Below are 227,218 nucleotides of genomic sequence, written 5' to 3'. Positions count from 1 at the left end.
CCAGGTGTTGGCCGACTACCTGGTGGACGGGTTCAAGCGCAGCGGCGAGGCACTGGATCGGCTTCAGCGATAGCGACAGGCAATCAGGTGGTCGATGGACAGCCAACCCGGCCCTTTGGCAAGCAACAGCAATAACAGCGCAAGCCAGGTGCCGTGAGTGGGATAGGCGTCGGGGTAGACGAACAGCTGGATGGTCAGGGTCATACCGATCAAGGCCAGGGCCGAAAAGCGCGTGGCGAACCCCAGCAGGATCAATACCGGAAAAAAGTGCTCGGCAAAGGTTGCCAGGTGCGCGGCCACCTGCGGCGACAGCAGAGGCAGCTGGTATTCGCTGCGAAACAAAAACAGGGTCGAGGCGGCAAGTTTGGGCTCGCCCCATTGGAAGGTGCCGCTGATCAGGTCGATGGCAAAGCCTTCGACCTTGGTCTGCCCGGACTTCCAGAACACCGCCGCAATGGAGAAGCGCGCGATAAAGGCGATCAGGCTGTAGGGGATTTTTTCAAACAGTGCGACGGTTCGCTTTACCAGGCAGGGAGCGGAAGTGTTCATGGCAATACCTCGGGTTGCAGGTGCAAATGGGTGATGGCGTCGTGGCTGATCAACAGCGTGAGACATTGGTGCAAATCGAATTCGGTGGAGGCTTCCAGAGCATCAGCGATGGCCATTTCCAGCCCTGCGCCTTGGTTGAGGCGGTTGATAAAGGTCACTGATCCGCTGTCGACGGCGAATACCTTGACCGCCAACCCTTGGCGCAAGACCAGCGCGCCTTGGGCATGCCAGGGGTTCAAGTTGGCGACGGCCCCGTCGGTCTGGTGCGCCGCCCAAACCGATACCACCGCGTAGGACGATTCCAGCGTGGCGAGTGACGGATGCAGTCGTACACGCAGTTGCCCCAGTTGCGCGCAACCTTGCAGTTGCTCAAGTACGCTGTGCTGATCCAGGACCTGGCAATCCGCCGCGTGATAAGCGCGAACCCGTAAGCGTTCCAGTCGAGCGACATCGGCCAGGTAGGGCACGCTTGAGGCCGGTTCGAAAGCCTGGATAAAGTCAGCGAACGTGCCCCCGTACTCACTGATCAACGGGCTGGTAGGCGGGTAGGCCTGGACATACAGGCCGGCCATGGCGCGGAAAAACTCATCGCCGACCAGTTGCCGCGCCACCGGGTAGGCGGCTGCCAAAGCATTGATCAACGCGCTATGCACATTGTTTCGATACACCGCAAAGCGGCTCGCCGGCTCGGCACCGTTGCTGCTGAACACGCCCTCGGGGCAGGTTGCTTGCGGGGCCAGTAAAGCCTGGGCAAATGCCTGCTGAATACTCATCGGGCCACCTGCGACAAATACCCTTCGGCCTGCCGGGCCTCTGCTTGCAACACGCTGAACGCGGGCACCTGGTTATCCCGCTCGATCAGTGTTGCCACCGCTCCCGTCCGCGCCAATACCTGTGCGTACAGCTGCCACACGGCGTTATCGATCGGCGCGCCGTGGTCATCGATCAGCAGGCGGTCGCCCAGGCTGTCGGTGTCTTCGGCAAAACCGGCCAGATGAATCTCACCCACTGCGTGCAATGGCAGGGCATCGATGTAGGCCAGCGGGTCGCGCTGGTGATTGATGCAGGACACGTAGACGTTGTTGACGTCGAGCAGCAGGCCGCAACCCGTACGGCGGACGATCTCGCTGATGAAGTCGGTTTCGTCCAGGGTAGAGCGCTGGAACTGCAGATAAGTGGACGGGTTTTCCAGCAGCATCGGGCGCTTGAGCGTGCTTTGTACCTGGTCGACGTGTGCACATACCCGCTCCAGCGTGCTGGCGTCGTAGGCCAGGGGCAGCAGGTCGTTGAGAAACACCGGGCCGTGGCTGGACCAGGCCAGGTGTTCGGAAAAAGACTGGGGTTGATAGCGTTCGATCAGCGTGGCCAGGCGTGCCAGGTGCTCGCGGTCCAGAGGGCCTTCGCCGCCGATGGACAGGCCGACGCCGTGCAGTGACAGGGGGTACTGCGCACGAATCAACCCCAGGTAGTGATGAAACGGGCCGCCGGCCACCATGTAGTTTTCGGCGTGTACTTCGAAAAAACCGATGTCGGGGCAGGTCTCGAGCACCTCGGTGAAGTGCTCGGTCTTAAGCCCCAGCCCGGCCCGATAGGGCAGGCCGGGCGCCTGAGCCGGTGAGACCGCGTGTTGGGCTGTAAGCGTCATCATCAATACTCAGGCTGCGCGGGGGTCAGGATTTGGCGGTGAAGGCCGCTTCCTGGCCAAAACCGGTTGGCGAGGTGGTGCTTGGGGTCTGGGTGCACGTGCCGGCAGGGACCAGTTTCCAGGCATTGGCCTGGTCTTTGGTTTTGGAGGTGCCAGCGCAGGACGTACCGGCGCCCGCGGCGCAATCATTCTTGCCGGCTTCAGCCACGCCGAAGCATTTCTGCATGTCGTCGGCTGCGTGGGCGGTGGTGGTCAGGGCGGACAGGCTCAGGGCAGAACCAAGGGCCAGAACGAGGGTGGCAGCGGACAGTTTGGTGGTCATGGTGTGTCTCCAGCAGTGGTTGAATGCGCAGGCTTGATTGCCTGCATGCACCACTAGAGAAAGGGGGAGGGAATTCGTTACAAGGCCATCGAAAAAAATTGCAAACAACACATATTTATTTTTACCAGAAAAATGAGAACTGGCTTGTGTGGGAGTCGGGCTTGCCCGCGATGCAGGCACCTCGGTGCTTCAGATACACCGAGGTGATGCTATCGCAGGCAAGCCAGCTCCCACACAAGCCAGCTCCCATTTTAGAACTCACTCTTTCTAGCCGCCCAGGTACGCCTCCCGCACCTTCGGATCGGTCAGCAATTGCTCACCGGTGCCCTGCATCACCACCCGGCCATTCTCCAGCACATAGGCGCGGTCAGCGATTTTCAGCGCCTGGTTAGCGTTCTGCTCTACCAAAAATACCGTCACACCGTCCTTACGCAGCTGTTCGATGATGTCGAAGATCTGCTGGATGATGATCGGTGCCAGGCCCAGGGAAGGCTCGTCCAGCAGCAACAGCTTGGGCTTGCTCATCAGCGCCCGGCCGATGGCGAGCATTTGCTGTTCGCCGCCGGACATGGTGCCGCCGCGCTGGCTGAAGCGTTCCTTGAGGCGGGGGAACAGGTGCAGCACCTTGTCCATCTGCTCCTGGTAATCGCCCTTGTCGGTAAAGAACCCACCCATGGCCAGGTTCTCTTCGACGGTCAGGCGCGAGAACACCCGACGGCCTTCGGGCACCACCGCAATGCTCTTGCGCATGATCTCGGCGGAGTGCTTGCCTACCAGTTCTTCACCCATGTAGCGGATGCTGCCACTGTAGGCTTGCGGCGAACCGCACAAGGTCATCAGCAAGGTCGATTTGCCGGCACCGTTGGCGCCGATCAGGGTGACGATCTCACCCTGGCGCACTTCCACATTGACGCTGTGCAGGGCCTGGATCTTGCCGTAGAAAGTGGAAACGTTTTCGAATTGCAGCATTTTACGCTTCCCCCAAATAGGCTTTGATCACTTCAGGATTGTCGCGGATCTGCTCCGGCGTCCCGTTAGCCAGCGGCGTGCCCTGGTTGATCACCACGATGTGGTCGGAGATGCTCATGACCAGTTTCATGTCGTGTTCGATCAACAGCACGGTGGCGTTGTTTTCCTCACGCAGCACACTGATCAGCGCCTTGAGGTCTTCGGTTTCCTTGGGGTTCAGACCGGCAGCGGGTTCGTCGAGCATCAGGATGCGCGGGCGAGTCATCATGCAACGGGCGATTTCCAGGCGACGTTGCTGGCCGTAGGCGAGGGTACCGGCCGGGCGGTTGGCGAACTCGGTCAGGTTGACCTTGTCCAGCCAATACGCCGCGTATTCCATGGCCTCGCGTTCGCTCTTGCGGAACGCCGGGGTCTTGAATAGGCCGGCGAAGAAGTTGGTGTTCAAGTGACGGTGCTGGGCGATCAACAGGTTCTCGACCGCCGTCATGTCCTTGAACAACCGCACGTTCTGGAAGGTCCGCACCACGCCTTTGCGCGCGATTTCGTGGCCGGCCAGGCCCTGGATCGGCTGGCCGTCCAGCAGGATGCTGCCACCGCTGGGCTTGTAGAAACCGGTGAGGCAGTTGAACACGGTGGTCTTGCCGGCGCCGTTGGGGCCGATCAGCGCTACCACTTGCTTCTCTTTGACGGTCAGGGCCACGCCATTGACCGCCAGCAAACCGCCGAAGCGCATGCTCAGGTTTTCGACTTTCAGGATCTCGCGGCTCATTTGCGCAGCTCCATGTGTGGACGTTGCATGGGCAGCAGGCCTTGAGGGCGCCAGATCATCATCAGCACCATCATGGCGCCGAACATCAACATGCGGTATTCGCTGAACTCACGCATCATTTCCGGCAGCAGGATCATCACGATGGCCGCCAGGATCACGCCCAGTTGCGAGCCCATGCCACCCAATACCACGATGGCGAGAATGATCGCCGACTCGATAAAGGTGAACGATTCCGGCGTCACCAGGCCTTGGCGAGCGGCGAAGAAGCTGCCGGCGAAACCTGCGAACGCAGCGCCCAGGGTGAATGCGGAAAGCTTGATGATGGTCGGGTTCAGGCCCAGGGCGCGGCAGGCGATTTCATCTTCGCGCAACGCTTCCCAGGCGCGCCCGATGGGCATGCGCAGCAGGCGGTTGATCACGAACAGGGCCGCCAATGCCAGCAACAGCGCGACCAGGTACAGGAACACCACTTTGCTCACCGGGTTGTAGGCAATCCCGAAGTACTCGTGGAAGGTCTGCATGCCTTCGGCGGCGCTGCGGTCGAACGACAGCCCGAAGAATGTCGGCTTGGGGATGCTGCTGATGCCGTTGGGGCCACCGGTGATGTCGGTAAGGTTACGCAGGAACAGGCGAATGATTTCGCCGAAACCCAGGGTCACGATGGCCAGGTAGTCACCGCGCAGGCGCAGCACCGGGAAGCCCAGCAGGAAGCCGAACGTGGCCGCTGCCATACCGGCCAGTGGCAGGCAGATCCAGAAGCTCCAGCCCAGGTAATGCGAGAGCAGCGCGTAGGTGTAGGCACCCACGGCGTAAAAGCCCACATAACCCAGGTCGAGCAAGCCGGCCAGGCCCACCACGATGTTCAGGCCCAGGCCCAGCAACACGTAGATCAGGATCAGCGTGGCAATGTCGACCGCGCCGCGCGAGCCAAAGAACGGCCAGATCAGTGCTGCGATGATCAGCCCGATGATGATGTAGCGCTGGGTGCGCGGCAGGGTCAGAAATTGGCTGACCTTGGGCGACACCAACGGGCCACGGTTGCCCTTGAACAAGGCTCCGACCTGCTGGGTGAACAGTACACGCAGGAACATCAGCACCGAACACAGCGCGATGACAGTCAGGGTGACAGGCCCGGTGCCATGCACTTCCAGGTTGATGCCGACAATGCTCAGCTTGAGACCGAGTACCGGAAAGGCCACGGCCCAGACCAGCAAGGCGCTGAAAAACGCCGATTTAAGATATCTGCTCATACTTTCTCAACCTCCGGACGGCCCAGGATGCCGGTCGGACGGAACAACAGCACCAGAACCAACAGGCCGAACGCGACGACGTCCTTGTACTGGTCACCGAAAATATCGGCACCAAAGGCTTCGGCCACACCCAGCACCAGCCCGCCGAGCATGGCGCCCGGAATGCTGCCGATGCCGCCCAATACCGCTGCGGTAAAGGCCTTGAGGCCCACCAGGAAGCCGGCGTTGGGGTTGATCACGCCGTATTGCATGCTCAGCAACACGGCCGCCACGGCCGCCAGCGCAGCACCAATGACGAAGGTCAGGGCGATGATGTTGTTGGTGTTGATGCCCAGCAGGTTGGCCATCTTGATGTCTTCGGCGCAGGCCCGGCAGGCACGCCCCAGACGGGAGCGGGAGATGAACAGCGTCAGGCCCAGCATGGCCACCAGGGTGACCACGAAAACCAGAATCTGCATGTACGAAATCAGCACTTCTTGTGCGCCACCCGGGCCGAAGGAGATGCTCCCCGGAATCAGGTTGGGAATGGACTTGTCCTTGGAGTCCTGGGACAGCAATACGGTGTTCTGCAGGAAAATCGACATGCCGATGGCAGAAATCAGCGGGATCAAACGGTTGCTGCCCCGCAGGGGACGGTAGGCAACCCGCTCGATGCTGTAGCCATAGGCACTGGTTACGATGATCGATGCCAAAAACGCAGCGGTCATCAACAGCGGCAGGGAGTGGATCCCCATCATGGCCAGCCCGGCAAGGGCGATGAAGGCCACGTAGGAACCAATCATGTACACCTCGCCATGGGCGAAGTTGATCATTCCAATGATGCCGTAAACCATTGTGTAGCCAATGGCTATCAAGGCATAGGTGCTGCCAATGGTCAGGCCATTAACCAGCTGTTGGAAAAAATGATAGATCTCAGGCATTACAGCGCTCCTAAAAACCCGATACGCATTTCACTGGTGGAGTCATTTCCGGCTCGGTGCCCTGTTCTGTGACCAGGTTGCACAAAGCGTTTGCCAGCGAACCGCTGGTGACGGTTTTAAGATTTTCAGGTGAGCCAGCGCCCGGATCGCGGGTGACATGGCCCATAAACCTCGTAAAACAAAGCCCACTGCTTGCACAGTGGGCTTGTTGACCAGTAACGCCTGGCTTACTGAGGGGAAACTTCGGTTTTTGGTTTACCGAAGTGCCATTCGTAGACCACGAACTTGAAGTCCTTCAGGTCGCCCTTGGCGTCGAAGCTCAGGTCGCCCGTAGGGGTCTTGAAGGTACCGGCGTGGATGGCCTCGGCCACTTTGGCGGTGTCTTCGCTTTTGGCCGCAGCAATACCACCGGCAATCACTTCAACTGCCGAGTAGGCCGGGAACACGAACGGACCGGTTGGGTCCTGCTTGTTCTTGGCGAACTCTTCAACGATGGCTTTGTTGGCTGGGTCGGTGTCGAAGGATTTCGGCAGGGTTACCAGCAGCCCTTCGGAAGCGCCCTGGGCGATTTGCGAGATGGAGTCGTTACCCACGCCCTCTGGGCCCATGAACTTGGCGTTCAGGCCTTTTTCCTTGGCTTGGCGCAGGATCAGGCCCAGCTCAGGGTGGTAGCCGCCGTAGTAGACGAAGTCGACGTTGGCTTGCTTGAGTTTCTGGATGATCGAGGAGAAGTCTTTGTCACCGGCGTTCAGGCCTTCGAAGACGGCAACCTTGGTGCCTTTTTCTTCAAGGGTCTTCTTCACGGCGCTGGCGATGCCTTCACCGTATTGCTGCTTGTCGTGCAGTACGGCGACGATTTTCGGCTTCACGTGGTCGGCGATGTAGTTGCCGGCCGCTGGGCCTTGCGCGCTGTCCAGGCCGATGGTGCGGAAGATCAGCTTGTAGCCACGGGACGTGATTTCAGGGCTGGTGGCAGCCGGGGTAATCATGATGACGCCTTCGTCTTCATAGATATCCGACGCTGGCTGAGTGGAGCTGGAGCAGAGGTGGCCGACGACGAACTTGACGCCGTCATTGACCACTTTGTTGGCAACGGCCACGGCTTGTTTAGGGTCGCAAGCGTCGTCGTATTCCTTGGCTTCAAGCATCTTGCCGTCTACGCCGCCCTTGGCGTTGATGTCTTTGATGGCTTGCTTGGCACCCATGAATTGCATGTCGCCGTATTGCGTCACCGGACCGGTCTTGGGACCGGCGATGCCGATCTTGATGGTGTCGGCTGCGAACGAATGGCCGGCAACCCCAGCCAGGACCATAGCGGCAAACAGTTTGGAAATCTGCTTAGTAGCCTTATTCATAGTGCTCCACTCTTACTGTTGTATTTTTTATAGTTCTAGCGGCCTTGTGAGCTGCAGAACCGGATCAGATATCGCGGATATCCCCCCGGCATTGCCCTGGCAACTGTACCGGTACAGTGTAGAGCGCTGGCTGATGGCTTGAAAAGCTGGCAGCTGGGGGCAAAACCTGGGTATGTCGCTTAAATGAAAGAAAAAGACAGAATCGCGGCGGGTTGCGAACAGCTTTCAAGGCATTCCTTGGCTTTCCTGGCACTTTCAATCGCTACTTCATTTGCTACTGGGTTTTTCTGCCTGAGCGACGGGGCTATGATTGCGCCGATTTTTTACTCAGGTGAATTCCCATGACGCAAGAACCAAGCACCCTCTATGCCAAGCTGCTCGGTGAAACCGCCGAAATTTCCTGGAAGGAGCTTGAGCCGTTCTTTGCCAAGGGTGCCCTATTGTGGGTCGATGCCAGCCTGGATTTGATCGAGGCAGCCGAGGGAATGGCCGAAGACAACCGTGACAAAGTCGCCACCTGGCTAGCCGCCGGGAGCCTTGGCGAAGTGTCTGCGACGCGGGCATTGGACCTGGTTGAACGGGATCCGAGTTTATGGGCGGTGGTGGTCTCGCCCTGGATACTGATCCAGGAAAGGGCACGACTCTGAGGCGCTGCACTTATTTGGCGCGAACTTACGGAGGGTTAAAGTGTGTAATCGAGTAGCGTGATGGCTCTTTGCCGTGAAGAAACGTCACACGCCAGGGTGACGTTAACGTCACGGGCACAGTTGTATGCCTTCTGCCACGCCGTTTTAATTGTTATAGGGTATGTCAGGATCTTCCCGGTAAGTATGTAACGCTGTTTCCAGCGACACATCCGTAATTCTCAGCCCTGAAATCATTGACTCAGGGCTCGACCATGCAACCGACTTACCGATTGTCCTCCACGCCTGCCGCAAGCCTTGCGGCGACGCAGGACAACGAATACAAGACCCATTACCGCGACCAACTCCAGGGCATCGACACCACACTGCAGTTCCTGCGGTCTCGCCCCACCTTCTCGGCTTTTATCAATGAACGGGTAAATGCGACGTTCACGTCCACCGCAAACCTGGACGCGTCTCGGGTATTTATCAAAAGCGATCCGAGCGACGTTGTGGTTGCGCAGGACGCCGTTCAGGCGACTCGGCTGCTTCCTAGCGTGATGGATGCTGTCATCAGACGAATCGTTGACCAGCAACCCGCGTCTTTTGCCAGCCGCAGCACTACTTTTACCTTTGACCGCGACGAGGAAGCCGACGAGCAGTTGCCCTCATCGCTGACACCGGCTGCATTTGACACGTTTCTCGATGAACTGTCGGCTTCGCTGCAGACGGCCTACCGGGCGTGCCTGGATACTTTCTGGAAACAGGCAGTCAGTACGACCGACCCGCGCTTGCCCCAGGATTCTGTGATCTCGGCACGTAGCAAACAGATAAGCGTAGAGGCTTCGTTGCTCAGGGCCGATGGAACGCTGAACACCAACGGCTTGCGCCTGGTCGAGACGTTCGTGGCATATCCCGATGCGGTCGCGCGGCAAGCAAGGCCCAACAGGCCAGCGGCCTACGCCGTGGTGTTGAAGGGCGCAGGTACTGGCGCTGATATGCCTTTGCAGGGTGCGGTGATGCTGACCGCTAGGGATCCTTTCGATTCGTCCTCCAACAGGAGTAAGCCGCTTGCACCGCTGGTGGCTCGCCCGGTAACAACCAGCGTCAATGTGGGTATCGTCGTTTTGTTTACACCTAATCGCGGCCTCGAGGCGTTCCAGTCCTTGGCGCTTCTGGATCAGGAACTGCATCGGCGATTAAACACCGACTACGAGTTCGATGGCCTCTTCTCCCTGCTTGCGGACAAACACTACGAGCCGGCGACGGCCCTGCGTGATAAGGCACAGACCACCGGTTGCTTTGACTACCAAGAAATCCTTGAATCAGTCTTCAGCGCCAGCGTAGCGGCGCAGTATGAAAAGCTGGTCGATGATTTTGCGTTCATGGTGAGTCGGTATCAGCGAAGGGGCACCGATGAAGACTTCAGCCAGCTGCCAGTCAGCCTGGATCGAACCATGGACATGCAAAAGTGCTTCGGCGTCAGCGAGGTGTTGCGCGCTCGTGAAACCAAACGCTCCAAGGCCGAACTCGAGCAGTTTTTAAGCGCGGCCTCAGAGGCCGATAAACTGGCCTGGGCAGCGGCCGCGCGTGACTACCTGGGCGAACTTGAACGTGCTTATACCGGGGAGGGGCTGCCCTCGGTTTTACAGTATGGTGACCAGCAGACGCTATTGGCCTACAGCAGTGAGCAACTGGCCCAGGCGCTGGAAAACCAGTACGGCATCGAGACGGACCCGTGCGATATTCAGGTCACTGTTCGTCGGCCCAACCCCGCGTCTGGTCTTTATTTTCCCGGCGCCAGGCCCAATCCGCAGAGTGGCCAGCCGCACTATTCCACTGACACTAAAAGCCTGGCGGCGCTGGCCCTGGAAAATGTCGACTATCTGGACGAGGTGTTTGTGGCCAAGTCCCAATTGAGCCTGTACGGGGAACCCTACACGGCGTTGACCACGCAACAGGTCAAGGATCTGGTACGTGACGTGGATATTGGCGGCTCCTACATTGAGTTTCTCAATAAACGTCTTCTGACATCGGCCGAAGCCAAGCAGCTCAAGCAGAGTTTCGTCGACGTCATGTGCAAGCAGCTCAGGGTCGATGGGATTGAAGCCAAGATTGCCAAGGACTTTACGAGCGACAGTTATGCACGGGTCAAAAGCGTGCTTGACCACCCCACTGAGACTGCGGAGCGGGCCAAGGTGGGGGGCTATGAAGTCAGCGTTTCGGCGCTTTATATACGTGATATTCACGTGCGCGGTGTCCTGGCGGTTACCTGCGCCAACCCGAAAAACAATGTGATCGCCTTGTATACCCCACGGTCCCCGGATGGGCGCGCCTTTCGCGAATACACCGGTATGACCCAACTGCTGGATCAATTCGTCAATAACAATGCGTGGCAGGATTATTTATTTGAGCGCATGGATGGTTCTGCGCTGCCACGACTGCGAACCACATTCAGAAGAGGGATTTTCCGAAGCGAGATCTCTCTGTGGGGAATCAAGGGCAATTTTCTGGAGCGGGCCTACGATTTCGAGGCCCGCGCTGCCATCGCTCAGGCTGACCGCAAGACCACCAGTACCCATGAGTCAAATGTGCGCAGCACCTGGACGGTAATCGAAGGGTTGGTTGAAGTGGCGTTAGCGATTTTCCCGGTCAAGGTGACGTTTGTCATTGGCTTGGTGCGCAGCGCAATGGCGTTGAGTGCCGCCCTGGATGCTTTGCAAAATGATGACAGCGTGGGGGCGACTCATGAGTTTGTCAGGGCATTCGGCTATATGGTGGGGGCGTTGATTGACGGTGCGGTGGGGTTCGCGCCTGTGCGCCTTCCTTCGGCGCGGCCAGGCTTGCCGCACCAGATGGCGCTCAACGCGGCGCCCAAGGACGTCACGCCATTGGCCGGCTGGGAAAGCCAAGGGTTTTATACCCGCGCGGGAAAAGGCTCGACGCCCGGACAGCATTTCCTCAAGGAAAAGGACCAGTGGTTCAAGGTCATCTATGACGAGACGACGTCAATCGGAACCTGGCGTTTGCAGAGCCCTCGTCGAGACGGTCGGCATCACTATCACCTGCCGCCTATTACTCGCAACACGGCTAACGAATGGATCATACGCTCGCCCGAGAGTGGCCTGAGGGGCGGTTATCACTCGCGTATGGCACGTGATGACCTGATGCGGCTCTACCCAGACCTGGGTGATGTGCAAGCGGCACGGGTCCTGGATTCGTTCGAGTTTCCCGCCGGGCGGGAACGGGCCATGGAGCTTCGTCTGGTGCGGCGTCTGGGGGATGGCCCGCTGGAATTGCAAGCCATTGGGCTGCGCGATATTCCTGTCGAATTTCGTCAATACCTCAATGCGACCACGACGCTCGATCAGGCCAGGCTGCGGCTACAGGGTATAGACCCAGGGCGTACCGCCCCTGTTGCCCTGCCGGCGGCGCGCGCGAGTGTCATCGTGACTCAGCAATGGAAGTCCTGGGGCACGAAGATTGATCCTGCCTTGCTGCAACGTAAGTCTGATATGTTCAGTATCTGGGAGTACAAACCGGTTTACAGCCAGCAATCGGGTTGGTCTCAGCTCGAAGGCAACTTTATTAAAATCGATGATCTTTACTATCGCACCCATGAGAATCCGCTGTGGTTTGCCGACAATGTAAGTATCTACAAGCCGGGTACCACCTATGACGACTTTGACAGCTTTGAACTGATGTTGCGCAACAACCCCACCGAACAACCGATGATCGCCACCTATGATCGGGCCGCCTACTTACGGGGAGCACAAAGCTGGGAGGTCATCGAAAGAAGACCGTTTGAGAAAACCATCACGGCCTATGTTCAAGAGGCGTTTCCAGACTTGACTTCAGTGAGCCACACGCAGATCGCTCGGGCTGTATTCAATAAGTATCGCAAGGACTACAAGTATGTGGACATGCTGCGGGTATGGCGTACTGGGCAGACAGCCTTGGATACCCCTTTGTCACTGCTCGAACCGACGCGGCACACGATAGGATCGAACCCGAGGATTCCTCTGGGGCGCGCGCACGAAGGTACGCAGCCAGCAGCCTGGCGGCGTGTGGATTTTGCTTCGGATCGCTTTGAACCGCACTTCAATCACGCCGTCACGCGTCCGGGGCCGGTGACGCTGCGGGCATTGATGACCGAAGTAATGGCCAAGGTTGCCCATGGAGAGCTTCTGGAGGTGTCAGGCACCAAACTGCTGTTCAGGCGAGCAGGGGACGATAGGTTGTATTGTTTGCACCTGGTCGATACGTCGGGGGCGTTTATCGCTGACCGGGCGTTCCGAAGAACCTTACATCGATCCCTGGACTATCGGGGGGTGAATAGGGGGCAATTTGGGCTGCAGTACACCAGTTTCACAAATACGGACTTCGGTACGGCGCTGCATCACCAAAAGGTCATGAATCTGATTGGCGGACTCCAACACAACAGGCGTAGCGTCCAGCCCTCCCAGCTGTTCATTATCAGGTTGGATACCTAGCGCTTGGTTCTAGGTGTCTCCCCTGCACACGGCTTGTTTTGGGCAGCAGACGCTATCAGCGAATCGGCCTGACAATAGACTGCGAACCCATTCGTTCCGTAGCAGGATCCTTGGGGGCAGGGGTTTCGCTGTTGGTTTCCACGCTGAGCGGGTACAGCGGATTGCGCATGGCAATCCCCTGCATCACGCCGATGATGGCGTCGAAGGGCACCGCCGGGCTGAGCAGGTAGCCCTGGATGTAGTCACAGCCATGCTTGAGCAACAGCTCGAACTGCGCCTGGGTTTCCACGCCTTCGGTGACCACCTGCAAGTGCAGGGTGTGGGCCATGCCAATAATCGCCTGGACAATTTCACTGTCTGCGGTGGATTTGGGGATGTCCTGGATAAACGAGCGGTCGATCTTCAAGGTGTTGAGCGGCAAGCGCTTGAGGTAAGCCAGCGACGAATAGCCGGTGCCGAAGTCATCGATGGCCAGTGACACACCCAGGGCGCGAATCTGCCGCAACAGGGCCAGGGTGCTGCTGATATTGCCCATCAACGCGTTTTCAGTGACTTCCAGTTCCAGGCGGTTGGTGCCGATGCCGGCGAAGCGCAGGGCGTCTTCGATTTCATCGGCCAGTTCGTCACGCGCCAGGTTCAACGCCGAGCAGTTCACCGCCATGATCAACTCGGTGTAGCCTCGGTCAGACAACAGGCTCAGGTCGTGACAGGCCTGGCGCAATACCCAGTGGTCCAGTTCGGCGATCAGCCCGTTGTTCTCGGCAATGCCGATAAAGCGGTCCGGGGCCAGCAGCCCGTGTTGGGGGTGTTGCCAGCGCACCAGGGCTTCCAGGCGCGTGACCTTGCCCAGCTTCATGTCAAAGATGGGTTGATAAAACAGCACCAACTGGCTGCGCGTACGCAAGGCGGCGCGCAGTTCTTCTTCCAGTTGCAGCTCAAGAAAGGCACGGGTTTTAAGGTTGGAACTGAAGAAGTTCAGACAATTGCGCCCGGCATCCTTGGATTGGTACAGCGCCAGGTCGGCGGTTTTAAGCAGTTCTTCGCAGGTGTGGCCGTCTTCGGGAAACAGGCTGATGCCGATGCTGGTGGTCATCACCATGCGCCGGCCGGCCAGTTCGATGGGCTCTTTCATCTTCTGCATGATGCGCTGGGCCATGTTTCGGGCTTCGTCGCGGTGATGAATATTGACCAGGATGCAGAACTCATCGCCGCCAAAGCGTGCCACCACATCTTCATGGCTGCGTATCGAACCCTTGATATGCCCGGCCAGCACCGTGAGCAGCTGGTCGCCCGCATCATGGCCCAGGCTGTCATTGATACGTTTGAAGTGATCTATATCGAGGAAGATCACCGCCATCATGCCCTGAGTGCGGGTTTTTTCCGCGACTTTCTCCGCGAAGATCTGATTGAAACCACGGCGGTTGAGCAGGCTGGTCAACGCGTCGAAATGGGCCACTTGCTGCAGCGAGGCGCGGGCCTGGTCGAGTTCGCTGAGCAGCGCGTTGACCCGGCGCAGGTCGCGCTCCTTGTGTTGCAGCTTCTTGTCGGCCAGGGCTGCGCTGACGCTGCTGCCGATCACCAGCAAGGTGATCATCGCGACTGAAAGGCCCAGTTGAATCGGGTTGTCATCGGCCCGCAACGACAGGTCCGTGCCGCTGGGCACCAGCATTTGCATGGCCGCCATGCCGGTGAAGTGCATGCTCAGGATCCCGGCACCCAGCACCAGGCTGGCGGCGTATTTGAGCAGTTGGTGAAACACGCCGGCCCCATTGCGCAGGTAACTGGACAGCAACAACGCCGCCAGGCTGGCGCCCATGGCAATCGCCACCGAGGCCAAAAACAGCCGTGTTTCGAAGTACACCTGGGCCTGGGAACGCATGGCTGACATGCCCACGTAGTGCATCAGCGCGATACCCAGCCCCATCCACACCGAAGCCACCAGGTACTGATGAAAACGCAGGTGGGTATGACTGAGGGTCTGCATGGCGAGCAACGAAGCGATCAGGGCGATCAGCAGCGAGGCGAAGGTCAAGATCAATTCGTAGTGAATGGCAATGGGGGCCTGGAAGGCCAACATGCTGATGAAGTGGGTCGACCAGATGCCACCTGCCAGGCATCCCGCACCCAGCCAGCGCCAATGGCGGCGGGCGGTGGGGTCTTCGACATGGCCGACACGTTCGGCCATGTCCAGGGTACCGAAACCCGCCGCGCAGGCGACCAGGTACGCCAGCAGCACCAGAAACGGGTTATGACTGCAATTGAGCAATAAATGCCCGCTGCCTGGAAGGTCGGTAAAAAAATGCTGCCCCAGCCATTCCATAGCTTATCCCGTCACAGAGCCCTGTCACTGCCAGCGGCGATGACCTATGAGCTCGAGTATAGGAGTCTCTCGAGCTTTGCTATCACTAATGGCGTTTTGATCTCAAATTATTTTGATATGCCTTCCATAGCGTTTGGTGCTAAGCGCTGATGGGCAGGTCGAGTTCGAAGTGCGGGGCCTCCAGCGGGGCCAGGCCAAATGCGGCACGGGCGGCGTCGCAATCGACATTTTGCACGCCCTGGCTCCAGGACGCCTCGAACTCACGGCAGACACTGGAGCGTTGTTCATAAATTGAGCAACTGGTGGCCTGTCCGACTTCACCTTCAAGGCTGGCGCACCGTGCCGGCTTGCGGTCGGTGCCGATCATCGCCACGCGGCTGGGGTTGATCTGCACCACTAGCTCATCGGGCACCGTGCCCCCGGACGAGGCGCACTCACCCCAAAAGAAAGACACGCGAAAGTGTGAACAGCAGGCACCGCAATTCAGACACGGACTGGCTTCGGACATGGGCGTCATCAATAAGAAAAGTAGGAGGAGGGTGCTGCGAAAGGCTCGCCATTCTATCCGTGCCATGGCCGTTGGGAAGAGGGGCACGCACTTATATTTTCGTGGGCAAAATCCCCGGTTGCCTGGGTGAAATCATGCCCTATCAGCTTTACGAATCATTACAGACAATCACCGCCAGCCTGACTATGTTGCAGTGACCTGAGCAGGATGCATCGGGCATCGCAGCTCTCATAACAATAAAAGAGACGGACCCATGCAGAACTCGACCCAAGCGGCGAATGCCTGGCGCATTCTGTTCCTGCTGTTCCTCGCCAACCTGTTCAATTTCTTTGACCGTACCATTCCCGCGATCATCATCGAGCCCATCCGCATGGAATGGCACTTGAGCGATTTTCAGCTCGGTATCATCGGCACCGCCTTTACCATCGTCTACGCCATTGCCGGGCTGCCGCTGGGGCGCCTGGCCGACACCGGCTCACGCAGCAAGTTGATGGGCTGGGGCTTGTTCGCCTGGAGCGGGCTGACGGCGGTCAATGGCATGGTCGGCAGTTTCTGGACCTTCCTGTTGGTGCGCATGGGCATTGGCATCGGCGAAGCCAGCTATGCACCGGCGGCCAATTCGCTGATTGGCGACCTGTTTCCCGCCCACCGCCGCGCCCGGGCCATGGGGATTTTCATGCTCGGCTTGCCGTTGGGCCTGTTGCTGGCGTTCTTTACCATCGGTGCGATGGTCAAGGCGTTCGACAGCTGGCGCGCGCCCTTCTTTATTGCGGCGGTGCCGGGGCTGATCCTGGCGGTGTTCATGTTCTACATAAAAGAACCCAAGCGGGGGGCAGCGGAAACCGTGCAAGTCTCCCAGGAGCGCGTCGACCGCCCGATCCGCCGCGTGCTGGCTGTGCCGACTTTTCTGTGGCTGGTGCTGGCCGGGTTGTGTTTTAACTTTGCTACCTATGCGTGCAACTCATTCCTGGTGCCGATGCTGCAACGCTATTTCCTCATGCCGTTGCAGGACGCGGCCGTCGCAACCGGCGTCATCGTCGGCCTGACCGGCCTGGTGGGATTGACGCTGGGTGGCTGGATTGCCGACAAGATTCACCAACGGGTCGCCAATGGTCGATTGTTGTTTGCTGCGTTCAGCTTGATCATCTCCACGGTCACCACCGCCTGGGCATTGCACGCCGGACGTGTCGAGATCGGGGTGTTTGTGGCGCTGTTCAGTGTGGGTTGGTTGTTTGCCTACAACTTCTACACCTGCGTGTATACCGCGATCCAGGACGTGGTCGAGCCGCGTTTGCGCGCGACAGCGATGGCGCTGTTTTTTGCTGGGCTGTATTTGCTCGGCGGTGGCATGGGGCCGGTGGTGGTCGGGGCATTGTCCGATCACTTTGCTCATTCGGCGATGTATGCGGACGGGGCGCAGCAGATGACGGAGGCTTATAAAGCAGTGGGCTTGCATGACGCCATGTACCTGATTCCGGTGGCGCTGTTCTTGACCATGCTGTTTCTGTTCCAAGCCTCGCGCAGTTTTGTGCGCGATGCCAAGCGGATGAAGGAAGGGTTGAGTGCGGTTGAGGTGCCGGCGGTTGCGGCTACAGCTTGAGATCGAGGTGACCCTTTCGCAGGCAAGCCAGCTCCCACCTTTGACCGAGTTGACTGAACCTTGTGTGGTCAATTGTGGGCGCCGGGCTTGCACCCATCTACCTGGCACACCACGATCAACCTGTGGGAGCGGGCTTGCTCGCGAAGGCGGCCTGACAGTCAACACAGTTGGACCGGGTACATATCCGTTATTTAGGTAACGGCCACTTAGGGTTCCGCCCTGACGGCGGCTCACTTTTGAAAAGCGCAAAAGTAAGCAAAACGCTCTTGCCCCACCACTCGGCACCTCGCTTAGGCTCGGTGTGCCCGAACACAGGCTTGAATCCGTGGGCCGCCGCCACGCGCCATCCATGGCGCGGGGCGGCTAACCCGGCGTCCTGCCGGGTTACCCACGAATTCAAGCCTGCGTTCGGCCAGCGTGGTTTAACGGGGCGCCTGAGATCAAGATCACAAGCAGAGCAAGAGCAAGAGCAAGAGCGGCTCGCTTCGCATCGTGGTTACCGTGGATCGCTTCAGATACCTATGCCGCGATGACGCCTGCAAGGCCAATAAAAAAGCCCGCATTGCGCGGGCCTTTTATGTTCAGCGGATTATCAACCTGCCACCAACACTCGAATCGCTTCCAGTCGCAACGCGGCTTTATCGAGCATGGCCAGGCCTTGCTCGCGTTGGTTGCGCAGGGCAACCAGCTCGCTGTCGCGCACGGTCGGGTTGACCGCTTGCAACGCGGTCAGGCGTGCCAGCTCTTCGTCGGTGTCTGCCGCCAGGCGACGCTTGGCTTCGGCCACGCGCTCGGCGTGACGTGGGGCGATCTTCTCTTCACCGGCGTTGATGCGCGGTGTGAGTTGGTCGCGCTGGGCCTGTACGAATTTGTTCGCGCTGGCCCGTGGCACGCTTTCCAGCTGGTCATTCAAGGTCACGAACGACACGCGGCCCGACAGGTCATTGCCGTTGGCATCCAGCAGGCAGCGCAAGGCGGCCGGTGGCAGGTAGCGGCCCAGTTGCAGGGAGCGCGGGGCGACTACTTCGCTGACATACAGCAGCTCAAGCAATACGGTGCCTGGCTTGAGCGCCTTGTTCTTGATCAGCGCCACGGCGGTGTTGCCCATGGAGCCGGACAGCACCAGGTCCATGCCGCCTTGCACCATCGGGTGCTCCCAGGTGATGAACTGCATGTCTTCGCGCGACAGCGCCTGGTTACGGTCGTAGGTGATGGTTACACCTTCGTCGTCGCCCAGGGGGAAGCTGGCGTCGAGCATTTTTTCGCTGGGTTTGAGGATCAGCGCGTTTTCCGAATGGTCTTCGCTGTCGATGCCGAACGCGTCGAACAGGGTTTCCATATAGATCGGGAGGGCGAACTGGTCGTCTTGTTCGAGGATGTCCTCGACCAGCGCATCGCCTTCGCCGGCGCCGCCGGAATTAAGTTCCAGCAAACGGTCGCGACCGGTGTGCAGCTCCTGCTCCAGGCGCTCACGCTCGGCACGCGCTTCGTCGATCAGCGCTTGCCACTCGCCGTCGTCGGCGGCTTCCAGCAACGGCAGCAGGCGTGGGCCGAACTGATGCTGCAAGGCGTTGCCGGTTGGGCAGGTGTTGAGGAAGGCATTGAGCGCTTCGTGGTACCACTGGAACAGGCGCTCTTGCGGGCTGGTTTCCAGGTACGGCACGTGCAGTTCGATCACGTGTTTCTGGCCGATCCGGTCCAGACGCCCGATGCGTTGTTCCAGCAGGTCGGGGTGGGACGGCAGGTCGAACAGCACCAGGTGATGGGAAAACTGGAAGTTGCGGCCTTCACTGCCGATTTCCGAGCAGATCAGTACCTGGGCGCCGAACTCTTCATCGGCAAAATAAGCCGCCGCGCGGTCACGCTCCAGGATGTTCATGCCCTCGTGGAACACCGTGGCCGGAATGCCGGAGCGCACGCGCAGGGCGTCTTCCAGGTCCATGGCGGTTTCGGCGTGGGCGCAGATCACCAGGACCTTGGTGCGCTTGAGCATTTTCAACTGGTCGATCAGCCACTCGACCCGTGGGTCGAAGCGCCACCAGCGGTTCTCTTCCTCGATGTCCGGTTGCGCCTGGAAGCTGACTTCCGGGTACAGCTCGGCGTGTTCGCCCAGGGGCAGTTCGAGGTATTCGTCCGGGTTCGGCAGCGGGTAGGCGTGCAGCTTGCGCTCGGGGAAGCCTTGCACCGCAGCACGGGTGTTACGGAACAGCACGCGGCCGGTGCCGTGGCGGTCCAGCAGCTCACGGACCAGGCGGGCACTGGCTTCGGTGTCGCCATCGTTGACGGCGGTGAGCAGGGCTTCGCCTTCGTCGCCGAGGAAGCCTTGAATGGTCTTGTGTGCGGTCGGCGACAGGCGGCCCTTGTCCAGCAGCTCCTGCACGGCTTCGGCCACCGGGCGATAGTTTTCGCTCTCGGCGCGGAAGGCTTGCAGGTCGTGGAAGCGGTTCGGGTCCAGCAGGCGCAGGCGCGCAAAGTGGCTGTCCTGGCCCAGTTGCTCCGGGGTAGCGGTCAGCAACAGCACGCCGGGAATCACCTCGGCCAGTTGTTCGACCAGCGAGTATTCGGCGCTGGCCTTGTCTTCGTGCCACACCAGGTGGTGGGCTTCGTCGACCACCAGCAAGTCCCAACCGGCGGCGAACAGCGCGTCCTGGGCCTTCTCGTCGTCCACCAGCCATTCCAGGGCAACGAGTGCAAGCTGGGTGTCTTCGAACGGGTTGGTGGCATCGCTTTCGATAAAGCGCTCTTCATCGAACAGCGCAACCTGCAGGTTGAAGCGGCGGCGCATTTCCACCAGCCATTGGTGCTGCAGGTTTTCCGGGACCAGGATCAGTACGCGGCTGGCACGGCCCGAGAGCAGTTGGCGATGGATCACCAGGCCCGCTTCGATGGTCTTGCCCAAGCCTACTTCGTCCGCCAGCAACACCCGTGGCGCGATACGGTCCGCGACTTCGCGGGCGATGTGCAGTTGGTGGGCAATCGGTTGGGCGCGTACGCCACCCAGGCCCCACAGCGAGGACTGCAACTGGCGGCTGGTGTGTTCCAGGGTGTGGTAGCGCAGCGAGAACCACGCCAGCGGGTCAATCTGCCCGGCGAACAGACGGTCGCTGGCCAGGCGGAACTGGATGAAGTTGGACAGTTGGGTTTCCGGCAGGGTGACCTGCTCGTTTTGCCCATTGAGGCCGTGGTAGACCAGCAGGCCATCGACGTCGTCGACTTCCTGTACGGTCATTTTCCAGCCTTCGAAATGGGTGATGGTGTCACCCGGCGAAAACCTCACGCGAGTGAGGGGCGCATTCCGTAGCGCATACTGGCGCGTGTCGCCAGTGGCCGGATAGAGCACGGTCAACAAGCGGCCGTCCTGTGCCAGAACGGTGCCTAACCCCAGCTCTGCTTCGCTGTCACTAATCCAGCGTTGCCCCGGTTGATACTGCTGCGCCATGCTGCCTGACTCCCGCCGTGAAAAAGCCGACTATGTTAACGGAACACGGCCCGGCGCCCAAGAACTCTGACAAAAACTACGCTGTTTATACGGGCCGGCGGAAATTGAATCGACGGATGGCGGGCACTTGAGAGTGTCGACTGAGTCACAGCTTGGCACGCGGGTGCTCAAGTCACCCTGCTACCCGCCGACAGCCTGTTGATCAGGAGAATAATTATCATGCTGCCACCCATGCTGCCCGTCAGTGTTGTGCCGGTCACGTCGCAACTCGACCCGGCACGCCAGAAGCCGGATATTCCGCCGGTGGTGCCCGTTCAAGCGGGCTCCAACGAGAGCACGATCGACCTGAAAAAAGGCGATGCCGAGCAATCGACCTTTCTGTTGCGCGAAGAGCAGCGGCGCCAGCAGGAGCAACAGAAGCGTCGGCGCGAAGCTGACGACGACGAGCAGCAGCATTTGCCGATTCCCGGCGACTTGCTCAACGCTGATAACACCGTGCCCGTGGCGCCGCTGATCGAAGACGCGCCGCGCCAGGGCCTGTGGGTGGATATCGAGGTTTAACCCTTCAGTTCGCGCAAGGCCTTCACCAGCCACTCAATCTCGTCATCGGTGTTAAGCGGGCTGACGGAGATGCGCGCAACGCTGCTCAACCCACGCGCTTGCATGTCCAGCGGGGTGTAGGCCACGCCATTGGCGCCGATGTTGATGCGCTTTAACCCCAGGCGTTGCTTGAGTTCAAAACTATCCCAGCCGGCCAGGTTGAACGCGATCAAGCCTGAATGCGTGTTGCCCAAGTCGTGCAAGCTGATCCCCGGTATCTGACGCAGTGCTTCGCGGATTCGCGCGCTGGTCTGCAAGACTCTTTGCCATACCCGCTCAATCCCCAGTTGATTGATCTCGTGCAACGCATTGCCCAGGCCGGCCAGCAGGGCGAAGGACACTTCGCTGGTTTCAAAGCGTCGCGCGTCGTTGCGCAGGTCGAAGCCTTCGGCGGTCCAGGGCGCTGAAAACACGTCGCGTTGGGCCGGGTTCAGGTGCGGGAGAAACTCCGGCCGGATGTACAGCAGTGCGGTACCGCGAGGCCCGCGCAGGTGTTTGCGGCCGGCGGACTTGAGCACATCGCACTGCAACGCTTGCACATCCACCGGCAGTTGGCCGACGGCTTGGCCCGCGTCGATGAAGTAGGGAATGGCATGCCGCCTGGCCACATCGCCGATGGCCTGGGCTGGGTTGATCAAACCACCGTTGGCCGGCAGCCAGGTGAGGTCGATCAGCTTCACCCTGGCATCGAGCATCGCCTCCAGTGCCACCGGGCAGGCGGCGCCGCTGGCATCGCACGGGATGACCTCCACCCGCGCCCCGGCTTGAACGGCCAGTTCCATGCTCGCCAGGTTGCCGCCCCATTCGTGGCGCCCCACCAGAATTCGATCGCCCGGCTGCCACGGCCCCAGCGCCTGGAAGGCCATGCTCCAGGCCGTGGAGCCACTGCTGGCGAAGGCAATCGCTGAGGCGGGCGCATTGAGCAGTTGCCCGGCGGCGCGGCGGGCCTTTTCCACTAAGACGGCACCTTGTTCGCCGGCCTCCATCGGGCCGTCGCGGGCTTCGCGTTGCAACTGTTCGATGATGGCGTCGAGCGTCGCCTGACTGGGCAAGGACGCCCCGGCGTGATTGAAGTGCACGATGCCGGATTGGCAACCGGGCGTGGCATCCCGCAAGTGCTGCACTTGCAGCGGGCTCATGGCTGCAGCTCGAAAATGGCATCCACCTCCACGGCGACGCCAGCCGGCAAGCTGTTGACGCCTACGGCAGTGCGAACGTGTCGACCCTTGTCGCCGAGGGCGTTGACCAGCAGGTTCGAGGCGCCATTGGCGACCACGCTCTGGCGCTGGAAATCGGCGCTGCTGGCAATGAACACACCCAGACGCAGGATACGCACCACCCGCGACAGGTCATCGCCCAGCGCATCGCTTAGTTGCCCCAGCAGGCCCAGCGCCGCCAGTTCTGCCGCTTGGGCGCCGTCTTCGTCGCTGAGGGAGTCACCCAGGCGGCCAAGGTAGGCGGGTTTGCCATCGAGCAGGGGAATTTGCCCGGAGATGAACAGTTGATGCTGGCTGCTCACATGATTGATGTAGTTGGCCGCGGGTTGGCTGGGCGTGGGCAGTGTCAGGCCAAGGGCGTGTACGCGCTGGCGGATGGAGTCGGTCATGGTGAAACCCTCTGGTGTCAGAAGGTTCCAGCATGTTGGCGGTGGCGAGGGGCGACAAACGGATAGATCTCACTCGACGTATCGAAAAAACTCACGCGTCGGCGCACGCTTGTTTTAGCCACTGGCTGAAGCATTCAGCCGCCTCACTGAGCGGGCCCTGGGGGGCGATCAGCCAATAGCCGATGTCGCTGTGATAGGGCGGCCAGTCAAAAGCCTCCACCAGGCTGCCGTCCTGGAGCCTGCGTTCGATCAGGCGATGGCGGCCCATGGCGATCCCCTGGCCGGCCACGGTCGCTTCGACCACGATGTTGTAGTCATGCAGCATCACGCGGGGGTGGCGCTCGAGGTTGACTTGGTAATGGGCCGACCAATCGGTCCACTCGAAAGGGCGGTGCGAAGTTGCCATCAACAGCGGGCCACTGGCGACCTGCCGGGCTTTGAACGCGGGGCTGCACACCGGTGACAGGGTTTCGGCCATCAGGCGCGTAGCGTGCACGTCGGGCCAGTCGCCCTTGCCGTAGCGGATGGCCAGGTCAACCTCGGCCGTGGCGACATTGGCCAATTGAATCGCGGGCAGCATCTCCACCTGGATATGCGGGTAGCGCTGTAGAAACTCGGCCAGGCGCGGCGCCAGCCACAGCGTGGCAAAGGACGCCAGCAAGCCGATACGCAACACATTGGCGCTGGGCGCACCCCGTTGGTTGCGCGTCGCAGCGGCGATGGCGTCGAGGGCAGGGCGGATCTGCTCGTAGTACGCTTGCCCGGCCAACGTCAGGTCAATCGCACGGGTTCGCCGGATAAACAGCGGCTTGCCCAAGTGGTGTTCGAGCTTATGCACCTGGTGGCTCAGCGCACTTTGGGTCACCGACAACTCGTTGGCCGCCTTGATAAAACTCAAGTGCCGCGCCACGGCTTCGAAGGCGCGCAGGGCCAACAGTGGCGGAAGGTCGTTGTGCAAGGCCACCTGGATGCGCCTCCTGGGCAGGGTAGAAAGTGCCGATTCTGGTCGATGGCCTGCATTTTGTCGCCCGCTTAATTGCCGTCGGGCGAGGCAGGCCGCATTATTGAGGCATTACCGCCACGACGTAAGCCAAGCCATGAGTGATGACGACAAGCTGATCGACCTGAACGCCGAACGCGCCAAGCGCGTGCACGACCTCAATGACAAACGCCTGAATGAAGTGCGCCAAGCCTTCGAACAAGCCATGCCCCTGGGCAAACCCAAGAAAAAGCCCAAGAACAAGCCGAAAAAGCGTTGAAACGCCCTGCATCCGTTGATGCAGGTCAGTTATTCCCCTTCTTTACGCCCCGTTGTGGGCGACATTGATCCTGGTCAATTTCCCACCGCGCCTTCTCCATTAACTTAGCCCTATCGCAACAGGGCAAGTGCAGGAGGCCGGTCATGTTTTTCGATAATGTGGTTTTTGCCGGAGTGCTGACTGTTAGCCTCATGGTGCTGTTTTTTGTAGGGTTTGGATTTTTTATCTGGAAAGACGCGAACAAGCGTAAAAAACCTTAAGTTTTTCCGGGTTACATGAGCACGCAAGGCATTTTGGGCGACTTCGGTCGCCCTTTTTTTTGGCTGTCAATTGATGGATGAAGAGCCCTCGCCACAGGTCCAGCGTCGTAGCGACGTTGTGAAGATACCTATGCGCATCGCAGGCAAGCCCCACATTTGTCATGCGCTGCTCGAACTGGCGTAGAACCTGCATCCCACGCCCCATTCGCCGGTTTCCTGTCACCGGCTTCTGGAGGATTAGGATGCGTAGTCTGGTTTTGCTGCTGGCGTCATTGGCCCTGGGCGGTTGCATGACCGTCAGCGATATGGCCGAAGGCACCCGCTATCAGATGAGCGATGCCGGGCTGCTCGACCACAGCGATACGCGGCGTACTGCCTCGGTGCGCATACAGCCGGACTCCTTTGTGTTTATCGCCCAAGGCGCCTTCGTGCCGCCGGGCAGCGCTTACCCGCGGCCCAATGTGGTGGCCGAGGAAGCATTCAATGGCTTCGTCGAATATTTCCCCATGGTGCGTCGCGCCCGTCAGCCGGAAGGGCTGGAACAGGCCATGGCCGAAGCCCGCGACGCCGGTGCTCACTACCTGCTGTATTGCCGCTTTGCGGCAGCCGATGACCGTATCGGCAACGCCGACGAGTGGACCGACCAACAAGCTCTGGACCGCCTTGGCCTGGACAGCGGGGTGATCCAAGTCATGTTGATCGAGACCAGCACCCAGTATTTGATTGATACTGCACGTATTCGCAGTCGTGGCGGTTTACTGACGTTCCACGATACATCGCCACAAGATTTGATTGCCCGTCCCCTGGCGCAATATGCCCGCGGTTTGCTGGGTATGAGCAATCAGTAAACAGAGGAGCCCGTCATGACCGATTCCGCCAAGGCCAATGATTTATTGGCCCAACTGCCCAAGGGCAAGGGGCCGGCACCGGTGCATCTGTGGAACCCGGCTTTCTGCGGCAATATCGACATGCGCATCGCCCGCGACGGCACCTGGTTTTATCAGGGCACGCCCATCGGGCGAAAGCCGATGGTCAAGCTGTTCTCCAACATCATCCGCCGCGATGGCGATGATTATTTTCTGGTGACACCCGTGGAGAAGGTCGGCATCCGCGTCGATGATGCGCCCTTTGTCGCCGTGACCCTGGACGTGCAAGGGCATGGTGAAAGCCAGGTACTGCGCTTTACCACCAACGTCGACGAACAGGTTGAAGCAGGCCTCGAACACCCGCTGCGGGTGGTGATCGACCCCGTCACCCAGGAACCCGCGCCCTACGTGCGCGTTCGCACCAATCTTGAAGCCCTCGTGCATCGCAACGCTTTTTACCAGTTGGTGGAGCTGGCCGTGAGCCGTCCGATCAACGGTCAGAACTGGCTTGGCGTCTGGAGCGGCGGGGAGTTTTTCCCCATCGGCCTGGAGCCCTGAGGCGGTTTTTGTCTTCAGCCTGAAATAATCCTCTTGCGGTAAACGCGCGCTTTCGGTTATCAATTTGTACATGATTAGACATGTTCGATTTGATAAGAAAAAACGCGTCGTCGACGAACTCATCCGCCGTATCGAGGTTGGGGTCATGGCCGACGGCTTCCTGTTGCCGGGCGAGCATCAACTGGCCGAGGAGTTTGCGGTCAGCCGCGGTACGCTGCGCGAGGCGCTGGCCGAGCTCAAGCGTCGCAACTACATCGCCACCCAGAGTGGGGTCGGCTCGATTGTCACCTTTGACGGCATGGTGTTGGACCAACGCAGCGGTTGGGCCCAGGCCTTGGCCGATACGGGCGCCCAGGTAAGCACCGACATCCTGCGTTTCGAGGCCGTCACGCGCCCGGATCTGTTCAGCCGTTTCGGCACCGACCAGTTCATTACCCTCGACCGCCTGCGGCGCACCGCAGACGGCACAGCGGTGTCTTTGGAGCGCTCGTTGATGCCGGCCGTTGGCGACCTGGAAAGCCTGCCGCGCATTGGCCTGATCGACAACTCCTTGACCATCACCCTGGCCGCCTACGGCTACGTCGGGGCCGACGGCGATCAGTGGATCGGTGCCGAACCCCTGAGTGATGAAGATGCCGAATTACTCGGGCGCCCCAGCGGCACGGTATTTCTCAAGGCTTCGCGCACCACCTACGATCGTCGCGAGCGTTTCATGGAGCATGTCGAAAGCCTGCTCGACCCGCTGCACTTTCGCCTGCATCTGCAGTTTGGAGCGTCGAAATGACCCGCGAAAATCGCGCGCTGGGCGCCTTTTATGGCCTGGCCCTGGGCGATGCCTTGGGCATGCCCACCCAATCCTTGAGCCGCGAGCAGGTACAGAAGCGCTTCGGTGCCATCACCGCCCTGGAAGACGCCGACGCCGACCAGCCCATTGCACCGAACATGCCTGCCGGCTCCATCACTGATGACACCGAGCAAGCCATCCTGGTCGCCGAGTTACTGGTGCAAGGCCAGGGCCAGATCGAGCCCACCGTGCTTGCCCAACGCCTGATCGATTGGGAAGCGGAGATGCGCGCCAAGGGCTCCCAGGACTTGCTCGGGCCGTCCACCAAACGCGCGATCGACATGATCCTCGCCGGCCATACCCCGGAAGAATCCGGGCGCTACGGCACCACCAATGGCGCGGCCATGCGCATCACCCCGGTGGGCATCGCCGCCGATGTCAGTGACCCGATGCGGTTTATCCAGGCAGTGATCCAGGCGTGCCAGGTCACCCATAACACCAGCCTGGGCATTTCCAGCGCTGCGGCCGTGGCGGCAGTGGTCTCGGCTGGCATCAATGGCGTGGACCTGGGGGAAGCCCTGAATATCGGCACTCAGATTGCCCGACAGGCCGAAAGCCATGGTCACTGGATCGCGGGCGGGCGCATTTCTACCCGCATCAGTTGGGCTCGCACTCTAAGCGTCGGCAGCGGCGATAAAGCGTTGTTTGCCGACCTGCTCTACGAGTTGATTGGTACTTCGGTGGCTTCCCAGGAATCGGTAGTGGTCTCGTTTGCCCTGGCCCAGCAAGTGGCCTCGGGTGATATGAATGCCTTCGAAGCCCTGTGCCTGGCCGCCAGCCTGGGCGGCGACACCGACACCATTGCCGCGATCCTCGGCGCCATGCTGGGGGCGTGCCTGGGCATGCAATGCTGGCCTGAGGTGATGGTTGAACAGGTCAAGCGGGTCAATGGCCTGGACTTGCAGCCGCTGGTCCAGGGGGTATTGGCCTTGCGATAAACACGGAACTAACTGTGGGAGCTGGCTTGCCTGCGATAGCGGTTTTCCAGTGGCTGCGGGGCTGGTTGACCCACCGCAATCGCAGGCAAGCCAGCTCCCACATTAAAAAGCGTTGGGTCAGGAAGACCGGATAAAGATTCGACTCGCTGCCACAACCACAACAATACAGGCACCAGGAGCACCCTTTCATGAGCAGCCCTTCTTCCGGCCAAAGCGCTGGGCAATTGGAAACACGCGGCATCGAGCCGGTCCCGGAAGGTGAGTGCAACGGCCATCCGCTGCAACTGTTCTGGGTATGGTTCGCCGCCAATATCAGCATCCTCGGTTTGCCCCTCGGCGCGACGCTGGTGGCGTTTCGTGGCCTGGCCATCTGGCAGGCGATCATCGTCGCGATCCTCGGCGCCGCGGGCTCCTTCGCCGTGGTGGGCATCATCTCCATCGCCGGCCGCCGTGGTCGCGCGCCCAGCCTGACCTTGTCCCGCGCCATCTTCGGCGTGCGCGGCAATATCGGCCCGACATTGGTGTCGCTGATGTCCCGCCTGGGTTGGGAAACCGTCAACACCACCACCGCAGCCTTCGTGTTGTTGTCGTTGAGCTCCATCCTGTTCGGCTCGGCAGTGGAGGCCAAGAGCGCGCCGCTGCTCACCCTGATCTTCATTGCCATCTTCGTGCTGCTGACCCTGGCCGTATCGGGCCTGGGCCACGCCACGTTGCTGGTGATCCAGAAGTGGGCGACCTACGTCTTCGGCGGCTTGAACATTCTGGTGGGCGGCTTTCTGTGCGCCACCATCGACTGGAGCGCGGTGTTCAACGCCACCCCGGCGCCGTTGAGCGCGATGATCATTGGCGTGGGCACCATGGCTGCCGGTACCGGTATCGGTTGGGCCAACGCCGGTGCAGACATGTCGCGTTACCAGCACCGCAGCGTCAAGGCCGTGCGCCTGGTGGCCTCCGCCGCGTTTGGCGCAGGCATCCCGCTGGTGCTGTTGATCACCCTCGGCGGGCTGTTGTCGGTGGGCAACAATGACCTGGCGTCGGCCACCGACCCCATCATCGCGATCCGCGACATGCTGCCCACCTGGATGGCCGTGCCGTACCTGATCACCGCGTTCGGCGGGCTGTTGCTGTCGAATAACCTGTCGGTGTATTCGGCCGGTCTTACTACCTTGACCTTGGGCTTGAAGGTCAAACGCGTGCATGCGGTGATCGTCGATATCGTCGCGATCTTTGCCGGCTCCATCTACTTCATGCTGATCGCCGACAGCTTCTATGGCCCGTTCATTACCTTCATTTCGCTGCTGGCGGTGCCGATCACGGCGTGGGTCGGGATCTTCGTGGTCGACTTGATTCACCGGCATTACTACAGCCCCACCGACCTGCTGGACGTCAGCCCCAGCAGTGCCTACTGGTATCGCGGCGGCGTGGAGTGGCGTGCATTTGGCGCCTGGGCGGTAGCCATTGTGCTGGGTTTCAGCTTCACCACTATCGGCACCACCGCCGAAAACATCTGGTTTGCCGGGCCGTTGTCTGACTCCTGGCTAGGCCATAACGGCCTGGGCTGGATCGTGACCTTCCTGGTGGCGGGCGGCATATATGCAGTATTGGGCGGTGCGTCTGACCGTCGTCCGGCTTTAGTCGAGAGCGCCAATGTCTAGATTGCTGCATAGCGGCCAGGTCATTGTCGACCTGGTCATGGGCCTCGACACCCTGCCGGCAAGCGGCGGTGACGTGCTGGCCAACTCCGCCAGTTTCCAAGTCGGTGGCGGTTTCAATGTAATGGCTGCGGCGCGGCGCAATGGGTTGCCGGTGGTTTACCTGGGCCGCCATGGCGAGGGGCGCTTTGGCGAGCTGGCGCGTGCCGCGATGCAGGCCGAGCGTATTGAAATGGCCTTGGCGGCCAGCGCTGGCAAAGATACCGGCTTGTGCGTGTCGCTGACTGAAGCGAGCACCGAACGCACCTTCATCTCCCATCTTGGCGCCGAGGGTGAACTGAGCGCCGACGATTTGGCTCAGATCGTCCCGCGTGTCGATGACTACGTATACGTCAGTGGCTACAGCTTGCTGCTTGAAGGTAAGGCGCAGCCGTTGCTCGACTGGCTGCTGGCGCTGCCGCGAGAGATCGTGGTGGTGTTCGACCCAGGCCCGCTGGTCAAGGCGCCGGACTCCGCGTTGATGCGCGCGTTGTTACCGCGTATCGACATCTGGACCAGCAATGGCCCTGAAGCGTTGGCGTTTACCGGGGCGACGGATATTAATCAGGCGCTGCCCATGCTCAATCAGCACATGCAGGCACTGCTGGTGGTGCGCGATGGACCAAATGGCTGCTGGGTAGGGCGTGGGGCGCAGACCGAGCATGTACCAGGCTTCAAGGTTCACGCCGTGGACAGCAATGGCGCGGGGGATGCACATGCTGGCGTATTTATTGCTGGGTTGGCAAAGGGCTTGAACCCGGCTGAGGCAGCGCGTCGAGCGAACGCAGCGGCGGCATTGGCGGTAACCCGCTGGGGGCCAGCGACCTCGCCTGGCACTGCTGAGGTCGATGCATTAGTGACGTAATAAACGAGGCCCAAAAATGTGGGAGCGGGCTTGCTCGCGAATGCGGTGTGTCAGTTAAAGCATATGCTGACTGATACACCGCCTTCGCGAGCAAGCCCGCCCCCACAAGGGGTTCTGGGTTTAGCCTGCTTTTTTCAGGGCTTGGATCAACTCATCTTTGCGCATGGTTGAGCGTCCTGAAATATTCTTTTCTCGCGCTTCTTTCATCAAGCTTTCCTTGGTCTGCGTACCCAATGAAACGCGACTGCTGCGCGGGTGGCCTTCACGGCTGGCAGCGGCACGCTTGGCTGATTCCTGCCGGTCCTGGGCCTTCTTGGCCGGTGCTTTGCGCCTGCCTGAGCCGCCGGTTCTCTCACCACCGCCAGACTGTTTGTTCACGGTGGCCCAGGCACGGGCTTCGGCTTCATCCTTGGGCAACCCTTTGTGCTCATAACTGTCTTCGATATGAGCGGCCTTGCGTTTCTGTTCGTCGGTGTATTTGGCTTTGCTTCCACGAGGCATCGCTAAAACTCCTTCTGGCCCCAGTCGCGGGGCCAGGCCAGAAATGGATTACTGAGTACTTTGGGCGTCGAGCTTGCGTGCCTCATCCACACCAGAGGCGGTGAGTTTGATCGGCAGGTTCAACGCGTATTCGCCAGCGTCGTCGGTGGTCACATGCCCATCCTTGATCAGCCCGCGGTCCTGCAGGAACGCCAAGACACTGGCGACCTCTTTTTCACCGCGGTAATTGTCCAGCACCTCCTTGCCCAAGCCTTGCGGGTGAGCGTGCAGCAGGCGGGTGAGGACTTCTTTTTCAAGGTTTCTATCGACGTTCATGCGTACCTCTTCACGGGGAAATGGTCGGGTGTTGGTCGTAGCAAGGGGGCATCAAGGCGCGGGTTGTTTCTGCGCGCCGGGGATGTTCGAGTCGTCGCCCTTGTTGATCTTCGGCTCATTGTTGCTCGTGCCAGGGCCCATCTTGCCGTTGCCCACGGCCGCCGGTGCCTGGCGCTGGGTGTCGTTGCCTTTGGTGCGCGGGTCGGCGCTGTTGTCGATGATCGCGCCACCGTTGGTGTCCATGCCGGTGCCCATGGATTTTTGCGACTCGGTGGTGGCGTCCGGCGTTGGATCGGTGGGGCCGGTGGTCGAGTTGGCCGCGAAGGCGCTCAGGGACGCGGCAGACAACAGGCCAGTGAGGGCGAGGGCAGCAAATTTGGAATTTTTCATCAGGGTGTCTCCATATGATTAATGTCCTTACCCTGTATTGGTCTGCCCGCGATTGTTGATCGTGCCGGGAGGGCGACGAACGGTATCAGCTCACCTGTATCACTTTGTGTGCCGATACTCGGCGCGCTATCAAGCGTGCCACTGTGATCGCCCAGTTGAGGGCCGCGATCACCAGTACGCTCAGCATCATTGTCGCAAGGCCGAAGTCGACGATGATCTTGCCTGCGAGCCAGGGAAACCCGAAGACGCCGATAAAGTACGCCAGGCTGAACAACAACAACGCCTGGGAAGTGGTGCCGCTGGGCGCTTCGTTGGCCACCAGGCCGTTGATCACTGAATACGTCAGGCCATACCCGATCCCTAGCGTGGCGGCGGCGAGCACATAACTGAGGTTACCGCTGACACCAAACGCGAACAGCGCGATCGCGCCGAACATCACCCCCGATAACACACAGGCAGCCTGGTACGCATCGCGCTTGACCACGAAGCCTGCGATCAGCAAGCGGCTGGTGATTGCTGCTGTCAGGAAGCCCGCGAAGAACAGTGAATAGTCGAGCTTATGAGCCACGGCATAACTGGTCTGGAACGAAGACAGCCCCCCGAATACGCAGCCACCCAGGCCGACCATCAGGATGGCGAACGCCGCCTTGGAAGACAGTACGCGGCGGCTTGCACGCCAGGAAATCCTGGAGGTCGGTACATTAGCGTGCTGTCTCAACCGGGAGCCCATGCGCCAGAACATCACCACCCCGGCGAGGCTGGCGAGCCCGGCGATATAGAACGCGGTGGTCAGGGGCAGGTCCAGCGCAGTGGCGGCGCGTCCCAGCAAAGGGCCGGAACCTATGCCGCTCAACATACTGCCCGAGAGCAAGGCGAAATATTTGGCCCGCTGGCGCGGTTCCACTAGCAGCGTCACGATGATTGGGCCCAGGGTATAGAACACGCCCCAGCCCAAGCCAAGGGACAATCCAAACAGCATCAAGCCCTGGCCAAACCCCGGCGTCAGGGCAAACCCCAGGCAGGCCACCACCAACAATAGGCCGGTGCTCGCAATTGCTCGCGCTGCGCCCAGCGCATCAGCCAAGTGCCCGGAAAACACCACCGCCACAAAAGTGCTGAGCATCGCCGTGGCAATGACACTGCCCGCGTCGTGTTCATTACCGCCACGGGCATGGATCAGCAGTGACAACAAAAAGGTCGAGCCGTAAGACAGCGACAACAGGAAGCTGGCGAGGCAGAACAGCGCGAATGTCTTCGTGCCCACGGGTGGCGTGGCGTGCATGTGCAGGTCTCTGATCGTTGGATTTAGGCCCATTGTTTACCATGGGCGTGCGCAGGCTTTGTTCTGTGGTTGCCGATGCTTGCATCACCCCGCACCGGAGTGAAACGCGCTCGTGGCATCAATTGCACTGCAAACGGCAATCAAACCGTCTTAGTATGTGGCCTTTGAATTTGCCCAAGGCTCGCCCATGACCATCGAGATTCGCCCCGCCGTGCCCAGCGATGCTGCGCAGATCCTGACCTTTATCACTGAACTGGCCGAGTACGAGAAAGCCCGGCATGAAGTGATCGCCAGCGTGGTGGATATCGAACGCAGCCTGTTCAGCGAAGGCGCCACGGCCCATGGCCTGATCTGCTTGCGCGACGGCTTGCCGATTGGCTTTGCGGTGTTCTTTTTCAGCTACTCGACCTGGCTGGGCAGTAACTGCCTGTACCTGGAAGACCTGTACATCAACCCGGAGCAACGCGGCGGCGGGGCGGGCAAGAAGTTGCTGCGTCACCTGGCCAAGATCGCCTGCGACAACGGTTGCGGGCGCTTTGAATGGAGCGTGCTGGACTGGAACGAGCCCGCGATTGCCTTCTACAAATCCATCGGCGCCCAGCCTCAGGAAGAGTGGGTGCGCTATCGCATGGAAGGCGATGCCCTGCGCGACTTCGCCCTGGGCTGAAGCCGCATTTCTATAGGCACCAAAGATCGAATGTGTGCGGGCTTGCTCGCGAATGCGGTGTGTCAGTCAGCACATGCTTTAACTGACACACCGCATTCGCGAGCAAGCCCGCTCCCACATTTTTTTAAGCTTTGTCCATTATATGGGATGATAATTTATATATTGAGATATTTCAGGCGATGGGTTTATAGTCGCCAGCATCAGCACTCACTACTAAAAATAAAAAGGTGAAGCGATGCAGGCACAACCGTTGTCCCTACCCGCCGTGCCCGAGCCCACTTACGGCGAGCGGCTGAAGAACAAGGTGGTGATCATCACCGGCGCCGCCCAAGGCATTGGCGAAGCCATCGTTGCCTGTTTCCAGGCCCAGCAGGCGCGGTTGATCATTGCCGATATCCAGGGCGAAAAAGTCGAGAAAGTCGCCGCTCATTGGCGCGAACGCGGCGCGCAGATTTACGCCCAACCGGTTGATATCACTTCCAAGGATCAATGGCAGGCACTGGTCAACCTGGCCATCGAGCGCTTTGGCCGCGTGGATGTGCTGGTCAACTGTGCCGGCGTCAATGTGTTCCGTGACCCGCTGCAAATGAGCGACGAGGACTGGCGCCGCTGTTTCGCCATCGACCTCGACGGCGCCTGGTACGGCTGCCGTTCGGTGTTGCCGCACATGATCGAGCAGGGCATCGGCAACATCATCAATATCGCGTCCACCCATTCCAGCCACATCATTCCCGGTTGTTTTCCTTACCCTGTCGCCAAGCACGGCCTGCTCGGCCTCACCCGTGCCCTGGGCATCGAGTACGCGCCCAAAGGCATCCGCGTGAATGCCATCGCCCCCGGCTATATCGAAACCCAGCTCAACGTCGATTACTGGAACGGTTTCCCAGACCCCCACGCCGAACGCCAGCGCGCGTTCGACCTGCACCCGCCCAAACGCATTGGCCAGCCCATCGAAGTGGCCATGACGGCTCTGTTCCTGGCGACCGATGAGGCGCCTTTTATCAATGCCACTTGCCTGACGATCGATGGCGGGCGGTCTGTGATGTACCACGACTAAAGCGTTTTTCAATAACAAGAAGGAGGTGGTCCATGTTCAAGCAAACACTCGGTGCCGTGGCACTGGCGATGGCGTTCAGCGGCTGGGTATCGGCTGAAGAAGTGAAGATTGGTTTCCTGGTCAAACAGGCCGAGGAACCCTGGTTTCAAACGGAGTGGGCATTCGCGGAGAAAGCCGGCAAGGAGCATGGTTTCACCGTGATCAAGATCGCCGTGCCCGATGGCGAAAAGACCTTGTCGGCCATCGACAGCCTGGCTGCCAACGGCGCGAAAGGCTTTGTGATCTGCCCGCCAGACGTGTCCCTGGGCCCGGCCATCGTTGCCAAGGCCAAGGTCAACGATTTGAAAGTAATGGCCGTGGATGATCGCTTTGTCGATGCCAAGGGCAACTTCATGGAAGACGTGCCGTACCTGGGCATGGCCGCATTTGAAGTCGGCCAGAAGCAGGGCGCCGCCATGGCCGCCGAAGCGAAAAAACGCGGTTGGGACTGGAAGGACACCTACGCCGTGATCAACACCTTCAACGAACTCGACACCGGCAAGAAGCGCACTGACGGCTCGATCAAATCCCTGGAGGAGGCCGGTATTCCCAAGGATCACATCCTCACCGCTGCGCTGAAAACCCTCGACGTGCCCGGCAGTATGGACGCCACCAACTCGGCCTTGGTCAAGCTGCCGAGCGGGGCGAAGAACCTGATCATCGGCGGCATGAACGACAACACCGTGCTCGGCGGCGTGCGCGCCACTGAGAGCGCCGGCTTCAAGGCCGCCCACGTGATCGGCATCGGCATCAATGGCACTGACGCCATCGGCGAATTGAAGAAAGCCGACAGTGGCTTCTTCGGCTCCATGCTGCCCAGCCCGCATATCGAGGGCTATAACACCGCGCTGGCGATGTACGAGTGGGTCACCACCGGCAAGGAGCCGGCCAAATACACCGCCATGGACGAAGTGACCTTGATCACCCGCGCCAATTTCCAGGAAGAACTGACCAAGATCGGCCTGTGGAAATGAGCGGCGCGGCTCTGCGTTTCAATGGCATCGGCAAGGAGTTTCCCGGTGTGAAAGCCCTGGCGCAGATCAGCTTTGAAGCGCGGCCGCACTCGGTGCACGCGCTGATGGGCGAGAACGGCGCCGGCAAGTCGACCCTGCTGAAGATCCTCGGCGGCGCCTACATTCCGTCCAGCGGTACGGTACAGATCGGCGCGCAAACCATGGCCTTCAAATGCGCCGCCGATAGCATCGCCAGCGGTGTGGCGGTGATTCACCAAGAGCTGCACCTGGTGCCGGAAATGAGCGTGGCCGAGAACCTGTTCCTCGGGCATTTGCCCACGCGCTTTGGCGTGGTCAACCGGGGCCTGCTGCGCAAGCAGGCCCTGGCCTGCCTCAAGGGCCTGGCCGATGAAATCGACCCCGACGAGAAACTGGGGCGCCTGTCCCTGGGCCAGCGTCAGCTGGTGGAAATCGCCAAGGCGCTGTCTCGTGGCGCCAACGTGATTGCCTTTGATGAACCCACCAGCAGTTTATCGGCGCGGGAAATCGACCGCTTGATGGCGATCATCGCGCGCCTGCGCGACGAGGGCAAAGTGGTGCTCTATGTGTCGCACCGTATGGAAGAGGTGTTCCGTATTTGCGATGCGGTGACGGTGTTCAAGGACGGTCGCTATGTGCGCACGTTCGAGGACATGAGCACGCTGACCCACGATCAACTGGTGACCTGCATGGTCGGTCGCGATATCCAGGATATCTACGATTACCGCCCGCGCGAACAGGGCGAAGTGGCGCTCAAGGTGGACGGCTTGCTCGGTCCGGGCCTGCGTGAACCCATCAGTTTCCAGGTGCGCAAGGGCGAGATCCTGGGCCTGTTCGGGCTGGTAGGCGCGGGGCGTACCGAGCTGTTTCGCCTGCTCAGTGGTTTAGAGCGCGCCAGTGCCGGCAGCCTGGAACTCTGTGGTGAGCCGTTGCAGTTGCGCTCACCCCGCGACGCCATCGCCGCTGGCGTGCTGCTGTGCCCGGAAGACCGCAAGAAGGAAGGCATCATCCCGCTGTCCAGCGTGGCGGAAAATATCAACATCAGCGCCCGTAGCGCCCACGCCTCGTTCGGCTGGCTGCTGCGCGACGGCTGGGAGAAGGGCAACGCCGAGCGGCAGATCCAGGCCATGAAGGTCAAGACGCCGAACGCCGAGCAGAAAATCCTCTACCTGTCCGGCGGCAACCAGCAGAAAGCCATCCTTGGCCGCTGGTTGTCGATGCCCATGAAGGTGTTGCTGCTCGACGAACCTACTCGCGGTATCGATATCGGCGCCAAGTCGGAGATCTACCAGATCATCCATAACCTGGCGGCCAGCGGCATCGCGGTGATTGTGGTGTCCAGCGACCTGATGGAGGTGATGGGCATCTCTGACCGTATCCTGGTGATGAGTGAAGGCGCCTTGACCGGTGAGTTGCCCCGCGCCCAAGCGGATGAAGCGCGCCTGCTGCAACAGGCGCTGCCACAGTCGCGGGCTTGAACAAGAACAAGAGGGTTTGGCTATGTCTGAGGTAAAAACTGCAAAGGGCTTCTGGCCGGGTTTCAATCAGCGCAAATTTCTCGATGACTGGGTGATGCTGTTGGCGGCGCTGGGCATCTTTGTGCTCAGCGCGGTGTTCATCGACAACTTCCTGTCGCCGCTGAACATGCGCGGTCTGGGCCTGGCGATTTCCACCGTGGGCATCGCCGCGTGCACCATGCTGTTCTGCCTGGCGTCGGGGCACTTCGACTTGTCGGTGGGTTCGGTGATCGCCTGTGCCGGGGTGGTGGCGGGCATTGTGATGCGTGACACCGACAGCGTGCTACTCGGCGTGTCGGCGGCCTTGGCCATGGGCCTGGTGGTCGGGCTGATCAACGGCATCGTGATTGCCAAGCTGCGCATCAACGCGTTGATTGCCACCCTGGCGACCATGCAGATCGTGCGCGGCCTGGCCTACATCTTCTCCAACGGCAAGGCGGTGGGGGTGATGAATGAAGGGTTCTTCGTATTCGGCAACGGCCTACTGCTGGGCGTGCCGGTGCCGATCATCATCACCGTGCTGTGCTTTGTGTTCTTTGGCTGGCTGCTCAATTACACCACCTACGGGCGCAACACCATGGCCATTGGTGGCAACCAGGAAGCCGCGTTGCTCGCGGGGGTGAATGTTGATCGCACCAAGATCATCATCTTTGCCGTGCACGGTTTGATCGGCGCATTGGCCGGGGTGATCCTCGCGTCACGCATGACCTCGGGCCAGCCGATGATTGGCCAGGGGTTCGAGCTGACGGTGATTTCGGCGTGCGTGCTGGGCGGGGTGTCGTTAAGCGGCGGCATCGGCATGATCCGCCACGTGATCGCTGGGGTGTTGATTCTGGCGATCATCGAGAACGCGATGAACCTGAAGAACATCGATACCTTTTACCAATATGTGATTCGTGGCTCGATCCTCTTGCTGGCCGTCATCATCGATCGCATGAAGCAACGCTAATGTTCGCCCTATGAACATCAAACTGTGGGAGCTGGCTTGCCTGCGATAGCGGTGTGTCAGCCAACCTATCTTTAACTGACCCACCGCCATCGCAGGCAAGCCAGCTCCCACATTGGATCTCCTGTGTTCAGGAGGGCGGTATTTGCCATAATGCCCCCGCTTTCATACTTATAGGCCCGATATGCAGGAAAACGCCCACACCCCCGTCAAAGACGCCGCCCCCACCGGCACCCAGACCCTGTTGCGCGGCCTGGGCGTGGTGCAAGCGGTGGCGGCTGGTGCGCGGGATCTCAAGGAGATCGCCCGGCGCATCGGCACCACGCGCAGCACCACGCACCGCCTGGCCAGTTGCCTGGTGGACGAGCGTTACCTGCGCGTGGTGCCCCAGGTCGGTTACCTGCTGGGCCCCAAGCTGATCGAGTTGGGGTTCCAGGCCCGTGAAGAGTTGCCTTTGGTGAACCTGGCAGTGCCGTACCTGGACGAGTTGTCGGCGTTGACCGGCGACACCATTCACCTGGCGATTCGTGAATACGACGAGGTGCTTTACCTGCACAAGAACCCCGGCCGCAACGGCCCGGAAATGCGCTCGCGGGTCGGCCATCGTATGCCGCTGGCGCGCACCGGTATCGGCAAGGCGTTGATGCTGGATGATTCGCCGCAGGAGTGGCAGCGCTTGTACGAGGCGAGCTTGCCGGCGGCGGGCAAGAGCCTGCAATGGCCGCAGCACCCGGAGCAATCCTGGGCGCAGTTCGAACAGCGCATGCATGAGTATGTCGAGGGTGGCTACGCGTTTGACCTTGAAGACAACGAGCCTTCGATCCGCTGCGTGGCGGCACCGGTGCGCGATGCCAGCGGGCGCATTGTCGCCGGCATCAGCATCGCCAGTACGGTGCCCTACATGCCGCTGGAGAAAATGGCCGAGCTGATCCCTGTGATCAAACAGGTCGCAGCCCGGCTGTCAGCGGAGTTGGGCGCCAAGGCCTGATCAGGCTTTGAGGCTCGCCATGTCGATGACAAAGCGGTACTTAACGTCACCGGCGATCATGCGCGTATAAGCCTCGTTGATCTGGCGAATGTCGAGCATCTCGATGTCGCAGGTAATGCCATGCTCGGCACAGAAATCCAGGACTTCCTGGGTTTCGGCAATGCCGCCGATCAGCGAACCGGCCAACACTTTACGGCCCAGCACCAGCTTGGCGGCGTTGACGGGCGGGTCCACCGGCTCGATCAGGCCGACCAGGATATGCACGCCGTCAAAGCGCAGCACATCGAGGTAGGGGTTCAGGTCGTGCTGCACCGGGATGGTGTCCAGCAGGAAGTCGAAGTGCCCGGCAGCAGCTTTCATCTGCTCGGCATCAGTGGACACGATCACATGGTCGGCGCCCTGGCGACGGCCTTCCTCAGCCTTGCTGGCCGAGCGGGTGAACAGCGTGACTTCGGCGCCCATGGCCTTGGCGAACTTGATGCCCATGTGGCCCAGGCCGCCCATGCCGAGGATCCCGACTTTATCGCCGGCCTTCACGCCGTAGTGCTTGAGGGGCGAGTAGGTGGTGATGCCTGCGCACAGGATCGGCGCAGCGCTGGCCAGGTCGAGCTTGGCCGGGATCTTCACCACAAAGTGCTCACTGACCACGATGCTGTCGGAGTAGCCGCCCATGGTGTTGCTGCCATCCACGCGGTCTGGCGTGGCGTAGGTCATGGTCGGGCCTTCGAGGCAATACTGCTCAAGGTCCGATTGGCAGGCTTCACAGTGGCGGCACGAGTCCACCATGCAGCCTACGCCCACCAAGTCGCCGACTTTATGCGCGGTGACGTTGGCGCCGACGGCGGTGACTTTGCCAACAATTTCGTGGCCTGGCATCAGCGGGTACACGGCGATGCCCCATTCGTTGCGCGCCTGGTGGATGTCGGAGTGGCACACGCCGCAGTAGAGAATCTCGATGGCCACGTCATCGACGCGCGGGCTGCGGCGTTCAAATGACATCGGGGCGAGGGGCGTGGTGGCCGACTGGGCGGCGTAACCGATGGCGGTGTACATAGTAAACCTCACAAAAGCTTGGACTGCAGAGGCGGCAAATTCTGCGCGCCGACCCCTGGTGCGAACATGGCAATTGCTCCGAGTCTCATGCCTATTCGTCCGGCAGTGCCTGAGGTTTGGATATATTGGCCGCCAGACCTGCGATGATGCTGTCATCCCTCATTCGCGAAGTTTTTTGCCATGCTGTTGACCCGCCATTTGGACGCCAATGCCACGCTGGTTGCCTTGATCGAAGGGCTCACGCCCCGCGACGGTTTTTCCCCGACTCACCTGCCCGGCGTGCAGGTGCTGCGCGCCAGTTGCGATGTGGCGCGTGGGCCGCAGATCTATGAGCCAAGCCTGATGTTCGTGGCCCAAGGCAGCAAAGTCGCCTACCTTGGCCCGCGCACACTGGAGTATGGCGCCGGGCATTACCTGATCCAGGCCATGCCGGTGCCGTTCGAATGCGAGACCTTTGCCATGGCCCCCGAGGCGCCCCTGTATGGCGTCACGGTAGGCATCGACCGCGTGGTGTTGGGCGAGTTGGTGATTGCCATGGGCATGCAGGCCGGGCCGCCGCCGACCGCGCAGACCTTGGAGTCGATGAGTTCGGTGGTGCTGGACGATGCGATGCGCGGCTGCGTCGAGCGGTTGTTGCAGTGCCTGCACGATCCGCTGGAAAGCCGGATCATGGGGCCTGCGCGGGTGCGCGAATTGTTGTTCACCGCCTTGCGTGGGCCTCAGGCGGATGTGTTGCGTGCGCTGGTGGAACAACAGGGGCAGTTTTCGCGCATCGCCACCTCATTGAATCACCTGCATGCCCATTACGCCGAGCCGCTGAATATCGAGACCTTGGCCGGATTTGCGCACATGAGTGCCTCGACCTTTCATGAGCATTTCAAACGCTGCACCTTGTTGTCACCGGTGCAGTACCTCAAGCGCTTGCGGTTATTGAAGGCCCAACAGTTGCTGCTGGTGGAGGGCATGAGCGTGGCGCAGGCGGCGCACAAGGTGGGATACCAGAGTACGTCGCAGTTCAGTCGGGAGTACAAACGCTACTTCCTGCGCAACCCAGGCGAAGAGCGGGCCGCCTGACTCCACGCGGTCATTGTGGGAGCTGGCTTGCCTGCGATGACGGCCTGCCAGCCGCCCCCTATCTACCTGACACCCCAACGATCCAACTTGTGGGAGCGGGCTTGCTCGCGAAGGCGGCCTGTCAGTCAACACAGTTGGATTGTGTGCATATTCATTGCTGCGGTAACGGCCGCTTAGGGTTCCGCCTGACGGCGGGTCACTTTGGAAAAGAGCCGGAATGCCGGCCCAGCCCAAAGTAACCAAAGGGCTCTTGCCCCACCACTCGGCACCTCGCCTAGGCTCGGTGTGCCCGTAATCCGCCAGTGATTTGGGGGGCCGCCGCCACGCGCCATCCATGGCGCGGGGCGGCTAAACCGGCATCCCTGCCGGTTTACCCCCCAAATCCCTGTCGAATTCCGGCCAGCGTGGTTTGACGGGGCGCCTAAGATCAAAAGCAGATCAAGATCAAGAGCGGCTCGCTTCGCATCGTGGTTACCGGTGGCTGCGGCGAACTACACAATTGTGTAGATACCTATGGCCATCGCAGGCAAGCCAGCTCCCACATTTTGATCGATATTGCCCACAAAAAAGGCCCCCGTCTCGGGAGCCTTTTTGGTTAAGCGAACGACTTACATATTCGGGTAAGTCGGCCCGCCCGCACCTTCCGGCGTTACCCAGGTGATGTTCTGCGAAGGGTCCTTGATGTCACAGGTCTTGCAGTGCACGCAGTTCTGGGCGTTGATCTGGAAGCGCTTCTCGCCGTCTTCCTTGGTCACCACTTCGTACACGCCAGCCGGGCAGTAGCGCTGCGCCGGTTCATCGTAGAGCGGCAGGTTGGTGCCGATCGGGATGCTTGGGTCCTTGAGCTTCAAGTGGCACGGCTGCTCTTCTTCGTGGTTGGTACCGGAGATGAACACCGAGCTCAGCTTGTCGAAGCTCAACTTGCCGTCGGGTTTGGGGTAGTCGATCTTCTGGCTGTCTTTGGCCAGCTTCAGGCAGGCGTAGTCCGGCTTGGTGTCGTGCAGGGTGAAAGGGATCTTGCCGCCGAAAATGTTCTGGTCGAGCCAGTTGAAACCGCCGCCGATGATTGCGCCGAACTTGTGCACGGCCGGGCCGAAATTACGGCTGGCGAACAGTTCTTCGTACAGCCAGCTGGCTTTGAAGCTGTCGACATAGGTGGTCAGTTCGTCGCCGCCTTCGGATTCGGCGAACAGGCGGTCGGCCACGGCGTCGGCGGCGAGCATGCCGGACTTCATCGCGGTGTGGCTGCCCTTGATCTTGGCGAAGTTCAGGGTGCCCAGGTCGCAACCGATCAGCGCGCCGCCCTTGAAGACCATCTTCGGCAGCGAGTTCAGGCCACCTTTGCAGATCGCACGGGCGCCGTAGCTGATGCGCTTGCCGCCTTCCAGGTACTGGGCCAGCACCGGGTGATGCTTGAGGCGCTGGAATTCATCGAACGGCGACAGGAAGGTGTTGCTGTAGGACAGATCGACGATCAGGCCGACCACCACCTGGTTGTTTTCCAGGTGATAGAGGAATGAGCCACCGGTGTTCTCGTTACCCATGATGTCCAGCGGCCAACCGGCGGTGTGCACCACCAGGCCCGGCTGGTGCTTGGCTGGGTCGATTTCCCAGATTTCCTTCAGGCCGATGCCGTAGTGCTGGGCGTCGGCGTCGCTGTCCAGGTTGAAGCGCTGGATCAGTTGCTTGCCGATGTGGCCGCGGCAACCTTCGGCGAACAGCGTGTACTTGCCACGCAGCTCCATGCCCGGGGTGTACAGGCCGTCTTTTGGCTTGCCTTCACGGTCAACGCCGAGGTCGCCAGTGATGATGCCACGCACCACGCCGTTCTCGTCGAACAGCGCTTCCTGGGCGGCGAAGCCTGGGTAGATTTCCACGCCCAGGTTCTCGGCCTGCTGGGCCAGCCAGCGGCACAGGTTGCCCAGGGAAATGATGTAGTTGCCCTCGTTGTGCATGGTCTTGGGCACAAAGAAGTCGGGCACCTTGGTGCAGGCTATCGGGCTGCGCAACACATAGATGTCGTCGCGCACCACCGGTGTGTTGAGCGGGGCGCCGAGTGCTTTCCAGTCCGGGAACAGTTCATTCAGGGCACGTGGTTCAAACACGGCACCGGAGAGGATGTGGGCGCCGACTTCGGAGCCTTTCTCGACCACGCAGACGCTGATTTCCTTACCGGCTTCGGCGGCCTTCTGCTTCAGTCGGCAGGCGGCAGACAGGCCCGCCGGGCCAGCGCCGACGATGACCACGTCGAATTCCATGTATTCGCGTTCCACAGGCTATCTCCTACTCAAGGCTCAACAGGCTTTTTTTTCTAATGGGTGGAGGTTCGGTGTGGTTCTGCGCGAAGGCAGCACCCACCTGTCTCTCTAGGTGGCGCATTATATATAGACCACTGACAGCGTCCAATACAAACGTTTGTTTGAATTGCCTGCAGCCTAGATAAATCAAAGCAACGGGGCTTATGACTGACCATTTTGCCGTATTGACCAGAATAGGCGTTCCGGTCAAGATACGGTCGGTTTTGCGCTTCCCGTAGGCAGACTGCAGGTTTCAAGAGCACGTCCAAAGACAGGCCGAAGGCAATAAAGGTGATGCGCACCCAAACGTTGGGGCGCAGTTTACACGCCGCGATAAAGAATGACCTCTCAGTCACCACTGACGAACGGTCGTCATTTCCCGTGTGCAAGGCCACTGCCGAGGTCTTTGGAGGTGCCCTTGTGTGCCGATGAGCATCAACCGCCAGGTTCGCCTAGGCGACTTTCTTTTCACCGGAGAGTAACGAGGAATCCATGAAGGTTCTTGTAGCTGTCAAACGCGTTGTCGATTACAACGTGAAAGTTCGCGTCAAGGCGGACAATTCCGGCGTCGACCTTGCTAACGTCAAGATGTCGATGAACCCTTTCTGCGAAATCGCTGTGGAAGAAGCCGTACGCCTGAAAGAGAAAGGCGTGGCGACGGAAATCGTCGTGGTGTCCATCGGCCCGACCACTGCCCAAGAGCAGTTGCGTACCGCTCTGGCCCTGGGCGCCGACCGCGCCATTCTGGTGGAGTCTGCTGAAGAGTTGACCTCCCTGGCCGTGGCCAAGCTGCTCAAGGCCGTTGTCGACAAGGAACAGCCACAACTGGTGATCCTTGGCAAACAAGCCATCGACAGCGACAACAACCAGACTGGCCAGATGCTGGCTGCACTGACCGGTTACGGCCAGGGCACCTTCGCTTCGAAAGTCGAAGTGAGCGGCGACAGCGTTGCGGTCACCCGTGAAATCGACGGCGGCGCGCAGACGGTTTCCCTGAAACTGCCGGCCATCGTCACCACCGACCTGCGTTTGAACGAGCCGCGCTATGCGTCCCTGCCAAACATCATGAAAGCCAAGAAGAAGCCCCTGGAGACGCTGACTCCGGATGCTTTGGGCGTTTCCACCGCCTCTACCAACAAGACCGTCAAAGTCGAAGCGCCGGCTGCGCGCAGCGCGGGCATCAAGGTCAAGTCGGTGGCTGAACTGGTCGAGAAACTGAAAAACGAAGCGAAGGTGATCTGATCATGACTATCCTCGTAATCGCCGAACACGATAACAAGGTGCTGGCCCCGGCCACCCTCAACACCGTGGCCGCCGCCGCTAAAATCGGTGGCGACATCCACGTCCTGGTAGCAGGGCAGGGCGCTGGCGCCGTGGTTGAAGCCGCTGCGAAAATTGCGGGCGTGAGCAAAGTCCTGAACGCTGACAATGCCGCTTACGCGCATCAGCTGCCGGAAAACGTTGCACCACTGGTCGCAGAGTTGGGCAAGAGCTACAGCCACATCCTGGCTGCCGCCACCTCCAACGGCAAAAACATCCTGCCACGCGTTGCCGCGCAGCTGGACGTTGACCAGATCTCCGAGATCATCTCGGTAGAAAGCGCCGATACTTTCAAGCGCCCCATCTACGCCGGTAACGCCATCGCGACCGTACAGTCCAATGCTGCGGTCAAGGTCATCACCGTGCGCGCCACCGGTTTCGACCCGGTTGCCGCCGAAGGTGGCTCGGCTGCCGTTGAAGCCGTCTCCGCTGCCCACGATGCTGGCACTTCCAGCTTTGTCGGCGAAGAGCTGGCCAAGTCGGACCGTCCTGAACTGACCGCTGCCAAGATCGTCGTCTCTGGCGGTCGTGGCATGCAAAACGGTGACAACTTCAAGCACCTGTACGCCCTGGCCGACAAGCTGGGCGCTGCGGTCGGCGCTTCCCGCGCAGCCGTTGACGCAGGTTTCGTACCCAACGACATGCAGGTCGGCCAGACCGGCAAGATCGTGGCGCCACAGCTGTACATCGCCGTCGGTATCTCCGGCGCGATCCAGCACTTGGCCGGTATGAAAGACTCCAAAGTGATCGTAGCGATCAACAAGGACGAAGAAGCGCCGATCTTCCAGGTAGCCGATTACGGCCTGGTAGCGGACTTGTTCGAAGCCGTACCGGAGTTGGAGAAGCTGGTCTAATCCAGCTGCTTCACTTATAAAGAGCCCGGTCTTATGACCGGGCTTTTTTATTCCCTGTGGGGTTTTCGCGAGCTCGCTCGCGAAAACCCCACAGGCGCCGCATTTATTCAGAAAGCACGCGTTATCGTTGACGTTTTTCGCGAGCACTTTAGGAAGGAACATGCCATGGCGCTGCGCCCCTGGACTGTACTGCTGGGCCTTACGCTGCTGCCGAGCCTGACGCTCGCCGCCGGCAAATGCGAGCGCCTGGTGATCACCGGCAGCCCGGACGCACCGCCGTTACTCTGGCGCGACCCCCAAGACCCCACGCACCTGATCGGTGCCACCGCTGACGTGCTGCAACAAGTGGGCAAGGACCTCGGGCTGAAAGTCGACCTGCTCTACGGCGGCAAGCGCTCCCTGGCCCTGGAGGAAGCGCGTAGCGGGCGCATGGACATCCTCGCCGACGCACCGCTGAACCTGGGCGAGCTGGATAACTTCGACTACATCCATCCGGCGCTGATGCAGACCGACTACCTGGTGTGGACGCGCAAGGATTCCGCCCTGGTCTATTCCACCGTCGCCGATCTGCACGGCCACAAAGGCGCAGTCTCGGAACGTGCGCGCTTGAGCGCCGAATTCGAGACCTTCGCTGGCCAGCAGCTCAACCTGCAACGCCTGCCCAACTTGACGCCGGCCTTCCAGAAACTGCTGTTGGGTGAGGTGGACTACGTGCTGGCTGGGCGCTATTCCGGCATGGCCATGGCCCAGACGCTGGGCATGAGTAATGACCTCGTGGCCCATGCGGTGCCTGTCGATCAGCCCGGCCTGTACCTGGCGATTTCCCACAACTCGGCCTGCAATGATCCGTGGCTGCGCGGACAGCTGACGAAAAAGATGACAGAATTGTCCGCCTCCGGTGTCGCGCAAGCCGCGCTGCAGCGCAATCTGGAGCGTTGGAAAGCGCAACTGCAACAACCTGTCGGCACCCCAACAAAGTAGGGATTTACAGTGATTTTTCGAGCTCTTTTCACGGCCCTCGCCGTTGTCGCGCTGGCGGGATGTGCAACCGATCCTGCGCCGATCGAACAAATGCGCCTGACCCAGCAAGCCTTGGAACAAGCCACCGCGGTCGGGGCCAACACCGATGAATCCCCCGAACTGAAACTGGCCGAAGAAAAATTCGCCCGGGCCAAGGGCAATATGGCCGACCAATCCTACAAGCGTGCGCGTATGCGCGCCGAGCAGGCGGAGCTGGACGCACGCCTGGCCGAAGCCAAAGTGCTGACCGGCAAGAGCCAGGAACAATTGAACGTGCTCAATACCCGTATCACTCGCCTGCGTAAGCAGCTGCAGTTGGGAGAGGCACAATGAGCCCGATGATCCGTAGTTTGAGCTGTGTACTGCTGTTGGGCAGCGTGGCCTTGGGCGGTTGTGCCAGCCAACCCACCAGCGAGCAGGCGTTGCAGCAGGCCGGCGATGACTTTCAGAAGGTCAAGGAAGACGCCAACGTGCTGCGCTTTGCGCCCAAGGACGTGATCCGCGCCGGCGAGTCACTGGCACGCGCCGATCGCCTGTCCAGCTACTGGGGCAGCAGCGCCGACGTGGTGCATTACGCCTACCTGAGCCAGCGTTACAGCGCCATCGCCCGAGAACACACCCAGCAGGGCCTGAATGCCGAACGCGGTACCCAACTGGAACTGGAGCGTCAGCGTCTGCAACTGGCCTTGCGCGAAAACAAGCTGGCCAGCGTGCAACAGCAGGGCAAGTGGGTTGAAGCGCAGATCGCCAGCCTCACCACCCAGACCGATCGTGGCCTGGTGATGACCCTGGGGGACGTACTGTTCGACACTGGCGAAGCTGAGCTGCAGAACTCGGCCAACCGCACAGTGCTCAAGATCGTGCAATTCCTGCAACTGAACCCCAAGCGTCGGGTGCGCGTCGAGGGCTACACCGACAACACTGGTGGCGAGCAGGAAAACCTGAAACTGTCCCGCGACCGCGCTCAATCGGTGGCCGATCTGTTGATGGACCTGGGTATCGATGACAAGCGCATCGAAGTCGAAGGTTATGGCGATCAATACCCGGTGGAAGCCAATGCCTCCGAGCGTGGTCGTGCGCAGAACCGCCGCGTGGAAATTGTATTCTCTGACGAGAAGGGCCAATTGGGCGCCGCCCGCTAACAGCCATCGCCTCTGAATTGGGCGCCTCCCGCTGACAGCCGTCGCCTCTGTAGGAGCGAGCTTGCTCGCGAAAAACGTCAACGATAACGCGTGCTTTCTGAGTGAACGCGGCGCCCGTGAGTTTTTCGCGAGCAAGCTCGCTCCTACACGGGGCAGTCCCCTGCAAGATTTTATTAGGCCTACACCCTTACAGTTTTTACTGTCACTCCCGCCCGCGCTCGACTATTGTGGCAACTGTCCCCGTACACTTCTAAACTGTGCCGGTATGTTTCACACAAAAATAAAATACCCGTGAAATCGAGTGCTGCGTCATGACCAATCTGTTGCTTTACCAACGTATTGCCCAGCAACTGGCTGAGGACATCCGGCGCGGTGTCTACCAACCGGGGGAGCGCGTGCCGTCGGTGCGCAAAATGAGCTCCCAGCTCAATGTGAGCCATGCCACGGTGCTGCAGGCCTACGCCAACCTGGAAGACCAGGGGCTGATCCGGGCGCGGCCGCAGTCGGGCTATTACGTGCACCAGACGCCAGCACTCACGGCGCCTACGCCCGATATCGCACGGGTCGAGCGCCCAGGGTTGGTCACCCGTAGCAGCATCATCCAGCAGGTGCTGGTCGAGTCGCGCCGTGAAGGGGTGTTTCCCTTGGGTGCGGCGGTGCCGAGTGTCGACTACCTGCCGGTGCGGGCATTGCATCAGCAATTGGCCAAGGTCACGCGTTTCCAGAGCCCACGGGCGTTCAGCTACATGTTCAGCCCTGGCTTTGAACCCCTGCGCCGCCAGGTGGCGATCCGCATGCGCGATGCCGGGGTGGTCGTGGACCCTTCCGAAGTGGTGATTACCCACGGCTGTGTCGATGCATTGCAGATGTCGCTGCGCGTGCTGACGCGCCCTGGCGACCTGATCGCGGCTGAATCACCCACCTATTACGGCTTGCTGCAATTGGCTGACCTGCTGGGCCTCAAGGTGATCGAGATCCCCAGCGACCCGGCCACGGGCATGAGCCTGGAGGCTTTGCAACTGGCCGCCAACCAATGGTCGATCAAAGCGCTGGTGCTGACCACGCGCCTGAGTAACCCGCTGGGCGGCACCATGCCGGAGGAGCGGCAGAAACAGTTGCTACGCCTGGCGTCGGACTTCGATATCCAGATCGTCGAGGATGATATTTACGGCGAGTTGATGTTCGAACTTGGCCGCACCAAAGCCCTGAAGGCCTACGACCGCCTTGACCGGGTGATCTATTGCTCAAGCTTTTCCAAGACCTTGTCGCCGGGCGTGCGCATTGGCTGGATGATTGCCGGCAAATACCAGCAGGAAATCCAGCGCCTGCAGATGTTCAGCACCCATTCTGCTTGCAGCGTCACGCAAATGGGCGTCGCGGCCTATCTGGAAAACGGTGGCTACGACCGTCATTTGCGCTACATCCGCCAGGAATACCGCAAGAACCTCAGCGCCTTCCAATTGGCGGTGCAGCAGTATTTTCCCGAAGGCACCCAGATGACCCGCCCGACCGGCGGCTTTATCCTGTGGGTCAGTTTGCCGGGGCGGGTCAATACCCAGGAACTGCATGTGCGTGCCCTGCAACAAGGCATCAGCATTGCGCCAGGGCTGATCTTCAGTAATACCGAACAGTTCAACCACTGTATTCGCCTCAATTGCGGCACGCCGTGGAACCGCGAGGCAGAGCGGGCGTTGATGACCCTGGGAATGCTTGCCAGCCAGCTATGCCAAGAGGCCGCAGCGGGTTTTTGAGGTATGCAAAGGGGACAAGACTGATCTGTGCCCTTGTCATGCCGCGCACAACAAGCGAGCATATGGCCTTCTGCCGTTAATGCTGTTGGCGATATGACTTCTATTTTTCGCGTTACGTTGATGCTTGGTCTGCTGAGCCTGTGCAATGCCGGCAGCGTGCTGGCTGCAGCGCCGGTGGCTGATGGCAAGCCTGCTATGAGTGCCGAGCAGAAGACCTCAGCCAAGCAGCCAGCGCCTGCGAAAAAAGCCCCCGCGGCACAAAAGAAAGCCGCCTCGACCAAAAAGCGTGCACCCGTGGCGAGCAAGTCCAAGTCGGCCCGTGAAGTCGCCCAGACCAAACTGTCACCGGCACAGTTGGATCTGTCCCTGCCTTCGGACATGGTCAGGCACTTGCAGCCTATCGGCACCATGCCCAAGCCCAAGAGCGTGCCCTTGTTGCCGCCAATGTTTGGCGAAAAACCCACCGACAACAGCGCGTTCCAGATCAACGGCCGCTTGCTCAGCAATGAGATGAAGCTGCAACTGCGTAACGAAGAGCGCCGTGATGTTGAAGGCGCTGCGCTGGATTTCGAATTCAAGCAATAAACTTTCTGAGCTCAGGTGACCCGAGTCGCCGACCATCTGTCGCAGACTGGTCGGTCACTTTTGTTTTGTGCGAAAAACCCCTGTTGGGCCATTTTAAAACGGCTGTTTAAGGGCGTACTCTAGCCCGGCCATCCCTATTGAGTCGTCGAGGACCTGCTGGTCATGAAATGCCGTGAAGGCTGTGGCGCATGCTGCATTGCCCCCTCCATCAGTTCACCATTGCCGGGAATGCCCCTGGGCAAACCCGCTGGCGTTCGCTGCGTGCACCTGTCGGCGGAACAACTGTGCCAGTTGTTCGGTCAACCGCAGCGGCCCGCCGTGTGCAGTGATTTCAAGGCGGATATCGACGTCTGTGGCAACGACCAGGCCGATGCCATCCGGCTGATCGGCTGGTGGGAACAGATGACGGCGGCTTGATGGGCTTTACTATCGGAACTTCAACAATAAGGAATACAATGATGGGTTCGCTGAAACGAGTGGCTGTGCTGTGCGGTTTTACGCTGTTGTTTGCGGCCACTGCCCAGGCTGAAGATTGGCAAGTCGCCAAGGACGAAGACGGTATCAAGGTGTCCCTGAGCGAGATTGCCGGTTCCAAGTACAAGGCGTATCGCGGTGTGACTCTGATCAAGGCGCCTTTGGCCAAGGTCCAGGCGCTGCAGGAAGATGTGGCCGGTGCTTGCGCATGGATCCACGAATGCAAATCCCAGAAACTCGTCGACAAGAAAGGCGACGAGGCCTGGACCTACACCCAGTTCAAGGCGCCGTTCCCCGTGACGGACCGCGACTCGTACATCCACGTCACCACCACCAAAGCCGCAGACGGCACCGTCACGCGCAAACTGGAAGGTGTGCCGACCTACAAGCCCGAAGCAAAAGGCTACGTGCGGGTCGCCCAGGTGGAGGGTTTCTGGAAACTGGTGCCAAAGGGCGATAACCAGACCGAAGTCACCTACCAGGTACACACCGAGCCAGGCGGCAGCGTACCTTCGTGGTTGGCCAACAAGTTCGTGGTGGACGCGCCGTTCAACACCTTGAAAGCCTTGAAAGAACACGCTGAAAAATAAGTGCAGTTGATCCGGTGCCTCCGGGCTTGAGCGGAACGTTTTGCGCGCCGCCAAGGTCCAGATACTTGTAAGCCCACCTATGGGTTTTATCGAGGAGGCACCGATGCAAACGTGGCAAATTACCTTCGTTGATGATCACGGTGAAAAGTCCGTGCAGCAGTTCACCTGCGAACAAAAGCCCAGCCTCGAAGACGCTGCGCATATGATTCGTGCGAAGCTGGTGCCGATTGCTGCCGAACTCGATCTCAATGACCTGGAAGGCCGTAAACCCGAGCCGACGGTCAAGATTCTCAAAGATCAGAACAGTATCCAGATTCTCGATATTTCTCCCTCCGTCTAAACATTTTTCACACGCCACACGAGCACCTCTGGTGGAGGTGATAGCTTCGCGCTACTCTGCAATCGAGATCAGCGAATGAATCGCTAAGGTCTGGTCTTGTCAGCTACATGCTTGTTTTCCTGCGGCGTTGTTATGCCGTGGTGCCCGCGCCAGCAGGGCGCGGGGCTTCAGGAAGCACGGAAAGTCTATCCATCGGTTTGAGGAGGACGTTTCATGAGCACAGCCTATCAAGAAGACATCAGCACCAACGTACTGCGCCGCATGAAAGAAGGCGGCTTTGATTTCTCGCGTTTTCACCCCATCGAGTTCTACGCCATTTTCCCGGATGAGGAACGGGCGCGCAGGGCTGCGGGTCGATTTCGTGGGGAGTCCCTCAATGCCCAGGTCAGCGCGCGCGACGATGGCGCCTGGTACCTGGAACTGAGCAAAATCATGTTCGCAACCTACGACGGCATAGGAGATTTCGAGCAAGACTTTGAGGCAGTGGTGGAGCCCCTGGGTGGGATTATCGAGGGATGGGGCGTCAAGCAGGAGGTGCGTGGGTTACCCATGTAGTTGGTATTTATGAGCAGCACAGCGTATCGGCTGACCTTTGGGTCGGCCGATTTTGTTTGGGCGGTCATCGCAAAGGGAACTGCCGTTTTACGCGCAAAAAAAAGCCACCCGGATAGGGTGGCGGAAAGGGAAGACTGAAGAGGCATCAGTACACGAATTAACACGTTACTGAATGTGCAAAGGGTTTGGCTGTAGGACGTGTCCTGTTCAACCGATGTGGGCGATTATCCGTATGTGCAGGCGGGCAGTGAAATCAACTCTGACTATGCTGTTGATAGCCAAAGACCGCATTGCAATGAAGCGCACGGTCTGCCCCAGGCAACTGCGCGCACCAGGACGGTGCGCTGCTTGCGCTGGGATTATTTAACTGATTGATTATTAAGTGTTTATGCCGCTGGCACGGGCCTTGCGAAGGTTCTTGCGTCCGGGTGACAAGGAGTACGGCATGATCCGCACTTATTACGATGAAATGTACGATGGGGCAGGGCAGGTTCGCCCCCATTACCGCGAGTTTGCCCGTTGGCTGGCCGATACCCCTGCCGAACTGCTGGCTCAGCGTCGGCGTGAAGCCGATTTGCTGTTCCACCGCGCCGGCATCACCTTCACCCTCTACGGGGACGAACAAGGCACCGAGCGCCTGATCCCCTTCGACACCATCCCCCGCAGCATTCCGGCGAGTGAATGGCGGATTGTCGAGCGCGGTTGCATCCAGCGGGTCAAGGCGCTGAACCTGTTCCTCGCCGACCTGTACCACGACCAACGCATCATCAAGGCCGGCATCATTCCTGCCGAACAGGTACTGGCCAACGAACAATACCAACTGGCAATGCAGGGCCTGGATTTGCACCGCGATATCTATTCGCACATCTCCGGGGTCGACCTCGTACGCGATGGCGACGGCACGTACTACGTGCTCGAAGACAACCTGCGCACGCCCAGCGGTGTCAGCTACATGCTCGAAGACCGCAAGATGATGATGCGGCTGTTCCCCGAACTGTTCGCGGCCCAGCGCATCGCACCCATCGACCATTACCCCAACCTGCTGCTCGACACCCTCAAAAGCGCCAGCCCCCTGGATAACCCCAGTGTGGTGGTATTGACGCCCGGGCGTTTCAACAGCGCGTTCTTCGAACATGCCTTCCTGGCCCGAGAGATGGGCGTGGAGTTGGTCGAAGGCGCAGATTTGTTTGTGCGCGATGACCGTGTATTCATGCGCACCACCGACGGGCCCAAGGCTGTCGATGTGATCTACCGTCGCCTCGATGATGCGTTCCTTGACCCGCTGGCTTTCAACCCGGACTCCATGCTCGGTGTACCCGGCCTGCTCGCTGCTTACCGTTGCGGCAATGTGGTGCTGGCCAATGCCATTGGCACCGGAGTCGCGGACGATAAATCGGTTTACCCGTTCGTTACCGAGATGATCCGTTTCTACCTCGACGAAGAACCGATCCTGCAGAACGTTCCGACCTTCCAATGCCGTAAGCCTGACGAGTTGTCCCACGTACTGGCCAACCTGCCCGACCTGGTGGTCAAGGAAACCCAAGGCTCCGGTGGTTACGGCATGTTGGTCGGCCCGGCGTCTACAACCGCAGAAATCGAAGCGTTCCGGGCGCGTATCAAGGCCAAGCCACACGCTTATATCGCGCAGCCGACCCTGTGTTTATCCACGTGCCCGACCTTTGTCGAAAACGGCATCGCCCCGCGCCACATCGACCTGCGCCCCTTCGTGTTGTCCGGCAAGGAGACTCGCGTGGTACCGGGTGGCCTGACCCGCGTGGCGCTGCGCGAAGGCTCGCTGGTGGTCAACTCGTCCCAGGGCGGCGGAACCAAAGACACCTGGGTGGTCGAGGACTGATGCCATGTTGAGTAGAACTGCCTCGGATTTGTACTGGATGTCGCGCTACCTGGAACGCGCCGAAAACCTCGCGCGCATGCTCGATGTCAGCTATTCCCTGTCGCTGATGCCCCAGGACGGGCGCGGCGATGGCCTACATGAACTGGCCATGCCGTTATTGATCACCGGCACGCTGGAGGATTACCACGCCCTTCATGGCGAACTGCATGCCGAGCGCCTGCTGCATTTTTTTGCGCTGGACGCGGCCAACCCGGCCAGCATCTACAGCTGCCTCGGTGCCGCGAGAGCCAGCGCCCATGCGGTGCGTGGGCGCATCACCGCCGACATGTGGGAAAACATCAACGCCACCTGGCTGGACATTCGCGATATCGCCCAGCAGGGGCTGAGCCACTACGGCATGAGCCGGTTTTGTGAGTGGGTCAAGGAGCGTTCACACCTGTTCCGCGGGGCCACTTACGGCACCATCATGCGCAACGATGCCTTCCGCTTTATTCGCTTGGGCACCTTCATTGAGCGCGCCGATAACACCCTGCGCCTGCTGGATGCCCGCTACGAAATGGCCGGCGAACAGGCTGAGGCGGTCAGCGATGGCACGGCTCACGCGTATTACCAATGGAGTGCGTTGCTGCGCGCCCTGTCGTCATTCGAGGCGTACACCGAGATTTATCGCGATGCACCGGGGGCTCGGCAAGTGGCCGAGCTGCTGCTGTTACGCGCCGATGTGCCGCGTTCGCTGCGCGCTTGCAGCGAAGAGATCGACCAGATCCTCGCCAGCCTGCCCGGCATCAACGGCCGCCCGGCCCAGCGCCTGGCCGCCGAGATGGATGCGCGCCTGCGCTTTACCGCCATCGACGAAATCCTCGAGGAAGGCCTGCATGCCTGGCTGACCGACTTTATCCCCTTGGTCCGCCAGTTGGGCGACGCCATCTACAGTTCCTACCTGGAGGCGGCATGAGACTCTCCATCAGCCACGACACCACCTACCACTACGAAGACCAGGTGCGCGCCAGCATCCAGTACCTGCGCCTGACACCCCATGACAGCGAGCGCCAGCACGTGCTGAGCTGGCAACTCGACCTGCCACGCCCGGTGCGGGCCCAGGTGGACCCTTTCGGTAATATCTTGCATGTGCTCACCCTGGACGAGCCCCATGACGCCATCATCATTGGCGCCCGGGGCGTGGTGGAGATCGATGAGTTGCGCGAGGCCGAACACGAAAGCCAGTCTGCCTTCCCGTTCCTGCGCGCCACGCGCCTCACCGAGCCCGACGACGCCCTGCGCGGCTTTGCCGAACAACACTGCCATCAGCGTCGCGACCGCACGGCGCTTATCGACCTGATGCTGGCGCTTAACCACACCATGGCCTACACCCCTGGCGCGACCGACGTCGATACCTGCGCCGCCCAGGCCTTTGCAGGTGCCGCCGGGGTGTGCCAGGACCACACCCATGCGTTCCTGGCCTGCGCCCGCAGCCTGGGGATCCCCGCGCGGTATGTGTCGGGGTATCTGTACACCGAAGACAGCACGCACCTGGCCAGCCATGCCTGGGCCGAAGCCTGGCTGGATGACGCCTGGTACAGCTTTGACGTAACCAACCAACTGGCGCGGCCGGAGCGGCACTTGAAGCTGGCCGTGGGCCTGGACTACCTCGACGCCTGCCCGGTACGCGGCATGCGCCGTGGCGGTGGGCATGAGCAGATGCATGCCAAGGTATTCGTGGCGCCGCAGCAATGATCGCCCCCGCGCTCTGCGTTGCTTGATCGTTCCCACGCTCTGCGTGGGAATGCAGCCGAGGACGCTCCGCGTCCCAAAGCGTGACGCAGAGCGTCACAAGAGGCGTTCCCACGCGGAGCGTGGGAACGATCGATACAGCGCAGGCTCAAGGTTGCTGTTTGCGGCCCGCCATATGCCGCAGGTACCCCACCAGCAAATCCAACTCATTGTCTGGCAATACACTGGCTGTAAACGCCGGCATCTTCGCCTGTGGCCAATGCCTCAGGCTTTGCGGATCGCGGATATAACGCTTGAGGAAATCCCCGCTGAAATACTCGGTGGGGTTGTAGGGCACATTCAGGTCCGGGCCCATCTGGGCATCACCGCCGCCATTGAGGCGATGGCACGCCAGGCAGTTTTTCTGGAACAACGCAAAGCCTTGGTTGACCGGGTCGTTCGGCGCCAGCTTCGGGTCGGGCAATAACGCCGGGAAACGCTCGCCAACCGTCTGCAACTGCTTGAACCTGGAGACCTGGAACGGCCACTGTTCGGGGCTGATATGCCCGGCTTCAGGGTGGGTCCAGACCAGATAGAACGGCCCGGCGCTGGGCTTGCCTTGCGCCAGCGGTGGCCATGGATGCGCCGGGTCTTCCACGGCCAGCCAGGCGCGGGCGCCGTTTTTTTCCAGTAACGGCGCGGCGGCAAGTTCGGCGGCAAAACCATCAAGGGCAACGGCTTGCAGGTGGTTCGCAGGCTTAAGGCCCGGTAAGAGCACCGCGAGGGGCACCGCGCGATAGGTCATGGTGCGCTTGTAGGACACATCATCGACGATCTGCACCGTCTGAGCGTCGGGGTGCTTGAGCAACTCGGCGGTCTGCCAGGTCTTTTGGCTGTGGTCCAGCTCGATGGTCAAGGGTGCCGCCGCCGCAGGCAGGCTGAGCAGCAGGGCAAAAAGGGCGAGGATCGGTTTCAAGGCACAGGCCCGTTGCAAGAGAGTAAGGGCGCACACGATAACGGAAAACGGCAGGTAAAAAGACAGCCCCTGCAACAGGCGCGCTAAGCGCAATATCCTGGCAGGTGCTGCCAAAAGCGGCTGGCCTGGTGCGGTGCGTTCACCACAGGTGGGAGCGCAATCGTCACCCAATAACCTTGGGTAAATTGGGCAAGATCAGAATCAGGGTGGTGGCGAACAGAATAAGTCCCGCCTGACGTACTTTCGATTGTTTGAACATGGCTGACTGCCTTTTCTTTTGTTGTTATTCCTGAGCGTCAAATGCGTGCCGTTGTATCCAGTATCGCGAGGTGACGTTGCACTTTTCTTACAGCTGCTCCAGCAAAACCCGGCAGCAGCGTCTTACAGGTTCAACCTTAGAGCGCCCGTTCTTTCTGGCTTAGACCCATTTCATATCAGCTAATAAGTATTTGCGCTAAAAACGGCATGAGGCTTATTGCCATCTTGGCGCCAACCCTAGGGCTAGACCGCTAAAACGATTAATCAGGGTTTTCCCATAGGGACCTACCGTTCGTCCGAGCGAGGGGGTCAAAAGCAATGAGCGCATCCGTCATTGAAACCGTGTCAATCGGGCCTAAGGTAGGGGCACACACCCACAGCGGTTCGAGGATGTCATGACCCAAGCTTTGATCTTTGATGCGATACGCACGCCCCGGGGTAAAGGCAAGGCGGACGGTGCCCTGCACAGCGTCAAGCCGGTAAACCTGGTGGCTGGCCTGCTTACGGCGCTGGCGCAACGCAGCGACCTCGACACCCGCCAAGTGGATGACATCGTCCTGGGCTGCGTCACACCGGTGGGGGACCAAGGCGCCGATATCGCCAAGACCGCCGCGCTGGTGGCAGATTGGGACATCAGCGTGGCCGGTGTGCAGGTCAATCGCTTCTGCGCATCGGGCCTGGAAGCGGTGAACCTGGGGGCGATGAAGGTGCGTTCCGGCTTCGAAGAGCTGGTGGTGGTTGGCGGTGTCGAATCCATGTCCCGCGTGCCCATGGGCAGCGATGGCGGCGCCTGGGTACTCGACCCGCAAACCAATATGCACAGCCACTTTACCCCCCAAGGCATTGGCGCGGACCTGATCGCCACCCTGGAAGGCTTCACGCGCCAGGATGTCGACAGCTTTGCCCTACAGTCCCAGCAGAAAGCCGCCAGGGCGCGGGCAGACGGTTCCTTCAACAAGTCGCTGATCGCGGTGCACGACCAGAACGGCATCGTGCTGCTGGACCATGATGAATTTATCCGTGGCGATTCATCCCTTGAGGGCTTGGGCAAGCTCAAGCCCAGCTTCGAAATGATGGGCCAGATGGGCTTCGACGCCACCGCGCTGCGGGTCTACAGCCACGTGGAGCGCATCCACCATGTGCACACACCGGGCAACAGCTCCGGGATCGTGGATGGTGCCGCGCTGATGCTGATCGGCTCCGAGGCCAAAGGCCGCGAGCTGGGCCTGCAACCGCGTGCGCGCATTGTCGCCATGGCGGTGACCAGCACCGACCCGACCATCATGCTCACCGGCCCTGCACCGGCCACTCGCAAGGCGCTGGCCAAGGCCGGCCTGCGGGTTGAAGACATTGACCTGTTCGAAGTCAACGAAGCCTTTGCTTCGGTGGTGCTCAAGTTCATCAAGGACATGGGCATCGACCCCGCACGGGTCAATGTCAACGGCGGCTCCATCGCCATGGGCCACCCCTTGGGCGCCACCGGCTGCGCGATCCTCGGTACCTTGCTCGACGAGCTGGAGGTGCGCCAGCAACGCTACGGCCTGGCCACCTTGTGTGTCGGCGGTGGCATGGGTATCGCCACCATTATCGAACGCCTCTGAGCCTAAGGAATTTGTCATGACCGATGCCATTCGTTACGAAAAAGGCCAGGACCAGATCGTGGTGCTGACCCTCGACATGCCCGGCCAGAGCGCCAACACCATGAACGCCGCCTACCGTGAAGCCATGGCGGCCACCCTCACGCGCCTGGAAGCGGAAAAGGACGAGATCGCCGGGGTGGTGATCACCTCGGCCAAGAAGACCTTTTTTGCCGGCGGCGACCTCAATGAGCTGATCAAGGTCGACAAAGCCCAGGCCAAGGCGTTCTACGACAGCGTGTTGGTGTTGAAAGCGCAATTGCGCCGCCTGGAAACCCTCGGCAAACCGGTGGTGGCTGCGATCAATGGTGCGGCCCTGGGCGGTGGTTGTGAGATTTGCCTGGCCTGCCACCACCGGGTCGCGCTGGACGACAAGTCCGTGCAACTGGGTTTGCCGGAAGTGACCCTTGGCCTGTTGCCTGGGGGCGGTGGCGTGGTGCGTATGGTGCGCATGCTCGGCCTGGAAAAAGCCTTGCCGTATCTGCTCGAAGGTAAAAAAGTCCGGCCTGCCCAGGCCCTGCAAGCAGGCTTGATTGACGAGTTGGCGGCGGATCGCGAGGCATTGCTGGCCCAGTCCCGCGCCTGGGTTCTGGCTAATCCCGAAGTCAGGCAACCCTGGGACAACAAGGGCTACGCGATTCCCGGCGGCACGCCGTCCCACCCTAAAGTCGCGCAGATGCTCGCCATTGCACCGTCGATTTTGCGCAGCAAGACCCAGGGCTGCTTCCCCGCGCCGGAGAAAATCCTCTGTGCCGCCGTCGAGGGCGCCCAAGTGGACTTCGACACCGCTCACCTGATCGAAACCCGCTACTTCACCGAGCTGGTGACCGGGCAAGTGGCAAAAAACATGATCGGCACCTTCTGGTTCCAGCTCAACCAAATCAATGCCGGCAGCTCACGCCCCCAGGGCTATGCGCCCTACGTCACGCGTAAGATCGGTGTGCTCGGCGCCGGGATGATGGGGGCGGGCATCGCCTATGTCAGTGCCTGTGCGGGTATCGAGGTGGTGCTCAAAGACATCACCCTGGCCGCCGCCGAAAAAGGCAAAGCCCATTCGGCTGCATTGCTGGACAAGAAGGTCAGCCGTGGGCAACTGACCGCCGAACAGCGCGAAACCACCCTGGCGCGCATTCATCCTACCCAAGATGACGCCGACCTGGCCGGCTGCGACCTGATCATCGAGGCCGTATTCGAAGACCGCGCACTCAAGGCCAAGGTCTCGGCTGCGGCGCAAAACGTGGTGGGGGCCAATGCTGTGATCGCCTCCAACACCTCCACCTTGCCCATCAGCGGCCTGGCCACGGCGGTGCCCGATCAAGCCAAGTTCATCGGCCTGCACTTCTTCAGCCCCGTGGACAAGATGCCCCTGGTGGAAATTATCAAGGGCGCGCGCACCAGCGACGAAACCCTGGCCCGAGGGTTTGACTTCGTACTGCAAATCAAGAAAACCCCGATTGTGGTCAACGACAGTCGCGGCTTTTTCACCTCGCGGGTATTCGGCACCTTTACCAACGAAGGCATCGCCATGCTTGGCGAAGGTGTGGCTGCGCCGATGATCGAGACCGAAGCGCGCAAGGCCGGGATGCCAGTGGGGCCGCTGGCGGTGTCCGATGAAGTGTCCCTCAGCCTGATGAGCCATATCCGACAGCAAACGGCCAAGGACCTGCAGGCCGAAGGCAAGGCCATGCCGAACCACCCGGCGACGGCGGTGATCGATCTGTTGGTGAACGAATACAAGCGCACGGGCAAGGCGGCAGGCGCTGGTTTTTACGACTATCCCGCTGGCGGCCAGAAGCACCTGTGGCCTGAGCTGAAAACCCGGTTCGAACAGCCTGGCAAGCAAATCTCAGCCCAGGATGTACGTGACCGCTTGCTATTTATCCAAGCCATCGAAACCGTGCGCTGCGTGGAGGAGGGCGTGTTGATGTCCACGGCGGACGCCAACGTTGGTTCAATCTTCGGCATCGGCTTTGCTGCATGGAGTGGCGGCGCGTTGCAGTTTATCAACCAGTACGGGCTGAACGACTTCATCGCCCGCGCCCGCTACCTCGCCGAGGAGTACGGGGAGCGCTTCTCGCCACCGGCGTTATTACTGGAAAAAGCCGCAAAAGGCGCACTGTTTTAAACGCTTCACTGTAGGAGCGAGCTTGCTCGCGAAGAACGTACAGGCAACGCTTTTTATCCAGGATACCTGCGTTATCGTTGACGTTTTTCGCGAGCAAGCTCGCTCCTAAAGTGTGTGGGGGCGCCCATTGAGGGCTTGCTTTGGGGGGGGATTTCAGGGCAGGCTCTGGGGTGTGCAATATTCCCATCGCCGTGTCAGGTATTTTTTATGTCGCTACGCGTCTGCATCCTGGAAACCGATATTCTGCGTCCCGCTTTGATCGATGAGTACCAAGGCTATGGGCAGATGTTCAAGCGCCTGTTCGCCAAGCAACCGATTGCCGCCGAGTTTGTGGTCTACAACGTGGTGCAGGGCGAATACCCGCCGGATGACGAAGTGTTTGACGCGTACCTGATCACCGGTAGCAAGGCCGATTCGTTCGGGACCGACCCTTGGATCCAGACCCTCAAGACCTACCTGCTCACGCGCTATGAGCGTGGCGACAAGCTGCTGGGTGTGTGCTTCGGCCATCAATTGCTCGCGCTGCTGCTGGGCGGCAAGGCCGAACGGGCCAGCCAGGGCTGGGGCATGGGCACCCACGACTACAAGCTGGACGCCAAGGCCCCGTGGATGAGCCCAGAGGTGCCTGAACTGAGGATGTTGATCAGCCACCAGGACCAAGTCACTACATTGCCGGACAATGCCACGGTCATCGCCTCCAGCGAATTCTGCCCGTTTGCCGCGTACCACATCGGCGACCAGGTGCTGTGCTTCCAGGGCCATCCGGAGTTTGTTCACGACTATTCCCGCGAGTTGCTGGAAATCCTTCAGACAACCCTGGGTGAAAAGGTCTACAGCAACGGCGTGGCCAGCCTGGAACGCGACCACCACGGCGTAACCGTGGCGGAATGGATGATGCGCTTCGTTGCGCATCAGCCTGAAGCCAAGGCTTAAAGCCAGCCCGAACGCTTGAAGCTGGCCCATAAACCGGTACAGCCCAGGGTAATAAACCCGAGCACCGCAAAATAGCCGTAGTGCCATTGCAGCTCGGGCATGTTCTGGAAGTTCATCCCATAAATCCCCGCCACCGCCGTGGGGAACGCCAGGATCGCCGCCCACGCGGCGAACTTGCGCTGCACCACGCTCTGGCGCGAGGCCTCCAGCAGCACACCGATCTCGATGGTCTGGCTGGCTATATCGCGCAAGGTGGTGAGGTCTTCCATCTGCCGCGTAACGTGGATTTGCACGTCACGAAAATACGGGCGCATGTTCTTGTCGATAAACGGGAAGCTGAGCTTCTGCAACTCCTGGCTGATCTCGACCATGGGTGCCACATGCCGCTTGAGCCGCAACACATCGCGGCGCAGGCCGTGGAGATGCTGGATATCACGCTCGTTGAGTGAACTGCACAGCACGTTACGTTCCAGCTCATCGATCTCGGCGTGGATCGCCTCGCTCACCGGCTGATAGTTTTCGGTGACAAAATCCAGCAGCGCATAGAGTACGAAATCTTCCCCATGCTCCAGCAACAACGGGCGCGCCTCACAACGCTGGCGCACAAAACCGTAGGACGCCGAGTGGCCGTTGCGTGCGGTGATAATGTAGCCGTTGCCGGCAAAGATATGGGTTTCGATAAACTCCAGCTTGCCGTTCTCGCGCACCGGTGAGTAGGTGACGATAAACAGCGCGTCGCCGAAGGTTTCCAGCTTCGGACGGCTGTGTTTTTCCATGGCGTCTTCGATCGCCAGTTCGTGCAGGTTGAACTGGCGTTGCAGGTTGTTCAGTTCCTGAGCGCTGGGTTCTTCCAGGCCGATCCACACAAAGTGCCCAGGTTTGGCGGCCCAGGCCGCGCCTTCATCGAGAGTAATATCCGAGACTTTCTTACCGGCGCTGTAAACGGCAGCCGCAACAACTCTACCCATGGTGCTGATCACTTCTTATCAAGAGGACAGGTGTTGGGCAGCTTAGCCTGATTGGCGTTCCGTTGTTGCTCACCGACATCGCCCACTCCCCTGTCACTGATCGTTCCCACGCTCTGCGTGGGAATGCCGCCCGTGACGCTCCGCGTCACCCTAAGCGGGCGCCTACGCGCGTTGCAGTTCGCGATCCATCTGTGCAATGCACTCAGCCATCTGCGTCTGACACGTCAGCAGCAACTGAGGGATGTCATCCACCGTCAAGCCACAGGTAGGAATCGGCGGCAACGACCGTATCAGAACCTCACCGCTGTTCCAGCGATTGAGCTTCATCTGCGTTACGTAATTGCTGACACACACCTGCACGATAGGCACACCGGCCGCAATCGCCATATGGAATGCACCTTTCTTGAACGGCAACAACCCTTTGCCCAGGTTGCGCGTGCCCTCCGGGAACACCCAGATCGACGTGTCCTCATGTTGCAAGGTATGCGTGGTGGTCAGCATCGCACGCCGCGCCTTGTGAGCATTGCCACGGTCGATCAGCACATTGCCCGCCAGCCAGAACAGCTGGCCGAACAGCGGTACCCATTTCAGGCTTTTCTTGGCGATGCAGACCGTGCGGTGCGGCACTACATTGCCGAGCACAAACAGATCGTAGTTGGACTGATGGTTGGCGATCACCACGCAGGTACCGGGCTTGTTGCGCAGCGAGTCGACGTCGGCCTTCACGTTCAAGCCCAGGATCCGCATGGCTGGCAACGCATAGAGGCGAGCACAAAGGCGACTGTTGTCCGGATTGAACGGCCGGCACACACCGACCAGCACACCCAGCACGCCAGCGATCATAAAATGCAGGCCCATCAACAACATACGCAACAGAAAAAGCATCGACACGGCCCATCGGGACAAAAGGTGGCGCAGTGTACGGATGTGCACTGTATTCGGCAATTGCCCCTACAGACGTAGGAGATAGCCGATGTTTAAGCGCATGTTTCCACATGGGCCGATAACGGCTAACTAGAGCGGCTACGGACGTTTCACATTTATAGGTAAGAAAAAGCCCGACTCAAGGTCGGGCTCAGGCGCAGCTGGTGTAGGACTTAACTCAGGCTATGGCCCTGATCCTGGATGATTGCATCGTCCAGGGCTTCGAGCAGTGCGCGGCGCACTTTCAACTTGGTGTGCTTGTGCGCGTTCATATTGATCTTCTTCAACTGCCGTGCCGCTTCCAGTGCAACCGCGTGCAGTTCTTCCGGTGCCACCACCTTGTCGAGGAAACCGGCGTGCAGGGCGCCTTGTGGATCAAACATCTCGGCATTGATCACCGAACGCTGAAACGCCGACTTACGCAGGCGATCGCGCGCCAACTCGATACCGGCGTGGTGCATGGTCATGCCAATCGCCACTTCATTGAGGCCAATGCTGAACGGGCCGTCGACGCCGATACGGTAATCGGCCGACAACAACAGGAACGCGCCCTTGGCCACTGCATGACCGGGGCAGGCCACAATTACCGGGAACGGATGCGCCAACATCCGCCGCGCCAGGGTCGAGCCTGAGGTCACCAGGCTGATTGCCTCTTTAGGGCCGGCGGTCATCACCTTCAAATCATAACCGCCCGACAAAATCCCCGGCGTGCCCGTGATGATCACCACCGCCCGATCCTTCTCGGCCTGATCCAGCGCCGCATTAAACTCACTGACCACCGCCGGAGAAATGGCATTCACCTTGCCGTTGCTCAGGGTCAGGGTCGCGATACCGTCTTCGAAGTGGTAGGCAATCAACTCACTCATGACGCGGTTCCTTGTAGGGCTTGTTATAGAGATAGATGCACAGACGTTACTCACCACGCCCCCGCGGGTAAAGCGCCGTGACTGACTACCCAGTCAGGCTTTTGCCTCATCCCCAAGGGTAGACACCCCGCAGCAGGGCGCAGCAAGCATTCCAGACACGTGCCGCCGCTGCCTGAGAATGGCACAATCACCACCCCCTGTCGGGCGGTGAATGGCATAACGGTCTAACCGCATGAAAATTCTGAAAAAAACCTTTGCCATCAGAAAGGCTTTCGACTACATTAGCGCGCCTCGACAGACTGAACTGGTTTGACGAGATACGGTGAAGTGTCCGAGTGGCTTAAGGAGCACGCCTGGAAAGTGTGTATACAAGAAATTGTATCGAGAGTTCGAATCTCTCCTTCACCGCCAAATTCGATGTAAACAAAACCCCTGGTTTCGAGAGAAACCAGGGGTTTTGTGATTTCTGGGGTTTGAAAAGTCCAGCTTTATCAGGTCACGCGCTTGGCATATCCATTCGCCTTCCTATGACGTCCAGCAAATCGCAGCCGTCGCGCAAAGGGATTGAACAAAGCAACGCAAAATCACTGAGTACAACCGCATCACTACCGATCTCACTGCGTAGTGCGAGGTTCTCGAGGACTTGTGTAACAGCACGAAGTCGATAGGTCGCAGCGTCGAGGAGTATTTCCAATGGCACGGTGGTATCGACAAAAAGGGCAGGTGTGGCGCTGTCGTTGCTGGTAAGTGCTATGTATTGGTTCATGCGTAAAGTCCGTTCGCTTGGAGGGGGAGAAGCCACCTATTAGTCGCCAAACAAAAGGTGGCAACTGTACGCAGGTTGGCGAACCGGCATAAGAACGGACAAAGACCGGCAGACCCGAGGGTCTCCCACGCACAGCTACCATTGAGCAGCTTATTGCGTGCAGGGGCATCCCGCAAATCAGCCGGGAGGCTTTTGCCATCTTATAGTCGAGTCGCCAAACCCGGTCGCCATATGGGCGACCAGAAGACTATAGGCATTGAGGTTTTAAAACGGCAGCCTGTCGCTTCTGAGTAATGTGTAGGACGTTGCCCAAAGCCACCAACCCCTGTGCGATTGAAGGCGCACATGTAGCTCGAACCTACTATGGCGACGGGTGGTGTGATCATGACCCGTTGCATTGACTCACAACCGTAGCCATTTCCTCGAGGCTCCCCGTTGATCCTGGCTCAAGAAGCTGAACAAATCGGGTATCTTTAGCCGACTCAGCCGCCAGTTTTCCTCAGGCTCAGCGCATGATCGATTGTTTAGGGAAGAATGGAATGACACTCAGGGTGTTGGTAGTCGGTGGCTACGGCAATTTCGGCAGCATCGTTTGCCGGCATCTGGTGGTGGCGCCGGGCATTGAACTGGTGATCTCGGGTCGCGATCCACATAAGCTGCAGCGCAAGGTGGATGAGCTGAAAAGCCAGTCGAACACCGCTTGCGAGGGTTGGTGTGGCGATGCCATGGGCGCCGGGTTCGCCTCCGTTTTGCGTTCGATGAACATCAAGTGGGTGATCCACACCGGCGGCCCGTTCCAGGGGCAGTCCTATGCTGTCGCCCAGAGTTGCATCGACGCTGGCGTGAACTACTGCGACTTGTCCGACTGCCGCACCTTCGTCAACGGCGTGAGCGTGCTGGATGCACAAGCACGGCAGGCAGGCGTGGCGATCCTTAGCGGGTGCAGCTCAGTGCCGACGCTGTCGTGCGCCATCATCGATCAGTATCGCTATCGCTTCACCCGTATCGACTCGATCGAGCACGGTATTTCCTCCTCGGCCAAGATGCCGGGCCTGTCCACCGTCGAAGGTGTGCTGGCTTACGCGGGCAAACCCATCAAGCAGCTCAGGCATGGCCAGGTGCATGAAGTGCTGGGCTGGCAGGACCTGACGCTGCGCAAAATGCCTGGGCTTGGCACGCGGGTGTTGGCCAATGTGGATGTGCCCGACATGGACATCTTTGCTGGCCGCTATGGTGCCCACACCCTGAGCTTCAAGGCTGGTGCGGGGCTCAAGCTTGGCGGTGTCGCCAACTATCTGCTGGCCCAGGCGCTGCGGTGGGGCGTCGTGCGTGACCCTCTTGCCTGGGCTGCGCGGCTGCATCGGCTGGGTACTTGGTTCGAGCGCTTTGGCGATGGCAAAAGCGCGATGTACATCGACGTGAACGGCCTCGGCGCAGAAGGGCAACCGCTGTCCCTGGCGGTGCAACTGACGGCGCTGAATGACAAAGGCCCGGAAATTCCCAGCTGTGCCGCCGTTGCTCTGGCCCTCAAAGTCGCCCAAGGCTATGGGCCTGAACCCGGTGCGCGGCCGTGCGTTGGCGAAATCACCGTCGACGAATACATGGCCGCCATCAACGACCCGGCGAACCTTAGCCTGACCGTGCATTTCTCCGACGGGCAGGGCTGACCATGCTCTATCTGAGCCTGAAATACATCCACATCATCGCGGCGATTTTCCTGTTTGGCTTCGGCATGGGCTCGTATCTGTTTCTGATCGCCGCGAGCCGTACGGCCAACCCGCAAGTGATTGCCCATGTGGCGCGGATGGTGGTGCGGTTCGATACCTGGATCACTACGCCGGCGGGGGGCATTCAGATCCTTACCGGCTTTGTGTTGATCAAGCTTGCCGGACTTGGGTTGACCACCGAATGGGTGCTGACTTCGCTGATCATCTTCCTGTGTGTGGGGGCTCTTTGGCTGCCGGTGCTGGTGCTGCAGAAGCGTTTGCAACAAATGGCGCTCAGCGCGGTTGAGACGAGCAGGGCGCTTGGTGATGGATACCGCAGCGTCTATAGGCAATGGTTCTGGATGGGTGTTCTGGGTTTCTCTGGGATGTTTGTGATCGTGCTGATCATGGTGACGAAGATGACGCCATGGCAGTTGATTGGGCTGTTGCTGGATGGCTGACATCAGCGCTGGCCGTTGCACTTGAGGCACTCGGGCTGAAATAAATGCTGTTCAGGGCTTGGTATTCCAAGCCACCGCACACAACGCCAAACCCGCCACATTCAGCGACACAGGATTAAACGCTTCCCTGAGCATCGACGGGCTGAACACCGCCACATCCACCAGCAGCCCCGCCAGCGCAGTCGCAGCCACTACAAGCGGCCAGACACTGCGTGGCGAAAGCAGTATCCATATCGCCAGGGCAATTTCCCCAACCCCCGCCAGCGTGGCGAACAACTGCACCTGCTCGATCCCGTGCGCCTGGATCATTGCCCGCTCACCCTGGCTTAGCCACAACAGCTTCGGCACCAGCCCATGGTAGGCAAACATGAAAGCCAGGCCGCCCCGGGCGATCCAGTTGATGCGCAAAAGGGGATTCATGGCTGATCCTTTAAAAAGCGCTGTTCATGATCCGCGTTCGGCAACAGACAGGTATCGTATTTCCCGAACAGCCGATAGCGATTGCGCGCGATGCGGTCGTAAGCCCAATCCCGAAGAAAGCGCGGGATGCCACGCAGGAGCAGCATTGGGCGCCATCGGGCAGGCAGTTGCGCAATGATTTCGAACACCGCCTCCGAACGCTGCCAACAGTGCTTATCGCGGATCACTGCGAGGGTGTCGAACTGCTCCAGCGGCAACCCCGCCCACGCCAGCAGCGCCTGGCCCTCGGGTGACTGCACGGCGGCTAGTCGCAAGCACCGTTGGTGGTCGTGGCGGATTAGAAACCTTGCCCAACCGTTACACAGCTTGCACACCCCGTCGAACAACACCACGGTTTCACCGGGCTTGAGGAATGGCGCGGGGGTAGGGCGGGTGTCGGAGGCAGGCATGTGTGTAGGTCCAGTCGGGCCGGGTTAGCCTGGATCATACCTGCCTTCGCCTGCACTGTAGTGTTTGGGGTTGGCTACCCCAATGAGCTTCAGGGGGCGCGCCGATGATTCGAAGGCAGATCTGTCACCGCTTCAAGGCGACTCTTCGGTACTCAGAAACGGTCCGACTGAGCCAAATGGGTAACTGTTCATGCCAATACGCAAAGGCGCTATCGGGCTAGCAGCAGCGCCGATCAGCAGGACATTGTCGATAACAATGGTCTCTCCCGGCGCCCGATTATCTGCGGCGACGATGAGGTAATAAGTACCGCTGTTTTTCACTGTACCGGTCAAGGCTTGGTTGATGACTCCGACTATGCCGGTCGCCTTGCCAAAGCCTTCGCCTTGCACATTACCCTGGGCATCCATGAGGATTAAATACGGGTTCAAAGCGTATTTGCTGAATCCTATCTCGAAGTGGTACGCCAGCCTAAAACTGTCGTTAAAAAAGCCGCTGTCTCATACCGAGATCAAGCGGCTTTTTCACACTTATTGCGCGGTTTTCAGCTTAATCACATCACCGGAGATCTTGGTGGTGTAGCCGTTCAATACCCAGGCCCAGAACCACTTTTCCTGCACTTGGGTGTTGATCAGCGCGTCGCCGCCTTTGGCCTTGATGGCTGCATCCTGGGCGCGCACGAAGCGGTTGTTCTGGCCAATGGGGATGACGCCCAGCAGCATGATGCCGGTGGCGCTGGCTTCGCTGTGGCCGAGCACGGTGTACTGGCTGGCGTCGTATTGCTGGGTTTTCATGGCGGTGCCGGTGCAACCTGCCAGGGTGAAACCAAGTACGGCTGCTGCTACGACTTTACTGAGGTATTTCACTTATAACTCCATAGATTCAAGCTCGAGATTCAATTCTCGGGGGCGACACTCTAAGCGCTCAGCTGGCAGATTGAAATCGATCAGCGAGGCTGGGATGCAGATGGCTCAGTCTGGCGCGTGCTTTGCGGTGATCCCATCGCAGCCTCGCTGGGGCTCGACAGCTCCCACATTTGCGCTTCGGCGTGTCATAGATGCAACCACGACGGATTGAGGTGCGCTGATTCTTCACCAGCGCAACTGTCTCAAGCCTGTACGTAACGCCGGATAACCCGCCCATACACCGCGAGGTTGATCACCACCACCACGGCTCCCAGCAGCAATTGGATATTGGCAGTCAGCCCGGCGGGGTAGATCAGCGTGAGGATGTAGTGCTCGATAAACCCGCCGCCATAACCGTCCTGCCCGGCCAGTTGGCGAAACAGGTTTTCCCAACGGGTGAGTGGGCAGGGCAGGTGCAGCACCTCTACCGCGATGCCCCAGGCGACGGCGGGTAAGTGCAGCCACATCACTCGCGGCCACTTCAGGGTGAGCAGGCCACCGAACAGCACGAACAGGATAAAGGCCAGGTGGAACAGCACGAGGCCGTCGGCGGCTAGGCGGTAGAGCATGTTTGAGCTCGATCTGAGTAAAGGAATACGTGAATTCTTGCCGGGTGACGTTATAGCTCCAGTTGACTGGCATTGATACCGAACGCCTTGGCTATCTTTTCCCGCGTGGTGCGGCGAGGTTTGCTGACCGCCTCCTGCTGGGCAAATGCCGATTGTGAAATACCCAGGCGTTGGGCGACTTCTTCCTGGGTCAATCTCAGGTGCTCGCGCCACGCGCGGATAGGTGTTGCGCCATCCACCAGGCGGCTGACTACCGCATGGGGGATCAGGTTTGGATCTTTTTGCTGCGCCACATAGTGTTCATAGGGAATCACCACATAGGCTGGCTTGCCCTGCGTATTGTGGATGATCTGTACGGCAGTAGGTTCGCTCGTCACGTTTTTTAACCTCTTGGATGCTGACGACCTGGATGCTGCCGTCCCAGTCGAAAAGGACCCGGTAATGGCCTACCCGCAAGCGATAGCTGTGAGGATGGTTAACCAGCACCTTGACGTTGATTGCATCGGGCATGTGTTCAAGAGCGGACACGGCATCGCGTACCTGTTGCTGATGATACGAATGCAACCGAAGCAATTGTTTGACGGCTTTTCGCGTCCATTGGATTGAGTTCATGGAGGTTAATAAGTCTTTTATAAGGTTTGCAATCGGTATTTTCAGATCCGTGTCGACGGGTCATGACGTTGTCCTCTCAAACCCTAGCTGGCCGCCGTCAGCGCCGACGGTTAAAACTGTTGCGTGGTATGAATCAATGGTTGGTCCACGAAGGTTGCTTGCAGGCAACGAGGGCCGTTATTGTGCTGAATCCTTTTAGTCCTCGCCCCAAGGTTGTGTTGTGATGAATGCACCGCGTACCGCTGTCCCGATCAAGGCCGTGATTTTCGATATGGACGGGTTGTTGCTGGATACCGAAGGCATCTATACCGAAGTGACGCAGATCATTGCCGAACGCTATGGCCGTACCTACGACTGGAGCATCAAACAGCACATCATCGGGCGGGGGGCCCAGGATTTGGCCGACTATGTGGTCAAGGCGCTGGACCTGCCGATCACGCCCGCCGAGTTTCTGGAAATTCGTGAACCGCTGATGAGCGAGCGTTTTCCCAAGGCCCTGGGCATGCCCGGCGCCGAGGCGTTGGTGCGGCATTTGAAGGCGCACAATATTCCGATTGCGGTGGGCACCAGTTCATCGCGTAACTCGTTTGGCCACAAGACCACCCTGCACCGTGAATGGTTTGGCCTGTTCGACACCATCGTCACCGCCGACGACCCGGAAGTCGGCGCCGCCAAGCCCGCGCCAGATATCTTCCTCACCGCCGCGCGTCGGTTGGGTGTAGCGCCTGAGGATTGCCTGGTGTTCGAAGACTCGCCGTTCGGCGTGACGGCGGCGAAGGCTGCGCACATGACCGCTATTGCGGTGCCCGATGAGGCGATGGCTGACAGCAAGTACCAGCATGCTGACCTGATTATTCGCAAACTCGCCGACTTTGACCTGGCCGCCTACGGCTTGCCTCCCATGGCCTGACCCCGCACGGTCAAAAATGTGGGAGCGGGCTTGCTCGCGAATGCAGGGTGTCAGTCAGTAGATTTATCAACTGACCCACCGCCTTCGCGAGCAAGCCCGCTCCCACATTTGGGTTGCGGTTCTGCAAAGAATCAGGCGCTGAACCCACCATCGATGGTCAGGCTGGCGCCCGTGATATAGCCCGCTTCCGGCCCGGCCAGATACGCCACAAAACTGGCGATCTCCTCCACATGCCCATACCGACCTACCGCCATCAACCCGATCAGACTTTCGGCAAAATCACTGTTCGCCGGGTTCATATCGGTGTCCACCGGCCCAGGCTGTACGTTGTTGACGGTGATACCCCGTGGCCCCAGGTCCCGTGCCAACCCCTTGGTCAACCCCACCAGCGCCGCTTTGCTCATGGCGTAGGGCCCGCCACCGCCAAAGGGCATGCGTTCGGCGTTGGTGCTGCCGATATTGATCACCCGGCCACCTTCGCCCATATGCTTGGCGGCTTCCTGGGTGGCGATAAATACGCTGCGTACGTTGATCGCCAAGGTCTGGTCGAAGTCTTCCAGCTTGAATTCCTCCAGCGGCGCGATGGCCAGCACGCCAGCGTTATTCACCAGGATATCCAGGCGTCCAAACGCCTCGACTGTAGCGTTGACCGCCGCGCGAATCGCCGTGGCATCGGCGCTGTCGGCCTGTATCGCCAGGGCTTTGCCGCCTTCGCTGATCACTTCGTTCTGCAACGCTTGGGCCTTGGCGGCCGAACTGACGTAGGTAAAGGCAACCGCTGCGCCCTGGGCGGCGAGGCGCTTGACGATGGCGGCGCCGATGCCGCGGGAACCGCCTTGAATCAAGGCGACTTTGCCGGTGAGGTTGTGTGTGGTCATGTCGATCTCCGAGGTAGTTGATGGGGCGAGTATCGACCTCACCCGCCCAGCTCGGTAGCCCGTGGTTGCTATAGTCTGTGTAAACCAAAAGTTTAGAGTGGGGCGATATGGAAAGCTTTGGCAGTATCGAATGCTTTGTGCGCAGCGCCGAGGGTGGCAGCTTTGCCGAGGCTGCACGGCACCTGAGCCTCACGCCTGCTGCAGTGGGTAAAAGCGTTGCCAAGTTGGAGGCGCGCCTCGGTGTGCGGCTGTTCCAGCGCAGCACTCGGCGCTTGGCGCTGACCGAAGCCGGCAAGGTGTTCCTGGAGGAAGTCAGTGGCAGCCTAACCACCATTCAGAATGCGGTCGCCAACCTGGCCAGTGCCGAAGGGCGGCCGGTGGGTACGCTCAAGGTCAGCATGGGGCCGGTGTTCGGCAATCGGTATGTGGTGCCGTTGTTGGGCGAATTTATGCGGCGCTGTCCTGATATCAGCCCGGACTGGCACTTCGATAACCGCCAGGTCGACCTGATCGGCCAAGGCTTCGATGCGGCCATCGGCGGCGGGTTCGAGTTGCCCCAAGGTGTGGTAGCGCGCAAGTTGACGCCGGCGCACCGGGTGCTGGTGGCGTCGCCGGATTACCTGGCGCGACGCCTTCCGGTACTGGTGCCCGAGGACCTGTCGCACTGCCTCGGCATCTTGATCCGCTCGCCGCAGACTGGCCGGGTGCGTTCGTGGCAACTGACCAATCGTGAGCGCGAGCACAGCCCTTTAGTGCTGAAACCGGCGATGACCATGAGCGACTCCGAAGCCGCGTGCTGCGCCAGTGCCCAGGGCCTTGGCATCGCGCTGGTGAGCATGCCAATGGCCGTGCCGTTCCTGGACAGCGGGGCGCTGGTGCGGGTGTTACCCAACTGGTATGTGGACGACGGCAATATTTCCATCTACTACGCCGAGCATAAGTTGCTGCCGGGCAAGACGCGGGCGTTTGTGGATTTCATTATTGAGCAGTTTGCCGAGCAAAAACTGGCTCAACGGTTCAGTGCTATCTGAGCAGGGCGGTATATCGAGTTGTGGCCATCGCGGGCAAGCCCGGCTCCCACAGTGATCGCGATCCAATGTGGGAGCCGGGCTTGCCCGCGATGCAGGCGCATCGGTCTACCGCCCGAACTTACCCGGCCAGCCGATGACCTTCTTTGGTCGCGGCGTGGCGTACGTCCTGACCTTGGACGTCGACAACCCCAACCGCACCAACGACTCGGCCACCATCACCGCCGCCGTCACTCCATCCACCACCGGCACCCCGGTGCGCTGGCGAATCTGCTCATCCAGCCCGGCCATGCCGCCGCAGCCCAGGCAGATCACCTCGGCCTTGTCATCGCGGATGGCCAGTTCCGCCTGGCGCACGATGGCTTCCATGGCGCCCAGCGGGTCTTCTTCCAGCTCCAGTACCGCCATGCCGCTGGCGCGCACCGAAGCGCAGCGCTGGTAGAGGCCGGCGAGTTTCAGCCGGTCTTCAATCAGCGGCACAGTGCGGTCCAGGGTGGTCACCACCGAGTAGGCGTGCCCCAGGAACATTGCGGTGCTGGCCGCCGCTTCGGTGATATCCACCACCGGCACATTGAGCAGTTCCTGCAGGCCTTCACGGCCATGTTCGCCATAGCCGGCCTGGATCACCGCATCAAAGGGCTGGTCGTAGGCCATCACCCGGTCCATCACAGCGATGGCGGCCAGGTAGCTTTCAAAATTGCCTTCCACCGATTCGGCGCCGAAGTACGGGGTGAGCCCGACAATCTCGGTGCCCGGTGACGCCACGGCCCGTGCTTGCTGGGCGATGGTCTCGGTGATGGATTCGGTGGTGTTGACGTTGACCACGAGGATACGCATGGAAAGTCCTTGTTTAGTGACTGACGTTATCGACGGCAATGCTTTCGCCGCTGACATCGGCGTAGTGCGGTTGACGCTTGGCAATCAGCAGGTACAGCAACCCGGCGATGCCTGCGCCAAATAACCAGGAAAACGGCGAGACGCTGGCAAACCCCGGCAACAGCGCCAGCAGGATGGCGATCACCGCCGCTGGAATAAACGCCGCCACCGCACGCATATTCACCCCACGGCTGTAGTAATAAATGCCTTGGGGGTCTTCGCTGTACAGTTGTGGCACATCCACCTGGCTTTTACGGATCAGCCAGTAATCGACCATGATCACCCCGTACAACGGCCCTAGCAGCGCGCCCAGGCCAGAGAGGAAGTACACGATCACCAACGGGCTGTTGTAGAGGTTCCACGGCAGGATCAGCACGGCAACAAAAGCGCTGATCAACCCGGCGCGGCGGAAGTTCAGGTACTTGGGCGCCAGGTTGCTCAGTACAAAGGCCGGAGCGACGAAGTTGGCCATGATGTTCACCGCCACGGTGACGATCAGGAAGGCCAGGCAGCCGAGCACCAGAAAGAAGGTGTTGGGGATCGCCGCGATGATCTCGGTCGGGCTTTCGATCACCCGGCCATTGAGCTGGAACTGCCCGCCGCACAGCAGCACGGTAATTGCGGCGAACACCAGGATATTCACCGGCAGGCCCCAGAAGTTGCCGACCTGGATGGTCTTGCGGCACGGCGACGAACGCGCGAAGTCGCAGAAGTTGAGGATCAGGGTGCCGTAGATGGCCAGCCACAGCGCGCCGCCGGCAAAGATATTGCGCCACATCTCGCCGCCACTCAGGGGCTCGCGGATCGACCAGGCAATTTGCCCGTTCGCCTGGAAGTACATCCACCCGGCCAGCGCAGCCACGGTCAGCAGAATCACCGGCCCGGCGAAGCCTTCATAGCGACGTACCATTTCCATGCCGTAGGCGAGGATCACCAACTGCACCAGCCAGATCGCCACAAAACACGCCCAACCCAGGGACGACAGGCCGAGAATCGAGTCGTGGTCATAATCGGCAAACCCTGGATGAATGGCCGTCAGCAGCACGCGGAAAACCACCGAGGCCAGGTAGGTCTGGATACCAAACCAGGCAATCGCAATTACCGCCCTGATCAATGCCGGAATCTGCGCCCCGTGAATGCCAAAACTAATGCGGCTGATAACCGGAAACGGCACACCGGTCTTCTGCCCCATGTAGCCGGACAAGTTCATGAAGAAGTACACCAGCGCCGCACCGATCCCCAGGGACAGCAGTATTTGCCAGCCGCCCAAGCCCAGTGCATAGAGCCCAATGGCGAATGAATAGTTGGCGATGTTGTGTACGTCATTGGTCCACAACGCAAAGATGCTATATCGCCCCCAGCGTCGGCCTTCGACCTTGGTGGGCGCCAGGTCCTTGTTGTGCAGGCGCGGGCTGAGCACCAGCGGGCCGGGGCCTGTGGCTGCAGGGTTTAATGGGGAGGAGGGCACATCCAGTGCGAGGGTGTTCGAGAGGCTTGTACGCATTCCGGCAGGCTCCAGCGCATCTGCAGCAAAGCGGCGGATGGCAAAGTGTATGTAGGTTTTGTATTGATTGTATACAAAGCGTACTTCTGCCTAAGCCATATGCGTGCCAATTCTCGATATATGAAAATCTTGGCTAATTTCGTTTTTATATAGGTTGGGAATAACTTGCTGAATTACAAACGTTATAAATTGACCGTTTGAACAGGTATTTATTTATTTGTTAATTGCAGGGCTATTTATAGACAGCGCCATCGGCGCAGAGAGATGTTACGTTTTGGTGCGCTGTACATTAAGTTGCACACAAAAATGGCACCTATGGTTGCAAGGTTGTGTACAAGATTTACCGGGCCACAAAGCAAATCTCGCTTTCTGTAGGAGCGAGCTTGCTCGCGAAAAACTTAACGACCCCGCGTTTATTCAGGAAGCCCGCGTTATCGTTGACGTTTTTCGCGAGCAAGCTCGCTCCTACAGAGGCGGTGGCGTCAGAGGCTCAAGCCTTGCTGATGATATTCCCCGCATGCAGCCCGCATTCCTTCTGCGTGGCTTCTTCCCACCACCAGCGGCCTTCACGTTCATGCTGGCGGGGCAATACCGGCCGGGTACACGGTTCGCAGCCGATGCTGATAAACCCGCGCTCATGCAGGCTGTTGTACGGCAGTTCCAGCATGCGGATATAACCCCACACCTCCTCGCTGGTCATCTGCGCCAGCGGGTTGAACTTGTACAGGGTGCGTTCTGGCGTGGAGAACGCCGTATCGATTTCCAGCGCCGCCACCTGGCTGCGAGTGCCGGGGCTCTGGTCGCGGCGCTGGCCGGTGGCCCAGGCACTCACACCTGCGAGTTTGCGGCGCAGCGGTTCGATCTTGCGGATGCCGCAGCATTCGCCATGGCCGTCCTTATAGAAACTGAACAGGCCTTTTTCTTTGACGAAGGGCTCCAGCTTGCTCGGGTCCGGCGAGATCAGTTCGATGTCGATCTTGTAGAACTCACGCACCTGCTCGATAAACCGGTAGGTCTCCGGGTGCAGGCGGCCAGTGTCGAGGCTGAACACCTTGACGTTCTTGTTCAGCTTCCAGGCCATGTCCACCAGCACCACATCCTCGGCACCGCTGAAGGAAATCCACAGGTCATCGCCGAACTGGCTGAACGCCAGCTTGAGAATGTCCTGGGCAGACTTGTTGGCATAAGTCGTGGCGAGTTCAACGACGTCGAAGGCTTGGTTCATCAGGACGGTTCCTACAGGTCAGTGGCGCTGAGCGCTCTCTAGGAGGGCGATGGTATCAAAATCTGTCCCGCGTTGCGGCGGCGGGCGTGAGTCGCTAGAGTTCGGCAGTCCTTTTGCTCGCTCAACTAACAACATCTAATAGGAGTGTCGTGTGGAAATTGCCTGCCTTGACCTGGAAGGGGTGCTGGTTCCGGAGATCTGGATCGCCTTCGCCGAGAAAACCGGCATTGAGTCCCTGCGGGCCACCACCCGTGACATTCCCGACTACGACGTGCTGATGCAACAGCGCCTGCGCATCCTCGACGAGCATGGGCTCAAGCTGGCCGATATCCAGGCCGTGATCGCCACGCTCAAGCCGCTGGACGGCGCCATCGAGTTCGTCAACTGGCTGCGCGAGCGCTTCCAGGTGGTGATCCTGTCCGACACCTTCTACGAGTTCTCCCAACCGCTGATGCGTCAGCTGGGCTTCCCGACCTTGCTTTGCCACCGCTTGATCACCGATGAAAACGACCGGGTGGTGAGCTACCAACTGCGCCAGAAAGACCCCAAGCGCCAATCGGTGCTGGCATTCAAAACCCTCTACTACCGCGTGATCGCTGCCGGTGATTCCTACAACGACACCAGCATGCTGGGTGAAGCTGACCGCGGGATTCTGTTCCATGCGCCGGAGAATGTGATTCGCGAATTCCCGCAGTTCCCGGCGGTGCATACGTTTGAAGACTTGAAGAAAGAGTTTATCAAGGCGTCGAATCGGCAGTTGAGCCTGTAAGTTATGTGGCGCGGCTGATTGCCCCATCGCAGGCAAGCCAGCTCCCACCTTTGATCGCTGCGCGGTCGAAAGTGGGAGGGGGCTTGCCCCCGATAGGGCCGGTACAGGCCCTACAAACCTTCCAATGTCTGTAACAACACCCGCACCTTCGTCAGCGACTCCTGATACTCCGCCTGCCACTCTGAATCCGCCACAATCCCACCGCCACCCCAGCAACACACTTGCCCGTCCTTGACCAGCAAGCTGCGAATTGCGATGGAGCTGTCCATCTCGCCGCGCACGTCCAGGTACATCAGCGAGCCGCAATAGAGCCCGCGACGGGTGGGTTCAAGCTCGTCGATGATCTGCATCGCACGAATCTTCGGTGCGCCGGTAATGGAGCCGCCGGGGAAGCTGCCGGCGATCAGGTCGAGGGCGTCTTTGTCGTCGGCCAATATGCCGGTGACACTGCTCACCAGGTGGTGCACGTTGGGGTAGCTTTCCAGGCTGAACAGTTCCGGCACTTTCACTGAGCCTATACGGCAACTGCGGCCAAGGTCGTTGCGCAGCAGGTCAACGATCATCAGGTTTTCTGCGCGGTCCTTGGGGCTGGCGAGCAACTCAGCGGCGTTGGCGGCATCCTCTTCGGGTGTTAAACCGCGAGGGCGGGTGCCCTTGATCGGGCGGGTTTCCACTTGACGCTCGCTGATGCGCACAAAGCGTTCCGGCGACAGGCTCAGCACCGCGCCGTCATCGGGCAAACTCTGGAACCCGGAAAACGGCGTCGGGCAGGCTTCGCGCAGCGCGCAGTAGGCTGCCCACGGATCGCCGATGCACGGCGCACGAAAGCGTTGGGCAAAGTTGACCTGGTAGCAGTCGCCGGCCTGGATGTAATCCTGGATGCGAATGATGGCCTGGTGATAAGCCTCGGCGCTGAGGTCCGGGACCATGGGGCCGTGAAGCTTGAAGGTCGTCGGCGCATCGCTTTGTGCCTGACTGAACAGGTTGATCAAGCGTTGCCGCTCGCTGTCGGCCAGCGCAGGGTGAAAGACCAACTGGCTGGTTTGCACCTGGTGATCGCTGACCAGCGCCCAGGCATAGAGCCCGAAACGCGCATCGGGCAGATGCAAATCGTCCACGGCCAGGTGTGAAACCTGCTCCAGGTGCCGACCAAAGTCATAGCTCAGGGAACCGATCAAACCCCCGGCAAACGGTAATTCATAGCCGTCAGGCAATGTCGCTTGACCCAACTGCGTCAGGTTCTTGCGCAAGCGTTGCAGGAAATCACCGCCACTTTCGTCCGGCCCTACCGTCAGGGTCGCTTCGGGCCAGGCACTGAGCAGGTCATACCGGCCGCGAACAGCCATCGGGCGGCCGCTGTCGAGCAGCACCGCACCAGGGGCGTGGCGAATGACCGCAAAGAACTCGGTGGGATTGGCCCGGTAGGGCAACGGGTATACGGAACAGGTCGACATGCGGGGGTGGATCAGCCAGTGGCGCGGGGGAGGGATTGTAGTCCCCTGTAGGATTTGCTCCTAGAGGGGATGTCGGGGATAGACAGTTCGAAGACCGGATCAGCCTTCCACGGGCGGTATATGCCCGAACATTTCTTGCACGAACTTCACACGCTCTTCCGGCGTTTCTGTCACCCCGGCCGCCTTGAGTTCTTCCAGTCGTGCCTCCACCGCATGGGTGCGCAACGTCAGGCCGCAGTCGTTGGCAATCTGAATGTTCAGCCCAGGCCGTGCGTTCAGCTCAAGGATCAGCGGGCCTTTTTCCTGGTCCAGCACCATGTCCACGCCGATATAGCCCAGCCCGCACAGCTCATAGCAGCCAGCGGCGAGCTTCATGAAACCGTCCCAGTTGGGCAGTTGCACGCCATCCACGGCGTTGGTGGTGTCGGGGTGCTTGGTGATGATGTTGTTCAGCCAGGTGCCGCGCAGGGTCAGGCCGGTGGCCAGGTCCACACCCACGCCAATCGCGCCCTGGTGCAGGTTGGCCTTGCCGCCGGATTGGCGGGTGGGCAAGCGCAGCATCGCCATCACCGGGTAGCCCATCAGCACGATGATGCGGATGTCCGGCACGCCTTCATAGCTGATGCTTTTGAAGATTTGGTCGGGCACCACGCGGTACTCGATCAATGCGCGGTCTCGGTGGCCGCCGAGGGAATACAGGCCGGTGAGGATGCTGGAAATCTGGTGCTCGATCTCCTCATGGCTGATGATTTTGCCGGACACCGTGCGATAGCGCCCCTCGAAACGGTCGGCCACCACCAAAATGCCGTCACCACCGGCGCCCTGGGCGGGCTTGATCACGAAGTCGCTGCGCCCACCGATAATCTCGTCGAGCTTGTCGATTTCCTTTTCGGTGGAGATCACCCCGTACATTTCCGGCACGTGGATGCCGGCCGCCAGGGCCCGTTCCTTGGTGATGATCTTGTCATCCACGATAGGGTACAGGCTGCGCTTGTTGTACTTGAGCACGTAGTCGGCATTACGCCGGTTGATGCCCATGATCCCCCGCGCTTCCAGGGCCTTCCAGGTCTTCCAGAAGCCGAACATCAAGAATCAGCCTTCAGGAACGCCTTGAAACGCACCAGCTCGGTGAGGCGGTAGCCGCGATAGCGACCCATGGCCAGCATGAAGCCCACCAGAATCAACAGGATCGCCGGGAAGGTGAACACGAAGTAGACCAGCTCCGGCACGCTCATGATCAGGTGTGCCAGGGACGCGGCGAACAGCGTGCCAATCGCGACTTTCAGCGCATGGTTGGCACCACGTTCCTCCCAGGTGATCGACAGGCGTTCGATGGTCATGGTCAGGATCACCATCGGGAACAGCGCCACCGACAAGCCCCGCTCCAGCCCCAACTTGTGGCTGAACAGGCTGATGGCGGCAATCAGCACGACCACGAAGGTCAGCACCACCGACAGCCTCGGCAGCATTTGCAGTTTCAAGTGTTCCAGGTACGACCTGAGCGACAGGCCCAGCGCCGTGATAATCGTGAACAGTACAATCCCGAAGCCCAACTGGGTCTCGCGGAACGCCAGGGCGATCAGCACCGGCGTGAAGGTGCCCAGGGTCTGCAGGCCGATGAGGTTACGCAGGATCAAGATCACCAGCACGCCAATCGGGATCATCACCATGATCATGAAGGTCTGCTGGGTTTGCAGCGGCAGCCCGTACAACGAGTATTCGAGGAAGTTGGCGTCGGTGTTTTCGTCCGTCAGCTTGGCCAGGCGGATGGCGTTCATCTCGCTGTTGTTCAGGCTGAAGGTCACCATGGCTTTCTTGCCGCCATCGACGGTGATCAGGTTTTCATCGCCGGTCCACCACAGCAGGCGGTCGGCGGGCAGGCCTTGTTCGCCGGTCTCCGGGTTGAAGTACAGCCAGTCGTTGCCGTTGAAGCTGCGCAGCCACAGTTCCGGGGTTTGCGGCTGGTCGGCCACCAGGCGGATGGTATGGACTTTCTCTACCGGCACGTGGGCGATGGACAGCAGCAGCTCGACGATCTTGGCTTTGTGCGGCGTCGAGGGGTCGCCGGCCAGCAGCAACTTCACATTGTCGTCGTTGAGGTTGTTGGTGCGCTTGATGGCTTCGCTGATAAAGGTCTCGACGTCGGCCGAGTGCTGGCGGATTGGCGCCAGCAGGGCTTCGGCGGCGATCTTCTCGGGGCCTTCCACGGCGATGCTGTCGCGGAAGGTCGGGCCTTTGATCTTGACCTTCTCGCCGCTGTAGCGCTTGGTCAGCACCAGGCGGTAATACAGGGTCTGGTTGCCCTTGGCCCGACGCGCCGACCAGGTAACCTTGCGGTTGCCGTCGATGCGGTTGACGCTCACCCCGTAGTTGTTCGAGATAAAGCTTTCATTGAGGCTGACGAAGTCGCGGCTCAGGGGCGGCACGAACATCTGGATCTTGACCGGGTCTTTCGGGTTGGCGACGAACTCGACCTTGGCGTCGATGTTCCACAAGTCGTCGGTGGCATCTTCGGTGACGGGAATCCCCAGCACGAAGATCTGATAGGCGGTGACCGAAATGCCCAGCACCACCAGCAAGGTGATCAGGATTTTCAGGTGCAGGGTCAGAGAGCGCATTCGGTTTACTCGGCGGTATTAAGCGTCGGCGGCGCAGGCGGGTTTGCCTGCTGCATATTTAAGACTGGGGTCGACCAGCGCATCAAAGCGTTTCAAGGCTTCGGAGCCAATCAGCAGCGGGTATTGGAATGCGCTGCGGTCAGTCAAGTTCACTTCGATGCTGCGTAAAGCACTGCCCATGCAGATATCCAGCGCAATCACTGGGCGGGCGGTGTAGTTCTTGTCCTCATCGGGGTCGTAGTCGCCGGCGCGGCGCTTGATCTTGCTGACACGCGCCAGGGGCAGTTCGATGGGGTGGGAATGGGCGGTGTCGATGGCCAGGTAGAAGCGTACCCAGGATTCGCCATTGCGCTTGAAGCGCTTGATATCGCGGGCACTCAACGAGGCGGTCTTGGCGCCGGTGTCGAGTTTGGCCGCCACTTCCAGGTCGATACCTGCAAGCTTGGCGTATTCATTCAGGCCGTACACGGTCTTCTCGGCGCCAGCGCCAAGGCTCGGTATGCACAGCAGGCACATCACTAGTAGGTAAGGCTTGAGTCTCATAAATCCTGAGGCAGGGCAGTGCACTGTTCATTTCAAGGCGACTGGCATTGCTGCGCAATCTCGGGTGCGCCCTTTCATCATCTGATGTCAGGCAAAAGCGGCGGGCATTCTAACATGATGCTTTTTTGGCGCCAGCGCTGGCAGGCGGCCATGCCTTGGCGAGCGAATGAGGGGGTTATTAGACGATTGTCGACAATGTGTATTTATTCTTTGACTATGCTGGGCTAATTGACTAGTTTTTGCGGCATTGCTTTTAAAGGTGTCGACAATATGTTGGAGCAACTCGAAAAACCAGCCGTGGCACCAGACGATTCCCAGACCATGTCGGAGAACGTCTTCCGGCGTATCCAGGCCGCCATCGTCAAAGGCGAAATCGCCCCCGGCAGCAAGATTTCCGAGCCGGAGCTGGCGCGCACCTACGGCATCAGCCGCGGCCCGCTGCGCGAAGCGATCCATCGCCTGGAAGGCCAGCGCCTGCTGGTGCGGGTGCCTCATGTCGGCGCGCGCGTGGTGTCTTTGAGCCACGCCGAGTTGGTCGAACTGTATGAAATTCGCGAGTCGCTGGAAGGCATGGCCTGTCGCCTGGCCGCCGAGCGCATGACCGACGCGGAAATCGAAGAGCTGCGCCAGGTGTTGCACACCCACGAACGGGACGCGGCGTTCCAGGCTGGTGTCGGCTATTACCAGCAGGAGGGCGACTTCGATTTTCACTACCGCATCATTCAAGGTGCCGGTAATCGCACCCTCACCCAAATGCTTTGCGGCGAGCTGTACCAATTGGTGCGCATGTACCGCATCCAGTTCTCCGCCACCCCCAATCGTCCACGCCAGGCTTTTGCCGAGCATCACCGCATTCTGGACGCGATTGCCGATCGCGACGGTGAACTGGCCGAACTGTTGATGCGCCGGCACATCGGCGCCTCCAAACGCAACATTGCCCGTCACTTCCCGGACGGTGCGCCTTCATCACGAGGTGAGTCATGAGTTCCAACAACAACAGCACTCCCGGCCAACGTTTCCGTGACGCCGTCGCCAGCGAACAGCCCTTGCAAGTGGTGGGCGCCATCAACGCCAACCATGCGCTCTTGGCCAAGCGCGCCGGCTTCAAGGCGATTTACCTGTCAGGCGGCGGTGTAGCCGCCGGCTCCCTCGGCGTGCCAGACCTGGGCATCACCGGCCTGGATGACGTGCTCACCGACGTGCGCCGCATTACCGACGTGTGCGACCTGCCGCTGCTGGTGGACGTGGACACTGGTTTCGGCTCCTCGGCGTTCAACGTGGCGCGTACCGTCAAGTCGATGATCAAGTTCGGCGCCGCTGCCATCCATATCGAAGACCAGGTCGGCGCCAAGCGTTGCGGTCATCGCCCGAACAAAGAAATCGTGTCCCAGCAGGAGATGGTCGACCGCATCAAGGCCGCCGTGGATGCGCGCACCGATGACAGTTTCGTGATCATGGCGCGCACCGACGCCCTGGCGGTCGAGGGCCTGGAGTCTGCCCTGGAACGTGCCGCCGCGTGCATCGAGGCCGGTGCCGACATGGTGTTCCCGGAAGCCATCACTGAACTGGAGATGTACAAGCTGTTCGCCTCCCGCGTGAAGGCGCCGATCCTGGCGAACATCACCGAATTCGGCGCCACACCGCTGTACACCACCGAACAGTTGAAATCTGCGGATGTTTCCATTGTGCTGTACCCGCTCTCGGCCTTCCGTGCCATGAACAAGGCCGCCGAGAATGTCTATACCGCGATTCGTCGCGACGGTACTCAGCAGAACGTGATCGACACCATGCAAACGCGCATGGAGCTTTACGATCGCATCGACTACCACACCTTCGAGCAGAAGCTCGACGCGCTGTTCGCCGCGAAAAAATAAACCCTGTGGTTCCCTGAACAACTACAAAATTGGAGAACGAACATGGCTGAAGCTAAAGTATTGAGTGGTGCTGGCCTGCGTGGCCAGGTCGCCGGGCAGACTGCACTGTCCACCGTGGGCCAGGCCGGCGCTGGCCTGACCTACCGTGGCTACGACGTGCGCGAACTGGCCGCCGACGCCCAGTTTGAAGAAGTCGCCTACCTGCTGCTGTACGGCGAACTGCCGACCCAGGCCGAGCTGGCCGCCTATAGCAACAAGCTGAGCAAATTGCGTGACCTGCCCCAAGCCCTGAAAGAAGTGCTCGAACGCATCCCCGCCGACGCCCACCCGATGGACGTGATGCGCACCGGTTGCTCGTTCCTGGGCAATATCGAGCCGGAGAAAGACTTCAGCGTGCAGCGCGATGTCACCGACCGCCTGCTCGCCGCGTTCCCGGCGATCATGTGCTACTGGTACCGCTTCAGTCACGACGGCCAGCGCATCGACTGCGTGACCGACGAGCCGAGCATCGGCGGCCACTTCCTGCACCTGCTGCATGACAAGAAGCCGAGCGAGCTGCACGTCAAAGTGATGAACGTGTCGCTGATCCTCTATGCCGAACACGAATTCAACGCTTCGACCTTCACCGCACGGGTGTGTGCATCAACCTTGTCCGACCTGTATTCCTGCGTCACCGCCGCCATCGGCTCCCTGCGCGGCCCGCTGCACGGCGGTGCCAACGAAGCGGCAATGGAAATGATCGAGCGTTTCTCCTCGGCCCAGGAAGCGGTTGAAGGCACCCTTGGCATGTTGGCGCGCAAAGACAAGATCATGGGCTTTGGCCACGCGATCTATAAAGACAGTGATCCGCGCAACGAGGTGATCAAAGGCTGGTCGAAAAAACTCGCTGACGAAGTGGGCGACACCGTGTTGTTCCCGGTCTCCGAAGCCATCGACAAGACCATGTGGGAACAGAAAAAGCTGTTTCCCAACGCCGATTTCTACCATGCCTCGGCGTACCACTTCATGGGCATTCCGACCAAGCTGTTCACGCCGATCTTCGTGTGCTCGCGCCTGACCGGCTGGGCTGCGCATGTGTTCGAGCAGCGCGCCAACAACCGCATCATCCGTCCAAGCGCCGAGTACACCGGCGTTGAGCAGCGCAAGTTCGTGCCAATCGAACGTCGCTGAAAAACTACTATCTCGGGCTGGAAACCCGATCAAAGTGTGGGAGCGGGCTTGCTCGCGAATGCGGTGTAACAGTCGCCGAGTGTGTTGAATGACACGCCGCTTTCGCGAGCAAGCCCGCTCCCACATTTAGGTCTCATTCCAACTCTGGATCCGGCTTCTTTTGCACTTACCGTGACCGAGTCCTGACGATGAACACTGAATTTCGCAAACCGCTCCCCGGCAGCCGCCTGGATTTTTTCGACGCCCGTGCGGCTGTCGAAGCAATCACCCCCGGCGCCTACGCCACGCTGCCCTACACCTCGCGCGTGCTCGCCGAGAACCTGGTGCGCCGTTGCGACCCGGCTACCCTCGACGCGTCCCTGAGCCAACTGATCGAGCGCAAGCGCGACCTCGACTTCCCGTGGTTCCCGGCCCGCGTGGTGTGCCATGACATCCTCGGCCAGACCGCCCTGGTCGACCTCGCCGGCCTGCGTGATGCCATCGCCCAGCAAGGCGGCGACCCGGCGCAGGTCAACCCGGTGGTGCCCACCCAACTGATCGTCGACCACTCCCTGGCCGTCGAAGCCGGTGGCTTTGACCCGCAAGCCTTCGAAAAAAACCGTGCCATTGAAGACCGTCGTAACGAAGACCGTTTCCACTTTATCGAGTGGACCAAAAAGGCCTTCAAGAACGTCGATGTGATCCCGCCAGGCAACGGCATCATGCACCAGATCAACCTGGAGAAAATGTCTCCGGTGATTCAAGTACGTGACGGCGTGGCCTTCCCGGATACCTGTGTCGGCACCGACAGCCACACGCCTCACGTAGATGCCCTGGGCGTGATCGCCATCGGCGTCGGTGGCCTGGAAGCCGAGAGCGTGATGCTCGGCCGCGCGTCGTGGATGCGCCTGCCGGAAAGCGTGGGCGTGGAACTGACCGGCAAGCTGCAACCGGGCATCACCGCCACTGATATGGTGCTGGCGCTCACCGAGTTCCTGCGTCAGCAGAAAGTTGTTGGCGCCTGGCTGGAGTTCTTCGGCGAAGGGGCTGCGGCACTCACTTTGGGTGACCGAGCGACCATCTCCAACATGGCCCCGGAGTACGGCGCCACCGCCGCGATGTTCTACATCGACGCGCAGACCATTGCCTACCTCAAACTCACCGGCCGCGAAGACGAACAGGTCGCCCTGGTCGAGCAATACGCCCGTCACACCGGCCTGTGGGCCGACGACCTGAAAGGCGCGCGGTACGAGCGCAGCCTGAGCTTCGACCTCTCCAGCGTCGTGCGCAACATGGCCGGCCCGAGCAACCCCCATGCCCGCCTGGCCACCCGCGACCTGGCGTCAAAAGGCATCGCTGGCCAATGGGATGACGTGCCGGGGCAAATGCCCGATGGCGCGGTGATCATCGCTGCCATCACCAGTTGCACCAACACCAGCAACCCGCGCAACGTGATCGCCGCCGGCCTGTTGGCACGCAACGCCAACAAGCTGGGGCTGACCCGCAAGCCGTGGGTCAAGTCGTCGTTGGCGCCGGGCTCGAAAACCGTGGCCATGTACCTGGAAGAAGCGGGACTTGGCCATGAGCTGGAAAAACTCGGGTTTGGCGTGGTGGCCTTTGCCTGCACCACCTGCAACGGCATGTCCGGCGCGCTCGACCCGGTGATCCAGCAAGAGATCATCGACCGCGACCTGTACGCCACCGCAGTGTTGTCGGGTAACCGCAACTTTGACGGGCGCATTCACCCTTACGCCAAGCAAGCCTTCCTGGCGTCGCCGCCGCTGGTGGTGGCCTATGCGATTGCCGGCACCATCCGTTTCGACATCGAGAAGGACGTGCTCGGCCTGGACGCCGACGGCAAGGAAATCCGCCTGCAAGACATCTGGCCGAGCGATGAAGAGATCGACGCGGTGGTCAAGGCTTCGGTAAAACCCGAGCAATTTCGTGCGGTGTATATCCCGATGTTCGCCATCCACGAAGACACCGGCCCCAAGGTCACGCCGCTGTACGACTGGCGCCCACAAAGCACCTATATCCGCCGCCCGCCGTACTGGGAAGGCGCGCTGGCCGGTGCACGGCCGCTCAAAGGTATGCGCCCGCTGGCGGTGCTGCCGGACAACATCACCACCGACCACTTGTCGCCGTCCAACGCGATCATGCTCGACAGCGCCGCCGGTGAATACCTGGCGAAAATGGGCTTGCCGGAAGTCGACTTCAACTCCTACGCCACCCACAGGGGTGACCATCTGACGGCGCAGCGCGCCACCTTCGCCAACCCGAAACTGTTCAACGAAATGGTGCAGGAAAACGGCAAGGTCAAGCAGGGCTCTCTTGCGCGTATCGAGCCGGAAGGCAAAGTCACGCGGATGTGGGAAGCGATTGAAACCTACATGGAGCGCAAACAGCCGCTGATCATCATCGCGGGCGCCGACTATGGCCAGGGTTCGTCCCGCGACTGGGCGGCCAAGGGCGTACGCCTGGCCGGTGTGGAAGCGATTGCCGCTGAAGGCTTCGAGCGCATCCACCGCACCAACCTGGTGGGCATGGGCGTGTTGCCTCTGGAGTTTCTGCCAGGCACCGACCGCCACACCCTCAAGATCGACGGCAGTGAAACCTATGACGTGGTCGGCGAGCGTACCCCGCGTGCGCAACTGACCTTGGTGATCAACCGCAAGAATGGCGAACGTGTCGAGGTGCCGGTGACGTGCCGCCTGGACACCGCCGAAGAAGTGTCGATCTACGAGGCGGGTGGCGTGTTGCAGCGTTTCGCCCAGGACTTCCTGGAATCAAAGGCGACCGCCTGAAGAGGATAACCATGGCACACGTAGCGCAAATCAAAATCCCCGCCACTTATATGCGTGGCGGCACCAGCAAGGGCGTGTTCTTCAGCCTACAGGACCTGCCCGCAGCGGCGCAGGTGCCAGGCCCTGCACGCGACGCCTTGTTGCTGCGGGTGATTGGCAGCCCCGACCCCTATGACAAGCAGATCGACGGCATGGGTGGGGCCACCTCGAGCACCAGCAAGACCGTGATCCTGGCCAAAAGCAGCCGCGCCGATCACGACGTGGATTACCTGTTTGGCCAGGTCTCCATCGACAAGCCATTTGTCGATTGGAGCGGCAACTGCGGCAACCTGTCGGCGGCGGTAGGCTCGTTCGCCATCAGCGCCGGCCTGGTCGATGCGGCCCGCGTGCCCCACAACGGCGTGGCCGTGGTGCGGGTGTGGCAGGCCAATATCGGCAAGACCATCATCGCCCACGTGCCGATCACTGACGGCGCGGTGCAGGAAACCGGCGACTTTGAGCTGGACGGCGTGACCTTTCCGGCCGCCGAAGTGCAGTTGGAGTTCATGGACCCGGCGGCGGAAGAAGAGGGCGGTGGGGGTTCGATGTTCCCCACCGGCAACCTCGTCGACGACCTGGAGGTACCCGGCGTCGGTACCTTCAAGGCCACGTTGATCAACGCCGGTATCCCGACGATTTTCATCAATGCCCAAGACCTGGGCTACACCGGTACCGAGCTGCAAGGCGCGATCAACAGCGACCCCAAGGCCCTGGCGATGTTCGAGACCGTGCGGGCGTATGGCGCGTTGCGCATGGGCTTGATCAAACACCTGGACGAAGCCGCCCAGCGCCAGCACACGCCTAAGGTGGCATTCGTGGCCAAGCCTGCCGATTACGTGGCCTCCAGTGGCAAGGCGATCAAGGCCGGCGATGTGGATCTGCTGGTGCGCGCCTTGTCCATGGGCAAACTGCACCACGCGATGATGGGCACCGCGGCGGTGGCGATTGGCACCGCGGCGGCGATTTCTGGCACCTTGGTCAACCTGGCGGCGGGCGGCGTGGAGCGCAATGCCGTGCGCTTCGGGCACCCGTCCGGCACCTTGCGAGTCGGCGCCGAGGCCAGCCAGGTGGACGGTGAATGGGTGGTGAAGAAAGCCATCATGAGCCGCAGTGCGCGAGTGTTGATGGAAGGCTACGTGCGCATCCCCGGCGACGCCTTCTAGCTTGATCGTTCCCGCGCTCCGCGTGGGAACGCCGCCTGGGACGCTCTGCGTCCCGCTGTGACGCGGAGCGTCACGGGATGCATTCCCACGCGGAGCGTGGGAACGATCGTAAACCCTGACCCTGAGGATGGAACAACCAACTTTTAGGAGAACTGCCATGAGCACCAACGTCGACCAGAACAACCGCCCCGACTACGACCCGGTGTTGCAGGACATCGCCGACTACGTCCTCAACTACCGCATCGACTCCCAGGATGCCCTGGATACCGCCCGCAACTGCCTGATGGACACCCTCGGCTGTGGCCTGCTGGCCCTGCGCTTCCCCGAGTGCACCAAGCACCTGGGGCCGATGGTGGAGGGCACCGTAGTGCCGTTCGGCGCACGGGTGCCGGGCACTTCGTATCGCCTGGACCCGGTCAAGGCCGCCTGGGACATCGGTTGCATCGTGCGCTGGCTCGACTACAACGACACCTGGCTCGCCGCTGAATGGGGCCACCCTTCGGACAACCTTGGCGGCATCCTCGCCGTGGCCGATCACCTGTCGCAAAAGCGCCTGGCCAATGGCGACGCGCCGCTGACCGTGCGTGCGGTGCTGGAAGCGATGATCATGGCCCACGAAATCCAAGGTGTGATTGCCCTGGAAAACTCCTTCAACCGGGTAGGCCTCGACCATGTGTTGCTGGTGAAAGTCGCCTCCACGGCGGTCACCGCCAAGCTGATGGGCGCCAACCGTGAACAACTGTTATCGGCGTTGTCCCATGCGTTTGTCGATGGCCAGGCGCTGCGCACCTATCGCCATGCGCCGAATGCCGGCTCGCGCAAATCCTGGGCCGCAGGCGATGCATCGAGCCGCGGCGTGCGCCTGGCAGACATCGCCTTGCGTGGCGAAATGGGCATCCCCGGCGTGCTGAGTGCGCCGCAATGGGGCTTCTACGACGTGCTGTTCAGCCACACCAACAAGGACCTGGCGCTCAAGCCCGAGGATAAGCGCGCCTTCAGCCTGCCCCAACCCTACGGCACCTACGTGATGGAAAACGTGCTGTTCAAGATCAGCTTCCCGGCCGAGTTCCACGCGCAAACCGCCTGTGAAGCGGCAGTCGCCCTGCATCCGCAGGTCAAGCATCGCCTGCATGAAATCGAGCGCATCGTGATCACCACCCACGAGTCGGCGATTCGCATTATTTCCAAGGTCGGCCCATTGGCCAACGCTGCCGACCGCGACCACTGCCTGCAATACATGACCGCCGTGCCCTTGGCGTTCGGCAACCTGGTGGCCGAGCAGTATGAAGATGATTTCCACGCGGCCCACCCGATCATCGATGAGCTGCGCGACAAGATGGTCATCGTCGAAGACCCGCGCTACAGCCGCGAATACCTGGAGGCTGACAAACGCTCGATTGCCAACGCGGTGCAGGTGTTTTTCACGGACGGCACCTGCACCGAGCAGGTAGCGGTGGAGTACCCGATTGGCCATCGCCGCCGTCGGGTGGACGGCATTCCACTGCTGGAAGACAAGTTCAAAGCCAACCTGGCCACGCGGTTTACTGCGCAACGCAGCGCTGAGATTTTTGCATTGTGCAAGGATCAGGCACGGCTTGAGGCGACGCCTGTGAACCGTTTCATGGACCTGCTCACGATCTGAAAAAACAACACGTTCACTGTTGGACCTGGTTTGCCCTAACCCCTGTAGGAGCGAGCTTGCTCGCGAAAAACCCATAGGCGCCGCGCTTATTCAGGAAGCACGCGTTGTCGTTGACGTTTTTCGCGAGCAAGCTCGCTCCTACAAAGGCAATGACGCAGGTTCAAACCGCAGTATCACCCGGCGATTGTGCTTGCTCTTCTTCTCGATCTTCTCGCAGAACACCCGGCCGATTTCCTCGGTGTTGAGCACGTGGGTACCGCCGCAGGGCTGGATATCGATGCCGGGGATTTCTATCACTCGCACCGAACCCGAGACCACCGGCGGCGCAACCGCCTGGGTGCGGGTGATCTGCAGCAGGGTCGCGTATTCCGTGGCGGGCATCGACAGAGTCTTGACCGCGTGGGCCTGCTCGATCAGGGCGTTGAGGTCGTGGGTGAGGCGGTCTTTGTCCAAGGTCATTTCCGGCAGGTCGAAATCCAGGCGGCCTTTATCTGCGCTGATGCTGCAACCGGTCACGGGCGCGTCGATCAGCGAACACAGCAAGTGCAGGCAGGTGTGCATCTTCATGTGCTGGTAGCGCCGCTCCCAATCCAGCCCGGCGTCGACCTGGACGCCAGCGGCCAACTGTTCGGGGCAGTGGTCCACCTGGTGCCAGATGATCGAGCGCAATACCGGGTCGCGCACGGTGCCGGTCACTTGCACCCGTGTGCCATCGGCCAGGGTGAGGTGGCCGGTATCGCCCGGCTGCCCGCCGCCGGTGGGGTAGAACAGGGTGTGCTCCAGGGCGATACCCTGTTCGCTGACGGCAATCACCCGGGCGCTGAATGCGTTCTGGTAGGGCGCGCTGTCGAACAGCGCCAGGGTTTCCATGGTATGCACGGACATGTTCAACCTCCGACGATCAATGGGGTGGCTTGCAAGAGGTGGCGCACCAGTGCGCTCAAGCCAGGGGGAGAGAGCAGGGTGATTTCAAATTCCGGCCCGCATACCTTCAGGTTCAGCGGCAGGCGTGGCAGTTGTTCGTCGTTGTCGAGGCGACGCAGGCGAAACTGCAGGTGGTGGCGCTCTTTCACCGTGGGTTCGAGCATCAGCCCTTGCAGCGGATGAAAGTCGGCGTCCAGCACGGTGACCTTGTGGCCGACACTCACTTCGCCCACCACGTGCAAGCGCTCATCCAGGGCAAAAGCGCCGAGGTAGTTGCTGTGGTCCGATTCATCGTTTTTTTGCAGTTGGATCTGGTTGACCACCTTGACCTTGGTGCCTGCCGGCACGTCCTGGGTAATCACGCAGGAGGGGCTGATAAACACGTTGTCGCCGATCGAAACATAGCCCAGCACCCGGGCGCCGGCGCCGACTTCGACGTTATTGCCCAGGCGCGGGTGGCGTTTGCCGTCCGGGTTGTTGGCGATACCGCGCGCGCCCAGGGTCACGCCGCAGAGGATGTAGCAATCGTTGCCGATCACGCAGGTTTCGCCGATGACCGTGCCGTAGCCATGGTCCAGCACAAAGCGCCGGCCGATACGCGCTGCCGGGTGAATCTCGGCGCCGGAGAGGATTTTGCCCTGGTTGCTCAGCTTGAGGGCCATGCGCGAAAACTCGCCGTTGTCAGCGGCCTGGAAATGCCACACCAGGTGCGCAAGGCGGTAGAACAGCACGGCCTTGAACGAGGCGTAGGACTCCAGGATCAACTCACCGCGCCCACGGGACGCCGGGTCGCGATAGGCATAGGCGATCAGGTCCTCGGCCACTGCCTGGGCGGCGTTCTGGATCAACGGCGCCAGGTGCGGTTCCAGCTGCTTCATCTGCCCGGGCGTCAGGGTGGTGATGAGGTGGGTCAGCAACTCATCGTGCAGCTGTTGCATGTCGATAAAGCCCCCCATGGAGACACCCCCGTATGTTGAATGGTTAAAAGCCCGGTTATTCGAAGCTGGGCAGGTAGCTGTCGGCATTGTCGTAGACCATGGTCAACACCACCTTTTCGGGCGGCAGTTCGGGGGCAAGTTGGGCGATGGCGACCATGTTGGCGGCCGAAGACAGCCCCAGGCTGATGGCATCGGTGCGCATGATGCGTTTGATCATGTCCAGGCAATCGGCGTGCGACACCTTGAGCATGCCGTCGATCACATCCAGGTTGAGGATGCTGGGGATCAAGCCAATTGAAAGGCCCTGGATCGCGTGCGCGGCGTGCTGGTCTTTCAGCAAGTCGCATTCCTCCGGCTCTACGCCCATCACTCGCAGTGCCGGCCAGGCGGCCTTGAGGGTTTCGCCGATACCGGTGATGTGGCCCCCGGTGCCTATGCCGCTGACGAAGTAGTCAACGCGCTGTTCACCGAAGGCGCGCAGGATTTCCGGGGCGGTAGTGTCGCGGTGGGTTTGGGGGTTGGCGCCATTGCGTTGCTGGTTGAGCATCACGTAGTTGGGGTTCTCCAACTGCAGCTCCATGCACTTTTCACCGTGGGAGTTATTGCCCAGGCGACTGTCGGACAGCACGACCCTGGCGCCGTACAGGCGCAGCAGCTTCTGTTTTTCCGGGCTGTAGTTGTCGGGGATCACCAGCACCACTTTGTAGCCCAGCACATTGCCGGCCATCACCAGGCCAATGCCGGTGTTGCCACCACTGGGTTCGATGATGGTCTGCCCGGAATCACGGATCAGCACACCGCGGCGCTCGGCATCCAGGATCATGCCCAAGGCGATGCGCGCCTTGTGGCTGCCGCCGGGGTTGAGGGACTCCAGCTTGGCGTAGACCTCGATGCCGAGGTCTTCGGAAAACTGGGCCAGACGCACGATCGGCGTTTGGCCGATCACGTCGAGGATGGAGTTATGCAGCATCAGTACGTCCCCACCTTCAGTACAACGGCATGTCAGGTTCGACGTCGCGAACCCAATGTTTCATGCCGCCCTGCAAGACTTTGGTGTTGGCAAAGCCGGCTGCCAACAGGGTGCTGGCGGCTTGCTCGGCGCGAGTGCCTGCGTAGCAGATCAGGTAGTGGGTGTTGTCGCGGCTCAGGCTGGCGAGCTGCCCATCCAGTTCTGCCAGCGGGATATGCACCACGCCGGGTAATTTGCAGACCTCCAGTTCGCTGGCGTCACGCACGTCCAGCAATACATCGGCGCTGCTGGGGTGTTCGAGCACTTGCTTTAGCACCTGGGGCTTGATGTAGCGTTCTGCGGCCAGGGAGGGCTGGCTCGGTACGGCATCGGCGCAGGTGGCCGGCGCGACGGTTTCGCTGTGGCGCAGGTCCGAACAGCAGGGGCAGTCGGCGCGGCGCTTGAAGCGGATCTCGCTGAACTTCATCGCCAGTGCGTCGAAGCGCATCAAGCGGCCGGACAAGGGTTCGCCAATGCCAATCAGCAATTTGATCGCCTCGGTGGCCTGGATCATGCCGACCACGCCCGGCAACACGCCGATCACACCGCCCGCGCTGCAATTGGGCGCCAGCTCAGCGGGCGGTGCCTTGGGGAACAGGCAGCGATAGCACGGCCCACCTTTATAGTTGAGCACGCTGATCTGCCCGTCGAAACGGTAGATGGCGCCGTACACCAAAGGTTTGCCCAACTGCACACAGGCGTCGTTGACCAGGTAGCGGGTGTCGAAATTGTCGGTGCCGTCGATCACCAGGTCATAGGCGCCCACCAGTTCCAGGGCGTTGTCAGTGTCAAGCGCGGTGTTGTGCGCGTTGATCTGGATATAGGGGTTGAGGTCCAGCAGGCGCTGCTTGGCGGACTCGACCTTGGGCATGCCCAGGGTGCTGTTGCCATGCACAATCTGGCGTTGCAGGTTGCTGCTTTCCACCACGTCAAAGTCCACCAGGCCCAGGGTGCCGATGCCGGCCGCCGCCAGGTACAGGCTGATGGGCGAGCCCAGGCCGCCGGTACCGATGACCAGCACCTTGGCTTTCTTCAGGTTCAATTGGCCCTCGCGGCCGACGCCCGGCAGGGTGATGTGGCGCACGTAGCGCTGCACTTCTTCGTTGCTCAGTGTGTCGATGTCCATGCCGCCGGAGGTGGCGAGCAATACTTCGATCCGGGCTTTTGCTGGCAGCGGTTCATCGGCGTCGATCAACTCCTCCTCGGCGGTAAACAGGAAGTGTTCCTTGAGCTGGTCGTTCTTTTCATGGAACAGGTGCTGACGCAATTGGGGGTGATGGGTGCAGAGATTTTCAATGACTTCGCGCAATGTCGATCCGGCGCCCTCAAGGGTCGATTCCGGCAGCTTGGCCACGCGAACCAGAATGTCGGGGAAAGAGACAGCGTTCATGGACAACTCCGTGTGCAGGTCGTTGAAAGGTTGAAGGGAGAAATGCTTGCCATCCCAGGCAAACAGCTTGGAGCCCAGGGCCTGGCCCTGACGAACATCCACCACCAGGTAACTGACGGGGAAAATCGGCTCGCCCAGGAACAGCGCCTTGTCCTGGTCTTCGTCGCTGAAATAGGCGCCCACATCCGGGTGTGAGTGGTAGATCACCACCACCGGGTTGTCGCTGCGAAACGCCTTGTTCATCAGCAGGGTGTCGGCCACCGAAAAGGTGTAGCCGTTGGCCGCGCTGCGTGGGTACATCTGGGGGTTCTTGCGGTGCAGCTCATTCTGGATATTGCTGCCCAGGTACACGCTGCCGTCGGCGAAGACAAAACCACAGCACTCCTCGGGGTAGCTGCGGCTGGCGTGGGCGTAGATCTGTTCCAGGGCGGTGGGGCGGAGGACGTCCATGTTTCTCTCGCGTTGGTTGAGGGTCACTTTTTCTTGGCCATGAGTTTTTCAATCGGCAATTTGGTGATCGCAAAGCCGGCCAGCAGGATTGCCGAGTACAGCATCAGGTCGCGGGAGATTTCCACGCCTTCGTACCAGGCACCGATGATGACCGCGAACACCGGGAAGATAATGAAGACGAACGACAGGATGATCGGGCTCAGGCGCTTGAGCAGCATGAAATACACAATGAACCCGCCCACCGAGGCCACCAGCCCGAGGTAGAACAGCGCGCTCCAGGAGCGCAGGGTGATGGCGTCGAACGTCGGCGTTTCAAACCACAGACCGGCCAGGAACAGCATCAGCCCGGCAATGCCGATGGGCAGGGTGTTGTAGGTGATGACGCTGATGGCGCTGCCTTTTTGCTTGGTAATGACATAGCACAAGGCGTGCATGATTGCGGCGCTCAGAATGGCCAGCACCCCCAGGAACTCGGCGTGGTCCAGGTGCAGGCCCTGGCTCTTGATAATCATGTAGAGGCTGCCGAAACCGATGCCGATGCCGACCACCTGGGAAAAATAGATGCGCTCGCGCAGGAACAGCGCGGAGAAGATCAGGATGAACACCGGCATGCAGCTGAACAGCAGGGCGGTGAGGCCCGACGACACATGCATTTCGCCATAGTTGAGCAAATAGTAGGGAACGCTGAAGTAAGACAGGGTCACGAATACGAAGAACCAGCGGCTTTCCCGGGGAAACAGGATCGGCTCACGGCGCACCATGGCAAAACACAGGAACAGCGGAAACGCGATGAGAAAGCGCAGGCCGGCGGATGTCAGCGGCGGCACGCTCTCCACGGCGATCTTGATGCCCAGCCAGGTGGTGCCCCAACTCAGGCACACGATCAGGAACATCACGCTGGTCACCAGCCCGGCGAGCCACTGTTTTTGCGTTTTTGTTTTTGCAGTGTTTTCGAGAACGGCGGACATTGGCATCGTTTATTGCTTCCCTGAGCCGGAATTGAACTCTATATTGAACTTGTAATGAGTTATGTTTATCGGCGATTGAACCCGTAAAAGCACACTATTAGGGCGAAAGATGGCTGTCAAAACAAATATTGACATGGTGTCAATTATGCGTGAGGGCTTGTCCAACGGGCAGGGCGTGAAGTACAAGCGCCTGTCCGATGTGATGGAACGGGGCATCCTCGAAGGCTTGATTGAACCGGGACGAAAACTGCCGCCCCATCGGGTGCTTTCCGACAATTTAGGCGTGACCATCGGCACCATCAGCCGGGCCTACGGTGAGCTGGAGCGCCTGGGCCTGGTGGTTGCACGAGTCGGTGACGGCACTTTCGTGCGCAAGCGTGGGATGGAGCGCCAGCGTGATGAAGGTTTTCGCAATTTCAGCGAGGAGCCGCGCCAGTACTTCGACATGAGCCGCAACATGCACATTCCTGGGCAAGAGACGGTGTTTCTCGCCCAGAGCTTCCAAACCCTGTCGACCAACGCCAAGTTCCTCCAGGACATCAGCGCCTACACCCCGGACGCCGGCCTGCCGCGCTACCGTGAAGCAGGCGCGCAATGGCTGGTGCAGCGCGAGTTTCATCCGATTCCCGAGCAGGTCATCTGCGTCAACGGCGGCCAGCACGGCTTGTTGTGCGCCATGATGGCGTTGCTGCGTGCTGGCGATACAGTGGTGACCGAGCAGTTGACTTACCCAGGGCTGATTACCGCCGCGCGTATGCTGGGGGTGCGGCTGATCGGCCTGGAGATGGACGAGGAAGGTGTGCTGCCCACGGCGCTGGATGAGGTTTGTCGTAATCACCGGATTTCGGCGTTGTATTGCACGCCGACTATCCAGAATCCGACGACCGCCGTGTTGTCAGTTGCGCGCCGCGAAGCCTTGGCCAGGGTGTGTCGCGAACATAACTTGCTGATTCTGGAGGACGAAGCCCACGGTGTGCTGGTGGAGGACCGTCCGCCGCCCCTCAGCTATTTCGCGCCTGAACGTACGATTTTGATCAGCAGCCTGAGCAAGGCGGTGTCAGCCGGTTTGCGGGTGGGCTACGTGCATGCGCCACCGGCGCTGGTCAGCCGCATCTCGGCGGCGATCCGTTCGACCTGCTGGATGGCCACACCTGTGACCCTGGAACTGGCGACCCAGTGGATCGAAAACGGCACGGCGGAATATTTGTTGCGTCAGCAGATCAATGAGATCAGTCGGCGCAAGACGCTGGTCGAAGATTTATTGACCGGCCTGGCCTATCGCACCCACCTTAACAGTCCGCATTTTTGGATCGAAGTCCCCGAGCCCTGGCGGGCGTCGGAAATCGAGGCAGAGCTCAAGCAGAACAATTACCTGATCGCCACCGCCGAGGCGTTTGCCGTGGGGCAGACGGCGGTGCCGCAGTTTATTCGGGCGAGTATCTGCAACACGTCGGGCGATGATCAGTTATTGCGCGAAGGGTTTGATGCGCTGGCGACGGCGTTGGGGCAGGGGGGCGGGCGGTTTCATCTGTGAGACCGCGCTCGTTCCCACGCTCTGCGTGGGAATGCATCTTGCGGCGCTCCGCGTCGCTATTGCGGGACGCGGAGCGTCCCAGGCGGCGTTCCCACGCAGAGCGTGGGAACGATCACAAGATCACTTAAAGCGCCGCTCAACCCCTTTCTCCACCAAAATCTTCGCCGAGATCTCTTCCACCGAAAAATGCGTGGAATTGATGTGCGCAATATTCTCGCGGCGGAACAGATTTTCTACTTCACGCACTTCAAATTCACACTGGGCATAGCTGGAATAGCGGCTGTTGGGCTTGCGTTCGTTGCGGATGGCGGTCAGCCGGTCCGGGTCGATGGTCAGGCCGAACAGCTTGTGGGAATGCGCGCGCAAGGCGGCGGGCAGGGTCAGGTGCTCCATGTCGTCTTCGGTCAGCGGGTAGTTGGCCGCACGAATACCGAACTGCATGGCCATGTACAGGCAGGTCGGGGTCTTGCCGCAACGCGACACGCCCACCAGGATCAGGTCGGCCTTGTCGTAGTAGTGGGTGCGGGCGCCGTCGTCGTTGTCGAGGGCGAAGTTCACCGCCTCGATACGCTCCATATAGTTGGAGTTATGCCCGATGGAGTGGGACTTTCCGACGGAATAGGACGAATGTTCACTCAACTCCTGTTCCAGTGGCGCCAGGAAGGTAGAGAAAATATCGATCATGAAACCATTCGACGTTGCGAGAATCTCACGAATGTCTTGATTGACGATGGTGTCGAAAATGATCGGGCGAAAACCGTCTTTTTCAGCCGCCAGATTGATTTGTTGTACCATGGCCCGCGCTTTATCCACGCTGTCTATATAAGGCCGGGTGAATTTGGCGAAGGTAATGTTTTCGAACTGCGCGAGCAGGCTCTGACCCAATGTTTCGGCTGTAATGCCGGTGCCGTCGGAAATAAAGAAAGCAGATCGTTTCATTTGAGCCCTGGGCCTTAAGCTGATGGCGAATCTTGGATATGATAGGCGCGATTTTGCCGTCCCGCAGTGGGCCGCATTCTCACTTATTTTCCAGGTCCAGGCCACAAGCGCTGGCGTTAGCTCCTACTGAGCAACCCGCGTCCTGAGCTTTTCCAACACAGAAAGTGGAGAGATCACCTTGGTAGAGTACGTAGTTTCCCTCGATAAGCTCGGCGTCCATGATGTAGAGCATGTGGGGGGCAAGAACGCATCCCTCGGCGAGATGATCAGTAATCTTGCAGGCGCTGGTGTCTCGGTGCCCGGTGGTTTCGCCACCACGGCCCAGGCTTACCGCGACTTCCTCGAGCTGAGCGGCCTCAACGCCCAGATCCACGCCGCGCTGGACGCCCTGGACGTCGATGACGTCAACGCCCTGGCCAAGACCGGCGCCCAGATCCGCCAGTGGATCATGGAAGCCGAGTTCCCCGAGAAGCTCAACGAAGAAATTCGTACCGCCTTCGCCACCTTGTCTGCGGGTAACCCGGACATGGCCGTTGCTGTGCGCTCCTCGGCCACCGCCGAAGACTTGCCGGACGCCTCCTTTGCCGGCCAGCAGGAAACCTTCCTCAACATTCGCGGCGTCGAAAACGTGATTCGCGCGGCCAAGGAAGTGTTTGCCTCCCTCTTTAACGACCGTGCGATTTCCTACCGCGTACACCAGGGTTTCGACCACAAGCTGGTGGCCCTGTCTGCCGGCGTGCAGCGCATGGTGCGTTCGGAAACCGGCACGGCCGGCGTGATGTTCACCCTCGATACCGAATCCGGTTTCCGTGACGTGGTGTTTATCACCGGCGCCTACGGCCTGGGCGAAACCGTCGTACAAGGCGCGGTCAACCCGGACGAATTCTACGTACACAAGGGCACCCTCGAAGCGGGTCGCCCGGCCATCCTGCGCCGTAACCTGGGCAGCAAGGCCATCAAGATGATCTACGGCGACGAGGCCAAGGCCGGTCGTTCGGTCAAAACCGTTGACGTCGACAAGGCCGAGCGCGCGCGTTTCTGCCTCACCGACGCTGAAGTCAGCGAGTTGGCCAAACAAGCGATGATCATCGAAAAGCACTACAAGTGCCCGATGGACATCGAGTGGGCCAAGGACGGTGACGACGGCAAGCTCTACATCGTGCAGGCGCGCCCCGAAACCGTGAAGAGCCGCACTTCGGCCAACGTCATGGAGCGCTACCTGCTCAAGGAAACCGGCACCGTGCTGGTGGAAGGCCGTGCCATTGGCCAGCGCATTGGCGCAGGCAAGGTGCGGATCATCAAGGACGTGTCCGAGATGGACAAGGTCCAGCCGGGTGACGTACTGGTTTCCGATATGACCGACCCCGACTGGGAGCCGGTGATGAAGCGCGCCAGTGCCATCGTCACCAACCGTGGCGGGCGTACCTGCCACGCGGCGATCATCGCCCGTGAACTGGGGATTCCGGCAGTCGTGGGTTGCGGCAACGCCACTCAACTGCTCAAGGATGGCCAGGGTGTGACCGTGTCCTGCGCCGAAGGCGATACCGGCTTTATCTTCGAAGGTGAACTGGGCTTCGATATCAAGCAAAACTCCATCGACGCCATGCCCGACCTGCCGTTCAAGATCATGATGAACGTCGGCAACCCGGACCGCGCCTTCGATTTCGCGCAATTGCCGAATGCCGGTGTGGGCCTGGCCCGCCTGGAGTTCATCATCAACCGCATGATCGGTGTGCACCCCAAGGCACTGCTGAACTATGACGGCCTGCCACTGGACATCAAGGAAAGCGTCGACAAGCGCATCGCCGGCTACAACGACCCGGTAGGGTTCTACGTCGAGAAACTGGTCGAAGGCATCAGCACCCTGGCTGCGGCGTTCTACCCGAAAAAGGTCATCGTGCGCCTGTCGGACTTCAAGTCCAATGAATACGCCAACCTGATCGGCGGCAAGCTCTACGAGCCAGAAGAAGAAAACCCGATGCTGGGCTTCCGCGGTGCCTCGCGTTACATCAGCGAAGCCTTCCGTGACTGCTTCGAGCTCGAATGCCGTGCGCTCAAGCGTGTGCGCAACGAGATGGGCCTGACCAACGTCGAGATCATGGTGCCGTTCGTGCGCACCCTGGGCGAGGCGAGCCAAGTGGTGGACCTGCTGGCCGAAAACGGCCTGACCCGTGGCGAGAACGGCCTGCGCGTGATCATGATGTGCGAATTGCCGTCCAACGCCATCCTGGCTGAAGAGTTCCTGGAGTTCTTCGACGGTTTCTCCATCGGCTCCAACGACCTGACCCAGTTGACCCTGGGCCTGGACCGCGACTCGGGGATCATCGCCCACTTGTTCGACGAGCGTAACCCGGCGGTCAAGAAGCTGTTGGCCAACGCCATTCAGGCCTGTAACAAGGCTGGCAAGTACATCGGTATCTGCGGCCAAGGCCCTTCGGACCACCCTGACCTGGCCAAATGGCTGATGGAGCAGGGGATCGAGAGCGTTTCGTTGAACCCCGATTCCGTGCTGGAAACCTGGTTCTTCCTGGCTGAAGGCCAAGCGTCCGCCTAAGATCGCGTGGTCAAAAGTGCCGGTCACTCGTTGCGGGTGACCGGCATTCTTATCTGTACAGGGCGGGAATCCTTGCGGACGCCGCCCTTTTTTGTGCAAGAGCATTATGCAAAGCAGCAGCAATCTATTTCCTGTCGCCCTGATCAGCGCTGAACGTCGCGGCGATCTGAGTGAAGACGTCTATCGGCTCAAGCCCGGTAACAGTCCTGACGGCACCGTCGAGCTGGCGGTGACCCGTTTGGGCCTGGCCGATGTCCCGGAAAACCGGGGCACGCCAATTATTTTGTTGCATGGCAGTTTTTCCAACCGGCGCTTCTGGTATTCGCCCAAGGGCATTGGCTTGGGGGCTTACCTGGCGCGTCGCGGATTTGATGTGTGGATCCCGGAAATGCGCGGCCATGGTTTGTCCAAGCGCAATCACGACTACGCCAGAAACCGTGTCGCCGATTACGCACGCTACGATTTGCCGGCCGTGGGGGCGTTTGTGTCTGAGCAAAGCGGGCAGGTTCCGCACTGGATCGGGCATTCTCTCGGCGCCACCACCTTGGCTGCGGCCTTGGGCGGGCAGCACTTGGATGCATCTGCGGTGGCATCGGTGGCGTTGTTCGGCTGCCAGGTCAGTCGTAACCATTGGCCGTTGAAAATCCCACCGGTGCAGTGGGGTGGGCGCTTTATTCTCAAGCGCCTTGGCCACCTGTCCGGCCCGCGCTTCAAACGTGGGCCCGAGGACGAACCGGCCGGGGTGATGATCGAGGCGATGCGTTGGAACGGTCTGTTCGGCCGGTTTGGCGATGCCGAGCATGACTGGTGGAAAGGCTTGGCGCAGGTCGATGTGCCGCTGTTGGCGGTGAGCGCAGCGGGCGACCGGCAAGACCCGGACTGGGCCTGCCGCAAGCTCTTCGAGCAAGTGGGCAGCGAGCATCGCCAGTACCTGTGCCTGGGGCGTCAGCAAGGTTTCAGCGAAGATTTCGGCCATGTGCAGATGCTGGTCAGCAAAGCCGCCCAGGCCCAAGTGTGGCCATTGGTGGAGCGTTGGTTGAACGACCCGCTGACACCCGTATTCGGCACGCAGCCCGAGGTGGCTGCAACGGTTTGACGAAACGCCCTGCCAGGGGCGTTTCACTCTTGAAGGGTTGCGGCTAAGATATGACGCGCCAGGCGCTTCTGGTCATATTCAGTCGCGTAACGTGTATTGCGTTGCGCTGATCAGGGTTTGATCATGGCCGCCGCCAAGGCGCGGGCACTTAAAGAATGCCTGTCGCGGGGCGTTTTCTTGATGTACACCGTGGATGTTCGACCTCTTCTTTGATGACAGGAGTTTCTCGATGAACCATTACGTGACCCCCGACCTGTGTGACGCCTACCCGGAGCTGGTGCAGGTAGTGGAGCCGATGTTCAGCAACTTCGGTGGCCGAGACTCCTTTGGCGGCGAAATTGTCACCCTTAAATGCTTCGAGGATAACTCCCTGGTCAAGGCGCAGGCTGACCTGCCGGGCGCTGGCAAAGTGCTGGTGGTCGACGGCGGCGGCTCCCTGCGCTGCGCGTTGCTGGGTGACATGATTGCCGAGAAGGCCGCGAAAAACGGTTGGGAAGGACTGGTGATCTACGGGTGCATCCGTGATGTCGACGTCATCGCCCAGACCGACCTGGGCGTGCAGGCCCTGGCCTCGCACCCGAAAAAAACCGACAAGCGCGGCCTGGGCGACCTGAACGTGGTGGTGACATTCGGGGGCGTGACGTTCCGCCCTGGTGAGTACATTTATGCCGACAACAACGGGGTGATCGTGTCGCCCAGCCCACTGAAAATACCTGAATAAACTGCCGTAACCGATTGGGGTGAGGATGTTCGAAGAAGAAAACGCGCAATGGGGGCTGGTGCATGCCCTGGTGCTGGACGGTAAAGGCGGTGCGCGTTCGATTGCCCGGACTGAGCTCGACGACTTGCAGTTGCAGCCCCAGGAAAGCCTGTGGCTGCACTGGGATCGCAGCCATCCTCAAACCCAGACCTGGCTGCGTAAATCCAGCGGCCTGAGCGAGTTCGCCTGTGACCTGCTGCTGGAGGAGAACACTCGTCCACGCCTATTGCCGCTGCCGGACGCCGAATTGCTGCTGTTTCTGCGCGGGATCAATCTCAACCCAGGCGCCGAGCCCGAAGACATGGTGTCGGTGCGCATCTTCGCCGCCGCCAACCGAGTGATCTCCCTGCGTTTACGCCCCTTGCGCGCCACCGATGAGTTGCTGGTGCAGCTGGCAGACGGCAAAGGCCCCAAGACGGCGTCTGAACTCATCCTTTATATGGCTCAGTACCTGACCAATAAAGTGCAGGATCTGGTTGCTGGGTTGTCTGAAATCGTCGATTCCGAGGAAGAAAAACTCGATGCCGACGAACGGTATACTCCGGAGCACGGCAGCGTTCTGCAGATCCGTCGAAGGGCTGCCGGGCTCAAGCGCTTCCTGGCCCCCCAGCGGGATATTTTTGCCCAGCTTACGCGAATCAAATTGGCGTGGTTCTGCGACGACGATGCCGACTATTGGAATGAATTGCACAACAGCCTGACCCGTTACCTGGAAGAGCTGGAATTGGCCAGAGAGCGCGTGGGGCTTGTGCTTGAGGCCGAAGACCGGCGCTTGAGCCTGCGTATGAACCGCACCATGTACCGCTTCGGGATCATCACCGGGATCTTCTTGCCGATGAGTTTTCTCACCGGTCTGCTCGGTATAAATGTGGGAGGCATCCCGTTCTCCGACAGCCCTTATGGATTCATGATTGCGTGCCTGTTGATGGTGTCTGTGGCACTGGGGCAATGGTGGTTATTTCGACGATTGCGCTGGGTTTGACCTGAATATGACCTGAACGTAAGAAAGGGCCGATGTGACCCGATGAATTTTACCCTCGTCTTTTAAATCACTTGCGAGAGGTCTCTATGCACGATCCGTTCGAACAGTCTTTGCGTGACATGCTCAATGCTTCGCCATCCAACCGTGATGACGATGCTTGCCTGGGCCGCGTACTGAAAACCGCCAACCGTCAGGTAGGGGCGGGTGACCTGTTCGGTCTGCTCGGGCGTTGGTTGCCGGCATTGATGATGGCCCTGAACAACGGTTCGGCCCATGTGTCACCGGTTTCCCGTCGTAAACCTCTTGCTAGCACTGCTGATAAGGCTGATTGAATATGGAACTTGATCTCTGGACCCAGAGCCTGGTCACCGCGATGACCGCATTGTGGACCAAGGTGGCGAATTTCATTCCCAACCTGTTTGGTGCCCTGGTCCTGGTATTGCTGGGTTTTGTCGTGGCCAAGCTGCTCGATACCCTGCTGTCCAAATTGCTCGCCAAACTGGGCCTCGATCGCCTGATGGCCGGCACCGGCCTGACCAAGTTACTTGGCCGCGCGGGGTTGCAAGTACCGATTTCGACCCTGATCGGCAAGATCGTCTATTGGTTCGTTCTACTTATTTTTCTGGTTTCTGCGGCGCAGTCCCTTGGACTTGAGCGAGTTTCAGCTACGCTCGACATGCTGGCACTGTATTTGCCGAAAGTGTTCGGCGGCGCGCTGGTGCTGCTGGTGGGGGTTTTACTCGCGCAATTGGCCAACGGGCTGGTGCGCGGGGCCGCCGAAGGCGTGGGGTTGGACTACGCGGCGGGCCTGGGGCGAATCGCCCAGGGGCTGGTGATCATCATCAGTATTTCTGTCGCGATCAGCCAGTTGGAGGTCAAAACTGACCTGCTCAACCACGTGATTGTGATTGTTTTGATTACCGTTGGTCTGGCAGTTGCGCTGGCCATGGGGTTGGGAAGCCGGGAAATTGCCGGTCAGATTCTTGCGGGAATCTATGTGCGTGAGCTGTATCAAGTTGGGCAACAGGTGCGTGTGGGCGAGGTCGAAGGGCAAATCGAGGAGATCGGCACAGTCAAGACAACCGTGCTGACCGATGACGGGGAACTGGTGTCGCTGTCTAACCGGATTCTCCTGGAGCAGCAGGTCAGTAGCCGCTAATCCGGCAAATCCTGCTAATGTACGCCGCCGCAAACCCGGGTGACCGGGTTGCAGCGGACATTGACCTGACTGTCGGCACGACTTGTTTTGAATAAAGCCCAAACGCTGTCCACGCGCTATGACCCCCGTGAGCTCTCTGATGAGGAGTTGGTCGCGCGCTCGCACACGGAGCTGTTTCACGTAACACGCGCGTACGAAGAATTGATGCGCAGGTATCAACGCACTCTGTTCAACGTTTGTTCAAGGTATTTGGGGAACGATAGAGACGCGGATGATGTCTGTCAGGAAGTGATGCTCAAGGTGCTATACGGCCTGAAGAACTTCGAGGGCAAATCGAAGTTCAAGACCTGGCTGTACAGCATCACGTACAACGAGTGCATCACGCAGTATCGTAAGGAACGGCGAAAGCGTCGCTTGATGGACGCTTTGAGTCTGGACCCCCTTGAGGAGGCGTCTGAAGAGAAGGCGCCGGCACCCGAGGAGAAGGGCGGACTTGATCGCTGGTTGGTGCATGTGAACCCGATTGACCGGGAAATTCTGGTGCTTCGCTTTGTCGCAGAGCTGGAATTCCAGGAAATCGCTGACATCATGCATATGGGCTTGAGTGCTACAAAAATGCGGTACAAACGTGCTCTTGATAAATTACGTGAGAAATTTGCGGGCGAGACTGAAACTTAGTGCGTAGCAAATATCTCTTACGTGTAGGCAAGTTCTGTTAGACTTGTCGCCGAGTTGTCCCCCGGTTTGTGGGACTGCTTTACAATCACCAGATGGGGATTTAACGGATGAAACTGAAAAACACCTTGGGCTTGGCCATTGGTTCTCTTATTGCCGCTACTTCTTTCGGCGTTCTGGCACAAGGCCAAGGCGCAGTTGAAGGCGAGCTGTTCTACAAGAAGCAGTACAACGATAGCGTTAAGCACATCGAAGACGGCTTCAACCCAGGCGCTCGCATTGGTTACTTCCTGACCGACGATCTGTCGTTGAATCTGTCGTACGACAAGACCAACCACACCCGTTCGAACGACGGCACTGGCAACCAGAAGATCAAAGGTGACACTGGCAGCCTCGTTGCTCAGTACCACTTCGGTCAGGCTGGCGTTGATAGCCTGCGTCCATACGTTGAAGGCGGTTTCGGCCACCAGAGCCGTACCAACGTTAAGGTTGACGGCCACAGCGGTCGCGACCAGACCACTTTCGCTACCATCGGTACCGGCGTGAAGTACTACTTCACCAACAACCTGTACGCTCGTGCTGGTGTTGAAGCTGACTACGGTCTGGACAACGGCAAGTGGGACTACTCCGCACTGGTTGGCCTGGGCGTGAACTTCGGCGGTAACGCTGGCGCAGCTGCTCCAGCTCCTACCCCAGCACCAGCTCCAGAGCCAGTTCCAGAGCCAGAAGCTCCGGTTGCTCAGGTTGTTCGTGTTGAGCTGGACGTTAAGTTCGACTTCGACAAGGCCGTTGTTAAGCCTAACAGCTACGGCGACGTTAAAAACCTGGCCGACTTCATGGCTCAGTACCCAGCTACCAACGTAGAAGTTGCTGGTCACACTGACTCCGTAGGTCCAGACGCTTACAACCAGAAGCTGTCCCAGCGTCGTGCTGACGCTGTTAAGCAAGTCCTGGTTAAAGACGGCGTTGCTCCTAACCGTGTAACTGCTGTTGGTTACGGCGAATCCCGCCCAGTTGCTGACAACGCAACTGAAGCTGGTCGCGCTGTTAACCGTCGCGTAGAAGCGTCGGTTGAAGCTCAAGCTCAGTAATTACTGAGTAAAGAAAAGCCCGGCTCAGGCCGGGCTTTTTTTCGCCTGCGATTTGCCTCAGGCGCTTGCCGCAGCGGCGATGCCATCCATCTGTGCGGCGCCGGCAACCTGGCCAATCACCAGGATGGCCGGGCTCTTGAGCGCAAAGGCTGTTGCAGCTTCATGCATGGCCGCCAGGGAGCTGCGGCATTCGCGTTGCTGGGGCAACGAAGCGTTTTCGATCATTGCCACCGGCATATCCGCAGCCATGCCACCGTTGAGTAACTGCTCGCGGATTTCTTCTAGCTTGGCCACGCCCATATACACCACCAGCGTGGTGCCTCCCTCCGCCAGCGCACGCCAGTTCAGGCTGCTGTCATCCTGGGTATGCGCGGTGACCAAGGTCACTCCACGGCTCACGCCACGCAAGGTCAACGGGATATCGCACTGGGTCGCTCCCGCCAGCCCCGAGGTGATGCCATTGACTAATTCCACCTCGACGCCACGCTCGCGCAGCCAGGTTGCCTCTTCGCCACCGCGGCCAAAAATACACGGGTCGCCACCTTTGAGGCGTACCACGCACTTGCCCTGGCGCGCATAACGCAGCATCAGGCGGTGAATAAACTCCTGCGGGGTGGAGCGACAGCCCCCACGCTTGCCAACGGTAATCACCCGGGCGCTGGCGCAGTGTTCCAGTACTGCCGGGTTGACCAAGTCATCAATCAGCACAATATCCGCTGCATGCAGAGCCCGGACCGCCTTGAGGGTCAGCAACTCCGGATCACCCGGCCCTGCGCCTACCAGCCATACTTTTGCGCTCATGTTGTTCCCCTTACACACTGATGGCGATTGGCTGCGGGTTGCTGGCCAAAAGACGTTTGATTTCCGGCACGCAGGAGCCGCATTGGGTGCCGCAGCCCAGTGCCTGTTTGAGGCCATCCAGGTCCAGGCCGCTGCCGATACCGGCACACACGGCGTTTTCGCTGACGTTCTTGCAGTTGCACACAATCTTGTTGCTGGCCGTGGTACCGCCCGGTGGCGCGCTCAAGGGCGCCAGCAACCAGCGCCGCAGTTGCTCGTCGGCGCGGCCTTCCAGCCACAGGCTTTGCAGCCAGTGACGGGCCAGGGTTTCGCCGGCCAGGCGCAGGGCGGTGATGCGGCCTTTCTCGATTTTTACGCGCTTGCCGATTGAGCGGCGGGGGTCGTCATAGGCCATTACCGGGCCGTCGTTGAGGCCCAGCAGGTGGTCGATACGGGTCAACAGTTGCAGGTCGGGCGCCTCGGTATGCGCGGCGCGCACCAGCAACGCGGGGCGTTCACGGCCAGCCAGGCTCAGGCTGACGTAGGCAAAGGTTTCACACAGTGGGCGCAAGGCTTCGAAGTGCTGCTGCACATCGCCTTCGATCAGCGCAAACAGCTGCCATGGCAGTTGCACTGCTTCCAGGCGCACGCCGCTGTGCTTGAGCTCCGGCTGCTTGGACAAAGGGTCGAACGCCGGTTGCGTGAGGGTATTAACGCCGCCCTTGAGAAAACGGTCGCCCCAGTGCATGGGCAGGAACGCTTGGCCGGGGCGCACACTGTCATCGCTGCCGACGGCGACGATCACGCTGCCGCGACGGCTTTTCAGGCTGACCAGGTCACCCTCTTTGAAACGGTGACGGCGCAGCTCGTCCGGGTGCAGGCTCAGCAGCGCCTCACTGACGTGCCCGAACAGCTGGGCGGCGGTGCCGGTGCGGCTCATGCCGTGCCATTGATCACGCAGGCGACCAGTGATCAGGGTCAACGGGAATCGCGCATCGCGCTGTTCCTTGGCGGCGCGATAAGGCTCGGCGACAAACCGCGCCCGCCCACTGTCAGTGGGGAAAATACCGTCGGTGTACAAGCGCGACGTACCCGCCTGCGCACCCTCGGGAAACGGCCACTGCTGCGGGCCGAGCCGGTCGAGCAGGGCATGGCTGATGCCGGACATATCCAGGTCACGGCCTTGAGTCAGTGGCTTGAATTCATCAAACAGCTGGGCCGCTTGTTCAAAGGCGAACAGGCTCGGCAACCCCGGACGCAGACGGCGCTCCAGGCGTTGGGCGAAATCCACCGTGATCGCCCAGTCCGCGCGCGCTTCACCCGGTGGGCTGATGGCGCGGCGCACATGGGAAATACGCCGCTCGGAATTGGTCACCGTGCCGTCTTTTTCACCCCAACTGGCGGCGGGCAGTAGCAGGTCGGCATAGGCGGCGGTTTCGGTGGTATGAAATGCTTCCTGCAACACCACGAACGGACACGCGGCCAAGGCTGCGCGCACCGCGTTCTGGTCGGGCAGCGATTGGGCTGGGTTGGTACAGGCGATCCACAACGCCTTGATCTTGCCAGCCTGCACCTGTTCAAACAGTTCGATGGCGGTAAGGCCGGTGGTCGCGGGCAGTTGTTCCACGCCCCAATAGGCCGCCACTTCAGCGCGGTGTTCAGGGTTGGCCGCGTCGCGGTGGCCCGGCAGCAAGTTGGACAGGCTGCCGGTTTCGCGCCCACCCATGGCGTTCGGTTGGCCGGTGAGGGAAAACGGCCCGCAGCCCTGCCGGCCAATGGTCCCCGTGGCTAAATGCAGGTTGATCAGCGCACTGTTTTTGGCGCTGCCAGCGGTGGACTGGTTAAGCCCCATGCACCACAGCGACAAAAAGCTGCTGGAGGTGCCGACCCACTGCGCGCACAGGCGCAACTGTTCGACGCTGATACCGCACAGCTGCGTGACCATCTGCGGCGTGTAGTCATGCACCAGGCGCTTGAGTTCGGCCAGGCCGTCGGTATGGGCCTGGATAAACGCACGGTCGATCCAGTCTTCCCACAGCAGTAAATGCAAAATCCCGTGGAACAACGCCACATCCGTTCCCGGCAAAATCGCCAGGTGCAGGTCGGCCAAGTCGCAGGTGTCAGTACGCCGAGGGTCAATCACCAGCACTTTCATCTGCGGGCGTTGCGCCTTGGCTTGCTCCAGGCGTCGGAACAATACCGGGTGGGCGTAGGCCATATTGCTGCCGACGATCATCACGCAGTCGCTGTTTTCCAGGTCTTCATAGCTGCACGGCGGCGCATCGGCGCCCAGGCTGCGCTTGTAGCCGACCACCGCCGAAGACATGCATAGCCTAGAGTTGCTGTCGATATTGTTGGTGCCCACCAACGCCCGCGCCAACTTGTTGAAGCTGTAGTAGTCCTCGGTCAGCAGTTGCCCGGAGATATAGAACGCCACACTGTCGGGCCCGTGCTCGGCAATCGTATCGGCGAACACGTTGGCCGCATGCTCCAGGGCGGTGTCCCAGTCGGTGCGGGTGCGTGCCAGTGCTTTGCCCAAGCGTAATTGCGGGTACAGGGCACGGGCGCTCACGTCGCCGGTCAGGTGCAGGCTCGCGCCTTTGCTGCACAACTTGCCGAAGTTGGCCGGATGGCTGGGGTCGCCTTGCACCCCCAGGATCTGTTCGCCGTCATGCTCGATCAGCACGCCGCAGCCCACTCCGCAATAACAGCAGGTGGACGCGGTGGTCTGGCGGTTCATCAACCCGCGTCCCGCAGGGCCAGCATCACCCGGCCGTTTTCGACCCGTGCCTGGTGATGGTGGGCACAGCCGATATCCGGGGCCTGGGCTTGGCCGGATTCAAGGTCGATCTGCCAATTGTGCAATGGGCAGGCCACACGCTTGCCATAGATCAAGCCTTGGGACAGCGGCCCGCCCTTGTGCGGGCAGCGGTCGTCGAGGGCAAAGACTTCGTCGTCACTGGTGCGAAAAATCGCGATGTCACCTTTGGGCCCGCTGATGATGCGCGAGCCCAGGGCGTTGATTTCGTCGAGGGCGCAGATATCCAGCCAGTTCATAGCGAGACCTCCAGGTGTTTGACAGGGATCACGTCGAATTCCTTTTTCAGCAGCGGCTGTTCCAGGCGTTCCTTCCACGGGTCCTGCTCGAATGACAGCGAGAACTGCAAACGCTCATTGAGGGCTTGGCGGCGCGCCGGGTCTTCCAATACGGCCTTCTTGATATGCTCCATGCCCACTCGCTGAAGGTAGTGCACGGTGCGCTCCAGGTAGAAGGCTTCTTCGCGGTACAGCTGCAGGAACGCGCCGTTGTATTCGCGCACTTCCTCTGCGGTTTTCACCTTGACGAAGAACTCCGCGACTTCGGTCTTGATCCCGCCGTTGCCGCCGATGTACATCTCCCAGCCCGAGTCGACACCGATAATGCCCACATCCTTGATGCCCGCTTCCGAGCAGTTGCGTGGGCACCCGGACACCGCCAACTTGACCTTGTGGGGCGACCACATATTGAACAGGTCATGCTCCAGCTCAATGCCCAGTTGCGTCGAGTTCTGCGTGCCAAACCGGCAGAACTCGCTGCCCACACAGGTTTTGACGGTGCGGATGGATTTGCCATAGGCATGCCCGGACGGCATATCCAGGTCCTTCCATACCCCTGGCAAGTCCTGCTTCTTGATACCGAGCAAGTCAATGCGCTGGCCGCCGGTGACCTTGACCATCGGCACGTTGTACTTGTCGGCCACATCGGCGATGCGGCGCAGCTCCGAAGGATTGGTCACGCCGCCCCACATCCGTGGCACCACAGAATAGGTGCCGTCTTTTTGAATATTGGCGTGGGCCCGTTCGTTGATCAGCCGCGATTGCGGGTCGTCCTTGGCTTCGCCGGGCCAGGTGGAGATCAGGTAATAGTTGAGCGCCGGGCGGCAGGTGGCGCAGCCATTGGGGGTGCGCCAGTTCAAGTAGCGCAGGGTGCTGTCGATGGTCAGCAGGTGCTGCTCGCGAATGGCCTGGCGGATCTGCCCGTGGTTGAGGTCGCTGCAGCCGCAGATGGCTTTTTCACTTTTGGGTTTGACGTCGGCGGCGCCGCCCACGGTGTTGATCAGGATCTGCTCGACCAACCCGGCACAGGAACCGCAGGAACTGGCGGCCTTGGTGTGTTTTTTCACCTCATCGACACTGAACAGCCCTTGTTCCTGGATCGCCTTGACGATGGTGCCCTTGCACACGCCATTGCAGCCGCAGACTTCGGCGCTGTCGGCCATGCTCATGGCTTTGTCCTGGCCTTGGTGGCCGACATCGCCGAGTGCATTTTCACCGAACATCAGGTGATCGCGGATTTCACCGATGGCGTGGTTCTCACGGATCTGGCGGAAATACCAGCCGCCATCGGCGGTATCGCCGTACAGGCAGGCGCCGACCAGGATGTCGTCCTTGATCACCAGCTTCTTGTACACGCCGCCAATCGGGTCGGAGAGGGTGATGGTCTCGGTGCCTTCGCCGCCCATGAAGTCGCCGGCGGAGAACAGGTCGATGCCGGTCACTTTCAGTTTTGTCGAGGTCACCGAGCCCTTGTAAGTGGCAAACCCCAGTTGGGCCAGGTGGTTGGCGCAGACCTTGGCCTGTTCGAACAACGGCGCCACCAGGCCATAGGCGATGCCGCGATGGCTGGCGCATTCACCGATGGCATAGATGCGCGGGTCGTAGGTTTGCATCGTGTCGTTGACCAGGATCCCACGGTTGCAGGGGATGCCGGACTTTTCCGCGAGTTCGGTGTTGGGGCGGATGCCGGCAGCCATCACCACCAGGTCGGCGGGGATGATGTCGCCATTTTTGAACTGCACCGAGCCGACGCGGCCGTTGCCGGCATCGTGCAGGGCCTGGGTTTGCTCGCACAGGCGGAACACCAGGCCGCGGCTTTCCAGTTCGGTTTGCAGTAGCTGGCCGCTGGTCTTGTCCAGCTGCCGCTCCAGCAGCCATTCACCGATGTGCACCACCGTCACGTGCATGCCGCGCAGCATCAGGCCGTTGGCCGCTTCCAGGCCGAGCAGGCCGCCGCCGATCACCACTGCATGCTTGTGGGTCTTGGCGGTGTCGATCATCGCCTGGGTGTCGGCGATGTCGCGGTAGCCAATCACGCCCTGCAGGGTATTGCCGGGAATCGGCAGGATAAACGGCGTGGAACCGGTGGCGATCAGCAGGCGATCATACTCGGCCTCGGTGCCGTCTTCGGCGATGACTTTGCGCTTGACCCGATCGATCTGCACCACCTTGCGGTTGAGCAGCAACTTGACGTTGTTGTTCAGGTACCAATCCAGATCGTTGAGCACGATCTCTTCGAAGGTTTGCTCACCGGCCAGTACCGGCGACAGCAGGATGCGGTTGTAGTTGGTGTGAGGCTCGGCGCCGAACACGGTGATGTCGTACAGCTCGTTGCTCAGCTTGAGCAGTTCTTCCAGGGTGCGAACCCCGGCCATGCCGTTGCCGATCATCACCAGTTTGAGTTTTTTCATGTCGTTCTCCGCAATGGCTCGACAAATCGTGCGCAAACAAAAAAGGCGTCCCCGCTAGTCAGCTAGCGAGGACGCCTTTGTCCTGGTCCCGTTCTCTCGGGAAGCTCGGCCCTTCGTCGTTGAAGGAGCGGCTATATGTGGGGTGTTGGAAAAGCTAATGCAGCAGCTGTGCCAAGTCCCTATAGCCCCAGTTTTACTGGGCGTTTACACAGAGAACCGGCGGATTCTGCCCGTTAGTGGTGCAGCAGCCAGTACAGCAGCACCAGATTGAGCAGCAGCGAAGCCACCGCCAGGGTTTGCCAGACCTTCAAGGGTTCGCGTTCGAGCAAAGGCCGTGGGCGTAGGCTCAATTCGCGGCGGTCGGCCTGCTCCAGCACCAACAGCCATTCTTCGGCGGTTTCATAACGATGGGCCGGGGCAGCGGTCACCGCTCGTTCCAGGCTGTGTGGTAACCACTCTGGCAAGTCGGGGCGATAACGGCTGGCGCTGACGGGCTGGTTAAACCTGGGCCGTTGGAAGGCCTCGATTTCACCGTAGGGGTAATGCCCGGTCAGCAGGTAATACAAGGTCACGCCGACGCTATACAAATCCTGTTGCGCCGTAGGCTGCTCGCCAGCGAACGCCTCGGGCGCGATGAAGCTTGGGGTGCCGGGCAGCAGGTGGGCACGGTCCTCGGAGAGCCCGGGGCAATAGGTCAGGCCGAAGTCCAGCACCCGCAGTTCGCCATCTTCTCCCAGCAGCAGGTTTTCCGGCTTGATGTCGCGGTGCAGGATCTGCCGGCGATGCAACAGGCCCACGGCGCGCAGCAAGCGTTCGGCAATCGACTGCCATTGCGCCAACGGCAGCGGGCCCTGTTGTTGGAACAGTTGGGCCAGGGTTTGCCCGGCGTATTCGCGCATCACGTAGTACAAATGTTGACGACCGCTGGCGGCATGCACCTCGGGAAAGGCGCGGCCTGCGACCCGGCGCAGAAACCATTCCTCCGATAACAAGGCCTGGGCCGCATCGGTATCCTCGCAACGCAACGGCAAGGTCTTGAGCAACCAGGGTTGCCCCTGGGCATCGTGCACGCGGTAGAGCAACGACTGGCGACTCTGCGCCAGCACGCTTTGCACCTGCCAGCCTTCAAAGGTTTGCCCGACTTTCAGCGGTGGCGGCAGTGGCCATTGCTGCAACTGCACCAGGGCGTCGCCAAGGGTGGCGGCGCCGAGTTGATCGATGCGCACCAGCAAGGCACTGGCGTTGTCTTGGCTACCCGCCAGGTGGGCCGCGTTGACCAGGGTGTTGACGGCCAGGTCGAGGTCGCTTTGCTCGCGCAGGATCGCGCCGATGTTGTGATCGCCCAGCGTGGCCCATACCCCGTCGCTGAGCAGCAGGAAGCTTTCGCCCTCGCGCAGTTGGCCATCGAGGAAGTCCAGCACCAGGTGCTGATCCAGGCCGAGGGCGCGCTTGAGCACATGTTGCATGCCCGGCTGTTCCCACACATGGTCTTCGCTGATGCGTTGCAACTCGCCGTCAAGCCAACGATACGCCCGGCAATCACCGACATGGGCCAGGGTGAAACGTTGGCCGCGAAACACCAGGGCGCTGAGGGTGGTGAGCAAAGGCTGCCCACCGCCGTTGGCTTGCAACCAGCGATTCTGCGCCAGTAACAGACGCTCCAGCGCCTGGGCCACGCTCCAGGTCTGTGGCGTGGCGTAGTAGTCCAGGGCCAGGGCCTGCAAGGTCGAGCGTGCGGCCAGGCCACCGTCGGCGCATTGGCTCACACCATCGGCCAGTGCGCACAGGTAGCCTTTGCTCGCGGCCAGTTCCGCCATGGGCGTGACCACCCGCAGCGCATCCTGGTTCTCGCTGCGTGGGCCGATGGCACTGGCCTGGGCGACGCTCAGTTGTAAGCTCATCAGACGCGGGCGGCGGTCACGGCGGCCGAACCCCAGGTGGTTCTCCAGCGCCGCTTCACCCCATGCAGGCCGAACCAGGCCAGCACACCGAGGCTGGCGAACAACCACAGGGCCAGTTGATAGCTGCCGGTGCTCTGCTTGATGGCGCCCATGCCCGCTGCTAGGGCGAAGCCGCCGATGCCACCGGCCATGCCGATCAGGCCGGTCATGACGCCGATCTCACTGCGAAAACGCTGCGGCACCAGTTGGAATACCGCGCCATTGCCGGCGCCCAGGCCGAGCATGGTGCAGACGAAAAGCGCCAGCGCCGCGTAGGAACTTGGCAGGTTGAACCCCACTGCCGCAATGCAGATCACCGCCACGCTGTACATGCCGAGCAGAGTCTTGATCCCGCCGAACCGGTCTGCCAGGGCGCCACCCAAGGGGCGCATCAGGCTGCCGCCGAACACACAGGCGGCGGTGTAGTAGCCGGCAGTCACCGGGCTCAGGCCGTACTGGTCGTTGAAGTAGCCGGGCAGGGCGCTGGCCAGGCCGATAAACCCGCCGAAGGTCACGCTGTAGAAGAACATGAACCACCAACTGTCGCGGTCGCCCAGGGCCTTGAAGTAGTCGGCCATGGCTTTGGCTTTCGGGCGCTGAGGGGCATTGCGCGCCAGCCAGGCGAACACGATCAGGGTCAGCACCAGTGGGATCAGCGCAAAGCCGAACACGTTGCTCCAACCAAACGCGGCCGCCAGCACGGGCGCCAGCAGCGCGGCAAACACGGTGCCGGAGTTGCCGGCGCCGGCGATGCCCATGGCCTTGCCCTGATGCTCCGCCGGGTACCACTGGGACGCCAAGGGCAGGGCGACCGCAAAGGACGCGCCGGCCATGCCCAGGAACATGCCCAGCAGCAACGCTTGTTCGTAGCTGTGGATCCCCAGTTTCCAGGCGCAGAACAGGGCCACGATCACAATCACCTGGCCAATCAGCCCGGCGGTCTTGGGCGACAGCTTGTCGGCCAGCATCCCCATCAAGAAGCGAAGTACCGCGCCCGCCAGGATCGGCGTGGCCACCACCAGGCCTCGCTGTTGGGTGGTCAGGTGCAAGTCAGCGGCAATCTGCACCGCCAGGGGGCCCAACAGGTACCAGACCATGAAGCTCAGGTCGAAATACAGGAACGCGGCAAACAGGGTCGGGGTGTGCCCGGATTTCCAGAAGCTTGATTTCATCACGCACCTCAACGGTTGGGGGTCTAGAAACGAAAAAACGCCGCCACCGGGTTCGCGAGGGCAAACCGGGTGGGCGACGTCTTTGTCGTGGAGGGGGCAACCGCCGTTGGCTACCTGTGATAATTCTTTAGCAAGAGCTGAGCCACATCAGCCGAGCAACTCGCTCATGGCAATAATCTGCTCTGCCACCTGGATCAGTTTCTGTTGACGGCTCATGGCCTGGCGGCGCATCAGGGTGTAGGCCTCTTCTTCGTTACAGCTCTTCATCTTCATCAACAGGCCCTTGGCCAATTCGATGCGCTTGCGTTCGGCCAGTTGCTGGTCGCGGGCATGCAGCTGGGCGCGCAGGGCCTGGTCACTCTCGAAGCGCGCCATGGCCACATCGAGGATCGGTTGCAGGCGCTGGGCCTGGATGCCTTCGACGATATAGGCACTGACGCCGGACTTGATGGCCTGGCGCATCACATTAGGGTCGTGCTCGTCGGTAAACATCACGATGGGCCGGGGCTGATCGCGGCTGACCAGCACCACTTGCTCCATCACATCGCGCCCGGGTGACTCGGTATCGATCAGGATCACATCCGGGCGCACTGTTTCGACGCGTGCGGGCAAGTCGATAGTCAAGCCGGACTCATCGATCACCTCAAAGCCGGCCTCGGTCAATGCGGCCTTGAGGCGCCCGACCTTACGCGGGGTGTCGTTGATCAACAGGATTCGCAGCATCGTCGGGCTCCTGTCAGCGCAGCGCTTGACGGTTAGTGTCATCGGCCAGGGCATGCAGATGGAAGCTGCGCGCATAGCCAGCGGGGTCGCTGCCGTCCCACGTCTTGCCGTCGAGCAACTGGCTGCGGCGCATGTCCGAGTCGCCTGCGGGAATGCCCAGCGCCTCGGCCGCCTGGCGGTACAGCGCCAGTTGCTGCACCTGCCGGGCGACGCCCAGGTAGTCCGGGTCTTCACGCAACAAGCCCCAGCGCCGGAACTGGGTCATGAACCACATGCCATCGCTGAGGTAAGGCAGGTTCACCTCGCCGTTGGCGAAAAAGCGCAGTGCGTTGGGATCCTGCCACTGGTTGCCCAGGCCATCCTCATAGTGGCCCAGCAAGCGCGGTTCGATGCAGGCCACAGGCGCATCGAGGTATTCAGGGGCACTGAGCAACTGGGCGGTAGAGCGGCGGTTTTCACGGCTCTGCTCGATAAACCGGCTTGCCTCCAGGATCGCCATGACCAGCACGCGTGCGGTATTGGGGTAGGCGTCAACGAAGGCTTGGGTGCAGCCCAGGACTTTTTCCGGGTGGTCCGGCCAGATCGCCTGGCTGGTCGCCAGGGTAAAGCCCTGGTGCTGTTGCACTGCGCTGGCGCACCAGGGTTCGCCCACGCAAAGGCCGTCGATACGTCCGGCTTGCAGGTGCGCGACCATTTGTGGCGGCGGCACTACTACGCTGTTCACATCCTGCAAGGGATGAATGCCTTGGCTCGCCAGCCAGTAATACAACCACATGGCGTGGGTGCCGGTGGGAAACGTCTGGGCGAAGGTCAGTTTTGTCCGGCTTTGGTGCACGTGGCGTTTCAATGCTTCAGGAGTGATCACTCCTTGCTGTTGTAGGCCATGGGACAGGTTGATGCCCTGGCCATTCTGGTTCAGCCCCATCAGCACCGCCATGGGGCTGGGGGCGACGCCGCCGATGCCCAGGTGCACGGCATAGATCAGCCCGTAGAGACTGTGGGCAGCGTCCAGTTCACCGCTGACCAGCTTGTCGCGCAGGTTGGCCCAGGACGCTTGGCGCTTGAGGTTGAGTGTGAGGCCGTAGGGTTGGGCGAAGCCCTGGGTGGCGGCGACCACCAGCGAGGCGCAATCGGTCAGGGCCATGAACCCCAGGTCCAGGCTGCTCTTTTCCGGGGCATCGCTGCCGTTTACCCAAGCCAGCGGATCGTTCATCAATACCTGCCTTTTTCTGAAAAAAAAGCGCCGTTTCCCAGGTTGGCGTATAGGCCATTGCAGGGGAACGACGCCTTTGTCCGTAGGCCCGTGCCGCCGTTGGTGCGAGCCTGATCCAGAGTGCAAAGCAAGGCACATGCCATGGGCAGGACGTCGCAGTTGTCCGTCAACTTTCCATCATGATTGATCCTCGTGCGCCTCGCAGTATGGCCGCTTCTTCAGACCAGACCGCCAGGCATACCCACGGTGCACGCTGATTACCTCGCAACCCTCAATTGTCGCTGGCTGTTCAGCGCGCTGCTGTGCGCCGCGCTGTTGCTGGGCAGTCGCACGGCCTGTGGCGAGGTGTTGCAGCTCTACGCTTTCGACGACACGAGAAGCTCGGCGGTGGTGCTGCGGCATATTTCCGTCAGTAAGCTGCGCGGCATCATGCGCCGTGCGGGGCTGGAAGAGCCGCGTTACCCACTGCGTGAACACGGCGGGCGTACGTTCTATGTAACCGGCCCTTCCAGCTATGTCGACCAGGTGTTGCGTCTCGCCCAACGGATGGACCGACCCCCTCGCAAGGTGCCAGAGCGCGCCCCGGTATTTGGCGTGGTGAAAGTGATCAATGTCCTCGTGGACGATCACCTGCAGGGCGCGGGAGCCAACAAGGTCCAGGTACCGGGCATGGCCTCCATGCTCGAAGCTCGGCTATCCCCGGCGCAGAAGGACCAACTGGCCGATGGCCGCATTGTGTTGATGGCCTATCCGGATACCAACAGTCTGTTGATCAAGGGCCCTCCCGCCCAAGTGAAGGTTATCGAAAAACTGGTGGCCGAGCTGGATGTCGCCCAGCCGCTGGATGACGCCTCGCCAGGGCAGGCTGGCGTAGGTGGCGACGGACTGCCCTGGATTGGCCCACCTCAGTTGAGCCCCGCGCAACACGAGCGTGTGCGACGTGCGTTCCTGGGAGCGGACCCTGAGTTTTCCCCCTGAAAAAGGCGTTTGTCCATGCACCTGGAAATATTGCTGCAGGAGCAACTGATCAGCCGCAAGCGTTTGGCCGCATTCGCACCGGGGAAGGTGCTGCCCTTGGACCCAGGCGTCACCCGCTGTGTGGAGGTGCGGGTCAATGGACAACTGATGGCAGTGGGAGAGTTGGTGCAGTTGGAGGATCGGCTAGGGGTTGAATTGCAGGAGACGTTTCAGGAGTGGTTGCCGCGATAAGCATAGGTATCTACACAACTTTGTGGGTTGTAACAGCAGACGGTAACCACGATGCGAAGCGAGTCGCTCTTGATCTTGCTCTTGATCTGCTTTTGATCTTAGGCGCCCCGTTAAACCACGCTGGCGGATTACGGGCACACCGAGCCTAGGCGAGGTGCCGAGTGGTGGGGCAAGAGCGTTTTGCTTACTTTTGTCTGGGCCGGCATTCCGGCTTTTCAAAAGTGAGCCGCCGTCAGGGCGGAACCCTAAGTGGCCGTTACCGCAGGAATGGATATGTACACAATCCAACTGTGTCGACTGTCAGGTCGCTATCGCAGGCAAGCCAGCTCCCACATTTGGATCGCGGGGCGTCAGTTAGAACAGCGTCGGCTATCCGGTCGTCACGGGAGCAAGCTCTCTCGCCGCAGGTCCAGCGTCGCACCAAAGTTGTGTAGATACCTATGCCGCGATAAGGGTGCGTTAGCGAATTGTCTGACCGGCAGTGGCCAAAAAAAGGCGAATGAATGGGTTTTTTCCTAACGCGGGTCTTCGAGCCGGTTTTTTATAGTCGTGCCAATGGCAGATGAGCTGGTCACACAATAAGGATTTGAATGTCAGTAGTCGACTACAGAGGTGCGTATGGCCGTCGTGACGGGTGAAACGACGACGTCCCTGGTTTTCGCGCGTTGGACCTTGCATGGCGACGGCCGGTTGACGGGCGTGGAGGCGGATATTCAGTTGCCTCCCAAGGAGGGGCACGTGCTGCGGTTGCTGCTGGCCTCCGGTGGCGCGCTGATGACCAAGGACCGTTTGCTGGAACTGGCCTGGCCTCGGGGCGAAGTGGCCGAAGAGTCACTCACGCGGTGTATTTATTCCCTGCGCAAGCACTTGAGAGCCGACAAAGGCTTTATCAAGACGATTTATGGCAAGGGCTATCGCTTTACCTGCCCGGTGCGCACAGGTGATCAACCCAGGGCAGTGGCACACGTGTGCGCCGTCTGTGGTCAGGCCAGCAATGTCCAGGGTTAAGGCATGGGGCAAAGGCCTGGTGGTCGGGGTATTGATGGGCAGCAGCCAGGCCTGGGCCTTTTGCTGGGAAGAGGCGGCCAGCCGCTACGACCTTGAGCCGGAATTGCTGCAAGCTATCGCCTCGGTCGAATCGGGTTACCGGGCGCAAGCGATGAACTACACCAACCGCAATGGCACGCGCGATATCGGCTTGATGCAAATCAATAGCATCCACTTGCCGCGCTTGCTCAAGCAGGGCATTACCGAAGAACGGCTGTTGAGCGAGCCTTGCCTGTCGGTGGAAGTAGGCGCCTCGATTCTTGCCGAATTTATCCAGCGTTTTGGCTACAACTGGACGGCGGTGGGGGCTTACAACGTGGGGCCGGGGCCCGGGCCACAGCGTGAGGCATTGCGTCTGCGCTACGCCGAAAGGATCTGGGTGCGTTATGAGGCGTTGACGGCGCAACGTCAATGAGATCAGGTGGCACGCCTCGCATGCAGGCCGCCACCCTGGCTATAATCAGCGCCACCTTTTGTCGCCATCCGAGTCTAGCCCGCCCATGTATACCCTGGCCCGCCAGCTGTTGTTCAAACTCTCCCCGGAAACCTCCCACGATCTGTCCCTGGACCTGATCGGTGCCGGTGGCCGCCTGGGGCTCAATGGCCTGGTATGCAAGGCACCGGCGAAAGTGCCGGTGTCGGTGATGGGGTTGAACTTCCCCAACCCGGTCGGGCTGGCAGCCGGCCTGGACAAGAACGGCGCGGCCATCGACGGGTTTGCGCAGTTGGGTTTCGGCTTTGTCGAAATCGGCACCGTGACGCCGCGGCCGCAACCGGGCAACCCCAAGCCGCGCATTTTCCGCCTGCCGGAAGCGGAGGCGATCATCAATCGCATGGGCTTTAACAACCTCGGGGTCGACCATCTGCTGTCGCGGGTTCAGGCGGCGAAGTACACCGGCATCCTGGGTATCAACATCGGCAAGAACTTTGACACGCCAGTGGAGCGTGCCGTGGATGACTACCTGATTTGCCTGGACAAGGTCTACGCCCACGCCAGCTATGTCACCGTCAACGTCAGCTCGCCCAACACCCCGGGCCTGCGCAGCCTGCAATTTGGTGATTCTCTCAAGCAACTGCTCGAAGCCTTGCGCCAGCGGCAGGAAGACCTGGCCGTGCGTCATGGCAAGCGTGTGCCCCTGGCCATCAAGATCGCGCCGGACATGAGCGATGAAGAAACCGTACTGGTGGCCCAGGCCCTGGTGGATTCAGGGATGGATGCGGTAATTGCGACCAACACCACCCTTAGCCGCGTGGGCGTCGAAGGCCTGGCCCATGGTGACGAAGCGGGCGGCTTGTCGGGCGCGCCGGTGCGTGACAAGAGCACCCATATCGTCAAGGTGCTGGCGGCCGAGTTGGCCGGGCGTTTGCCGATCATCGCGGTGGGCGGTATCACCGAAGGCAAACACGCGGCTGAGAAGATCGCGGCCGGCGCCAGCCTGGTGCAGTTGTACTCCGGCTTTATCTACAAAGGCCCGGCGCTGATTCGCCAGTCGGTGGATGCCATCGCTGCCTTGCGCTGAGCAGGCAATAAAAAGGGCTCCGTAAAGGAGCCCCTGGGCCGAAGCCCGCCGCCCGGATGGGGCGCGCGTGGTTAAGTCGTTACAAAATCAAAGATGTGTGTGTCGCAATTAGATAGATCCCCTGATTAGCCGACGGCGTGAAGTTCGTTGAGTCTGTGGATGCCCGCAGTGCCAGTCATACCGTCCCAGTTGTCGCCGCGTCCTTCTCGCCAGCCGTTGATCCAGGCTTGGCGTACCGACGGTAGAGTAAATGGGCAAAGCTCACGGGATTTTCCATGAACGCCATATTGATATCCGCGTAAAAATGCTCTTTCCAACGGATCACGCTTAAGTCTTCTCATAGGGTGTTTCCCTCACTTGTTGACTGTCTAGATATCCTTCGGCCTTGTCCAAGGCCGGGCAGAGTTTTTCTGCCGTTGGTGGGCTCGCTGCCGGCGTGGCGAGCCGATGTGTTGGCACCGTTACGGCGCCAACCTGTGTTGAGTTCTAACCAATAGGTCACATGTATTCAATGATCGTTTTGTCATAAGCACGTAACGATAACGATGCTATAGCCATAAGCTGGGCTGGTTATTCGCCCCTTTTTTAGGGCAAAGCCAGCTATGATGTGCCCTGCAAAGAGGAAAGGTTTAATTCCTTAGTGAGAATGCCCGCCTGTTGCAGTCGGTTATTATTCGACGAAGGGTCGGAATATTTCTTTTTGTTGCGCAACATTCTTCTTCTGCCTCGCCCATAAAGGCTCAAGAGCCCGCCAGACGGGGTGGAACGGCACATTCGTGCCACGCGAGCACTCTTCGAGAAAAGTGCTTGATTGAAAACCGAACCGGCGATGCGTCGCCTGTTCACTTATTGCTGAAAAGCCTGGAATGCCCCATGTCGGACCGTTTTGAACTCTTCCTCACCTGCCCCAAGGGCCTCGAAGGCCTGCTGATCGAGGAAGCCGTCGGGCTTGGCCTTGAGGAAGCCCGCGAGCACACCTCGGCCGTACGCGGCATGGCCGACATGGAAACCGCCTACCGCTTGTGCCTCTGGTCGCGCCTGGCCAACCGTGTGTTGCTGGTGCTCAAGCGCTTCCCGATGAAGGACGCCGAGGATCTTTACCACGGCGTGCTGGACATCGAATGGGCTGACCACATGGTCCCCGACGGTACCCTCGCGGTGGAGTTCAGCGGCCATGGCTCGGGCATCGACAACACCCACTTCGGCGCGCTGAAGGTCAAGGATGCGATTGTCGACAAACTGCGCACCCCGACCGGCGAACGTCCGTCCATCGACAAGATCAACCCTGACCTGCGCATTCACCTGCGCCTGGACCGTGGCGAAGCCATCCTGTCCCTGGACCTCTCCGGCCACAGCCTGCACCAGCGCGGCTACCGCCTGCAGCAGGGCGCGGCACCGCTGAAGGAAAACCTGGCGGCGGCGATCCTGATCCGCGCCGGCTGGCCGCGTATTGCAGCCGAAGGCGGCGCACTCACCGACCCGATGTGCGGTGTGGGTACCTTCCTGGTCGAGGGCGCGATGATCGCCGCCGACATGGCTCCCAACCTCAACCGTGAACTCTGGGGGTTCACTACCTGGCTGGGCCACGTCCCGGCGCTGTGGAAAAAACTGCACGCAGAAGCCACTGAGCGTGCCGCCATCGGCATGAACAAGCCGCCGCTGTGGGTGCGTGGCTATGAAGCCGACCCACGCTTGATCCAGCCTGCTCGCAATAACATCGAGCGCGCCGGGCTGAGTCATTGGATCAAGGTGTACCAGGGCGAAGTCGGTACTTTCGAGCCGCGCCCGGACCAGAACCAGAAAGGCCTGGTCATCTGCAACCCACCTTACGGCGAGCGCTTGGGTGATGAAGCCAGCCTGTTGTACCTCTACCAGAACCTCGGCGAGCGTCTGCGCCAGGCCTGCATGGGCTGGGAAGCGGCGGTGTTCACCGGCGCGCCAGACCTGGGCAAGCGCATGGGTATCCGTAGCCACAAACAGTATTCGTTCTGGAACGGCGCATTGCCGTGCAAGTTGCTGCTGATCAAGGTCAACCCGGATCAGTTCGTCACGGGCGAGCGCCGTACCCCGGAGCAGCGCCAGGCCGAACGTGAGCAAGCGGCTTACGACCAGGCCCCGAGCGAGCCGGCAGAGCGTCAGTACAACAAGAACGGCAACCCGATCAAACCCGCCCCGGCCCCTGTGGTGGAGCAGGCGCGCTTGAGCGAAGGCGGGCAGATGTTTGCCAACCGCCTGCAGAAGAACCTCAAGCTGTTGGGCAAATGGGCCAAGCGCGAAGGCGTGGATTGCTACCGTGTGTATGACGCCGACATGCCTGAGTACTCCATGGCCATCGACCTGTACCACGATTGGGTGCACGTGCAGGAATACGCCGCGCCAAAATCCATCGACCCGGAAAAAGCCTCGGCCCGTATGTTCGATGCCCTGGCGGCCATTCCCCAGGCACTGAACGTCGACAAGAGCCGTGTAGTGGTCAAGCGCCGTGAGCGTCAGAGCGGCACCAAGCAATACGAGCGTCAGAGTGCCCAAGGTAAATTCACCGAGGTCAGCGAAGGCGGCGTGAAGTTGCTGGTCAACCTCACCGATTACCTGGACACCGGCCTGTTCCTCGACCACCGCCCGATGCGCATGCGCATCCAGAAGGAAGCGGCGGGCAAGCGTTTCCTCAATTTGTATTGCTACACCGCCACCGCCAGTGTGCATGCTGCCAAGGGCGGCGCGCGCAGCACCACCAGTGTCGACCTGTCCAAGACCTACTTGGACTGGGCGCGTCGCAACTTCTCCCTCAACGGCTTTTCCGACAAGAACCGCCTGGAACAGGGTGACGTGATGGCGTGGCTGGACGCGAGCCGCGATGAATTCGACATGATCTTCATCGACCCGCCGACCTTCTCCAACTCCAAGCGCATGGAAGGCATCTTCGACGTGCAGCGTGACCATGTGCAGTTGCTCGACCTGGCCATGGCGCGCCTGGCGCCGGGTGGCGTGCTGTACTTCTCCAACAACTTCCGCAAGTTCCAGCTGGAAGACAACCTCAGCGAACGCTACGCGGTCGAGGAAATCAGCGACAAGACCATCGACCCGGATTTTGCGCGCAATGCCAAGATCCACCGCGCCTGGAAAATCACCGCACGCTGATTCTCCCCTGTAGGAGCGAGCTTGCTCGCGAAGATCGTCAACGATACCGCGGATATCCTGGATGAACGCGGTGCCTGTGAGTTTTTCGCGAGCAAGCTCGCTCCTACAGTAAGCCTCTGTGGCGAGGGAGCTTGCTCCCTCGCCCACAATAAGTCCGTGACGGTTTTACGCTGGTCAAACACCCTGCCGATGGCTATAACTTAAGCCCTAGCCAAAGTGACACCCCCGCACACTGGCGCTGTGAGTGTTGCCTATGCCGATGCAAGTCGTTCGCCCGAAAATCCTTGGTTTTATCAGTGAGCAGGCATCGGCTTGGCTGGTGGCATTGATGGTGTTGTTGATCGGTAGCGCGCTGACGGTGGTCGTCGCGTGGGCGGCATCCGACTTATATCAGCAACAGGTGCGCCAGCGGTTCCAGTTGCTGGTCAACGAGCGCTACACCCGCATCCAGGAACGTTTCGAAGACCAGGAGCAACGCCTGGGCAGCTTGCAGCGCTTTTTCGTCAATTCCGGCGAGGTGTCCCGCGCCGAGTTCGATGGTTTCGCCAAACCGCTGTTGTTGCATGCCCGTGCTTATGCCTGGGCTCCACGGATATTTCGCACGCAGCGCAGCCTGTTTGAGCAGGACATTTCTCGCCAGCGCGGCATTCCCTTCAGTATCCGCGAACTGAATACTGCAGGTGAGTTGGCGCCAGCGGCCGAACGCGATGAATACGTACCGGTGCTGTACAGCCAGACACAAAGTCTGCTGGGCTCGCCGCTGGGCTTTGATCTGCTGGCCCAACCCCTGCGTCGCTCAGCCCTGGAGCGTGCGCAACAAAGCGGCCAGTTGGCGGTGTCGCAACCCATGCAGTTGGTGGGGGTGGAACCCGCTTATGCCGCAGGCGTGTTGTTGGTGGCGCCCGTGAGTAAACTCCCAGGTGCCGAGCCCTACGGCTATGTGATGGCGGTGATCAGCATGCGTCAGCTGGTAGCCGAGGGGTTGCCCAGGCCCAACCGGGACAACCTGGTGATGCAGATCGTAGACACCTCCGACACCCAGCAACGGGTGTTGTATGCCTCCAGCAACGCCCTGGGCAGCAGTGGCTTGACGGCTGCGCGCCGCCTCACCCTGGGCGATCATGTCTACGCCCTGAGCCTGAGCGCCAGCGAAGTGTTCGACAGGGCCAACCATTCTTCGATGCACACCATTCTGGCGATGGGCGTGCTGCTCAGCGCCTTGCTCAGTGCGCTGCTTTACATGCTGGTGAGCCAGCGCCAACGCGCACTGAAACTGGTGGAGCAACGCACCGTGCAATTGCGCGCCCGTGAGCAGGAGTTGCGTGGCGCCCATGGGCAATTGCGCAGCGTGCTGAATGCGGCGACTCAAGTGGCGATCATTGCCACGGACCTGCGCGGCGTGATCAACACCTTCAATGCTGGTGCCGAACAGATGCTGGGCTTTACGGCCGCGGAGGTGCTGGGGCATATGACCTTGGACCGTCTGCACGTAGCCATGGAACTCGACGCCCGCGCTGAGCCGTTGAGCAGGGCGCTGGGCAAGCGCATCCCCGCGAGCCAGGCGATGCTGGTGGAGAGCCCGGACAGTCAACATGAAGGCCGTGAGTGGACGCTGGTGCGCAAGGATGGCAGCCAGCTGACGGTCAACATGTTGCCGACCGTGCTCTTGGATGACCATGGCCTGTGGGTCGGGCACCTGGCGATTTACCTGGATGTCACCGAGCAAAAGCGTGCCTATGAGGCCCTTGCCGTACGCGACCGCCTGCTGAAAAAACTCAGCGCCCACGTGCCGGGTGGGATCTTCCAGTTCACTCTGGAGCCCCAGGACACCTGGCGTTTCATCTATGCCAGCGAAGGCATGCGCGATATCTATGAAATCGAGCTGGGCGTGTTGCAGCAGGATGCGGGCAAGGTGCTGGAGCGCATTCATCCTTTGGACCTGGAGCGCGTACGTGCGTCGATACGCCTGTCTGCGTTGCAACTGAGCCATTGGCGCGAAGAATACCGCGTGCAATTACCCCAGCGAGGCCTGCGCTGGATTCGCGGCGAAGCGACGCCGGAAGAGTTACCGGGCGGCGGTACGCTTTGGCACGGTTATGTGTCGGATATTTCTGATCTCAAACGGGTCGAGGAAGAACTGCGTGCACTGTCCATCACCGACTCCCTGACAGGGATCTATAACCGTCGCTATTTCCAGGATCGCCTCAAGGGCGAAATGCTCCGGCTCAACCGTATGTCTGGCGCGCTGTCGTTGATCATGCTCGATATCGACCACTTCAAGCGCATCAACGATCAGCACGGCCATGCCGTGGGCGACGGCGTGCTGCAGGAGTTGTGCAAGCGTATCGGCCAACGCTTGCGCCGCACCGATGTATTTTGCCGGATCGGCGGGGAAGAGTTCGTGGTGCTGTGCCCCAACACCGATGGCGCCCAGGCCTACAGCCTGGCGATGCAGTTGTGGCAGTCGCTGCGCGATGCGGCGATGGAACCGGTGGGGGTGGTTACCGCCAGTTTTGGCGTGGCCAGTTGGCGGGTCGATGAAGGTATCGATGGGTTGTTGCTGCGCGCGGATTCGGCGGTGTACGTGGCCAAGCAGGCGGGCAGAGATCGGGTGCAGGTGTGTGGTCGCTGAGACGCGCTGATCGTTCCCACGCTCTGCGTGGGAACGCATCCTGAGACGCTCCGCGTCAAGCCTTGAGCGCGAACGCAGAGCGTCCAAAACAGCATTCCCACGCAGAGCGTGGGAACGATCAGAGGGAGGCTTTAGAGGATCGGCGCGGCGGCAACGGCCTTCGGCTGGCGATACAGGTCCAGCAGCACCTGATCCAGCACCGACGAGGCTCCCCACGGCTTGGAGTCGTTGAGAATCGCCACTACCGCCCAGGTATTGCCATTGTTGTCGCGGCTGTAGCCGGCGATGGCGCGTACGGTGTTCAAGGTGCCGGTCTTCACGTGGGCTTCGCCGCGCAGGGCGGTGGTTTTCAGGCGTTTACGCATGGTGCCGTCGGTGCCGGCGATCGGCATCGAGCTGATGTACTCAGCGGCATAAGGGCTTTTCCACGCGGCTTGCAGCATGGCCGCCATCTCGCGGGCGCTGACCCGTTCGGCGCGGGACAGGCCGGAGCCGTTTTCCATCACAAGGTGCGGCGCGGTGATGCCTTTCTTGGCCAGCCACTGGCGCACGACACGTTGCGCAGCCTTGGCATCGTCGCCATCGGCATCGTTGCGAAACTGTGCACCCAGGCTCAGGAACAACTGCTGGGCCATGGTGTTGTTACTGTATTTGTTGATGTCGCGGATGATCTCCGCCAGGTCCGGTGAGAAGGCGCGAGCCAGGACTTTGGCATCCTTGGGCACCGGTGCCTGGATATCACGGCCCTGGATGGTGCCGCCCAACTCCTTCCAGATCGCCCGCACGGCGCCTGCGGTGTAGGTGGCGTGGTCGAGCAGCGACAGGTAGGTCTGCGAGCTGCAGCCATCACCCAGTTGGCCGCTGACGGTCACGGTCACGCTGCCATCGGCGGCGGTCACCGGGCTGTAGCGCACGTCACCGGTGCACTGTTTGGCGTTGGTGACTTTCACCTGGTTGTCGATGCGAATGCTGGCAATCGGCGGCTCGACCGACACGATCACCCGCCCTGAATCATTGCGGGTTACAAAGCGTAGGGCCTTGAGGTTGACCAGCAAGGCGTCGGGCTTGACCAGGAATGGCTTGTTCTCATCGTTGCCGTCGTCGTTGAACTCGGGCAATTGCGGCTGGTTGAAGAAGTTGCGGTCCAGCACCAGGTCGCCGGTGACTTGCTGCACACCATTGGCGCGCAGGTCGCGCATCAGCAGCCAGAGTTTTTCCATGTTCAGCTTGGGGTCGCCGCCGCCCTTGAGGTACAGGTTGCCGCGCAACACACCGCCGCTGAGGGTGCCATCGGTGTAGAACTCGGTCTTCCACTGATGGTTGGGGCCGAGCATTTCCAGGGCCGCGTAAGTGGTGACCAGCTTCATGGTGGAGGCCGGGTTCACCGAGACGTCGGCGTTGAAAACCGTAGGGGTACCAGGGCCGTTCAGGGGCAGCATCACCAGGGACAGCGCGGTATTTTGCAGCTTGGCCTTCTGCAAGGCCTGGGCAACGCTGGGTGGCAGGGTGTTATTGACGGGCGCGGCGCAAACGGAAAAGGCCAGGGGCAAGACAACACTGGCAAGTAACACTGAACGCAAAGATTTGATCATAAGAAATAAAACCCTACTGCTGAGGAGGGTGAAAAAGGCGAGGGGTATGGAAGAAAATCCCTCAGTGGTCACGAAAGTGTCGGCATTATGCCCCAAGCTGGCGCCACGTGTAGCTGAACGATAGCTGCTAATCGTGGTTTTTTTGCGCGCATTTGCCCGTCGGTCCCAGAGAGTCGGGCAATTGCCGCCTTAAACTGCTAAAGTGCCGCCCGTTAATACTTATGAGGATTGTTCCAATGGCGACTAACCGTTCCCAGCGTCTGCGCAAAAAACTGTGCGTTGATGAATTTCAAGAGCTGGGTTTCGAACTGAACCTGGACTTCAACGAAGGCCTGAGTGAAGAAGCTATCGACGCTTTCCTCGAAGCATTCATCAAAGAAGCCATGGAAGCCAACGGCCTGGGCTATGTGGGCGGCGATGACTACGGTCTGGTTTGCCTGCAGAAGCGTGGCTCGGTCTCCGAAGAGCAGCGTGCTGCGGTCGAAGCCTGGCTGAAAACCCGTTCCGAGCTGACCAAGGCTGAAGTCAGCCCGTTGCTGGACGTGTGGTATCCGGAAAAGCCGATCAACGCGGCTAAGTGATACTGAAAAAAACGGCGACCTGAGGGTCGCCGTTTTTTTATGCCTTGCGCCAATTCAGAATCAGCAGCGTCAACACCCCCGCCACAATCCCCCAGAACGCCGACCCGATGGAAAACAACGTCAAGCCTGACGCGGTGACCATAAAGGTGATCAGCGCCGCTTCCCGTTCCTTCGGCTCATTCATGGCGATACTCAGGCCATTGATGATCGAGCCAAACAACGCCAACGCCGCAATCGACAGCACCAACTCCTTGGGCAGCGCCGCGAAGAGTGCCGCCAGCGTGGCGCCGAACACCCCGGCAATGCCGTAGAACACCCCGCACCACACCGCCGCGGTGTAGCGTTTGTTGCGGTCTTCATGGGCATGGGGCCCGGTGCAGATCGCGGCGCTGATCGCCGCCAGGTTGATGCCGTGGGAGCCGAACGGTGCCAGCACCAACGACGCCAGACCAGTGGTGGTGATCAACGGCGAAGCCGGCACCGTGTAGCCGTCGGCCCGCAGCACCGCAACGCCGGGCATGTTCTGCGAGGTCATGGCCACCACGAACAGCGGGATGCCGATGCTGATGGTCGCCGCCAGCGAGAAGTGCGGCGTGGTCCATACGGGCGTCGCCACTTCCAGATGAAAGCCGCTGAAGTCCAACAGCCCCATCAGCCCTGACAAGGCGGTGCCGATGAGCAAGGCGGCCAGCACGGCATAGCGCGGCGACAGACGCTTGATGATCAGGTAGGTGAAGAACATCCCCAGCACCAGCCCGGTGCGGTGCTGGGCGGCGACGAAAATTTCGCTGCCGATCTTGAACAGAATCCCCGCCAGCAGCGCTGCCGCCAGTGAGGCCGGAATCCGCTTGACCAGCTTCTCAAAGCTGCCGGTCAACCCGCAGAGCGTCACCAGTACCGCGCAAGTGATGTAGGCACCGATGGCCTCGCCATAACTCACGCCGCCCAGGCTTGTGATCAACAGCGCCGCGCCAGGGGTGGACCAGGCGATGGTGATGGGGGTGCGATAGCGCAGGGACAGGCCGATGCTGCACACCGCCATGCCGATGGAAATTGCCCAGATCCATGAAGATATCTGCGCGGTGGTCAAGCCGGCGGCCTGGCCGGCCTGGAACATCAGCACCAGGGAGCTGGTGTAGCCGGTCATCATGGCGATAAAGCCGGCGACGACGGCCGACGCAGAAGTGTCGGCCAGTGGGCGCAAGGGCGCTTGGGTGGCGTCGGTCATGGAGAGGTGTTCCTTTTACCTGACTCCGCACGCTGTAGGAGCGAGCTTGCTCGCGAAAATCGCCAACGATAACGCGGGCAATCAGATTAAACGCGGCGCCCTTGGGTTCTTCGCGAGCAAGCTCGCTCCTACAGTGGGATGTCGTTCATGGGAAATCGTGGAATCAAGCCTAAACTCAAACGTAACGAGTCATTGCAATACAGCCGAGCCCGCAAACAGCCGTACAGTGTGTTGGCGCAATGGGTTGTGTACAATGTGCGCTGTTTTTAGGTGATACTTGCCAGCGACACGCCGTTGCCGTATTACCGTTAATTCGCCGTTCTCAAACCCGAGTGCCCATGAACGAACAGTTGCAACCTCTCAAGAAACAACCGCGAGCCGGCAAGGCCGGTCGCAGCGGAACCCAGGACGATATCGTCTATGCGCATATCTTCGAGGCGATCCTTGAACAACGCCTGGCGCCCGGAACCAAATTGAGTGAAGAGGCACTGGGCGAGATCTTCGGCGTGAGCCGCACCATCATTCGCCGCGCGCTGTCGCGCCTGGCCCATGAAAGCGTGGTACTGCTGCGGCCCAATCGCGGTGCGGTGGTTGCCAGCCCAAGCGTCGAAGAAGCGCGCCAGGTGTTCATGGCCCGGCGCCTGGTGGAACGGGCGATCACGGAGTTGGCGGTGCAGCACGCCACGGCCGAGCAGTTGGCCGAGTTGCGCCAGATGGTCAACGACGAGCGCGACAGCTTCTCCCGTGGTGACCGTGGCGCCGGTATCCGCCTCTCCGGCGAATTCCACTTGAAGCTGGCCGAAGCCGCGAAGAACGCGCCGCTGATCAGCTTCCAGCGCAGCCTGGTGTCGCAGACGTCATTGATCATCGCCCAGTACGAAAGCGGCAACCGCTCGCACTGTTCCTACGATGAACACACCCAGTTGATCGATGCGATCGAAGCCCGGGATGCGACGTTGGCGGTGAACTTGATGATGCATCACATGGATCACATCGACAGCAAGCTCAACCTCGATGAAGAGAGCGCGTCGGATGATTTGCATGCGGTGTTTTCGCATTTGTTGCAGACCAAGAAGCCAGGGCGTTCTTCAGTAAAACTCTAGTTTCCCTGGCTCACTGAGAACAAAATTGTGGGAGCGGGCTTGCTCGCGAATGCGGTGGATCAGTCAATATACCTAGAGACTGACACTGCGCATTCGCGAGCAAGCCCGCTCCCACATTTGTTTCGATGGTGTATCCGAAATCAGCGCTGGTGCACGAGCTGCCCGGCTGCATAGGTCTGCAACACCGTCCGATCATCCCCCAGCGTCATCAGCACAAACAACGTCTCGGCAATGTTATTGGCCTGTTTCAGGCGATAGCTCAGCAGCGGCGTGGCGTTGTAATCCAGTACCAAAAAGTCCGCATCAGTGCCCGGCTGCAAGGTGCCGATCTTGTCTTCCAGGCGCAGCGCCCGTGCGCCGCCCAGGGTGGCCAGGTACAGCGACTTGAACGGGCTCAAGCGCGCACCTTGCAACTGCATGACCTTGTAGGCTTCGTTCAGGGTTTGCAGCAGCGAGAAGCTGGTGCCGCCACCCACGTCGGTGCCCAGGCCCACGTTTAGGTTGTGTTTTTCGGCCATCGGCAGGTTGAACAAGCCGCTGCCGAGGAAGAGGTTCGAGGTCGGGCAGAACGCGACTGCCGAGCCGGTCTCTGCCAGCCGTGCACATTCGTCGTCACACAGGTGTACGCCGTGGGCAAACACCGAGCGCTCGCCGAGCAGCTTGTAGTGGTCGTAGACATCCAGGTAGCCGTTGCGCTCCGGGAACAGCTCGTTTACCCACTCGATTTCCTGCTTGTTCTCGCTGATGTGGGTCTGCATATACAAATCCGGGTATTCGCCCAGCAACTGCCCGGCCAGCGTCAGTTGTTCCGGCGTGCTCGTAGGCGCGAAGCGGGGCGTCACCGCGTAATGCAGGCGCCCCTTGCCGTGCCAGCGTTCGATCAGTGCCTTGCTTTCCTGGTAGCCGGATTCGGCGGTGTCGGTCAGGTAGTCCGGTGCGTTGCGGTCCATCATCACCTTGCCGGCAATCATGCGCAGGTCGAGTTTCTCGGCCGCTTCAAAGAATGCATTCACCGATTGCGGGTGCACGCTGCCGAACACCAGCGCGGTGGTGGTGCCGTTACGCAGCAGTTCCTTGATGAAGATATCCGCGACTTCTTCGGCGTGAGCCTGGTCGGCAAACTGGCTTTCACAGGGGAAGGTGTAGGTGTTGAGCCAGTCCAGCAACTGTTCGCCATAGGCGCCGACCATACCGGTTTGCGGCAGGTGGATATGGGTGTCGATCAAGCCGGGGGTGATCAGCGCGTCCTGGTAATGGGTGATGTCGATATCGGCGGGCAGGCTCGGCAGCAGGTCGCTGGCGTGACCAAGGGCGCTGATCTGGCCGTTGTCGATCACCAGCAGGCCGTCCTCGAAATATTCATAGGAGGCTTCGATCCCAACCACGGCTGGGTCGGCGATGCTGTGCAGGATGGCGGCACGGTAGGCTTTGCGAGTCAAAGGCATGATCGTCTCGATTTAGATAGCGTGGCTGCGGCGCGAAGCCGGCAGCAGTTTGGCAATAGGTTCGGCGCCGGCAAGGTGCTGGCCGAAATTGGCGTTATAGGTGGCGATGATTTCGCCGGCGATGGAGATGGCGATTTCCACCGGAAGCTTGCCCTTGACCTCGGGGAGGCCCATGGGGCAGCGCATGCGCTGTAACTGCGTGGCATCAAAGCCACGGTCACGCAGGCGGTGTTCAAATTTGACCCGCTTGGTTTTCGAGCCGATCAGGCCGAAGTAGGCGAAGTCGTTGCGCTTGAGCAGGGCGGCGGTCAGTTCCAGGTCCAGTGCGTGGTTGTGGGTCATGACGATGCAGTAACTGCCTGCCGGCAAGTCGGCAATTTCGTCGACCGGCTCTTCGCTGACGATTTTACGCACGCCTTGGGGGATATGCTGCGGGAATTCCTGCTCGCGGGAATCGATCCAGCGCACCCGGCAGGGCAGGCTTGCCAGCAATGGCACCAACGCACGGCCGACATGGCCGGCGCCAAATACGGCGATGTGCGCCTGCGCCTGGCCCATGGGCTCGAACAGCAACACGGTGACGCCGCCGCAGCACTGGCCCAGGCTGGCACCGAGGCTGAAGCGCTCCAGATGGGTGTTTTGCTGGCCACGCACCAGCATGTCCCGGGCGATCTGCATCGCCTTGTATTCCAGGTGCCCGCCGCCGATGGTGTCGAAGGTTTGCGCGGCGCTGATGACCATTTTGGAACCGGCGTTGCGCGGGGTGGAGCCGAGTTCTTCGATGATGGTCACCAGTACGCAGGGTTCGCCCTGGTTTTGCAGGGTGGCGAGGGCGCTGATCCAGTTGTCCATGTCTACCTCAACATTTCTGCTGTTAGTTCGGCCGCTATCGCAGGCAAGCCAGCTCCCACATTTGATCGGGTTCGCACCTCAAAATGTGGGAGCCGGGCTTGCCCGCGATGGCAGCGCCTGGGTCTAGAGCGAAGCCAATTCAGTGTCAGCCTCGACAGCTTTCGCCACCTGCAACTGCCGCATCTGCTCACACCCCCACAACACCCGCTCCGGCGTGGCCGGCGCATCAATGTGGGGCTGATGGCGATAATCACCGAGGCTCGCTACCGCATCCTTGATCGCACACCACGACGCAATCCCGAGCATGAACGGCGGCTCGCCCACGGCCTTGGAGTGGAACACCGTGTCCTCCGGGTTCTTGCGGTTCTCCACCAGCTTCACTCGCAGGTCCAGCGGCATGTCGGCCACCGCCGGGATTTTGTAGCTGGCCGGGCCGTTGGTCATCAGCTTGCCCTTGTTGTTCCACACCAGCTCTTCCATGGTCAGCCAGCCCATGCCCTGAATGAAGCCGCCTTCGACCTGGCCGATGTCGATGGCCGGGTTCAGCGAGGCGCCCACATCGTGCAGGATGTCGGTGCGCAGCATTTTGTATTCGCCGGTCAGGGTGTCGACGATTACTTCGCAGCAAGCCGCGCCGAACGCGTAGTAGTAGAACGGCCGCCCGCGTGACTGGCTGCGGTCGTAGAAGATTTTCGGGGTCTTGTAGAAGCCTGTGCTGGAGAGCGACACCTGGGCGAAATACGCCTGCTGGATCAACGCTTCGAAGCTGAGGATCTGCTCGCGCACGCGCACATGGCCGTTGCGAAACTCCACGTCCGCCTCGCTCACGTCGTACTTGCGCGCCGCAAATTCCACCAGGCGCTGCTTGATGGTTTCGGCCGCATTCTGCGCGGCCTTGCCGTTCAGGTCGGCGCCGCTGGAGGCCGCGGTGGGCGAGGTGTTGGGCACCTTGTCGGTGTTGGTGGCGGTGATCTGGACGCGGTCGATGTCTACCTGGAACACTTCGGCCACGACTTGCGCGACCTTGGTGTTCAAGCCCTGGCCCATCTCGGTGCCGCCGTGGTTCAGGTGGATGCTGCCGTCGGTGTAGATATGGATCAGTGCGCCCGCCTGGTTGAGGAAGCTGGCGGTGAACGAAATACCGAATTTCACCGGGGTCAGCGCCAAGCCCTTTTTCAGGATCGGGCTGTGGGCGTTGTACAGCCGGATTGCTTCGCGGCGCTCGGCATATTGGCTGCTGGCTTCCAGTTCGGCGGTCATTTCTTCGAGCATGTTGTGCTCGACGGTCTGGTAGTAGTGGGTGACGTTGCGCTCGGTCTTGCCGTAGTAGTTGGCCTTGCGCACCGCCAGCGGGTCTTGGCCCAGATGGCGCGCGATGGCGTCCATCACCTCTTCGATGGCGACCATGCCCTGGGGGCCGCCAAAGCCGCGATAGGCGGTGTTGGAGGCGGTGTTGGTCTTGCAGCGATGGCCGTTGACCGTGGCGTCGCCCAGGTAATACGAGTTGTCGGCGTGGAACATGGCGCGGTCGACAATCGAGTTGGACAGGTCCGGCGAACAGCCGCAGTTACCTGCCAGCTCCAGGTTGATGCCGTGCAGGCGGCCGGTGTCGTCAAAGCCCACGTCGTATTCGATATAGAAGGGGTGGCGCTTGCCGGTCATCAGCATGTCTTCGACCCGTGGCAGGCGCATCTTGGTCGGCTGGCCGGTGAGGCGCGCCACCACGGCGCACAGGCACGCCGGGCTGGCAGCCTGGGTTTCCTTGCCGCCAAAACCACCGCCCATGCGGCGCATGTCCACCACGATCTTGTTCATCGACACATCCAGCACTTCGGCCACCAGCTTCTGCACTTCGGTGGGGTTTTGCGTGGAGCAGTAGACGATCATGCCGCCGTCTTCGGTGGGCATCACCGAAGAGATCTGGGTTTCCAGATAAAAATGTTCCTGGCCACCGATATGCAAGGTGCCCTGGATGCGGTGCTTGGCGTTTGCCAGCGCAGTGGCCGAATCACCGCGTTGGTGGGTGTGGCTGTCGAGCACGAAGTGCTTGTTGCGAAACGCCTCGACCACATCCAGCACCGGCTCCAGGTCTTCATATTCAATCACCGCCGCCATCGCCGCTTTGCGTGCGGTTTCCAGGTCGCGGGCGGCCACGGCCAGCACCACCTGGCCGACGAACTGCACGGTGTCGATGGCCAGCAGCGGGTCGCCGGGCATCAGCGGGCCGATGTCTTTCAGGCCTGGCACGTCTTCGTGGGTGATGACTATGCGTACGCCGTCGAAGGCATAGCAGGGCGCGGTGTCGATGCTGATGATGCGGGCGTGGGCGCGGTCGGACATGCGCGCATACAGGTGCAACTGGTTGGGGAATTCCAGGCGGTCGTCGATGTACTGCGCTTCACCGCTGACGTGCTTGGCGGCGCTGTCATGCTTGACGCTGCGACCGACCCCGGTGGTGAGGTCCTGGGCAAACAGTGCGGCAAGTTCGGCCTGGGTTTTTACCACGGCGTGATGGTTAGACATAAGCGGTCACCCGAGTCTCGATGTGCGGCGTTTGCAGTTCGATGAAGTATTTGCGCAGCAGGTTCTGCGCGCTGAGCAGGCGGTATTCCTTGCTGGCGCGAAAGTCCGACAGTGGGGTGAAGTCCTGTGCCAGGGCGGCGCAGGCTTTCTCGACCGTGGCCAAGTTCCAGATGGCGCCCACCAACGCGGCCTCGCAATTTTTTGCGCGTTTTGGTGTAGCGGCCATGCCTCCGAAGGCAACGCGAGCCGCGCTGACCACACCGTTGTCGATCTTCAGGTTGAACGCTGCGCACACGGCGGAAATATCGTCGTCCAGACGCTTGGACACCTTGTAGGCCCGAAACAGCGTGTGGCCCTTGGGCACGATGATGGTCTCGATGAACTCGCTGTCCTGGCGGGCGGTGACGCGGTAATCGATGAAGTAGTCTTCCAGCGCCAGGGTACGGCGGGTGTTGCCCTTGCACAGTACGATCTGCGCGCCCAGAGCTATCAGCAACGGCGGCGAATCCCCAATGGGCGAAGCGTTGCCGATATTGCCGCCCAGGGTGCCCTGGTTGCGAATTTGCAGGGAGGCGAAGCGCTGCAGCAGTTCGCCGAAGTCCGGGTATTCGTGGTGCAGCGCGGCGTAGCAATCGGAGAGGGCGGTGGCCGCGCCGATTTCCAGGCGGTCGTCGAACTGCTCGATGCGCTTCATGGCTTCAATGTTGCCCACGTAGATCATCACCGGCAGGGTGCGGTGGAACTGGGTGACTTCCAGCGCCAGGTCGGTACCGCCGGCCAGCAGGCGGGCTTGCGGGTAGGCATCGTAGAGGTCGGCCAGGTCGGCGACGGTCAGCGGCACCAGGCAGCGCTTGTCACCGCTGTTGAGTTCACCGGTCTGGGTCGGCGCGATGGCCTTGAGGCGGGCGATGGTTTCAGCCTGGCGGCTGTCGAATTGATCCTGAGGCTTGTTGCAGCAGGCCTGTTCAGCGGCCGCGAGGATCGGGCGATAACCGGTGCAGCGACACAGGTTGCCGGCCAGGGCTTCATGGGCTTTCTGACTGTCGGGGGCGTCGCTGTTTTTTTGCAGGGCAAACAGCGACATCACAAAGCCTGGGGTGCAAAAGCCGCACTGCGAACCGTGGCACTCGACCATGGCCTGTTGCACGCTGTGCAGTTGGCCCTGGTGCTTGAGGTCTTCGACGCTGATCAGTTGTTTGCCGTGCAGTGACGAAACGAACGTCAGGCAGGAGTTGAGGCTGCGATAACGAATCTGCTCGGCGCCTTGCTCGTCGGTGTGCAGCTCGCCGACCACCACGGTGCACGCGCCACAGTCGCCACTGGCGCAGCCTTCCTTGGTACCGGGTTTGCCCACGTGCTCGCGCAGATAGTTAAGCACGGTCAGGTTGGGGTCCAGGGCGTGCTCGCTACGGAGTTCCTGGTTAAGTAAAAACTGGATCACGGAAGGCCTCGCAGACTCATTATTGTTGTTAACCGCTTTGCGCCGAATCTAGTCATGTCTGACTTTTCGGTCAATGGTTTTCTGACCTAAGGGTCAAGAAAATGCGGTCGCAACACGTTCAATTATGGTCCAGTCTTCTGGAACCGGCGTTTTTGGCGGCTTGCAGGCTTTCAACGTTGCTTATTTCATGCCAAATTCGCCACGGTGGGCGTAGCGCCATCAGCGGGCCAATGCGCTACACTGCCGCGCTTGTACCGATAGCAGATTTTGAAGGGAAAACATGACGTTCAAGGCGCCGGACAGTCTCGCCGAGCAAATTGCTCACCACCTCGCCGAACGTATCATTCGCGGCGATCTCAAGCCTGGGGAGCGGATCCAGGAACAGAAGGTCACGCTGGCGCTCAACGTCAGCCGTGGTTCCGTGCGCGAAGCCTTGCTGATCCTTGAGCGCCGCCATCTGATTGCGATCCTGCCGCGCCGTGGCGCCCACGTCACCGAACTCACCGCGCACAAGGTGCAGAGCCTGTGTACGTTGATGGGCGAGATGTACATCCTGCTCGGCAATGCGGTTGCCGAAGGCTGGCAGACCCAGGCCGACATGGCGCCGTTCCTGCAGATCCAGCAACGCCTGCAACTGAGCCTGGAGCGCGAGGACATCCGCGCCTTCGTCGAAGAAAGCTTCAACGTGATGCGCGCTGCGTACCCCTTCGCCAACAACCCGTATTTGCAGGAAACCGTTGAAAACCTGCAGCCGGCGATGAACCGCGCTTATTACCTGGCCCTGGATCAGCGCAAGGCGTCCATGAGCGAGTTCCAGGCGCTGTTCGCGCAATTGCTCGCTGCGGTGCTTGCCCGTGACCTGGTGCAGATTCGCCTGGTGCTCACAGCCTATTGCCAGCGCAGCAGTTCGCTGGTCATCGCAGCCTTGGCGGACGTCTAAGCGTGCGGCTCAAGTGCATCAAGTTGGCGGGGTTCAAATCCTTCGTCGACCCCACCACCGTGAACTTCCCCAGCAACATGGCGGCGGTGGTGGGGCCCAATGGCTGCGGCAAGTCGAACATCATCGACGCCGTGCGCTGGGTGATGGGCGAGAGCTCGGCGAAAAACCTGCGCGGCGAGTCGATGACCGACGTCATCTTCAACGGCTCCACCAGCCGCAAGCCGGTGAGCCAGGCCAGTATCGAACTGGTATTCGATAATTCCGACGGCACCCTGATCGGCGAATACGCGGCCTACGCGGAAATCTCCATCCGTCGTAAAGTCACCCGCGACAGCCAGAACAGTTACTTCCTCAACGGCACCAAGTGTCGTCGTCGCGATATCACCGATATCTTCCTCGGCACCGGCCTGGGTCCGCGCAGCTACTCGATCATCGAGCAGGGCATGATCTCCAAGCTGATCGAGGCCAAGCCCGAAGACCTGCGTAACTTTATCGAAGAAGCGGCCGGCATCTCCAAGTACAAGGAGCGCCGCCGCGAGACTGAAAACCGTATCCGCCGCACCCATGAAAACCTCGCCCGCCTCACCGACCTGCGCGAGGAGCTGGAGCGCCAGCTCGAACGCCTGCACCGCCAGGCCCAGGCCGCCGAGAAGTATCAGGAATACAAGGGCGAGGAGCGCCAGCTCAAGGCGCAACTGTCGGCCCTGCGCTGGCAGGCATTGAATGATCAGGTGGGCCAGCGCGAAGCGATTATTGGAACCCAGGAAGTCAGCTTTGAAGCACTGGTGGCCGAGCAGCGTAACGCCGACGCCAGCATTGAACGTCTGCGTGACGGCCACCATGAGTTGTCCGAGCGCTTCAATCTGGTGCAGGGCCGCTTCTATTCGGTGGGCGGTGACATTGCTCGGGTCGAGCAGAGCATCCAGCACGGCCAGCAACGTTTGCGCCAGTTGCAGGACGACTTGAAGGAAGCCGAACGCGCACGCCTGGAAACCGAATCGCACCTGGGCCATGACCGCACCTTGCTGCTGACCCTGGGCGAAGAGCTGGATATGCTCACCCCCGAGCAGGAAATCACCAGCGCCGCCGCCGAAGAAGCCGCCGCCGCCCTGGAAGAATCCGAAACCACCATGCACGGTTGGCAGGAACAGTGGGACGCCTTCAACCTGCAATCCGCCGAGCCACGCCGCCAGGCCGAGGTGCAGCAGTCGCGCATCCAGCAGCTGGAAACCAGCATGGAACGCCTGGCCGAACGCCAGCGCCGGCTGCAGGAAGAGCGCGTACTGCTCGCCGCCGACCCGGAAGACGCGGCAATCATGCAATTGAGCGAGCAACTGGCCGAAAGCGAAATGACCCTGGAAGAGCTGGAGGCCAGCGAAGAACAGCAAGTGGAGCGCCTGGAGCAACTGCGTCAGCAATTGCACACCGCGACCCAGGCGCAGCAGCAGGCCCAAGGCGATTTACAGCGGCTCAATGGTCGGTTGGCTTCGCTGGAAGCCTTGCAGCAAGCCGCGCTCGACCCCGGCACCGGCACCGCCGAATGGCTGCGCGACCAGCATTTGGCCGAGCGCCCGCGCCTGGCCGAAGGCTTGAAAGTCGAAGCCGGCTGGGAACTGGCGGTGGAAACCGTGCTGGGCGCCGATCTGCAAGCGGTGCTGGTGGATGATTTCGGCGGTTTCGACCTGGCCGGGTTTGCCCAGGGTGATTTGCGCCTGCTCAGCCCGGCGGCTGATGGTGCGCGGATGCCGGGCAGCTTGCTGGACAAGGTCGAGGCGGCGATAGATCTGTCGCCCTGGCTGGGCCAGGTCAGGCCGGTGGAGTCCCTTGAGCAAGCCCTGGCCCAACGCGGGCAATTGGCGGCTGGCGAAAGCCTGATCAGCCGCGATGGTTATTGGGTCAGCCGCCACTTCCTGCGCGTGCGCCGCGCCAGTGAAGCGGAAAGTGGCGTATTGGCCCGTGGCCAGGAAATCGTCAACCTGAGCGCCGAGCGTGAAGAACGCGAAGCCACCCTGGAAAGCCTGGAAACTGAATTGCAAACCCTGCGCGCCACCCAGCGCCAGCAGGAAACCGGCCGCGAACACCTGCGCCGTCTGTTGCAGGACGAAGCGCGCCAGCAAGGCGAGTTGAAAGCCCAACTGTCGGCGAGCAGGGCCAAGGTCGAACAATTGACCCTGCGCCGCACCCGTCTTGACGAAGAAGTAGCAGAGATGGGCGAACAGCGCGCCCTGGAACACGAACAGATCGGTGAAGCGCGCCTGCACTTGCAGGAAGCCCTCGACAGCATGGCCCTGGACACCGAACAGCGCGAATTGCTGCTGGCCCAGCGCGACAGCCTGCGCGAGCGCCTTGACCGCGTGCGCCAGGAAGCCCGGCAGCACAAGGATCACGCCCATCAGTTGGCCGTACGCCTGGGCTCGTTGCGCGCCCAGCATGATTCCACGCGCCAGGCCCTTGAACGCCTGGAGATGCAGTCCGAACGCCTGACCGAAAAGCGCGAGCAACTGAGCCTCAACCTGGAGGAGGGCGAGGCGCCGCTGGAAGAGCTGCGCCTCAAGCTTGAGGAATTACTCGACAAGCGCATGACCGTCGACGTCGAACTCAAGACCGCACAGATCGCCCTGGAAGACGCCGACCGCGAACTGCGCGACGCCGAAAAGCGCCGCACCATGGCCGAGCAGCAGTCCCAGTTGATCCGCGGCCAGCTCGAACAACAGCGCATGGAATGGCAAGCCCTCAGCGTGCGCCGCAAGACCTTGCAAGACCAATTGCTGGAAGACGGCTATGACCTGCACGGCGTACTCAACACCCTGACCGCCCAGGCCAACGAGAAAGACGCCGAAGAAGAACTTGAACGGATTGCCGCACGTATTCAGCGCTTGGGCGCGATCAACCTCGCCGCCATTGATGAGTACCAGCAGCAGTCCGAGCGTAAACGTTATCTGGATGCCCAGGACGCCGATCTGGTTGAAGCCCTGGACACGTTGGAAAACGTGATCCGCAAGATCGACAAGGAAACCCGTAACCGCTTCAAAGATACCTTTGATCAGATTAATGGCGGTTTACAGGCGTTATTCCCAAAAGTTTTCGGTGGTGGCAGCGCCTACTTGGAACTGACGGGCGAAGATCTACTCGATACAGGGGTAACGATCATGGCGCGGCCTCCGGGCAAGAAGAACAGCACCATCCATTTGTTGTCCGGTGGCGAGAAAGCCCTGACCGCATTGGCCCTGGTATTTGCCATCTTCAAGTTGAACCCGGCGCCGTTCTGCATGCTCGACGAAGTTGACGCACCGCTGGATGACGCTAACGTTGGACGCTACGCTCGGTTGGTTAAAGAGATGTCCCAGACCGTGCAGTTCATCTATATCACCCACAACAAGATCGCCATGGAAATGGCCGACCAGTTGATGGGCGTGACGATGCATGAGCCGGGATGTTCGCGATTGGTAGCAGTGGATGTGGAAGAGGCGATGGCGATGGTGGAATCCTGAGCCATGCCGGAGAGAGAATTTACAGCGCGGCGTAGGGCGATTTACCGGTCTGGGGAAAGTGGCAAATGGACATATTTGTTCAAGGCATTTTGACAGACGGTGTAAAGTTATCTTTGGTCGTGCTAGTTTAATGTCAATTTTTCGTGTGCGTGGGCAAAACGTCAGTCAGAACATAGAGTTGGCGCCACGTTTTAAAGCGGTTTGCACGGTGCTAAACCCCTTATTTTTCAGCATTTTTTATTAGAGGCACGGGATTACATGGAAATCGGTCTGCGCGAGTGGCTGATCGTCATCGGCATTATTGTCATTGCCGGTATTCTTTTTGATGGCTGGCGCCGCATGCGCGGTGGCAAGGGCAAGCTCAAGTTCCGTCTGGACCGAAACCTGTCCAACTTGCCTGACGACGACGGCGCCGCCGAGCTGCTGGGGCCGCCCCGTGTGCTGGATACCCATAAAGAGCCGCAACTGGACGAGCACGACCTGCCGTCGATGAGCGCGCCGCTGCGTGAAGCACGCGAGCCGTCGTCCAAGCGTGGCAAGCGCGGGAGCGCGGCGGTTGCCGAGCCGCATCAGGGCGACCTGAACCTCGACGTCGATGATGGCCCGAGCTTCAGCAGCCGCGATGACGATTTCCCGGACGAGACGTCCAGCAAGAGCGCGGCACGCCAATCGGTGAACGATCAGCCGGCGGCCGAAGAAGTCCTGGTCATCAGCGTGATCTGCCGCGACGCCGGCGGTTTCAAAGGCCCGGCACTCTTGCAGAACATCCTCGAAAGCGGCCTGCGTTTCGGCGAGATGGATATCTTCCATCGTCACGAAAGCATGGCCGGTAACGGCGAAGTGCTGTTCTCCATGGCTAACGCGGTCAAGCCGGGCACCTTCGATCTGGACGATATCGACCTGTTCAGCACCCCGGCGGTGAGCTTCTTCCTTGGCCTGCCAGGCCCGCGTCACCCCAAACAAGCGTTCGACGTGATGGTGGCCGCCGCCCGCAAGCTGTCCCAGGAACTCAACGGCGAGCTCAAGGACGACCAACGCAGCGTGCTCACCGCCCAGACCATCGAACACTACCGTCAGCGCATCGTCGAGTTCGAGCGTCGCGCCCTGACACAGAAACGCTGAGGATTGATCTTAAGCGTTGTCTGTAGAATCCGTGCACTAACATATTGAGCAGCTTCGGCTGCTCTTTTGCTTTATGAGAGAACACCCATGACCGCCGCCCATACCCGCATTCTCGAACTGCGCGCTGAACTGGATCAGCACAACTACCGCTACCACGTCCTCGACGAGCCGAGTATTCCGGACGCCGAATACGACCGCCTGTTCCACGAGCTCAAGGCCCTGGAGGCCGAGCACCCGGAGCTGGTGACGCGTGATTCGCCGACGCAGCGGGTTGGCAGTGCGGCGCTGTCGGCGTTCACCCAGGTCAAGCACGAGATCCCGATGCTCAGCCTGGGCAACGCCTTCGATGAAACCACCATGCTGGAGTTTGATCGCCGGGTCACCGAGGGCCTTGATCTGCCGGTGGGCGATCTGTTTGGCGCTGGCGCGGCGGTGGAATACAGCTGCGAGCCGAAGCTGGACGGCCTCGCGGTCAGCCTGCTGTACCAGGATGGCGAGTTGGTGCGCGGTGCCACCCGGGGTGACGGCACCACCGGCGAGGACATCAGCGTCAACGTGCGCACGGTGCGCAATATCCCTCTGAAACTGCACGGCACGGGCTGGCCGGCCACCCTGGAAGTGCGCGGTGAAGTGTTCATGTCCAAGGCCGGTTTCGAGCGATTGAACGCCTCGCAACTGGAAGTGGGCGGCAAGACCTTCGCCAACCCGCGCAACGCCGCTGCGGGCAGCCTGCGCCAATTGGACTCGAAGATCACCGCCAGTCGCCCGCTGGAATTCTGCTGCTATGGCATCGGCCAAGTGACCGCGGATATCAGCGACACCCATATCGGCAACCTCAAGCAGTTGCAGCAGTGGGGCATGCCGATCAGCCACGAATTGAAGCTGGCCAAGGGCATCCAGGAGTGCCTGGACTACTACCGCGACATCGGCGAGCGCCGCAATGCGCTGGGCTATGAAATCGACGGCGTGGTGTTCAAGGTCAACAGCATTGCCTACCAGCGTGAACTGGGCTTCCGCGCCCGCGAGCCGCGCTGGGCGATCGCGCACAAATTCCCGGCCATGGAAGAACTCACCGAACTGCTCGACGTGGAATTCCAGGTCGGCCGTACCGGTGCGGTGACGCCGGTGGCGCGCCTCAAGCCGGTCAAGGTGGCCGGCGTGACCGTGTCCAATGCCACCCTGCACAACATGGACGAAGTGGCACGCCTGGGGCTGATGATCGGCGACACCGTGATCATCCGCCGCGCCGGTGATGTGATTCCGCAGGTGGTTTCGGTGGTCACCGAACGCCGCCCGGAAAACGCGCGCGCCGTGCAGATCCCGCAAAATTGCCCGGTGTGTGGATCCCATGTGGAGCGCACGCAACTGGTTAAACGCAGCAAAGGCAAGGAAACCGTCAGCGAAGGTGCGGTATACCGTTGTGTCGGGCGCCTGGCCTGCGGTGCGCAGCTCAAGCAGGCGATCATTCATTTTGTCTCGCGCCGGGCCATGGACATCGACGGCCTGGGCGACAAGACCATCGAGCAACTGGTGGATGAAAAGCTCATCGGTTCGCCGGCCGATCTCTACAAGCTCAAGTACGAACAGATCATCGACCTGGAAGGCTTTGCCGATATTTCCAGCAAGAAGCTGATCAGCGCCATCGAAAACAGCAAGACCCCGACCCTGGCACGCTTTATCTACGCCTTGGGCATTCCCGATGTGGGCGAGGAAACGGCCAAGGTTCTGGCGCGCTCGCTGGCGTCCCTGGAGCGTGTTCAAAAGGCATTGCCAGAGGTGCTGACGTACTTGCCGGATGTCGGGCTGGAAGTGGCCCATGAGATCCATAGCTTCTTTGAAGACGGCCACAACCAGCAGGTGATTGGCGCACTGTTGTCGCCGGACGAATGCGGCCTGCAATTGCAGGAGCAGGGCGAGCTCAGCGCCGAATTCGCCGCCAGCACCACCTTGGGCGGTTTGCTCGACAAGCTGCACGTACCGTCGGTGGGGCCGGGCGCGGCGCAGAAACTGGCGGACAAGTTCGGTTCGCTGGAAGGCATCATCAAGGCTGACTGGCTCGATATGCGCCAGGCGCTGCCCGAGAAGCAAGCCAAGGCTGTACGGGAGTTTTTCGACAATGTCGACAACGCCAACCATGCCCTGGCCATCGAGCAACAGCTCAAGGACTTCGGCATGCACTGGCAGAGCGAGAAAAAGCTCGTCGAAGGCTTGCCTGAAGCTGGGCACACCTGGGTACTCACCGGCTCCCTGGAGCTGATGAGCCGCGATGTGGCCAAGGACAAGCTCGAAAGCCTGGGGGCCAAGGTGGCCGGTTCCGTTTCGGCGAAAACCCACTGTGTGGTGGCGGGACCGGGTGCCGGCTCGAAACTGGCCAAGGCCAATGAGCTGGGCCTGAAAGTACTGGACGAAGAGGCCTTCGTCGCCTTCCTGGCCAAGCACAACATCACCGTCTGATTGATCGTCCCCACGCTCCGTGTGGGAACGCATCCTATGACGCTCCGCGTCACGGCCTTCGCGCAGACGCAGAGCGTCCAAGGCGGCATTCCCACGCGGAGCGTGGGAACGAGCTCTCAACGCTGTAGGAGCGAGCTTGCTCGCGAAGATCCGGAGGGCGCCGCTGTGAACCAGGCGCCCCGCGTTATCGTTGACGAGCTTCGCGAGCAAGCTCGCTCCTACAGGGAGCAGTTGAACGATCCCGAGCGAGAAATGATCTAGTCTCTGTCACCCCAGGGAGAGATCGCCATGTTCCGCTACTTCGAGCAACTCAGCACGCGCATCGCCGCACCGTTCATGGCCGAAACCTCGCGCAACAGCAAGGTATGGCAATGCCGGTGCGGCCAGTCGCTGTTTTTTCGCAACAGCCAATGCCTGGCCTGCCAGGCGGCGTTGGGTTACCAGCCGCAGCAAAGCCGCCTGTCGTCCCTGCAACCTGGGCCGGTGGTCGGTACGTGGCTGGCGGACGATAATCTCGATGCCGGCGCTTTCCGGCGCTGCGCCAACCTCGACTCACCGGCCGCGTGCAACTGGCTGATACCTGCCCACAGCACCGCGCCGTTGTGCGTGGCCTGTAGCCTGAACCGCACCATCCCTGACCTATCGATTGCGGAAAACCCCGAACGCTGGCGCAAAGTCGAAACCGCCAAGCGCCGACTGGTGGCGCAACTGATCAGCCTGGGCTTGCAAGTGGTGCCCAAGAGCGTTGACGAAGAGACTGGCCTGGCCTTCGACTTCATCGGCATCGACCTGGAAGGCAATGCGCCCACCACCGGCCACGCCAATGGGCTGATCACCCTGGACATCAAGGAAGCTGACGACGCCCACCGCGAAAAAGTCCGCGTACAGATGCGCGAACCGTACCGCACCTTGCTCGGCCATTTTCGCCATGAAGTCGGCCATTACTACTGGGACCGCCTGATCGCCAACAGTCACTGGCTCACACCTTTTCGCAACCTGTTCGGCGACGAACGCGCCAGTTATGCCGAGGCCCTCGAGCAGCACTACCAGAACGGCCCGCGCCCGGACTGGCAACTCACCTGCGTGAGCGCCTACGCCACCATGCACCCCTGGGAAGACTGGGCCGAAACCTGGGCCCACTACCTGCACATGATGGATGCTGTGGACACGGCCCTGGGCTTTGGCATGAGCGCCCGCGAAATGGACCTGGATTACCAGCCATTCCCCTTGACCACGCTCTACGACCCCCAACACCCTGGCGGCCCGGCATTTCTCTGCTTCGTCAATGCCTGGATCGAACTGGCCGGCATGCTCAACGAACTGTCCCGTGCCATGGGCCAGCCGGATTTCTACCCCTTCGTGCTGCCGTCCGCGGTGATTGCCAAGCTGCACTTTATTCACCTGGTCATCCAGGAAGAAGGCGGCAGGGCCGATGGGGTTATGGCAAGTGCTTGAGCCTTCTCATTTTTTAATCCGGAACCAACGGTTGTAACTTCCGATGAGATGGGTACAATGGCGCGGCTTGCCGAGAGGCAGCGTCGTTATGGTGACCCCATCGGTCCCCCCGCAACGATTACCCGTGAACCTGGTCAGAGCCGGAAGGCAGCAGCCACAGCGGGAACATTGTGTGCCGGGGTGTGGCTGGTGGGGTTGCCTCCATAACGCTCCCTTCTGCAGTCCCTTCTAAAACCCAAGTTATTTTCAGCCAGTCATCTGTGATGCTTATTGCACAGTGCATGACGGTCATTTCGCATCTAGTGGCATACTCCCAAGCGTCTCTTCCCCCTGGCTACGAGGCTCTATGCACTCGGAACATTTCGACTTATCCAGCCCTGTTTTCTTGCCGATCACGGAGCACACCTGTGCGGGTTTGTTGGGCAGCGAGGGTTGCGATGCGCTTGTAGCCCTGAGTGAGCCGCAATTGGCGGCGGTGCTGGTGATCCAGAACCTGGCGCAGATGCCGGAAAGCGACCTGAGCGCCAGCGGTGCGGAAAAAGTGTTGGCCAAGCTGATTGACTGGGCAGTCGATGCCAGCCATTCGGCCAGTGTGTCCCTGCTGTCTGAAGCGCAGCGGCTGTTCGATCAGAGGAAGCTGTACTTCGGCCTCAATGTGGTCAAAAGCCTGAAGCTGCGCTTTCTGCTGGAGGAGGAAGTACAAGCGCGGGACTATCTGTTGCCCAGTGGCAAATGGGACGTCGAGTATAAAGTCCGCCACCTCAAGGCCAATGACCCGTTCAGCCAGCAGGTGATCACGCCCAGGCACCGCGAGCGCTGGTTGAGCGCCGAGCAGGACAAGCTGCTCAGAACCTTCCGCGCCAACCTGAACGAAGACCTGCATGTGCAAGGCTATGCCGGCATTGGCAAGAGTCACCTGCTGGTGGCCTTGCTGGAGCACCTGCGCCCGGAAAAGACCTTGTTGCTGGCGCGTACCCCGGCAAAACTCGAAACCCTGCGTGCCCGCATGGTGGGTGTACGGGAGCGTAAGGCTGGGCATACCTTCCAGGGCTTTGCCCATGCCCTGTTGCATGGGCCGAGGCCACAGCCGTTGAATACACCGGCGAGGGTGCCGACCAAGCAGGCGCTCGCTCAAGAATTGAATATCTTTGGTTTTCGCCGCCTGGAAGGGCAGGCGGTGGTGGAGGTGTGCCTCAAGGTACTTGAGGCCTACTGCTGTTCCTGGGAGTACAGCCTCTCAGCCCAGCATTTGCCGCATTTCAAGCAACCGCTCGCCGGCGTCGATGCCAGGGTGCTGCTCGAATATGCCAGCCGGTTATGGGGCTACCTAGAGGCGAACCCGGCCTGGGGCCGCCACACGGGGTTTGAAGCCTTGTTGATGATCAAACGCGCCAGCCTGGCAGGCTGCGTGGTGCCCGAGCGCTATACCCACGTGCTCATCGATGAGAGCCAGGACATCCCGGCGCCGCTGTTGCAAATCATCGAGCGCGGCCGCCAGGTGCTGATCACCTTGGGGGATGAGTATCAGCAGGCCAGCGGCGGCGTGGTCAAGCGTGCCCGTGAGGTTCGCCATACCGACGTGTGCTACTCCGTGCGTTCCGGACGCAATGTCGAGCGCCTGGTCAACCCATTGATCAGCTTGCACTCGGAAAAAACCAAATCGCTTTTCGAAGGCGCCCGCGATGCCGACGTGGGTATTGAGTTTTACCCCCAGGGTTTTGTGCCCCCGCAAGGTTGCGTGGTGTTGACCGCCTCCCATTGGGACACCATGCAGTGGGCGATCCAACTGAGCCACGCCCGTTGTGCGTTCGGCCTGGCGAGCAAAGAGGCCCAGCAGTCGCTCAAGCACTTCATGGACACGGTCATCGCGTTGTTCAAACCCGATTTCTATAGCAATGAATTCAATGACCTCGGCCCCCATCCGTTTTTCAGCGACATGGCCGATTGGCAGCAGGTGCGCGAAGCCTGCCAGTTCGATGAGGCGTTTGTGTGGGTCGAGGCCGAGCTGGAAAAAGGCTTTAACGTGGCGGATGTCACGCGTCTAAACAGGTTGATTGGCCATCCGGAGGAGCGCGTCCTGCTGATGCTGGCGCAGGACGCGGGCGGCATGGAGTTCGACCGGGTACTGCTCACTCCGGAACTGTTGACCAATGTGAAGTTCCAGGACGCCTACGCCTTCGATCAACGACTCTGTGCGGTGTATATCGCGATCTCACGGGCGAGGGTGCAGTTGTACCTGCCCTATGATGTGGTCGAGTGGCTCGACTACCACAAGTATCAAAAGACCCGTGAGTCCCACGGTTACTGACGGATTTAATCCGGCTGTTTCACAACTTTCATAAAGCTCTCTGGACAACCCACAGACCGCCTTGTTAGCTTGCGCCGGCCACTTGTTTCAGAGTATGACAAGGGCATGGATTTGATATTGAAGTGCTATCGCTTCTTTCACTCACAAGGATGTCTGTCATGAAAAGCCTGCAAGGGTTGCCTCGTCTTATCAGTGCTCCGGTAGGGACGCCCGGCAAAGCTCGCAACTTGCCCGCCGATGTTCAGTGCATCCAGTATTTATTCAATTTGATCATTCCCAAGATGGGTTTTGCCTTGCTCGAAAACGGCAAGTGCGACGGCCAGTTGGTGCAGTGCATCAGCCAGTACCAGTTTCGCCATCTCAAGTACGCCCATCCCGATGGTGTGATCGACCCTACCGGGCGCACGTTCAACAGTCTGATCGAAGAGGCGCTGAAGGTGCCGGTGCGGGGTTTTCCCACTACGCGCATTCCGACGTTTCTCAATATCTTCGGCAATAACAACGTCGATGCGGTGCAGGCCACGGTCAATGTGTACCTGGACCGTGTGCGTGCGGTGATCGAGGCTGAGCGGCGTAACCGGCAGTTGATGATGCAGTCCACCTGCGACGGCGGGACAACCTTGAGCGATACGGATTTCCAGAATGCCGCCAAGCTATTGGGCAACGGCATTTCAGTGAATGTGGTCAAGGCGTTCGCCACGGTGGAGTCGGGCGGTAAGGTGGGTTTCGGGCCCGCCAAGCTGCCGATCATCGCCTTTGAAGGGCACCACTTTCGCAAGTACACCAATCACATCTACGACCAGTCGCAGCCGCTGCTGTCGTATGTCTACAAGAAAAAAGCCGGCCCGCAATGGCAGACGAACAACAAGGATCAGGTCAAGGCCTGGGAGACCATGGCCACCGCCTTTGCGCTGGACCAGGAAGCCGCGCTGATGTCAGCCTCCTGGGGCATGTTTCAGATCATGGGGTTCAATTTCGCCGCATGTGGGTTCAAGACGGTGTTTGAGTTCGTGGCGTCATTGAAGATCAATGCCGGTAACCAACTCAAGGCCTATCTCAGCCTCTGCAGCCACAACTCGGCATTGTTGAGCGCGATGAAAAACAAGGACTTTACCGCCATGGCCCGTAACTATAACGGCGATGATTACGGCAACTATGACGTCCTGATGAAACAAGCCTACGAAGCCTTTGAAGGGAAGAAATAAGATGATTCGTTATCTGGCGATGGGAGTGTTGTCGTGGTGCGCCGTGGCGCCCGCGTTGGCCGGCTCGGCGGCGTTGCATTCAGGTAAATATGAAGGGCTGATGCTGGCGGTGACGCCTGGGCATCAGGTCGAAGGTTTCTACCAGGAGTCGATGGGCGAGGGTGTGGCCCGTGGCTGCACGTTCTACCTCCAAGGCAAGCCAGAGGCGCTCACCACCTGGCTGGACGCTGCCTACCCAGGCAGTGTGGCTGTGGCGCCCGACGGGGTGACCCTGACGGTGGAGGAGGGCCGCCAACACCCTGGCTGCATCAATGTGCTGATGCCGGAGATCGCCACCGGCCTGGAGCTGAGCCAGACCGCCAGCAAACAATGGATCGGCTTGGTGACGGTGTCTGCCGACAAGGCTTACCTGCTGAAAACGCCGGGCGCCAAAGCGGCAAAGCGGCCCTACATCGTCAAGCATGACGTGGTGGGCGTACTGGCGTTCAAAGACGGCTGGGCGCAGGTGGAATTTATCAACGCTGACGACCGTTCGTTCACGGGCTGGATCAGCCAGGGCCAGTACGCACGGTTGGCCGCGCCCAAGCCCTGAATTGTAGGAGCGAGCTTGCTCGCGAAAAGCGTCAACGATAACGCGTGCTTTCTGAATAAACGCGGCGACTGTGAGTTTTTCGCGAGCAAGCTCGCTCCTACATTAGGGCGATTAGGGCAAGTCAGCCGAAGGTCTCGCGCAGTAGCCCGGCAAACGCATCTCGCGCCAGGTGCCGCTGGGTGTCCGTGTGCCAGAACAGCAGGTTATCCACGGGCGCCAGCGCTTCAAAGCGATACGACGCCAGCTGATTGGCCTGTTCATAGCGCGCCAGGATCCCCTCGGGTGCCAACGCCACGCCAATCCCCGCACTGACGCATCCGATGATCGTGCCCCAACTGGCATAGCTGGCGATCGCAGGCTTGACGTCGTGGGGCTTGAGCCAGTTTTCCAGGGCGGCGCGATAAGGGCAGCCCGGCGGCCATACCAGCAATGTACGGCCGGCCAAGTCCTCGGCGCTGTTGATGGGGGCACTGCACGCGCTGGCGATGAGCACCAGGCGCTCGCTGTAGACCACGCTCTGTTCCAGCTTTGTGCGTTTGCCGCCGGCGGCCACCAGCGCCACATCCAGGCGGTGGTGCTGCAAATCGTCCAGCAGTTGCGCCCAGGCACCGGTGACCAGTTCCAGGCTGACATCGGGATAACGCCGGTGGTATTCCGCCAGTAATGGCGGCAGGCGCCCGCTGGCACTGGATTCCACCGCACCGATGCGCAAGGTGCCACGGGGAATGGCGTTGGCATCCACCGCACGTTTGGATTCATCCACCAAGGCCAGGATACGTTCGCAGTAATCCAGGAAGATCTCTCCCGCGGCGCTGATCGCCAGCCCACGGCCAGCACGGATAAACAACGGCGTGCCCAACTCGCTTTCCAGCTGCTTGATGCGCGTGGTGATGTTGGACGGCACGCAGTGCAATTGCAGCGCAGCCTGGGCCACGCTGCCGGTTTGCGCCACGGCTCGCACCATTTTCAGTTGGGCCAGTTCCATTGCTCAGTTCCAATGATTTCAGAAGTCAGAAACGCTTAATTGTCCTATGCCTGGCCTGGGCCAAGACTGGCAGCATTCCTTTTGCGTGGATGCTGTCGATGAATACTCCGTCACCTCTAAAGCTTACGCTAGTCATTGCCAGCGTTATCCTCTGTTGGGCGTATTCGCCGATCGGCGTGCACATGGGGCTGCACAGTTATAGCCCCGGCCAATTGGCGCTGCTGCGGTTTCTGATCGCATCGGTATTCATGGGCGGCGTAGCCTGGGTGGTGGGCATTGGACGGCCACCGTTGCGCGACGTGCCGTGGCTGTTGGTGTTGGGTTTTTTCGGGGTGTTCCTGCACCACACCAGTCTCAATTATGGGCAGCAATGGGTGACGGCGGCGGCGTCGAGTGTGCTGGCACAGTCGGCGCCGCTGTTCAGTGTACTAATCGCGTTTTTCTGCTTGAAGGAGCGGGTCAGCGCCTGGCGTTGGGGCTGCGTGCTGCTGGGGTTGGCCGGCGTACTGGTGGTGATCTGGGGCGACCAGGGCATGGGCGATCTCAACCCGCGAGGTTTGCTGATCTTGCTGGCGGCCTGCTCATGGAGTGTGTACTTCGCCATCCAGCGGCATCATGCCCAGCGCTACAGCCCGTTGACGATGGCGTGCTACATGGTGTGGTCCGGCACCCTGATGCTGTGCGTGCACCTGCCGGGCCTGCCCGGCGCCATCGTGCAGGCGCCGATGGCGGAGAATCTCGCCGTGCTGGTGCTGGGCATTTTCCCCAGCGCCTTGGCCTATCTGGCCTGGGGTTACGTGTTGAAGCACGTCGAGGTCAGTCGCGCGTCGGTGGCGATGTACCTGATTCCACCGGTTGCGATGCTGATGGCCGCCACACTGCTCGGTGAACACGTTGCCCTGCAGGTGATGCTGGGCGCGGTGATCGTGCTGGCCAGCGTCGCCGCTATCAGCCTGGAAAGGCGCGGGTGTTCAAGCGTGCTGGCAGAACGCCCGCCGGTGCCCTCTGGGAGGCCAATTGAACAGGCTTCGTCAGATTAGACGAGCGTGCCGGATGCAATTTCCCCCTTGCTCCGCTAGCATTACCGGCTTCCGCTTCCCAGTTGCGACGGTTTTCGATGAGTTATCAGGTTCTTGCACGTAAATGGCGCCCGCGCTCGTTCCGCGAAATGGTCGGCCAGACCCATGTGCTCAAGGCTCTGATCAATGCCTTGGACAGCCAACGGCTGCACCACGCCTACCTGTTCACCGGTACACGCGGGGTGGGCAAGACCACGATTGCGCGCATCATCGCCAAGTGCCTGAATTGTGAAACCGGTATCACCTCGACGCCTTGTGGCAACTGTTCGGTGTGCCGTGAGATCGACGAAGGGCGTTTCGTCGACCTGATCGAGATCGACGCCGCAAGCCGCACCAAGGTCGAAGATACCCGCGAACTGCTGGACAACGTGCAGTACGCGCCGAGCCGTGGCCGCTTCAAGGTCTACCTGATCGACGAAGTGCACATGCTGTCCAGCCACTCCTTCAACGCCTTGTTGAAAACCCTGGAAGAGCCACCGCCCTACGTCAAGTTCATCCTGGCTACCACCGACCCGCAGAAACTTCCGGCAACGATTTTGTCGCGGTGCCTGCAGTTCTCCCTGAAAAACATGACCCCCGAGCGCGTGGTCGAGCATTTGACCCATGTGCTGGGCGTCGAGAACGTACCGTTCGAAGACGACGCGCTGTGGTTGCTGGGCCGCGCCGCCGATGGTTCGATGCGCGATGCCATGAGCCTCACCGACCAGGCCATCGCCTTCGGTGAAGGCAAGGTCATGGCCGCCGACGTGCGCGCCATGCTCGGTACCCTGGACCACGGCCAGGTGTTCGACGTGCTGCACGCGCTGATCGAGGGGGACGCCAAGGCGTTGCTCGAAGCAGTGCGCCACCTGTCGGAGCAAGGCCCGGACTGGAACGGTGTGCTCTCCGAAATTCTCAACGTACTGCACCGCGTCGCCATCGCCCAGGCCCTGCCGGAAGGCGTGGACAACGGCCACGGCGACCGCGATCGCGTATTGGCCCTGGCCCAGGCTTTACCGGCCGAGGACGTGCAGTTCTACTACCAGATGGGCCTGATCGGCCGCCGCGACCTGCCCCTGGCACCCGACCCGCGGGGTGGCTTTGAAATGGTGCTGCTGCGCATGCTGGCGTTCCGGCCAGCAGATTCGGCAGACGCGCCGAGACAGCCGCTAAAGCCAGTGGGGATCAGCCAGGCCACAGTTGATTCCGCCAAACCAGTGGCTGGCGCGGCCGTTGTTGCGCCAGTAGTTGCTGCGCCTGAGCCGGTTGCGCCGGCACCTGAGCCCGAACCTGCGCCGGTTGCCGTAGCGCCTGTGGTCGAGCCCGAGCCGGTCATTGAGCCCGCGCCCGTGGTCGACCTGCCCTGGAATGACCCGGTCGAAGCACAAGTAGAGCCCGAGCAACAGCCCGCTGTAGAACCCGTGCTGGAAACCACCGGCGAGCAGCCCGAGCTGACGCCGATGCCTGCGCCGACTCCGGACAGCGTGGTGCCGGATGCCCCTGAGTGGGTATCGGCCCCGGTTCCTGAGCCGACGGTCGCCCAGGTTGATGCGGCTACCCCAGGCATTGACCTGGACGACGAACCGCCGCTGGACGAAGACTACATCGAGCCAGACATGGATTCGGCTTACAGCTACCTGGACGACTTGGCCAGCGAGCACACCGCCGAACCTGCGCCCGAGCCCGAGGCAGAACCTGCCGCGGCCCCGGCTACCGGCCTGGCCCTGCAATGGCTGGAATTGTTTCCGAAATTGCCGATCTCCGGCATGACCGGCAGTATCGCTGCCAACTGCACCCTGATTTCCATCGAAGGCGACCACTGGCTGCTGCACCTGGACCCGGCCCATAGCGCCTTGTTTAATGCCACCCAGCAGCGCCGGCTCAACGATGCACTCAACCAGTACCACGGGCGCACGCTGACCATCGCCATCGAACTGATCAAGCCCGAGCAGGAAACCCCGGCCCAGGCCGCGACCCGTCGGCGCCTTAACCGCCAGCGCGAGGCTGAGGATTCGATCCACGCAGATCCGCTTATCCAACAAATGATGCAACAGTTCGGTGCGGTCGTCCGCCACGATACTATTGAACCTGTCGAAGCCCCGGTGTCCCAAGCGTCATGACTCCGGGCTACTCATTGATCCACGTACTTTTGAGGTGATTCCCATGATGAAAGGTGGCATGGCCGGCCTGATGAAGCAGGCGCAGCAGATGCAGGAAAAAATGGCCAAGATGCAGGAAGAACTGGCCAACGCCGAAGTCACCGGTAAAGCCGGTGGCGATATGGTCAGCGTGGTGATGACCGGTCGTCACGACATCAAGCGTGTCAGCATCGACCCAAGCGTATTGCCGGGCGTGGGTGAAGATGACCTGGAAATGCTCGAAGCGCTGTTCGCCGCAGCCGTCAATGACGCTGTGCGCAAGATCGAAGCCAACAGCCAGGACAAAATGTCCGGCGTGACCGCTGGTATGCAACTGCCACCGGGCATGAAACTGCCGTTCTGACACACGCTTTTAGCTAGACTCAAATGCCAGGCATCGCGCCTGGCATTTTTTTTGCGCGGTCGAAACATCGAACCCCTAGCCTTCACCGATGGTCTGCACCCTATACCGTTGAAACCATTCACCGATAAAGGAGCCCCGCTGATGCCTCAAGAAATGACGCTCAACCAACGCATCGTTCTGGTCTCACGCCCTCAGGGCGCACCCACGCCGGAAAACTTTCGCCTGGAACGTGTAAACCTGCCGGACCTGGCAGACGGCCAGGTGCTGCTCAAGACCCTCTACCTGTCTTTGGACCCCTACATGCGTGGACGCATGAGTGACGCGCCGTCCTACGCCGCACCCGTGGAAATCGGTGAAGTGATGACCGGTGGGGCTGTCAGCCGTGTCGAGCAATCGCGCAACCCGAAGTTCGAAGTGGGCGACCTGGTGGTCGGCGTCACTGGCTGGCAAAGCCACTGTATTTGCGAAGGCCATAACCTGATCCCGCTGCCCAAGGGCCTGCCGAGTCCGTCGATGGCCTTGGGCGTACTGGGTATGCCGGGCATGACCGCCTATATGGGCCTGATGGATATCGGCCAGCCCAAGGCCGGGGAAACCCTGGTGGTGGCGGCTGCGTCTGGCGCGGTGGGGTCGGTGGTGGGCCAGGTGGCCAAGCTCAAGGGCTTGCGCGTGGTGGGCATTGCCGGTGGCGCCGACAAGTGCCGCTATGTGGTGGATGAGTTGGGCTTTGACGCCTGTATCGACCACAAGAGCGAAGATTTCGCCCATGAGCTGGCCCTGGCCTGTTTCAAGGGCGTGGACATCTACTTTGAAAACGTCGGCGGTAAAGTCTTCGATGCTGTGCTGCCTTTGCTTAACCCCAAGGCGCGCGTGCCGCTGTGCGGGTTGATCGCCGGCTATAACGCCCATGAAGCACCCAGCGGCCCTGACCGTTTGCCGGCGCTGCAACGCACTTTGCTGACCAAGCGGGTGCGCATCCAGGGCTTTATCGTGTTCGACGACTATGGCGACCGCCAGCCGGAGTTCCTCAGCGCCATGGCGCCTTGGGTGCGCGAGGGCAAGATCAAGTTCCGCGAGGACGTGGTCGATGGCCTGGAGCAGGCGCCCGAAGCCTTTATCGGCCTGCTCGAAGGGCGCAACTTCGGCAAGTTGGTGGTGCGCGTCGCGCAGGATTGAGTATTTGACGCTAATCCGGGGCGCGGGTATAAACCGCGTCTCGTTGTTTTGTCGGACCCTTCGCTCATGAGCTTCAGCCCCCTGATTCGCCAACTGATCGACGCCTTGCGCACTTTGCCCGGTGTCGGCCAGAAAACTGCCCAGCGCATGGCGCTGCAACTGCTGGAGCGTGATCGCAGCGGCGGCACTCGCCTGGCCCAGGCTCTGAGCCAGGCCATGGAAGGCGTGGGCCACTGCCGCCAGTGCCGCACCCTTACCGAAGAAGAACTCTGCCCACAATGCGCCGACCCGCGTCGCGACGACACGTTACTGTGCGTGGTGGAAGGGCCGATGGATGTATACGCCGTTGAGCAGACCGGTTACCGCGGGCGTTACTTTGTGCTCAAGGGCCACCTGTCGCCGCTCGATGGCTTGGGGCCGGAAGCCATCGGTATTCCACAGCTGGTGGCGCGGATCCAGGAGCAGGGCACCTTTACTGAAGTGATCCTGGCGACCAACCCGACGGTGGAAGGTGAAGCCACGGCGCACTACATTGCCCAACTGCTGACCAACAAAGGCTTGATCACTTCGCGGATTGCCCATGGCGTGCCGTTGGGAGGGGAGTTGGAGCTGGTGGATGGCGGTACCTTGGCGCACTCGTTCGCAGGCCGCAAACCCATCGCCCTCTAAAACCCACTGCAATCTGGGACTTCCTAACCCTGTAGGAGCGAGCTTGCTCGCGAAAAACCAATAGGCGCCGTGTTCACGCAGGAAGCACGCGTTATCGTTGACGGTTTTCGCGAGCAAGCTCGCTCCTACAGGGTTAGCGCAGACGCATGGCTTGATAACCAAGCAAGCGCTTGGTAAGTTCGCTCCATCCCGCCATGGAGCTTGCCGATGTCTGCCTATCAGGAATACTTCGATCCCAGCCACCAATTGGTCCGCGACAGCGTGCGCCGCTTCGTCGAGCGTGAGATGTTGCCCAGCATCGAGCAATGGGAGGAGGCAGAAAGCTTTCCTCGCGAGCTCTACCTCAAGGCCGGTGCGGCGGGGATTCTAGGCATTGGCTACCCCGAAACCCTGGGTGGTAGCCACGAAGGCGATCTGTTCGCTAAGGTCGCCGCCAGCGAAGAACTGATGCGCTGCGGCTCTGGTGGCGTAGTGGCAGGGCTCGGCTCGCTGGATATCGGCCTGCCGCCCATCGTCAAATGGGCCCGGCCCGACGTGCGTGAGCGCATAGCGCCTCTGGTGCTGGCTGGCGAGAAGATCATCGCCCTGGCGGTCACCGAACCCAGCGGCGGCTCAGATGTAGCCAACCTGCAAACCCGTGCCGTACGTGAGGGCGAGCATTACCGCGTGAGCGGCGGCAAGACCTTTATCACCAGCGGTATTCGCGCTGACTTCTACACCGTGGCCGTGCGCACGGGCGGGCCGGGCTTTGGCGGTATCAGCCTGCTGCTGATCGAAAAAGACACCCCGGGTTTCACCGTCGGCCAGCCACTGAAGAAGATGGGCTGGTGGGCGTCGGACACCGCCGAGTTGTTCTTCGACGATTGCCGCGTGCCCGTGGGCAATCTTATCGGCGTCGAGAACATGGGCTTTGCCTGCATCATGGGCAACTTCCAGAGCGAGCGCCTGGCTTTGGCGCTGATGGCCAATATGACTGCACAGCTGGCCCTGGAGGAAAGCCTTCAGTGGGCCGCCCAGCGTGAAGCATTCGGCAAACCTATCGGCAAATTCCAGGTGCTCAAGCATCGCCTGGCGGAAATGGCTACCGCCGTGGAAGTTTCCCGCGAGTTCACCTATCGCCAGGCCGCGAAGATGGCCGCCGGCAAGAGCGTGATTAAAGAGATTTCCATGGCCAAGAACCTCGCCACCGATACCGCTGATCGGGTGACGTATGACGCGGTGCAGATCCTGGGTGGGCAGGGGTATATGCGTGGCAGCTTGGTGGAGCGGCTGTATCGTGATAACCGCATTCTGTCGATTGGTGGCGGGACGCGTGAAGTGATGAATGAGATCATCAGTAAGCAGATGGGGCTTTGACGTTCAGGGTGTTCTTTCGGGCCTCATCGCGGGCAAGCCCGGCTCCCACAGGGGAATGCAGTCCTAGGTGGGAGCCGGGCTTGCCCGCGATGGCGGCAGTATTGACGATCTTTATCTTTCAGTCAGCCCAAACTGCGTCAGGCAAAACGTCGGAATCCCCATGTCTGCCAACCGCTGCGAGCCACCCAGCTCCGGCAAATCGATAATCGCCGCCGCTTCAAAGATCTTTGCCCCCATGCGCCGTACCAGGTTCGCCGCCGCAATCAGGGTGCCGCCGGTGGCGATCAGGTCATCGAACATCAGTACGGAGTCGCCTTCGCACAGGCTGTCGGCGTGCACTTCCAGGAAGGCTTCGCCGTACTCGGTCTGGTAACCCTCGGCCAGCACGTCCGCCGGCAGCTTGCCTTGCTTGCGAAACAGGATCAGCGGCTTGTTGAGCTGGTAGGCGATGATCGAGCCGATCAGGAAGCCACGGGCATCCATCGCACCGATATGGGTGAAGTCGGCTTCGACGTAGCGTTGGGCAAAGCTGTCGGCTACCAGGCGCAGGGCGCGGGGCGATTGGAACAGCGGCGTGATGTCACGGAAGATCACCCCAGGCTTGGGGAAGTCGATGACGGGGCGAATCAGGGATTTGATGTCGAACGAATCAAAGGTCATCGTCGAGGAGTCCAGAGCGGAAAACGGACTCGAAGTATACCTGCGGCCTCACCGATTGGCGCGGCCGCAGCCTGGATTAGACCTCCAGAGAACCGCCAGCCAAGGCACACAGCTGGATCGGGTCGAGGATATGCACCTCTTTACCTTCTGCGGCAATCAACTGGTTCTGCTGGAAACGGGTAAACACGCGGGACACGGTCTCCACCGCCAGGCCCAGGTAATTACCGATTTCATTACGCGACATGCTCAGGCGGAACTGGTTGGCCGAGAACCCACGGGCACGGAAGCGCGCCGACAGGTTGACCAGGAACGTGGCGATGCGCTCATCGGCGGTTTTCTTCGACAGCAGCAGCATCATTTGCTGGTCGTCACGAATCTCGCGGCTCATCACACGCATCAACTGGCGGCGCAACTGTGGCAGTTGCAGGGCCAATTCATCCAGGCGCTCGAAAGGAATTTCGCACACCGACGTGGTTTCCAGGGCCTGGGCCGACACCGGGTGAATCTCGGTGTCCATCCCCGACAGGCCGACCAACTCGCTGGGCAGGTGGAAACCGGTGATTTGCTCTTCGCCGCCGTCGCTGAGGCTGAAGGTTTTCAGTGCGCCCGAACGTACTGCATAGACGGAATCAAACTTGTCGCCCTGGCGAAACAGAAACTCGCCTTTTTTCAGCGGGCGGCCGCGTTTGACGATGTCGTCCAGCGCATCCATGTCTTCCAGATTCAACGAAAGTGGCAGGCAGAGGGGGGCCAGGCTGCAATCCTTGCAATGGGCCTGGCTGTGAGCGCGCAGTTTGACTGGCTCGGACATTTCTTAAATCCTTGTGGGAAAACACACATAAGACGTAAGGGTAACGCACTGGGGGCCACGGAGGCCAGCCTGTACAAAAACCTGTCGCGAAGTAAAGATTTGCCCGAAACGGCCGATAGCACTGCCATCGAATACCAACACGGTGGCTCAGACCATGTTATCCCTCAGTACACAACTGGCTTCACGCACCCAGATCCAGGCACTGCCCGAAACCAAGAAGGCTGCCGCGACCGATGCTGCTGCGGTTGCGCCGACGGATGAAGCCAAGCCTGCGGTGTCAGTGACCATTTCCGGTGCTGCGATGAAAGCGGCGGCGGCTGAGAAGACCTCAAACAGTGATATCGACGACAGTGGCTTGGCGGACAACGTCAAGAACCTGCTGAAGATGATCCGTGAGATCAAAAAACAGATCGCCGAGAAACAGGCCGAGATGGCTGCGGTAATGGCTGACAGAAATCTCAGTCCTGAACAAGCCCGTGCCCGACTCTCCGGGCTGCAGTCAGCGTTGAGCGCACTGCAAGCCAGCTTGACCAGCGCCCAGGCGTCCCTGACCAAGGCGATGAAAGACATGAGTGCGGGTGATGCAGTCAAGGCCGCCAGCCTGGCCATGAAGTAAACGCTTTTAGATCACCCGCGAAAACCGCTGCCTGTTCTGGTGCTCCAGGTAAACATCGAACACCATGCACACGGAACGCACCAGCAAGCGCCCAGCCGGCAGCACACGAATGCCCTGGGCGTCCAACTCGATCAGGCCGTCGGCGGCCATCGTTTCCAGCTGCGGCCATAACTCGGCAAAGTAGCCGCGAAAATCGATGTTGTACGTCTGTTCGATCCCCTCGAATGCCAAGTTGAAATTGCAGATCAATTGCTGGATCACCTCCCGGCGCAACCGATCATCCGTGGTGCAGACCAGACCGCGACTGGTCGCCAACTGCGCGCCTGCCAAGGCGTTCTGGTACTGGTTCAGGTCACTGCTGTTCTGGCAATACAGGTCGCCGATCTGGCTGATCGCCGACACCCCCAGCCCAATCAGGTCGCAGTGCCCGTGGGTGGTGTAACCCTGAAAGTTGCGCTGCAGCTTGCCTTCTTCCTGGGCCACCGCCAATTCGTCGTCGGGCAGGGCAAAGTGGTCCATGCCGATGTAGCGGTAACCGGCCTGGGTCAGTTGTTCGATGGTGGTTTGCAGCATCAGCAGTTTTTCTGCCGGCGAGGGCAGGTCGTCGGTGTTGATCCGCCGCTGGGGCATGAAGCGTTCCGGCAGGTGCGCGTAGTTGAACACCGACAGGCGGTCAGGCTGCAAGCGGATGACTTCTTCCACGGTGCGCGCAAAGTTCAACGGCGACTGCTTGGGCAGGCCGTAGATCAGGTCGATATTGATCGAGCGAAATTGCAAGGTACGCGCTGCATCGATCACGGCGCGGGTTTCTTCCAGGCTTTGCAGGCGATTGACCGCCCGTTGCACCTCGGGGTCGAGGTCTTGCAGGCCGATGCTCACGCGGTTGAAGCCCAGTTCGCGCAGCAGGCCCATGGTGGCCCAGTCGGCTTCGCGCGGGTCGATTTCGATGCCGTAGTCGCCCGAATCGTCATCCAGCAAATTGAAATGCTGGCGCAGGCATTTCATTACCTGGCGCAGTTCATCGTGGCTGAGAAACGTTGGCGTACCGCCGCCGAAGTGCAACTGTTCCACGGGCTGCTGCGGGTCGAGGTGGCAGGCCACCAATTGGATTTCCTGCTCCAGGCGCTGCAGGTAGGCCTGGGCACGGCCACGGTCCTTGGTGATCACCTTGTTGCAGGCGCAGTAGTAGCAAATGTTGGCGCAGAACGGCACATGCACATACAGCGACAGTGGCCGCACGGCCTTGCGGCTGTCACGCAGGGCGTGGAGCAGGTCGAAGGTGCCGACCTGGCTGTCAAATTGTACGGCGGTGGGGTAGGACGTGTAGCGCGGCCCCGCCAAGTCGTAGCGGTGAATCAGATCTGTGTCCCAACGAATGGCGTCGAGCATGCGGGCGGTCCCCCGGATTGGCTAGTGGGCCGAGTCTAGGGGCAGGGAGGTGCAGGCATCTTGATTTGCATCAACGGGGAGCGGCGCTATGCCACAGGCCCTGTTAATGCCCCATTAGCCAGTGCTGATGGGGCCCGGGCAAGGTCCAGAGGCCGAAAATCATCACAAGCACGCCACCGGCCACCCGCACGCTGCGTTTGCGCAACAACGCCGTTACCCGTTCGGCGGCCAGCCCGGTGGCCAGCAAAACCGGCCAGGTGCCCAGCCCGAACGCCAGCATCAGCAGGGCACTGTCCAGCGCATTGCCCTGGCTCGCCGCCCAGAGCAGGGTGCTGTAGACGAGCCCGCACGGCAGCCAGCCCCACAGCGCGCCCAGCAGCAAGGCTCGCGGCAGGCTGGACACCGGCAGCAAACGGTTGGCCACCGGCTGCAGATGCCGCCACAGGCCACGCCCCAGGCTCTCGATACGGGTGAGGCCGCTCCACCAGCCGGCCAGGTACAGGCCCATGCAGATCAGCAGCAGCCCGGCCAGCACCCGCATAAACATCGCCGCCGCGCTGTTGGCCACCGCCCAGCCGGCCAGGCCGATCAATAGACCGGCGGTGGCATAGCTGAGGATGCGCCCCAGGTTGTACGCCAGCAGCAGGCGAAAGCGGCGGCTGCGTTGTTCCTTGGGGATCGCCAGGGTCAGCGCGCCCATCAGTCCGCCGCACATGCCCAGGCAATGACCGCCGCCGAGCAGGCCGAGGATCAGCGCCGAGACCAGCAAGGGCGCCAGCTCAAGCATGGGGGGGCTCTTTGGGCGGTTGCTCGGGGCTGTTGGCTTCGTCGATGGCGGCCAGGTGGTTCGGGTCCTGGTCGTCGAACAACACGCTGTGGGCCGGGCCATCGAGGTCTTCGTACTGGCCGCTGTCTACGGCCCAGAAGAAGATGTAGATGGCCACGCCCACTAACAGCAGTGCCGCCGGAATCATCACATAGAGAGCTGGCATCTGTACTCCATGCCCGCGCGGCTCAGGCCGGCAGCGGGCGGGTTACGGGGGCGGTGCCCGGGGCTTGTGCGCTCGGCAGGCGAGTCAGGCGCAACGCGTTGAGCACCACGGTCAACGAACTGAGGGACATGCCGATCGCCGCCCAGATCGGAGTGATCCAACCCAGGGCGGCAAACGGCAGCATAAGCCCATTGTACAACCCGGCCCACAGCAGGTTCTCGATGATCACTCGGCGAGTACGCCGCGCCAGGCTGAAGGCCTGCACCAGCGCATCCAGGCGGTTGGACAACAGCACCGCATCGGCGCTGGTTTTCGCAAGGTCCGTGGCCGAGCCCATCGCCACGCTGATATCGGCGGCGGCCAGCACTGGCACATCATTGACCCCATCGCCCAGCATCAGCACTTTGCGACCTTCCTTGTGCAGGGTTTGCAGCACCTGCAGCTTATCGTCAGGGCGCAGGCTGCCGTGGGCTTCGTCGATACCCAGCTCAGAGGCGACACTGGCCACCATCGGCGAACTGTCGCCGGAGAGCAGCAGCGTGCGCCAGCCCCGCGCCTTGCAGGCGGCGAGCAATGCGGGTGCATCGCTGCGCAGGCGGTCATCCAGTACGAACCAGGCCAGCGCCCCGCTGCGGTCGCCCAGCAGCAGCCATTGCCCGGCTTCATCCGGTGAGGCGGGAATCGCGCAGCCACTGAGTTCACAGACAAAACCCGGCTGGCCGATGCGCAACACAAGTTCGCCCACACGACCTTCCAGGCCCAGGCCTGGGGTGCTCAGCACTTCATCGGCGGCCAGCGGCGCACGGCCGAAGGCACGGGCAATCGGGTGTTCGGAACGGTTCTCCAGGGCGGCGGCAAGGCCCAGGCATTGGTCGCTGTCCAGCGCACTCAAGGGCCGAATGGTGCGCAACGCCAGGCGCCCTTCGGTGAGGGTGCCGGTCTTGTCGAAAATCACCGTATCAATCTGGTTCAGGCCCTCAAGCACATGGCCGCGGGTCAGCAGTAAGCCGAGGCTGTGCAAGGTGCCAGTGGCGGCGGTGAGCGCGGTGGGCGTGGCCAGGGATAGCGCGCATGGGCAGGTCGCCACCAGCATCGCCAGTACAATCCAGAACGCCCGCGACGGGTCCAGCTCCCACCACAGCAGGCCGATCAGCGCGGCGGCGATCAGCGAGCACAACAAGAACCACTGCGCAGCGCGGTCGGCAATCTGTGCCAGGCGCGGCTTCTCGGCCTGGGCGCGCTCCAGTAGGCGCACGATGGCAGACAAGCGCGTGTCATGGCCCAATGCGCGCACTTGGACGGTCAGCGCGCCCTCGACATTCAGCGTGCCGGCCGTGACGTTGTCGCCCGTGCGCCGAGGTTGCGGCAGGTACTCGCCGGTCAGCAGGGATTCATCGATGCTGGATTGGCCGTCGAGAATCACCCCATCCGCCGGCAGCACCGCACCGGGATGCACCAGCACCCGATCACCCAGCGCCAATTCGCTAAGCAGGATGCGCTCGCTCTGGCCATCGTCTTTGAGTCGTAGGCAGGAGGCGGGCAACAGGTTGACCAGTTGGGCGGTGGCTGCGGCGGTGCGCTCCCGGGCGCGGCGCTCAAGGTAGCGGCCGGCCAGCAGGAACAGGGCAAACATGCCCACGGCATCGAAATACAACTCGCCTACGCCCGTGATCGCGGTCCAGATGCCGGCCAGGTACGCGCCGCCAATCGCCAGGGACACCGAGACGTCCATGGTCAGGTGGCGCGTGCGCAGGTCACGCAGGGCACCTTTGAAGAAGGGCGCGCAGCTGTAGAACACGATGGGCGTGGTCAGAAACATCGCCACCCAGCGCAGGATGATGTGCAGCTCCGGGCTCAGGTCGATATTGAATTCTGGCCAAGTGGCCATGGTTGCCATCATGGCCTGGAACCACAGCAAACCAGCGACCCCCAGCTGTCGCAGGGCCAGGCGATTCTCGCTGGCCAATTGTTCGGCGGCGCGGTCGGCCTGGTAAGGGTGGGCGGCGTAACCGATATGGCGCAGCTCGCTGAGCAGTTGGCTCAACGGCAATTGCCCATCGGCCCAGCGCACGTGCAGGCGATGGTTAGAGAGGTTCAGCCGCGCCTCGGCTACGGCGGGCAGGCTGCGCAGGTGTTTCTCGATCAACCAGCCGCAGGCGGCGCAACTGATGCCTTCCATCAGCAGGGTGGTTTCGGCCAGGTCGCCTTGATGGCGCACAAAGGGTTTTTGCACATCGGCGCGGTCGTACAGCGCCAGTTCGTCCACCAACTGCACGGGCAGCGCCTCGGGGTTGGCCGAGGCTTCGCTGCGGTGTTGGTAATAGCTTTCCAGCCCGCCGGCCACTATTGCCTCGGCCACGGCCTGGCAGCCCGGGCAGCAGAGTTCGCGGCGTTCGCCGAGGATCTGGGCGGTGAACCGGCTGCCGGAGGGGACGGGTAGGGCGCAGTGGTAGCAGGGGGTGGGTTGGGTCATTGCTCAGTTCCGTAGATCGTTCCCACGCTTTGCGTGGGAATGTTGCCCGTGACGCTCTGCGTCACAAAGCAGACGCAGAGCGTCCAGCAAGGCGTTACCACGCAGAGCGTGGGAACGATCATCGTCTACTTCTTCAGGTCTTCAGCGCCCTGCAACGGTTCGTCACCCAGCAGCAAGTCCTTGTCGTGGCTGACCTCTTCTTCTTCGAACAGGCGCCAGGTGTTGCCGCCCTCCACGCCAAGCAGTTCCACGAAACGGCGACCTTCGACCTTGTCGGTGACCTGGCCGATGTAGCGGCCGGGCTCGCTGTCGCTGCGGGTGAGGTTGATCTTGCGATCCTTCTCTGGCTGGGTCGGGGAGATCAGGTTCAGCTCCAGGGTATTTGGATTGCTGTAGCCGGTAAGTTGCAGCTCGACCTCGCCGGTCAGTTCGTCCAGGTGCAGCTTGCCGCGCAGTTGCAGGGTCTGGGCCAAGCGTTCGCGGTCCAGGGACCGGTTGATGCCTTTGCCGGCCTCGTAGTAGTTGTCGTTGACCAGGTTGTCCGGGTTATTCACCGCGATGGTCACCATGGACAAGGTCAGGGTCACCGAGCAGGCCAGAATCGCGATGATGATCCAGGGCCAGAGGTGCTTGTACCAAGGGCTGGCGGCAGTAGTTGCGGGCATGCGTATGTTCCCTGTTAACGGACTTGTGGGCCGATGAATCGGCTCTTGGCTTCAATATGGACGCTGGTGTCATCGGCGTCTTCGAGGATGAAGGTCACCTCGTTGGTGCTCGACGGCAACTGCTCCGGCGCACTCGACAACTCCACTGGCATGCTGACGATATCGCCGGCGGCCACTTTGATTTCGCGACGGCCTTGCAGCTTGAGGTCTGGCAGGCCGGCGGCGTCGAGCACGTAGGTGTGGTCGCGCTGGTCTTTGTTCATGATCTTCAGGCTGTAGACGTTTTCGATGCGCCCTTCGGCGTTCTCGCGGTACAGCACGCGGTCCTTGCTGACGTCGAAACCCACCAGCGAGCGCATGAAGAAGGCGGCCACCAACAGGCTGATCATCGCCAGCAACACCAGGGCGTAACCGATCAGGCGCGGGCGCAGCTTATGGGTTTTCTGCCCTGACAGGTTGTGTTCGGTGGTGTAGCTGATCAGGCCGCGCGGGTACTCCATCTTGTCCATGATGTTGTCGCACGCATCGATACAGGCGGCGCAGCCGATGCATTCGATTTGCAGCCCATCGCGGATATCGATACCGGTAGGGCACACCTGCACACACATCGTGCAATCGATGCAGTCGCCCAGGCCCTGGGCCTTGTAGTCGGTACCCTTTTTACGTGGCCCACGTACTTCGCCACGGCGCGGGTCGTAGGACACGATCAAGGTGTCCTTGTCGAACATCACGCTCTGGAAGCGCGCATAGGGGCACATGTAGATGCACACCTGCTCGCGCAGCCAGCCGGCGTTGCCATAGGTGGCGAGGGTGAAGAAACCCACCCAGAAATACGACCAGCCATCGGCCTGGCCGGTGAAGAAATCGAATACCAGTTCGCGGATCGGCGAGAAGTAGCCGACAAAGGTAATGCCGGTGGCAAAGCCAATCAGCAGCCACAGGCTGTGCTTGCTGAACTTGCGCAGGAATTTGTTGGCGCTCATCGGCGCCTTGTCGAGCTTGATGCGCTGGTTGCGGTCGCCTTCGGTGACCTTTTCACACCACATGAAGATCCACGTCCACACGCTTTGCGGGCAGGTATAGCCGCACCACACGCGCCCGGCGTACACGGTGATAAAGAACAGGCCAAATGCCGCGACAATGAGAATGCCCGACAGCAGGATGAAATCCTGGGGCCAGAACGTCGCACCAAAAATAAAGAACTTACGCTCCGGCAGGTTCCACCACACCGCCTGATGACCGCCCCAGTTCAGCCACACGGTGCCGAAGTACAACAGGAACAGAGCGGCACCGCCGACCATGCGCAAGTTGCGGAACAAGCCAGTGAAGGCGCGGGTGTAGATCTTCTCTCTTGAAGCGTAGAGGTCGACGGTTTTGGCAGGCGGGGTAACGTCATGTACCGGTATCTGGTCGCTCATCATTGCATCCCACGGCGGTGGAGATTTGCCTCGGCCAGTACGTGCCAACCGGGGTCAAATTAAGGGTGTTGCAGTGGCCTAATGATACGCCCCCGATGGTGCGCAAAGGGTGCGACCTTTGGTCGCGTTGGGGGAAATCAATTGATGGTGTACGTGATCTGGATCAATTGACTTGGCAAGTATGGACGGTTTTTGCCGGTAAGCCGGTCATTCGTCCCATGGATTGAGCAGTGGCACGCCACTCGATTTGAAGTCGCTGACGTTGCGCGTGACTACGGTGAGTCCGTGAACCAGCGCGGTTGCGGCAATCAATGCATCGCTTTCGTTGGCCCGGTCGGGTACATGCAAGTGCGCGCAACGCAACGCGACTGCTGCATCGACGGGCAGGATTCTGGCATCGAAGGCGGGCATTACATGACGCTTGAGCCAGGTTCTCAACACCTTCCCCTGAACCGGGTCTCGCCGTTCAATTCGCAGGACTCCGGTTTCCAGTTCCTTCAGCGTGATCGCCGAAATAAACATGCGCGGCGCTACTACGCTTTTTGCCCAAGCCACGACATTTGCATCAGCCTGAGGTTTACGCAGTTCAGAGATCACATTTGTGTCGAGTAGATACATCAAGAAAAGTCCACGGGTCGATGAATGATCACGGCACGTTCGGTTTCGAAGTCGATATCGGCCGCTTCCGGCATCACCAACAGGTCGACAATGTCGGCGTTCAGACCTGTCAGCTTCTGGTACTCCTCAATGCTTAGCAGTACATGGGCAGGCTTGCCGCGATCAGTGATAAAAACCGGCCCTTTGCGGGCGGCTTTTTTGGCACCACTTGTGTCTTGATTGAATTCGCGGCTGGAAATGGTCGTGATGGTCATGGGGTAGGCCCCCTTCGCTGGACTGAATGTAGTTACGTTACTACTTGGCGAGTGCGCACGGCAAGGTTGAGGTTACGAACGGTAGAGTTGGCTTTGCAAGGTTCGGTGCCAGAACAAAAAAGCCCCGCCAGCATTCGCTGCGCGGGGCTCCATTGTTTCAGAGGTCTTACTGCTCCTCAGTCTTCTTATCCCCATGAGACAAGCTATACACATACGCCGCAAGCAGGTGCACCTTGTCATTGCCTTGCAACTGCTCTTGCGCCGGCATCTGGCCCTGGCGGCCATAGCGGATGGTCTGCTGCAGTTGCGCGAAGCTTGAGCCGTAGATGAACGCACCTGGATGCGTCAGGTCGGGCGCGCCCATGGCTGGGGTGCCTTTACCCGCCGGGCCGTGGCAGGCCACGCAGTTGGCGGCGAAGAGTTTCTCACCGTTGGCCACGTCGGCCTTGGCGCCTTCCGGCAGTTTGCGGCCGTCGAGGTTGGTCACCACAAAGGCTGCTACGTCGGCCACGCCCTGCTCGCCGATGACTTCGGCCCAGCCTGGCATCACCGCGTGGCGGCCCTTCATGATGGTTTCCTTGATGGTGTTGGGTTCGCCACCCCAGCGCCAGTCGGCGTCGGTCAGGTTGGGAAAGCCGTAGGCGCCCTTGGCGTCGGAGCCGTGGCACACCGAGCAGTTGGAGGCAAACAGGCGGCCGCCCATCTTCAAGGCTTGCGGGTCCTTGGCGACTTCTTCAATCGGCATCGACGCGAACTTGGCGAAGATCGGCCCGAACTTGGCCTCCGACCTGGCCATTTCCTTTTCCCATTCGTGCACGCCGGTCCAGCCGGTCTGGCCGTTGGCGAACGGGGTTTGCTTGTCGTTGTCGAGGTAGTTGTAGCCTGGCAGCAGGCCCTTCCAGTTGCCCAGGCCAGGGTAGAGCACCAGGTAGCCAAGGGCGAAGACGATGGTGCCGACAAACAGCATGAACCACCACTTGGGCAGCGGGTTGTCGTACTCCTCGATGCCGTCGAACGAGTGGCCGACGGTCTCGTCCGTCTGCTCGGTGCGCTGGCCCTTGCGGGTCGACAGCAGCAGCCAGGTCAGGGCGAAGATGGTACCCAGACTGAGGACTGTGACGTACAGACTCCAGAACGTAGTCATTCTTTGTTACTCCTAGAAGCTTGCTCGACGTGCTTGATGGCTTCGGGGTCATCTGCGAAGGGCAGCATGGTCGCGTCGTCAAACTCCGACTTGCGCCGTGGGCTGAACACCCACAACGCCAGGCCGATAAAGGCCACCATCACCACAACGGTGCCCAGGCCACGAATCATCCCGATATCCATGAAGGTCACCGTTTGCTTTTGATGATGGTGCCAAGGCCTTGCAGGTAGGCCACCAATGCGTCCATTTCGGTCTTGCCCTTCACGGCGGCGGCCGCACCGGCGATGTCTTCGTCGGTGTAGGGCACGCCCAGGGTGCGCAAGACTTCCATCTTCTTGGCGGTGTCCTTGCCGTCGAGCTTGTTTTCCACGAGAAACGGGTACGCCGGCATTTTCGACTCAGGCACGACGTTGCGCGGGTTGTACAGGTGCGCACGCTGCCAGTCATCGGAGTAACGCCCACCCACGCGGGCCAGGTCCGGGCCGGTGCGCTTGGAACCCCACAGGAACGGGTGGTCCCACACGCTTTCACCGGCGACCGAGTAGTGGCCGTAGCGTTCGGTTTCGGCGCGGAAGGGGCGGATCATCTGCGAGTGGCAGCCCACGCAACCGTTGGCGATGTAGACGTCGCGGCCTTCCAGTTCAAGGGCGGTGCGCGGCTTCATGCCTTCGACCGGCTTGTTAGTCACGTCCTGGAAAAACAGCGGGACGATTTGGGTCAGGCCGCCGATGCTCACGGCGATGACCATGAAGAAGGCCAGCAGGCCGATGTTCTTCTCGACTACTTCATGCTTCATCAGTGAGCTCCCACAACGGCGATCTTGGTGGCGGCTTCGGCTTCAACAGGGTCGCTGGCACGCACGGTGCGCCACACGTTGTAGGCCATCAACAGCATGCCGCTGGCAAAGAACGCACCGCCCAGGGCACGTACGATAAAGCCCGGGTGGCTGGCTTGCAGCGCTTCGACGAAGGAGTAGGTGAGGGTGCCGTCATCGTTGATCGCACGCCACATCAGGCCCTGGGTGATGCCGTTGACCCACATCGAGGCGATGTAGAGCACAGTGCCGATAGTGGCCAGCCAGAAGTGCGCGTTGATCAGCCCGACGCTGTGCATCTGCGCGCGGCCGAACAGTTTGGGGATCATGTGGTACAGCGCGCCGATGGAGATCATCGCCACCCAACCCAGCGCGCCGGCGTGCACGTGGCCGATGGTCCAGTCGGTGTAGTGGGACAGCGAGTTGACGGTCTTGATCGCCATCATCGGCCCTTCGAAGGTCGACATGCCGTAGAACGCCAAGGACACCACCAAAAACCGTAGGATTGGGTCGGTGCGCAGCTTATGCCAGGCGCCCGACAGGGTCATCATGCCGTTGATCATGCCGCCCCAGCTTGGCGCCAGCAGGATGATCGACATCGCCATGCCCAGGGACTGTGCCCAATCCGGCAAGGCGGTGTAGTGCAAGTGGTGAGGGCCGGCCCAGATGTACAGGGTGATCAGCGCCCAGAAGTGCACGATGGACAGGCGATACGAGTAGATCGGACGCTCGGCTTGCTTGGGCACGAAGTAGTACATCATCCCCAGGAAACCGGTGGTGAGGAAGAAGCCTACGGCGTTGTGGCCGTACCACCACTGGATCATCGCGTCCGTTGCGCCGGAATAGGCCGAATAGGACTTGAACAGGTTCACCGGCAGGGAGGCGTGGTTGACGATGTGCAGCATCGCCGTGACCACGATAAAGGCGCCGTAGAACCAGTTGCCCACGTAGATGTGCTTGGTCTTGCGCTTGACGATGGTGCCGAAGAACACCAGGCCGTAGGTCACCCACACGATGGCAAGCAAAATGGCGATCGGCCATTCCAGCTCGGCGTATTCCTTGGTGGTGGTGTAGCCCAGGGGCAGGCTGATGATGGCGCCGACGATGACCGCCTGCCAGCCCCAGAAGGTGAAGGCGGCAAGGCCATCGGAGATCAGTCGCGTCTGGCAGGTGCGCTGCACGACATAGTAGGAGGTGGCAAACAGTGCACATCCGCCGAAGGCGAAGATCACCAGGTTGGTGTGCAGCGGGCGCAGGCGGCCGAAAGTCGTCCAGGGTAGGTCGAAATTCAATTGCGGCCAAACCAGTTGCGAGGCGATGAACACCCCGAGCCCCATGCCAAGGATCCCCCAGACCACCGTCATGATGGCGAACTGGCGGACTACCTTATAGTTATAAGCAGTCGGACTGATTGCTGTGCTCATTCTAAGGTTCCACGGTTTAGGTTTTTTTATAGGTAAAATCGGCCGCAAGTATGTAGAAAGCGAGGGGCCATTGCAACGCAATGGCTGACCTGGATCAATGCGTTCCACGCCAGATTCTGCGCCCTTTCCATGTTTGGCGTAGGGACAAAATCCAAAATAGAAAGCTGATCGAGTGGACAGGAAATTTCAGGGGCGCAACGGCTACCGTCGCGTAGGCCAGGAATGGTCCACTGTGGGAACAAGCGTAGACCCGAATAGGAGGAGGGGAAAGGTAGGCTTGGAAGAGGTGCGACACTTGGTCGCGCAAATGAAAACAACACCGGATCCCTGTAGGAGCGAGCTTGCTCGCGAAGAACCTGAGGGCACCACGCTTATCCAGCATAAACGCGGCGCTCTGAAGTTCTTCGCGAGCAAGCTCGCTCCTACAGTGAAACGGGTTGCCGCCCCGGGCCGGGGCAGCGGTTACTCGGTCGCGCTGTCTGGCGTTGCACCTTCAGCGTTGTGGGACAGGCTGTACACGTAAGCTGCCAGCAGGTGCACCTTGTCATTGCCTTGCAGCACGTCCTGTGCCGGCATTTGGCCCTGGCGACCATGGCGGATAGTCTGTTGCAACTGCGCCAGGCTGGTGCCGTAGATAAAGCCTGCTGGCTCGGTCAGGTTCGGTGCGCCCATGGCTTCCACACCGTGGCCTTGCGGGCCGTGGCAGGCCACGCAGGTGGTGTTGAACGCGGCTTGCCCGGCTGCCAGGTCTGCGCTGTTGTCGGCAGGCAACGGCAGCTTGGCCAGGTCGTGGCGCACGTAAGCGGCGACGTTCTTCACCCCGTCCTCGCCCAGCACTTCACCCCAGGCCGGCATCGCCGCGTGGCGACCGTTCAGGATGGTGGTCTTGATAGCCTCAGCCGAGCCGCCCCAGCGCCAGTTGTTGTCGGCCAGGTTGGGGAAGCCATAGGCGCCCTTGGCGTCCGAGCCGTGGCACACCGCGCAGTTGGAGGCGAACAGGCGACCACCCATTTTCAACGCTTGCGGGTCCTTGGCGACTTCTTCCACCGGCATGGCCGCGAACTTGGCGAAGATCGGCCCGAACCTGGCGTCGGCCTTGGCCATTTCCTTGTCCCATTCCTTGGTCTGGGTCCAGCCGTCTTCATAGCCCGGCAGCACGCCTTTCCAGTTGCCCAGGCCCGGGTAGAGGATCAGGTAGCCGACGGCAAAGACCAGGGTGCCGGCGAACAACATGAACCACCACTGGGGCAGCGGGTTGTCGTATTCCTCGATACCGTCGAAGGCGTGGCCCATGGTCTGGTCGACGCTGCCCTTGGTCTCGCCCTTGCGGGTGCCGACCAACAGCCAGGTCAGGCCGATGAGGCTGCCCAGGGTCAATACGCAGATCCATGTACTCCAGAACGTAGTCATGGCCGAGTGCTCCTTGTGGCTGGCTCTGCTTGAGCGTCGGGTGGGGAAGGTTCATCGGCAAACGGCAGCAGGCGCGCCTGCTCGAATTCCGCATTGCGGCGGTTGTTGAATACCCACAGCGACAGGCCGATAAAGGCGATGGCAACCACCAGCGTGCCCAGGCCGCGGATGGTGCCTGCATCGAATTCAAATCCCATGGCTCACCTCTTGCTCTTGATGGCAGTGCCGAGCACTTGCAGGTAGGAAACCAGCGCGTCCATCTCAGTCTTGCCCTTGAGGCTGGCGACGGCGCCATTGATGTCGTCGTCGGTGTACGGCACGCCGAGGGTGCGCATCACTTTCAGCTTGGTCTCGGTGTGGCTGCTGTCGACGGCGGCGGTGACCAGCCAGGGGTAGGCCGGCATTTTCGACTCCGGCACCACGTTGCGCGGGTTGTACAAGTGCGCGCGGTGCCAGTCGTCCGAGTAGCGTGCGCCGACGCGGGCCAGGTCCGGGCCGGTACGTTTGGAGCCCCACAGGAACGGGTGGTCCCACACGCTTTCGCCAGCCACCGAATAGTGGCCGTAGCGCTCGGTCTCGGCGCGGAACGGGCGGATCATCTGCGAATGGCACTGTACGCAGCCTTCGCGGATGTAGATGTCGCGGCCTTCCAGTTGCAGCGCGGTGTAGGGCTTCATGCCTTCGACCGGCTTGTTGGTCACGTCCTGGAAGAACAGCGGGACGATCTGGGTCAGGCCACCGATGCTCACGGCGAGCACCATCAGCAGCATCAACAGGCCGACGTTCTTTTCAATCGTTTCGTGTTTCATCATCGACTCCTCAGGCCATCTGCGCGGCAGCGGTGACTTCGGCAGGTTGCGCCGAACGCACGGTGCGCCATGTGTTGTAAGCCATCAGGAACATGCCGCTGAGGAAGATCGCACCGCCCACCAGACGCACGATGAAGCCTGGGTGGCTGGCCACCAGGGTTTCGACGAAGGAGTAGGTGAGGGTGCCGTCTTCGTTGACCGCACGCCACATCAGGCCCTGGGCGATGCCGTTGACCCACATCGAGGCGATGTAGAGCACGGTGCCGATGGTGGCCAGCCAGAAGTGCGCGTTGATCAGGCCGAGGCTGTACATCTGCTCGCGACCGAAGATTTTCGGGATCATGTGGTACAGCGCGCCGATGGAGATCATCGCCACCCAACCCAGCGCGCCGGCGTGTACGTGGCCGATGGTCCAGTCGGTGTAGTGGGAGAGGGCGTTGACGGTCTTGATCGCCATCATCGGGCCTTCGAAGGTCGACATGCCGTAGAACGCCAGGGAGACCACCAAAAAGCGCAGGATCGGGTCGCTGCGCAGCTTATGCCAGGCGCCCGAGAGGGTCATCATGCCGTTGATCATGCCGCCCCAGCTCGGTGCCAGCAGCACCAGCGACATCACCATGCCCAGGGACTGCGCCCAGTCTGGCAAGGCGGTGTAGTGCAAGTGGTGCGGGCCGGCCCAGATGTACAGGGTGATCAGCGCCCAGAAGTGCACGATGGACAAGCGATACGAATACACCGGGCGTTCGGCCTGCTTGGGCACGAAGTAGTACATCATGCCGAGGAAGCCCGCAGTGAGGAAAAAGCCTACTGCGTTATGCCCATACCACCACTGCACCATGGCATCCGTCGCACCGCCGTACAGCGAGTAGGACTTGGTCAGGCTGACCGGGATTTCCAGGTTATTGACGATATGCAAAATGGCCACGGTGATGATGAACGCACCGAAGAACCAGTTGCCCACATAGATGTGCTTGGTCTTGCGTTTCATGATCGTGCCGAAGAACACGATGGCGTAAGCGACCCAGACGATGGTGATCAGGATGTCGATCGGCCATTCCAGTTCGGCGTATTCCTTGGAACTGGTGTAGCCCAGTGGCAGGCTGATCGCGGCCAGCAGGATCACAAGCTGCCAGCCCCAGAAGCAGAACGCGGCGACTTTCGGCGCGAACAGCTGTGTCTGGCAGGTGCGTTGCACCGAGTAAAAGGAGCTGGCGAACAGCGCACAGCCACCGAACGCGAAGATCACCGCGTTGGTGTGCAAAGGGCGCAGGCGGCCGAAGCTGGTCCAAGGCAAATCGAAGTTGAGCGCAGGCCAAACCAATTGGGCGGCGAGAAAAACCCCGAGCCCCATGCCGACGATGCCCCACACCACCGTCATAATGGCGAATTGGCGGACCACCTTGTAGTTATAGGCGGTACTTAAAGTAGTGTTCATGGTTCCCCATCCACGGTTCAACCCAAGCAAGTGCGGCACTTGGGCTGGAGTTATAGGCAGACTAAAAAGCGAGGCAAGCATGGGCAAAGAGCACAAGGCCAGTATTGACGGGGATCAATGGGCGCAGTGTGTACGGGAACATGGCTGGTTGTGGGATGTCGCCACGGGCACGACGTCGGGTGAGCCGGTCACGCTGATCCTGGCCCACGGCGCCGGCGCACCGATGGACTCGGCATTCATGAACGACATGGCTGCACGCCTTGCCGGGCATGGCGTGAGCGTGTTGCGCTTCGAGTTCCCGTACATGGCCCAGCGCCGTGTGGACGGCGGCAAACGCCCGCCGAATCCGGCGCCGAAACTGCTGGAGGCGTGGCGTGAGGTGTATGCCCAGGTGCGACGTCATGTCGCTGGGAAACTGGCGATTGGCGGCAAGTCGATGGGCGGGCGCATGGCCAGTTTGTTGGCCGATGAATTGGGCGCCGATGGGTTGGTGTGCCTGGGCTATCCGTTTTATGCGGTGGGCAAGCCAGAGAAACCCCGGGTGGAGCATTTGGCTGCGCTTGCGACGCCGACGTTGATAGTGCAGGGCGAACGTGATGCCTTGGGCAATCGAGCGGCGGTGCAGGGGTATGCGTTATCGCCGAGCATCGAGGTGATGTGGCTGGTGGCAGGGGATCATGATTTGAAGCCGTTGAAGGCGTCGGGGTTCAGTCATGAGCAGCATTTGGAGGCGGCGGCCATCAAAGCGTCAGGTTTTCTCGCCGGACGCTTTGCAGGCTCCTCTATGTTGGGATATTTCGGCTAGTGTTTTCGTGAGATCTAACACTAGCGGTCCCTAGTGAGCGAGAAGTGTCCTGTCGCGTCGTATTGAGCATACTCACTGTCGAAGAACGCCTCGAAGTTGCCAACGGCCGTGCGTTCAACGGGGTTGAGCTTGATTGTCAGTGTTGCCTTTCTGGCAGGGATCACTGTAATGCCAGGTATTCCCCCGGGGCCGGAGATGTAATGAGTATATCTTAAGATTCCGTCAAGTATGTATGTCTCGTCTATTGGCGCTTCTCCTAGGTAAGGAATATGAAAAACAAATGAAGAGGAGTTCTTTTGTTGTTGGCTTCCTGTGGCCCCTGAAAATAGCCAGAGAGGTTCATGTGCTACAGGGCCGAACGCTGTTCGTTCTGCAGTGATTGGCGTAGGAGAGTTTTTGAATGTCCATTCAAAATGGTTGTTTGGAGTTTGAGAAAGATTGAAGTCGGGGATGAAGATAATGTCTGGGTTCATGGTGAAGCCTCTTTGTTTGTGGGGGTTGCGTTATATGATGTTTGACAGAAAACCAGCTTGAATGTGTTGTGCTCGGCTAAGGCGTGATACCTGGTGTGTTTCAAGTCTCTTTGTCGAACCCTGTTACGATGGGGAGGTTAAGCTCAGTATGTGATGGGCTTAAACGTGCCATCCGTCATGTCTACAAGCTCGCCGATTTTATTTTTAAAGGTGGCGTTGCAGCGCAATGGCTGCTGAGTCAGTGTAAGTGCTACTTCGTATATTCCTTCATGGGTGCCACCGTCGAAGGGAATATAGTAAAAATTGGATTTCTCATCACCCTGTTTAAATGTTTTATCGATGATCTGTTCATTTTCATCGTCGCTGTAAATATAAATAGCCCAGTAACGGTATTGAGGCGTACCCCATTCTCCCTCCTCGCCGGTCAGATACCATGCCTTGCTTGAATCGGAGTAGGCCAGCCAGCCCTGCGCTTTGTATTGAGTGTGTTCCTCTGTCCACTCAAAGATCGAATGTTGTGAGGCAGCGGTAGTTTCAGGCCATTCACAGCAGCATTTTATTTCGCGTAATGCTGACCCTGTGTCATTGAAAGAGCCTTCGAAACTTAGCGTTATTTTTCCTGTGCTTTCGTCAACGGTTATCTCACTGTCGCCAACAGATTTAAAGTGTTCTTCAGTTTCAGGCGCGTTAATGTCTGCACCTTTAATATAAAGGTGGGTGAAGGTTTCTGGGTTTTGCTTGATTGATGTGCCAGGTGATGTGCTTTTGGAGGCGCAAGGTATTTTCAGTAACAGTGATTGTTGAGTGTCTGAGGACTGGAGCGTTAACTTAATCCAGTACTGATTGTTACGTTCGGATAGGTGCAGTGGGAGGGCCCAGCCTTCCAATGTTCTTTGGTTGTTTGATGATTTTTCAGTCCATTGCACACGCCCCATGGTTTTTGGGAATAGATGCAGGGCGCTATTTGAGTCGGTAGACCGGGACATGGCGGTGTGCTCCTGTTTGACAGGTTCACACTATAAAGGGGGAGACGTTCAAGAATTAACTGTGAGAATTGACAGTTTTATAGAGCGCTTGGCGATAAAGAAATTATGAGTGATAGCCATCTGCAAGGGGCTCACTTGTTGGAGAAAGTGAGCCCCTGAAGTTCTACCGGTTAAAACGCTCCACCAGCGAGTACTGAGTATTCGCCGTATGAGTCAGTTCTTCACTCAACTGCGCCGAGTTCATCGCCTGCTCCGAGGTCTGGTCCGCCAACAGCGCAATGGTGCTGATGTTACGGCTGATCTCCTCGGCCACCGCGCTTTGCTCTTCGGTAGCAGCGGCAATCTGGGTGGTCATGTCGGTGATATTGGCCACCGCCTCACTGATGCCCACCAAGGCCTGGTCCGCTTCCATCACCCGCGCTACACCTTCTTCAGCCTGGCGGTGCCCGGCGTCCATGGTTTGCACGGCGGCGCTGGCGGTTTGCTGCAGCTTGGCGATCAGGGTATGGATCTGCCCGGTCGATTCAGCGGTGCGTTGCGCCAGTTGGCGCACTTCATCGGCGACCACCGCAAAACCACGGCCCATCTCACCGGCCCGCGCGGCTTCGATGGCGGCGTTGAGTGCCAGCAGGTTGGTCTGGTCGGCGATGCCTTTGATCACATCGACCACGCCGCCGATTTCATCGCTGTCCTTGGCCAGTTGCGTGACGGTCACACCGGTCTCCCCAACGGCTGCCGAAAGACGCTGAATCGCCTCGCGAGTTTCCCCGGCGATATCGCGGCCGCGCCCGGTCAGGCGATTGGCTTCCTGGGTGGCATCGGCGGTGCGCTGCACGTGGCTGGCCACTTCCTGGGTGGTCGCCGCCATCTGGTTCACCGCAGTGGCCACCTGTTCGGTTTCCACGCGCTGGCGTTCCAGGCCGCTGGAGCTGTTGTGTGCCAGGGTGTTGGACTGCGCCGCCTGATCGTTGAGGTGCTCGGCGGTGTCTTGCAGGCGGGTAAGGCAGGTCTTCAGACGCGCTTCCTGGCTGAGGATCGACATTTCCAGGCGCGCTTGTGCGCCACGGCTGTCGGTGTACATCTGCGCGATCAACGGGTCGGACGTGGTCTGTTCGGCCAGGCGCAGCAAACGCTTGAGGCCGCGCTGCTGCCAGCTCAGGCCCAGCAGGCCCAACGGCACCGACAGCGCCGCTGCCAGGGCAAAGCCCCATTGGGAGGTGAGGGTGGCGCCGATCATGAAGCTCAGTTGGCTGACCAGGATAAACGGCAGCCAGTCCTGCAACACCGGCAGCCACTTGTCCCGCTGGGGAACGGCCGACTTGCCCTGGTTGATGCGTTGATAGAGCGCTTCGGCCCGGCGGATCTGCTCGGCGGTGGGTTTGATGCGCACCGATTCGTAGCCGATCACCTGGTTACCGTCGAAGACCGGCGTCACATAGGCGTTAACCCAGTAGTGGTCACCGGTCTTGCAGCGATTCTTGACGATGCCCATCCATGGCAAGCCTTGTTTGAGCGTGGACCACATATGCGCGAACACGGCCGGCGGCACATCCGGGTGACGCACCAGGTTGTGTGGGGCGCGGATCAGTTCTTCACGGGTGAACCCACTGATTTCGACAAAGGCGTCGTTGCAGTAGGTAATCACACCCTTGGCATCCGTGGTGGAGATCAACCGTTGCTGAGCGGGGAAGGTACGTTCGCGCTGGGTAACGGGTTGGTTATTACGCATGATTGTTCAATCCGCAAGGCTTTCAGGGGGTATCGGCCATGCGGGGCATTTATTTAACTTATTTTTGCAACAATCCTGGGAACGGCGTTGCCCCTGTAGGAGCGAGCTTGCTCGCGAAGCACTCAAGGGCAACGCGTTCATTCAGGATGCCCGCGTTAGCGTTGAAGTCCTTCGCGAGCAAGCTCGCTCCTACAGTGAGGAAGGCTTAGCCGGCCAGCATCGGGTAGGTGAACAGGCCGAAGTGCAGCAGATTCAAGCCAAAATGCGTGGCAATCGCCGCGCCGAGCCCGCCAAAGCGATACGCCAGGCCGTAACCCACGCCGGCAATACTCGCCAGCAGCATCCACTGCCAACCCGCAGCAAAATGCACCAGGCCGAATAACAGTGAGGCCAGCAGCAGCGCGAGGTTTTCGCCATAGGGCAGGTGTTTGAAGCGTCGGCTCAGGCCGCCCTGGATATACCCGCGAAACAGCGCTTCTTCGACCAGCGTCACCAGCAGCAGGTTATTCAACACCCACAGCCACGCCTCGTCCGGCCACTTGGGCGCCCAACTGATCATCCCCAGCAGGGCCGCGCCACCCAAGGCGGCGATAGCGGCCAGGGTCACGGCCACGGCCGTGACGCAGATCGACAGGCGCAACGAGCGTCGCGCCACAATCCACGGGCAGGCCAGCAACAGCCAGAAGCCGATCAGGGGTTTGTCCTGGTTCAGGTACATCGAGAAGGGCACTGAGTCCGGAGTGAAACGCTGGGGCGCAATACCGCGGCCGTTATAGAAACCCGGCAGCCAGTGCATCGCCAGGCCCAGGGCCAGGACGATAAACAAACCGTGGCCCAGGTAGCGCGCCCAAGGGTTGCGTTGCTGGCGTACGGCATACCCGGCCACCAGCAGCAGTGCGATGGAGACCGCCGCCAGTACGCCCAGTTGGCCGTAGATCAAAGCCACGACATAGCCAATGGAAAGTAGGGTGAGGTACAGCCAGGGCAAAGCAATCATGTGAAATCCTTCGAAAAATCCGGGCGGCATTATAGCGAGTGGCCAGGTTCTAGGGCATGAAAACGCCTCCACGTACAAGGCAAGGGGGAAAGGATTGCAAAGTATGTTTGCGGCTGGTTATAGTCGTCGCGTCGTCATCCCTTCAAAAAGATCAGCACATGCCAGCTTCCCAGCGCATAGCGGTAGTCGATTCAGCGGTCAACGCTGTGGTCGTGCCGTGCCGTGGCAAGCAGCCTGCGCAGATCAGTCACTACCCCCCACCTGTCAGTAGCACGCCGGTGTACGCAGTCGTATCACCGCCGGGTGTTGGCATTTCGGGCTGATCAGCAATCCGCTGTTGCCCCGTGCCTGCCTGAAAAAAACCTACTGAATTTCAGTTTCTACTGAGTCGGCTTTTTGGCCTGATAACAGGTGGTAACCATGTCTGTGCTTTCGAAACAATCCGTGGCCGCGGCGGCCTCGACGAGCGTGTTTGTCCTGCTGTGGAGCAGCGGGGCGATATTCTCCAAGTTGGGCCTGGCCCATGCTTCGCCCTTTGCCTTTCTGCTGATCCGCTTTGCCATCGCCCTGATGGGGTTGGTGGTGCTGGTACCGATCCTCAAGTTGAAGCTGCCACGTCCCGGCAAGCCCCTGCTGTATGCGGCGGCGACGGGCCTGGTATTGCTGGGGGCCTACCAGATTTTCTATCTGCTGGCCCTGGACCTCAACGTCACCCCCGGGGTGATGGCCACCATCATGGGCGTGCAGCCGATCCTTACCGTGGTGCTGATGGAGCGCCAACGCTCCTGGCGCCGGCTGTTTGGCCTGGGGTTGGGGTTGGCGGGCCTGATCATGGTGGTTTACCAAGGCATCGGGCTGGCGGGCATGTCCCTGGCGGGGATGCTGTTCGGATTGCTGGCGCTGGCGAGCATGACGTTTGGCTCGATCATGCAAAAGCGCATCACCGACAACCCCTTGGGTACGTTGCCCCTGCAATACCTGGCCGGGTTGCTGCTATGCGCGGTGTTCGTGCCGTTCCAGCCGTTCCACTTTGAACACAGTGCGCGCTTTTACCTGCCGGTGCTGTGGATGGGGCTGGTGGTGTCCGTGCTGGCGACGTTGTTGCTGTACCGCCTGATTGCCCGGGGCAACCTGGTGAATGTCACCAGTTTGTTTTATCTGGTGCCGGCGGTAACCGCGGTGATGGACTACCTGATCTTCGGCAATCGCCTGGCCTTGTTGAGCGTACTGGGGATGGCGTTGATCATCGTCGGCTTGGTGTTTGTATTCCGTAAGCATTGAAACCCACCCCCTCGCTCCTACAATAGTGAAGTGGTCATTTGGACCGGCGCAGCACCAACCACAACGCCCCGGCAATCAACACTCCGCCATACAGATGAGCCATGGACAATGGCTCATCCAACAGCAACGCCCCCCACAACACGCCGAACGGCGGAATCATGAAGGTCACGGTCATCGACTTGACCGGGCCAATGGATGACAGCAGGCGGAAATACAGGATGTAGGCAAACGCCGTACACACCAGCCCCAATCCCAGTAGCGACGACCACACCTGCCAGCCGCCCCAACTCGCGGGTGGATGGCTGATGGCGCTGTAGGCAAACAACGGCAACAGGAACAACGTCGCCCCCAACATGCTGCCCAAGGCCGAGAGACGGCTGTCCAACCCGCCGCGCTGGTCCAGCCAACGCCGCGCCAAGAAACCGGCAAAGCCATAGCAGGTGGTTGCCAGCAGGCACGCCAGGGCGCCCATCAGTAATTCCAGATCAAAGGCCACCGGCCCCGCACGTGTGAGCACGGCAACGCCAAACAGCCCCAAGGCGACACCCGCGATTTTCGACGGCGTCAGGCGTTCGCTGAAAAACAATCCGCCAATCAACACACCCATCAACGGTGTGGTGGCGTTGAAAATCGCCGAATAGCCCGCCGGCAGTACCTGCGCCGCCACCGAGTACATCGTCGCGGGAATCCCCGAGTTGATCACCCCCAGCAGCAAGACCGTCTTGAACTTGCCCTGGAAATCCCAGCTCACGCGCAGCATCGCCAGGATCACCAATAAACCCGCGGCGGCAATCGACACGCGGAAAAACGCGGTGGGCAGCGTGCCGATTTCCGGCGCGATCATGCGCATGAACAGGAAACTCGCCCCCCAAATGGCAGCCAGCCCCAGCAGATACAGGGTGTCAACAGGTCTCACGGAAAACTCCTACGCCAATCAGGCGCAGAAGTGTTGCCCAGCGGGCAGGTCGGCACAATGGCTAATTGCAGTCAGTTCGCCCCCGTGCAAAATCATTCTTCTCCTGCCTCGGTTCACTGGCTAAGCTCTGGGCTTCCAGATACCCGTTCGAGGTTTCCCGCATGTCGCAGTCTGCCCTCGCTATCGCCCGGATGATCCTCGACGGTTTCGACGATTACCGTGAGCACTTCCGCCAGATCACCGATGGCGCCCGTGAGCGTTTCGAGAAGGCCCAGTGGCAGCAGGGGCAGGCCGCGTCGTCGGCGCGCATCAACCTCTATGAAGAGAAAGTCGCTGAGGTGACGACCCGCCTGCGCGCCAGTTTTGACGCTGCGGCGTTGCAGGACATCGGCCAGTGGCCCTTGGTAAAAAGCGCTTATATCGGCTTGATCGACCTGCGCTTTGACGATGAGCTGTCCGAGACTTGGTACAACTCGATCTTCTGCGGCCTGTTCAGCCATGACCTGATCAGCGACGGCTGCATGTTCATCCACACCACCCGGCCGAGCCTGCGCCGGGCACGGGCGGCGCAAACCCGCATCTATACGCCGGCCGGTAAAATTTCGGACATGCTCGCGCAGGTGTTCTCTGACTACAGCTTCAGCGAGCCCTACGCCGACCTGCCCGCCGACCTGCGCCGCCTCGAAGCCCAGTTGCGGGAAAACCTGCCGGATTGGGTGTGCAAGGACCCGGACCTCAAAGTCGAGTTGTTTTCCTCGGTGCTCTACCGCAACAAAGGCGCCTACCTCGTGGGGCGCATCTACACCCGCGACGAACAATGGCCGCTGGTGATCCCGCTGCTGCACCGCGAAGGGCGTGGCATTCAGATCGACGCGTTGATCACCGACGAAGCCGACGTGTCGATCATCTTCTCGTTCACCCGTTCCTACTTCATGGTCGATGTACCGGTGCCCGCCGAGTTCATCGGCTTTCTCAAGCGCATCCTGCCGGGCAAGCACATTGCCGAGCTGTACACCTCCATCGGTTTCTACAAACACGGCAAATCCGAGTTCTACCGCGCGCTGATCAACCACCTGGCTACCACCGACGACCAGTTCATCATGGCCCCCGGCGTGCGCGGCATGGTCATGAGCGTGTTCACGCTGCCGGGTTTCAATACGGTGTTCAAGATCATCAAGGACCGCTTCTCACCGTCAAAAAACGTCAACCGCGCCACGGTGATTGAAAAGTACCGCCTGGTGAAAAGCGTCGACCGGGTAGGGCGCATGGCCGACACCCAGGAGTTCGCCGACTTCCGCTTCCCCTTGAGCAAATTCGAGCCCGAGTGCCTGGCCGAGTTGCTGGAAGTCGCCGCCGGTACTGTCGAAGTGGAGGGCGACACCGTGCTTATCCGCCACTGCTGGACCGAGCGACGCATGACCCCGCTCAACCTCTACCTCGACAACGCCAACCCCGCCCAGGTGCGCGAAGCCCTGGAGGATTACGGCCTGGCGATCAAGCAATTGGCGGCGGCGAATATCTTCCCCGGCGACATGCTGCTGAAAAACTTTGGCGTTACCCGCCATGGCCGCGTGGTGTTCTACGACTACGACGAAATCTGCTTTCTCACCGAAGCCAACTTCCGCCATATCCCCGCGCCGCGCACCCCCGAGGATGAAATGGCCTCCGAGCCCTGGTACTCCATCGGCCCGCTGGACGTGTTCCCCGAAGAGTTCCCGCCGTTCCTGTTTGCCGACGCCGGGCAGCGCCGGTTGTTCGATGAGCTGCATGGCGAGTTGTACAACGCTGATTACTGGAAGGGCCTGCAGGACGCGATTCGTGCCGGCAAGGTGATCGACGTCTTCCCCTACCGCCGCAAAGACCCCCTGTAACGCATTCTCCCCCTTGTGGGAGCGGGCTTGCTCGCGAATGCGGTGTGTCAGTCACAGATGGATCAACTGAACCACCGCATTCGCGAGCAAGCCCGCTCCCACATTTTGGTTCGGTTTACACCCGTTGAAGCTCAACCGCCTGCCAGATGGGCTGCTTTTCTGCCACACTTGCCGGCCGTGCATAAATAGATGACCGTCGAAATAGCTGATGACAGACCAAGCACCCACCCTCGACCAACTGCTCAAAACCCTCGATCACGCCATGCTCGCCGACCGCCACCGCTTGCGGCGCCAGTTGCTTGAGCTGCGCAAGAAGCCCGACGAGGACAAAATGGCGCAGTGGGTGGCGCGCATGCAGGCATCCTGCGCCCAGGTCACGGCGCGGCGCGCCAGCCTGCCGGTGATTCGCTATGACGACAGCCTGCCGATTGCCGCCAAGCGCGATGAGATCAAGGCCGCGCTCAATAAGCACCAGGTGCTGATCATCGCCGGTGAGACCGGCTCGGGTAAAACCACGCAGTTGCCAAAAATCTGCCTGGAAATCGGCCGCGGCCAGTTCGGCCTGATCGGCCATACCCAGCCGCGTCGGATCGCCGCGCGCAGTGTCGCCAGCCGCGTCGCTGAAGAATTGGCCACGCCGCTAGGCGCTCTGGTCGGCTATCAAGTGCGATTTGAAGACCAGAGCGATGCCAACACCCTGATCAAGCTGATGACCGACGGTATCCTGCTGGCCGAAACCCAGAATGATCGTTACTTGGAACGCTACGACACGATCATCGTCGACGAAGCCCACGAACGCAGCCTGAACATCGACTTCCTGCTCGGCTACCTCAAGACCCTGTTGCCGCGTCGCCCCGACCTGAAAGTCATCATCACCTCGGCCACCATCGATCTGGAGCGCTTTTCCAAGCATTTTGACGATGCGCCGATTGTCGAGGTGTCGGGCCGTACCTTCCCGGTGGACACTTGGTACCGCCCGCTCACCCTGGAACAGGACGAGGAGGGTAACCGCGTCGAGGACGACTTGACCGTCGACCAGGCGATCCTCGCCACCCTCGATGAAATCGCCGCCTATGAGCGCAGCGAACGGCGCAGCCCTGGCGACGTGCTGGTGTTTTTGCCCGGCGAGCGCGAGATTCGTGACGCGGCCGACATGCTGCGCAAGGCTCAGCTCAAGCACACCGAGATTTTGCCGTTGTACGCACGGCTGTCGCCAGCCGAGCAGCAGCGCATTTTCCAGTCCCACCCGGGCCGGCGCGTGGTACTGGCGACCAACGTCGCGGAAACCTCGCTGACCGTGCCGGGCATTCGCTACGTGATCGACAGCGGCACGGCGCGCATCAGCCGCTACAGCTACCGCGCCAAAGTGCAGCGACTGCCCATCGAGGCGATTTCCCAGGCCAGCGCCAACCAGCGTAAAGGCCGTTGCGGCCGGGTTGAGCCGGGTATTTGCGTACGCCTGTACAGCGAAGAAGATTTTATCGGGCGCCCGGAATTTACCGACCCGGAGATCCTGCGTACCAACCTCGCGGCCGTGATCCTGCAGATGCTGCACCTGCGCCTGGGCGAGATCACCGATTTCCCGTTTATCGAACCGCCGGATGGCAAGGCCATCAGCGACGGTTTCAACCTGCTGCAAGAACTCTCGGCGGTAGACCGCAACAGCCAGCTCACACCCCTGGGCCGCCAGCTTGCCCGCTTGCCGGTGGACCCGCGCATGGGCCGCATGTTGCTGGAGGCGGCCAAGCTCGGCAGCTTGCAGGAAGTGTTGATCGTCGCCAGCGCCATGTCGATCCAGGACCCGCGCGAGCGCCCACCGGAGCGTCAACAAGCGGCCGACCAGGCCCACGCACAGTGGAAAGACCCGGATTCGGACTTCGCCGGGTTGGTCAACCTGTGGCGCGGTTTCGAGGAGCAGCGCCAGGAACTGACCGCCAGCCCGTTGCGCAACTGGTGCCGCAAGAACTTCCTCAACTACTTGCGTTTGCGCGAGTGGCGCGACTCCCATCGCCAATTGAGCCTGATCTGCCGCGACATGCAGCTGAGCCTCAACAAAGAGCCCGCCGATTATCCGAAGCTGCATAAAGCCGTGTTGTCCGGCCTGCTCAGCCAGATCGGCCAGAAGACCGAAGACGGCGATTACCTCGGGGCGCGGCAGCGACGTTTCTGGATTCACCCGTCTTCGGGCATCGGCAAGAAACGCCCGCAATGGCTGATGACCGCCGAACTGGTGGAAACCACCAAGCTCTATGCACGCATGGTGGCGAAAATCGACGCGGATTGGATCGAACCGCTGGCCGGGCACCTGATCAAGAAAAACCACTTCGAACCCCATTGGGAGAAGAAGCGCGGCCAGGTGGTGGCGTTTGAGCAGATCACCCTGTTCGGGTTGATCGTGGTCGGGCGTCGGCCGGTGCATTACGGGCCGATTGACCCGGTGGTGTCCCGTGAGTTGTTTATTCGTGAAGGCCTGGTGCGCGGCGAGATTCAGTCGCGGGCCAAATGCCTGACGGCCAACCAGAAACTGCTGGAGCAACTCGACGAGCTGGAAGCCAAGGCCCGCCGTCGCGACATCCTGGCCGATGAAGAAACCCTCTACGCCTTCTACGATGCACGCCTGCCCGCAGAGATTCACCAGACCGCCACCTTTGACAGTTGGTACAAGGTCACCAGCCAGAAAGACCCGCAACTGCTGATCATGCGCGAAGAAGACGTACTGGCCCGCGAGGCCAGTGAAGTCACCGCCGCGCATTACCCGGACACCTTGCACCTGGGCGACCTCGCCCTGGCCCTGAGTTACCACTTCGAACCCAACCACCCTCGCGATGGCGTGACCCTGCGGGTGCCGGCGCCGTTGTTGCCAGCGTTGCCAGCCGAGCGCCTGGAGTGGCTGGTGCCGGGGTTGATCGAAGCCAAGTGCATCGCCCTGGTGCGCAACTTGCCCAAGGCGCTGCGCAAAAACTTTGTGCCGGTGCCGGACTTCGTCAAGGCCGCGCTGCAACGCATCGAATTCGGCCAGGGCTCGCTGCCCCAGGCGCTGGGGCGTGAATTGCTGCGCATGACCGGTGCGCGGGTCAGCGATGAGGCGTGGGCGGAGGCGGCGCAACAGGTGGAAAACCACCTGAAGATGAACCTGGAAGTGGTCGACGGCCAGGGCAAGTTCCTCGGCGAAGGCCGCGACCTGGCCGAGCTCACCGCACGGTTCGCCGAAGCCAGCCAGGCCGCCTTGGCCGTGCCGCAAACCGCGAAAAGCCAGCAGCCGGTAGAGGCCAAGGTGTTTGCGGCGGTGGCGCAAAAGACCCAGCAGAACATCGCCGGCCTGTCGATGACGGTGTACCCGGCCCTGGTGGAAGAGAACGGCACGGTCAAGGAGGGGCGTTTCTCTACCGCTGCCGAAGCCGAGTTCCAGCACCGTCGCGCCTTGCAGCGCCTGCTGATGCAGCAATTGGCGGAACCGGCGAAATTCCTGCGCGGAAAATTGCCGGGCTTGACCGAGTTGGGCTTGATGTACCGCGAACTGGGGCGCATTGACGCGCTGGTGGAAGACATCTTGCTGGCCAGCCTCGATACCTGCGTACTCGAAGGCGAAGACAGCCTGCCACGCGATGGCGCGGGTTTGGCGGCCTTGGCTGAACGCAAGCGCGGCAGTTGGACTGAGCACGCCGAACGCCTGGCACGCCTGACCCTGGAGGTGCTGAAGCTCTGGCACGGCCTGCAAAAACGCTTCAAGGGCAAGATCGACCTGGCCCAGGCCGTGGCCTTGAACGATATCAAGCAGCAACTGAGCAACCTGGTGTACCCAGGCTTTGTGCGGGAAACCCCGGCCCAGTGGTTCAAGGAACTGCCGCGTTTCCTCAAGGCCATCGAACTGCGCCTGGAAAAACTGCCGAGCCAGGTGCAAAAGGACCGGGTGTGGAGCAGCGAATTGGGCGGCCTATGGGCGCAGTACCAGAACCGCTTGAACAAACACACCCAGGAAGGCAAGCGCGACCCGCAGTTGGAGCTGTACCGCTGGTGGCTGGAGGAATACCGGGTGTCGCTGTTTGCTCAACAACTGGGCACCAAAGTGCCGATTTCCGACAAGCGTTTGAGCAAGCAATGGAGCCAGGTAGAGCCCTGAACCCCTGTAGGAGCGAGCTTGCTCGCGAAAAACGTCAACGATAACGCGGGTATCCTGGATAAACGCGTTGCCTGTGGGTTCTTCGCGAGCAAGCTCGCTCCTACAGGCATCAGGGCGAGCCCCGCCCCAAATGGGATGTTTGTTTGGCCTATAGCGCCAAATCCCCGGGGTTGTGGCAAACTTCGCGGTTACAAGAGTGAATAAAAGCATTGCCAGTTTGATGCCCGCTGGATGACATCAAACCACTTTAAGTTTGGTACGACGGTACCAATATCTTCTGCCTGACAGATTTAGAGGAACGACCGTGCATAACGTCGTCATCAGCGGCACTGGCCTGTACACCCCGGCCAACAGCATTTCCAACGAAGAGCTGGTGCAGTCTTTCAATGCCTACGTACAACAGTTCAATGCCGACAACGCCGCCGCTATCGAACGTGGCGATGTGCAGGCGCTGACTGAGTCGAGCGCGGCATTCATCGAAAAAGCATCCGGCATCAAGAGCCGTTTTGTGATGGACAAGGACGGCATCCTCGATCCTCAGCGCATGGCCCCACGCCTGCCCGAGCGCAGCAACGACGAATGGTCGGTGCTTTGCCAGATGGCCATCGGTGCCGCCGAACAAGCCTTGCAGCGCGCCGGCAAGACCGCCGCCGACATCGACGGCGTGATCGTCGCCTGCTCCAACCTGCAACGCGCCTACCCGGCGATCGCCATCGAAGTCCAGGAAGCCTTGGGTATCCAGGGCTTCGGTTTCGACATGAACGTGGCGTGCTCCTCGGCCACCTTCGGCATCCAGAACGCGGCCAACAGCATCCAGTTGGGCCAGGCCCGGGCGATCCTGATGGTCAACCCAGAAGTCTGCACCGGCCACCTGAACTTCCGTGACCGTGACAGCCACTTCATCTTCGGCGATGCCGCCACGGCGGTGATCCTGGAGCGTGCTGACCTGGCGACGTCCGAACATCAGTTCGACGTGGTGAGCACCAAGCTGCTGACCAAGTTCTCCAACAACATTCGCAACAACTTCGGTTTTCTCAACCGCACGGCGGAAGAGGGTATCGGCGCCCCCGACAAGCTGTTCGTGCAGGAAGGCCGCAAGGTATTCCGGGATGTTTGCCCGATGGTGGCCGAATTGATCGGCGAGCACTTGGCAGAAAACCAGCTGAGTGTCACCGATGTGAAGCGCTTCTGGCTGCACCAGGCCAACCTGAGCATGAACCACCTGATCGTGAAGAAACTGCTGGGGCGCGACGCGTCGGTGGAAGAAGCGCCAGTGATCCTCGATACTTACGCCAATACCAGTTCGGCCGGCTCGGTGATTGCGTTCCACACTTATCAAGATGACCTGCCCAAGGGCGCGGTTGCCGTCCTCAGCTCCTTTGGCGCCGGGTATTCGATTGGCAGTGTGATCCTGCGCAAACGCTGAGTGTGTGGCCGGACGCGGTCAACTGTGGGAGCTGGCTTGCCTGCGAAGGCATCGGCTCGGTGTGCGTGATTTACCGAGTTGTCTGGATCGCAGGCAAGCCAGTTCCCACATTGACCGTATTTCCACGGCAAGATTGAGGTAAACGATGGCAGCAGCGGACGACACGCACCTGCTTCAACGCCTGCTCAAGGGTGAGCAGCGGGCTTATAAGGATTTGGTCAACACCTACCAGAGTGCAATGCGGGCAGTGGCCTATGCCATCGTCGGCCAGCGCCATGCCGACGAAGTCGTGCAAGACGCCTGGCTTTCCGTGGTGCGCAACCTGGCCAAGTTCGAAGGGCGATCAAGCCTCAAGACGTGGTTATTGACCATTACTGCCAACTCCGCAAAGAGTCGTTACAAACAAAATCGTCGGGAAGTGCTGCTCGATGATTTGCCCTCACCCCACGGCACTATCGGTGATGACCGCTTCAGCCCGGATGATGGCCATTGGGCTGTCGCCCCGTATGCCTGGCACCAGGACACCCCGGAAGCGCTGCTGACCGAAGATGAATTGCGCAAATGCCTGGAGCATACGATTCTGAGTTTGTCCGAATTGCAAAGCAGTGTGCTGGTGTTGCGTGAACGCCAAGGCCTGGAGCTGGAAGAGATCTGTAATCTTCTGACCCTTTCACTCTCCAACGTCCGTGTGCTGTTGCATCGAGCACGGCTTAAAGTCTTCGCCACGGTGGAGCATTTTGAGGAAACGGGCGAATGTTGACCTGTAAAGAGCAAGTAGCGCGTTCCAGTGACTATCTCGATGGGCAATTGACCTTTCGCGAGCGTCTGATGGTGCGTCATCACTTGATGTTTTGCCCGAACTGCCGGCGCTTTATCCGTCAGATGCGCCTGATGCAGGCAACGCTCAAGCGTATGCCGCAGGAGCCGGTGGAGGGTGTGGATGCGTTGGCCGACCAACTGGTGGCCGAACGGCGTAAGGATATGTAGGAGCGAGCTTGCTCGCGAAGAACGTCAACGATAACGCGGGTATTCTGGATAAACGCGTTGCCTGTGGGTTCTTCGCGAGCAAGCTCGCTCCTACATGTTAGGCATTAGAACTTGGCTTCAGCATCCAGCTGCAAGGTGTTGGTGTCGGCATCCCGCTGGGTCCGGCTGGCGAAGTCAGCCTTGGTCAGGAAGTAGGTGGCGCCGATGGCGAAGTTCTTGTCGATGTCGTAGCTGACTTTCATCTTGTGACCGCGCGAGCCGGTGGTGCCGTTGGCGAAGTCCGAATCGGTGAAGGCGCCTACGACGGCATTACGTTGAACGTCGCGGTAGTTGTAGTCCAGGTTCAAACCGAACACCTTGGACTTGGCACCCAGCAACCAGGCGGTGTCCTGGTCGGTCACCGCATCGTTGTTTTTCACGTACTGACCGTAGAACGACAGCGGCACGGCCAGGCCGCCGATGTCTGCTTGTGCAAAGCCTTCGTACAAACGGAATTCGTTGTTGGCCGAGTTGCCGTTGACCGCCAATGCGCAAGGCGTGGTGGTGGTTGTGCAACGGCTGTCTTCGTCATTCTTGTAGGCGTAGATGCTGCCGCCCAAGGTCATTTTCAGGTTGTCGGTGACCGAGAAACGCGTACCCAACTGGCCGGACGTCAGGCGCAGGTCATGGCGAAATTGCACGCCGTCACCGTCCACGTTGTCCTTGAGGTTGTAGTTACCCAGGCTGCCGAACAGTTCTGCGCTGCTCCCCAGCGGGTATTTGTAGGTGACGGCCAGGCCTTCAGGGTTGATGTCGCTATCCCAGATCACGTCGCCCATGTTCACCCACGGTTGCAGCATCTTGCCGCCGATCACGTGCAGGTTCTTGATCTGGTCCGGGTGGTAGTCGATGTAGCCGAGGTCCAGCCAGATCGATTTCTTATCGAAGTAACCATCCTGGTCCTGGTTAGTGGAACGTGCATCGTCGCCGCCGCCGGTGGCGATACGGATACCGGTGTCCACTTGCGGGTTGATTTCGGTGTAGGCACCCAGGCGCGCACGGATACGTTGACGGTCCTTGTCACGCCCACCGTTGTTGGGCTCGCCGTCGATCTTGATGGTTTCCTGACGGAAGCGCACATCACCCTTGAACTGGGTCTTGGCTGCCCAAGCCAATTTCTGGTCGAAGCTGCTCAGCTCGTTGGTTTTTTTCGCAGTGGCCGCGATCTGCTCGTTGGTCTCTTGTTGAGCCTGGCGGGCGATCTGCTGTTCTTTCTGATCCCTGGCCAGCTCCATTTGCAGTTCGGTGTACTGCGCCGCGGTGATCTGGCCGTTGGCCTTGAGCATGTCGAGCAATTTAGCGTCGACTGCAGCGCTGGCCGGAACGCTCAGTGCCAGCAACAGGCCGCCACACAGGACCGCCGCAGTTTTAGTGGAAGCAAGACGCATATCAATCTCCGAAAGTGAGGAGGGAGGGCAACACCCTCCAGGACACAACCGACCCATGACGGGCGGAAAAATGTCGCCCGGTAGACCCGGACGCTCTAAAAACTGGCGTCAGTATCGCGACCGTTTATGACGGAGTAGTGGCTAAGTGATTTCATCTAGATGACAAATCGTTTCGCTACGGAACTAAGGGTTTTGAGGTCTGTCCGCGTGTTTTGAGGATGTGCGCGCGGCTGTGATCAGCGATACTCGCCAGGTTTTCATGCCAAGAAACAATGAGGATGCCGATGCCGCTGCAACGCCTGGACAGCCTGTCCGATATCGCTGCGCACACGTGGGATGCCCTGATGCCAACGGCCCAGCCGTTTATGCAGCATGGGTTTCTGAGTGCGCTGGAAGACAGCGCCAGCGTCGGCCCGCATTCGGGCTGGCAGACGGAGCATTTGCTGCACTGGGAAGGCGACCGGCTGATGGCGGCATTGCCGGGTTATCGCAAATGGCATTCTTACGGCGAGTACGTGTTCGATCACGGCTGGGCCGACGCCTGCGAGCGCGCTGGCATCGACTACTATCCCAAGTTGCTGACGGCCGTGCCGTTCAGCCCGGTCGGTGGGCCGCGCGTGTTGGCTGCCAGTGCCGCAGACGCTTTTGAGTTGCTCAATAGCCTGCCGGGGTATCTGGAGATCGAGGGCTTGTCGAGCGCCCATATCAACTTTACCGATGCCCTCGCCGATGAAGCCATGGCCCAACACCCCGGCTGGTTGCAACGCCTGGGGTGTCAGTTTCATTGGCAGAACCGAGGCTACCGCGACTTCCAGGATTTCCTCGACGCCTTGAGTTCACGCAAGCGCAAACAGATGCGTAAAGAGCGTGAACAGGTGGCAGGGCAGGGTATCGAGTTCGAGTGGTTGCAAGGCCACGAGCTGAGCGAAGCCCAATGGGATTTTGTCTACGCCTGCTACGCCAATACCTACGCGGTGCGCCGGCAATCGCCCTACCTGACCCGCGCGTTTTTCAGCCTGCTGGCTGAGCGCATGCCCGCAGCCATCCGCGTAGTCTTGGCCAAACAAGGCACGCGCCCGGTGGCCATGGCCTTCAGCCTGATCGGTGGCGACAGCTTCTATGGCCGCTACTGGGGTTGCCTGGCGGAATTCGACCGCCTGCATTTCGAAACCTGCTTCTACCAAGGCATGGACTACGCCATCGCCCACGGCCTGCAACGCTTCGATGCCGGTGCCCAGGGGGAGCATAAATTGATTCGCGGGTTTGAGCCGGTGATTACGCGCTCATGGCACTATTTGCGCCACCCGGGGTTGAAGAGTGCAGTGGAGGATTTTCTTGAGCGAGAGCGGGTGGGGGTTCTGGCGTATGCCGAAGAGGCGAGGGCGGCTTTGCCTTATCGGCAGGTCTGAACCATCGGTCTGGCAACCGTGCTGACTAACAATAAAATCGCTAATTTGTATGTACAAACGTACATACAGAATGTGCCATGCATTTTGAGTGGGATGAATCTAAGAACAAAGCCAATATTTCTAAACACGGCATCGACTTTAACGACGTCCCAGATATTTTTCGGCATCCAATGCTGGCCTTGCGCGATGATCGGGCAGATTATGGCGAAGAGCGTTGGATCAGTATTGGCTGGATCAAATTGTTAATGGGTGTGGTCGTATATACCGAGCGGTGTGGTGATGTGATCCGTATCATCTCTGCGCGAAAAGCAACCAAGAAGGAGGCCAAATACTATGACGCAAACATCGAAAACTGATTGGGAGCGCCTGGCCAACATGAATGATAAAGAAATCGACACCAGCGATATTCCTGAGCTGGACGCCGAATTTTTCCGACGCGCCGAGTTACGTGTTCCGGTTAAGCAGGCGGTGACCATTCGACTGGATGCCGATGTTCTGGAGTGGTTCAAAGGTCAAGGCACCGGATATCAGACACGTATTAATCAATTGTTGCGTCAGTACATGCAAGCCCACCAGGGTTGAAGCGCATTCAATAGAGGTCAAGCCGTAAAACACCTTGTAGGAGCGAGCTTGCTCGCGAAGAACGTACAGGCGACGCGGGTTTACAGCTGTAAGCACTGCGTCATCGTTGGCGTTTTTCGCGAGCAAGCTCGCTCCTACAGGGATTGGGTCAAGCTGTTTTCTCTGCACCTAACCATCGGTAGGTGATGCCGCCGATCACCGCGCCGAGGATCGGCGCGAGCCAGAACAGCCACAACTGCTGCAGCGCCCAGCCGCCGACAATCAACGCAGGCCCCGTGCTGCGGGCCGGGTTGACCGAGGTGTTGGTCACCGGGATGGAGATCAGGTGGATCAGCGTCAATCCCAGGCCAATGGCGATGGGCGCGAAGCCTGCCGGGGCTCGACGGTCGGTGGCGCCAAGGATGATCAGCACGAACATCGCCGTCATTACCAGCTCACAGACAAAGCCTGCCGCCATGGAATAACCACCGGGTGAATGCTCGCCGTAACCATTGCTTGCCAGCCCGGAGGCCAGTTCGAACCCAGGCTTGCCGCTGGCGATGAAGTACAGCAGTGCGGCGGCGATGGCGCCACCGATCACTTGCGACACGACGTAGGCCGGCAACTCCCTGGCCGGGAATCTGCCGCCGACCACCAGCCCCACCGAGACGGCCGGGTTAAGGTGGCAGCCGCTGATATGCCCGATGGCAAACGCCATGGTCAGTACCGTGAGCCCGAAAGCCAGTGACACACCGAGCAGGCCGATGCCTACATTGGGGAACGCTGCGGCCAACACCGCACTCCCGCAGCCGCCCAACACCAGCCAAAACGTACCCAGTCCTTCCGTTACGGAACGTTTGAACAGTGACATGAACACTTCCTTAGATTGCTCTATCTGATTAACGGTCTGTGTGGCTTCCCTGCCGCCTTAAATCAGGGCCCTCCTGGGGCCTGATTGCAGTACAGCAGGATTGTGCCGCAAGACCAGTCAGATAGAGAAAGCTGTCAGAATTGTTCGGAATTGAGCAGGGCTTTACCCAGCAAAATCAGTCTATACCGACAAACCCTCCGGTCTGATGCTGCCATAATCGCGAATAAAGCCCGCCGTATGCCAGCAACTCCGAATGGCTGCCGCTTTCGGCGATCTGGCCTTTTTCCAGCACCACCAGGCGGTCCATGCGTGCGATGGTCGACAACCGGTGCGCAATCGCAATTACCGTCTTGCCCTGCATCAGGGTTTCCAGGCTCTCCTGGATCGCCGCTTCCACTTCCGAGTCCAGCGCAGAGGTGGCTTCGTCCATGATCAGGATCGGCGCGTCCTTGAGCAGCACGCGGGCGATAGCGATACGCTGGCGTTGCCCGCCGGAGAGTTTTACCCCGCGTTCACCCACATGGGCATCCAGCCCGGTGCGGCCCTCGGAGTCCGACAGCAGCGGGATGAACTCATCGGCGCGGGCCTTGTGCACCGCCGCCCACAGTTCCTCATCAGTCGCGTCGGGCTTGCCATACAACAGGTTGTCGCGGATCGAGCGGTGCAGCAACGAGGTGTCTTGGGTGATCATGCCGATCTGTGCGCGCAGGCTTTCCTGGGCCACTTCGGCGATGTCCTGGCCGTCGATGAGGATGCGCCCGCCCTGCAGGTCGTAAAGGCGCAGCAGCAGGTTGACCAGCGTCGATTTGCCTGCGCCGGATGGGCCGATCAAACCGATCTTTTCCCCGGCCTTGATCTCAAGGTTCAGGCCGCCAATGATTCCGCTCTTCTTGCCGTAGTGGAAGTCCACCTGCTCAAAGCGCACCTGGCCGTGGGGCACGGTCAGGCGCGGCGCGTTTTCACGATCGACCACGGCCAGTGGCTGGGCGATGGTCTTCAGGCCGTCCTGCACGATGCCGATGTTTTCGAAGATGCCGTTGACCACCCACATGATCCAGCCGGACATGTTGACGATGCGGATCACCAAGCCGGTGGCCAGGGCAATTGCGCCCACGGAAATCAGCGACTGCGTCCACAGCCACAAGGCCAGGCCAGTGGTGGTGACGATCAGCAGGCCGTTCAAAATACAGATCACGGTGTCCATGCTGGTGAGTACGCGGGCGGCTAGTTGGGTTTTTTCGGTCTGCTCGATGATCGCTTGCTTGGCGTATTCCTGTTCATTCTGCGTATGGGCGAACAGCTTCAAGGTGGTGATGTTGGTATAGCCGTCGACAATTCGGCCCATTAACTTGGAGCGCGCCTCCGAGGAGACCACCGAGCGTTCTTTCACGCGAGGTACGAAGTAACGCAGGGCCAGGCTGTAGCAAACGATCCAGGTGATCAGCGGGATCATCAGCCGCCAGTCGGCCTCGGCAAACAACACCAGGGCACTGATGGCGTAGATCGACACGTGCCAGATGGCTTCTGCCGTCGCCACTGCCGAATCACGCAAGGAGTTGCCGGTTTGCATGATCCGCTGGGCGATGCGCCCGGCGAAATCGTTCTGGAAGAAATTCAGGCTCTGCTTGAGCACGTAGCTGTGGTTCTGCCAGCGAATCAGGCTGGTCATCCCAGGGTTGATGGTCTGGTGCACCAGCAAGTCATGCAGGCCGTTGAAGAGCGGGCGCAACAACAGGGCGACCACGGCCATCCAGATCAGCTCGGCGCTGTGGATCTGGAAGAAGTTCGCCGGCGGTGTGCCCTGGGCCAGGTCGATGATGCGGCTCAAATAGCTGAACAGCGCGACTTCGATCAGGGCGCCGACCAGTCCCACTACCAGCAGCGCGGCAAAGCATGGCCACACCTGGCGCAGGTAATAGAGATAGAAGGGCAGGACTTTTTCGGGAGGGGCCGCGCTGGGGGCGTCGCGGAAAATATCGATCAGTTGTTCAAAACGACGATAGAGCATTAGGTTTGACGCCCGCGGGGCGGGCTCTCCTTTCAAAGGTGCACGGTGCCGTGTGGGCACCGCGCAAAGCTGCCTGCAGACCTCAGTCGATGCGCTTGGCCGACTTGATGATCACAGGATCGATAGGCACGTTCTGCATGCCTTGCTTGGTGGTGGTCTGGGAGTTGACGATGATGTCGACCACGTCCATGCCCTTGACCACTTTGGCGAACACGGCATAACCGGCATCGCGGCCCGGGTCGAGGAAGGCATTGTCAGCCACGTTGATGAAGAATTGACTGGTGGCCGAGTTCGGGTCATTGGTGCGAGCCATCGACAACGTGCCACGCACGTTATGCAGGCCATTGCTGGCTTCGTTCTTGATCGGGGCTTCGGTCGGCTTTTGCGACATTTGCTGGGTGAACCCGCCGCCCTGGACCATGAAGCCCGGGATCACGCGGTGAAAGATCGTGTTGGTGTAGAAGCCTTTGTCGACATAGGCCAGGAAGTTCTTGGTGCTGATCGGCGCCTTGACCGGGTCGAGTTCGATTTCAATTTGGCCGTTGGTGGTGTCGAGCAACACGTGTGGCGCCTTGGCCGGCTCAGCCGCCATCAGGTTGGCAGCGAACAAGGCGGAACCGGCAAAGAAGGCGATTTTTTTCAGCATGGGTCAGTGATCCTGGTAGTGGTTTCGACGGTCTTTAGAAAATCGAGCAAGGTCGCGTTAAAGACCTCGGGTTGATCCAAGGGCGTGGCATGGCGGGAATCTTCGATGACCACCAGTCGCGCATCGGGCAGCAGTTTTACATAGATTTCTTTCTGCGCCACGGGGGTGTAGTCATGGTCGGCGCTGATGACCAGGGTTGGACAGGCAATTCTCGACAGTTGTTCCTGCACGCCCCAGCCCACAATGGCGTCGAAGCTGGCGAGATAAGCACGTTTGTCGTTTCTTGCCCAGCGCTCGGCCATCTTGCGGCGCAGGTCGGCCTGCTCAGGTTTGGGGAACAGCCGATCGCCCAAGGCCTTGCCGATGGTGCCCAGGCTGAGCACGCGGGCCAGGGTCCAGCGTTTGGCCCACTGCCAATAGTCATCGGCACTGCGCACCTTGACCTCAGGCGCGCTGTTGACGATGCACAGGCTCTTGACCCGCAGGGGTTCATCCACCGCCAGTTGGAAGGCGATCATGCCGCCCATGGATAAACCCACCACGTGGGCCGCTGGCAGGTCGAGGTGTTCGATCAGCGCGATCAGGTCGAAGGTAAACCCCTTGATGCTGTAGCGCTCCCGGGGTTTGTCCGAGCGACCATGGCCGCGCACGTCAACCACGATCAGGCGGTAGTGCCGGGCGAGTACCGGTACTTGCAGTTCCCAATCCTGGCTGCTGGAGCCCAGGCCGTGGATCAGGATCAGCGGGTTGCCATGACCATATTCTTCGTAATGCAGGCTGCAGCCTTCATGGTCGAACCAGGCCATGGGTGAACTCCGTTTCAGGCTTGTTGAGGGGCGGCAAAGGGCGCGTCCAAGGGGGCGGTGTCAAAGGTGCGCAGCAATTCCACGAGGATCTGCGTGGCGGGCCCCAGGGGTTTGTCTTTGTTGGAGTACAGGTAAAAGGTCGGGTTGCGACTGCCGCCTTTTTCCAGGGGCAACTGCTTGAGCACGCCTTCCTTGAGTTCGCGCTCGATCATGTGCCGGGGCAGCCAGGCAAAGCCCAGGCCGCTGCCGACGAAGGTGGCGGCGGTCGCGAGGCTGCCAACGGTCCAGCGCTGTTCGGCGCCGAGCCAGCCGACGTCGCGTGGTTGCTGGCGGCCGGAGTCGCGGATCACCACCTGCATCTGGCTTTCAAGGTCGTGAAAACTCAGCTCACGGTTGAGGCGATGCAGCGAGTGATCGGGGTGGGCCACGGCGACAAACTCCACATCGCTCATTTCCGTGCCCAGGTAGCCGGGGATGATAAACCCGCAAATGGCCAGGTCCGCCATGCCGTCGAGCAGCAACTCTTCGACGCCAGACAGCACTTCTTCGCGCAGGCGCACCCGGCAGCCCCGGCTTTGCGGCATAAAGGCGGTTAACGCGCGAACCAGACGTGCGCTGGGGTAGGCGGCATCCACCACCAGGCGCACTTCGGCTTCCCAGCCCTGTTCCATATGGTGGGCGAGGTCTTCCAACTGGCTGGCGTTTTTCACCAACTGGCGGGAGCGACGCAGCAGCACTTCACCGGCCTCGGTCAGCACCGCTTTGCGCCCGTCAATGCGCAGCAGCGGGACGCCAAGTTGGTCCTGCATGCGCGCCACGGTGTAGCTCACCGAAGATTGCGAACGGTGCAGCGCTTCGGCGGCTTGGGCAAAGCCGCCATGGTCGACCACGGCTTGCAAGGTGCGCCATTGATCGAGGGTAACGCGGGGCGCTTTCAAGATGAGCTCCTCTTGTCCTAAGCTGGCGGTCCTTATTGGAGACTGCCGAATGAGAAAATTGTGTTGTGTGTTGCTGGCGCTGCTGCCGATGAGCGCGTTTGCCTATCCTATCGACGTGACGAAAAAGATCGATGGCGTCAGCATTGATTACACCGCGTCCGATGTGGACGCAGACATCAGTTCCATCCAGCTAAGCAACTACGGCACCCGGGATGCTGTGTGTTCGGTAATCTTCACCAACGGCCCGGAATCGCCACGCCGCCGCACCGTGACCGTGCCAGCCGGCAAAAGCACCAACACCACGGCCAAGTTCAACCGCTCCATCATCAAGATGCGTATTGCCCTGGACTGCGCGCCAAAATAAAGCAGCAGCGGAGCATGCCCACAGGAATACTCCGCATATAAACAAATTTCTAGATGGGTTGTAGCAGTTTTTTGCGCTTTTTTATCGAATGGGCCCTGGTTAACCTTCTCTCCATCGACTTACAGCAATTACCGATGGAGCCTACGAAGCCATGTCCAATGTCCTGATCATCGAAAGCAGTGCGCGCCAGCAGGATTCGATTTCCCGCCAGCTCACCCAACAGTTCATCAGCCAATGGCAAGTCGCCCATCCGGCAGACAGCATCACCGTGCGTGACGTCGCGCTCAATCCGGTACCCCACCTGGATGCCAACCTGCTGGGTGGCTGGACGAAGCCGGCGGAGCAGCGTAACGACGACGAACAGGTGTCCCTGGACCGCTCCAACGAGTTGACTGACGAACTGCTGGCCGCCGACGTGTTGGTGATGGCCGCGCCGATGTACAACTTCGCCATCCCCAGCACCCTCAAAGCCTGGCTGGATCATGTATTGCGGGCCGGTGTGACCTTCAAGTACACCGCCACCGGGCCCCAGGGTTTGTTGACCGGCAAGCGCGCCATCGTGCTCACCGCGCGCGGTGGTATCCACACCGGCGCCACTTCGGATCACCAGGAACCGTACCTGCGCCAGGTCATGGCATTTATCGGCATTCATGACGTCACCTTCATTCACGCCGAAGGCGTCAACCTGGGCGGCGACTTCCAGGAGAAGGGTGTCAACCACGCCAAGGCACTGCTGGCCCAGGTGGCCTGAGGCGTTAATCGTCAGATAATCCCGTGCTGCTTATATAGCCCCACGCAAACCCTTCAAGTACGCGTATCGAACCTCCCTTTGCACTTTTTGCTCCTGAGTGCTCCTGCCCGACTGCCGCTTTAGCGAGGTCGGGTTTTTTTGTGCCGAGTTTCTTCAAACCCCAAAAAGCTTTAATGTCGCGCCCATTCGAAACGAGGCGCGCATGGGCTATCTACTGGTTGTCACCCTGATTCAGGCATTTTCCTTCAGCTTGATCGGCGAATACCTCGCCGGTCACGTCGACAGCTACTTTGCCGTGCTGGTGCGTGTGGTGCTGGCCGGGCTGATCTTTATTCCGCTGACACGCTGGCGCTCGGTGGAGCCCGCGTTCATGCGCGGCATGTTGGTGATCGGTGCATTGCAGTTCGGCGTGACCTACGTCTGCCTGTACCTGAGCTTTCGCGTGCTGACGGTGCCGGAAGTGCTGCTGTTCACCATCCTCACACCGCTGCATGTGACGCTGATCGAGGACGCGCTTAATCGCCGCTTCAATCCCTGGGCGCTGGTCGCGGCCCTGGTGGCGGTGGGTGGTGCGGCGGTGATTCGTTTCGATCAGATCACCCCGCACTTCCTGATGGGGTTCTTGCTGCTGCAATTGGCCAACTTCACCTACGCCGCCGGGCAAGTCATGTACAAGCACCTGGTGGCGCGTTATCCCAGTGACCAGCCGCACTTTCGGCGTTTCGGTTATTTCTACCTGGGCGCTTTGTTGGTGGTGTTGCCGGCGTTCCTGCTGTTCGGCAAGGCTGACTTCCTGCCGCAAGCGCCGCTGCAATGGGGTGTGCTGGTGTTCCTCGGGTTGGTCAGCACCGCGCTGGGCATGTACTGGTGGAACAAGGGCGCCTGCCTGGTCAATGGCGGCACCCTGGCGGTGATGAACAACCTGCATGTGCCGGTGGGGTTGCTGCTGAACCTGCTGATCTGGAACCAGCACGAACCGCTGGGCCGCTTGGCCCTGGGCGGTCTGGTGATTCTGGGGGCGGTGTGGATCAGCCGGCTGGGTGTGCGTCGGGCGCTGCCGTCGCCATTGTGATCACCACCTTGCCTTTGGCGCGGCCTTGTTCCACATAGTCCAGGGCCGCGGCTGTGGATTCTAACGGGAAGGTTCGGTCGATGACTGGCCGGATAATCCCGGACTCGACCAGCGCGGTGATTTCATCCAGTTGTGCGCCACTGGCACGCATGAAGACAAAGTCATAGCTCACGCCTTGCTTGCGTGCTTTCCTGCGGATACCGCTGCTCAACACACCCATGACCAGGCCTAATACCCATGGCAGGTTCTGGGTACGGGCGAAGGCGGGCGTCGGCGGCCCGGAGATGGAGATGAGCTGACCGCCGGGCTTGAGAATCTTCAGTGACTTGGCCAGCGCATCCGCGCCAAGGCTGTTCAGCACCACATCGTAATCTCGCAACACGGCCTCGAAGGCTTGCTGTTTGTAGTCGATCACCACATCCGCGCCCAACGCCTTGACCCACTCCACATTGGCGGTGCTGGTGGTGGTCGCGACAAAAGCGCCCAAATGCTTGGCCAGTTGGATGGCGACACTGCCCACCCCGCCTGAGCCGGCATGAATGAACACCTTCTGGCCTTTCTTCAGCTTCGCGGTTTCCACCAGCACCTGCCACGCCGTCAGCGCGACCAGGGGCAAGGACGCGGCTTGCTCCATGGTGATGTTGTCGGGTTTGCGCGCCAGTGCGTCTTCGCGCACGGCAATCAACTCGGCGAAGGTGCCGATACGCTGCTGGGGCGGGCGGGCGTAGACTTCGTCCCCCGGCTTGAAGCGTTGTACCGCCGCGCCGACGCTGAGCACCATGCCAGCCAGGTCATTGCCCAGTGTCAACGGCAACGCATACGGCAGGATCAGTTTGAATTCGCCCTTGGCGATCTTTGCATCCAGCACATTGACGCTGCTGGCCCGCACCTGAACCAGCACGTCGTGCTCACCCACGATAGGCGCGGGGGCCTCAATGAGGCGGCCGGGCTGTTTGCCGTACCGTTCGATGGAAAATGCCTTCATGGTTCAACGCTCGTTGCTTGGCTGAGAAGGGCAGGCGCGGAGCACGCCTGCTACCGGTTGATCAGGCGTTGGCCAGGTAACGCTCGGCAACCTGGGACTGCTTGATCTGCGCCAGCAGGCCTTGTCGCGCAGCTTGCAACGCATCCCAGCGGGCACCGTCCTGCAACGGCGGAATGGTCACCGGCTCGCGGCGATCAAACCCCACCAGCGCTGCGTCCACCAGATCACCTACTTCCATCACGTCCGTGAGGGTGTTGATATCGATGCCCGCACGTTCCCAGATCTCGGTACGCGTGGCGGCGGGCAGCACGGCTTGCACGTACACGCCTTTGGGCGCCAGTTCCAGGCTCATGCCCTGGGACAGGAACAGCACGAACGCCTTGGTCGCGCCGTAGACCGTCATGCCGAATTCCGGGGCCAGGCCCACTACTGAGCCAATGTTGATGATAGCGCCGTTGCCCGCTGCCGCCAGGCGCGGGGTGATGGCACTGGCCAGGCGTACCAGCGCGGTGGTGTTGAGGGCGACCAACTGCGCGACGCTGTCGGTGGATTGTTCGATAAAACCGCCGGACTGTGCGGCGCCGGCATTGTTGATCAGGGTGCCAATGCTGGCGTCATCACGCAGGCGGGCTTCAACCACTGCCAGGTCCGCGCTCTGGGTCAGGTCGGCCGGGAGGATATCAATGCTGACGGCATGCTGTTCACGCAGTCGGGCGGCGAGCGCTTCCAGGCGCGTGACGTCACGGGCGACCAGTACGAGGTCGTGGCCGCGTGCTGCAAAGCGTTCGGCATAGGCGGCGCCAATGCCGGTCGAAGCGCCAGTGATCAGAACAGTGTTGGAAGTGCTCATGGTGTGATGCTCTGTGAGTGCGAGGAGGTTTTATGATGTCGATCATAATCAAAGCTGTCAACGGTTTTGATTATGATCGACATCATAGTAATATGCCTATCTCGCACGCTGGCAGGACCACTGACATGAAGATCACCAAGGCGCAGTCACAGAACAATCGAGCCCATATCGTCGCGACAGCTTCCGAGCTGTTCCGCGAGCGGGGTTTTGATGGGGTGGGCGTGGCCGAGCTGATGGCCGCGGCCGGGTTTACCCAGGGCGGCTTTTACAAGCACTTCGGTTCCAAGGCGGACCTGATGGCGGAAGCCGCCGCCAACAGCCTGGCGCAGTCATTGGCCGACAGCGCAGAGATGGAGGTGGAGCAGTTTTTCGAGGTTTACCTGTCCCGTCAGCACCGCGATCATCGCGGCGGCGGATGCACCTTGGCGGCGTTGTGTGCCGATGCTGCCCGTCAATCGGACACGCTGAAGGCGACCTTTGCCAACGGCTTGGAAAACACCCTGCAAGCCTTGGAAGCAAAGTACAACGCGGCTCATGAAACGCCACAAGAAGGCGTGCGCGCGAAAATGCTCGACAGCATGGCCCATGCCATCGGCGCAATCATGCTGTCGCGGGCGTGCCCGGATGATTCCGCCCTGGCCGATGAAGTGCTTGAAGTGTGCCGCAAGGAGATTACGGCATCACTGCCGTAATCCCGTTCGCATCACCTCATGCCGTTTCGGCGACGGGCACCGGCATGGCCCCAGCCAACGCCGGCAGCACGCCGGCGCGCAGGTCATTGCCGCTCGGCTGCTGATACAGGCTCAGCCCGAACTCCGGCAACACGGCCAATAGGTAATCGAAGATATCGCCCTGAATCCGCTCGTAATCGCCCCACGCCGTGGTGCGGGTAAAGCAGTAGATCTCCAGCGGCACGCCCTGGGCGGTGGTTTGCATCTGGCGCACCATGCAGGTCATGTTCGGCTGAATGTCCGGGTGACTTTGCAGGTACGCCAGGGCGTAGGCGCGGAAGGTGCCGAGGTTGGTCATGCGCCGACGGTTGGCCGACAGTTGCGCGCTGTGGCCCTGGGCCTCGTTCCAGGCCTTGAGTTCGGCCTGTTTGCGGCTGATGTAGCCGCTGAGCAGGTGCACCTGGGTCATGCGCACTTCTTCCTCATCGTTCAGGAAGCGCACGCCGCTGGCGTCGATGTACAGGCTGCGCTTGATACGGCGCCCACCGGAGGCCTGCATGCCACGCCAGTTTTTGAACGACTCGGACATCAAGCGCCAGGTGGGGATGGAGACGATGGTCTTGTCGAAGTTCTGCACCTTCACCGTGTGCAGGGTGATATCCACCACATCGCCATCGGCTCCGACCTGGGGCATTTCGATCCAGTCACCCACGCGAAGCATGTCGTTGCTGGTCAATTGCACGCTGGCGACGAACGACAGCAGGGTGTCCTTGTACACCAACAGAATCACCGCCGACATCGCACCCAGGCCCGACAGCAGCAACAGCGGCGAGCGGTCGATCAGGGTGGCGACGATGATGATCGCGCCAAACACGAACAGCACCATTTTCGCCAATTGCACATAGCCCTTGATCGAGCGGGTGCGTGCGTGTTCGGTGCGTGCGTAGATATCCAGCAGCGCGTTGAGCAGGGCGCTCATGGCCAGCACCATGAACAGAATGCTGATCGCCAGGGCCACGTTGCCGATGAACAGGATGGCGGTCTTGCTCAGGTCCGGTACCAGGTACAGGCCGAACTGGACCACCAGCGACGGCGTCATTTGCGCCAGGCGATGGAAGACTTTGTTGTGCCGCAGGTCGTTCAGCCAGTGCAGCGCCGGTTGCCGGCCGAGCAATTTGACCGCGTGCAGGATGAGGTAACGGGCGACCCGTCCCACCACCAATGCCACCACCAGCAACACCAGCAAACCAAGGCTGGAATGCAGGACCGGGTGTTCATCGAGGGTGCCCCAAAGGTCTTTGACGTTGAGCCAGAGCTGTTTGATATCCATGAGTGAACCGATTCTTCTTTAAGACAACACGGGGCGATTAGAGCATTTAAGTGCAACAAAGTTGACGCTCTGGACAAAATCGCTGACAAAAAAGCAGCTGATTAGCCCCGTTCGCGTAAAGAAACTCGGTTTGGGCGCGCGAAACCGGTAACCTATGCAGCTGATATTTTGTATTTCTTCGAGGTAGCACCCGTGTTTTCCCAATTCGCCCTGCACGAACGCCTGCTCAAAGCCGTGGCCGAGCTTAAATTTGTCGAGCCTACGCCTGTGCAAGCAGCGGCCATCCCGCTCGCGCTGCAAGGGCGTGACCTGCGGGTGACGGCGCAAACCGGCAGCGGCAAGACCGCCGCTTTCGTCCTGCCGGTGCTCAACCGCCTGATCGGCCCAGCCAAGGTGCGCGTCAGCATCAAGACCCTGATCCTGCTGCCGACCCGCGAGCTGGCCCAGCAGACCCTGAAGGAAGTCGAGCGTTTCTCGCAGTTCACCTTCATCAAGTCCGGCATCATTACCGGTGGCGAAGACTTCAAGGTCCAGGCCGCGATGCTGCGCAAGGTGCCGGATATTCTGATCGGCACCCCAGGGCGCATGATCGAGCAGCTCAACGCTGGCAACCTTGACCTCAAGGAAGTCGAAGTGCTGGTGCTCGACGAAGCCGACCGCATGCTCGACATGGGCTTTGCCGATGATGTGCAACGTCTGGTCGGCGAGTGCGTCAACCGCCAGCAGACCATGCTGTTCTCCGCCACCACCGGTGGTTCGACCCTGCGCGACATGGTCGCCAAGGTGCTGAACAACCCTGAGCACTTGCAGGTCAACAACGTCAGCGACCTGAACGCCACCACGCGTCAGCAGATCGTCACCGCTGACCATAACGTGCACAAAGAACAGATCCTGAACTGGTTGCTGGCCAACGAGACCTACCAGAAGGCCATCGTGTTCACCAACACCCGTGCCGCCGCCGACCGTATCTACGGGCGCCTGGTTGCGCAGGAATACAAGGCGTTCGTGCTGCACGGCGAGAAAGACCAGAAGGACCGCAAGCTGGCCATCGACCGTCTCAAGGCGGGCGGCGTGAAGATCCTGGTGGCCACCGACGTTGCCGCACGCGGCCTCGACGTGGACGGCCTGGACCTGGTGATCAACTTCGACATGCCACGCAGCGGCGACGAATACGTGCACCGCATCGGCCGTACTGGCCGGGCCGGCAACGATGGCCTGGCCATCTCGCTGATCTGCCACGGCGACTGGAACCTGATGTCGAGCATCGAACGCTACCTGAAGCAGTCGTTCGAGCGCCGCACCATCAAGGAAGTCAAAGGCACGTACACCGGGCCGAAGAAGGTCAAGGCATCGGGCAAGGCCGTTGGCGTGAAGAAGAAAAAGACCGACGCCAAGGGCGACAAGAAGAAAACCGGCGCCAAGTCGCCGACCAAGCGCAAGATCGCCAACCGGCCGAAGACCGACAACCTGTCGCTCGTCAGCAAGGACGGCATGGCGCCGCTCAAGCGCCGCAAGCCAGAAGCACCGGCTGCCGAATAAGCAGGCGGGCCTAAAAAAACCGGACGATGTCCGGTTTTTTTTCGCCATCAGCGTCCCGCTGTGCTCAACGCTTCCCCGCAGCTTCTCTGAGCTCCTTGAGCCGCGCATCGATCAACTGGCACTTGTCGGGAAACTCGGCGCTTTCGGTATCCAGGTCCATCTTCTGCAGCTGGTCATTCATCTCCTTGGCCTTGGTCGGGTCCTGCTCTGTGAGCTTGGTCACTTCCTTGGCCAGTTCTTCGCGCTTGGCGGTGGCCTCCTCGGGGGTGCAGGCCCAGGCGGGCAGGGCGCTTAACAGCGTGGCGGCGAGGGTCAGCTTCAGCAAGGTTTTCATGGTCGGACTTCCTTGGCAGTGATGTGCAGTTGAGGTGGCGAACCTCTGGAAAGTTCAGAGAAATGACGCCCGTCCGTTCGGTTGAACGGCCAGTGCCAGGACGTGTCACTCCCTTAGACGGGCTAACTCCATCGGCCTGCAGGAGGAATCAGGATGAAGGCTTACAATTGGGATCTGATCGAACGTCTGCTGCATGAAGTGCAGAACGGCGAGGGCAGCTTTGCCCCGCGCAAATACGCCGAGCAGGAGGCTGCCGAGAAGGCGACGGCCGGCGAGGACACTGGCAACCTGGATGCGCTGAAGAAGACCGCTGCCGATTACGAGGCGCTGCTATTCAAGCGTGGCTTTATCGAGTCGCGGCCGGAGGAAGAGGGCGGCAATGGCGAGAACTTCATCCTCACGGGCCTGGGTGCGCAACTGCTGGCGCTGATCGACAGCTCGATTCCGGGCAATGATCATCCGCGCCAGGTGTTGGATGAGCAGGCTGACGCGCTTGATCCGGCAACGTTCGCTGAGGTGGCCTCCAAAGCCCAGATCGCCTGATCCTCTTATGCCCCGGCGCCCCCGAGGGTGCCGGGTGAACCTGTCGAATCGGTAATCTGCCGCTAAGGTTGCTGACAGCCGGCGACTTCTAATCTGCTGCCATTCAACTCACGGACTTGAATCGGCATGCACTCCACAACCTCCAGACGCACATTCGTCAAAGGCCTGGCCGCAGGCGGCCTGCTGGGCGGGCTCGGGCTTTGGCGCCCGCCGGTGTGGGCGCTGACCAGCCCCGGCCAGCCCACGGTACTCGCCGGTAGCGAATTTGACCTGTTTATTGACCAGACCCCCGTCAACCTGACAGGCCAACCGCGCACCGCGTTGACCGTCAATGGCAGCCTGCCCGGCCCGCTGTTGCGCTGGCGCGAAGGCGACACCGTGACCCTGCGCGTGAAAAACCGCCTCGGGGAGCCCACCTCGATCCACTGGCACGGCATCCTGCTGCCATCGACCATGGACGGCGTGCCCGGCCTGAGCTTCAAGGGCATCGAGCCGGGCGGTCTTTATGTCTACCAGTTCAAGGTCAAGCAGCACGGCACCTACTGGTACCACAGCCATTCCGGGCTTCAGGAGCAGCAGGGCGTGTACGGCCCGCTGGTCATCGACCCCAAGGAGCCCGAGCCTTATAGCTACCAGCGCGATTACGTGGTGATGCTGTCGGACTGGACCGATGAAGATCCCGTCGCCCTGATGAAGACCCTCAAGAAGCAGTCCGATTACTACAACCTGCACAAACCCACCCTGGGCGATTTTATCCGGGATGTGGGTGAGCAGGGCTGGTCGGCGACCGCTGCCGACCGGCTGATGTGGGCACAAATGAAGATGAACCCCACCGACCTTGCGGACGTCAGCGGCGAGACCTACACCTACTTGCTCAACGGCCAGCCGCCAGGGCGGAACTGGACCGGGGTGTTCAAGCCGGGGGAAAAGATTCGCCTGCGCTTTATCAATGGCTCGGCGATGACCTATTTCGATGTGCGTATTCCCGGGCTGAAGATGACCGTGATCGCCGCGGATGGGCAGCCGGTGAAGCCGGTGAGCGTCGATGAATTCCGTATCGCCGTGGCGGAAACCTACGATGTGCTGGTCGAGCCCGTGGCAGAGGCCTACACCCTGTTTGCCCAGTCCATGGACCGCACAGGGTTTGCCCGTGGCACCCTCGCCCGGCAGGTGGGAGCGACGGCCTTGGTACCGCCGCTTGATCCGCGCCCGTGGCTGACCATGGACGATATGGGCATGGGCGGCATGGACCACGGCGCGATGGCCGATATGCCAGGCATGGAAGGCATGGAAGGCATGGAAGGCATGGAAGGCATGGATCACAGTGCGATGGGCATGGCGATGCAGAAACACCCCGCCAGCGAGCAGAACAACCCGCTGGTGGACATGCAAGCGATGAACCCGGTGCCCAAGCTGGACGACCCTGGAATCGGCCTGCGCAACAACGGCCGCCGCGTGCTCACCTATGCCGACCTGCGCAGTACCTTCGAAGACCCCGATGGCCGCGACCCCTCGCGCACCGTCGAATTGCACCTCACCGGGCATATGGAGAAGTTCGCCTGGTCGTTCAATGGCGTGAAGTTTTCCGATGCCGAGCCTCTGCAACTGACCTATGGCGAGCGCGTGCGGGTGGTGTTGGTCAACGACACCATGATGGCCCACCCGATTCACCTGCATGGCTTATGGAGCGACCTGGAGGACGAAAACGGCCAGTTCCAGGTGCGCAAACACACCATCGACATGCCTCCCGGCTCCCGTCGCAGTTATCGCGTCACCGCCGATGCCCTGGGGCGCTGGGCCTATCACTGCCACCTGCTGTACCACATGGAAATGGGCATGTTCCGTGAGGTGCGCGTGCATGAATAAGGAAGCGAGCATGAACCGTTGCGTTCTACCCGTTTGCATCGCCTTCGCCGCGCTGGGGTTCGCCCCATGGGCGTTGGCGGTCGAGGAGGAATTTCAGGGCATGAGCCCGGCGACGCCAGCGCTGACGCAAAGCCGTACGCCGATTCCGGCGCTGACCGACGCAGACCGTGCAGCGGTCTACAACGCGCCGGGAGGGCATCAGGTGCACGACAGCGGCGTGAACTCGATGCTGCTGATCAACCAGTTGGAATGGCAGGGCGGCGACGGCAACGCGCAGAGTTGGGACATCAAGGGTTGGGTCGGCGGTGACATCGACCGGCTGTGGCTACGCAGTGAAGGCGAACGCAGCGCTGGCCGCACTGAAAGCGCCGAAGCCCAAGCGTTATGGGGGCACGCTATCGGCCCGTGGTGGGACGTGGTCGGCGGCGTGCGCCAGGACTTCAAACCCGGTGACAGCCAGACCTGGGCAGCCTTTGGCCTACAAGGCATGGCGCTCTACAACTTCGAAGCCGAAGCCACGTTGTTTGTCGGCGAATCGGGGCATACCGCCGCACGCTTGGAAGGTGACTACGACATTCTGCTCACCAATCGCCTGATCCTGCAGCCTACCGCAGAACTCAATTTCTATGCGCAGAACGATCCGCAACGGGGTGTCGGTTCGGGCTTGTCAGAAAGTGAACTGGGCCTGCGCTTGCGCTACGAAATTCGCCGCGAGTTTGCGCCCTACGTTGGGGTCAGCTGGAACCGGGCTTATGGCCAGACCGCGCAATATGCACGGGACGACGATGAGGACGTTCACCAACTGCGCTGGGTGGTTGGCGTGCGCCTGTGGTTCTGACGGGAGGCTCGCATCAAGACTGTGCGCTTTTCAGGCATTTGAGTGCCTGGAAGTCGCTGCGGACCTTGTCGATTTTCTGGGTGAGTTTCAGGCGCTGCGCTGGAGAGCTTTGGGCCATCACGTCGACGAGCAAGCTGCGCGCGGCGGCTTCGGTCTGGGCGTAGGCGGTGCGGTATTGCGCGGTCCACAGGCTTTCGCGATCCACCAGCAGTTGCTGGATTTTCTGCGGGAAATCGGCACTGTGGCGTTGTTGCAGTGCCTCGATAAATTGCGCCTGCCAATGGGCGCGGTTGCCGATCCATGCCTGGTTTTGTGTGCCCAACTCGGCAGACCAGGCCGTCACGCGGTTTTGCTGGCCTGGGCTCAACGGGCCGATCCAGGCGTCCAGGCGCTTGCTCATGCGTTCGGCGCGTTCCTTGATTTGCTGGTCCAGCGGCGGTTTGAGGTATTCGTCCTGGCGTTTGCGCAGGTCCTTGGCCAGGGCATCGCTCATGTCCTTGACCTGCTGATCGTCCAGGCCTTGCAGCAATTGCACGGCTGAGGGCGTGATTTCCCGCGCGATCTCGGCAATTGCCTTTTTGGCTTCGACAGTACGGGTTTGCAATGCGGCGTCGGTGACCTGGTTACTGTCGACCATCTGCTGCAGGCGGTCGAGCCAGTCCAGGTAGCCAGGCAATTGCGTGGTGCAGTGCCAGGCCAGGTGTTCCTTGAGGGTGTCGTTGAACCAGCTCTTCTGCCCGGCATTCATGTCCAGGTAATCGTTGAGGGTCCAGGGGATGATCACGTCGAGGTTTCGGTAGGCCAGGCCTACGCGATTGCAGCCGGCGAGCACCAGGCTCAGGGTCAGCAGTACCACCAGGAATTTAAGCCGGCGCAACATGGGCAGGTCCTTGCATGGAGGGCGTTAATGCATGTGAACCTGCGCGGGGCGCGACAGTTCAGCCCATCAATAAAACGACCGTGCAGCCTTCAAGGTCAACAGCCCATCACATTGCGAATTGTGTCCGGAGTAGGCCGAGCAGTCACTGCCGCTGAGGCTGGAGCCGCTGTAGATGAGATCCAGGTCAATGCCTTTCCAGGCCCGGGAAAATTGCACCGACCAATCGCTGAAACTGCTGATGGCGCCGTTCTCTACCGAGACCGGCGTGCCCAGTTGATGGGTGGTGTACTTCATGCTGACGCCGATGCCAAAAGGCTGGGTGCCGCCCAGATCGGCAAACAGGGTGCTGTCCTGGCGGTCGGGGTCGTTGCTGAAAGACACGCCAAAGCGGTTGCCCAACAGGTTCAGCCCGCCGTAGAACTCCTGGCTGTCGAGGGGGCTGACCTTGGGGTAGCTGTAATGGATCAAGCCGACTTCGTAGCCCAGGGTCTGGTCGAACGGACGCTTGAAGCCCATGTAGGAGTCGACTTCAAGGTTATTGGCCGACGACAGGCCCATGTTTGGGGAAAACTGGCCGAAATACAGGCCGCTGTCGTGGGTAAGGTCCAGGCCACCATGGAACGAGTCGCTGCCAGGGGTGGTCGGCTTGACCAGGCCCTGGGCCATGGTACGGCTGGGGGTTGTACCTAACTTCAGGTCGAAGTCACCCAATTCGCGCTGGAAGATATGCGCTTGGGCCAAAGGACTGGCGACCAGAATGCTGACCACGAAAATACAGCGTTTAAGCATGCTTCACTCCATGAAAAGCGAGGAGCAGTAACGGAAGGATTCAGGCGGATGCCCGTGCTAGACGTGTGCAAGGATACCGGCGAATGCCAGGCGTTGAGGCCCGTTCGTCGATTAGCTGCGTATTGAAGGTGTCAGGAGGGGGTTACAACTCTAGTCCTAGCGCCTTGAAGGCAAGACGCTTAGGGACCAGATGCAGTGCGCGGGTAAGACTATTACTTCTTGCCCAGGCTGATCTGCTTGGACGGGCCGAAAGTCTGGCCGCTCACGCCCTTGGCAATTTGCTGGATTTCGCCGCCGGACTTGAGGAACGCAGCAATCTGGCTGTTGATCGATTCGCTGGTTTCAACGGCGGGAGCTGGCTTTGCTTTGCTGTTGGATGCTTTTACACGCATGGCGGCCACTAACCTGTAGAAAATTAACTTGGCCAGGCATCGTACAGGAAATACTTGACAATTGCTTGGCAAATATCCCTCAGGATTAATACGCAGCGCTGGAAATAGCCGAAGTTCAGCGCCGAAATAACGCGCTAACTTACTGTTTTAGCTGGAAACCACAGGTTGGGTGGCCCGTTGGTGGCCTGCTCAAAGTGAACCGAACGATCAGACGAGTGGGGCGCTGCCATTGGAACGCCATGCCAGCCCGCGATTTTTCAGGCGCGTGCGCGTGCAGGGCCCAACTCGGGTAGAATGCCGCCCACGCAATGAGGGTATTGGAAATGGCTTTAGTCGGGCGCTACAACAGCTTGCAAGTGGTCAAGCACACTAACTTTGGTTTGTACCTCGATGGTGCGCAAGATGGGGAAATCCTCTTGCCTAATCGGTATATCCCTAAAGATATTCCCAGTGAAGATGAAGACTGGCTCAACGTTTTCATTTATCTGGACAGCGATGACAAACTTATCGCCACCACCGAAAAACCCAAAGTTCAAGTCGGTGAATTCGCCAGTTTGAAAGTTGTGGAAGTCAACAGCATTGGCGTGTTCCTTGATTGGGGTTTGCCCAAGGATCTGCTGCTGCCGTACTCGGAAGAAAAACGCCAGCTGACCGCGGGTGAGTATTGCGTGGTGCACGTCTACCTCGACAAGCACACCAAGCGCATCACCGCCACCGCTCGCCTTGACCGTTACCTGGACAAGACGCCAGCCAACTACCAGGTGGGCCAGGAAGTCGACTTGCTGGTGGCCGAAGCCACCGACATGGGCTTCAAGGCGATCATCAACAACAAGCACTGGGGCCTGATCCACAAGAACGAAGTGTTCAAGTTCCTGCGCCCGGGCAAGGAAGAGAAGGGCTTTATCAAAGAGATCCGCGCCGATGGCAACATCAGCCTGAGCTTGCAGCCGGTGGGCCAGGAAGCGGCCTCCAGCCTGAACTCGAAGATCCTCGCCAAGTTGCGCGACAACAACGGCACCCTGCCGGTCAGCGACAAAAGCGACCCGGCGGTGATCAGCAACTTGTTCGGCGTGAGCAAGGGCAACTTCAAGAAGGCCATTGGCGCGCTCTACAAGCAGGGCCAGATCGTGATTCATGCGGACCGCATTGAACTAAGCTGAGTACACGCTGCTCTCCTGTAGGAGCGAGCTTGCTCGCGAAAATATTCCAGGCGCAGTGTGGCGTCGGATGTACGTTTTTCGCGAGCAAGCTCGCTCCTACAGGGTTGTGTCATGTCGAAAAGAACGGTTTTTGCCTACCTCGGCACCTTGCTCGCCTTCCTGGTCCTCGACGGCCTCTGGCTCGGCGTGCTCATGGGGCCTACCTACAAATCCCTGCTCGGCGCGCTGATGCTTGATCAGCCACGCCTGCTGCCTGCGGTATTGTTCTATCTCCTGTATGTCCTCGGTTGCGTAGTATTGGTGATCTTGCCCAGCGCCAGTTGGCAGCGCGCTGCGCGTTTGGGCGCCTTGCTTGGCCTGGTGGCCTACGGCACCTATGACCTGAGCAACTGGGCCACGCTTCAAGGCTGGTCTGCCGGGTTGGCACTGATGGATATGGCGTGGGGCACCTGCCTAACCGCCATTTGCTGCACCGTTGGCCACTTGTGTGCAAATCGGCTGCGCCGGTAGCGGCCGGTTGATCAGTACTGACCCGGCTAATAGCAACCCGGTACCGGCAACGACCAGCGCCGGTTGCAGGCCGCCACTGAGGTGGCTGCTGACCGACGCCAACAGGGGGCCGCTCAATTGGCCGACGGCGAAGCTGGCGGTCAGCAACCCCGTGCTGCGTTGGTAGCCATGGGGCGCGACTTCTCTGAGCCGCGCCATCACCAGTTGCATGCACGCCAGAAATGGCGCACCGCACAGCAACACGCCCAGCGCCAAGCCCCAGCCATTGCCAAGCAGGCAGGCGAACACCCCGGCCGCTTGCAGCCATAAAGTCGCCATCAACCAGCGACGGGTGGTATTCGGGTGCTTGCGGCGCAGGCTCGCCACCCCTACACCCAACGCGGCCGCCAAGCCAAAGCAGGGCCAGAACAGATCGGCCTGCCAGGCGCCTTGGAATTGTGCGCTGGCCATCTGCGACAGAAAGGTCGCCGGGATGATGTAGCCCAGGCCGTACAGGAAATAAATCCAGCACAGGTGCGCGATGCTGCCGTTGCTCCCCGCGCTGGCGACCTGGGTAACCGTGACGGCCGGTTTGGGTAAAAACGGCAGGATCGCCAGCAGCATCACCAGCGCCACCGTCCCGTAGAGCAACCACAGCGTGGTAGAGCTTTGCCCTAATAGGTTGGAAACCAACGCCAGCAGCCCCGTCAGCACAATCCCCAACCCCGGCCCTGCAAACACCAACGCACCCAGGCGCGGGCGCCCGGCGGCAATCGCCAGTGGCTGGCTCAGGCTGGTAATCATCACCAGGGCCCAGGCACTGGCGACCCCGGTGCCAAAGCGCAGCAACAAGTGCGGCCAGAACCCGTTAGCCCAGGAGGACGCCAGGGTCAGCAATACGCACAGCCACAACCCGCCGTAGAGGCGCCCGCGCACATGCTGATGGCTACGGGCAAAGATCGAGTCCACCGCGCCGACGAAATAACCCAGGTAGTTGGCGGCAGCGAGCAGGCCGGCGCCGGTCAGATCGATCTGGCCTTCACTGAGCAAATGCGGCATTTGCGGGGTCAGGGCGAAGCGGCCAATGCCCATGGCCATCATCAGGGCGACGAAGCTGGCGAGTAAACGAATCAGCGGAGACATGTTCAGGTTTCCTGCAAAGAAGCGAATGCCTTGCAGGCTAAGACGGATTGACTTTCTGTAAAATTGAATAATAGTGAGTAACTTGTTCAGTTTTGGAGAAAGTAATGGAGTTCAGTCAATTGCGCATTTTCCAGGCCGTGGCGGAAGAGGGCTCCATTACCCGCGCCGCCGAGCGCCTGCACCGCGTGCCCTCCAACCTGTCGACCCGGCTTAAACAAATGGAAGAGCAACTGGGCGTCGACCTGTTCGTGCGCGAGCGCCAGCGTTTGCAGCTTTCTCCGGCGGGCAAAGTACTGCTGGACTACAGCACCCGCCTGCTGGCGCTGCACGACGAAGCCCACGGCGCCGTACAAGGCGGGCAACCGGCCGGTGATTTCGTCTTGGGCAGCATGTACAGCACGGCCGCTGTGCATTTGCCGAGGCTGCTGGCGCGCTATCACAAGACCTACCCCATGGTGAACCTGCAGGTGCAGTCGGCGCCCAGTGGCGAGTTGCTGGAAGGGCTGATTACCGGGCGCCTGGACGCAGCCTTTGTCGACGGCCCGCTGACCATCGCCACCCTGGATGGCGTACCGCTGTGCGAAGAGCGCCTGGTGCTGATTTGCGAGGCCGACCATCCGCCGGTGCGCGGCCCCCAGGATGTGGCAGGCCGTGCGGTGTTCACGTTCCGGCGCAGTTGCGCCTACCGCACGCGCCTGGAAACCTGGTTTTCCCACGAGCGTGTGGCGATGGGGCGAGCCATCGAGATCGAGTCCTACCAAGGCATGCTCGCCTGCGTGATCGCAGGTTCCGGCGTGGCGTTGATGTCTGAGTCCATGCTCGCAAGCCTGCCCGGCAAGGACAGCGTGTCCGTTCATCCGCTGACCGGGCCTTTTGCCACTGCGACCACCTGGCTGATGTGGCGAAAGGGTATGCTCGGCGCTAACCTCAATGCATGGATCGACCTGCAGCAAGACGGTAATCCGCGATGCGTGCAAGACACACGTGCCATTGCTTGAACGATCCGTCAGGATTCGGATCAATTCAGTAATAGTTAGTTGTGGTTTCCTTCAAGCATTACCTAGGACTTAGGGCTACTATCACTGTAGGAAACGGCGACAGAACTCACGCCGGCCAGCACTACCCTCAAAGGGGGCAATCATGAAAGAGAAAATCCAAAACTGGCTCCACGACCTTGGTGTTGCATTGGGCTTGATCGAGCCTCCACTGCAACCGGTGCCGATCCGCACGGATGACGAGCAGCGTCGGCCACGTCGCCGCTAAAAAATGTGGGAGCGGGCTTGCTCGCGAAAGCGGTGTATCAGTCAACGAAAAGGTTGAATGACACACCGCTTTCGCGAGCAAGTCGAATCGTCGCACCGCCGCTCCCACAATTATTTTGTACCCGGCGAAAAAAACGGGCGCGACCTCCGACGTCGCGCCCGCTGAAGAAAATATTCCTGTCCTTGTTATAGCTCAAACCACCGCAGCCGCCACTTTCTCGGGTCGACGTGACAGCAAGCTCACCAGCACAAAGCTCACCAGCGCCACCGCCAGGCTGTAGTAGATCGGCGTGTTTGCATCCAACCCATCTTTGAACATAAACACCAGCGCGGTCACAAAGCCCAGGCTCATGGACGTGATTGCGCCCGAGGTTGTCGCGCGCTTCCAGAAGATCGCGCCGATCAAGGGCACCAACATACCGCCGACCAACAGGTTATAGGCCAGGGTCAGGGCGCTGATCACATCGTTCACCACCAAGGCGATACCCAGCACGGCAACTCCGGTCAACAGGGTGAACAGGCGGTTGATACGCAGGCTCGACGCCTTGCCGCCGCGCAGGCGGGGCAGCAGGTCTTCGGTCAACACGGTGGAGGCGGCGAGTAGGCCGGCGCTGGCGGTGGACATCATGGCGGCCAGCGCGGCGGCGATGACCAGGCCGCGAATGCCGTCCGGCAACGAGGCTTTGACGATCGCGGCGAAGGCATTGTTGACGTTGTCCAGATCCGGGATCAGCACATGGGCAGCCATGCCGATCAGCGCACAGGCCAGGCCGTACAGGATGCAATAGAAGCCGGCGAAAGTGCCTGCGTACTGGGCGACCTTTTCGTCACGGGCAGTGAACACCCGTTGCCAGATATCCTGGCCAATCAGGATGCCGAAAAAGTAGATCATGAAGTAGGTGATGATCGTGTCCCAGCCGATCGCGGTGAAGCTGAAGTTCGACGCTGGCAGCTTGGCCACCAGCTCATCCCAGCCACCGACGCGGTACAGGCAGATCGGCAGCAGGATGAACATCAGGCCGACGGTCTTGATCACAAATTGCACAATATCGGTGAGGGTCAGCGACCACATGCCACCGATGGTCGAATACACCACCACCACGCCACCGCCCACCAGTACCGACATCCAGAACGGCAGGTCGAACAGCACTTGCAGCACCGTGCCGATGGCCAGGATCGAGGTCACGCCGATCATCAGCGCGTAGGCCAGCATGATCACCGCGCTGGCCTGGCGGGCCATGGGGTTGTAGCGTTTTTCCAGGACCTGGGTGACGGTGAAGATTTTCAGCTTCAACAGAGGCTTGGCCAGGAACAGGTTCAGGGCAATGATGCCCGCGCCGAGCGCGGCGCACAGCCAGAAACCCGAAATACCATGCACATACCCCAGGCGCACGGTGCCGACGGTGGAGGCACCGCCCAGCACCGTCGCGGCCATGGTGCCCATGTACAGCGATGGGCCGAGGTTGCGGCCGGCGACCAGGTAGTCTTCGTGGGTCTTGGCGCGACGCATACCGTAGTAGCCGAGCACCAGCATGCCGGCGGCGTAGATGAGTACGACGAATAAATCCAAAGCCATGACGGCGGTTCTCCGATTATATTTTTTATGGGCGATCAGGCGGCAGCTGGCTCGGTAAGCACGCGAGCGAAAGTCAGGTACATCGTTGTGGGGACCTGTTAGATCCCCTTGGTTGTTAATGTGAAGACGCTGTATCAGCGATGCGCGACGCCGGGCAGTACGCAGAGCATCTCGTACAGTAAGTTGGCGCCCAGCAGCGAGGTATTGCCGGTGGTGTCATAGGGCGGCGACACTTCTACCAAGTCGCAACCAATCAGATCCAGGCCCTGGCAGCCACGGATGATTTCGATAGCCTGGATGGTGGTCAGCCCGCCGATTTCCGGGGTGCCGGTGCCGGGCGCCCAGGCGGGGTCGATGCCGTCGATGTCGAAGCTCAGGTACACCGGGCCGCCGCCGACTTTCTCCCGTACTTCGGCCATTAATGGCGCGAGGGAGTGATGCCAGCATTCTTCGGCCTGGACCACGCGAAAGCCTTGCTTGCGGCTCCAGTTGAAGTCTTCGGCGGTATACCCCTGGGCACGCAGGCCGATCTGCACCACGCGGTCGCAATCGAGCAAGCCTTCTTCCACGGCGCGGCGGAAGGTGGTGCCGTGGGCAATTTTCTCGCCGAACATATGGTCGTTGACGTCGGCGTGGGCATCGATGTGCACCAACCCGACCTTGCCGTGTTTCTTGTGGATCGCCCGCAGGATCGGCAGGGTGATGGTGTGGTCGCCGCCCAGGGTCAGGGGGATGACGTCGTGCTCGAGGATCTCATCGTAGGCTTCTTCGATGATGCGCACCGCGTCGAGCAGGTTGAAGGTGTTGATCGCCACATCGCCGATATCGGCCACCGACAGTGAGTCGAACGGGGCGGCGCCAGTGGCCATGTTATAGGGGCGGATCATCACCGACTCGGCGCGGATTTCCCGAGGGCCGAAGCGCGTACCGGCGCGCAGCGAGGTGCCGATATCCAGGGGTACGCCGATAAAGGCGGCGTCCAGGCCCTTGGCCGTTTGCAGGTGGGGAAGACGCATCATGGTGGCGATGCCGGCGAAGCGCGGCATTTCGTTGCCGCCCAGTGGTTGGTGGAGAATCTTGTCCACGGGATTGCCTCATCGTTGTTTTGTTTATTGATGGCCGATTCTGCGAAAAGCCTGGCGTATGAAGAATCGGCAGACGCAAATACTTAGTTCAGATTTTTCTAAACTAAAGCCTGGGTTAAACTCCCTGGATCCTGTAGGAGCGAGCTTGCTCGCGAAAAACGTCAACGATGATGCGCACGCCCAGAATGTGCGCGGCGTCCTCAGGTTTTTCGCGAGCAAGCTCGCTCCTACAGTTGATCGTTCCCATGCTCTGCGTGGGGATGCATCCTGTGATGCTCTGCGTCACGCTTCATTGGAGCCCCCATGGCCAACGCCTTGCCCGACCTGAAACTCCTGCGCATCTTCGTCAGCGTCGTGCGCCATCAAGGGTTCGCCAACGCCCAGCACGAACTCAACCTGTCGACGTCGGCCATCAGCACCTACATGAGCCAACTCGAATCTGCCTTGGGCCTGGTGCTCTGCCATCGTGGCCGTGGCGGCTTCAGCCTGACCAGCAAGGGCGAACTGTTTCATCAGGAAACCCTGCGCCTGTTGGGCGAACTTGAAGGTTTCGAGCAATACGCCGCAGCGTTGAAAGGCGAATTGCGCGGCACCCTCAAGCTCGGGGTGCTCGACTCCACCGTCAGCGACAAGGCCTTGCCGTTTGCCGAAGTGATTGGCGCCTACAGCCTGGAGCACCCGGCTGTGCATTTGCACCTGTCGGTGATGAGCCCCTACGAATTGCAACTGGGGGTGCAGGACAACCGCCTGGACTTGGCCATCGGCGCGTTTTCCAACCGCATGAGCGGGCTGGTCTACATGCCGCTGTACCGCGAACAGCACTGGTTGTATTGCAGCACCCGGCACCCGCTGTTCAACGAGCGGCGCATCCCGGAGCAAGTGATCACCCAGCAACGCATGGTCGGGCGAGGTTACTGGAGCCAGGCCGAGCTGGCGCGCCACGGCTTCAAGCACAGCGCTGCGACGGTGGAAAGTATGGAAGCGCAACTGATTCTGGTGCTGTCGGGCGCTTATATTGGCTACCTGCCGGAGCATTACGCCCAGGCCTGGGCAGACAAGGGTGACCTGCGTGTTTTGCTGCCGGCCACTTTTGGTTACCAGGCGCCGTTTTCGATGATCATGCGCCGTGGCCGCAGCCGCGAGCCACTGATCCAGACCTTCCGCGATTTGCTCAAGACCCAGCTCAACCAGGCCTGAAAACACCATGTCCCGACCCCACTGCCCGCGCTGCCTGCGCCCAACCACGCACTGCCTCTGTGCGCTGATCCCCCACCTCGACAGCCGCACCCGCGTGTTGCTGTTGCAGCACCCGAGCGAGGTCGGCCATGCGCTCAATACGGCGCGGTTGGCGGCGTTGGGCCTGAACAATGCGCAGTTGGTGGTGGGGGAGGTGTTTGATGACCTGGCGACGCTATTGAACCCGCCTGGCTATCGGGCACGGCTGTTGTTCCCGGCGGATGACGCCGAGCCGCTGCACGCCTATGCCCCTGACGATCAGCCACTGCTGTTGGTGGTTCCCGATGGCACCTGGCGCAAGGCACGCAAGCTGTTGCACCTCAACCCTTTGCTGGCAGCGTTGCCCCGGGTGACATTGGCCGAAGGCGGCGTTTCCCGCTATCGCTTGCGCAAGGCGCCGGGGCCTGGCGCCTTGTCGACGGTCGAAGCGATCACGCAAGCGTTGCAGGTGCTGGAAGCGCCGACGTCGTTCGAGCCACTGCTCAAACCTTTTGAAGCGCTGATCGAAGGGCAGATTGCTGCGATGGGCGAGGAAGTCTTCCAGCGTAACCATGGCGACCCGACATAAACCCTGCTTATGCCTTTAAGCCATAAGCACCACACTTTGCGTGATATGGCCCGCCGGCCTTTCCCGGTATGATGTGCGCCCCGCAGTCTGGATTGCGAATACGCCATGACCTTGCAGTACCCAACAATCGCCGATTGCGTCGGCAACACGCCCCTGGTCCGCTTGCAACGCATGGCGGGTGAAACCAGCAATACCCTGTTGCTCAAACTCGAGGGCAACAACCCGGCCGGCTCGGTCAAAGACCGCCCGGCGCTGTCGATGATCGCCCGCGCCGAGTTGCGTGGGCAGATCAAGCCCGGCGACACCCTTATCGAAGCCACCTCGGGTAACACCGGGATCGCCCTGGCCATGGCCGCAGCGATCAAAGGCTACAAGATGGTGCTGATCATGCCCGACAACGGCAGTGCCGAGCGCAAGGCGGCGATGACCGCCTATGGCGCCCAGCTGATCCTGGTTACCCAGGAAGAAGGCATGGAAGGCGCCCGCGATCTTGCCGAGCGCATGGCCGCCGAAGGCCGTGGCGTGGTGCTCGATCAGTTCGCCAACGGCGACAACCCCGAGGCGCATTACACCAGCACCGGCCCGGAGATCTGGCGCCAGACCCAGGGCACCATCACCCACTTCGTCAGCTCCATGGGCACCACCGGTACCATCATGGGCAACTCGCGCTACCTCAAGGAGCAGAACCCGGCGATCCAGATCGTCGGCCTGCAACCGATGGAAGGCGCGGCCATCCCGGGTATTCGCCGTTGGCCCGAAGAGTATTTGCCGAAGATCTACAACGCCACGCGGGTAGACCGCATCATCGACATGGCCCAGCGCGAAGCCGAAGACACCACCCGCCGCCTGGCCCGTGAAGAAGGCATCTTCTGCGGCGTGTCCTCCGGTGGCGCCGTGGCCGGTATGTTGCGCTTGTCCAAAGAAGTGGAAAACGCGGTGATCGTCGCGATCATCTGTGACCGAGGCGACCGTTACCTGTCGACCGGCATTTTCGACGAACCCAACTGATGGCCAAGCACGAGAGAGGCCTGCGCTTCCAACCGACGGGCGGCAGCCGGGCCCCACAGATACCCGTGGGCAAGAAACAGCGCCTGACCATCGAGCGCCTGGCCAATGACGGCCGGGGCATCGTGTTCTTTGAAGGCCGCACCTGGTTTGTGAATGGCGCGTTGGCCGGTGAAGAGGTGGAAGCACGGGTGTTGGGCGCCCATGGCAAAGTGGTCGAAGCGCGTACCGAACGGGTGTTCCAGGCCAGTGAGTTGCGTCGCCCGGCACCCTGCGCCCATGTTGGCCGCTGCGGCGGTTGCAGCGTGCAGCACCTGCCCCATGAAGAACAACTCGCCCTGAAACAGCGCATGCTTGCCGAGCAATTGTCCCGGGTGGCCGGTGTCGAGCCACAGGAGTGGGCAGCGCCGTTGAGCGGGCCGGAGTTCGGTTACCGGCGCCGCGCCCGCGTGGCCGTACGTTGGGACGCCAAGGCGAAGAAACTCGAAGTGGGTTTTCGCGCCGTGGCCAGCCAGGACATCGTCGCTATCGATGATTGCCCGGTGCTGGTACAGGCCTTGCAACCGATCATGCAGCGTTTGCCAACGATGCTGCGTCGCTTGAGCAAACCGCAGGCGTTGGGGCATGTCGAGTTGTTCAGCGGTTCGTCCATCGCCGTGTTGCTGCGGCATATGGCGCCGTTGTCCGAGGCTGACCTGCAGATCCTCAAGGAATTCTGCGCCTTCCATGACGCCCAATTGTGGCTGCACGGGGAAGGGCAGCCGGAGCCCGTCGAACCGGGTCAGGCCCTGGGCTTCCGTCTGGATGCCTGGGACCTGGAGCTGGCGTACCGGCCGGGTGACTTTGTGCAGGTCAACGCCGGGGTCAACCAGGCGATGGTCGCCCAGGCCCTGCAATGGCTGGCGCCACAAGCCGACGAACGGGTACTGGACCTGTTTTGCGGCTTGGGCAACTTTGCCCTGCCACTGGCTCGCAATGTGCGCGAAGTGGTGGCGGTGGAGGGCGTACAGGCCATGGTGGAGCGTGCGGCGCTCAATGCCGTCAGCAACCATTTGCATAACGCACAGTTTTTTCAGGCCGATTTGTCCCAGCCTTTGACCGACGCAGAATGGGCCAAACAGGGCTTTTCTGCGGTACTCTTGGACCCACCCCGCGATGGTGCTCTGGAGGTTGTGCGCAAACTTGCAGCCTTGGGGGCCAAGCGCCTGGTGTATGTGTCCTGCAACCCAGCCACGCTGGCGCGGGACACGGTTGAGTTGGTCAAGCAAGGCTACCGGCTAAAGCGTGCCGGGATCCTCGACATGTTTCCGCAGACCGCGCATGTCGAGGCCATGGCGTTATTTGAAGCGGGCTAGGATGCCCGTTTAATCCGACTGGCCTGCGTTCTCCAGGGCCTGAACACTGCCACGGAGCTCGCAGTAAAAGTCGGCGATGATTTTGGCGCATCGAAGGTGCGTCGTAGGGAAGGTAAGCAAGATGGTACAGGTGAGAGCACACCAGCCGATCAACACCGACGGCAGTATCAATCTCGAGGCATGGCTGGATCATGCCGTCAGTGTCGACCCGGCACTGGACCGTGAAGCCTTGAAAGCAGCCTGCGAGTTCGCTCGTGAGTCTGAACAGCAAGACAATGCGGCCAAGAACCTGTGGGCCGAAGGCACTTCAAGTTTTCGCACTGGCCTGGAAATCGCCGAGATCCTCGCCGATCTCAAGCTGGACCAGGATTCGCTGATCGCCGCCGTGCTCTATCGCGGCGTGCGCGAAGGGCACATTGCGTTGCCGCTGGTCAGCCAGCGTTTCGGCGCGGTGGTGGCCAAGTTGATCGACGGCGTGCTGCGCATGGCGGCCATCAGCGCCAGCCTCAGCCCGCGCCAGTCGATGGTGCTGGGCACCCAGGGCCAGGTAGAGAACCTGCGCAAAATGCTGGTGGCGATGGTCGACGACGTACGCGTCGCCCTGATCAAGCTGGCCGAACGCACCTGCGCGATCCGGGCGGTGAAGACCGCTGATGACGAAAAGCGCAACCGCGTGGCCCGCGAAGTCTTCGACATCTACGCGCCGCTGGCCCATCGCCTGGGCATCGGCCATATCAAGTGGGAGCTGGAGGATTTGTCCTTCCGCTACCTGGAACCCGACCAATACAAACAGATCGCCACGCTGCTGCATGAGCGGCGCCTGGACCGCGAGCGCTTTATCAGCGACGTGATGGGCCAGTTGCGTTCGGAGTTGCAGGCCACCGGCGTGGACGCCGACATCAGCGGCCGCGCCAAGCATATCTATTCGATCTGGCGCAAAATGCAGCGCAAGGGCCTGGCCTTCAGCCAGATCTACGACGTGCGTGCGGTGCGCGTGCTGGTGCCGGAAATGCGCGACTGCTACACCGCGCTGGGTATCGTCCACACGCTGTGGCGGCACATTCCCAAGGAATTCGACGACTACATCGCCAACCCCAAGGAAAACGGCTACCGCTCGCTGCACACGGCGGTAATCGGCCCTGAAGGCAAGGTGCTGGAAGTGCAGATCCGCACCCACGCCATGCACGAAGAGGCCGAGCTGGGGGTGTGCGCGCACTGGCGCTACAAGGGCACCGACGTCAAGGCCGGGTCCAACCAGTACGAAGAGAAAATTTCCTGGCTGCGCCAAGTGCTGGAATGGCACGAAGAACTCGGCGACATCGGCGGCCTGGCCGAACAGCTGCGGGTGGATATCGAGCCAGACCGAGTCTATATCTTCACGCCCGACGGCCACGCCATCGACCTGCCCAAGGGCGCCACGCCGCTGGACTTTGCCTACCGCGTGCACACCGAAATCGGGCATAACTGCCGCGGCGCCAAGATCAACGGGCGCATCGTGCCGCTCAACTACAGCCTGCAAACCGGTGAACAGGTCGAGATCATCACCAGCAAGCACGGCACGCCGAGCCGCGACTGGCTGAACCCGAACCTGGGCTATATCACCACCTCGCGGGCGCGGGCGAAGATCGTCCACTGGTTCAAACTGCAGGCGCGTGACCAGAACGTCGCCGCCGGCAAGACCTTGCTTGAACGCGAACTGGCGCGCCTGGGCCTGCCTCAGGTGGACTTCGACAAGCTGGCCGAAAAGGCCAACATGAAGATCGCCGAAGACATGTTCGCCGCCCTCGGCGCGGGCGACCTGCGCCTTGCGCAACTGGTCAACCTGGCCCAGCAACTGGTCGAGCCGGAGCGCGGCAACGAACAGCTGGAGCTGATCCCGCGCAAAGCCACTGGCTACAAGCCGGGC

209 protein-coding genes, 1 tRNA gene, 1 other RNA gene and 2 pseudogenes (2 of these 213 running past the window's edge) are annotated in these 227,218 nt (G+C 60.5%); 111 read left to right on the top strand and 102 right to left on the bottom strand.

All coding sequences use genetic code 11. From position 1 onward, the window contains the following. Positions 1 to 73, top strand: the end of a protein-coding gene (locus ACWHXD_RS23015; protein ID WP_032895668.1) for a LysR family transcriptional regulator. The gene continues 842 nt to the left of window position 1, outside the view; 73 of the gene's 915 nt are visible here — the last part of the coding sequence; its start codon lies beyond the left edge, outside the window; its stop codon occupies positions 71 to 73. On the opposite strand, the gene ACWHXD_RS23010 is transcribed toward ACWHXD_RS23015, so the two are convergent. From ACWHXD_RS23010 to ACWHXD_RS22970, 9 genes are all read right to left on the bottom strand, one after another. Further along, entirely contained in the window at positions 64 to 549 is a 486-nt protein-coding gene (locus tag ACWHXD_RS23010) for a DoxX family protein (RefSeq protein ID WP_138762406.1), read from the bottom strand. The genes ACWHXD_RS23015 and ACWHXD_RS23010 overlap by 10 nt on opposite strands. After that, complete coding sequence (locus ACWHXD_RS23005) at positions 546 to 1,322, bottom strand: HvfC/BufC N-terminal domain-containing protein (RefSeq protein ID WP_138762405.1); 777 nt, start codon at positions 1,320 to 1,322, stop codon at positions 546 to 548. The genes ACWHXD_RS23010 and ACWHXD_RS23005 overlap by 4 nt, the downstream gene beginning before the upstream one ends. Further along, positions 1,319 to 2,197, bottom strand: coding sequence for an MNIO family bufferin maturase (gene bufB, locus ACWHXD_RS23000; protein WP_138762404.1), 879 nt, complete (start codon positions 2,195 to 2,197; stop codon positions 1,319 to 1,321). The genes ACWHXD_RS23005 and bufB overlap by 4 nt, the downstream gene beginning before the upstream one ends. A gap of 22 nt (positions 2,198 to 2,219) precedes the next feature. After that, on the bottom strand, positions 2,220 to 2,516 hold the full coding sequence (locus tag ACWHXD_RS22995; protein WP_014717277.1) for a BufA1 family periplasmic bufferin-type metallophore: 297 nt from the start codon (positions 2,514 to 2,516) through the stop codon (positions 2,220 to 2,222). A 267-nt stretch (positions 2,517 to 2,783) separates the two neighbouring features. Further along, positions 2,784 to 3,485: an ABC transporter ATP-binding protein gene (locus ACWHXD_RS22990; RefSeq protein WP_003193540.1), complete on the bottom strand. Its 702-nt coding sequence runs from the start codon at positions 3,483 to 3,485 to the stop codon at positions 2,784 to 2,786. Between the two features lies 1 nt (position 3,486). Continuing rightward, entirely contained in the window at positions 3,487 to 4,254 is a 768-nt protein-coding gene (gene livG, locus ACWHXD_RS22985; protein ID WP_003193538.1) for a high-affinity branched-chain amino acid ABC transporter ATP-binding protein LivG, read from the bottom strand. After that, positions 4,251 to 5,504, bottom strand: coding sequence for a high-affinity branched-chain amino acid ABC transporter permease LivM (locus ACWHXD_RS22980; protein WP_003193536.1), 1,254 nt, complete (start codon positions 5,502 to 5,504; stop codon positions 4,251 to 4,253). Before ACWHXD_RS22980 ends, livG begins: the two co-directional genes overlap by 4 nt. After that, a complete protein-coding gene (livH, locus tag ACWHXD_RS22975; RefSeq protein WP_003193535.1) occupies positions 5,501 to 6,424 on the bottom strand; it encodes a high-affinity branched-chain amino acid ABC transporter permease LivH in 924 nt (307 codons plus the stop codon). The genes ACWHXD_RS22980 and livH overlap by 4 nt, the downstream gene beginning before the upstream one ends. A 227-nt stretch (positions 6,425 to 6,651) precedes the next feature. Further along, entirely contained in the window at positions 6,652 to 7,779 is a 1,128-nt protein-coding gene (locus ACWHXD_RS22970; RefSeq protein WP_003193533.1) for a branched-chain amino acid ABC transporter substrate-binding protein, read from the bottom strand. 341 nt (positions 7,780 to 8,120) lie between these two features. Here ACWHXD_RS22970 and ACWHXD_RS22965 point away from each other — a divergent pair, with 341 nt between their 5' ends. Together ACWHXD_RS22965 and ACWHXD_RS22960 are read left to right on the top strand one after the other, a co-directional pair. Beyond that, a complete protein-coding gene (locus ACWHXD_RS22965; protein WP_138762403.1) occupies positions 8,121 to 8,426 on the top strand; it encodes a DUF2288 domain-containing protein in 306 nt (101 codons plus the stop codon). Between the two features lie 251 nt (positions 8,427 to 8,677). Next, a complete protein-coding gene (locus ACWHXD_RS22960) occupies positions 8,678 to 12,895 on the top strand; it encodes a dermonecrotic toxin domain-containing protein (RefSeq protein ID WP_138762402.1) in 4,218 nt (1,405 codons plus the stop codon). 55 nt (positions 12,896 to 12,950) lie between these two features. Here ACWHXD_RS22960 and ACWHXD_RS22955 read toward each other — a convergent pair whose 3' ends face one another. Beyond that, positions 12,951 to 15,215, bottom strand: coding sequence for a putative bifunctional diguanylate cyclase/phosphodiesterase (locus ACWHXD_RS22955; protein ID WP_138762401.1), 2,265 nt, complete (start codon positions 15,213 to 15,215; stop codon positions 12,951 to 12,953). A 139-nt stretch (positions 15,216 to 15,354) separates the two neighbouring features. After that, positions 15,355 to 15,723, bottom strand: a complete 369-nt coding sequence (locus ACWHXD_RS22950) for a YkgJ family cysteine cluster protein (protein ID WP_032895678.1) — start codon at positions 15,721 to 15,723, stop codon at positions 15,355 to 15,357. Between the two features lie 253 nt (positions 15,724 to 15,976). Here ACWHXD_RS22950 and ACWHXD_RS22945 point away from each other — a divergent pair, with 253 nt between their 5' ends. Further along, positions 15,977 to 17,323: a spinster family MFS transporter gene (locus tag ACWHXD_RS22945; RefSeq protein WP_138762400.1), complete on the top strand. Its 1,347-nt coding sequence runs from the start codon at positions 15,977 to 15,979 to the stop codon at positions 17,321 to 17,323. 592 nt (positions 17,324 to 17,915) lie between these two features. Here ACWHXD_RS22945 and rapA read toward each other — a convergent pair. Then, positions 17,916 to 20,762, bottom strand: a complete 2,847-nt coding sequence (gene rapA, locus ACWHXD_RS22940) for an RNA polymerase-associated protein RapA (protein ID WP_032895680.1) — start codon at positions 20,760 to 20,762, stop codon at positions 17,916 to 17,918. Between the two features lie 219 nt (positions 20,763 to 20,981). Between rapA and ACWHXD_RS22935 the strand changes: the two genes are divergently transcribed. After that, on the top strand, positions 20,982 to 21,323 hold the full coding sequence (locus ACWHXD_RS22935) for a hypothetical protein (protein ID WP_032895681.1): 342 nt from the start codon (positions 20,982 to 20,984) through the stop codon (positions 21,321 to 21,323). On the opposite strand, the gene ACWHXD_RS22930 is transcribed toward ACWHXD_RS22935, so the two are convergent. The 3 genes from ACWHXD_RS22930 to ACWHXD_RS22920 form a co-directional block, all read right to left on the bottom strand. Beyond that, positions 21,320 to 22,501, bottom strand: a complete 1,182-nt coding sequence (locus ACWHXD_RS22930) for an aminotransferase class V-fold PLP-dependent enzyme (RefSeq protein WP_138762398.1) — start codon at positions 22,499 to 22,501, stop codon at positions 21,320 to 21,322. The genes ACWHXD_RS22935 and ACWHXD_RS22930 overlap by 4 nt on opposite strands. After that, a complete protein-coding gene (locus tag ACWHXD_RS22925; protein WP_138762397.1) occupies positions 22,498 to 22,968 on the bottom strand; it encodes a RidA family protein in 471 nt (156 codons plus the stop codon). Before ACWHXD_RS22925 ends, ACWHXD_RS22930 begins: the two co-directional genes overlap by 4 nt. Positions 22,969 to 23,059: 91 nt before the next feature. After that, entirely contained in the window at positions 23,060 to 23,932 is an 873-nt protein-coding gene (locus tag ACWHXD_RS22920) for a LysR substrate-binding domain-containing protein (protein ID WP_138762396.1), read from the bottom strand. Between the two features lie 133 nt (positions 23,933 to 24,065). Here ACWHXD_RS22920 and ACWHXD_RS22915 point away from each other — a divergent pair, with 133 nt between their 5' ends. The 8 genes from ACWHXD_RS22915 to ACWHXD_RS22880 all read left to right on the top strand — a co-directional run bounded on the left by ACWHXD_RS22915 (position 24,066) and on the right by ACWHXD_RS22880 (position 30,249). Beyond that, complete coding sequence (locus ACWHXD_RS22915) at positions 24,066 to 24,227, top strand: hypothetical protein (protein WP_003193515.1); 162 nt, start codon at positions 24,066 to 24,068, stop codon at positions 24,225 to 24,227. 143 nt (positions 24,228 to 24,370) lie between these two features. Next, positions 24,371 to 24,487, top strand: coding sequence for a cytochrome c oxidase subunit CcoM (gene ccoM, locus ACWHXD_RS22910; protein ID WP_019817835.1), 117 nt, complete (start codon positions 24,371 to 24,373; stop codon positions 24,485 to 24,487). Between the two features lie 242 nt (positions 24,488 to 24,729). Further along, a complete protein-coding gene (locus tag ACWHXD_RS22905; protein ID WP_003193513.1) occupies positions 24,730 to 25,335 on the top strand; it encodes a DUF4823 domain-containing protein in 606 nt (201 codons plus the stop codon). Between the two features lie 15 nt (positions 25,336 to 25,350). Beyond that, complete coding sequence (locus ACWHXD_RS22900) at positions 25,351 to 25,911, top strand: DUF1285 domain-containing protein (RefSeq protein WP_138762395.1); 561 nt, start codon at positions 25,351 to 25,353, stop codon at positions 25,909 to 25,911. Positions 25,912 to 25,981: 70 nt separating this feature from the next. After that, positions 25,982 to 26,695 (top strand): GntR family transcriptional regulator, encoded by a 714-nt coding sequence (locus ACWHXD_RS22895; RefSeq protein ID WP_138762394.1) that lies wholly within the window; start codon positions 25,982 to 25,984, stop codon positions 26,693 to 26,695. Next, positions 26,692 to 27,693: an ADP-ribosylglycohydrolase family protein gene (locus tag ACWHXD_RS22890; protein ID WP_138762393.1), complete on the top strand. Its 1,002-nt coding sequence runs from the start codon at positions 26,692 to 26,694 to the stop codon at positions 27,691 to 27,693. Before ACWHXD_RS22895 ends, ACWHXD_RS22890 begins: the two co-directional genes overlap by 4 nt. A gap of 188 nt (positions 27,694 to 27,881) precedes the next feature. After that, positions 27,882 to 29,348 (top strand): purine-cytosine permease family protein, encoded by a 1,467-nt coding sequence (locus ACWHXD_RS22885; RefSeq protein WP_138762392.1) that lies wholly within the window; start codon positions 27,882 to 27,884, stop codon positions 29,346 to 29,348. After that, positions 29,341 to 30,249 carry a PfkB family carbohydrate kinase gene (locus tag ACWHXD_RS22880; RefSeq protein WP_138762391.1) on the top strand — a complete coding sequence of 303 codons (909 nt, stop codon included), beginning with the start codon at positions 29,341 to 29,343 and terminating at the stop codon, positions 30,247 to 30,249. The genes ACWHXD_RS22885 and ACWHXD_RS22880 overlap by 8 nt, the downstream gene beginning before the upstream one ends. Positions 30,250 to 30,369: 120 nt before the next feature. On the opposite strand, the gene ACWHXD_RS22875 is transcribed toward ACWHXD_RS22880, so the two are convergent. The 4 genes from ACWHXD_RS22875 to ACWHXD_RS22860 all read right to left on the bottom strand — a co-directional run bounded on the left by ACWHXD_RS22875 (position 30,370) and on the right by ACWHXD_RS22860 (position 32,737). Beyond that, a complete protein-coding gene (locus tag ACWHXD_RS22875) occupies positions 30,370 to 30,750 on the bottom strand; it encodes a Rho termination factor N-terminal domain-containing protein (RefSeq protein WP_098950630.1) in 381 nt (126 codons plus the stop codon). A 48-nt stretch (positions 30,751 to 30,798) separates the two neighbouring features. Further along, positions 30,799 to 31,065, bottom strand: a complete 267-nt coding sequence (locus ACWHXD_RS22870) for a hypothetical protein (RefSeq protein WP_032895690.1) — start codon at positions 31,063 to 31,065, stop codon at positions 30,799 to 30,801. A gap of 51 nt (positions 31,066 to 31,116) precedes the next feature. After that, positions 31,117 to 31,455, bottom strand: a complete 339-nt coding sequence (locus tag ACWHXD_RS22865; RefSeq protein WP_138762390.1) for a hypothetical protein — start codon at positions 31,453 to 31,455, stop codon at positions 31,117 to 31,119. An 85-nt stretch (positions 31,456 to 31,540) separates the two neighbouring features. Beyond that, entirely contained in the window at positions 31,541 to 32,737 is a 1,197-nt protein-coding gene (locus ACWHXD_RS22860; protein WP_098950631.1) for an MFS transporter, read from the bottom strand. Between the two features lie 187 nt (positions 32,738 to 32,924). On the opposite strand from ACWHXD_RS22860, the gene ACWHXD_RS22855 reads away from it, so the two are divergent. From ACWHXD_RS22855 to ACWHXD_RS22830, 6 genes are all read left to right on the top strand, one after another. Further along, a complete protein-coding gene (locus ACWHXD_RS22855; protein WP_003193496.1) occupies positions 32,925 to 33,404 on the top strand; it encodes a GNAT family N-acetyltransferase in 480 nt (159 codons plus the stop codon). A gap of 235 nt (positions 33,405 to 33,639) precedes the next feature. Beyond that, positions 33,640 to 34,461 carry an SDR family oxidoreductase gene (locus ACWHXD_RS22850; RefSeq protein WP_138762389.1) on the top strand — a complete coding sequence of 274 codons (822 nt, stop codon included), beginning with the start codon at positions 33,640 to 33,642 and terminating at the stop codon, positions 34,459 to 34,461. Between the two features lie 32 nt (positions 34,462 to 34,493). Then, positions 34,494 to 35,474, top strand: coding sequence for a substrate-binding domain-containing protein (locus ACWHXD_RS22845; protein ID WP_138762388.1), 981 nt, complete (start codon positions 34,494 to 34,496; stop codon positions 35,472 to 35,474). After that, positions 35,471 to 36,970, top strand: coding sequence for an L-arabinose ABC transporter ATP-binding protein AraG (araG, locus tag ACWHXD_RS22840; RefSeq protein WP_138762387.1), 1,500 nt, complete (start codon positions 35,471 to 35,473; stop codon positions 36,968 to 36,970). The genes ACWHXD_RS22845 and araG overlap by 4 nt, the downstream gene beginning before the upstream one ends. Positions 36,971 to 36,992: 22 nt before the next feature. Continuing rightward, a complete protein-coding gene (araH, locus tag ACWHXD_RS22835) occupies positions 36,993 to 37,958 on the top strand; it encodes an L-arabinose ABC transporter permease AraH (protein WP_138762386.1) in 966 nt (321 codons plus the stop codon). A gap of 181 nt (positions 37,959 to 38,139) precedes the next feature. Beyond that, a complete protein-coding gene (locus tag ACWHXD_RS22830) occupies positions 38,140 to 38,943 on the top strand; it encodes an IclR family transcriptional regulator (RefSeq protein ID WP_032895696.1) in 804 nt (267 codons plus the stop codon). On the opposite strand, the gene ACWHXD_RS22825 is transcribed toward ACWHXD_RS22830, so the two are convergent. Next, a complete protein-coding gene (locus ACWHXD_RS22825; RefSeq protein WP_032895697.1) occupies positions 38,944 to 39,996 on the bottom strand; it encodes an NAD(P)-dependent alcohol dehydrogenase in 1,053 nt (350 codons plus the stop codon). Positions 39,997 to 40,176: 180 nt separating this feature from the next. Between ACWHXD_RS22825 and ACWHXD_RS22820 the strand changes: the two genes are divergently transcribed. Continuing rightward, positions 40,177 to 41,070, top strand: coding sequence for an AraC family transcriptional regulator (locus ACWHXD_RS22820; RefSeq protein WP_003193483.1), 894 nt, complete (start codon positions 40,177 to 40,179; stop codon positions 41,068 to 41,070). A gap of 608 nt (positions 41,071 to 41,678) precedes the next feature. Here the strand turns inward: ACWHXD_RS22820 and ACWHXD_RS22815 are convergent. Next, complete coding sequence (locus tag ACWHXD_RS22815) at positions 41,679 to 43,343, bottom strand: electron transfer flavoprotein-ubiquinone oxidoreductase (protein WP_138762385.1); 1,665 nt, start codon at positions 43,341 to 43,343, stop codon at positions 41,679 to 41,681. A gap of 516 nt (positions 43,344 to 43,859) precedes the next feature. Between ACWHXD_RS22815 and ACWHXD_RS22810 the strand changes: the two genes are divergently transcribed. The 14 genes from ACWHXD_RS22810 (at position 43,860) to ACWHXD_RS22745 (ending at position 55,587) form a co-directional block, all read left to right on the top strand. Continuing rightward, positions 43,860 to 44,609: an electron transfer flavoprotein subunit beta/FixA family protein gene (locus tag ACWHXD_RS22810; RefSeq protein WP_014719538.1), complete on the top strand. Its 750-nt coding sequence runs from the start codon at positions 43,860 to 43,862 to the stop codon at positions 44,607 to 44,609. Positions 44,610 to 44,611: 2 nt separating this feature from the next. Further along, complete coding sequence (locus ACWHXD_RS22805; RefSeq protein WP_032895698.1) at positions 44,612 to 45,541, top strand: electron transfer flavoprotein subunit alpha/FixB family protein; 930 nt, start codon at positions 44,612 to 44,614, stop codon at positions 45,539 to 45,541. Positions 45,542 to 45,706: 165 nt separating this feature from the next. Beyond that, a complete protein-coding gene (locus tag ACWHXD_RS22800) occupies positions 45,707 to 46,522 on the top strand; it encodes a substrate-binding periplasmic protein (RefSeq protein ID WP_138762384.1) in 816 nt (271 codons plus the stop codon). Positions 46,523 to 46,531: 9 nt separating this feature from the next. After that, entirely contained in the window at positions 46,532 to 46,894 is a 363-nt protein-coding gene (locus ACWHXD_RS22795; protein ID WP_138762383.1) for a DUF4398 domain-containing protein, read from the top strand. Further along, positions 46,891 to 47,703, top strand: a complete 813-nt coding sequence (locus ACWHXD_RS22790; RefSeq protein WP_138762382.1) for an OmpA family protein — start codon at positions 46,891 to 46,893, stop codon at positions 47,701 to 47,703. Before ACWHXD_RS22795 ends, ACWHXD_RS22790 begins: the two co-directional genes overlap by 4 nt. Before the next feature lie 311 nt (positions 47,704 to 48,014). Beyond that, positions 48,015 to 49,454: an aminotransferase-like domain-containing protein gene (locus ACWHXD_RS22785; RefSeq protein ID WP_003193472.1), complete on the top strand. Its 1,440-nt coding sequence runs from the start codon at positions 48,015 to 48,017 to the stop codon at positions 49,452 to 49,454. 93 nt (positions 49,455 to 49,547) lie between these two features. Then, positions 49,548 to 50,039 (top strand): translation initiation factor 2, encoded by a 492-nt coding sequence (locus ACWHXD_RS22780; protein WP_138762381.1) that lies wholly within the window; start codon positions 49,548 to 49,550, stop codon positions 50,037 to 50,039. 162 nt (positions 50,040 to 50,201) lie between these two features. Beyond that, positions 50,202 to 50,456 carry a YkgJ family cysteine cluster protein gene (locus ACWHXD_RS22775; RefSeq protein ID WP_047711588.1) on the top strand — a complete coding sequence of 85 codons (255 nt, stop codon included), beginning with the start codon at positions 50,202 to 50,204 and terminating at the stop codon, positions 50,454 to 50,456. 41 nt (positions 50,457 to 50,497) lie between these two features. Then, a complete protein-coding gene (locus ACWHXD_RS22770) occupies positions 50,498 to 51,103 on the top strand; it encodes an START domain-containing protein (protein WP_032895704.1) in 606 nt (201 codons plus the stop codon). A gap of 103 nt (positions 51,104 to 51,206) precedes the next feature. Next, complete coding sequence (locus tag ACWHXD_RS22765; protein WP_014719530.1) at positions 51,207 to 51,443, top strand: hypothetical protein; 237 nt, start codon at positions 51,207 to 51,209, stop codon at positions 51,441 to 51,443. Positions 51,444 to 51,656: 213 nt separating this feature from the next. Beyond that, complete coding sequence (locus ACWHXD_RS22760; RefSeq protein WP_003193463.1) at positions 51,657 to 51,998, top strand: ribonuclease E inhibitor RraB; 342 nt, start codon at positions 51,657 to 51,659, stop codon at positions 51,996 to 51,998. 445 nt (positions 51,999 to 52,443) lie between these two features. Then, on the top strand, positions 52,444 to 53,853 hold the full coding sequence (locus ACWHXD_RS22755; protein WP_032895706.1) for a circularly permuted type 2 ATP-grasp protein: 1,410 nt from the start codon (positions 52,444 to 52,446) through the stop codon (positions 53,851 to 53,853). 4 nt (positions 53,854 to 53,857) lie between these two features. Further along, positions 53,858 to 54,808: an alpha-E domain-containing protein gene (locus ACWHXD_RS22750; RefSeq protein WP_098950638.1), complete on the top strand. Its 951-nt coding sequence runs from the start codon at positions 53,858 to 53,860 to the stop codon at positions 54,806 to 54,808. Beyond that, complete coding sequence (locus ACWHXD_RS22745; protein ID WP_098950639.1) at positions 54,805 to 55,587, top strand: transglutaminase family protein; 783 nt, start codon at positions 54,805 to 54,807, stop codon at positions 55,585 to 55,587. The genes ACWHXD_RS22750 and ACWHXD_RS22745 overlap by 4 nt, the downstream gene beginning before the upstream one ends. 145 nt (positions 55,588 to 55,732) lie before the next feature. On the opposite strand, the gene ACWHXD_RS22740 is transcribed toward ACWHXD_RS22745, so the two are convergent. Further along, entirely contained in the window at positions 55,733 to 56,539 is an 807-nt protein-coding gene (locus ACWHXD_RS22740; protein ID WP_032897809.1) for a c-type cytochrome, read from the bottom strand. Between the two features lie 653 nt (positions 56,540 to 57,192). Here ACWHXD_RS22740 and ACWHXD_RS22735 point away from each other — a divergent pair. The 3 genes from ACWHXD_RS22735 (at position 57,193) to ACWHXD_RS22725 (ending at position 61,492) form a co-directional block, all read left to right on the top strand. Next, positions 57,193 to 58,398, top strand: coding sequence for an acetyl-CoA C-acetyltransferase (locus tag ACWHXD_RS22735; RefSeq protein WP_138762380.1), 1,206 nt, complete (start codon positions 57,193 to 57,195; stop codon positions 58,396 to 58,398). 16 nt (positions 58,399 to 58,414) lie between these two features. Then, on the top strand, positions 58,415 to 60,559 hold the full coding sequence (locus ACWHXD_RS22730; RefSeq protein ID WP_138762379.1) for a 3-hydroxyacyl-CoA dehydrogenase NAD-binding domain-containing protein: 2,145 nt from the start codon (positions 58,415 to 58,417) through the stop codon (positions 60,557 to 60,559). A 207-nt stretch (positions 60,560 to 60,766) separates the two neighbouring features. After that, on the top strand, positions 60,767 to 61,492 hold the full coding sequence (locus ACWHXD_RS22725) for an amidotransferase (RefSeq protein ID WP_032895712.1): 726 nt from the start codon (positions 60,767 to 60,769) through the stop codon (positions 61,490 to 61,492). Here the strand turns inward: ACWHXD_RS22725 and ACWHXD_RS22720 are convergent. From ACWHXD_RS22720 to ACWHXD_RS22710, 3 genes are all read right to left on the bottom strand, one after another. Continuing rightward, positions 61,489 to 62,460 carry a magnesium and cobalt transport protein CorA gene (locus ACWHXD_RS22720; RefSeq protein WP_003193449.1) on the bottom strand — a complete coding sequence of 324 codons (972 nt, stop codon included), beginning with the start codon at positions 62,458 to 62,460 and terminating at the stop codon, positions 61,489 to 61,491. The two genes, ACWHXD_RS22725 and ACWHXD_RS22720, sit on opposite strands and share 4 nt — an antisense overlap. A 162-nt stretch (positions 62,461 to 62,622) precedes the next feature. Beyond that, the gene (locus tag ACWHXD_RS22715) at positions 62,623 to 63,345 is read right to left on the bottom strand and encodes a 1-acylglycerol-3-phosphate O-acyltransferase (protein ID WP_032895713.1); all 723 of its coding nucleotides are present in this window, start codon (positions 63,343 to 63,345) and stop codon (positions 62,623 to 62,625) included. A 212-nt stretch (positions 63,346 to 63,557) separates the two neighbouring features. After that, a complete protein-coding gene (locus ACWHXD_RS22710) occupies positions 63,558 to 64,250 on the bottom strand; it encodes a crotonase/enoyl-CoA hydratase family protein (RefSeq protein WP_138762378.1) in 693 nt (230 codons plus the stop codon). 321 nt (positions 64,251 to 64,571) lie between these two features. Here ACWHXD_RS22710 and ACWHXD_RS22705 point away from each other — a divergent pair. After that, a tRNA-Ser gene (locus ACWHXD_RS22705) sits at positions 64,572 to 64,661 on the top strand. An 85-nt stretch (positions 64,662 to 64,746) separates the two neighbouring features. On the opposite strand, the gene ACWHXD_RS22700 is transcribed toward ACWHXD_RS22705, so the two are convergent. Beyond that, positions 64,747 to 65,016, bottom strand: a complete 270-nt coding sequence (locus ACWHXD_RS22700; protein ID WP_138762377.1) for a short-chain dehydrogenase — start codon at positions 65,014 to 65,016, stop codon at positions 64,747 to 64,749. A gap of 539 nt (positions 65,017 to 65,555) precedes the next feature. Between ACWHXD_RS22700 and ACWHXD_RS22695 the strand changes: the two genes are divergently transcribed. Next, positions 65,556 to 66,683: a saccharopine dehydrogenase NADP-binding domain-containing protein gene (locus ACWHXD_RS22695; RefSeq protein ID WP_138762376.1), complete on the top strand. Its 1,128-nt coding sequence runs from the start codon at positions 65,556 to 65,558 to the stop codon at positions 66,681 to 66,683. Between the two features lie 2 nt (positions 66,684 to 66,685). Then, positions 66,686 to 67,183 (top strand): DUF2269 family protein, encoded by a 498-nt coding sequence (locus tag ACWHXD_RS22690; RefSeq protein ID WP_138762375.1) that lies wholly within the window; start codon positions 66,686 to 66,688, stop codon positions 67,181 to 67,183. Between the two features lie 51 nt (positions 67,184 to 67,234). Here ACWHXD_RS22690 and ACWHXD_RS22685 read toward each other — a convergent pair whose 3' ends face one another. The 7 genes and pseudogenes from ACWHXD_RS22685 to ACWHXD_RS22655 all read right to left on the bottom strand — a co-directional run. Beyond that, the gene (locus ACWHXD_RS22685) at positions 67,235 to 67,603 is read right to left on the bottom strand and encodes a DoxX-like family protein (RefSeq protein WP_138762374.1); all 369 of its coding nucleotides are present in this window, start codon (positions 67,601 to 67,603) and stop codon (positions 67,235 to 67,237) included. After that, positions 67,600 to 68,052: a thiol-disulfide oxidoreductase DCC family protein gene (locus tag ACWHXD_RS22680; RefSeq protein ID WP_138762373.1), complete on the bottom strand. Its 453-nt coding sequence runs from the start codon at positions 68,050 to 68,052 to the stop codon at positions 67,600 to 67,602. Before ACWHXD_RS22680 ends, ACWHXD_RS22685 begins: the two co-directional genes overlap by 4 nt. Before the next feature lie 132 nt (positions 68,053 to 68,184). Further along, positions 68,185 to 68,481, bottom strand: a complete 297-nt coding sequence (locus tag ACWHXD_RS22675) for a hypothetical protein (RefSeq protein ID WP_238344565.1) — start codon at positions 68,479 to 68,481, stop codon at positions 68,185 to 68,187. A 99-nt stretch (positions 68,482 to 68,580) separates the two neighbouring features. Next, entirely contained in the window at positions 68,581 to 68,916 is a 336-nt protein-coding gene (locus tag ACWHXD_RS22670; RefSeq protein ID WP_032895768.1) for a hypothetical protein, read from the bottom strand. A gap of 242 nt (positions 68,917 to 69,158) precedes the next feature. Beyond that, positions 69,159 to 69,524 carry a DUF2784 domain-containing protein gene (locus ACWHXD_RS22665; RefSeq protein ID WP_098950656.1) on the bottom strand — a complete coding sequence of 122 codons (366 nt, stop codon included), beginning with the start codon at positions 69,522 to 69,524 and terminating at the stop codon, positions 69,159 to 69,161. Between the two features lie 50 nt (positions 69,525 to 69,574). Further along, the gene (locus ACWHXD_RS22660) at positions 69,575 to 69,901 is read right to left on the bottom strand and encodes a helix-turn-helix domain-containing protein (protein ID WP_138762372.1); all 327 of its coding nucleotides are present in this window, start codon (positions 69,899 to 69,901) and stop codon (positions 69,575 to 69,577) included. Next, a pseudogene (locus ACWHXD_RS22655) lies at positions 69,885 to 70,136 on the bottom strand (type II toxin-antitoxin system RelE family toxin); the annotation flags it as partial. The gene ACWHXD_RS22660 and the pseudogene ACWHXD_RS22655, both read right to left, overlap by 17 nt. A gap of 223 nt (positions 70,137 to 70,359) precedes the next feature. Here ACWHXD_RS22655 and ACWHXD_RS22650 point away from each other — a divergent pair. Next, the gene (locus tag ACWHXD_RS22650) at positions 70,360 to 71,046 is read left to right on the top strand and encodes an HAD-IA family hydrolase (RefSeq protein WP_032895773.1); all 687 of its coding nucleotides are present in this window, start codon (positions 70,360 to 70,362) and stop codon (positions 71,044 to 71,046) included. A 131-nt stretch (positions 71,047 to 71,177) separates the two neighbouring features. Here the strand turns inward: ACWHXD_RS22650 and ACWHXD_RS22645 are convergent, their stop codons facing one another. Beyond that, entirely contained in the window at positions 71,178 to 71,924 is a 747-nt protein-coding gene (locus ACWHXD_RS22645; protein WP_138762371.1) for a 3-oxoacyl-ACP reductase family protein, read from the bottom strand. A gap of 107 nt (positions 71,925 to 72,031) precedes the next feature. On the opposite strand from ACWHXD_RS22645, the gene ACWHXD_RS22640 reads away from it, so the two are divergent. Continuing rightward, positions 72,032 to 72,955, top strand: a complete 924-nt coding sequence (locus ACWHXD_RS22640; protein ID WP_138762370.1) for a LysR family transcriptional regulator — start codon at positions 72,032 to 72,034, stop codon at positions 72,953 to 72,955. Positions 72,956 to 73,060: 105 nt separating this feature from the next. Here ACWHXD_RS22640 and ACWHXD_RS22635 read toward each other — a convergent pair whose 3' ends face one another. From ACWHXD_RS22635 to ACWHXD_RS22625, 3 genes are all read right to left on the bottom strand, one after another. Beyond that, positions 73,061 to 73,789, bottom strand: coding sequence for an aspartate/glutamate racemase family protein (locus ACWHXD_RS22635; RefSeq protein WP_034136192.1), 729 nt, complete (start codon positions 73,787 to 73,789; stop codon positions 73,061 to 73,063). 13 nt (positions 73,790 to 73,802) lie between these two features. After that, the gene (locus tag ACWHXD_RS22630) at positions 73,803 to 75,332 is read right to left on the bottom strand and encodes an NCS1 family nucleobase:cation symporter-1 (protein WP_138762369.1); all 1,530 of its coding nucleotides are present in this window, start codon (positions 75,330 to 75,332) and stop codon (positions 73,803 to 73,805) included. Between the two features lie 490 nt (positions 75,333 to 75,822). Beyond that, on the bottom strand, positions 75,823 to 76,557 hold the full coding sequence (locus ACWHXD_RS22625; protein ID WP_014719506.1) for a phosphoadenylyl-sulfate reductase: 735 nt from the start codon (positions 76,555 to 76,557) through the stop codon (positions 75,823 to 75,825). Positions 76,558 to 76,708: 151 nt separating this feature from the next. Here ACWHXD_RS22625 and thrH point away from each other — a divergent pair, with 151 nt between their 5' ends. Then, the gene (thrH, locus tag ACWHXD_RS22620) at positions 76,709 to 77,326 is read left to right on the top strand and encodes a bifunctional phosphoserine phosphatase/homoserine phosphotransferase ThrH (RefSeq protein ID WP_032895783.1); all 618 of its coding nucleotides are present in this window, start codon (positions 76,709 to 76,711) and stop codon (positions 77,324 to 77,326) included. 110 nt (positions 77,327 to 77,436) lie between these two features. On the opposite strand, the gene pabB is transcribed toward thrH, so the two are convergent. From pabB to rloA, 4 genes are all read right to left on the bottom strand, one after another. Further along, on the bottom strand, positions 77,437 to 78,780 hold the full coding sequence (pabB, locus tag ACWHXD_RS22615; RefSeq protein WP_138762368.1) for an aminodeoxychorismate synthase component I: 1,344 nt from the start codon (positions 78,778 to 78,780) through the stop codon (positions 77,437 to 77,439). A 99-nt stretch (positions 78,781 to 78,879) separates the two neighbouring features. Then, positions 78,880 to 79,866, bottom strand: a complete 987-nt coding sequence (locus ACWHXD_RS22610) for an alpha-L-glutamate ligase-like protein (protein ID WP_003193326.1) — start codon at positions 79,864 to 79,866, stop codon at positions 78,880 to 78,882. Continuing rightward, positions 79,866 to 81,398, bottom strand: a complete 1,533-nt coding sequence (rloB, locus tag ACWHXD_RS22605; RefSeq protein ID WP_003193324.1) for an osmotic stress tolerance membrane protein RloB — start codon at positions 81,396 to 81,398, stop codon at positions 79,866 to 79,868. The genes ACWHXD_RS22610 and rloB overlap by 1 nt, the downstream gene beginning before the upstream one ends. 18 nt (positions 81,399 to 81,416) lie before the next feature. Next, the gene (rloA, locus tag ACWHXD_RS22600) at positions 81,417 to 81,941 is read right to left on the bottom strand and encodes a retropepsin-like aspartic peptidase RloA (RefSeq protein ID WP_014719501.1); all 525 of its coding nucleotides are present in this window, start codon (positions 81,939 to 81,941) and stop codon (positions 81,417 to 81,419) included. A 270-nt stretch (positions 81,942 to 82,211) separates the two neighbouring features. Between rloA and ACWHXD_RS22595 the strand changes: the two genes are divergently transcribed. The 6 genes from ACWHXD_RS22595 (at position 82,212) to prpD (ending at position 90,612) form a co-directional block, all read left to right on the top strand. Next, the gene (locus ACWHXD_RS22595; protein ID WP_003193321.1) at positions 82,212 to 82,925 is read left to right on the top strand and encodes a GntR family transcriptional regulator; all 714 of its coding nucleotides are present in this window, start codon (positions 82,212 to 82,214) and stop codon (positions 82,923 to 82,925) included. Then, positions 82,922 to 83,815 (top strand): methylisocitrate lyase, encoded by an 894-nt coding sequence (prpB, locus tag ACWHXD_RS22590; RefSeq protein ID WP_003193320.1) that lies wholly within the window; start codon positions 82,922 to 82,924, stop codon positions 83,813 to 83,815. Before ACWHXD_RS22595 ends, prpB begins: the two co-directional genes overlap by 4 nt. A 42-nt stretch (positions 83,816 to 83,857) precedes the next feature. Then, positions 83,858 to 84,985, top strand: a complete 1,128-nt coding sequence (gene prpC / locus ACWHXD_RS22585) for a bifunctional 2-methylcitrate synthase/citrate synthase (RefSeq protein WP_138762367.1) — start codon at positions 83,858 to 83,860, stop codon at positions 84,983 to 84,985. A 188-nt stretch (positions 84,986 to 85,173) separates the two neighbouring features. Further along, on the top strand, positions 85,174 to 87,768 hold the full coding sequence (gene acnD / locus ACWHXD_RS22580; protein ID WP_044275119.1) for a Fe/S-dependent 2-methylisocitrate dehydratase AcnD: 2,595 nt from the start codon (positions 85,174 to 85,176) through the stop codon (positions 87,766 to 87,768). Between the two features lie 11 nt (positions 87,769 to 87,779). Further along, positions 87,780 to 88,970 carry a 2-methylaconitate cis-trans isomerase PrpF gene (gene prpF / locus ACWHXD_RS22575; RefSeq protein ID WP_020302624.1) on the top strand — a complete coding sequence of 397 codons (1,191 nt, stop codon included), beginning with the start codon at positions 87,780 to 87,782 and terminating at the stop codon, positions 88,968 to 88,970. 157 nt (positions 88,971 to 89,127) lie between these two features. Continuing rightward, entirely contained in the window at positions 89,128 to 90,612 is a 1,485-nt protein-coding gene (gene prpD, locus ACWHXD_RS22570) for a 2-methylcitrate dehydratase (protein WP_138762366.1), read from the top strand. A 138-nt stretch (positions 90,613 to 90,750) separates the two neighbouring features. Here prpD and ACWHXD_RS22565 read toward each other — a convergent pair whose 3' ends face one another. Genes ACWHXD_RS22565 through ACWHXD_RS22545 form a run of 5 tightly spaced genes read right to left on the bottom strand, consistent with a single transcriptional unit; the run spans position 90,751 to position 96,291 of the window. Beyond that, positions 90,751 to 91,497, bottom strand: a complete 747-nt coding sequence (locus tag ACWHXD_RS22565; RefSeq protein WP_032895793.1) for an alanyl-tRNA editing protein — start codon at positions 91,495 to 91,497, stop codon at positions 90,751 to 90,753. 2 nt (positions 91,498 to 91,499) lie between these two features. After that, complete coding sequence (locus ACWHXD_RS22560; RefSeq protein ID WP_003193308.1) at positions 91,500 to 92,492, bottom strand: serine O-acetyltransferase; 993 nt, start codon at positions 92,490 to 92,492, stop codon at positions 91,500 to 91,502. Between the two features lie 37 nt (positions 92,493 to 92,529). Next, positions 92,530 to 93,444: a PLP-dependent cysteine synthase family protein gene (locus tag ACWHXD_RS22555; protein WP_138762365.1), complete on the bottom strand. Its 915-nt coding sequence runs from the start codon at positions 93,442 to 93,444 to the stop codon at positions 92,530 to 92,532. A 16-nt stretch (positions 93,445 to 93,460) separates the two neighbouring features. After that, positions 93,461 to 95,323, bottom strand: coding sequence for a molybdopterin-synthase adenylyltransferase MoeB (moeB, locus tag ACWHXD_RS22550; protein ID WP_032895795.1), 1,863 nt, complete (start codon positions 95,321 to 95,323; stop codon positions 93,461 to 93,463). A gap of 23 nt (positions 95,324 to 95,346) precedes the next feature. Then, entirely contained in the window at positions 95,347 to 96,291 is a 945-nt protein-coding gene (locus tag ACWHXD_RS22545; RefSeq protein WP_032897827.1) for a DMT family transporter, read from the bottom strand. A 109-nt stretch (positions 96,292 to 96,400) separates the two neighbouring features. Between ACWHXD_RS22545 and ACWHXD_RS22540 the strand changes: the two genes are divergently transcribed. After that, on the top strand, positions 96,401 to 97,825 hold the full coding sequence (locus tag ACWHXD_RS22540) for an aminotransferase-like domain-containing protein (protein WP_003193301.1): 1,425 nt from the start codon (positions 96,401 to 96,403) through the stop codon (positions 97,823 to 97,825). 120 nt (positions 97,826 to 97,945) lie between these two features. Here the strand turns inward: ACWHXD_RS22540 and ppsR are convergent, their stop codons facing one another. Continuing rightward, entirely contained in the window at positions 97,946 to 98,764 is an 819-nt protein-coding gene (gene ppsR / locus ACWHXD_RS22535; protein WP_003193298.1) for a posphoenolpyruvate synthetase regulatory kinase/phosphorylase PpsR, read from the bottom strand. Positions 98,765 to 98,942: 178 nt separating this feature from the next. Between ppsR and ppsA the strand changes: the two genes are divergently transcribed. From ppsA to ACWHXD_RS22495, 8 genes are all read left to right on the top strand, one after another. Then, positions 98,943 to 101,318 carry a phosphoenolpyruvate synthase gene (gene ppsA, locus ACWHXD_RS22530; RefSeq protein ID WP_032895796.1) on the top strand — a complete coding sequence of 792 codons (2,376 nt, stop codon included), beginning with the start codon at positions 98,943 to 98,945 and terminating at the stop codon, positions 101,316 to 101,318. Positions 101,319 to 101,424: 106 nt separating this feature from the next. Continuing rightward, a complete protein-coding gene (locus ACWHXD_RS22525) occupies positions 101,425 to 102,414 on the top strand; it encodes an alpha/beta fold hydrolase (protein WP_032895797.1) in 990 nt (329 codons plus the stop codon). Between the two features lie 229 nt (positions 102,415 to 102,643). Then, complete coding sequence (gene rraA / locus ACWHXD_RS22520) at positions 102,644 to 103,135, top strand: ribonuclease E activity regulator RraA (RefSeq protein WP_138762364.1); 492 nt, start codon at positions 102,644 to 102,646, stop codon at positions 103,133 to 103,135. A 25-nt stretch (positions 103,136 to 103,160) separates the two neighbouring features. Then, complete coding sequence (gene cmaX / locus ACWHXD_RS22515; RefSeq protein ID WP_044275105.1) at positions 103,161 to 104,156, top strand: divalent cation transporter CmaX; 996 nt, start codon at positions 103,161 to 103,163, stop codon at positions 104,154 to 104,156. 86 nt (positions 104,157 to 104,242) lie between these two features. After that, complete coding sequence (locus ACWHXD_RS22510; protein WP_014719486.1) at positions 104,243 to 104,488, top strand: hypothetical protein; 246 nt, start codon at positions 104,243 to 104,245, stop codon at positions 104,486 to 104,488. 2 nt (positions 104,489 to 104,490) lie between these two features. Next, positions 104,491 to 105,315, top strand: coding sequence for a mechanosensitive ion channel family protein (locus ACWHXD_RS22505; protein WP_003193288.1), 825 nt, complete (start codon positions 104,491 to 104,493; stop codon positions 105,313 to 105,315). Between the two features lie 87 nt (positions 105,316 to 105,402). Continuing rightward, positions 105,403 to 105,993 carry an RNA polymerase sigma factor SigX gene (gene sigX / locus ACWHXD_RS22500; protein WP_003193286.1) on the top strand — a complete coding sequence of 197 codons (591 nt, stop codon included), beginning with the start codon at positions 105,403 to 105,405 and terminating at the stop codon, positions 105,991 to 105,993. A 107-nt stretch (positions 105,994 to 106,100) separates the two neighbouring features. Further along, positions 106,101 to 107,081, top strand: coding sequence for an OmpA family protein (locus tag ACWHXD_RS22495; RefSeq protein ID WP_032895800.1), 981 nt, complete (start codon positions 106,101 to 106,103; stop codon positions 107,079 to 107,081). 57 nt (positions 107,082 to 107,138) lie between these two features. Here the strand turns inward: ACWHXD_RS22495 and cobA are convergent, their stop codons facing one another. From cobA to ACWHXD_RS22455, 8 genes are all read right to left on the bottom strand, one after another. Continuing rightward, complete coding sequence (cobA, locus tag ACWHXD_RS22490; RefSeq protein ID WP_098950664.1) at positions 107,139 to 107,882, bottom strand: uroporphyrinogen-III C-methyltransferase; 744 nt, start codon at positions 107,880 to 107,882, stop codon at positions 107,139 to 107,141. 10 nt (positions 107,883 to 107,892) lie between these two features. Beyond that, a complete protein-coding gene (locus tag ACWHXD_RS22485; protein WP_138762363.1) occupies positions 107,893 to 110,601 on the bottom strand; it encodes a nitrate reductase in 2,709 nt (902 codons plus the stop codon). Further along, a complete protein-coding gene (gene nirD, locus ACWHXD_RS22480; protein WP_003193279.1) occupies positions 110,601 to 110,918 on the bottom strand; it encodes a nitrite reductase small subunit NirD in 318 nt (105 codons plus the stop codon). The genes ACWHXD_RS22485 and nirD overlap by 1 nt, the downstream gene beginning before the upstream one ends. Next, complete coding sequence (nirB, locus tag ACWHXD_RS22475) at positions 110,915 to 113,368, bottom strand: nitrite reductase large subunit NirB (protein ID WP_138762362.1); 2,454 nt, start codon at positions 113,366 to 113,368, stop codon at positions 110,915 to 110,917. The genes nirD and nirB overlap by 4 nt, the downstream gene beginning before the upstream one ends. Before the next feature lie 233 nt (positions 113,369 to 113,601). Next, positions 113,602 to 115,269, bottom strand: a complete 1,668-nt coding sequence (locus tag ACWHXD_RS22470; protein ID WP_138762361.1) for a bifunctional protein-serine/threonine kinase/phosphatase — start codon at positions 115,267 to 115,269, stop codon at positions 113,602 to 113,604. After that, positions 115,269 to 116,480, bottom strand: a complete 1,212-nt coding sequence (locus tag ACWHXD_RS22465) for a nitrate/nitrite transporter (RefSeq protein WP_003193275.1) — start codon at positions 116,478 to 116,480, stop codon at positions 115,269 to 115,271. Before ACWHXD_RS22465 ends, ACWHXD_RS22470 begins: the two co-directional genes overlap by 1 nt. A 147-nt stretch (positions 116,481 to 116,627) precedes the next feature. Then, on the bottom strand, positions 116,628 to 117,203 hold the full coding sequence (locus ACWHXD_RS22460) for an ANTAR domain-containing response regulator (protein WP_003193274.1): 576 nt from the start codon (positions 117,201 to 117,203) through the stop codon (positions 116,628 to 116,630). 13 nt (positions 117,204 to 117,216) lie between these two features. Next, positions 117,217 to 118,416: a CmpA/NrtA family ABC transporter substrate-binding protein gene (locus ACWHXD_RS22455; protein ID WP_138762360.1), complete on the bottom strand. Its 1,200-nt coding sequence runs from the start codon at positions 118,414 to 118,416 to the stop codon at positions 117,217 to 117,219. A gap of 246 nt (positions 118,417 to 118,662) precedes the next feature. Between ACWHXD_RS22455 and ACWHXD_RS22450 the strand changes: the two genes are divergently transcribed. The 5 genes from ACWHXD_RS22450 to ACWHXD_RS22430 all read left to right on the top strand — a co-directional run bounded on the left by ACWHXD_RS22450 (position 118,663) and on the right by ACWHXD_RS22430 (position 122,192). Further along, positions 118,663 to 119,394 carry a secretin N-terminal domain-containing protein gene (locus ACWHXD_RS22450; RefSeq protein ID WP_138762359.1) on the top strand — a complete coding sequence of 244 codons (732 nt, stop codon included), beginning with the start codon at positions 118,663 to 118,665 and terminating at the stop codon, positions 119,392 to 119,394. 15 nt (positions 119,395 to 119,409) lie between these two features. Continuing rightward, a complete protein-coding gene (locus ACWHXD_RS22445) occupies positions 119,410 to 119,625 on the top strand; it encodes a FliM/FliN family flagellar motor switch protein (RefSeq protein WP_003193267.1) in 216 nt (71 codons plus the stop codon). Between the two features lie 618 nt (positions 119,626 to 120,243). Next, positions 120,244 to 120,633: a winged helix-turn-helix domain-containing protein gene (locus ACWHXD_RS22440; RefSeq protein WP_032895807.1), complete on the top strand. Its 390-nt coding sequence runs from the start codon at positions 120,244 to 120,246 to the stop codon at positions 120,631 to 120,633. Continuing rightward, positions 120,620 to 121,087 (top strand): transglycosylase SLT domain-containing protein, encoded by a 468-nt coding sequence (locus ACWHXD_RS22435; RefSeq protein ID WP_032895808.1) that lies wholly within the window; start codon positions 120,620 to 120,622, stop codon positions 121,085 to 121,087. The genes ACWHXD_RS22440 and ACWHXD_RS22435 overlap by 14 nt, the downstream gene beginning before the upstream one ends. 85 nt (positions 121,088 to 121,172) lie before the next feature. Next, entirely contained in the window at positions 121,173 to 122,192 is a 1,020-nt protein-coding gene (locus tag ACWHXD_RS22430; protein ID WP_003193260.1) for a quinone-dependent dihydroorotate dehydrogenase, read from the top strand. Between the two features lie 125 nt (positions 122,193 to 122,317). On the opposite strand, the gene rmf is transcribed toward ACWHXD_RS22430, so the two are convergent. Beyond that, positions 122,318 to 122,533 carry a ribosome modulation factor gene (gene rmf / locus ACWHXD_RS22425; protein ID WP_002553055.1) on the bottom strand — a complete coding sequence of 72 codons (216 nt, stop codon included), beginning with the start codon at positions 122,531 to 122,533 and terminating at the stop codon, positions 122,318 to 122,320. A gap of 532 nt (positions 122,534 to 123,065) precedes the next feature. Here rmf and rlmKL point away from each other — a divergent pair. Further along, positions 123,066 to 125,330 carry a bifunctional 23S rRNA (guanine(2069)-N(7))-methyltransferase RlmK/23S rRNA (guanine(2445)-N(2))-methyltransferase RlmL gene (gene rlmKL / locus ACWHXD_RS22420; RefSeq protein ID WP_032895809.1) on the top strand — a complete coding sequence of 755 codons (2,265 nt, stop codon included), beginning with the start codon at positions 123,066 to 123,068 and terminating at the stop codon, positions 125,328 to 125,330. 253 nt (positions 125,331 to 125,583) lie between these two features. Next, positions 125,584 to 127,962: a sensor domain-containing diguanylate cyclase gene (locus ACWHXD_RS22415; RefSeq protein WP_138762358.1), complete on the top strand. Its 2,379-nt coding sequence runs from the start codon at positions 125,584 to 125,586 to the stop codon at positions 127,960 to 127,962. Positions 127,963 to 128,093: 131 nt separating this feature from the next. On the opposite strand, the gene dacB is transcribed toward ACWHXD_RS22415, so the two are convergent. Continuing rightward, complete coding sequence (gene dacB / locus ACWHXD_RS22410) at positions 128,094 to 129,554, bottom strand: D-alanyl-D-alanine carboxypeptidase/D-alanyl-D-alanine endopeptidase (protein ID WP_032895812.1); 1,461 nt, start codon at positions 129,552 to 129,554, stop codon at positions 128,094 to 128,096. Positions 129,555 to 129,790: 236 nt separating this feature from the next. On the opposite strand from dacB, the gene ACWHXD_RS22405 reads away from it, so the two are divergent. Next, positions 129,791 to 130,135, top strand: coding sequence for a YggL family protein (locus ACWHXD_RS22405; protein WP_003193255.1), 345 nt, complete (start codon positions 129,791 to 129,793; stop codon positions 130,133 to 130,135). A gap of 37 nt (positions 130,136 to 130,172) precedes the next feature. Here the strand turns inward: ACWHXD_RS22405 and ACWHXD_RS22400 are convergent, their stop codons facing one another. After that, the gene (locus ACWHXD_RS22400) at positions 130,173 to 131,363 is read right to left on the bottom strand and encodes a benzoate/H(+) symporter BenE family transporter (protein ID WP_019820510.1); all 1,191 of its coding nucleotides are present in this window, start codon (positions 131,361 to 131,363) and stop codon (positions 130,173 to 130,175) included. Between the two features lie 338 nt (positions 131,364 to 131,701). On the opposite strand from ACWHXD_RS22400, the gene ACWHXD_RS22395 reads away from it, so the two are divergent. Then, positions 131,702 to 132,466, top strand: coding sequence for a GntR family transcriptional regulator (locus tag ACWHXD_RS22395; RefSeq protein ID WP_014719469.1), 765 nt, complete (start codon positions 131,702 to 131,704; stop codon positions 132,464 to 132,466). 140 nt (positions 132,467 to 132,606) lie between these two features. On the opposite strand, the gene guaD is transcribed toward ACWHXD_RS22395, so the two are convergent. The 4 genes from guaD to xdhA all read right to left on the bottom strand — a co-directional run bounded on the left by guaD (position 132,607) and on the right by xdhA (position 138,727). Next, the gene (guaD, locus tag ACWHXD_RS22390; protein ID WP_032895814.1) at positions 132,607 to 133,911 is read right to left on the bottom strand and encodes a guanine deaminase; all 1,305 of its coding nucleotides are present in this window, start codon (positions 133,909 to 133,911) and stop codon (positions 132,607 to 132,609) included. Between the two features lie 12 nt (positions 133,912 to 133,923). Next, on the bottom strand, positions 133,924 to 134,763 hold the full coding sequence (xdhC, locus tag ACWHXD_RS22385) for a xanthine dehydrogenase accessory protein XdhC (protein ID WP_098950668.1): 840 nt from the start codon (positions 134,761 to 134,763) through the stop codon (positions 133,924 to 133,926). Between the two features lie 123 nt (positions 134,764 to 134,886). Beyond that, a complete protein-coding gene (xdhB, locus tag ACWHXD_RS22380) occupies positions 134,887 to 137,286 on the bottom strand; it encodes a xanthine dehydrogenase molybdopterin binding subunit (RefSeq protein ID WP_138762356.1) in 2,400 nt (799 codons plus the stop codon). Continuing rightward, complete coding sequence (gene xdhA, locus ACWHXD_RS22375; protein ID WP_138762355.1) at positions 137,279 to 138,727, bottom strand: xanthine dehydrogenase small subunit; 1,449 nt, start codon at positions 138,725 to 138,727, stop codon at positions 137,279 to 137,281. Before xdhA ends, xdhB begins: the two co-directional genes overlap by 8 nt. A 280-nt stretch (positions 138,728 to 139,007) precedes the next feature. Here xdhA and ACWHXD_RS22370 point away from each other — a divergent pair, with 280 nt between their 5' ends. From ACWHXD_RS22370 to ACWHXD_RS22330, 9 genes are all read left to right on the top strand, one after another. Then, a complete protein-coding gene (locus tag ACWHXD_RS22370) occupies positions 139,008 to 139,667 on the top strand; it encodes a GntR family transcriptional regulator (RefSeq protein ID WP_032895818.1) in 660 nt (219 codons plus the stop codon). Positions 139,668 to 139,669: 2 nt separating this feature from the next. Further along, positions 139,670 to 143,158 (top strand): chromosome segregation protein SMC, encoded by a 3,489-nt coding sequence (gene smc, locus ACWHXD_RS22365; RefSeq protein ID WP_138762354.1) that lies wholly within the window; start codon positions 139,670 to 139,672, stop codon positions 143,156 to 143,158. 258 nt (positions 143,159 to 143,416) lie between these two features. Continuing rightward, positions 143,417 to 144,280: a cell division protein ZipA gene (gene zipA / locus ACWHXD_RS22360; protein WP_032895820.1), complete on the top strand. Its 864-nt coding sequence runs from the start codon at positions 143,417 to 143,419 to the stop codon at positions 144,278 to 144,280. An 87-nt stretch (positions 144,281 to 144,367) separates the two neighbouring features. Beyond that, entirely contained in the window at positions 144,368 to 146,734 is a 2,367-nt protein-coding gene (ligA, locus tag ACWHXD_RS22355; RefSeq protein ID WP_138762353.1) for an NAD-dependent DNA ligase LigA, read from the top strand. Positions 146,735 to 147,022: 288 nt separating this feature from the next. Then, entirely contained in the window at positions 147,023 to 148,189 is a 1,167-nt protein-coding gene (locus ACWHXD_RS22350; RefSeq protein ID WP_138762352.1) for a zinc-binding metallopeptidase family protein, read from the top strand. A 98-nt stretch (positions 148,190 to 148,287) separates the two neighbouring features. Next, positions 148,288 to 148,384, top strand: an RNA gene (gene ffs / locus ACWHXD_RS22345) — signal recognition particle sRNA small type. 151 nt (positions 148,385 to 148,535) lie between these two features. Next, the gene (locus ACWHXD_RS22340) at positions 148,536 to 150,497 is read left to right on the top strand and encodes a hypothetical protein (protein WP_138762351.1); all 1,962 of its coding nucleotides are present in this window, start codon (positions 148,536 to 148,538) and stop codon (positions 150,495 to 150,497) included. A gap of 158 nt (positions 150,498 to 150,655) precedes the next feature. Continuing rightward, a complete protein-coding gene (locus ACWHXD_RS22335; protein ID WP_499084694.1) occupies positions 150,656 to 151,702 on the top strand; it encodes an N-acetylmuramidase family protein in 1,047 nt (348 codons plus the stop codon). Position 151,703: 1 nt separating this feature from the next. Next, the gene (locus tag ACWHXD_RS22330) at positions 151,704 to 152,294 is read left to right on the top strand and encodes a hypothetical protein (protein WP_138762349.1); all 591 of its coding nucleotides are present in this window, start codon (positions 151,704 to 151,706) and stop codon (positions 152,292 to 152,294) included. A gap of 121 nt (positions 152,295 to 152,415) precedes the next feature. On the opposite strand, the gene ACWHXD_RS22325 is transcribed toward ACWHXD_RS22330, so the two are convergent. Continuing rightward, positions 152,416 to 153,279, bottom strand: coding sequence for a LysR family transcriptional regulator (locus ACWHXD_RS22325; RefSeq protein WP_003193202.1), 864 nt, complete (start codon positions 153,277 to 153,279; stop codon positions 152,416 to 152,418). Between the two features lie 98 nt (positions 153,280 to 153,377). Between ACWHXD_RS22325 and ACWHXD_RS22320 the strand changes: the two genes are divergently transcribed. The 6 genes from ACWHXD_RS22320 to ACWHXD_RS22295 all read left to right on the top strand — a co-directional run bounded on the left by ACWHXD_RS22320 (position 153,378) and on the right by ACWHXD_RS22295 (position 160,040). Continuing rightward, positions 153,378 to 154,319 carry a DMT family transporter gene (locus tag ACWHXD_RS22320; protein WP_138762348.1) on the top strand — a complete coding sequence of 314 codons (942 nt, stop codon included), beginning with the start codon at positions 153,378 to 153,380 and terminating at the stop codon, positions 154,317 to 154,319. A gap of 77 nt (positions 154,320 to 154,396) precedes the next feature. Next, on the top strand, positions 154,397 to 156,457 hold the full coding sequence (gene dnaX, locus ACWHXD_RS22315; RefSeq protein WP_138762347.1) for a DNA polymerase III subunit gamma/tau: 2,061 nt from the start codon (positions 154,397 to 154,399) through the stop codon (positions 156,455 to 156,457). A 43-nt stretch (positions 156,458 to 156,500) separates the two neighbouring features. Beyond that, positions 156,501 to 156,839 (top strand): YbaB/EbfC family nucleoid-associated protein, encoded by a 339-nt coding sequence (locus tag ACWHXD_RS22310; RefSeq protein WP_003193199.1) that lies wholly within the window; start codon positions 156,501 to 156,503, stop codon positions 156,837 to 156,839. A gap of 141 nt (positions 156,840 to 156,980) precedes the next feature. Next, a complete protein-coding gene (gene curA / locus ACWHXD_RS22305) occupies positions 156,981 to 158,015 on the top strand; it encodes an NADPH-dependent curcumin/dihydrocurcumin reductase (protein ID WP_138762346.1) in 1,035 nt (344 codons plus the stop codon). Positions 158,016 to 158,081: 66 nt separating this feature from the next. Continuing rightward, positions 158,082 to 158,684: a recombination mediator RecR gene (gene recR / locus ACWHXD_RS22300; RefSeq protein ID WP_032895829.1), complete on the top strand. Its 603-nt coding sequence runs from the start codon at positions 158,082 to 158,084 to the stop codon at positions 158,682 to 158,684. Between the two features lie 207 nt (positions 158,685 to 158,891). Then, positions 158,892 to 160,040, top strand: coding sequence for an acyl-CoA dehydrogenase family protein (locus ACWHXD_RS22295; protein ID WP_138762345.1), 1,149 nt, complete (start codon positions 158,892 to 158,894; stop codon positions 160,038 to 160,040). Between the two features lie 111 nt (positions 160,041 to 160,151). On the opposite strand, the gene ACWHXD_RS22290 is transcribed toward ACWHXD_RS22295, so the two are convergent. Next, positions 160,152 to 160,700 carry an adenine phosphoribosyltransferase gene (locus tag ACWHXD_RS22290; protein WP_003193191.1) on the bottom strand — a complete coding sequence of 183 codons (549 nt, stop codon included), beginning with the start codon at positions 160,698 to 160,700 and terminating at the stop codon, positions 160,152 to 160,154. 76 nt (positions 160,701 to 160,776) lie between these two features. Further along, positions 160,777 to 161,511 carry a fumarate/nitrate reduction transcriptional regulator Fnr gene (fnr, locus tag ACWHXD_RS22285; protein WP_005790290.1) on the bottom strand — a complete coding sequence of 245 codons (735 nt, stop codon included), beginning with the start codon at positions 161,509 to 161,511 and terminating at the stop codon, positions 160,777 to 160,779. A 154-nt stretch (positions 161,512 to 161,665) separates the two neighbouring features. Between fnr and ACWHXD_RS22280 the strand changes: the two genes are divergently transcribed. Further along, entirely contained in the window at positions 161,666 to 162,127 is a 462-nt protein-coding gene (locus ACWHXD_RS22280; RefSeq protein ID WP_003193188.1) for a hypothetical protein, read from the top strand. Between the two features lie 6 nt (positions 162,128 to 162,133). Here the strand turns inward: ACWHXD_RS22280 and hemN are convergent, their stop codons facing one another. From hemN to ccoN (ACWHXD_RS22200), 16 genes are all read right to left on the bottom strand, one after another. Continuing rightward, positions 162,134 to 163,516 (bottom strand): oxygen-independent coproporphyrinogen III oxidase, encoded by a 1,383-nt coding sequence (hemN, locus tag ACWHXD_RS22275; RefSeq protein ID WP_138762344.1) that lies wholly within the window; start codon positions 163,514 to 163,516, stop codon positions 162,134 to 162,136. 103 nt (positions 163,517 to 163,619) lie between these two features. Then, positions 163,620 to 164,303, bottom strand: coding sequence for a sulfite exporter TauE/SafE family protein (locus ACWHXD_RS22270; protein WP_138762343.1), 684 nt, complete (start codon positions 164,301 to 164,303; stop codon positions 163,620 to 163,622). Next, complete coding sequence (gene ccoS, locus ACWHXD_RS22265; protein WP_003193184.1) at positions 164,296 to 164,508, bottom strand: cbb3-type cytochrome oxidase assembly protein CcoS; 213 nt, start codon at positions 164,506 to 164,508, stop codon at positions 164,296 to 164,298. Before ccoS ends, ACWHXD_RS22270 begins: the two co-directional genes overlap by 8 nt. Positions 164,509 to 164,530: 22 nt before the next feature. Then, on the bottom strand, positions 164,531 to 166,981 hold the full coding sequence (locus ACWHXD_RS22260; protein ID WP_098950680.1) for a heavy metal translocating P-type ATPase: 2,451 nt from the start codon (positions 166,979 to 166,981) through the stop codon (positions 164,531 to 164,533). A 125-nt stretch (positions 166,982 to 167,106) separates the two neighbouring features. Then, positions 167,107 to 167,646: a FixH family protein gene (locus ACWHXD_RS22255; RefSeq protein WP_014719446.1), complete on the bottom strand. Its 540-nt coding sequence runs from the start codon at positions 167,644 to 167,646 to the stop codon at positions 167,107 to 167,109. Positions 167,647 to 167,660: 14 nt separating this feature from the next. After that, entirely contained in the window at positions 167,661 to 169,064 is a 1,404-nt protein-coding gene (gene ccoG, locus ACWHXD_RS22250) for a cytochrome c oxidase accessory protein CcoG (protein WP_034128398.1), read from the bottom strand. A 207-nt stretch (positions 169,065 to 169,271) separates the two neighbouring features. Further along, the gene (locus ACWHXD_RS22245; RefSeq protein ID WP_032895837.1) at positions 169,272 to 169,682 is read right to left on the bottom strand and encodes a type II toxin-antitoxin system VapC family toxin; all 411 of its coding nucleotides are present in this window, start codon (positions 169,680 to 169,682) and stop codon (positions 169,272 to 169,274) included. Beyond that, positions 169,682 to 169,936, bottom strand: a complete 255-nt coding sequence (locus tag ACWHXD_RS22240; RefSeq protein WP_003193175.1) for a type II toxin-antitoxin system Phd/YefM family antitoxin — start codon at positions 169,934 to 169,936, stop codon at positions 169,682 to 169,684. The genes ACWHXD_RS22245 and ACWHXD_RS22240 overlap by 1 nt, the downstream gene beginning before the upstream one ends. A 166-nt stretch (positions 169,937 to 170,102) precedes the next feature. Further along, positions 170,103 to 171,080, bottom strand: a complete 978-nt coding sequence (gene ccoP, locus ACWHXD_RS22235) for a cytochrome-c oxidase, cbb3-type subunit III (protein ID WP_138762341.1) — start codon at positions 171,078 to 171,080, stop codon at positions 170,103 to 170,105. Then, entirely contained in the window at positions 171,077 to 171,262 is a 186-nt protein-coding gene (locus ACWHXD_RS22230) for a CcoQ/FixQ family Cbb3-type cytochrome c oxidase assembly chaperone (RefSeq protein WP_003193169.1), read from the bottom strand. The genes ccoP (ACWHXD_RS22235) and ACWHXD_RS22230 overlap by 4 nt, the downstream gene beginning before the upstream one ends. 5 nt (positions 171,263 to 171,267) lie before the next feature. Next, the gene (gene ccoO / locus ACWHXD_RS22225) at positions 171,268 to 171,876 is read right to left on the bottom strand and encodes a cytochrome-c oxidase, cbb3-type subunit II (protein WP_003193167.1); all 609 of its coding nucleotides are present in this window, start codon (positions 171,874 to 171,876) and stop codon (positions 171,268 to 171,270) included. Further along, the gene (gene ccoN, locus ACWHXD_RS22220) at positions 171,876 to 173,318 is read right to left on the bottom strand and encodes a cytochrome-c oxidase, cbb3-type subunit I (RefSeq protein WP_003193164.1); all 1,443 of its coding nucleotides are present in this window, start codon (positions 173,316 to 173,318) and stop codon (positions 171,876 to 171,878) included. Before ccoN (ACWHXD_RS22220) ends, ccoO (ACWHXD_RS22225) begins: the two co-directional genes overlap by 1 nt. Before the next feature lie 462 nt (positions 173,319 to 173,780). Then, complete coding sequence (gene ccoP / locus ACWHXD_RS22215; RefSeq protein WP_047711544.1) at positions 173,781 to 174,728, bottom strand: cytochrome-c oxidase, cbb3-type subunit III; 948 nt, start codon at positions 174,726 to 174,728, stop codon at positions 173,781 to 173,783. Then, positions 174,725 to 174,925, bottom strand: a complete 201-nt coding sequence (locus ACWHXD_RS22210) for a cbb3-type cytochrome oxidase subunit 3 (protein WP_003193161.1) — start codon at positions 174,923 to 174,925, stop codon at positions 174,725 to 174,727. Before ACWHXD_RS22210 ends, ccoP (ACWHXD_RS22215) begins: the two co-directional genes overlap by 4 nt. 3 nt (positions 174,926 to 174,928) lie before the next feature. Continuing rightward, complete coding sequence (ccoO, locus tag ACWHXD_RS22205; protein ID WP_003193159.1) at positions 174,929 to 175,537, bottom strand: cytochrome-c oxidase, cbb3-type subunit II; 609 nt, start codon at positions 175,535 to 175,537, stop codon at positions 174,929 to 174,931. A 10-nt stretch (positions 175,538 to 175,547) separates the two neighbouring features. Beyond that, complete coding sequence (gene ccoN, locus ACWHXD_RS22200) at positions 175,548 to 176,972, bottom strand: cytochrome-c oxidase, cbb3-type subunit I (protein ID WP_003193158.1); 1,425 nt, start codon at positions 176,970 to 176,972, stop codon at positions 175,548 to 175,550. Between the two features lie 79 nt (positions 176,973 to 177,051). Between ccoN (ACWHXD_RS22200) and ACWHXD_RS22195 the strand changes: the two genes are divergently transcribed. Continuing rightward, on the top strand, positions 177,052 to 177,777 hold the full coding sequence (locus ACWHXD_RS22195) for an alpha/beta family hydrolase (RefSeq protein ID WP_138762339.1): 726 nt from the start codon (positions 177,052 to 177,054) through the stop codon (positions 177,775 to 177,777). 20 nt (positions 177,778 to 177,797) lie between these two features. Here the strand turns inward: ACWHXD_RS22195 and ACWHXD_RS22190 are convergent, their stop codons facing one another. The 4 genes from ACWHXD_RS22190 to ACWHXD_RS22175 form a co-directional block, all read right to left on the bottom strand. Beyond that, positions 177,798 to 178,250, bottom strand: coding sequence for a hypothetical protein (locus tag ACWHXD_RS22190; RefSeq protein ID WP_138762338.1), 453 nt, complete (start codon positions 178,248 to 178,250; stop codon positions 177,798 to 177,800). 143 nt (positions 178,251 to 178,393) lie between these two features. Beyond that, positions 178,394 to 179,236, bottom strand: coding sequence for a hypothetical protein (locus ACWHXD_RS22185; RefSeq protein WP_138762337.1), 843 nt, complete (start codon positions 179,234 to 179,236; stop codon positions 178,394 to 178,396). Between the two features lie 163 nt (positions 179,237 to 179,399). Next, positions 179,400 to 180,965: a methyl-accepting chemotaxis protein gene (locus ACWHXD_RS22180; protein WP_032895841.1), complete on the bottom strand. Its 1,566-nt coding sequence runs from the start codon at positions 180,963 to 180,965 to the stop codon at positions 179,400 to 179,402. 205 nt (positions 180,966 to 181,170) lie between these two features. Next, entirely contained in the window at positions 181,171 to 181,962 is a 792-nt protein-coding gene (locus ACWHXD_RS22175) for a CPBP family intramembrane glutamic endopeptidase (RefSeq protein ID WP_138762336.1), read from the bottom strand. A gap of 420 nt (positions 181,963 to 182,382) precedes the next feature. Between ACWHXD_RS22175 and ACWHXD_RS22170 the strand changes: the two genes are divergently transcribed. After that, positions 182,383 to 183,243: a DMT family transporter gene (locus ACWHXD_RS22170; RefSeq protein WP_032895843.1), complete on the top strand. Its 861-nt coding sequence runs from the start codon at positions 182,383 to 182,385 to the stop codon at positions 183,241 to 183,243. Positions 183,244 to 183,277: 34 nt separating this feature from the next. Here ACWHXD_RS22170 and ACWHXD_RS22165 read toward each other — a convergent pair whose 3' ends face one another. Next, positions 183,278 to 184,159 (bottom strand): DMT family transporter, encoded by an 882-nt coding sequence (locus ACWHXD_RS22165; RefSeq protein WP_138762334.1) that lies wholly within the window; start codon positions 184,157 to 184,159, stop codon positions 183,278 to 183,280. Between the two features lie 161 nt (positions 184,160 to 184,320). Here ACWHXD_RS22165 and aceK point away from each other — a divergent pair, with 161 nt between their 5' ends. From aceK to ACWHXD_RS22140, 5 genes are all read left to right on the top strand, one after another. Beyond that, positions 184,321 to 186,030, top strand: coding sequence for a bifunctional isocitrate dehydrogenase kinase/phosphatase (gene aceK, locus ACWHXD_RS22160; protein ID WP_138762333.1), 1,710 nt, complete (start codon positions 184,321 to 184,323; stop codon positions 186,028 to 186,030). Between the two features lie 208 nt (positions 186,031 to 186,238). Next, positions 186,239 to 190,150, top strand: a complete 3,912-nt coding sequence (hrpA, locus tag ACWHXD_RS22155; protein WP_138762332.1) for an ATP-dependent RNA helicase HrpA — start codon at positions 186,239 to 186,241, stop codon at positions 190,148 to 190,150. Between the two features lie 304 nt (positions 190,151 to 190,454). Continuing rightward, the gene (locus ACWHXD_RS22150) at positions 190,455 to 191,576 is read left to right on the top strand and encodes a beta-ketoacyl-ACP synthase III (RefSeq protein ID WP_003193141.1); all 1,122 of its coding nucleotides are present in this window, start codon (positions 190,455 to 190,457) and stop codon (positions 191,574 to 191,576) included. Between the two features lie 145 nt (positions 191,577 to 191,721). Beyond that, positions 191,722 to 192,336, top strand: coding sequence for an RNA polymerase sigma factor (locus ACWHXD_RS22145; protein ID WP_032895849.1), 615 nt, complete (start codon positions 191,722 to 191,724; stop codon positions 192,334 to 192,336). Then, a complete protein-coding gene (locus tag ACWHXD_RS22140; RefSeq protein WP_044275044.1) occupies positions 192,330 to 192,563 on the top strand; it encodes an anti-sigma factor family protein in 234 nt (77 codons plus the stop codon). The genes ACWHXD_RS22145 and ACWHXD_RS22140 overlap by 7 nt, the downstream gene beginning before the upstream one ends. Positions 192,564 to 192,667: 104 nt before the next feature. On the opposite strand, the gene ACWHXD_RS22135 is transcribed toward ACWHXD_RS22140, so the two are convergent. Next, positions 192,668 to 193,990: a putative porin gene (locus tag ACWHXD_RS22135; protein ID WP_003193136.1), complete on the bottom strand. Its 1,323-nt coding sequence runs from the start codon at positions 193,988 to 193,990 to the stop codon at positions 192,668 to 192,670. A 284-nt stretch (positions 193,991 to 194,274) separates the two neighbouring features. Here ACWHXD_RS22135 and ACWHXD_RS22130 point away from each other — a divergent pair, with 284 nt between their 5' ends. The 3 genes from ACWHXD_RS22130 (at position 194,275) to ACWHXD_RS22120 (ending at position 195,981) form a co-directional block, all read left to right on the top strand. Then, complete coding sequence (locus ACWHXD_RS22130) at positions 194,275 to 195,399, top strand: GNAT family N-acetyltransferase (protein WP_138762330.1); 1,125 nt, start codon at positions 194,275 to 194,277, stop codon at positions 195,397 to 195,399. 77 nt (positions 195,400 to 195,476) lie between these two features. Next, positions 195,477 to 195,755 carry a BrnT family toxin gene (locus ACWHXD_RS22125; protein WP_003193132.1) on the top strand — a complete coding sequence of 93 codons (279 nt, stop codon included), beginning with the start codon at positions 195,477 to 195,479 and terminating at the stop codon, positions 195,753 to 195,755. After that, complete coding sequence (locus tag ACWHXD_RS22120; protein WP_032895852.1) at positions 195,733 to 195,981, top strand: BrnA antitoxin family protein; 249 nt, start codon at positions 195,733 to 195,735, stop codon at positions 195,979 to 195,981. The genes ACWHXD_RS22125 and ACWHXD_RS22120 overlap by 23 nt, the downstream gene beginning before the upstream one ends. Before the next feature lie 148 nt (positions 195,982 to 196,129). Here ACWHXD_RS22120 and aqpZ read toward each other — a convergent pair whose 3' ends face one another. The 5 genes from aqpZ to ACWHXD_RS22095 all read right to left on the bottom strand — a co-directional run bounded on the left by aqpZ (position 196,130) and on the right by ACWHXD_RS22095 (position 201,229). Further along, complete coding sequence (aqpZ, locus tag ACWHXD_RS22115) at positions 196,130 to 196,831, bottom strand: aquaporin Z (protein ID WP_032895853.1); 702 nt, start codon at positions 196,829 to 196,831, stop codon at positions 196,130 to 196,132. A gap of 175 nt (positions 196,832 to 197,006) precedes the next feature. After that, positions 197,007 to 198,839 carry an ABC transporter ATP-binding protein gene (locus ACWHXD_RS22110; RefSeq protein ID WP_003193125.1) on the bottom strand — a complete coding sequence of 611 codons (1,833 nt, stop codon included), beginning with the start codon at positions 198,837 to 198,839 and terminating at the stop codon, positions 197,007 to 197,009. Between the two features lie 82 nt (positions 198,840 to 198,921). Then, positions 198,922 to 199,485, bottom strand: a complete 564-nt coding sequence (locus ACWHXD_RS22105; RefSeq protein ID WP_014719428.1) for a peptidylprolyl isomerase A — start codon at positions 199,483 to 199,485, stop codon at positions 198,922 to 198,924. Then, a complete protein-coding gene (locus ACWHXD_RS22100; protein WP_138762329.1) occupies positions 199,479 to 200,291 on the bottom strand; it encodes an alpha/beta fold hydrolase in 813 nt (270 codons plus the stop codon). The genes ACWHXD_RS22105 and ACWHXD_RS22100 overlap by 7 nt, the downstream gene beginning before the upstream one ends. Positions 200,292 to 200,305: 14 nt before the next feature. Continuing rightward, the gene (locus ACWHXD_RS22095; protein WP_003193120.1) at positions 200,306 to 201,229 is read right to left on the bottom strand and encodes a PA3225 family LysR-type transcriptional regulator; all 924 of its coding nucleotides are present in this window, start codon (positions 201,227 to 201,229) and stop codon (positions 200,306 to 200,308) included. Positions 201,230 to 201,278: 49 nt separating this feature from the next. Between ACWHXD_RS22095 and ACWHXD_RS22090 the strand changes: the two genes are divergently transcribed. The 3 genes from ACWHXD_RS22090 (at position 201,279) to ACWHXD_RS22080 (ending at position 203,416) form a co-directional block, all read left to right on the top strand. Next, on the top strand, positions 201,279 to 201,593 hold the full coding sequence (locus tag ACWHXD_RS22090; RefSeq protein ID WP_138762328.1) for a 3-phosphoglycerate kinase: 315 nt from the start codon (positions 201,279 to 201,281) through the stop codon (positions 201,591 to 201,593). Positions 201,594 to 201,744: 151 nt separating this feature from the next. Beyond that, positions 201,745 to 202,344, top strand: coding sequence for an FMN-dependent NADH-azoreductase (locus tag ACWHXD_RS22085; RefSeq protein WP_138762327.1), 600 nt, complete (start codon positions 201,745 to 201,747; stop codon positions 202,342 to 202,344). Between the two features lie 202 nt (positions 202,345 to 202,546). Beyond that, positions 202,547 to 203,416, top strand: a complete 870-nt coding sequence (locus ACWHXD_RS22080) for a carboxylate/amino acid/amine transporter (RefSeq protein ID WP_138762326.1) — start codon at positions 202,547 to 202,549, stop codon at positions 203,414 to 203,416. Here the strand turns inward: ACWHXD_RS22080 and ACWHXD_RS22075 are convergent. Next, positions 203,373 to 204,401, bottom strand: a complete 1,029-nt coding sequence (locus ACWHXD_RS22075) for an NADP-dependent oxidoreductase (RefSeq protein WP_138762325.1) — start codon at positions 204,399 to 204,401, stop codon at positions 203,373 to 203,375. The two genes, ACWHXD_RS22080 and ACWHXD_RS22075, sit on opposite strands and share 44 nt — an antisense overlap. Before the next feature lie 61 nt (positions 204,402 to 204,462). Further along, entirely contained in the window at positions 204,463 to 205,251 is a 789-nt protein-coding gene (locus ACWHXD_RS22070; RefSeq protein ID WP_138762324.1) for an SDR family NAD(P)-dependent oxidoreductase, read from the bottom strand. A 125-nt stretch (positions 205,252 to 205,376) separates the two neighbouring features. Between ACWHXD_RS22070 and ACWHXD_RS22065 the strand changes: the two genes are divergently transcribed. After that, on the top strand, positions 205,377 to 205,943 hold the full coding sequence (locus tag ACWHXD_RS22065; protein ID WP_056786582.1) for a TetR/AcrR family transcriptional regulator: 567 nt from the start codon (positions 205,377 to 205,379) through the stop codon (positions 205,941 to 205,943). Between the two features lie 16 nt (positions 205,944 to 205,959). Here the strand turns inward: ACWHXD_RS22065 and ACWHXD_RS22060 are convergent, their stop codons facing one another. Beyond that, the gene (locus tag ACWHXD_RS22060; RefSeq protein WP_138762323.1) at positions 205,960 to 207,252 is read right to left on the bottom strand and encodes a mechanosensitive ion channel family protein; all 1,293 of its coding nucleotides are present in this window, start codon (positions 207,250 to 207,252) and stop codon (positions 205,960 to 205,962) included. A gap of 192 nt (positions 207,253 to 207,444) precedes the next feature. Between ACWHXD_RS22060 and ACWHXD_RS22055 the strand changes: the two genes are divergently transcribed. Beyond that, positions 207,445 to 208,791 carry a DEAD/DEAH box helicase gene (locus tag ACWHXD_RS22055; RefSeq protein ID WP_003193110.1) on the top strand — a complete coding sequence of 449 codons (1,347 nt, stop codon included), beginning with the start codon at positions 207,445 to 207,447 and terminating at the stop codon, positions 208,789 to 208,791. A 64-nt stretch (positions 208,792 to 208,855) separates the two neighbouring features. Here ACWHXD_RS22055 and ACWHXD_RS22050 read toward each other — a convergent pair whose 3' ends face one another. Next, a complete protein-coding gene (locus tag ACWHXD_RS22050) occupies positions 208,856 to 209,125 on the bottom strand; it encodes a hypothetical protein (protein WP_138762322.1) in 270 nt (89 codons plus the stop codon). A 153-nt stretch (positions 209,126 to 209,278) separates the two neighbouring features. Here ACWHXD_RS22050 and ACWHXD_RS22045 point away from each other — a divergent pair, with 153 nt between their 5' ends. The 3 genes from ACWHXD_RS22045 to ACWHXD_RS22035 all read left to right on the top strand — a co-directional run bounded on the left by ACWHXD_RS22045 (position 209,279) and on the right by ACWHXD_RS22035 (position 212,372). After that, entirely contained in the window at positions 209,279 to 209,668 is a 390-nt protein-coding gene (locus tag ACWHXD_RS22045) for a hypothetical protein (protein ID WP_032895863.1), read from the top strand. Between the two features lie 126 nt (positions 209,669 to 209,794). After that, positions 209,795 to 211,534 carry a copper resistance system multicopper oxidase gene (locus ACWHXD_RS22040; protein ID WP_138762321.1) on the top strand — a complete coding sequence of 580 codons (1,740 nt, stop codon included), beginning with the start codon at positions 209,795 to 209,797 and terminating at the stop codon, positions 211,532 to 211,534. 10 nt (positions 211,535 to 211,544) lie between these two features. Continuing rightward, positions 211,545 to 212,372, top strand: a complete 828-nt coding sequence (locus ACWHXD_RS22035) for a copper resistance protein B (RefSeq protein ID WP_138762320.1) — start codon at positions 211,545 to 211,547, stop codon at positions 212,370 to 212,372. Positions 212,373 to 212,385: 13 nt separating this feature from the next. On the opposite strand, the gene ACWHXD_RS22030 is transcribed toward ACWHXD_RS22035, so the two are convergent. The 3 genes from ACWHXD_RS22030 to ACWHXD_RS22020 form a co-directional block, all read right to left on the bottom strand. Continuing rightward, entirely contained in the window at positions 212,386 to 213,252 is an 867-nt protein-coding gene (locus ACWHXD_RS22030) for a DUF6279 family lipoprotein (RefSeq protein WP_138762319.1), read from the bottom strand. A 66-nt stretch (positions 213,253 to 213,318) separates the two neighbouring features. Beyond that, on the bottom strand, positions 213,319 to 214,041 hold the full coding sequence (locus ACWHXD_RS22025) for a TorF family putative porin (protein ID WP_044275019.1): 723 nt from the start codon (positions 214,039 to 214,041) through the stop codon (positions 213,319 to 213,321). Positions 214,042 to 214,253: 212 nt separating this feature from the next. Next, positions 214,254 to 214,433, bottom strand: coding sequence for a PFL_1563 family small protein (locus ACWHXD_RS22020; protein ID WP_003193095.1), 180 nt, complete (start codon positions 214,431 to 214,433; stop codon positions 214,254 to 214,256). Positions 214,434 to 214,756: 323 nt separating this feature from the next. On the opposite strand from ACWHXD_RS22020, the gene ACWHXD_RS22015 reads away from it, so the two are divergent. Beyond that, positions 214,757 to 215,593, top strand: coding sequence for a CvfB family protein (locus ACWHXD_RS22015; RefSeq protein ID WP_019820451.1), 837 nt, complete (start codon positions 214,757 to 214,759; stop codon positions 215,591 to 215,593). Between the two features lie 111 nt (positions 215,594 to 215,704). Next, positions 215,705 to 216,103, top strand: a complete 399-nt coding sequence (locus ACWHXD_RS22010; protein WP_138762318.1) for a DUF2177 family protein — start codon at positions 215,705 to 215,707, stop codon at positions 216,101 to 216,103. Here the strand turns inward: ACWHXD_RS22010 and ACWHXD_RS22005 are convergent. Further along, a complete protein-coding gene (locus ACWHXD_RS22005) occupies positions 216,047 to 217,225 on the bottom strand; it encodes an MFS transporter (protein WP_138762317.1) in 1,179 nt (392 codons plus the stop codon). The genes ACWHXD_RS22010 and ACWHXD_RS22005 overlap by 57 nt on opposite strands. A 104-nt stretch (positions 217,226 to 217,329) precedes the next feature. Between ACWHXD_RS22005 and ptrR the strand changes: the two genes are divergently transcribed. Both ptrR and ACWHXD_RS21995 read left to right on the top strand, forming a co-directional pair. Next, positions 217,330 to 218,223: a putrescine utilization regulator PtrR gene (gene ptrR, locus ACWHXD_RS22000; RefSeq protein ID WP_032895875.1), complete on the top strand. Its 894-nt coding sequence runs from the start codon at positions 217,330 to 217,332 to the stop codon at positions 218,221 to 218,223. A gap of 142 nt (positions 218,224 to 218,365) precedes the next feature. Then, complete coding sequence (locus tag ACWHXD_RS21995; protein WP_003193089.1) at positions 218,366 to 218,488, top strand: PA1414 family protein; 123 nt, start codon at positions 218,366 to 218,368, stop codon at positions 218,486 to 218,488. A gap of 192 nt (positions 218,489 to 218,680) precedes the next feature. Here the strand turns inward: ACWHXD_RS21995 and ACWHXD_RS21990 are convergent, their stop codons facing one another. Both ACWHXD_RS21990 and speB read right to left on the bottom strand, forming a co-directional pair. Then, positions 218,681 to 220,063, bottom strand: a complete 1,383-nt coding sequence (locus tag ACWHXD_RS21990) for a sodium:solute symporter family protein (protein WP_138762315.1) — start codon at positions 220,061 to 220,063, stop codon at positions 218,681 to 218,683. Between the two features lie 134 nt (positions 220,064 to 220,197). Further along, entirely contained in the window at positions 220,198 to 221,148 is a 951-nt protein-coding gene (gene speB / locus ACWHXD_RS21985) for an agmatinase (RefSeq protein WP_003193086.1), read from the bottom strand. 124 nt (positions 221,149 to 221,272) lie between these two features. Between speB and ACWHXD_RS21980 the strand changes: the two are divergent. From ACWHXD_RS21980 to relA, 6 genes and pseudogenes are all read left to right on the top strand, one after another. Next, a pseudogene (locus tag ACWHXD_RS21980) lies at positions 221,273 to 221,383 on the top strand (outer membrane lipoprotein carrier protein LolA); the annotation flags it as partial. Positions 221,384 to 221,451: 68 nt separating this feature from the next. Beyond that, on the top strand, positions 221,452 to 222,345 hold the full coding sequence (locus ACWHXD_RS21975) for a LysR family transcriptional regulator (protein ID WP_032895879.1): 894 nt from the start codon (positions 221,452 to 221,454) through the stop codon (positions 222,343 to 222,345). A 7-nt stretch (positions 222,346 to 222,352) separates the two neighbouring features. Further along, the gene (locus ACWHXD_RS21970) at positions 222,353 to 222,952 is read left to right on the top strand and encodes a tRNA-uridine aminocarboxypropyltransferase (RefSeq protein ID WP_186606979.1); all 600 of its coding nucleotides are present in this window, start codon (positions 222,353 to 222,355) and stop codon (positions 222,950 to 222,952) included. A 105-nt stretch (positions 222,953 to 223,057) separates the two neighbouring features. Then, positions 223,058 to 223,960 (top strand): cysteine synthase CysM, encoded by a 903-nt coding sequence (gene cysM / locus ACWHXD_RS21965; RefSeq protein ID WP_003193080.1) that lies wholly within the window; start codon positions 223,058 to 223,060, stop codon positions 223,958 to 223,960. Beyond that, a complete protein-coding gene (gene rlmD, locus ACWHXD_RS21960) occupies positions 223,960 to 225,312 on the top strand; it encodes a 23S rRNA (uracil(1939)-C(5))-methyltransferase RlmD (RefSeq protein WP_032895882.1) in 1,353 nt (450 codons plus the stop codon). The genes cysM and rlmD overlap by 1 nt, the downstream gene beginning before the upstream one ends. A 121-nt stretch (positions 225,313 to 225,433) precedes the next feature. Next, positions 225,434 to 227,218 carry the 5' portion of a GTP diphosphokinase gene (gene relA / locus ACWHXD_RS21955; RefSeq protein WP_003193076.1) on the top strand. It continues 459 nt past the right edge of the window, so only the first 1,785 of its 2,244 coding nucleotides appear in the window; the start codon lies at positions 225,434 to 225,436; its stop codon lies off the right edge, out of view.

The sequence above is a fragment of the Pseudomonas fjordensis genome (genome assembly GCF_976987115.1).
The sequence above is the reverse complement of the archived record's forward strand: the minus strand, read 5'-3'. Positions and strand labels throughout refer to the sequence as shown.

Coding starts and splice junctions, on each gene's coding strand:
- ACWHXD_RS23010 (WP_138762406.1), bottom strand. CDS start 549: ATGAACACTTCCGCTCCCTGCCTGGTAAAGCGAACCGTCGCACTGTTT.
- ACWHXD_RS23005 (WP_138762405.1), bottom strand. CDS start 1,322: ATGAGTATTCAGCAGGCATTTGCCCAGGCTTTACTGGCCCCGCAAGCA.
- bufB (WP_138762404.1), bottom strand. CDS start 2,197: ATGATGACGCTTACAGCCCAACACGCGGTCTCACCGGCTCAGGCGCCC.
- ACWHXD_RS22995 (WP_014717277.1), bottom strand. CDS start 2,516: ATGACCACCAAACTGTCCGCTGCCACCCTCGTTCTGGCCCTTGGTTCT.
- ACWHXD_RS22990 (WP_003193540.1), bottom strand. CDS start 3,485: ATGCTGCAATTCGAAAACGTTTCCACTTTCTACGGCAAGATCCAGGCC.
- livG (WP_003193538.1), bottom strand. CDS start 4,254: ATGAGCCGCGAGATCCTGAAAGTCGAAAACCTGAGCATGCGCTTCGGC.
- ACWHXD_RS22980 (WP_003193536.1), bottom strand. CDS start 5,504: ATGAGCAGATATCTTAAATCGGCGTTTTTCAGCGCCTTGCTGGTCTGG.
- livH (WP_003193535.1), bottom strand. CDS start 6,424: ATGCCTGAGATCTATCATTTTTTCCAACAGCTGGTTAATGGCCTGACC.
- ACWHXD_RS22970 (WP_003193533.1), bottom strand. CDS start 7,779: ATGAATAAGGCTACTAAGCAGATTTCCAAACTGTTTGCCGCTATGGTC.
- ACWHXD_RS22965 (WP_138762403.1), top strand. CDS start 8,121: ATGACGCAAGAACCAAGCACCCTCTATGCCAAGCTGCTCGGTGAAACC.
- ACWHXD_RS22960 (WP_138762402.1), top strand. CDS start 8,678: ATGCAACCGACTTACCGATTGTCCTCCACGCCTGCCGCAAGCCTTGCG.
- ACWHXD_RS22955 (WP_138762401.1), bottom strand. CDS start 15,215: ATGGAATGGCTGGGGCAGCATTTTTTTACCGACCTTCCAGGCAGCGGG.
- ACWHXD_RS22950 (WP_032895678.1), bottom strand. CDS start 15,723: ATGTCCGAAGCCAGTCCGTGTCTGAATTGCGGTGCCTGCTGTTCACAC.
- ACWHXD_RS22945 (WP_138762400.1), top strand. CDS start 15,977: ATGCAGAACTCGACCCAAGCGGCGAATGCCTGGCGCATTCTGTTCCTG.
- rapA (WP_032895680.1), bottom strand. CDS start 20,762: ATGGCGCAGCAGTATCAACCGGGGCAACGCTGGATTAGTGACAGCGAA.
- ACWHXD_RS22935 (WP_032895681.1), top strand. CDS start 20,982: ATGCTGCCACCCATGCTGCCCGTCAGTGTTGTGCCGGTCACGTCGCAA.
- ACWHXD_RS22930 (WP_138762398.1), bottom strand. CDS start 22,501: ATGAGCCCGCTGCAAGTGCAGCACTTGCGGGATGCCACGCCCGGTTGC.
- ACWHXD_RS22925 (WP_138762397.1), bottom strand. CDS start 22,968: ATGACCGACTCCATCCGCCAGCGCGTACACGCCCTTGGCCTGACACTG.
- ACWHXD_RS22915 (WP_003193515.1), top strand. CDS start 24,066: ATGAGTGATGACGACAAGCTGATCGACCTGAACGCCGAACGCGCCAAG.
- ccoM (WP_019817835.1), top strand. CDS start 24,371: ATGTTTTTCGATAATGTGGTTTTTGCCGGAGTGCTGACTGTTAGCCTC.
- ACWHXD_RS22905 (WP_003193513.1), top strand. CDS start 24,730: ATGCGTAGTCTGGTTTTGCTGCTGGCGTCATTGGCCCTGGGCGGTTGC.
- ACWHXD_RS22900 (WP_138762395.1), top strand. CDS start 25,351: ATGACCGATTCCGCCAAGGCCAATGATTTATTGGCCCAACTGCCCAAG.
- ACWHXD_RS22895 (WP_138762394.1), top strand. CDS start 25,982: ATGATTAGACATGTTCGATTTGATAAGAAAAAACGCGTCGTCGACGAA.
- ACWHXD_RS22890 (WP_138762393.1), top strand. CDS start 26,692: ATGACCCGCGAAAATCGCGCGCTGGGCGCCTTTTATGGCCTGGCCCTG.
- ACWHXD_RS22885 (WP_138762392.1), top strand. CDS start 27,882: ATGAGCAGCCCTTCTTCCGGCCAAAGCGCTGGGCAATTGGAAACACGC.
- ACWHXD_RS22880 (WP_138762391.1), top strand. CDS start 29,341: ATGTCTAGATTGCTGCATAGCGGCCAGGTCATTGTCGACCTGGTCATG.
- ACWHXD_RS22875 (WP_098950630.1), bottom strand. CDS start 30,750: ATGCCTCGTGGAAGCAAAGCCAAATACACCGACGAACAGAAACGCAAG.
- ACWHXD_RS22870 (WP_032895690.1), bottom strand. CDS start 31,065: ATGAACGTCGATAGAAACCTTGAAAAAGAAGTCCTCACCCGCCTGCTG.
- ACWHXD_RS22865 (WP_138762390.1), bottom strand. CDS start 31,455: ATGAAAAATTCCAAATTTGCTGCCCTCGCCCTCACTGGCCTGTTGTCT.
- ACWHXD_RS22860 (WP_098950631.1), bottom strand. CDS start 32,737: ATGCACGCCACGCCACCCGTGGGCACGAAGACATTCGCGCTGTTCTGC.
- ACWHXD_RS22855 (WP_003193496.1), top strand. CDS start 32,925: ATGACCATCGAGATTCGCCCCGCCGTGCCCAGCGATGCTGCGCAGATC.
- ACWHXD_RS22850 (WP_138762389.1), top strand. CDS start 33,640: ATGCAGGCACAACCGTTGTCCCTACCCGCCGTGCCCGAGCCCACTTAC.
- ACWHXD_RS22845 (WP_138762388.1), top strand. CDS start 34,494: ATGTTCAAGCAAACACTCGGTGCCGTGGCACTGGCGATGGCGTTCAGC.
- araG (WP_138762387.1), top strand. CDS start 35,471: ATGAGCGGCGCGGCTCTGCGTTTCAATGGCATCGGCAAGGAGTTTCCC.
- araH (WP_138762386.1), top strand. CDS start 36,993: ATGTCTGAGGTAAAAACTGCAAAGGGCTTCTGGCCGGGTTTCAATCAG.
- ACWHXD_RS22830 (WP_032895696.1), top strand. CDS start 38,140: ATGCAGGAAAACGCCCACACCCCCGTCAAAGACGCCGCCCCCACCGGC.
- ACWHXD_RS22825 (WP_032895697.1), bottom strand. CDS start 39,996: ATGTACACCGCCATCGGTTACGCCGCCCAGTCGGCCACCACGCCCCTC.
- ACWHXD_RS22820 (WP_003193483.1), top strand. CDS start 40,177: ATGCTGTTGACCCGCCATTTGGACGCCAATGCCACGCTGGTTGCCTTG.
- ACWHXD_RS22810 (WP_014719538.1), top strand. CDS start 43,860: ATGAAGGTTCTTGTAGCTGTCAAACGCGTTGTCGATTACAACGTGAAA.
- ACWHXD_RS22805 (WP_032895698.1), top strand. CDS start 44,612: ATGACTATCCTCGTAATCGCCGAACACGATAACAAGGTGCTGGCCCCG.
- ACWHXD_RS22800 (WP_138762384.1), top strand. CDS start 45,707: ATGGCGCTGCGCCCCTGGACTGTACTGCTGGGCCTTACGCTGCTGCCG.
- ACWHXD_RS22790 (WP_138762382.1), top strand. CDS start 46,891: ATGAGCCCGATGATCCGTAGTTTGAGCTGTGTACTGCTGTTGGGCAGC.
- ACWHXD_RS22785 (WP_003193472.1), top strand. CDS start 48,015: ATGACCAATCTGTTGCTTTACCAACGTATTGCCCAGCAACTGGCTGAG.
- ACWHXD_RS22780 (WP_138762381.1), top strand. CDS start 49,548: ATGACTTCTATTTTTCGCGTTACGTTGATGCTTGGTCTGCTGAGCCTG.
- ACWHXD_RS22775 (WP_047711588.1), top strand. CDS start 50,202: ATGAAATGCCGTGAAGGCTGTGGCGCATGCTGCATTGCCCCCTCCATC.
- ACWHXD_RS22770 (WP_032895704.1), top strand. CDS start 50,498: ATGGGTTCGCTGAAACGAGTGGCTGTGCTGTGCGGTTTTACGCTGTTG.
- ACWHXD_RS22765 (WP_014719530.1), top strand. CDS start 51,207: ATGCAAACGTGGCAAATTACCTTCGTTGATGATCACGGTGAAAAGTCC.
- ACWHXD_RS22760 (WP_003193463.1), top strand. CDS start 51,657: ATGAGCACAGCCTATCAAGAAGACATCAGCACCAACGTACTGCGCCGC.
- ACWHXD_RS22755 (WP_032895706.1), top strand. CDS start 52,444: ATGATCCGCACTTATTACGATGAAATGTACGATGGGGCAGGGCAGGTT.
- ACWHXD_RS22750 (WP_098950638.1), top strand. CDS start 53,858: ATGTTGAGTAGAACTGCCTCGGATTTGTACTGGATGTCGCGCTACCTG.
- ACWHXD_RS22745 (WP_098950639.1), top strand. CDS start 54,805: ATGAGACTCTCCATCAGCCACGACACCACCTACCACTACGAAGACCAG.
- ACWHXD_RS22735 (WP_138762380.1), top strand. CDS start 57,193: ATGACCCAAGCTTTGATCTTTGATGCGATACGCACGCCCCGGGGTAAA.
- ACWHXD_RS22730 (WP_138762379.1), top strand. CDS start 58,415: ATGACCGATGCCATTCGTTACGAAAAAGGCCAGGACCAGATCGTGGTG.
- ACWHXD_RS22725 (WP_032895712.1), top strand. CDS start 60,767: ATGTCGCTACGCGTCTGCATCCTGGAAACCGATATTCTGCGTCCCGCT.
- ACWHXD_RS22720 (WP_003193449.1), bottom strand. CDS start 62,460: ATGGGTAGAGTTGTTGCGGCTGCCGTTTACAGCGCCGGTAAGAAAGTC.
- ACWHXD_RS22715 (WP_032895713.1), bottom strand. CDS start 63,345: ATGCTTTTTCTGTTGCGTATGTTGTTGATGGGCCTGCATTTTATGATC.
- ACWHXD_RS22710 (WP_138762378.1), bottom strand. CDS start 64,250: ATGAGTGAGTTGATTGCCTACCACTTCGAAGACGGTATCGCGACCCTG.
- ACWHXD_RS22700 (WP_138762377.1), bottom strand. CDS start 65,016: ATGAACCAATACATAGCACTTACCAGCAACGACAGCGCCACACCTGCC.
- ACWHXD_RS22695 (WP_138762376.1), top strand. CDS start 65,556: ATGACACTCAGGGTGTTGGTAGTCGGTGGCTACGGCAATTTCGGCAGC.
- ACWHXD_RS22690 (WP_138762375.1), top strand. CDS start 66,686: ATGCTCTATCTGAGCCTGAAATACATCCACATCATCGCGGCGATTTTC.
- ACWHXD_RS22685 (WP_138762374.1), bottom strand. CDS start 67,603: ATGAATCCCCTTTTGCGCATCAACTGGATCGCCCGGGGCGGCCTGGCT.
- ACWHXD_RS22680 (WP_138762373.1), bottom strand. CDS start 68,052: ATGCCTGCCTCCGACACCCGCCCTACCCCCGCGCCATTCCTCAAGCCC.
- ACWHXD_RS22665 (WP_098950656.1), bottom strand. CDS start 69,524: ATGCTCTACCGCCTAGCCGCCGACGGCCTCGTGCTGTTCCACCTGGCC.
- ACWHXD_RS22650 (WP_032895773.1), top strand. CDS start 70,360: ATGAATGCACCGCGTACCGCTGTCCCGATCAAGGCCGTGATTTTCGAT.
- ACWHXD_RS22645 (WP_138762371.1), bottom strand. CDS start 71,924: ATGACCACACACAACCTCACCGGCAAAGTCGCCTTGATTCAAGGCGGT.
- ACWHXD_RS22640 (WP_138762370.1), top strand. CDS start 72,032: ATGGAAAGCTTTGGCAGTATCGAATGCTTTGTGCGCAGCGCCGAGGGT.
- ACWHXD_RS22635 (WP_034136192.1), bottom strand. CDS start 73,789: ATGCGTATCCTCGTGGTCAACGTCAACACCACCGAATCCATCACCGAG.
- ACWHXD_RS22630 (WP_138762369.1), bottom strand. CDS start 75,332: ATGCGTACAAGCCTCTCGAACACCCTCGCACTGGATGTGCCCTCCTCC.
- ACWHXD_RS22625 (WP_014719506.1), bottom strand. CDS start 76,557: ATGAACCAAGCCTTCGACGTCGTTGAACTCGCCACGACTTATGCCAAC.
- pabB (WP_138762368.1), bottom strand. CDS start 78,780: ATGTCGACCTGTTCCGTATACCCGTTGCCCTACCGGGCCAATCCCACC.
- ACWHXD_RS22610 (WP_003193326.1), bottom strand. CDS start 79,866: ATGTTCGGCTTCTGGAAGACCTGGAAGGCCCTGGAAGCGCGGGGGATC.
- rloB (WP_003193324.1), bottom strand. CDS start 81,398: ATGCGCTCTCTGACCCTGCACCTGAAAATCCTGATCACCTTGCTGGTG.
- rloA (WP_014719501.1), bottom strand. CDS start 81,941: ATGAGACTCAAGCCTTACCTACTAGTGATGTGCCTGCTGTGCATACCG.
- ACWHXD_RS22595 (WP_003193321.1), top strand. CDS start 82,212: ATGTTGGAGCAACTCGAAAAACCAGCCGTGGCACCAGACGATTCCCAG.
- prpB (WP_003193320.1), top strand. CDS start 82,922: ATGAGTTCCAACAACAACAGCACTCCCGGCCAACGTTTCCGTGACGCC.
- prpC (WP_138762367.1), top strand. CDS start 83,858: ATGGCTGAAGCTAAAGTATTGAGTGGTGCTGGCCTGCGTGGCCAGGTC.
- acnD (WP_044275119.1), top strand. CDS start 85,174: ATGAACACTGAATTTCGCAAACCGCTCCCCGGCAGCCGCCTGGATTTT.
- prpF (WP_020302624.1), top strand. CDS start 87,780: ATGGCACACGTAGCGCAAATCAAAATCCCCGCCACTTATATGCGTGGC.
- prpD (WP_138762366.1), top strand. CDS start 89,128: ATGAGCACCAACGTCGACCAGAACAACCGCCCCGACTACGACCCGGTG.
- ACWHXD_RS22565 (WP_032895793.1), bottom strand. CDS start 91,497: ATGTCCGTGCATACCATGGAAACCCTGGCGCTGTTCGACAGCGCGCCC.
- ACWHXD_RS22560 (WP_003193308.1), bottom strand. CDS start 92,492: ATGGGGGGCTTTATCGACATGCAACAGCTGCACGATGAGTTGCTGACC.
- ACWHXD_RS22555 (WP_138762365.1), bottom strand. CDS start 93,444: ATGCTGCATAACTCCATCCTCGACGTGATCGGCCAAACGCCGATCGTG.
- moeB (WP_032895795.1), bottom strand. CDS start 95,323: ATGGACGTCCTCCGCCCCACCGCCCTGGAACAGATCTACGCCCACGCC.
- ACWHXD_RS22545 (WP_032897827.1), bottom strand. CDS start 96,291: ATGTCCGCCGTTCTCGAAAACACTGCAAAAACAAAAACGCAAAAACAG.
- ACWHXD_RS22540 (WP_003193301.1), top strand. CDS start 96,401: ATGGCTGTCAAAACAAATATTGACATGGTGTCAATTATGCGTGAGGGC.
- ppsR (WP_003193298.1), bottom strand. CDS start 98,764: ATGAAACGATCTGCTTTCTTTATTTCCGACGGCACCGGCATTACAGCC.
- ACWHXD_RS22525 (WP_032895797.1), top strand. CDS start 101,425: ATGCAAAGCAGCAGCAATCTATTTCCTGTCGCCCTGATCAGCGCTGAA.
- rraA (WP_138762364.1), top strand. CDS start 102,644: ATGAACCATTACGTGACCCCCGACCTGTGTGACGCCTACCCGGAGCTG.
- cmaX (WP_044275105.1), top strand. CDS start 103,161: ATGTTCGAAGAAGAAAACGCGCAATGGGGGCTGGTGCATGCCCTGGTG.
- ACWHXD_RS22510 (WP_014719486.1), top strand. CDS start 104,243: ATGCACGATCCGTTCGAACAGTCTTTGCGTGACATGCTCAATGCTTCG.
- ACWHXD_RS22505 (WP_003193288.1), top strand. CDS start 104,491: ATGGAACTTGATCTCTGGACCCAGAGCCTGGTCACCGCGATGACCGCA.
- ACWHXD_RS22495 (WP_032895800.1), top strand. CDS start 106,101: ATGAAACTGAAAAACACCTTGGGCTTGGCCATTGGTTCTCTTATTGCC.
- cobA (WP_098950664.1), bottom strand. CDS start 107,882: ATGAGCGCAAAAGTATGGCTGGTAGGCGCAGGGCCGGGTGATCCGGAG.
- ACWHXD_RS22485 (WP_138762363.1), bottom strand. CDS start 110,601: ATGAACCGCCAGACCACCGCGTCCACCTGCTGTTATTGCGGAGTGGGC.
- nirD (WP_003193279.1), bottom strand. CDS start 110,918: ATGAACTGGCTGGATATCTGCGCCCTCGACGAAATCAACGCCCTGGGC.
- nirB (WP_138762362.1), bottom strand. CDS start 113,368: ATGAAAAAACTCAAACTGGTGATGATCGGCAACGGCATGGCCGGGGTT.
- ACWHXD_RS22470 (WP_138762361.1), bottom strand. CDS start 115,269: ATGAGCTTACAACTGAGCGTCGCCCAGGCCAGTGCCATCGGCCCACGC.
- ACWHXD_RS22465 (WP_003193275.1), bottom strand. CDS start 116,480: ATGAAATCAAGCTTCTGGAAATCCGGGCACACCCCGACCCTGTTTGCC.
- ACWHXD_RS22460 (WP_003193274.1), bottom strand. CDS start 117,203: ATGCTGCGAATCCTGTTGATCAACGACACCCCGCGTAAGGTCGGGCGC.
- ACWHXD_RS22455 (WP_138762360.1), bottom strand. CDS start 118,416: ATGAACGATCCGCTGGCTTGGGTAAACGGCAGCGATGCCCCGGAAAAG.
- ACWHXD_RS22445 (WP_003193267.1), top strand. CDS start 119,410: ATGCACCTGGAAATATTGCTGCAGGAGCAACTGATCAGCCGCAAGCGT.
- ACWHXD_RS22440 (WP_032895807.1), top strand. CDS start 120,244: ATGGCCGTCGTGACGGGTGAAACGACGACGTCCCTGGTTTTCGCGCGT.
- ACWHXD_RS22435 (WP_032895808.1), top strand. CDS start 120,620: ATGTCCAGGGTTAAGGCATGGGGCAAAGGCCTGGTGGTCGGGGTATTG.
- ACWHXD_RS22430 (WP_003193260.1), top strand. CDS start 121,173: ATGTATACCCTGGCCCGCCAGCTGTTGTTCAAACTCTCCCCGGAAACC.
- rmf (WP_002553055.1), bottom strand. CDS start 122,533: ATGAGAAGACTTAAGCGTGATCCGTTGGAAAGAGCATTTTTACGCGGA.
- rlmKL (WP_032895809.1), top strand. CDS start 123,066: ATGTCGGACCGTTTTGAACTCTTCCTCACCTGCCCCAAGGGCCTCGAA.
- ACWHXD_RS22415 (WP_138762358.1), top strand. CDS start 125,584: ATGCCGATGCAAGTCGTTCGCCCGAAAATCCTTGGTTTTATCAGTGAG.
- dacB (WP_032895812.1), bottom strand. CDS start 129,554: ATGATCAAATCTTTGCGTTCAGTGTTACTTGCCAGTGTTGTCTTGCCC.
- ACWHXD_RS22405 (WP_003193255.1), top strand. CDS start 129,791: ATGGCGACTAACCGTTCCCAGCGTCTGCGCAAAAAACTGTGCGTTGAT.
- ACWHXD_RS22400 (WP_019820510.1), bottom strand. CDS start 131,363: ATGACCGACGCCACCCAAGCGCCCTTGCGCCCACTGGCCGACACTTCT.
- ACWHXD_RS22395 (WP_014719469.1), top strand. CDS start 131,702: ATGAACGAACAGTTGCAACCTCTCAAGAAACAACCGCGAGCCGGCAAG.
- guaD (WP_032895814.1), bottom strand. CDS start 133,911: ATGCCTTTGACTCGCAAAGCCTACCGTGCCGCCATCCTGCACAGCATC.
- xdhC (WP_098950668.1), bottom strand. CDS start 134,763: ATGGACAACTGGATCAGCGCCCTCGCCACCCTGCAAAACCAGGGCGAA.
- xdhB (WP_138762356.1), bottom strand. CDS start 137,286: ATGTCTAACCATCACGCCGTGGTAAAAACCCAGGCCGAACTTGCCGCA.
- ACWHXD_RS22370 (WP_032895818.1), top strand. CDS start 139,008: ATGACGTTCAAGGCGCCGGACAGTCTCGCCGAGCAAATTGCTCACCAC.
- zipA (WP_032895820.1), top strand. CDS start 143,417: ATGGAAATCGGTCTGCGCGAGTGGCTGATCGTCATCGGCATTATTGTC.
- ligA (WP_138762353.1), top strand. CDS start 144,368: ATGACCGCCGCCCATACCCGCATTCTCGAACTGCGCGCTGAACTGGAT.
- ACWHXD_RS22350 (WP_138762352.1), top strand. CDS start 147,023: ATGTTCCGCTACTTCGAGCAACTCAGCACGCGCATCGCCGCACCGTTC.
- ACWHXD_RS22340 (WP_138762351.1), top strand. CDS start 148,536: ATGCACTCGGAACATTTCGACTTATCCAGCCCTGTTTTCTTGCCGATC.
- ACWHXD_RS22335 (WP_499084694.1), top strand. CDS start 150,656: ATGAAAAGCCTGCAAGGGTTGCCTCGTCTTATCAGTGCTCCGGTAGGG.
- ACWHXD_RS22330 (WP_138762349.1), top strand. CDS start 151,704: ATGATTCGTTATCTGGCGATGGGAGTGTTGTCGTGGTGCGCCGTGGCG.
- ACWHXD_RS22325 (WP_003193202.1), bottom strand. CDS start 153,279: ATGGAACTGGCCCAACTGAAAATGGTGCGAGCCGTGGCGCAAACCGGC.
- ACWHXD_RS22320 (WP_138762348.1), top strand. CDS start 153,378: ATGAATACTCCGTCACCTCTAAAGCTTACGCTAGTCATTGCCAGCGTT.
- dnaX (WP_138762347.1), top strand. CDS start 154,397: ATGAGTTATCAGGTTCTTGCACGTAAATGGCGCCCGCGCTCGTTCCGC.
- ACWHXD_RS22310 (WP_003193199.1), top strand. CDS start 156,501: ATGATGAAAGGTGGCATGGCCGGCCTGATGAAGCAGGCGCAGCAGATG.
- curA (WP_138762346.1), top strand. CDS start 156,981: ATGCCTCAAGAAATGACGCTCAACCAACGCATCGTTCTGGTCTCACGC.
- recR (WP_032895829.1), top strand. CDS start 158,082: ATGAGCTTCAGCCCCCTGATTCGCCAACTGATCGACGCCTTGCGCACT.
- ACWHXD_RS22295 (WP_138762345.1), top strand. CDS start 158,892: ATGTCTGCCTATCAGGAATACTTCGATCCCAGCCACCAATTGGTCCGC.
- ACWHXD_RS22290 (WP_003193191.1), bottom strand. CDS start 160,700: ATGACCTTTGATTCGTTCGACATCAAATCCCTGATTCGCCCCGTCATC.
- fnr (WP_005790290.1), bottom strand. CDS start 161,511: ATGTCCGAGCCAGTCAAACTGCGCGCTCACAGCCAGGCCCATTGCAAG.
- ACWHXD_RS22280 (WP_003193188.1), top strand. CDS start 161,666: ATGTTATCCCTCAGTACACAACTGGCTTCACGCACCCAGATCCAGGCA.
- hemN (WP_138762344.1), bottom strand. CDS start 163,516: ATGCTCGACGCCATTCGTTGGGACACAGATCTGATTCACCGCTACGAC.
- ACWHXD_RS22270 (WP_138762343.1), bottom strand. CDS start 164,303: ATGCTTGAGCTGGCGCCCTTGCTGGTCTCGGCGCTGATCCTCGGCCTG.
- ccoS (WP_003193184.1), bottom strand. CDS start 164,508: ATGCCAGCTCTCTATGTGATGATTCCGGCGGCACTGCTGTTAGTGGGC.
- ACWHXD_RS22260 (WP_098950680.1), bottom strand. CDS start 166,981: ATGACCCAACCCACCCCCTGCTACCACTGCGCCCTACCCGTCCCCTCC.
- ACWHXD_RS22255 (WP_014719446.1), bottom strand. CDS start 167,646: ATGCCCGCAACTACTGCCGCCAGCCCTTGGTACAAGCACCTCTGGCCC.
- ccoG (WP_034128398.1), bottom strand. CDS start 169,064: ATGAGCGACCAGATACCGGTACATGACGTTACCCCGCCTGCCAAAACC.
- ACWHXD_RS22245 (WP_032895837.1), bottom strand. CDS start 169,682: ATGTATCTACTCGACACAAATGTGATCTCTGAACTGCGTAAACCTCAG.
- ACWHXD_RS22240 (WP_003193175.1), bottom strand. CDS start 169,936: ATGACCATCACGACCATTTCCAGCCGCGAATTCAATCAAGACACAAGT.
- ccoP (WP_138762341.1), bottom strand. CDS start 171,080: ATGACTACGTTCTGGAGTCTGTACGTCACAGTCCTCAGTCTGGGTACC.
- ACWHXD_RS22230 (WP_003193169.1), bottom strand. CDS start 171,262: ATGGATATCGGGATGATTCGTGGCCTGGGCACCGTTGTGGTGATGGTG.
- ccoO (WP_003193167.1), bottom strand. CDS start 171,876: ATGAAGCATGAAGTAGTCGAGAAGAACATCGGCCTGCTGGCCTTCTTC.
- ccoN (WP_003193164.1), bottom strand. CDS start 173,318: ATGAGCACAGCAATCAGTCCGACTGCTTATAACTATAAGGTAGTCCGC.
- ccoP (WP_047711544.1), bottom strand. CDS start 174,728: ATGACTACGTTCTGGAGTACATGGATCTGCGTATTGACCCTGGGCAGC.
- ACWHXD_RS22210 (WP_003193161.1), bottom strand. CDS start 174,925: ATGGGATTTGAATTCGATGCAGGCACCATCCGCGGCCTGGGCACGCTG.
- ccoO (WP_003193159.1), bottom strand. CDS start 175,537: ATGAAACACGAAACGATTGAAAAGAACGTCGGCCTGTTGATGCTGCTG.
- ccoN (WP_003193158.1), bottom strand. CDS start 176,972: ATGAACACTACTTTAAGTACCGCCTATAACTACAAGGTGGTCCGCCAA.
- ACWHXD_RS22195 (WP_138762339.1), top strand. CDS start 177,052: ATGGGCAAAGAGCACAAGGCCAGTATTGACGGGGATCAATGGGCGCAG.
- ACWHXD_RS22190 (WP_138762338.1), bottom strand. CDS start 178,250: ATGAACCCAGACATTATCTTCATCCCCGACTTCAATCTTTCTCAAACT.
- ACWHXD_RS22185 (WP_138762337.1), bottom strand. CDS start 179,236: ATGTCCCGGTCTACCGACTCAAATAGCGCCCTGCATCTATTCCCAAAA.
- ACWHXD_RS22180 (WP_032895841.1), bottom strand. CDS start 180,965: ATGCGTAATAACCAACCCGTTACCCAGCGCGAACGTACCTTCCCCGCT.
- ACWHXD_RS22175 (WP_138762336.1), bottom strand. CDS start 181,962: ATGATTGCTTTGCCCTGGCTGTACCTCACCCTACTTTCCATTGGCTAT.
- ACWHXD_RS22170 (WP_032895843.1), top strand. CDS start 182,383: ATGTCTGTGCTTTCGAAACAATCCGTGGCCGCGGCGGCCTCGACGAGC.
- aceK (WP_138762333.1), top strand. CDS start 184,321: ATGTCGCAGTCTGCCCTCGCTATCGCCCGGATGATCCTCGACGGTTTC.
- hrpA (WP_138762332.1), top strand. CDS start 186,239: ATGACAGACCAAGCACCCACCCTCGACCAACTGCTCAAAACCCTCGAT.
- ACWHXD_RS22145 (WP_032895849.1), top strand. CDS start 191,722: ATGGCAGCAGCGGACGACACGCACCTGCTTCAACGCCTGCTCAAGGGT.
- ACWHXD_RS22140 (WP_044275044.1), top strand. CDS start 192,330: ATGTTGACCTGTAAAGAGCAAGTAGCGCGTTCCAGTGACTATCTCGAT.
- ACWHXD_RS22135 (WP_003193136.1), bottom strand. CDS start 193,990: ATGCGTCTTGCTTCCACTAAAACTGCGGCGGTCCTGTGTGGCGGCCTG.
- ACWHXD_RS22130 (WP_138762330.1), top strand. CDS start 194,275: ATGCCGCTGCAACGCCTGGACAGCCTGTCCGATATCGCTGCGCACACG.
- ACWHXD_RS22125 (WP_003193132.1), top strand. CDS start 195,477: ATGCATTTTGAGTGGGATGAATCTAAGAACAAAGCCAATATTTCTAAA.
- ACWHXD_RS22120 (WP_032895852.1), top strand. CDS start 195,733: ATGACGCAAACATCGAAAACTGATTGGGAGCGCCTGGCCAACATGAAT.
- aqpZ (WP_032895853.1), bottom strand. CDS start 196,831: ATGTCACTGTTCAAACGTTCCGTAACGGAAGGACTGGGTACGTTTTGG.
- ACWHXD_RS22110 (WP_003193125.1), bottom strand. CDS start 198,839: ATGCTCTATCGTCGTTTTGAACAACTGATCGATATTTTCCGCGACGCC.
- ACWHXD_RS22105 (WP_014719428.1), bottom strand. CDS start 199,485: ATGCTGAAAAAAATCGCCTTCTTTGCCGGTTCCGCCTTGTTCGCTGCC.
- ACWHXD_RS22100 (WP_138762329.1), bottom strand. CDS start 200,291: ATGGCCTGGTTCGACCATGAAGGCTGCAGCCTGCATTACGAAGAATAT.
- ACWHXD_RS22090 (WP_138762328.1), top strand. CDS start 201,279: ATGAGAAAATTGTGTTGTGTGTTGCTGGCGCTGCTGCCGATGAGCGCG.
- ACWHXD_RS22085 (WP_138762327.1), top strand. CDS start 201,745: ATGTCCAATGTCCTGATCATCGAAAGCAGTGCGCGCCAGCAGGATTCG.
- ACWHXD_RS22080 (WP_138762326.1), top strand. CDS start 202,547: ATGGGCTATCTACTGGTTGTCACCCTGATTCAGGCATTTTCCTTCAGC.
- ACWHXD_RS22075 (WP_138762325.1), bottom strand. CDS start 204,401: ATGAAGGCATTTTCCATCGAACGGTACGGCAAACAGCCCGGCCGCCTC.
- ACWHXD_RS22070 (WP_138762324.1), bottom strand. CDS start 205,251: ATGAGCACTTCCAACACTGTTCTGATCACTGGCGCTTCGACCGGCATT.
- ACWHXD_RS22065 (WP_056786582.1), top strand. CDS start 205,377: ATGAAGATCACCAAGGCGCAGTCACAGAACAATCGAGCCCATATCGTC.
- ACWHXD_RS22060 (WP_138762323.1), bottom strand. CDS start 207,252: ATGGATATCAAACAGCTCTGGCTCAACGTCAAAGACCTTTGGGGCACC.
- ACWHXD_RS22050 (WP_138762322.1), bottom strand. CDS start 209,125: ATGAAAACCTTGCTGAAGCTGACCCTCGCCGCCACGCTGTTAAGCGCC.
- ACWHXD_RS22045 (WP_032895863.1), top strand. CDS start 209,279: ATGAAGGCTTACAATTGGGATCTGATCGAACGTCTGCTGCATGAAGTG.
- ACWHXD_RS22040 (WP_138762321.1), top strand. CDS start 209,795: ATGCACTCCACAACCTCCAGACGCACATTCGTCAAAGGCCTGGCCGCA.
- ACWHXD_RS22035 (WP_138762320.1), top strand. CDS start 211,545: ATGAACCGTTGCGTTCTACCCGTTTGCATCGCCTTCGCCGCGCTGGGG.
- ACWHXD_RS22030 (WP_138762319.1), bottom strand. CDS start 213,252: ATGTTGCGCCGGCTTAAATTCCTGGTGGTACTGCTGACCCTGAGCCTG.
- ACWHXD_RS22025 (WP_044275019.1), bottom strand. CDS start 214,041: ATGCTTAAACGCTGTATTTTCGTGGTCAGCATTCTGGTCGCCAGTCCT.
- ACWHXD_RS22020 (WP_003193095.1), bottom strand. CDS start 214,433: ATGCGTGTAAAAGCATCCAACAGCAAAGCAAAGCCAGCTCCCGCCGTT.
- ACWHXD_RS22015 (WP_019820451.1), top strand. CDS start 214,757: ATGGCTTTAGTCGGGCGCTACAACAGCTTGCAAGTGGTCAAGCACACT.
- ACWHXD_RS22010 (WP_138762318.1), top strand. CDS start 215,705: ATGTCGAAAAGAACGGTTTTTGCCTACCTCGGCACCTTGCTCGCCTTC.
- ACWHXD_RS22005 (WP_138762317.1), bottom strand. CDS start 217,225: ATGTCTCCGCTGATTCGTTTACTCGCCAGCTTCGTCGCCCTGATGATG.
- ptrR (WP_032895875.1), top strand. CDS start 217,330: ATGGAGTTCAGTCAATTGCGCATTTTCCAGGCCGTGGCGGAAGAGGGC.
- ACWHXD_RS21995 (WP_003193089.1), top strand. CDS start 218,366: ATGAAAGAGAAAATCCAAAACTGGCTCCACGACCTTGGTGTTGCATTG.
- ACWHXD_RS21990 (WP_138762315.1), bottom strand. CDS start 220,063: ATGGCTTTGGATTTATTCGTCGTACTCATCTACGCCGCCGGCATGCTG.
- ACWHXD_RS21975 (WP_032895879.1), top strand. CDS start 221,452: ATGGCCAACGCCTTGCCCGACCTGAAACTCCTGCGCATCTTCGTCAGC.
- ACWHXD_RS21970 (WP_186606979.1), top strand. CDS start 222,353: ATGTCCCGACCCCACTGCCCGCGCTGCCTGCGCCCAACCACGCACTGC.
- cysM (WP_003193080.1), top strand. CDS start 223,058: ATGACCTTGCAGTACCCAACAATCGCCGATTGCGTCGGCAACACGCCC.
- rlmD (WP_032895882.1), top strand. CDS start 223,960: ATGGCCAAGCACGAGAGAGGCCTGCGCTTCCAACCGACGGGCGGCAGC.